The organism is Pseudomonas sp. rhizo25 (assembly GCF_031931935.1).
Taxonomy (GTDB): Bacteria; Pseudomonadota; Gammaproteobacteria; order Pseudomonadales; family Pseudomonadaceae; genus Aquipseudomonas; species Aquipseudomonas synxantha.
This window is the reverse complement of the sequence record NZ_JAUJXA010000001.1, coordinates 1-225970: the sequence shown is the minus strand read 5'-3', so window position 1 is coordinate 225970 and position 225970 is coordinate 1. Positions and strand designations below refer to the sequence as shown.

The 225970-nt window shown below is 59.4% G+C and carries 211 protein-coding genes, 2 tRNA genes and 5 pseudogenes; 122 read left to right on the top strand and 96 right to left on the bottom strand.

The window, feature by feature from the left end; translation table 11 throughout:
* Positions 1 to 63: 63 nt before the first annotated feature.
* Positions 64 to 1410, top strand: coding sequence for a spinster family MFS transporter (locus tag QZR30_RS01090; protein WP_046071341.1), 1347 nt, complete (start codon positions 64 to 66; stop codon positions 1408 to 1410).
* Between the two features lie 556 nt (positions 1411 to 1966).
* Here QZR30_RS01090 and rapA read toward each other — a convergent pair.
* Positions 1967 to 4813 carry an RNA polymerase-associated protein RapA gene (rapA, locus tag QZR30_RS01085; RefSeq protein WP_311902856.1) on the bottom strand — a complete coding sequence of 949 codons (2847 nt, stop codon included), beginning with the start codon at positions 4811 to 4813 and terminating at the stop codon, positions 1967 to 1969.
* Between the two features lie 219 nt (positions 4814 to 5032).
* On the opposite strand from rapA, the gene QZR30_RS01080 reads away from it, so the two are divergent.
* On the top strand, positions 5033 to 5374 hold the full coding sequence (locus QZR30_RS01080) for a hypothetical protein (protein ID WP_046071343.1): 342 nt from the start codon (positions 5033 to 5035) through the stop codon (positions 5372 to 5374).
* Here QZR30_RS01080 and QZR30_RS01075 read toward each other — a convergent pair.
* The 3 genes from QZR30_RS01075 to QZR30_RS01065 all read right to left on the bottom strand — a co-directional run bounded on the left by QZR30_RS01075 (position 5371) and on the right by QZR30_RS01065 (position 7982).
* Positions 5371 to 6552, bottom strand: a complete 1182-nt coding sequence (locus QZR30_RS01075) for an aminotransferase class V-fold PLP-dependent enzyme (RefSeq protein WP_311902855.1) — start codon at positions 6550 to 6552, stop codon at positions 5371 to 5373. The two genes, QZR30_RS01080 and QZR30_RS01075, sit on opposite strands and share 4 nt — an antisense overlap.
* Positions 6549 to 7019, bottom strand: coding sequence for a RidA family protein (locus QZR30_RS01070; RefSeq protein WP_046071345.1), 471 nt, complete (start codon positions 7017 to 7019; stop codon positions 6549 to 6551). Before QZR30_RS01070 ends, QZR30_RS01075 begins: the two co-directional genes overlap by 4 nt.
* Positions 7020 to 7109: 90 nt before the next feature.
* Positions 7110 to 7982: a LysR substrate-binding domain-containing protein gene (locus tag QZR30_RS01065; protein ID WP_046071346.1), complete on the bottom strand. Its 873-nt coding sequence runs from the start codon at positions 7980 to 7982 to the stop codon at positions 7110 to 7112.
* 132 nt (positions 7983 to 8114) lie between these two features.
* On the opposite strand from QZR30_RS01065, the gene QZR30_RS01060 reads away from it, so the two are divergent.
* Together QZR30_RS01060 and ccoM are read left to right on the top strand one after the other, a co-directional pair.
* Complete coding sequence (locus QZR30_RS01060) at positions 8115 to 8276, top strand: hypothetical protein (protein ID WP_164484814.1); 162 nt, start codon at positions 8115 to 8117, stop codon at positions 8274 to 8276.
* A 143-nt stretch (positions 8277 to 8419) separates the two neighbouring features.
* A complete protein-coding gene (ccoM, locus tag QZR30_RS01055; protein ID WP_017530457.1) occupies positions 8420 to 8536 on the top strand; it encodes a cytochrome c oxidase subunit CcoM in 117 nt (38 codons plus the stop codon).
* Positions 8537 to 8676: 140 nt separating this feature from the next.
* Here the strand turns inward: ccoM and QZR30_RS01050 are convergent, their stop codons facing one another.
* Positions 8677 to 10152, bottom strand: a complete 1476-nt coding sequence (locus tag QZR30_RS01050) for an inorganic phosphate transporter (protein ID WP_046071347.1) — start codon at positions 10150 to 10152, stop codon at positions 8677 to 8679.
* Positions 10153 to 10484: 332 nt separating this feature from the next.
* Positions 10485 to 10685 (bottom strand): hypothetical protein, encoded by a 201-nt coding sequence (locus QZR30_RS01045; protein WP_003189295.1) that lies wholly within the window; start codon positions 10683 to 10685, stop codon positions 10485 to 10487.
* Between the two features lie 564 nt (positions 10686 to 11249).
* On the opposite strand from QZR30_RS01045, the gene pcaR reads away from it, so the two are divergent.
* From pcaR to pcaC, 12 genes and pseudogenes are all read left to right on the top strand, one after another.
* The gene (gene pcaR, locus QZR30_RS01040; RefSeq protein ID WP_043049992.1) at positions 11250 to 12092 is read left to right on the top strand and encodes a pca regulon transcriptional regulator PcaR; all 843 of its coding nucleotides are present in this window, start codon (positions 11250 to 11252) and stop codon (positions 12090 to 12092) included.
* Positions 12093 to 12237: 145 nt separating this feature from the next.
* Positions 12238 to 13578 carry an MFS transporter gene (locus tag QZR30_RS01035; protein WP_056847406.1) on the top strand — a complete coding sequence of 447 codons (1341 nt, stop codon included), beginning with the start codon at positions 12238 to 12240 and terminating at the stop codon, positions 13576 to 13578.
* Between the two features lie 187 nt (positions 13579 to 13765).
* A complete protein-coding gene (locus QZR30_RS01030; protein WP_046071349.1) occupies positions 13766 to 14623 on the top strand; it encodes a CoA transferase subunit A in 858 nt (285 codons plus the stop codon).
* Entirely contained in the window at positions 14623 to 15402 is a 780-nt protein-coding gene (locus tag QZR30_RS01025) for a CoA-transferase subunit beta (RefSeq protein ID WP_034118527.1), read from the top strand. Before QZR30_RS01030 ends, QZR30_RS01025 begins: the two co-directional genes overlap by 1 nt.
* Positions 15399 to 16604, top strand: coding sequence for a 3-oxoadipyl-CoA thiolase (gene pcaF, locus QZR30_RS01020; protein ID WP_311902943.1), 1206 nt, complete (start codon positions 15399 to 15401; stop codon positions 16602 to 16604). Before QZR30_RS01025 ends, pcaF begins: the two co-directional genes overlap by 4 nt.
* 14 nt (positions 16605 to 16618) lie before the next feature.
* Entirely contained in the window at positions 16619 to 17323 is a 705-nt protein-coding gene (pcaH, locus tag QZR30_RS01015; protein WP_046071351.1) for a protocatechuate 3,4-dioxygenase subunit beta, read from the top strand.
* A gap of 1 nt (position 17324) precedes the next feature.
* Entirely contained in the window at positions 17325 to 17891 is a 567-nt protein-coding gene (pcaG, locus tag QZR30_RS01010; RefSeq protein WP_311902854.1) for a protocatechuate 3,4-dioxygenase subunit alpha, read from the top strand.
* Positions 17884 to 18003: pseudogene (locus QZR30_RS01005) on the top strand (outer membrane lipoprotein carrier protein LolA); the annotation flags it as partial. The gene pcaG and the pseudogene QZR30_RS01005, both read left to right, overlap by 8 nt.
* A gap of 98 nt (positions 18004 to 18101) precedes the next feature.
* Entirely contained in the window at positions 18102 to 19397 is a 1296-nt protein-coding gene (locus QZR30_RS01000; RefSeq protein WP_046071353.1) for an MFS family transporter, read from the top strand.
* A gap of 10 nt (positions 19398 to 19407) precedes the next feature.
* Positions 19408 to 20772 carry a 3-carboxy-cis,cis-muconate cycloisomerase gene (locus QZR30_RS00995; RefSeq protein ID WP_311902853.1) on the top strand — a complete coding sequence of 455 codons (1365 nt, stop codon included), beginning with the start codon at positions 19408 to 19410 and terminating at the stop codon, positions 20770 to 20772.
* Between the two features lie 10 nt (positions 20773 to 20782).
* Positions 20783 to 21574 (top strand): 3-oxoadipate enol-lactonase, encoded by a 792-nt coding sequence (gene pcaD, locus QZR30_RS00990; protein ID WP_068966559.1) that lies wholly within the window; start codon positions 20783 to 20785, stop codon positions 21572 to 21574.
* Between the two features lie 10 nt (positions 21575 to 21584).
* Positions 21585 to 21980 (top strand): 4-carboxymuconolactone decarboxylase, encoded by a 396-nt coding sequence (gene pcaC / locus QZR30_RS00985; protein ID WP_046071356.1) that lies wholly within the window; start codon positions 21585 to 21587, stop codon positions 21978 to 21980.
* Positions 21981 to 22067: 87 nt separating this feature from the next.
* Here the strand turns inward: pcaC and QZR30_RS00980 are convergent, their stop codons facing one another.
* The 5 genes from QZR30_RS00980 to QZR30_RS00960 all read right to left on the bottom strand — a co-directional run bounded on the left by QZR30_RS00980 (position 22068) and on the right by QZR30_RS00960 (position 30252).
* Complete coding sequence (locus QZR30_RS00980; RefSeq protein WP_046071357.1) at positions 22068 to 22967, bottom strand: polysaccharide deacetylase family protein; 900 nt, start codon at positions 22965 to 22967, stop codon at positions 22068 to 22070.
* Positions 22968 to 23050: 83 nt separating this feature from the next.
* On the bottom strand, positions 23051 to 24301 hold the full coding sequence (locus QZR30_RS00975) for an OprD family porin (protein ID WP_068966561.1): 1251 nt from the start codon (positions 24299 to 24301) through the stop codon (positions 23051 to 23053).
* A 183-nt stretch (positions 24302 to 24484) separates the two neighbouring features.
* Complete coding sequence (gene adeC / locus QZR30_RS00970) at positions 24485 to 25942, bottom strand: AdeC/AdeK/OprM family multidrug efflux complex outer membrane factor (RefSeq protein WP_046071359.1); 1458 nt, start codon at positions 25940 to 25942, stop codon at positions 24485 to 24487.
* The gene (locus tag QZR30_RS00965; RefSeq protein ID WP_046071360.1) at positions 25939 to 29100 is read right to left on the bottom strand and encodes an efflux RND transporter permease subunit; all 3162 of its coding nucleotides are present in this window, start codon (positions 29098 to 29100) and stop codon (positions 25939 to 25941) included. The genes adeC and QZR30_RS00965 overlap by 4 nt, the downstream gene beginning before the upstream one ends.
* A 3-nt stretch (positions 29101 to 29103) precedes the next feature.
* Positions 29104 to 30252 (bottom strand): efflux RND transporter periplasmic adaptor subunit, encoded by a 1149-nt coding sequence (locus QZR30_RS00960; RefSeq protein ID WP_043050009.1) that lies wholly within the window; start codon positions 30250 to 30252, stop codon positions 29104 to 29106.
* Positions 30253 to 30517: 265 nt separating this feature from the next.
* On the opposite strand from QZR30_RS00960, the gene QZR30_RS00955 reads away from it, so the two are divergent.
* Entirely contained in the window at positions 30518 to 31150 is a 633-nt protein-coding gene (locus QZR30_RS00955) for a TetR family transcriptional regulator (RefSeq protein ID WP_046071361.1), read from the top strand.
* A 304-nt stretch (positions 31151 to 31454) separates the two neighbouring features.
* Here the strand turns inward: QZR30_RS00955 and QZR30_RS00950 are convergent, their stop codons facing one another.
* The 3 genes from QZR30_RS00950 to QZR30_RS00940 are packed head-to-tail and all read right to left on the bottom strand — an operon-like array spanning position 31455 to position 34049.
* The gene (locus tag QZR30_RS00950; RefSeq protein WP_046071362.1) at positions 31455 to 32510 is read right to left on the bottom strand and encodes an alkene reductase; all 1056 of its coding nucleotides are present in this window, start codon (positions 32508 to 32510) and stop codon (positions 31455 to 31457) included.
* Between the two features lie 31 nt (positions 32511 to 32541).
* The gene (locus tag QZR30_RS00945) at positions 32542 to 33708 is read right to left on the bottom strand and encodes an MFS transporter (RefSeq protein ID WP_046071363.1); all 1167 of its coding nucleotides are present in this window, start codon (positions 33706 to 33708) and stop codon (positions 32542 to 32544) included.
* A 14-nt stretch (positions 33709 to 33722) separates the two neighbouring features.
* Positions 33723 to 34049, bottom strand: a complete 327-nt coding sequence (locus QZR30_RS00940) for an ArsR/SmtB family transcription factor (RefSeq protein ID WP_046071364.1) — start codon at positions 34047 to 34049, stop codon at positions 33723 to 33725.
* Positions 34050 to 34203: 154 nt separating this feature from the next.
* Between QZR30_RS00940 and QZR30_RS00935 the strand changes: the two genes are divergently transcribed.
* Entirely contained in the window at positions 34204 to 34788 is a 585-nt protein-coding gene (locus QZR30_RS00935; protein ID WP_046071365.1) for an acyl carrier protein phosphodiesterase, read from the top strand.
* Positions 34789 to 34833: 45 nt separating this feature from the next.
* On the opposite strand, the gene QZR30_RS00930 is transcribed toward QZR30_RS00935, so the two are convergent.
* Positions 34834 to 35625 (bottom strand): lysophospholipid acyltransferase family protein, encoded by a 792-nt coding sequence (locus QZR30_RS00930; RefSeq protein WP_056847398.1) that lies wholly within the window; start codon positions 35623 to 35625, stop codon positions 34834 to 34836.
* Positions 35625 to 36380, bottom strand: a complete 756-nt coding sequence (olsB, locus tag QZR30_RS00925) for an L-ornithine N(alpha)-acyltransferase (protein ID WP_003189352.1) — start codon at positions 36378 to 36380, stop codon at positions 35625 to 35627. Before olsB ends, QZR30_RS00930 begins: the two co-directional genes overlap by 1 nt.
* A 188-nt stretch (positions 36381 to 36568) precedes the next feature.
* Here olsB and QZR30_RS00920 point away from each other — a divergent pair, with 188 nt between their 5' ends.
* Together QZR30_RS00920 and QZR30_RS00915 are read left to right on the top strand one after the other, a co-directional pair.
* Complete coding sequence (locus QZR30_RS00920) at positions 36569 to 37642, top strand: serine hydrolase domain-containing protein (protein WP_046071368.1); 1074 nt, start codon at positions 36569 to 36571, stop codon at positions 37640 to 37642.
* On the top strand, positions 37639 to 37953 hold the full coding sequence (locus QZR30_RS00915; protein WP_057021977.1) for a hypothetical protein: 315 nt from the start codon (positions 37639 to 37641) through the stop codon (positions 37951 to 37953). The genes QZR30_RS00920 and QZR30_RS00915 overlap by 4 nt, the downstream gene beginning before the upstream one ends.
* A 90-nt stretch (positions 37954 to 38043) precedes the next feature.
* On the opposite strand, the gene QZR30_RS00910 is transcribed toward QZR30_RS00915, so the two are convergent.
* The 5 genes from QZR30_RS00910 to QZR30_RS00890 form a co-directional block, all read right to left on the bottom strand.
* Positions 38044 to 38790, bottom strand: coding sequence for a hypothetical protein (locus QZR30_RS00910; RefSeq protein WP_059398155.1), 747 nt, complete (start codon positions 38788 to 38790; stop codon positions 38044 to 38046).
* A 145-nt stretch (positions 38791 to 38935) separates the two neighbouring features.
* A complete protein-coding gene (locus tag QZR30_RS00905) occupies positions 38936 to 39325 on the bottom strand; it encodes a hypothetical protein (protein ID WP_059398156.1) in 390 nt (129 codons plus the stop codon).
* A 138-nt stretch (positions 39326 to 39463) separates the two neighbouring features.
* Positions 39464 to 39853, bottom strand: coding sequence for a hypothetical protein (locus QZR30_RS00900; protein ID WP_057021979.1), 390 nt, complete (start codon positions 39851 to 39853; stop codon positions 39464 to 39466).
* The gene (locus tag QZR30_RS00895) at positions 39850 to 41343 is read right to left on the bottom strand and encodes a PAAR domain-containing protein (RefSeq protein WP_236718758.1); all 1494 of its coding nucleotides are present in this window, start codon (positions 41341 to 41343) and stop codon (positions 39850 to 39852) included. Before QZR30_RS00895 ends, QZR30_RS00900 begins: the two co-directional genes overlap by 4 nt.
* Before the next feature lie 113 nt (positions 41344 to 41456).
* A complete protein-coding gene (locus QZR30_RS00890) occupies positions 41457 to 41750 on the bottom strand; it encodes a DUF3077 domain-containing protein (protein ID WP_057021981.1) in 294 nt (97 codons plus the stop codon).
* Between the two features lie 528 nt (positions 41751 to 42278).
* On the opposite strand from QZR30_RS00890, the gene QZR30_RS00885 reads away from it, so the two are divergent.
* The 6 genes from QZR30_RS00885 (at position 42279) to QZR30_RS00860 (ending at position 49112) form a co-directional block, all read left to right on the top strand.
* Positions 42279 to 43457 (top strand): M20 aminoacylase family protein, encoded by a 1179-nt coding sequence (locus tag QZR30_RS00885; protein ID WP_046071371.1) that lies wholly within the window; start codon positions 42279 to 42281, stop codon positions 43455 to 43457.
* 171 nt (positions 43458 to 43628) lie between these two features.
* Positions 43629 to 44939: a citrate-proton symporter gene (locus QZR30_RS00880; protein WP_056847395.1), complete on the top strand. Its 1311-nt coding sequence runs from the start codon at positions 43629 to 43631 to the stop codon at positions 44937 to 44939.
* A complete protein-coding gene (locus tag QZR30_RS00875; RefSeq protein WP_046071373.1) occupies positions 44936 to 46378 on the top strand; it encodes an amidase in 1443 nt (480 codons plus the stop codon). Before QZR30_RS00880 ends, QZR30_RS00875 begins: the two co-directional genes overlap by 4 nt.
* A gap of 63 nt (positions 46379 to 46441) precedes the next feature.
* Complete coding sequence (locus QZR30_RS00870; protein ID WP_046071374.1) at positions 46442 to 47200, top strand: helix-turn-helix domain-containing protein; 759 nt, start codon at positions 46442 to 46444, stop codon at positions 47198 to 47200.
* A gap of 171 nt (positions 47201 to 47371) precedes the next feature.
* Entirely contained in the window at positions 47372 to 47953 is a 582-nt protein-coding gene (locus QZR30_RS00865) for a YceI family protein (RefSeq protein WP_311902852.1), read from the top strand.
* 1 nt (position 47954) lies between these two features.
* Positions 47955 to 49112 carry a phospholipase D-like domain-containing protein gene (locus QZR30_RS00860; RefSeq protein ID WP_046071376.1) on the top strand — a complete coding sequence of 386 codons (1158 nt, stop codon included), beginning with the start codon at positions 47955 to 47957 and terminating at the stop codon, positions 49110 to 49112.
* A 128-nt stretch (positions 49113 to 49240) separates the two neighbouring features.
* On the opposite strand, the gene bglX is transcribed toward QZR30_RS00860, so the two are convergent.
* Positions 49241 to 51532 carry a beta-glucosidase BglX gene (gene bglX, locus QZR30_RS00855; protein WP_068966576.1) on the bottom strand — a complete coding sequence of 764 codons (2292 nt, stop codon included), beginning with the start codon at positions 51530 to 51532 and terminating at the stop codon, positions 49241 to 49243.
* Between the two features lie 238 nt (positions 51533 to 51770).
* Between bglX and QZR30_RS00850 the strand changes: the two genes are divergently transcribed.
* The 4 genes from QZR30_RS00850 (at position 51771) to QZR30_RS00835 (ending at position 55217) form a co-directional block, all read left to right on the top strand.
* A complete protein-coding gene (locus QZR30_RS00850; RefSeq protein ID WP_046071378.1) occupies positions 51771 to 52382 on the top strand; it encodes a LemA family protein in 612 nt (203 codons plus the stop codon).
* 18 nt (positions 52383 to 52400) lie between these two features.
* Complete coding sequence (locus QZR30_RS00845) at positions 52401 to 53129, top strand: TPM domain-containing protein (protein WP_046071379.1); 729 nt, start codon at positions 52401 to 52403, stop codon at positions 53127 to 53129.
* Positions 53130 to 53160: 31 nt separating this feature from the next.
* The gene (locus QZR30_RS00840) at positions 53161 to 53778 is read left to right on the top strand and encodes a TPM domain-containing protein (protein WP_046071380.1); all 618 of its coding nucleotides are present in this window, start codon (positions 53161 to 53163) and stop codon (positions 53776 to 53778) included.
* Positions 53779 to 53999: 221 nt separating this feature from the next.
* A complete protein-coding gene (locus QZR30_RS00835) occupies positions 54000 to 55217 on the top strand; it encodes a class I SAM-dependent methyltransferase (RefSeq protein ID WP_311902851.1) in 1218 nt (405 codons plus the stop codon).
* A gap of 123 nt (positions 55218 to 55340) precedes the next feature.
* Here QZR30_RS00835 and QZR30_RS00830 read toward each other — a convergent pair whose 3' ends face one another.
* From QZR30_RS00830 to QZR30_RS00810, 5 genes are all read right to left on the bottom strand, one after another.
* Positions 55341 to 57899: a TonB-dependent receptor gene (locus tag QZR30_RS00830; protein ID WP_311902850.1), complete on the bottom strand. Its 2559-nt coding sequence runs from the start codon at positions 57897 to 57899 to the stop codon at positions 55341 to 55343.
* A gap of 127 nt (positions 57900 to 58026) precedes the next feature.
* Positions 58027 to 58995 (bottom strand): FecR family protein, encoded by a 969-nt coding sequence (locus tag QZR30_RS00825; protein ID WP_046071383.1) that lies wholly within the window; start codon positions 58993 to 58995, stop codon positions 58027 to 58029.
* Positions 58992 to 59531, bottom strand: coding sequence for an RNA polymerase sigma factor (locus QZR30_RS00820; protein WP_046071384.1), 540 nt, complete (start codon positions 59529 to 59531; stop codon positions 58992 to 58994). The genes QZR30_RS00825 and QZR30_RS00820 overlap by 4 nt, the downstream gene beginning before the upstream one ends.
* 196 nt (positions 59532 to 59727) lie before the next feature.
* A complete protein-coding gene (locus tag QZR30_RS00815) occupies positions 59728 to 60600 on the bottom strand; it encodes a dihydrodipicolinate synthase family protein (RefSeq protein ID WP_046071385.1) in 873 nt (290 codons plus the stop codon).
* A 27-nt stretch (positions 60601 to 60627) separates the two neighbouring features.
* A complete protein-coding gene (locus QZR30_RS00810) occupies positions 60628 to 61410 on the bottom strand; it encodes an aldolase (RefSeq protein ID WP_046071386.1) in 783 nt (260 codons plus the stop codon).
* 160 nt (positions 61411 to 61570) lie between these two features.
* Here QZR30_RS00810 and QZR30_RS00805 point away from each other — a divergent pair, with 160 nt between their 5' ends.
* Positions 61571 to 62098 carry a helix-turn-helix domain-containing protein gene (locus QZR30_RS00805; RefSeq protein WP_043046345.1) on the top strand — a complete coding sequence of 176 codons (528 nt, stop codon included), beginning with the start codon at positions 61571 to 61573 and terminating at the stop codon, positions 62096 to 62098.
* Between the two features lie 140 nt (positions 62099 to 62238).
* Here QZR30_RS00805 and QZR30_RS00800 read toward each other — a convergent pair whose 3' ends face one another.
* Positions 62239 to 63255 carry a DUF4917 family protein gene (locus QZR30_RS00800; RefSeq protein ID WP_046071387.1) on the bottom strand — a complete coding sequence of 339 codons (1017 nt, stop codon included), beginning with the start codon at positions 63253 to 63255 and terminating at the stop codon, positions 62239 to 62241.
* Positions 63256 to 63378: 123 nt separating this feature from the next.
* On the opposite strand from QZR30_RS00800, the gene yiaY reads away from it, so the two are divergent.
* Both yiaY and QZR30_RS00790 read left to right on the top strand, forming a co-directional pair.
* A complete protein-coding gene (gene yiaY, locus QZR30_RS00795; RefSeq protein ID WP_046071388.1) occupies positions 63379 to 64527 on the top strand; it encodes an L-threonine dehydrogenase in 1149 nt (382 codons plus the stop codon).
* A gap of 89 nt (positions 64528 to 64616) precedes the next feature.
* Complete coding sequence (locus QZR30_RS00790; RefSeq protein WP_046071389.1) at positions 64617 to 65291, top strand: NAD(P)H-binding protein; 675 nt, start codon at positions 64617 to 64619, stop codon at positions 65289 to 65291.
* 23 nt (positions 65292 to 65314) lie between these two features.
* Here the strand turns inward: QZR30_RS00790 and QZR30_RS00785 are convergent, their stop codons facing one another.
* The gene (locus tag QZR30_RS00785; protein ID WP_059397102.1) at positions 65315 to 65803 is read right to left on the bottom strand and encodes a DMT family transporter; all 489 of its coding nucleotides are present in this window, start codon (positions 65801 to 65803) and stop codon (positions 65315 to 65317) included.
* A gap of 77 nt (positions 65804 to 65880) precedes the next feature.
* On the opposite strand from QZR30_RS00785, the gene QZR30_RS00780 reads away from it, so the two are divergent.
* The 4 genes from QZR30_RS00780 to QZR30_RS00765 all read left to right on the top strand — a co-directional run bounded on the left by QZR30_RS00780 (position 65881) and on the right by QZR30_RS00765 (position 68565).
* A complete protein-coding gene (locus tag QZR30_RS00780; RefSeq protein WP_442967485.1) occupies positions 65881 to 66798 on the top strand; it encodes a LysR substrate-binding domain-containing protein in 918 nt (305 codons plus the stop codon).
* 15 nt (positions 66799 to 66813) lie between these two features.
* Positions 66814 to 67230, top strand: coding sequence for a fosfomycin resistance glutathione transferase (fos, locus tag QZR30_RS00775; protein WP_046071392.1), 417 nt, complete (start codon positions 66814 to 66816; stop codon positions 67228 to 67230).
* A 45-nt stretch (positions 67231 to 67275) separates the two neighbouring features.
* Entirely contained in the window at positions 67276 to 67917 is a 642-nt protein-coding gene (locus QZR30_RS00770; protein WP_046071393.1) for a LysE family translocator, read from the top strand.
* A gap of 120 nt (positions 67918 to 68037) precedes the next feature.
* Entirely contained in the window at positions 68038 to 68565 is a 528-nt protein-coding gene (locus QZR30_RS00765; protein ID WP_005785958.1) for a DUF4142 domain-containing protein, read from the top strand.
* Positions 68566 to 68620: 55 nt separating this feature from the next.
* Here the strand turns inward: QZR30_RS00765 and QZR30_RS00760 are convergent, their stop codons facing one another.
* The gene (locus QZR30_RS00760) at positions 68621 to 69046 is read right to left on the bottom strand and encodes a low affinity iron permease family protein (protein WP_059397099.1); all 426 of its coding nucleotides are present in this window, start codon (positions 69044 to 69046) and stop codon (positions 68621 to 68623) included.
* 177 nt (positions 69047 to 69223) lie between these two features.
* Between QZR30_RS00760 and QZR30_RS00755 the strand changes: the two genes are divergently transcribed.
* Positions 69224 to 70006, top strand: a complete 783-nt coding sequence (locus QZR30_RS00755; RefSeq protein ID WP_311902848.1) for a GNAT family N-acetyltransferase — start codon at positions 69224 to 69226, stop codon at positions 70004 to 70006.
* Here the strand turns inward: QZR30_RS00755 and QZR30_RS00750 are convergent, their stop codons facing one another.
* From QZR30_RS00750 to QZR30_RS00740, 3 genes are all read right to left on the bottom strand, one after another.
* The gene (locus QZR30_RS00750) at positions 70007 to 70507 is read right to left on the bottom strand and encodes a methylated-DNA--[protein]-cysteine S-methyltransferase (RefSeq protein ID WP_274358124.1); all 501 of its coding nucleotides are present in this window, start codon (positions 70505 to 70507) and stop codon (positions 70007 to 70009) included. It abuts the gene before it with no gap.
* Between the two features lie 99 nt (positions 70508 to 70606).
* Positions 70607 to 70939 (bottom strand): hypothetical protein, encoded by a 333-nt coding sequence (locus QZR30_RS00745; protein WP_274358125.1) that lies wholly within the window; start codon positions 70937 to 70939, stop codon positions 70607 to 70609.
* A 179-nt stretch (positions 70940 to 71118) separates the two neighbouring features.
* Positions 71119 to 72012 (bottom strand): LysR family transcriptional regulator, encoded by an 894-nt coding sequence (locus tag QZR30_RS00740; RefSeq protein WP_311902847.1) that lies wholly within the window; start codon positions 72010 to 72012, stop codon positions 71119 to 71121.
* Positions 72013 to 72107: 95 nt separating this feature from the next.
* Here QZR30_RS00740 and QZR30_RS00735 point away from each other — a divergent pair, with 95 nt between their 5' ends.
* Positions 72108 to 73271, top strand: a complete 1164-nt coding sequence (locus QZR30_RS00735) for an MFS transporter (protein ID WP_311902846.1) — start codon at positions 72108 to 72110, stop codon at positions 73269 to 73271.
* A gap of 80 nt (positions 73272 to 73351) precedes the next feature.
* On the opposite strand, the gene QZR30_RS00730 is transcribed toward QZR30_RS00735, so the two are convergent.
* From QZR30_RS00730 to QZR30_RS00715, 4 genes are all read right to left on the bottom strand, one after another.
* Positions 73352 to 73425 (bottom strand) — tRNA-Gly (locus tag QZR30_RS00730).
* Positions 73426 to 73591: 166 nt separating this feature from the next.
* Positions 73592 to 74476: an alpha/beta fold hydrolase gene (locus QZR30_RS00725; protein WP_311902845.1), complete on the bottom strand. Its 885-nt coding sequence runs from the start codon at positions 74474 to 74476 to the stop codon at positions 73592 to 73594.
* 306 nt (positions 74477 to 74782) lie between these two features.
* Entirely contained in the window at positions 74783 to 75475 is a 693-nt protein-coding gene (locus tag QZR30_RS00720; RefSeq protein WP_046071401.1) for a 16S rRNA pseudouridine(516) synthase, read from the bottom strand.
* Positions 75465 to 75677, bottom strand: coding sequence for a cysteine-rich CWC family protein (locus QZR30_RS00715; RefSeq protein ID WP_046071402.1), 213 nt, complete (start codon positions 75675 to 75677; stop codon positions 75465 to 75467). The genes QZR30_RS00720 and QZR30_RS00715 overlap by 11 nt, the downstream gene beginning before the upstream one ends.
* Before the next feature lie 244 nt (positions 75678 to 75921).
* Here QZR30_RS00715 and QZR30_RS00710 point away from each other — a divergent pair, with 244 nt between their 5' ends.
* A complete protein-coding gene (locus QZR30_RS00710) occupies positions 75922 to 76281 on the top strand; it encodes a hypothetical protein (RefSeq protein ID WP_080944729.1) in 360 nt (119 codons plus the stop codon).
* A 153-nt stretch (positions 76282 to 76434) separates the two neighbouring features.
* Positions 76435 to 76926, top strand: a complete 492-nt coding sequence (locus tag QZR30_RS00705) for a DUF3757 domain-containing protein (protein WP_068966582.1) — start codon at positions 76435 to 76437, stop codon at positions 76924 to 76926.
* On the opposite strand, the gene QZR30_RS00700 is transcribed toward QZR30_RS00705, so the two are convergent.
* The gene (locus tag QZR30_RS00700) at positions 76874 to 77986 is read right to left on the bottom strand and encodes an enoyl-CoA hydratase/isomerase family protein (protein ID WP_059397095.1); all 1113 of its coding nucleotides are present in this window, start codon (positions 77984 to 77986) and stop codon (positions 76874 to 76876) included. The genes QZR30_RS00705 and QZR30_RS00700 overlap by 53 nt on opposite strands.
* A 136-nt stretch (positions 77987 to 78122) precedes the next feature.
* Between QZR30_RS00700 and ung the strand changes: the two genes are divergently transcribed.
* From ung to QZR30_RS00680, 4 genes are all read left to right on the top strand, one after another.
* Positions 78123 to 78815, top strand: a complete 693-nt coding sequence (gene ung / locus QZR30_RS00695) for a uracil-DNA glycosylase (RefSeq protein WP_005785971.1) — start codon at positions 78123 to 78125, stop codon at positions 78813 to 78815.
* A gap of 228 nt (positions 78816 to 79043) precedes the next feature.
* Positions 79044 to 81074 carry a hypothetical protein gene (locus tag QZR30_RS00690; protein ID WP_059397094.1) on the top strand — a complete coding sequence of 677 codons (2031 nt, stop codon included), beginning with the start codon at positions 79044 to 79046 and terminating at the stop codon, positions 81072 to 81074.
* Between the two features lie 262 nt (positions 81075 to 81336).
* Complete coding sequence (locus tag QZR30_RS00685) at positions 81337 to 83274, top strand: hypothetical protein (protein ID WP_059397093.1); 1938 nt, start codon at positions 81337 to 81339, stop codon at positions 83272 to 83274.
* A gap of 183 nt (positions 83275 to 83457) precedes the next feature.
* A complete protein-coding gene (locus tag QZR30_RS00680; protein ID WP_311902844.1) occupies positions 83458 to 85746 on the top strand; it encodes an autotransporter outer membrane beta-barrel domain-containing protein in 2289 nt (762 codons plus the stop codon).
* A 27-nt stretch (positions 85747 to 85773) separates the two neighbouring features.
* Here the strand turns inward: QZR30_RS00680 and QZR30_RS00675 are convergent, their stop codons facing one another.
* The 6 genes from QZR30_RS00675 to QZR30_RS00650 form a co-directional block, all read right to left on the bottom strand.
* On the bottom strand, positions 85774 to 86166 hold the full coding sequence (locus QZR30_RS00675; RefSeq protein ID WP_311902843.1) for a hypothetical protein: 393 nt from the start codon (positions 86164 to 86166) through the stop codon (positions 85774 to 85776).
* A gap of 335 nt (positions 86167 to 86501) precedes the next feature.
* Positions 86502 to 90041: a YncE family protein gene (locus tag QZR30_RS00670; RefSeq protein ID WP_274358129.1), complete on the bottom strand. Its 3540-nt coding sequence runs from the start codon at positions 90039 to 90041 to the stop codon at positions 86502 to 86504.
* 159 nt (positions 90042 to 90200) lie between these two features.
* A complete protein-coding gene (locus QZR30_RS00665; protein WP_311902842.1) occupies positions 90201 to 91229 on the bottom strand; it encodes an AbrB family transcriptional regulator in 1029 nt (342 codons plus the stop codon).
* On the bottom strand, positions 91222 to 92736 hold the full coding sequence (locus tag QZR30_RS00660; protein ID WP_311902841.1) for a tripartite tricarboxylate transporter permease: 1515 nt from the start codon (positions 92734 to 92736) through the stop codon (positions 91222 to 91224). Before QZR30_RS00660 ends, QZR30_RS00665 begins: the two co-directional genes overlap by 8 nt.
* A 1-nt stretch (position 92737) precedes the next feature.
* The gene (locus QZR30_RS00655; RefSeq protein ID WP_056847359.1) at positions 92738 to 93196 is read right to left on the bottom strand and encodes a tripartite tricarboxylate transporter TctB family protein; all 459 of its coding nucleotides are present in this window, start codon (positions 93194 to 93196) and stop codon (positions 92738 to 92740) included.
* A gap of 147 nt (positions 93197 to 93343) precedes the next feature.
* Positions 93344 to 94327: a Bug family tripartite tricarboxylate transporter substrate binding protein gene (locus tag QZR30_RS00650; RefSeq protein WP_056847358.1), complete on the bottom strand. Its 984-nt coding sequence runs from the start codon at positions 94325 to 94327 to the stop codon at positions 93344 to 93346.
* Between the two features lie 244 nt (positions 94328 to 94571).
* On the opposite strand from QZR30_RS00650, the gene QZR30_RS00645 reads away from it, so the two are divergent.
* Entirely contained in the window at positions 94572 to 95243 is a 672-nt protein-coding gene (locus QZR30_RS00645) for a response regulator (RefSeq protein WP_046071411.1), read from the top strand.
* Positions 95236 to 96621 (top strand): sensor histidine kinase, encoded by a 1386-nt coding sequence (locus QZR30_RS00640; RefSeq protein ID WP_046071412.1) that lies wholly within the window; start codon positions 95236 to 95238, stop codon positions 96619 to 96621. The genes QZR30_RS00645 and QZR30_RS00640 overlap by 8 nt, the downstream gene beginning before the upstream one ends.
* Here the strand turns inward: QZR30_RS00640 and QZR30_RS00635 are convergent, their stop codons facing one another.
* Positions 96622 to 97443: an HDOD domain-containing protein gene (locus tag QZR30_RS00635; RefSeq protein WP_046071413.1), complete on the bottom strand. Its 822-nt coding sequence runs from the start codon at positions 97441 to 97443 to the stop codon at positions 96622 to 96624. It abuts the gene before it with no gap.
* A gap of 36 nt (positions 97444 to 97479) precedes the next feature.
* Positions 97480 to 98421, bottom strand: a complete 942-nt coding sequence (gene ygfZ / locus QZR30_RS00630; RefSeq protein ID WP_311902840.1) for a CAF17-like 4Fe-4S cluster assembly/insertion protein YgfZ — start codon at positions 98419 to 98421, stop codon at positions 97480 to 97482.
* Between the two features lie 139 nt (positions 98422 to 98560).
* On the opposite strand from ygfZ, the gene QZR30_RS00625 reads away from it, so the two are divergent.
* Positions 98561 to 98815, top strand: coding sequence for an FAD assembly factor SdhE (locus QZR30_RS00625; RefSeq protein WP_043046387.1), 255 nt, complete (start codon positions 98561 to 98563; stop codon positions 98813 to 98815).
* On the top strand, positions 98799 to 99245 hold the full coding sequence (locus tag QZR30_RS00620; RefSeq protein WP_046071415.1) for a protein YgfX: 447 nt from the start codon (positions 98799 to 98801) through the stop codon (positions 99243 to 99245). The genes QZR30_RS00625 and QZR30_RS00620 overlap by 17 nt, the downstream gene beginning before the upstream one ends.
* Here QZR30_RS00620 and nadB read toward each other — a convergent pair.
* Positions 99214 to 100830: an L-aspartate oxidase gene (gene nadB, locus QZR30_RS00615; protein WP_056847355.1), complete on the bottom strand. Its 1617-nt coding sequence runs from the start codon at positions 100828 to 100830 to the stop codon at positions 99214 to 99216. The two genes, QZR30_RS00620 and nadB, sit on opposite strands and share 32 nt — an antisense overlap.
* 461 nt (positions 100831 to 101291) lie before the next feature.
* On the opposite strand from nadB, the gene rpoE reads away from it, so the two are divergent.
* From rpoE to QZR30_RS00595, 4 genes are all read left to right on the top strand, one after another.
* Complete coding sequence (gene rpoE / locus QZR30_RS00610; protein WP_003172477.1) at positions 101292 to 101873, top strand: RNA polymerase sigma factor RpoE; 582 nt, start codon at positions 101292 to 101294, stop codon at positions 101871 to 101873.
* 32 nt (positions 101874 to 101905) lie between these two features.
* Positions 101906 to 102493 carry a sigma-E factor negative regulatory protein gene (locus QZR30_RS00605; protein WP_046071417.1) on the top strand — a complete coding sequence of 196 codons (588 nt, stop codon included), beginning with the start codon at positions 101906 to 101908 and terminating at the stop codon, positions 102491 to 102493.
* 16 nt (positions 102494 to 102509) lie between these two features.
* A complete protein-coding gene (locus QZR30_RS00600) occupies positions 102510 to 103469 on the top strand; it encodes a MucB/RseB C-terminal domain-containing protein (RefSeq protein WP_059397088.1) in 960 nt (319 codons plus the stop codon).
* Between the two features lie 235 nt (positions 103470 to 103704).
* A complete protein-coding gene (locus QZR30_RS00595) occupies positions 103705 to 105141 on the top strand; it encodes a DegQ family serine endoprotease (RefSeq protein ID WP_043046394.1) in 1437 nt (478 codons plus the stop codon).
* A gap of 67 nt (positions 105142 to 105208) precedes the next feature.
* Here QZR30_RS00595 and QZR30_RS00590 read toward each other — a convergent pair whose 3' ends face one another.
* On the bottom strand, positions 105209 to 106642 hold the full coding sequence (locus QZR30_RS00590; RefSeq protein WP_046071419.1) for a M48 family metalloprotease: 1434 nt from the start codon (positions 106640 to 106642) through the stop codon (positions 105209 to 105211).
* Positions 106643 to 106737: 95 nt separating this feature from the next.
* Here QZR30_RS00590 and QZR30_RS00585 point away from each other — a divergent pair, with 95 nt between their 5' ends.
* Positions 106738 to 106977 (top strand): sulfurtransferase TusA family protein, encoded by a 240-nt coding sequence (locus QZR30_RS00585; protein WP_059397087.1) that lies wholly within the window; start codon positions 106738 to 106740, stop codon positions 106975 to 106977.
* Positions 106978 to 106996: 19 nt separating this feature from the next.
* Here QZR30_RS00585 and QZR30_RS00580 read toward each other — a convergent pair whose 3' ends face one another.
* Positions 106997 to 107470, bottom strand: coding sequence for a peroxiredoxin (locus QZR30_RS00580; protein WP_068966588.1), 474 nt, complete (start codon positions 107468 to 107470; stop codon positions 106997 to 106999).
* Positions 107471 to 107480: 10 nt separating this feature from the next.
* Complete coding sequence (locus QZR30_RS00575) at positions 107481 to 108041, bottom strand: glycine cleavage system protein R (protein ID WP_003189463.1); 561 nt, start codon at positions 108039 to 108041, stop codon at positions 107481 to 107483.
* Between the two features lie 262 nt (positions 108042 to 108303).
* Between QZR30_RS00575 and dapA the strand changes: the two genes are divergently transcribed.
* The 6 genes from dapA to QZR30_RS00545 all read left to right on the top strand — a co-directional run bounded on the left by dapA (position 108304) and on the right by QZR30_RS00545 (position 113830).
* Positions 108304 to 109182 carry a 4-hydroxy-tetrahydrodipicolinate synthase gene (gene dapA / locus QZR30_RS00570; protein WP_046071422.1) on the top strand — a complete coding sequence of 293 codons (879 nt, stop codon included), beginning with the start codon at positions 108304 to 108306 and terminating at the stop codon, positions 109180 to 109182.
* A gap of 17 nt (positions 109183 to 109199) precedes the next feature.
* Entirely contained in the window at positions 109200 to 110315 is a 1116-nt protein-coding gene (gene bamC, locus QZR30_RS00565) for an outer membrane protein assembly factor BamC (RefSeq protein WP_046071423.1), read from the top strand.
* A 4-nt stretch (positions 110316 to 110319) separates the two neighbouring features.
* A complete protein-coding gene (locus QZR30_RS00560; RefSeq protein WP_311902839.1) occupies positions 110320 to 111078 on the top strand; it encodes an MBL fold metallo-hydrolase in 759 nt (252 codons plus the stop codon).
* Between the two features lie 27 nt (positions 111079 to 111105).
* Complete coding sequence (gene purC / locus QZR30_RS00555; RefSeq protein WP_010212191.1) at positions 111106 to 111819, top strand: phosphoribosylaminoimidazolesuccinocarboxamide synthase; 714 nt, start codon at positions 111106 to 111108, stop codon at positions 111817 to 111819.
* 83 nt (positions 111820 to 111902) lie between these two features.
* A tRNA-Ser gene (locus QZR30_RS00550) sits at positions 111903 to 111992 on the top strand.
* A gap of 434 nt (positions 111993 to 112426) precedes the next feature.
* Positions 112427 to 113830, top strand: coding sequence for a hypothetical protein (locus QZR30_RS00545; RefSeq protein ID WP_050575618.1), 1404 nt, complete (start codon positions 112427 to 112429; stop codon positions 113828 to 113830).
* Positions 113831 to 114008: 178 nt separating this feature from the next.
* Here the strand turns inward: QZR30_RS00545 and QZR30_RS00540 are convergent, their stop codons facing one another.
* The gene (locus QZR30_RS00540) at positions 114009 to 114761 is read right to left on the bottom strand and encodes a hypothetical protein (RefSeq protein WP_311902838.1); all 753 of its coding nucleotides are present in this window, start codon (positions 114759 to 114761) and stop codon (positions 114009 to 114011) included.
* A 168-nt stretch (positions 114762 to 114929) separates the two neighbouring features.
* Here QZR30_RS00540 and QZR30_RS00535 point away from each other — a divergent pair, with 168 nt between their 5' ends.
* The 3 genes and pseudogenes from QZR30_RS00535 to QZR30_RS27965 all read left to right on the top strand — a co-directional run bounded on the left by QZR30_RS00535 (position 114930) and on the right by QZR30_RS27965 (position 116844).
* Positions 114930 to 115976: a hypothetical protein gene (locus QZR30_RS00535; RefSeq protein ID WP_050575617.1), complete on the top strand. Its 1047-nt coding sequence runs from the start codon at positions 114930 to 114932 to the stop codon at positions 115974 to 115976.
* Positions 115966 to 116334 (top strand): annotated as a pseudogene (locus tag QZR30_RS27970) (Y-family DNA polymerase); the annotation flags it as partial. The gene QZR30_RS00535 and the pseudogene QZR30_RS27970, both read left to right, overlap by 11 nt.
* A 111-nt stretch (positions 116335 to 116445) precedes the next feature.
* Entirely contained in the window at positions 116446 to 116844 is a 399-nt protein-coding gene (locus QZR30_RS27965; protein WP_330551880.1) for a DinB/UmuC family translesion DNA polymerase, read from the top strand.
* Between the two features lie 13 nt (positions 116845 to 116857).
* Here the strand turns inward: QZR30_RS27965 and QZR30_RS00525 are convergent, their stop codons facing one another.
* Positions 116858 to 117235 (bottom strand): DUF6538 domain-containing protein, encoded by a 378-nt coding sequence (locus QZR30_RS00525; RefSeq protein WP_311902837.1) that lies wholly within the window; start codon positions 117233 to 117235, stop codon positions 116858 to 116860.
* A gap of 701 nt (positions 117236 to 117936) precedes the next feature.
* Between QZR30_RS00525 and QZR30_RS00520 the strand changes: the two genes are divergently transcribed.
* The 6 genes from QZR30_RS00520 (at position 117937) to hepT (ending at position 123049) form a co-directional block, all read left to right on the top strand.
* Positions 117937 to 118161 carry a hypothetical protein gene (locus QZR30_RS00520; protein ID WP_252668063.1) on the top strand — a complete coding sequence of 75 codons (225 nt, stop codon included), beginning with the start codon at positions 117937 to 117939 and terminating at the stop codon, positions 118159 to 118161.
* A 144-nt stretch (positions 118162 to 118305) separates the two neighbouring features.
* Positions 118306 to 120063, top strand: coding sequence for a hypothetical protein (locus tag QZR30_RS00515; protein ID WP_311902835.1), 1758 nt, complete (start codon positions 118306 to 118308; stop codon positions 120061 to 120063).
* Positions 120064 to 120205: 142 nt separating this feature from the next.
* Positions 120206 to 121081, top strand: coding sequence for an abortive infection family protein (locus QZR30_RS00510; RefSeq protein WP_311902833.1), 876 nt, complete (start codon positions 120206 to 120208; stop codon positions 121079 to 121081).
* Entirely contained in the window at positions 121074 to 121967 is an 894-nt protein-coding gene (locus tag QZR30_RS00505) for an abortive infection family protein (RefSeq protein ID WP_311902832.1), read from the top strand. The genes QZR30_RS00510 and QZR30_RS00505 overlap by 8 nt, the downstream gene beginning before the upstream one ends.
* A 277-nt stretch (positions 121968 to 122244) precedes the next feature.
* Positions 122245 to 122640 (top strand): type VII toxin-antitoxin system MntA family adenylyltransferase antitoxin, encoded by a 396-nt coding sequence (gene mntA, locus QZR30_RS00500; RefSeq protein WP_046071429.1) that lies wholly within the window; start codon positions 122245 to 122247, stop codon positions 122638 to 122640.
* Entirely contained in the window at positions 122630 to 123049 is a 420-nt protein-coding gene (gene hepT / locus QZR30_RS00495) for a type VII toxin-antitoxin system HepT family RNase toxin (RefSeq protein ID WP_056847349.1), read from the top strand. Before mntA ends, hepT begins: the two co-directional genes overlap by 11 nt.
* A 32-nt stretch (positions 123050 to 123081) precedes the next feature.
* Here the strand turns inward: hepT and QZR30_RS00490 are convergent.
* Positions 123082 to 123165, bottom strand: a pseudogene (locus tag QZR30_RS00490) (type II toxin-antitoxin system RelB/DinJ family antitoxin); the annotation flags it as partial.
* A gap of 519 nt (positions 123166 to 123684) precedes the next feature.
* On the opposite strand from QZR30_RS00490, the gene QZR30_RS00485 reads away from it, so the two are divergent.
* Positions 123685 to 123936: a DUF6124 family protein gene (locus QZR30_RS00485; RefSeq protein WP_046071431.1), complete on the top strand. Its 252-nt coding sequence runs from the start codon at positions 123685 to 123687 to the stop codon at positions 123934 to 123936.
* Between the two features lie 75 nt (positions 123937 to 124011).
* On the opposite strand, the gene QZR30_RS00480 is transcribed toward QZR30_RS00485, so the two are convergent.
* From QZR30_RS00480 to QZR30_RS00465, 4 genes are all read right to left on the bottom strand, one after another.
* A complete protein-coding gene (locus QZR30_RS00480) occupies positions 124012 to 125238 on the bottom strand; it encodes an MFS transporter (protein ID WP_005786037.1) in 1227 nt (408 codons plus the stop codon).
* Positions 125239 to 125476: 238 nt separating this feature from the next.
* A complete protein-coding gene (gene nadS, locus QZR30_RS00475) occupies positions 125477 to 125764 on the bottom strand; it encodes a NadS family protein (protein ID WP_003189536.1) in 288 nt (95 codons plus the stop codon).
* Between the two features lie 2 nt (positions 125765 to 125766).
* Entirely contained in the window at positions 125767 to 126081 is a 315-nt protein-coding gene (locus tag QZR30_RS00470) for a type II toxin-antitoxin system RelE/ParE family toxin (RefSeq protein WP_046071432.1), read from the bottom strand.
* 105 nt (positions 126082 to 126186) lie between these two features.
* Entirely contained in the window at positions 126187 to 127128 is a 942-nt protein-coding gene (locus QZR30_RS00465) for a LysR family transcriptional regulator (protein ID WP_056847347.1), read from the bottom strand.
* 157 nt (positions 127129 to 127285) lie between these two features.
* Between QZR30_RS00465 and QZR30_RS00460 the strand changes: the two genes are divergently transcribed.
* The 3 genes from QZR30_RS00460 to QZR30_RS00450 are packed head-to-tail and all read left to right on the top strand — an operon-like array spanning position 127286 to position 130892.
* Complete coding sequence (locus QZR30_RS00460) at positions 127286 to 128602, top strand: MFS transporter (RefSeq protein ID WP_068966592.1); 1317 nt, start codon at positions 127286 to 127288, stop codon at positions 128600 to 128602.
* 11 nt (positions 128603 to 128613) lie between these two features.
* A complete protein-coding gene (locus QZR30_RS00455; RefSeq protein WP_311902831.1) occupies positions 128614 to 129843 on the top strand; it encodes a Zn-dependent hydrolase in 1230 nt (409 codons plus the stop codon).
* 11 nt (positions 129844 to 129854) lie between these two features.
* On the top strand, positions 129855 to 130892 hold the full coding sequence (locus QZR30_RS00450; protein ID WP_311902830.1) for a histone deacetylase family protein: 1038 nt from the start codon (positions 129855 to 129857) through the stop codon (positions 130890 to 130892).
* Between the two features lie 18 nt (positions 130893 to 130910).
* On the opposite strand, the gene QZR30_RS00445 is transcribed toward QZR30_RS00450, so the two are convergent.
* Entirely contained in the window at positions 130911 to 131264 is a 354-nt protein-coding gene (locus tag QZR30_RS00445) for a type II toxin-antitoxin system RelE/ParE family toxin (RefSeq protein WP_059397047.1), read from the bottom strand.
* Positions 131261 to 131665 carry a ribbon-helix-helix domain-containing protein gene (locus QZR30_RS00440; RefSeq protein ID WP_046071438.1) on the bottom strand — a complete coding sequence of 135 codons (405 nt, stop codon included), beginning with the start codon at positions 131663 to 131665 and terminating at the stop codon, positions 131261 to 131263. Before QZR30_RS00440 ends, QZR30_RS00445 begins: the two co-directional genes overlap by 4 nt.
* 210 nt (positions 131666 to 131875) lie before the next feature.
* Here QZR30_RS00440 and QZR30_RS00435 point away from each other — a divergent pair, with 210 nt between their 5' ends.
* On the top strand, positions 131876 to 132778 hold the full coding sequence (locus QZR30_RS00435; RefSeq protein ID WP_059397106.1) for a LysR family transcriptional regulator: 903 nt from the start codon (positions 131876 to 131878) through the stop codon (positions 132776 to 132778).
* Here QZR30_RS00435 and QZR30_RS00430 read toward each other — a convergent pair.
* Positions 132770 to 133528 (bottom strand): substrate-binding domain-containing protein, encoded by a 759-nt coding sequence (locus tag QZR30_RS00430; protein WP_059397046.1) that lies wholly within the window; start codon positions 133526 to 133528, stop codon positions 132770 to 132772. The two genes, QZR30_RS00435 and QZR30_RS00430, sit on opposite strands and share 9 nt — an antisense overlap.
* A complete protein-coding gene (locus tag QZR30_RS00425; RefSeq protein ID WP_059397045.1) occupies positions 133528 to 134832 on the bottom strand; it encodes an MFS transporter in 1305 nt (434 codons plus the stop codon). Before QZR30_RS00425 ends, QZR30_RS00430 begins: the two co-directional genes overlap by 1 nt.
* Before the next feature lie 197 nt (positions 134833 to 135029).
* On the opposite strand from QZR30_RS00425, the gene QZR30_RS00420 reads away from it, so the two are divergent.
* Positions 135030 to 135173, top strand: a complete 144-nt coding sequence (locus tag QZR30_RS00420; protein ID WP_173664474.1) for a hypothetical protein — start codon at positions 135030 to 135032, stop codon at positions 135171 to 135173.
* A 161-nt stretch (positions 135174 to 135334) separates the two neighbouring features.
* On the opposite strand, the gene QZR30_RS00415 is transcribed toward QZR30_RS00420, so the two are convergent.
* The gene (locus QZR30_RS00415) at positions 135335 to 135772 is read right to left on the bottom strand and encodes a hypothetical protein (RefSeq protein ID WP_046071441.1); all 438 of its coding nucleotides are present in this window, start codon (positions 135770 to 135772) and stop codon (positions 135335 to 135337) included.
* 1015 nt (positions 135773 to 136787) lie between these two features.
* Entirely contained in the window at positions 136788 to 136964 is a 177-nt protein-coding gene (locus QZR30_RS00405) for a hypothetical protein (protein ID WP_173664475.1), read from the bottom strand.
* Between the two features lie 129 nt (positions 136965 to 137093).
* Between QZR30_RS00405 and QZR30_RS00400 the strand changes: the two genes are divergently transcribed.
* On the top strand, positions 137094 to 138017 hold the full coding sequence (locus QZR30_RS00400; RefSeq protein ID WP_046071442.1) for a LysR substrate-binding domain-containing protein: 924 nt from the start codon (positions 137094 to 137096) through the stop codon (positions 138015 to 138017).
* A gap of 89 nt (positions 138018 to 138106) precedes the next feature.
* Here QZR30_RS00400 and QZR30_RS00395 read toward each other — a convergent pair whose 3' ends face one another.
* From QZR30_RS00395 to QZR30_RS00385, 3 genes are all read right to left on the bottom strand, one after another.
* Positions 138107 to 139042: a LysR family transcriptional regulator gene (locus QZR30_RS00395; RefSeq protein WP_046071443.1), complete on the bottom strand. Its 936-nt coding sequence runs from the start codon at positions 139040 to 139042 to the stop codon at positions 138107 to 138109.
* 137 nt (positions 139043 to 139179) lie between these two features.
* Entirely contained in the window at positions 139180 to 140367 is a 1188-nt protein-coding gene (locus QZR30_RS00390) for a cyanate transporter (RefSeq protein WP_059397044.1), read from the bottom strand.
* 150 nt (positions 140368 to 140517) lie between these two features.
* The gene (locus tag QZR30_RS00385) at positions 140518 to 142140 is read right to left on the bottom strand and encodes a 5-guanidino-2-oxopentanoate decarboxylase (protein WP_046071445.1); all 1623 of its coding nucleotides are present in this window, start codon (positions 142138 to 142140) and stop codon (positions 140518 to 140520) included.
* Between the two features lie 111 nt (positions 142141 to 142251).
* Between QZR30_RS00385 and QZR30_RS00380 the strand changes: the two genes are divergently transcribed.
* The gene (locus tag QZR30_RS00380; protein ID WP_274358138.1) at positions 142252 to 143130 is read left to right on the top strand and encodes a LysR substrate-binding domain-containing protein; all 879 of its coding nucleotides are present in this window, start codon (positions 142252 to 142254) and stop codon (positions 143128 to 143130) included.
* 472 nt (positions 143131 to 143602) lie between these two features.
* Here QZR30_RS00380 and QZR30_RS00375 read toward each other — a convergent pair whose 3' ends face one another.
* Positions 143603 to 144217, bottom strand: a complete 615-nt coding sequence (locus QZR30_RS00375; RefSeq protein WP_059397042.1) for an NAD(P)-dependent oxidoreductase — start codon at positions 144215 to 144217, stop codon at positions 143603 to 143605.
* A 34-nt stretch (positions 144218 to 144251) separates the two neighbouring features.
* Entirely contained in the window at positions 144252 to 145118 is an 867-nt protein-coding gene (locus QZR30_RS00370; RefSeq protein WP_046071448.1) for an MBL fold metallo-hydrolase, read from the bottom strand.
* A 105-nt stretch (positions 145119 to 145223) separates the two neighbouring features.
* Between QZR30_RS00370 and QZR30_RS00365 the strand changes: the two genes are divergently transcribed.
* The gene (locus QZR30_RS00365) at positions 145224 to 146129 is read left to right on the top strand and encodes a LysR family transcriptional regulator (protein ID WP_311902829.1); all 906 of its coding nucleotides are present in this window, start codon (positions 145224 to 145226) and stop codon (positions 146127 to 146129) included.
* 101 nt (positions 146130 to 146230) lie between these two features.
* Positions 146231 to 146410, top strand: a complete 180-nt coding sequence (locus QZR30_RS00360; protein WP_046071450.1) for a hypothetical protein — start codon at positions 146231 to 146233, stop codon at positions 146408 to 146410.
* Here the strand turns inward: QZR30_RS00360 and QZR30_RS00355 are convergent.
* Positions 146403 to 147278 (bottom strand): helix-turn-helix domain-containing protein, encoded by an 876-nt coding sequence (locus QZR30_RS00355; RefSeq protein WP_274358140.1) that lies wholly within the window; start codon positions 147276 to 147278, stop codon positions 146403 to 146405. The genes QZR30_RS00360 and QZR30_RS00355 overlap by 8 nt on opposite strands.
* Before the next feature lie 189 nt (positions 147279 to 147467).
* Between QZR30_RS00355 and pobA the strand changes: the two genes are divergently transcribed.
* Both pobA and QZR30_RS00345 read left to right on the top strand, forming a co-directional pair.
* Complete coding sequence (gene pobA, locus QZR30_RS00350; protein ID WP_199525554.1) at positions 147468 to 148652, top strand: 4-hydroxybenzoate 3-monooxygenase; 1185 nt, start codon at positions 147468 to 147470, stop codon at positions 148650 to 148652.
* A gap of 66 nt (positions 148653 to 148718) precedes the next feature.
* A pseudogene (locus QZR30_RS00345) lies at positions 148719 to 150235 on the top strand (MDR family MFS transporter).
* Positions 150236 to 150311: 76 nt separating this feature from the next.
* Here QZR30_RS00345 and QZR30_RS00340 read toward each other — a convergent pair.
* From QZR30_RS00340 to QZR30_RS00330, 3 genes are read right to left on the bottom strand one after another with little or no spacing between them, the layout of a single operon-like run.
* A complete protein-coding gene (locus QZR30_RS00340; protein ID WP_311902828.1) occupies positions 150312 to 151151 on the bottom strand; it encodes a cache domain-containing protein in 840 nt (279 codons plus the stop codon).
* A gap of 55 nt (positions 151152 to 151206) precedes the next feature.
* Positions 151207 to 151677, bottom strand: a complete 471-nt coding sequence (gene cynS / locus QZR30_RS00335; RefSeq protein WP_311902827.1) for a cyanase — start codon at positions 151675 to 151677, stop codon at positions 151207 to 151209.
* Positions 151678 to 151705: 28 nt separating this feature from the next.
* The gene (locus QZR30_RS00330) at positions 151706 to 152347 is read right to left on the bottom strand and encodes a carbonic anhydrase (protein ID WP_046071455.1); all 642 of its coding nucleotides are present in this window, start codon (positions 152345 to 152347) and stop codon (positions 151706 to 151708) included.
* 112 nt (positions 152348 to 152459) lie between these two features.
* On the opposite strand from QZR30_RS00330, the gene cynR reads away from it, so the two are divergent.
* On the top strand, positions 152460 to 153344 hold the full coding sequence (gene cynR / locus QZR30_RS00325) for a transcriptional regulator CynR (protein ID WP_311902826.1): 885 nt from the start codon (positions 152460 to 152462) through the stop codon (positions 153342 to 153344).
* A 131-nt stretch (positions 153345 to 153475) separates the two neighbouring features.
* Here cynR and QZR30_RS00320 read toward each other — a convergent pair whose 3' ends face one another.
* Positions 153476 to 154249, bottom strand: a complete 774-nt coding sequence (locus QZR30_RS00320; RefSeq protein ID WP_059397040.1) for a transporter substrate-binding domain-containing protein — start codon at positions 154247 to 154249, stop codon at positions 153476 to 153478.
* 380 nt (positions 154250 to 154629) lie between these two features.
* Between QZR30_RS00320 and QZR30_RS00315 the strand changes: the two genes are divergently transcribed.
* The 5 genes from QZR30_RS00315 to QZR30_RS00295 all read left to right on the top strand — a co-directional run bounded on the left by QZR30_RS00315 (position 154630) and on the right by QZR30_RS00295 (position 159286).
* Positions 154630 to 156000 (top strand): glutamine synthetase family protein, encoded by a 1371-nt coding sequence (locus QZR30_RS00315; RefSeq protein WP_311902824.1) that lies wholly within the window; start codon positions 154630 to 154632, stop codon positions 155998 to 156000.
* A gap of 100 nt (positions 156001 to 156100) precedes the next feature.
* Positions 156101 to 156697 carry a class I SAM-dependent methyltransferase gene (locus tag QZR30_RS00310; protein WP_059397038.1) on the top strand — a complete coding sequence of 199 codons (597 nt, stop codon included), beginning with the start codon at positions 156101 to 156103 and terminating at the stop codon, positions 156695 to 156697.
* A gap of 125 nt (positions 156698 to 156822) precedes the next feature.
* Entirely contained in the window at positions 156823 to 157956 is a 1134-nt protein-coding gene (gene rnd / locus QZR30_RS00305) for a ribonuclease D (protein ID WP_056847325.1), read from the top strand.
* Positions 157953 to 158246, top strand: coding sequence for a YcgL domain-containing protein (locus QZR30_RS00300; RefSeq protein WP_005786089.1), 294 nt, complete (start codon positions 157953 to 157955; stop codon positions 158244 to 158246). The genes rnd and QZR30_RS00300 overlap by 4 nt, the downstream gene beginning before the upstream one ends.
* Positions 158247 to 158353: 107 nt before the next feature.
* The gene (locus tag QZR30_RS00295; protein ID WP_046071462.1) at positions 158354 to 159286 is read left to right on the top strand and encodes a D-2-hydroxyacid dehydrogenase; all 933 of its coding nucleotides are present in this window, start codon (positions 158354 to 158356) and stop codon (positions 159284 to 159286) included.
* A 131-nt stretch (positions 159287 to 159417) separates the two neighbouring features.
* On the opposite strand, the gene QZR30_RS00290 is transcribed toward QZR30_RS00295, so the two are convergent.
* On the bottom strand, positions 159418 to 160002 hold the full coding sequence (locus QZR30_RS00290; protein ID WP_311902823.1) for a nitroreductase family protein: 585 nt from the start codon (positions 160000 to 160002) through the stop codon (positions 159418 to 159420).
* Between the two features lie 153 nt (positions 160003 to 160155).
* Between QZR30_RS00290 and QZR30_RS00285 the strand changes: the two genes are divergently transcribed.
* A complete protein-coding gene (locus QZR30_RS00285) occupies positions 160156 to 160605 on the top strand; it encodes a YcgN family cysteine cluster protein (protein WP_046071464.1) in 450 nt (149 codons plus the stop codon).
* A 14-nt stretch (positions 160606 to 160619) separates the two neighbouring features.
* Positions 160620 to 161840: a hypothetical protein gene (locus QZR30_RS00280; RefSeq protein WP_046071465.1), complete on the top strand. Its 1221-nt coding sequence runs from the start codon at positions 160620 to 160622 to the stop codon at positions 161838 to 161840.
* A gap of 80 nt (positions 161841 to 161920) precedes the next feature.
* Here the strand turns inward: QZR30_RS00280 and QZR30_RS00275 are convergent, their stop codons facing one another.
* From QZR30_RS00275 to QZR30_RS00265, 3 genes are all read right to left on the bottom strand, one after another.
* Positions 161921 to 162271 carry a YgaP family membrane protein gene (locus tag QZR30_RS00275; RefSeq protein WP_046071466.1) on the bottom strand — a complete coding sequence of 117 codons (351 nt, stop codon included), beginning with the start codon at positions 162269 to 162271 and terminating at the stop codon, positions 161921 to 161923.
* Between the two features lie 67 nt (positions 162272 to 162338).
* Complete coding sequence (locus tag QZR30_RS00270) at positions 162339 to 162806, bottom strand: RNA methyltransferase (RefSeq protein WP_311902822.1); 468 nt, start codon at positions 162804 to 162806, stop codon at positions 162339 to 162341.
* A gap of 161 nt (positions 162807 to 162967) precedes the next feature.
* Positions 162968 to 163342 carry a YajD family HNH nuclease gene (locus QZR30_RS00265; protein WP_005786102.1) on the bottom strand — a complete coding sequence of 125 codons (375 nt, stop codon included), beginning with the start codon at positions 163340 to 163342 and terminating at the stop codon, positions 162968 to 162970.
* 106 nt (positions 163343 to 163448) lie between these two features.
* On the opposite strand from QZR30_RS00265, the gene QZR30_RS00260 reads away from it, so the two are divergent.
* Positions 163449 to 164369 carry a ParB/Srx family N-terminal domain-containing protein gene (locus tag QZR30_RS00260; protein WP_046071467.1) on the top strand — a complete coding sequence of 307 codons (921 nt, stop codon included), beginning with the start codon at positions 163449 to 163451 and terminating at the stop codon, positions 164367 to 164369.
* A gap of 25 nt (positions 164370 to 164394) precedes the next feature.
* Here QZR30_RS00260 and QZR30_RS00255 read toward each other — a convergent pair whose 3' ends face one another.
* A complete protein-coding gene (locus tag QZR30_RS00255; protein WP_046071468.1) occupies positions 164395 to 165081 on the bottom strand; it encodes a spermidine synthase in 687 nt (228 codons plus the stop codon).
* A gap of 78 nt (positions 165082 to 165159) precedes the next feature.
* Between QZR30_RS00255 and QZR30_RS00250 the strand changes: the two genes are divergently transcribed.
* Positions 165160 to 165438 (top strand): hypothetical protein, encoded by a 279-nt coding sequence (locus QZR30_RS00250; RefSeq protein WP_046071469.1) that lies wholly within the window; start codon positions 165160 to 165162, stop codon positions 165436 to 165438.
* On the opposite strand, the gene QZR30_RS00245 is transcribed toward QZR30_RS00250, so the two are convergent.
* Complete coding sequence (locus QZR30_RS00245; protein ID WP_046071470.1) at positions 165435 to 165908, bottom strand: Crp/Fnr family transcriptional regulator; 474 nt, start codon at positions 165906 to 165908, stop codon at positions 165435 to 165437. The two genes, QZR30_RS00250 and QZR30_RS00245, sit on opposite strands and share 4 nt — an antisense overlap.
* Before the next feature lie 68 nt (positions 165909 to 165976).
* Positions 165977 to 168019, bottom strand: coding sequence for a S9 family peptidase (locus tag QZR30_RS00240; RefSeq protein ID WP_046071471.1), 2043 nt, complete (start codon positions 168017 to 168019; stop codon positions 165977 to 165979).
* A gap of 24 nt (positions 168020 to 168043) precedes the next feature.
* On the opposite strand from QZR30_RS00240, the gene QZR30_RS00235 reads away from it, so the two are divergent.
* Genes QZR30_RS00235 through QZR30_RS00225 form a run of 3 tightly spaced genes read left to right on the top strand, consistent with a single transcriptional unit; the run spans position 168044 to position 169932 of the window.
* Positions 168044 to 168571: a hypothetical protein gene (locus QZR30_RS00235; protein ID WP_046071472.1), complete on the top strand. Its 528-nt coding sequence runs from the start codon at positions 168044 to 168046 to the stop codon at positions 168569 to 168571.
* A 30-nt stretch (positions 168572 to 168601) separates the two neighbouring features.
* A complete protein-coding gene (locus tag QZR30_RS00230) occupies positions 168602 to 169378 on the top strand; it encodes a class II glutamine amidotransferase (protein ID WP_003189615.1) in 777 nt (258 codons plus the stop codon).
* 11 nt (positions 169379 to 169389) lie between these two features.
* Complete coding sequence (locus QZR30_RS00225; protein ID WP_046071473.1) at positions 169390 to 169932, top strand: DUF2937 family protein; 543 nt, start codon at positions 169390 to 169392, stop codon at positions 169930 to 169932.
* 123 nt (positions 169933 to 170055) lie between these two features.
* On the opposite strand, the gene QZR30_RS00220 is transcribed toward QZR30_RS00225, so the two are convergent.
* The gene (locus QZR30_RS00220; RefSeq protein ID WP_311902821.1) at positions 170056 to 170970 is read right to left on the bottom strand and encodes a LysR family transcriptional regulator; all 915 of its coding nucleotides are present in this window, start codon (positions 170968 to 170970) and stop codon (positions 170056 to 170058) included.
* A gap of 175 nt (positions 170971 to 171145) precedes the next feature.
* On the opposite strand from QZR30_RS00220, the gene QZR30_RS00215 reads away from it, so the two are divergent.
* The 5 genes from QZR30_RS00215 (at position 171146) to QZR30_RS00195 (ending at position 175001) form a co-directional block, all read left to right on the top strand.
* On the top strand, positions 171146 to 171886 hold the full coding sequence (locus tag QZR30_RS00215) for a 5-oxoprolinase subunit PxpA (RefSeq protein WP_046071475.1): 741 nt from the start codon (positions 171146 to 171148) through the stop codon (positions 171884 to 171886).
* Positions 171883 to 172587 (top strand): 5-oxoprolinase subunit PxpB, encoded by a 705-nt coding sequence (gene pxpB / locus QZR30_RS00210; protein ID WP_046071476.1) that lies wholly within the window; start codon positions 171883 to 171885, stop codon positions 172585 to 172587. The genes QZR30_RS00215 and pxpB overlap by 4 nt, the downstream gene beginning before the upstream one ends.
* Positions 172584 to 173492 carry a biotin-dependent carboxyltransferase family protein gene (locus tag QZR30_RS00205; protein WP_046071477.1) on the top strand — a complete coding sequence of 303 codons (909 nt, stop codon included), beginning with the start codon at positions 172584 to 172586 and terminating at the stop codon, positions 173490 to 173492. The genes pxpB and QZR30_RS00205 overlap by 4 nt, the downstream gene beginning before the upstream one ends.
* Before the next feature lie 137 nt (positions 173493 to 173629).
* Positions 173630 to 174172, top strand: coding sequence for a hypothetical protein (locus QZR30_RS00200; RefSeq protein WP_311902820.1), 543 nt, complete (start codon positions 173630 to 173632; stop codon positions 174170 to 174172).
* Between the two features lie 244 nt (positions 174173 to 174416).
* Complete coding sequence (locus QZR30_RS00195; protein WP_046071479.1) at positions 174417 to 175001, top strand: hypothetical protein; 585 nt, start codon at positions 174417 to 174419, stop codon at positions 174999 to 175001.
* Positions 175002 to 175019: 18 nt separating this feature from the next.
* On the opposite strand, the gene QZR30_RS00190 is transcribed toward QZR30_RS00195, so the two are convergent.
* From QZR30_RS00190 to QZR30_RS00180, 3 genes are all read right to left on the bottom strand, one after another.
* The gene (locus QZR30_RS00190) at positions 175020 to 176198 is read right to left on the bottom strand and encodes a vWA domain-containing protein (protein ID WP_056847314.1); all 1179 of its coding nucleotides are present in this window, start codon (positions 176196 to 176198) and stop codon (positions 175020 to 175022) included.
* Positions 176198 to 177043: an AAA family ATPase gene (locus QZR30_RS00185; protein ID WP_034118675.1), complete on the bottom strand. Its 846-nt coding sequence runs from the start codon at positions 177041 to 177043 to the stop codon at positions 176198 to 176200. The genes QZR30_RS00190 and QZR30_RS00185 overlap by 1 nt, the downstream gene beginning before the upstream one ends.
* A 150-nt stretch (positions 177044 to 177193) precedes the next feature.
* The gene (locus QZR30_RS00180) at positions 177194 to 178270 is read right to left on the bottom strand and encodes a DUF748 domain-containing protein (RefSeq protein WP_046071481.1); all 1077 of its coding nucleotides are present in this window, start codon (positions 178268 to 178270) and stop codon (positions 177194 to 177196) included.
* Positions 178271 to 178395: 125 nt separating this feature from the next.
* On the opposite strand from QZR30_RS00180, the gene cysK reads away from it, so the two are divergent.
* Together cysK and QZR30_RS00170 are read left to right on the top strand one after the other, a co-directional pair.
* Positions 178396 to 179370: a cysteine synthase A gene (gene cysK, locus QZR30_RS00175; RefSeq protein WP_046071482.1), complete on the top strand. Its 975-nt coding sequence runs from the start codon at positions 178396 to 178398 to the stop codon at positions 179368 to 179370.
* A 244-nt stretch (positions 179371 to 179614) separates the two neighbouring features.
* Positions 179615 to 180553: an aspartyl/asparaginyl beta-hydroxylase domain-containing protein gene (locus QZR30_RS00170; RefSeq protein WP_311902819.1), complete on the top strand. Its 939-nt coding sequence runs from the start codon at positions 179615 to 179617 to the stop codon at positions 180551 to 180553.
* Between the two features lie 137 nt (positions 180554 to 180690).
* On the opposite strand, the gene acnA is transcribed toward QZR30_RS00170, so the two are convergent.
* Positions 180691 to 183432 carry an aconitate hydratase AcnA gene (acnA, locus tag QZR30_RS00165; protein WP_046071484.1) on the bottom strand — a complete coding sequence of 914 codons (2742 nt, stop codon included), beginning with the start codon at positions 183430 to 183432 and terminating at the stop codon, positions 180691 to 180693.
* Positions 183433 to 183628: 196 nt separating this feature from the next.
* On the opposite strand from acnA, the gene rlmM reads away from it, so the two are divergent.
* Both rlmM and tusA read left to right on the top strand, forming a co-directional pair.
* Positions 183629 to 184705 (top strand): 23S rRNA (cytidine(2498)-2'-O)-methyltransferase RlmM, encoded by a 1077-nt coding sequence (gene rlmM / locus QZR30_RS00160; protein ID WP_046071485.1) that lies wholly within the window; start codon positions 183629 to 183631, stop codon positions 184703 to 184705.
* A 128-nt stretch (positions 184706 to 184833) separates the two neighbouring features.
* The gene (tusA, locus tag QZR30_RS00155; protein WP_046071486.1) at positions 184834 to 185079 is read left to right on the top strand and encodes a sulfurtransferase TusA; all 246 of its coding nucleotides are present in this window, start codon (positions 184834 to 184836) and stop codon (positions 185077 to 185079) included.
* Here tusA and QZR30_RS00150 read toward each other — a convergent pair.
* Positions 185076 to 186470, bottom strand: a complete 1395-nt coding sequence (locus QZR30_RS00150; RefSeq protein WP_059397031.1) for an MATE family efflux transporter — start codon at positions 186468 to 186470, stop codon at positions 185076 to 185078. The genes tusA and QZR30_RS00150 overlap by 4 nt on opposite strands.
* Positions 186471 to 186641: 171 nt before the next feature.
* On the opposite strand from QZR30_RS00150, the gene pdxB reads away from it, so the two are divergent.
* Positions 186642 to 187784 (top strand): 4-phosphoerythronate dehydrogenase PdxB, encoded by a 1143-nt coding sequence (gene pdxB / locus QZR30_RS00145; RefSeq protein ID WP_046071488.1) that lies wholly within the window; start codon positions 186642 to 186644, stop codon positions 187782 to 187784.
* A 53-nt stretch (positions 187785 to 187837) separates the two neighbouring features.
* Here pdxB and QZR30_RS00140 read toward each other — a convergent pair whose 3' ends face one another.
* Positions 187838 to 188011: a PA1571 family protein gene (locus QZR30_RS00140; protein WP_043047507.1), complete on the bottom strand. Its 174-nt coding sequence runs from the start codon at positions 188009 to 188011 to the stop codon at positions 187838 to 187840.
* A 245-nt stretch (positions 188012 to 188256) separates the two neighbouring features.
* On the opposite strand from QZR30_RS00140, the gene QZR30_RS00135 reads away from it, so the two are divergent.
* Together QZR30_RS00135 and QZR30_RS00130 are read left to right on the top strand one after the other, a co-directional pair.
* Positions 188257 to 190023 (top strand): ABC transporter transmembrane domain-containing protein, encoded by a 1767-nt coding sequence (locus tag QZR30_RS00135; protein ID WP_046071489.1) that lies wholly within the window; start codon positions 188257 to 188259, stop codon positions 190021 to 190023.
* Between the two features lie 63 nt (positions 190024 to 190086).
* Positions 190087 to 190848, top strand: a pseudogene (locus tag QZR30_RS00130) (Fic family protein); the annotation flags it as partial.
* A gap of 90 nt (positions 190849 to 190938) precedes the next feature.
* Here the strand turns inward: QZR30_RS00130 and QZR30_RS00125 are convergent.
* Positions 190939 to 192867 (bottom strand): transglycosylase SLT domain-containing protein, encoded by a 1929-nt coding sequence (locus QZR30_RS00125; RefSeq protein ID WP_059397028.1) that lies wholly within the window; start codon positions 192865 to 192867, stop codon positions 190939 to 190941.
* A 213-nt stretch (positions 192868 to 193080) separates the two neighbouring features.
* On the opposite strand from QZR30_RS00125, the gene QZR30_RS00120 reads away from it, so the two are divergent.
* Positions 193081 to 195000: an ATP-binding cassette domain-containing protein gene (locus QZR30_RS00120; RefSeq protein WP_068966616.1), complete on the top strand. Its 1920-nt coding sequence runs from the start codon at positions 193081 to 193083 to the stop codon at positions 194998 to 195000.
* A 133-nt stretch (positions 195001 to 195133) separates the two neighbouring features.
* On the opposite strand, the gene QZR30_RS00115 is transcribed toward QZR30_RS00120, so the two are convergent.
* Positions 195134 to 195574, bottom strand: a complete 441-nt coding sequence (locus tag QZR30_RS00115) for a universal stress protein (protein WP_043047503.1) — start codon at positions 195572 to 195574, stop codon at positions 195134 to 195136.
* 105 nt (positions 195575 to 195679) lie between these two features.
* Here QZR30_RS00115 and QZR30_RS00110 point away from each other — a divergent pair, with 105 nt between their 5' ends.
* The 7 genes from QZR30_RS00110 (at position 195680) to QZR30_RS00080 (ending at position 204060) form a co-directional block, all read left to right on the top strand.
* On the top strand, positions 195680 to 196117 hold the full coding sequence (locus QZR30_RS00110; RefSeq protein WP_046071493.1) for a hypothetical protein: 438 nt from the start codon (positions 195680 to 195682) through the stop codon (positions 196115 to 196117).
* Between the two features lie 458 nt (positions 196118 to 196575).
* Positions 196576 to 198723 (top strand): fatty acid oxidation complex subunit alpha FadB, encoded by a 2148-nt coding sequence (gene fadB, locus QZR30_RS00105; protein WP_005786151.1) that lies wholly within the window; start codon positions 196576 to 196578, stop codon positions 198721 to 198723.
* 29 nt (positions 198724 to 198752) lie between these two features.
* A complete protein-coding gene (fadA, locus tag QZR30_RS00100) occupies positions 198753 to 199928 on the top strand; it encodes an acetyl-CoA C-acyltransferase FadA (protein ID WP_043047500.1) in 1176 nt (391 codons plus the stop codon).
* A 98-nt stretch (positions 199929 to 200026) separates the two neighbouring features.
* Entirely contained in the window at positions 200027 to 200263 is a 237-nt protein-coding gene (locus QZR30_RS00095; protein WP_046071494.1) for a DUF1653 domain-containing protein, read from the top strand.
* Positions 200264 to 200377: 114 nt separating this feature from the next.
* Positions 200378 to 202999 carry a type I DNA topoisomerase gene (gene topA, locus QZR30_RS00090; protein WP_043047499.1) on the top strand — a complete coding sequence of 874 codons (2622 nt, stop codon included), beginning with the start codon at positions 200378 to 200380 and terminating at the stop codon, positions 202997 to 202999.
* A 190-nt stretch (positions 203000 to 203189) separates the two neighbouring features.
* A complete protein-coding gene (locus QZR30_RS00085; protein WP_046071495.1) occupies positions 203190 to 203711 on the top strand; it encodes a DUF6586 family protein in 522 nt (173 codons plus the stop codon).
* 115 nt (positions 203712 to 203826) lie between these two features.
* Complete coding sequence (locus tag QZR30_RS00080) at positions 203827 to 204060, top strand: hypothetical protein (RefSeq protein ID WP_005786160.1); 234 nt, start codon at positions 203827 to 203829, stop codon at positions 204058 to 204060.
* A 37-nt stretch (positions 204061 to 204097) separates the two neighbouring features.
* Here the strand turns inward: QZR30_RS00080 and sulA are convergent, their stop codons facing one another.
* A complete protein-coding gene (gene sulA, locus QZR30_RS00075; protein WP_046071496.1) occupies positions 204098 to 204571 on the bottom strand; it encodes an SOS-induced cell division inhibitor SulA in 474 nt (157 codons plus the stop codon).
* 10 nt (positions 204572 to 204581) lie between these two features.
* The gene (gene lexA, locus QZR30_RS00070) at positions 204582 to 205190 is read right to left on the bottom strand and encodes a transcriptional repressor LexA (RefSeq protein ID WP_003172575.1); all 609 of its coding nucleotides are present in this window, start codon (positions 205188 to 205190) and stop codon (positions 204582 to 204584) included.
* Between the two features lie 263 nt (positions 205191 to 205453).
* Here lexA and QZR30_RS00065 point away from each other — a divergent pair, with 263 nt between their 5' ends.
* From QZR30_RS00065 to QZR30_RS00055, 3 genes are all read left to right on the top strand, one after another.
* Positions 205454 to 206161: a TetR/AcrR family transcriptional regulator gene (locus tag QZR30_RS00065; protein WP_046071497.1), complete on the top strand. Its 708-nt coding sequence runs from the start codon at positions 205454 to 205456 to the stop codon at positions 206159 to 206161.
* 136 nt (positions 206162 to 206297) lie between these two features.
* Positions 206298 to 207308 carry a beta-N-acetylhexosaminidase gene (nagZ, locus tag QZR30_RS00060; protein ID WP_046071498.1) on the top strand — a complete coding sequence of 337 codons (1011 nt, stop codon included), beginning with the start codon at positions 206298 to 206300 and terminating at the stop codon, positions 207306 to 207308.
* A gap of 127 nt (positions 207309 to 207435) precedes the next feature.
* Positions 207436 to 210741 (top strand): DEAD/DEAH box helicase, encoded by a 3306-nt coding sequence (locus QZR30_RS00055; RefSeq protein ID WP_311902815.1) that lies wholly within the window; start codon positions 207436 to 207438, stop codon positions 210739 to 210741.
* 101 nt (positions 210742 to 210842) lie between these two features.
* Here QZR30_RS00055 and QZR30_RS00050 read toward each other — a convergent pair whose 3' ends face one another.
* From QZR30_RS00050 to mfd, 3 genes are read right to left on the bottom strand one after another with little or no spacing between them, the layout of a single operon-like run.
* Positions 210843 to 213533 (bottom strand): DEAD/DEAH box helicase, encoded by a 2691-nt coding sequence (locus QZR30_RS00050; protein WP_311902814.1) that lies wholly within the window; start codon positions 213531 to 213533, stop codon positions 210843 to 210845.
* 9 nt (positions 213534 to 213542) lie between these two features.
* Positions 213543 to 214109, bottom strand: coding sequence for a CsiV family protein (locus tag QZR30_RS00045; protein WP_046071500.1), 567 nt, complete (start codon positions 214107 to 214109; stop codon positions 213543 to 213545).
* Between the two features lie 11 nt (positions 214110 to 214120).
* Complete coding sequence (mfd, locus tag QZR30_RS00040; protein ID WP_311902813.1) at positions 214121 to 217570, bottom strand: transcription-repair coupling factor; 3450 nt, start codon at positions 217568 to 217570, stop codon at positions 214121 to 214123.
* A 340-nt stretch (positions 217571 to 217910) separates the two neighbouring features.
* Here mfd and QZR30_RS00035 point away from each other — a divergent pair, with 340 nt between their 5' ends.
* Both QZR30_RS00035 and sthA read left to right on the top strand, forming a co-directional pair.
* Entirely contained in the window at positions 217911 to 219374 is a 1464-nt protein-coding gene (locus QZR30_RS00035; RefSeq protein ID WP_043047491.1) for a glyceraldehyde-3-phosphate dehydrogenase, read from the top strand.
* Between the two features lie 450 nt (positions 219375 to 219824).
* A complete protein-coding gene (gene sthA / locus QZR30_RS00030; RefSeq protein ID WP_046071502.1) occupies positions 219825 to 221219 on the top strand; it encodes a Si-specific NAD(P)(+) transhydrogenase in 1395 nt (464 codons plus the stop codon).
* Positions 221220 to 221261: 42 nt separating this feature from the next.
* Here the strand turns inward: sthA and QZR30_RS00025 are convergent, their stop codons facing one another.
* A complete protein-coding gene (locus QZR30_RS00025) occupies positions 221262 to 221984 on the bottom strand; it encodes a glycerophosphodiester phosphodiesterase (RefSeq protein ID WP_046071503.1) in 723 nt (240 codons plus the stop codon).
* A gap of 43 nt (positions 221985 to 222027) precedes the next feature.
* The gene (locus QZR30_RS00020) at positions 222028 to 222612 is read right to left on the bottom strand and encodes a PilZ domain-containing protein (protein ID WP_046071504.1); all 585 of its coding nucleotides are present in this window, start codon (positions 222610 to 222612) and stop codon (positions 222028 to 222030) included.
* A gap of 94 nt (positions 222613 to 222706) precedes the next feature.
* Here QZR30_RS00020 and QZR30_RS00015 point away from each other — a divergent pair, with 94 nt between their 5' ends.
* Genes QZR30_RS00015 through QZR30_RS00005 form a run of 3 tightly spaced genes read left to right on the top strand, consistent with a single transcriptional unit; the run spans position 222707 to position 225953 of the window.
* A complete protein-coding gene (locus tag QZR30_RS00015) occupies positions 222707 to 223957 on the top strand; it encodes a lipoprotein-releasing ABC transporter permease subunit (protein WP_046071505.1) in 1251 nt (416 codons plus the stop codon).
* Positions 223958 to 223964: 7 nt separating this feature from the next.
* Positions 223965 to 224648: a lipoprotein-releasing ABC transporter ATP-binding protein LolD gene (lolD, locus tag QZR30_RS00010; protein WP_311902812.1), complete on the top strand. Its 684-nt coding sequence runs from the start codon at positions 223965 to 223967 to the stop codon at positions 224646 to 224648.
* A 60-nt stretch (positions 224649 to 224708) separates the two neighbouring features.
* Positions 224709 to 225953, top strand: a complete 1245-nt coding sequence (locus QZR30_RS00005) for a lipoprotein-releasing ABC transporter permease subunit (RefSeq protein ID WP_311902811.1) — start codon at positions 224709 to 224711, stop codon at positions 225951 to 225953.
* The last annotated feature ends 17 nt before the right edge of the window (positions 225954 to 225970 follow it).

The following is a 225970-nucleotide window of genomic DNA, read 5'->3' as shown; positions in this document are numbered from 1 at the left end:
TGCAGGTACCGGGCAGGATGCGTCGGGCATCGCAGCTCTCATAACAATAAAAGAGACGGACCCATGCAGAACTCGACCCAAGCGGCGAATGCCTGGCGCATTCTGTTCCTGCTGTTCCTCGCCAACCTGTTCAATTTCTTTGATCGCACCATCCCCGCGATCATCATCGAGCCCATTCGCATGGAATGGCACCTGAGCGACTTCCAGCTCGGGATCATCGGCACCGCCTTTACCATTGTCTACGCCATCGCCGGGCTGCCGCTCGGGCGCCTGGCCGATACTGGCTCACGCAGCAAATTGATGGGCTGGGGCCTGTTCGCCTGGAGCGGGCTGACGGCAGTCAACGGCTTGGTCGGCAGTTTCTGGAGCTTCCTGCTGGTGCGCATGGGCATTGGTATTGGCGAGGCCAGCTATGCGCCGGCTGCCAACTCGCTGATTGGCGACCTGTTTCCCGCCCACCGCCGTGCGCGAGCCATGGGCATTTTCATGCTCGGTCTGCCGTTGGGCCTGTTGCTGGCGTTCTTTACCATCGGCTGGATGGTCAAGGCTTTCGACAGCTGGCGTGCGCCGTTCTTTATCGCGGCGGTGCCGGGGCTGATCCTGGCGGTGTTCATGTTCTATATAAAAGAACCCAAGCGCGGCGCGGCGGAAACCGTGCAAGTCTCCCAGGAGCGCGTCGACCGCCCGATCCGTCGCGTGCTGGCAGTGCCGACCTTTCTCTGGCTGGTGCTCGCCGGGCTGTGCTTTAACTTTGCTACGTATGCGTGCAACTCGTTCCTGGTGCCGATGCTGCAACGGTATTTTCTGATGCCATTGCAGGATGCGGCTGTCGCGACGGGTGTGATTGTCGGTTTGACCGGCCTGGTGGGCTTGACCCTGGGCGGCTGGATTGCCGACAAGATTCATCAGCGGATCGCCAATGGCCGTCTCCTGTTTGCCGCGTGCAGCTTGATTATCTCCACGGTGACTACCGCCTGGGCCTTGCATGCCGGACGTATAGAAATTGGCGTGTTTGTCGCGCTGTTCAGTGTGGGCTGGTTGTTTGCCTACAACTTCTACACCTGCGTTTATACGGCGATCCAGGATGTGGTCGAACCGCGCCTGCGCGCTACGGCAATGGCGCTGTTCTTTGCCGGTTTGTATTTGCTCGGCGGCGGGATGGGACCGATTGTGGTGGGCGGGCTGTCTGATCACTTTGCCCATTCGGCAATGTACGCGGCGGGAGCGGAGCAGATGACTGAGGCTTATAAAGCCGTGGGGTTGCATGATGCCATGTACCTGATTCCGGTGGCGCTGTTCTTGACCATGCTGTTTTTGTTCCAGGCGTCACGTAGTTTTGTGCGCGATGCCAAGCGCATGAAGGATGGGCTGAGTGGGGTTCAAGTGCCGGCTTCTGCGGTAACGGCATGAGACCGAGGTGACCCTATCGGGGCATGGGTATCTACACATCTTTGATGTAGCGACCGCCGGTAACCACGATGCGCAGCGAGCCGCTTTTGATCTTGATCTGCTTTTGATCTCAGGCGCCCCGTTAAACCACGCTGGCCGGAATTCGACAGGGATTTGGGGGGTAAACCGGCAGGGATGCCGGTTTAGCCGCCCCGCGCCATGGATGGCGCGTGGCGGCGGCCCCCCAAATCAATGTCGGATTACGGGCACACCGAGCTTGGGCGAGGTGCCGAGTGGTGGGGCAAGAGCGTTTGGGTTACTTTTGCGCTTTTCAAAAGTGACCCGCTGTAAAAGCGGAACCAATAGTGGTCGTTACCGAAGCAATGGATATGTACGCGGTCTGATCCAACATTCTGGTCGGCTGTCAGGCCGCCATCGGGGGCAAGCCCCCTCCCACATTTGACCGAGTTGTCTGAACCCTACTCGGTCAGTGTGGGACAGGGCTTGGCCCCGATGAGGCCCTCAAGACCAATAAAAAGGCCCGCACTAAGCGGGCCTCCTAATTGGCAGCGAATGATCAGCCGGCCACCAACACCCGAATCGCTTCCAATCGCAGCGCCGCCTTATCGAGCATGCCCAAGCCTTGCTCGCGTTGATTGCGCAAGGCAACCAGCTCGCTGTCACGCACGGTAGGGTTGACCGCTTGCAGTGCGGTCAGGCGCGCCAGTTCTTCGTCGGTGTCCGCCGCCAGGCGGCGCTTGGCCTCGGCCACACGCTCGGCGTGGCGCGGCGCGATCTTCTCTTCACCGGCGTTGATGCGCGGTGTGAGCTGGTCGCGCTGGGCCTGTACGAACTTGTTGGCGCTGGCCCGTGGCACGCTTTCCAACTGGTCGTTCAAGGTCACAAACGACACGCGACCCGAGAGGTCGTTGCCATTGGCATCCAGCAGGCAGCGCAGGGCGGCCGGTGGCAGGTAGCGGCCCAGTTGCAGCGAGCGCGGCGCCACCACTTCGCTGACGTAGAGCAGTTCCAGCAACACAGTGCCCGGTTTGAGCGCCTTGTTCTTGATCAACGCCACGGCGGTGTTGCCCATTGAGCCGGACAGTACCAGGTCCATGCCGCCTTGCACCATTGGGTGTTCCCAAGTGATGAACTGCATGTCTTCGCGCGACAGTGCCTGGTTGCGGTCGTAGGTGATGGTCACACCCTCGTCGTCACCCAGGGGGAAGCTGGCGTCGAGCATTTTTTCGCTGGGCTTCAAGATCAGCGCGTTTTCCGAATGGTCCTCGCTGTCGATGCCGAAGGCGTCGAACAGGGTTTCCATATAGATCGGCAGGGCGAACTGGTCGTCTTGCTCGAGGATGTCTTCGACCAGCGCATCGCCTTCACCGGCGCCGCCGGAGTTGAGTTCCAGCAAGCGGTCACGACCGGTGTGCAGCTCCTGCTCCAGGCGTTCGCGCTCGGCACGGGCTTCGTCGATCAGGGCTTGCCACTCGCCGTCGTCGGCAGCTTCCAGCAATGGCAGCAGGCGCGGGCCGAACTGATGCTGCAAGGCGTTGCCGGTCGGGCAGGTATTGAGGAAGGCGTTGAGCGCTTCGTGGTACCACTGGAACAGGCGCTGTTGCGGGCTGGTTTCCAGGTACGGTACGTGCAGTTCGATCACGTGTTTCTGGCCGATCCGGTCCAGACGGCCAATACGCTGTTCCAGCAGGTCGGGGTGGGACGGCAGGTCGAACAGCACCAGGTGATGGGAGAACTGGAAGTTGCGGCCTTCACTGCCGATTTCCGAACAGATCAGCACCTGGGCACCGAACTCTTCATCGGCGAAGTAGGCGGCGGCGCGGTCACGCTCGAGGATGTTCATGCCCTCGTGGAACACCGTGGCCGGGATGCCGGAGCGCACGCGCAGGGCGTCTTCCAGGTCCATGGCGGTTTCGGCGTGGGCGCAGATCACCAGGACCTTGGTGCGCTTGAGCATTTTCAGTTGGTCGATCAGCCACTCGACCCGTGGGTCGAAGCGCCACCAGCGGTTTTCTTCCTCGATGTCCGGTTGCGCCTGGAAGCTGACTTCCGGGTACAGCTCGGCGTGTTCGCCCAAAGGCAATTCGAGGTATTCGTCCGGGTTCGGCAGCGGGTAGGCGTGCAGCTTGCGCTCGGGGAAGCCCTGCACTGCGGCACGGGTGTTGCGGAACAGCACGCGGCCGGTGCCGTGACGGTCAAGCAGTTCACGCACCAGGCGGGCGCTGGCTTCGCTGTCGCCATCGTTGACGGCGGTGAGCAGGGCTTCGCCTTCGTTACCGAGGAAACCCTGGATAGTCTTGTGCGCGGCCGGTGACAGGCGGCCCTTGTCCAGCAGTTCCTGCACGGCCTCGGCAACCGGGCGATAGTTCTCGCTCTCGGCGCGGAAGGCTTGCAGGTCGTGGAAACGGTTTGGGTCGAGCAGGCGCAGCCGCGCAAAGTGGCTGTCCTGGCCGAGTTGTTCCGGGGTGGCGGTCAGCAGCAGGACGCCGGGAATGACCTCGGCAAGCTGCTCGACCAGGCTGTATTCGGCGCTGGCCTTGTCTTCATGCCACACCAGGTGGTGGGCTTCGTCGACCACCAGCAAATCCCAGCCGGCCGCAAACAGCGCGTCCTGGGCCTTCTCGTCATCCACCAGCCATTCCAGCGCAACGAGTGCAAGCTGGGTGTCTTCGAACGGGTTGGTGGCATCGCTTTCGATAAAGCGCTCTTCATCGAACAGCGCGACCTGCAGGTTGAAGCGGCGGCGCATTTCCACCAGCCACTGGTGCTGCAGGTTTTCCGGGACCAGGATCAGCACGCGGCTGGCACGGCCCGAGAGCAGTTGGCGATGGATCACCAGGCCAGCTTCGATGGTCTTGCCCAGGCCCACTTCGTCAGCCAGCAAGACTCGTGGCGCGATACGGTCAGCGACTTCACGGGCGATGTGCAGTTGGTGCGCAATAGGTTGCGCGCGTACGCCACCCAGGCCCCACAATGATGATTGCAGTTGGCGGCTGGTGTGTTCCAAGGTGTGATAGCGCAGCGAGAACCAGGCCAGCGGGTCGATCTGCCCGGCGAATAGACGGTCGCTGGCCAGGCGGAACTGGATAAAGTTGGACAGTTGGGTTTCCGGCAGGGTGACCTGCTCGTTCTGCCCGTTGAGGCCGTGGTAGACCAGCAGGCCATCGACGTCGTCGACTTCCTGTACGGTCATTTTCCAGCCTTCGAAATGGGTGATGGTGTCACCCGGCGAAAACCTCACGCGAGTGAGGGGCGCATTCCGTAGCGCATACTGGCGGGTGTCGCCAGTGGCCGGATAGAGCACGGTCAACAAGCGCCCGTCCTGTGCCAGAACGGTGCCTAACCCCAGCTCTGCTTCGCTGTCACTAATCCAGCGTTGCCCCGGTTGATACTGCTGCGCCATGCTGCCTGACTCCCGCCGTGAAAAAGCCGACTATCTTAACGGAACAAGCCCCTGCGCCCAAGGACTCTGACAAAAACTACGCTGTTTGTGAGGTGCGCCGGGAGTTGAATCGACGGGTGGCGGGCACTTGCGAGTGTCGACTGGGTCACAGCTTGGCACGCCGGTGCTCAAGTCGCCTTGCCATCCGCCGACAGCCTGTTGATCAGGAGAATAACTATCATGCTTCCACCCATGCTGCCCGTCAGTGTTGTGCCGGTCACGTCGCAACTCGATCCGGCACGCCAGAAGCCGGATATTCCGCCGGTGGTCCCCGTTCAACCGGGCTCCAACGAGAGCACCATCGACCTGAAGAAGGGCGATGCCGAGCAATCGACCTTTCTGCTGCGCGAAGAACAACGTCGCCAGCAAGAGCAACAGAAGCGCCAGCGTGAAGCCGACGATGAGGCGCAGCAGCACCTGCCCATTCCCGGCGACCTGCTCAACGCTGACAACACTGTTCCCGTGGCGCCGCTGATCGAAGATGCGCCGCGCCAGGGCCTGTGGGTGGATATCGAGGTTTAATCGATCAGTTCAACCAGGGCCGTCATCAGCCGCTCGATGTCAACATCGGTGTTGAGCGGGCTGACGGATATTCGTGCAATGCTTGCCAGCCCGCGTGCTTGCATATCCAGCGGCGTGTAGGCGATACCATTGGCGCCGATGTTGATGCGCTTCAATCCCAGGCGCCGCTTGAGTTCAAAGCTATCCCAGCCAGCCAGGTTGAAAGCGATCAAACCTGAATGCGTGGTGCCCAAGTCGTGCAGGGTAATCTGCGGTAGCTGACGCAGTGCTTCGCGGATTCGTGTGCTGGTCTGCGAGACCCTCTCCCACACCCGCTCGATCCCCCATCGATTGATCTCTTGCAACGCATTGCCCAAGCCTGCCAGCAAGGCGAAGGACACTTCGCTGGTTTCGAAACGCCGGGCGTCGTTGCGCAAGTCGAAGCCCTCGGCAGTCCAGGGCGCTGAAAACACGTCGCGCTGGACGGGGTTCAGGTGCTGGAGAAAATCAGGCCGTATATAGAGCAATGCGGTACCGCGAGGCCCGCGCAGGTGTTTGCGACCAGCGGACTTGAGCACGTCGCACTGCAACGCTTGCACATCCACTGGCACCTGGCCGACGGCTTGGCCGGCGTCGATAAAGTAGGGGATGGCATGCCGCCGGGCTACCGCGCCGATGGCCTGGGCCGGGTTGATCAGGCCACTGTTGGCCGGTAGCCAGGTAAGGTCGATCAGCTTCACATGGGCGTCGAGCATTGCCTCAAGTGCCACCGGGCAGACCGCGCCGGCGGCGTCACAGGGGATCACCTCCACCTGTGCACCCGCTTGCACGGCCAGCGCCATGCTCGCCAGGTTGCCGCCCCATTCATGGCGGCCCACCAGGATGCGGTCGCCCGGCTGCCAAGGCCCCAACGCTTGGAACGCCATGCTCCAGGCCGTGGAGCCACTGCTGGTGAAGGCAATCGACGACGCCGGCGCATTGAGCAACTGTCCGGCGGCGCGGCGGGCTTTTTCCACCAGCACGGCGCCCCGTTCGCCAGCCTCCATCGGGCCGTCGCGGGCCTCACAATGCAACTGCTCGATGATGGCGTCCAGTGTCGCCTGGCTGGGCAAGGACGCTCCTGCGTGGTTGAAATGCACGATGCCCGACTGACAGCCGGGCGTGGTGTCGCGCAATTGCTGGATGTCCAGCGCGCTCACGGTTGCAGCTCGAAAATGGCATCCACCTCGACGGCGACGCCGGCAGGCAAACTGCAGACGCCTATGGCGGTGCGCACATGTCGGCCCTTATCGCCCAGGGCATTGACCAGCAGGTTCGAGGCGCCATTGGCGACCACGCTCTGGTGCTGGAATTCGGCAGTGCTGGCGATGAATACGCCCAGGCGCAGGGTACGCGTTACACGCGACAGGTCGTCCCCCAGCGCATCGCTCAATTGCCCCAGCAGGCCCAGCGCCGCCAGTTCCGCCGCGTGGGTGCCTTGTTCATCGCTGAGGGAATCGCCCAGGCGCCCGATGTAGGCCGGTTTACCATCGACCAGGGGAATTTGTCCGGAGATAAACAGTTGGTGTTGGCTGATGACATGGCTGATGTAGTTGGCCGCCGGCTGGCTGGGCGTTGGCAGTATCAGGCCGAGGGCGTGTACGCGTTGGCGGATGGAATCGGTCATGGTGAAGCCTCCAGGTTCAGGAGGTTTGAGCATGTCGATTGACGCGATGGCCGACAAACGGATAGATCTCAATCGACGTATCGAAAAAACTCACGCGTTTGCGCAGGTTTGCTTGAGCCACTGGCTGAAACACTCGGCCGCTTGGCTGAGCGGGCCTTGGGGTGCGATCAGCCAATAGCCGATTTCACTGTGATAGGGCGGCCAGTCAAACGCCTGGACCAGGCTGCCTTCCTGGAGTCTGCGCTCGATCAGGCGATGGCGGCCCATGGCGATACCCTGGCCGGCCACGGTGGCTTCGACCACAATGTTGTAGTCATGCAGCATGACGCGGGGGTAGGGGCTGAGGTCGACCCGGTAATGGGCAGACCAGTCCGTCCATTCGAAAGGGCGGTGCGAAGTTGCCATCAACAAGGCGCCATGGGGCATCTGCCTGGCCTTGAAACCCGGGCTGCACACCGGGGACAGGATTTCGGGCATCAGGCGTGTGGCTTGCACGTCGGGCCAGTCGCCCTTGCCGTAACGGATGGCCAGGTCAACCTCGGCCGTGGCGACGTTGGCCAGTTGGATCGCGGGCAGCAACTCTACCTGAATGTGCGGGTAGCGCTGCAGAAAGTCGGCCAGGCGCGGTGCCAGCCATAGCGTGGCGAACGACGCCAGCACGCCGATGCGCAGTACGCCGGCGCTGGGGGCCACCCGTTGGCTGCGAGTTGCCGCGCCGATGGCTTCCAGGGCCGGGCGGATTTGATCGTAGTAGTGTTGCCCGTCCAATGTCAGATCAATCGCACGGGTACGCCGGATAAACAGCGGCTTGCCCAAATGCTGTTCGAGCTTGTGCACCTGATGGCTCAGCGCGCTTTGGGTCACCGACAACTCGTCCGCCGCCTTGATAAAGCTCAAGTGCCGCGCCACGGCTTCGAAGGCGCGCAGGGCCAGCAGCGGTGGAAGGTCGTTGTGCAAGGCCACCTGGATGCGCCTCCTGGGTCGAGTGGAAGTGCCGATTTTGGGCGATGCCCTGCATTTTGTCGCCCGCTGATTTGCCGTCGGACGGGGCAGGCCGCATTATTGGGGTATTCCCGCCACGACGTAAGCCAAGCCATGAGTGATGACGACAAGCTGATTGACCTGAATGCCGAACGCGCCAAGCGTGTACACGACCTCAATGACAAACGCTTGAATGAAGTGCGCCAAGCCTTTGAACAAGCCATGCCCTTGGGAAAAACCAAGAAGAAGTCGAAAAACAAACCGAAAAAGCGTTGAAACAGCCTGCATCCATTGATGCAGGTCAGTTATTACCCTTCTTTACGCCCTCTTATGGGCGACATTGATCCTGATCAATTTCCCACTGCGCCTTCTCCATTAACTTAGCCCTATCGCAACAGGGCAAGTGCAGGAGGCCGGTCATGTTTATCGATAATGTGGTTTTTGCCGGAGTGCTGACTGTAAGCCTCATGGTGCTGTTTTTTGTAGGGTTTGGATTTTTTATCTGGAAAGACGCGAACAAGCGTAAAAAACCTTAGGTTTTTCCGGATTACATGGGCACGCAAGGCATTTTGGGCGACTTCGGTCGCCCTTTTTTTTGCTCTGCTTTTCTCTAACCGCGAATATAAAAAAAGGTGCGACCCTCGCGGATCGCACCTTTTTTATGGCCGGCTGGCTATCAGTTGCCCAATGCCTTGGACGCCAACCAGAACAACCCGGCCGACAGGCCCACGGTCGCCGGCAGGGTCAATATCCAGGCCATCAAGATGGTCTTGACGGTGCCGCCTTGCAGGCCGCTCTTGTTGGCGACCATGGTGCCCGCGACGCCTGAAGACAGCACGTGGGTGGTGGACACCGGCAGAGCGAAGATATTGGCGAAGCCGATCATGGTGGCGGTGGTGATCTGGGCCGACATGCCCTGGGCATAGGTCATGCCCTGCTTGCCGATCTTCTCGCCGATAGTCAGTACCACGCGCTTCCAGCCCACCATGGTGCCCAGGCCCAGGGCGAGTGCGACCGCAAGGATCACCCAGAACGGGGCGTACTCGGTGGTGGCGGTCAGGTCTTTGCGCAGCTTGTCGAGGTCGGACTTCTCACGGGAATCCAGGCCTGGCAGCTTGCCGACTTTCTTCGCGGTGTCGTCCAGGCAGAGCAGGTAGCGACGTACTTCAATGCGGTGGTCGGCAGTCAGCGAGTGGTAGTCCGAAACGCCTTTCAAGGTGCCCAGCAGCGCGTTGATCGTCGGTTCGGTCTGCTGCGGGTTGCAGCGGAACTTGCCCGGCAGGTCATCCTTCACGCTTTTGCCCAGGGCCAGGAACTCGCCCAGGGTCTCGTGGTTGCGCTGGTAGAACTGGTTCAGGTGCAGGGTCGCGTCGCGGGTACGCTCGATCTGGTAGGTTGTGCTGCCCAGGTCAAGGACGAACTGCGCCGGCACGATACCGATCAGCACCAGCATGATCAGGCCGATACCTTTCTGGCCGTCGTTGGAGCCGTGTACGAAGCTGACGGCCATGGCCGAAATCACCAGGACCAGGCGGTTCCAGAACGGCGGGTGTTTCTTGTCGTCTAGCTTGCGGCGCTGGTCCGGAGTCTTGTGCATCTTCGACAGCGGGCGCCACCACTTCAGGCCGATCAGCACCAGGGCTGCGACCAGAAAGCCGGCCATCGGCGAGAACACCAGGGACGCGCCGATATCCACGGCTTTCTGCCAGTTCACACCGTCAGCCAGGGGGATGTCGTTGATCAGGGCATTGGCCAGGCCGACACCGAGGATCGAGCCGATCAGGGTGTGGGAGCTGGAGGCGGGGATACCAAAGTACCAAGTGCCCAGGTTCCAGGTGATCGCCGCAGCCAATAAAGAGAAGACCATCGCCAAGCCATGGCCGGTGTTCACATTGATCAGCAACTCCACCGGCAGCAAATGCACGATGGCGTAAGCGACACCGACACCACCGAGCAATACGCCGAGGAAATTGAACACCCCGGAGAAGAACACGGCAAGGTGTGGCGGCATGGCTTTGGTATAGATGACTGTGGCCACCGCGTTAGCGGTGTCATGAAAGCCATTGATGAACTCGAAGGCGAGGACAAAGGCCAGGGCGAGCAACAGGCTCACTAGAACCCAAGCATCCAGTCCGCTGAATAAATCGATCATGAAGGTTTTCTGACCCGGTCGTAAGGGGGCGCGATTATGCCAGAAAACATCGGTAATCGATGCATTAGCTGCTCATCGGTAACAATCTTCATTGAAAAACCGGCGCCAGGATGGACGCATCCCAGGGTTTTCGGGGCTTTGGCAAGTCTTTGATTTATAAAGCTCAGGCCGGAAAAGACCGGCGTTGGTCATGAAAATGTCATGCCTGAAACATTTGTATGAAATTTCGTTGGCGGCCGTAGGTTACTGACCAGCGGGCGGTGCGCCATGGAGCCCTCTGCCAGTGGTGGACCGGCAGAGACAGCAGACCCTGGAAGCTCGAACGCAAGTGCTTATGGCTCTTCAGTCTTGAGTTCCTGTTCTATCTTTTGGATTTCCTGGGCAAAGGCTTGGTCGAGCAGGCTGGCTCGCTTGCGCCATGGCTTGCGTTCTGGCTCAGGTTGCGCGGCGTAGGTGGTGACTTCCCCGCCGTAGACGTCCTTGTAACGTTGCTCCTGGCGCTCAAGTTCCGCGCGCAGTTCATCTTTCGTCACAGTGTTACCTAATTGAGTTAAGTTTATTGATTGCGCAGCGTCATGCCTGAAAGTCGTCCTCGGATGGTTTCAGGTTGAACAGTCGAACTGTTCAACTTGGAATGCAGACCTGAGGGCAGTTCTTTTAAGCGGGTATTGTGACCGTCGCTGCATACATCCCGCAGCGCCTGGCGAGCTCCAATTCCGATAGTGATACCGGGCTGACCTCTGCACAGGTTGCATTATAGCGGCGCATTTGAATAACACTATCACTACGAAGTTAAAAAGCGTCAACGTTGTGTGAGGGTTTTATTACATGCGGGCGCCAGTATTTGTGAACGCCGTCATCCTAATGTCTACGTTCATTCTAAAGGGCAGGGTAAACGGCCACATTTTTTGGATTTATCAGGCAAATCTGAAACGTTGACCACAGGGGGGCGCGCCAGTGCGGGTCAAATTGCGATAATCGCATGATTGTCCGATAATCGCCCAATGTTGCCGGCGCTGTCTTGTGCATCGCGTCCGGCACGGCTTGTAATGGCGGCCAACCCTCCCGTGGTGAAAACAAGAGAAAGGACCCCTGAAATGAACGATCAATTGCGCAACTCCTTTGCATCAGTGGCGCCGCCGATCGTGGCATCACCGGCCAAGCGCATCCAGGCCTTCACCGGTGATCCGGATTTCATGACCTCCCTGGCCCGTGGCCTGGCCGTGGTGCAGGCGTTCCAGGAACGCAAGCGGCACCTGACCATCGCCCAGATCAGCCATCGCACCGAAATCCCCCGCGCCGCCGTGCGTCGTTGCCTGCATACCCTGATCAAGCTTGGCTACGCCACCACCGATGGGCGCACCTACTCGTTGTTGCCTAAAGTGCTGACCCTTGGTCACGCCTATCTGTCGTCCACACCGTTGGCCGTGTCGGCCCAACCCTATCTGGACCGCATGAGCGAGCAGCTGCATGAAGCCTGCAACATGGCCACCCTCGAGGGCGATGACATCCTCTATATCGCCCGTTCGGCCACCACCCAGCGGCTGATCTCCGTTGATTTGTCTGTGGGTGGGCGGCTGCCGGCGTATTGCACGTCCATGGGGCGGATTTTGCTGGCCGCTCTCGACGATGCTTCGTTGCAGGACTATCTCCAGCATGCCGACCTGCAAACCAAGACCAGCCGTACCTTGACCACGCCTGAAGCCCTGTTCGAATGCCTGCAACAGGTCCGTCAGCAAGGCTGGTGCATTGTCGACCAGGAACTGGAGCAGGGCCTGCGTTCTATTGCGGTACCGGTGTATGACGCGTCTGGCCAGGTACTGGCCGCGCTCAATGTCAGCACCCATGCCGGACGGGTCAGCCGCAGTGAGTTGGAGCAGCGCTTTTTGCCGAGCATGCTCAGCGCCAGCCGCGAGTTGAGTGCGCAGTTGTTTGCCTAAGCTGTTCGGTGACCGCACAGATCCCGGTTGGCTCGATTGACGGTGTTTCCCCTGGCTTATTAATGTGCGGCAGCGCTCTGAGGAGCTGCCTAATAATAATGATGACCTGAGGTCGTCAGCCCGCCATCGGTGTGGAATAAAAATAATGAATCAGCCTTCTGTCGGTACCACCCTGGACGTGCAGTCCTTCATCAATACCCAGCCACTGTCACGCTATCAGTGGCGCGTGGTCATTCTATGTTTCCTGATTGTCTTTCTTGACGGCCTCGATACAGCGGCCATGGGCTTTATCGCACCGGCACTGTCCCAGGACTGGGGCATCGATCGCGCGAGCCTCGGCCCGGTGATGAGCGCCGCGTTGATCGGCATGGTGTTCGGCGCACTGGGTTCCGGCCCGCTCGCCGATCGCTTTGGCCGTAAAGTCGTGTTGGTGGGCGCGGTGGTGGTGTTTGGAGCGTTCAGCTTGGCGTCGGCCTACAGCAGTAATGTCGATCAGTTGCTGGTGCTGCGCTTTCTCACCGGGCTGGGCCTGGGCGCCGGCATGCCGAATGCCACTACCTTGCTCTCCGAATACACCCCCGAGCGCCATAAGTCGTTGCTGGTGACCAGCATGTTCTGCGGCTTCAACCTGGGCATGGCTGGCGGTGGGTTTATTTCGGCCAAGCTGATCCCCGCCTTCGGTTGGCACAGCCTGTTGCTGATTGGCGGCATCCTGCCATTGATCCTGGCGCTGGTGCTGTTGGCGTGGTTGCCGGAATCGGCGCGTTACCTGGTGGTACGCAATCGCGGCACCGACAAGGTGCGCAAAACCCTTGCCCCCATCGAGCCCGGTATCGTCGCCCAAGCCAGCGCTTTCAGCGTGCCGGAGCAAAAAACCGTCAAGGCCCGCAATGTGTTCGCGGTGATCTTCTCGGGCACCTACAGCGCCGGCACCTTGCTGTTGTGGCTCACTTACTTCATGGGCCTGGTGATTGTGTACCTGCTGACCAGTTGGCTGCCCACGTTGATGCGCGACAGCGGCGCCAGCATGGAACAGGCCGCGTTTATCGGCGCGTTGTTCCAGTTTGGCGGGGTGTTGAGTGCAGTGGGCGTGGGCTGGGCGATGGACCGGTTCAACCCGCACAAAGTGATCGGTACCTTCTATCTGTTGGCCGGAGTGTTTGCCTACGCGGTCGGGCAGAGCCTGGGCAATATCACGCTACTGGCGACCCTCGTGCTGATCGCCGGGATGTGCGTCAACGGTGCGCAATCGGCGATGCCGTCCCTGGCCGCACGGTTCTACCCAACCCAGGGGCGTGCCACCGGTGTGTCGTGGATGCTTGGCATTGGCCGCTTCGGCGCAATTCTGGGCGCATGGATGGGCGCCACCTTGCTGGGCCTGGGTTGGAATTTCGAGCAGGTGCTTACGGCACTGGTGATCCCGGCGGCGTTGGCCACGGCTGCGGTGGTGATCAAGGGCATGGTCAGCCATGCCGACGCCACCTAAGCCTGGCGGGGATCAAATGTGGGGGGCTTGCCCCTCCCACATTTGAAGGTTAGCTAGGTAACAATCTGTTCGTTTATCGAACACTGAGTCGATTATCGGATTGTTTGGCCCCTATCCCCGGCTTAACCTTCAAGCACTTCGGCGCCCCCTCAGCGCCTTTTTTGATCAACAGCGGGAGCCCAACCCCATGGCTGAAATCCTCACTCTGCGTGATGCGGTCAAGCGCTTCGTGAACGACGGCGATACCGTCGCCCTCGAAGGCTTTACCCACCTGATCCCCACGGCCGCAGGTCATGAAATCATTCGTCAAGGCAAAAAAGACCTGACACTGGTACGTATGACCCCTGACCTGATCTACGACCAGTTGATCGGTGCCGGCTGTGCGCGCAAGTTGATTTTTTCCTGGGGTGGCAACCCGGGTGTGGGCTCCCTGCATCGCCTGCGCGACGCGGTCGAGAAGCAATGGCCGCAGCCTCTGGAGATTGAAGAACACAGCCACGCCGACCTGGCCAATGCCTACGTCGCCGGGGCATCGGGCCTACCGTTCGCGGTGCTGCGTGCCTACGCCGGTTCTGACTTGCCCAAGGTCAACCCACTGATCAAGACCGTTACCTGCCCGTTTACTGGTGAAGTGCTGGCGGCGGTACCGTCGGTACGTCCTGACATCACCGTGATCCACGCACAGAAAGCCGATCGCAAGGGCAACGTGCTGCTCTGGGGCATTCTCGGCGTGCAGAAGGAAGCGGCCCTGGCGGCCAAGCGCTGCATCGTCACCGTCGAGGAAATCGTCGATGACCTGAATGCACCGATGAACAGCTGCGTGTTGCCGACCTGGGCGCTGACGGCGGTATGCCTCGTACCCGGAGGTGCACATCCCTCCTACGCCCACGGCTACAACGAGCGCGATAACCGTTTCTACCAGGCGTGGGACCCGATTGCCCGCGACCGTGAAACCTTTACTGCCTGGATCGACGAATACATCCACGGCACCGCCGATTTCAATGAATTCCGGGCCAAGCTGGCCACCGCGCAGGAGGCCAAGTAATGGCTTACTCCACTAATGAAATGATGACCGTCGCCGCTGCACGCCGCTTGCAGAACGGCTCGGTGTGCTTCGTCGGCATCGGTCTGCCGTCCAAGGCCGCCAACCTGGCGCGCCTGACTTCATCGCCCGACGTGGTGCTGATCTACGAGTCCGGCCCGATTGGGGCCAAGCCCAGCGTGCTGCCGCTGTCCATCGGCGATGGCGAGTTGGCGGAGACCGCCGACACCGTGGTGCCCACCGGTGAGATCTTTCGCTATTGGCTGCAGGGCGGGCGCATTGATGTGGGCTTTCTCGGCGCGGCCCAGGTTGATCGGTTCGGCAATATCAACACCACCGTGGTCGGTGACTATCACCAGCCCAAGGTGCGTTTGCCCGGTGCCGGTGGCGCGCCGGAGATTGCCGGTTCGGCCAAGAGCGTGCTGATCATCCTTAAGCAATCGTCCCGTTCGTTTGTCGACAAGCTGGACTTCATCACCTCTGTCGGTCACGGCGAAGGCGGCGACTCACGCAAGCGTCTTGGCCTGCCCGGCGCAGGACCCGTAGGCATCATTACCGACCTGTGCATCATGGAACCGGAGGAGGGCAGCCATGAATTCGTGGTCACCGCGCTGCATCCCGGCGTGACCCGTGAACAGGTAGTGGCCGCCACCGGTTGGGCGATTCGCTTTGCCGACCAGGTCAGCACCACGGCTGAACCCACCGAGACAGAACTGACCGCCCTGCGTGACCTCGAAGCACGCACGGCCGCGGCCCACGGCCAAGCGCCGGGAGAAGCCTGATGCGCGACGTATTCATCTGTGATGCCATTCGCACGCCTATCGGCCGTTTTGGCGGCGGCTTGTCGACTGTACGCGCCGATGACCTGGCGGCGCTGCCGATCAAGGCGCTGATCGAGCGCAACCCCTCGGTGGATTGGAATGCAGTGGACGAGGTGTTCCTCGGCTGCGCCAACCAGGCCGGCGAAGACAACCGCAACGTGGCGCGCATGGCACTGTTGCTGGCGGGGCTGCCGGAAAGCGTTCCGGGCGTGACCCTCAACCGTCTGTGCGCCTCGGGCATGGATGCCATCGGCACGGCCTTTCGCGCCATCGCCAGCGGCGAAATGGAGCTGGCGATTGCCGGTGGCGTCGAGTCGATGTCCCGTGCTCCCTTCGTGATGGGCAAGGCTGATGCGGCGTTTTCGCGCAACATGAAGCTGGAGGACACCACCATCGGCTGGCGCTTTATCAACCCGCTGATGAAGGCCCAGTACGGTGTGGATGCCATGCCGCAGACCGCCGACAATGTCGCCGACGACTATCAGGTTTCCCGCGCCGACCAGGACGCTTTCGCCCTGCGCAGCCAGCAGCGCACCGCCGCCGCACAAGCCGCCGGCTTCTTCGCCGAGGAAATCGTGCCGGTGCGGGTCGCCCATAAAAAAGGTGAAACTGTAGTGGAGCACGATGAGCACCCACGGGACACCAGCCTGGAAGCCCTGGCCAAGCTCAAGCCAGTCAACGGTCCGGACAAGACCGTCACTGCCGGCAACGCTTCGGGCGTGAACGACGGCGCTGCGGCATTGATCCTCGCGTCTGCCGAAGCGGTAAAGAAACACGGTCTCACTGCCCGCGCCCGCGTACTGGGCATGGCCAGTGCCGGTGTCGCCCCGCGTGTGATGGGTATCGGCCCGGTGCCTGCGGTGCGCAAGCTGGTGGAGCGCCTGGGGTTGGCGGTCACTGACTTTGATGTGATCGAACTCAACGAAGCCTTTGCCAGCCAAGTCCTGGCAGTGCTGCGCGAACTGGGGCTTGCCGACGATGCCCCCCAGGTCAACCCGAACGGTGGCGCCATCGCCCTCGGCCACCCCCTGGGCATGAGCGGTGCGCGGCTGGTCCTGACGGCCCTGCACCAATTGGAAAAAACCGGCGGCAGCAAAGGCCTGGCGACCATGTGCGTGGGTGTCGGCCAAGGGCTGGCCCTGGCGATTGAACGCGTCCAATAAGAGAGGATTGCTCCATGAGTGACAAGCCCGGTTACCGGCGCCCGCACGCGGGTACCCAACCTGATTACCTGCACCCGGCCTACCAGTCGACGAACCTGCGTTCGCCGTCCCAGCCATTGGTGTTCCTGCCCCATTCCTTGTCGGAAATCACCGGCCCGATCATCGGCGCCGAGCGTATCAATGAGAAGGACAACGACCTGACGGCCCAGCATGAAGGCGAGCCCCAAGGCGAGCGCATCATCATTCACGGCCGCGTACTCGATGAGAACGGCCTACCGGTGCCGGGCATCCTCGTGGAGATCTGGCAGGCCAACGCCGCTGGTCGCTACAACCACAAGCGCGACCTGCACGATGCACCGCTGGACCCGAATTTCACCGGCACCGGGCGCACCGTCACCGACGCCGATGGCTGGTACCAGTTCCAGACCATCAAGCCCGGTGCGTACCCGTGGGGCAACCACCACAATGCATGGCGCCCGGCGCATATCCACTTTTCGCTGTTCGGCCCCAGTGTGCTGACGCGGTTGGTGACGCAAATGTATTTCCCCGGTGACCCGTTGCTGGAATACGACCCAATCTACAACTGTGTACCGGATACCAGTGCCAAGGAGCGCTTGATCGCGCGATTCGACCTGGAAAAAACCGTTCCGTCCTACGCCCTCGGTTACCGCTGGGACATCGTCCTGCGCGGCCGCGACGCCACGCCGATGGAGAAATGAGATGACACTCTACGCAACCACGTCCCACACCGTCGGGCCTTATTACCACATCGGCCTGACCTGGCTGAACCGCGAAGACCTGACGGTAGCCGCGACCCTCGGCGAACGCGTGGCGATCAGCGGGCAAGTGCTGGACGGCAACGGCGATATCGTCAACGACGCCATGCTGGAAGTCTGGCAGGCCAATGCCGCCGGCAAATACGACCACCCTGAGGATGAGCAGGACAAGGCGCTTGACCCCAACTTCGAAGGCTTCGGCCGGGTGCCGGTAGATGCCGAAGGGCGCTTTCGCTTTACCACCATCAAACCAGGCAGTGTGCCGGGATTGAAAGGCACGACCCAGGCGCCGCATCTGGTGGTGCTGGTATTTGCCCGGGGGCTGGTGAAGCACTTGCTGACGCGGATTTATTTTGACGGCGAGGCGTTCAATGGCGATGACCCGCTGTTGGCATGTGTGCCAGCAGAGCGTCGCGGTACCTTGATTGCCAAGGCGGACGCGCAGGGTGTGCATCAGTGGAATGTGATTTTGCAGGGGACAGACAAGGAAACGGTGTTCTTCGATTACTGACGGTCTGCCTGTAGGAGCGAGCTTGCTCGCGAAAATCGCCAACGATAACGCGGGTAGCCTGAATGAACGCGGTGCTCTCAGGTTTTTCGCGAGCAAGCTCGCTCCTACAGTGATGAGGTCTCAGGCAGTGCCTACCCTAAAGTCTGCTTGCGGAACATGGTTGTTGCAAAGTATGTCTAGGCTATAACCGTTCCCACTGAGTGAAAAAACATGACAACAACAACCAGCCACTACACCGGAGAAGAACGCAGCAAACGGATTTTTGCGATTGTCGGTGCCTCATCCGGCAACCTTGTCGAATGGTTCGACTTCTACGTCTACGCCTTCTGCGCGATTTATTTCGCCCCGGCGTTTTTCCCCTCCGACGATCCCACGGTGCAGCTGCTCAACACCGCCGGCGTGTTCGCCGCCGGGTTCCTGATGCGGCCTATCGGCGGCTGGTTGTTTGGCCGGGTGGCCGACAAGCACGGGCGCAAGAACTCGATGATGATCTCGGTGCTGATGATGTGCGCCGGTTCCCTGGTCATCGCCTTCCTGCCCACCTATAACGACATCGGTGCCTGGGCGCCGGCGCTACTGTTGGTGGCGCGGCTGTTCCAGGGCTTGTCGGTGGGGGGCGAATACGGCACCACGGCGACCTACATGAGTGAAGTCGCGCTCAAGGGCCAGCGCGGTTTCTTCGCCTCGTTCCAGTACGTGACCCTGATCGGCGGCCAGTTGCTGGCGGTGTTGGTGGTGGTGATCCTGCAGCAGATCCTCACCGAAGAAGAATTGCGTGCCTGGGGCTGGCGCATTCCTTTTGTGATCGGCGCGATTGCTGCGGTGATCTCCCTGCTGCTGCGCCGCACCCTGAAAGAAACCACCAGCAAGGAAATGCGCGAAGACAAGGACGCCGGCAGTATCGTCGCGCTGTTTCGCGACCACGGCAAAGCCTTCATCACCGTGCTTGGCTACACCGCCGGTGGCTCGCTGATTTTCTATACCTTCACCACCTACATGCAGAAGTACCTGGTGAACACCGTGGGTATGCACGCCAAGACGTCCAGCTACATCATGACCGGGGCGCTGTTTCTGTACATGTGCATGCAGCCGCTGTTCGGCATGCTGGCCGACAAGATCGGCCGGCGTAATTCCATGCTCTGGTTCGCCGGCCTTGGCACCCTGTTCACCGTGCCGATCCTGTTGACCCTGAAAACCGTGACCAGCCCGTTCCTGGCCTTTGTGCTGATTACCCTGGCCCTGGCGATTGTCAGCTTCTACACCTCGATCAGCGGCCTGGTCAAAGCCGAGATGTTCCCGCCCCAGGTACGTGCCTTGGGCGTGGGCCTGGCCTATGCCGTGGCGAACGCAGTGTTTGGTGGTTCCGCGGAAGTGGTCGCGCTGAGCTTGAAATCCATCGGCATGGAAAACACCTTTTATTGGTACGTCACTGCGATGATGGCGGTGGCCTTCCTGTTCAGCTTGCGCCTGCCGAAACAGGCGGCTTACCTGCACCACGATCTATAAGGGACGAGTTATGACGCTGCGCACGAGCAATCAACTGTTCGACGCTTACTTCACCGCCGGCAGCATGGCGGAAGTGTTCTGCGACCAGGGACGCCTGCAGGGCATGCTGGATTTCGAGGCCGCGCTGGCCCGGGCTGAGGCCCAGGTCGGGTTGATTCCGCAGGCCGCCGTGGCGCCGATTGCCCAGGCTTGCCTGGCTTCGCTCTACGACGTGGACGCCCTCGGCGTGGCGATTGCCACGGCAGGCAACTCGGCGATTCCGTTGGTCAAGGCACTGGGCAAGCTGATTGCCAGTGAAGATCCCGGCGCCGAGCGCTATGTGCATCTGGGCGCGACCAGCCAGGACGTGATGGACACTGGCCTGGTGCTGCAGTTGCGCCAGGCACTGGGGTTGATCGAAGCGGACCTGGCGCGCCTGGGCGATGTGCTGGCTGCCCAGGCCCAGCGTTACGCCGCCGTGCCATTGGCCGGGCGTACTTGGTTGCAACACGCGACACCGGTCACCCTGGGCATGAAAATCGCTGGTTGGTTGGGCGCCGTGACGCGCAGTCGCCAGCGCCTTGCCGAGTTGAAGCCGCGCCTGCTGGTGCTGCAGTTCGGCGGCGCGTCCGGCACTTTGGCAGCGCTCGGCGAACACGCCATGCCCGTCGCCGAAGCCTTGGCCGCTGAATTGCAGTTGGGCTTGCCCGAACAACCCTGGCATACCCAGCGTGATCGCCTGGTGGAATTTGCCAGCGTGCTCGGCCTGATCGCCGGCAGCCTCGGCAAGCTGGGTCGCGATATCAGCCTGTTGATGCAAACAGAAGCGGCGGAGGTATTTGAACCTGCGGCGCCGGGCAAGGGTGGTTCTTCGACCATGCCCCACAAGCGCAACCCTGTGGGCGCCGCGGTACTGATCAGCGCCGCCACCCGCGTGCCGGGCCTGGTGGCGACGATGTTCAGTGCCATGCCCCAGGAGCATGAACGCAGCCTGGGCTTGTGGCACGCCGAATGGGAGACCCTGCCGGAGATTTGTCGGTTGGTGTCCGGCGCCTTGCAACAGGCGGTGTTGGTCAGTGAAGAGCTGGAGGTCGACCCCGAGCGCATGGCGCAGAACCTCGACCTGACCCAGGGCCTGCTGCTAGCCGAAGCTGTCAGCATCGTGCTTGCCCAGCGCCTGGGCCGCGACACCGCCCACCATCTGCTGGAGCAGTGCTGCAAACGCGCCGTGACCGAGCGGCGCCACTTGCGTGAAGTATTGGCGGATGAACCGCAAGTGACCGCCGAGCTGTCTGCGGCTGAACTGGATCGCCTGCTCGACCCGGCCCATTACCTGGGCCAGGCGCACACCTGGGTCACCCGTGCAGTGACCGAACACTTTGCCTTGACTGCCTGAGGAGACTGCTGTGGCTTTTGTACAACTCGCCGAGGGCGAACTGCATTACCAATTGGAGGGGCCCGAGGGCGCACCGGTGCTGGTGCTGTCCAACTCCCTGGGCACCGACTTGCATATGTGGGACATCCAGATCCCGGCGTTCACCGAGCATTTTCGCGTGTTGCGCTACGACACCCGTGGCCATGGCAAATCCCTGGTGACCGAAGGGCCGTACAGCATCGAGCAACTGGGCCGAGACGTGATTGCCCTGCTGGATGCGCTGGGTATCCAGCGTGCGCATTTTTGCGGACTGTCCATGGGCGGGTTGATCGGCCAATGGCTGGGCATTCACGCCGGCGAACGCCTGCAACGCCTGGTGGTATGTAATACCGCCGCCAAGATCGGCACGCCGGACACCTGGAACCCACGCATCGAAATGGTCCTGCGCGATGGCGCAGCCGCGATGGTCGCCCTGCGTGATGCCTCGATTGCGCGCTGGTTCACAGCGGATTTTGCTGCCGCCAATCCGCACCAGGCCAAGCAGATCACCGACATGCTCGCGGCTACTTCGCCCAAGGGGTATGCCGCTAACTGCGGTGCGGTGCGCGATGCAGATTTTCGTGAGCAATTGTCGTTGATCAAGGTGCCGACCCTGGTCATTGCCGGCACTGAAGACGCCGTGACGCCGCCCGCCGGAAGCCACTTTATCCAGAGCCATGTGCGCGGCGCCGAATACGCCGAGTTCTATGCGGCGCACCTGTCCAATGTGCAAGCCGGCGCTGCATTCAGCGACCGGGTGATTAAATTCCTGCTGGCCCGCTGAGGAGCTTTTTGTGGACGAGAAACAACGTTACGCCGACGGCCTGCAAGTGCGCCGCGAAGTACTGGGCGATACCCATGTCGATCGCAGCCTCAATGCCCTGACCGAGTTCAACAGCGAGTTCCAGGAAATGATCACCCGCCACGCCTGGGGTGATATCTGGACGCGCCCCGGACTGCCTCGGCATACCCGCAGCCTGATCACTATTGCGATGCTGATCGGCATGAACCGCAGTGAAGAACTGAAATTGCACCTGCGCGCCGCTGCCAGCAATGGGGTGACCCGCGCCGAGATCAAGGAAGTGTTGATGCAGAGTGCGATTTACTGCGGGATTCCGGCGGCAAATGCAACCTTTCACCTGGCTGAGTCGGTGTGGGATGAATTGGGCGTTGAGTCCCGAGAAACCTGAGTTGAAATACGGTCAACCTGTGGGAGGGGGCAAGTCGAATCGTCGCACCGCGCCTCCCACATTTCTGATCTCTACAACCTGCAGAGATCAGCGTGAATCGGCATCCCATACCCAATTCCATACGCCTGGCAGGTGCACGGGCTCGCTTACGACCTTCACCGTACGTGCCAGCGCCGCCTGTTGAAGCTGGGTGGTGTCGGTGTAGAAAGGCTCGACAGCGGTGTTCAAACCATTGATTTGCGCGCTGTCCATCAGGATCTGCAAGTACTCCTGCATATGTCGCGCGGTGTAGCGGTTGATATCGTGGAAAGTCACCACCACGGGGATAACGCCGTCCACCGTCGGTAATTCGCCCAGGGCAATGCGTTCACGTACCAGTGACAACTGCCGGTACAAATTGGCCCGTCGGCGCGGGCTGCCATTGAAACCCCAGATCTTGCCGTCGTTGGCGCTCAGGTCCGTCAGCAACACCTGCAGGCCATGCCGCTGGTAGGCGGCGAAGGTGCGCTTGTCGTAGTTCCAGAAGGGCGGGCGTACCAGCACCGGAGGCGTGCCGGTGATGCTGGCAATATCGGCGGCACCTTCGGTCAGGGTGCGTTCCAGTTCGGTATCATTGAGCCAGCGATGGTTAGTATGAAGCGCCGTTGCCGTATGGAATGCCAGGATGTGGCCGGCGGCATGTTCGCGCTCCATGGTCTTGCGCCCCCGGGAGCTGCCGCCGGAGCGGGCCGCCTCGGTCTGCAGGAAGAACACCGCCTTGATACCCGGCAGTACCGGGTTGTGCGCCAGGTCGGCTATCACTGAGCGGCTCGGATTGTTGTAGCCCGAGGCGCTGGGACCGTCATCGAAGGTCAGCAGGAAGCGGATCGGTGCCTGGGTTTGCAAGCGTTGCTGGGTGGCCGGCGTCAGGGCAACAGGTGCGCCGATGCAGCCGCTCAGGCACAGGGCCAGGGCCAACAATGCGCTTGCTATGGCAAGGGATCTCATGAGGGGCGCAGGCTCGATAGGGGCCGCTGTCAAAGGGGATCAGCAGCGGCAGGCGCGCACCATACCTTAAGTCTGGCGCCGGTTTACAGCAGACTTATCGGATAGCTGACGATCAACCGGTTTTCATCAAACTCATTGTTGCTGTAGTCCCGGCGCATGCTCGAATTGCGCCAACGTACATTGAAATTCTTCAGTGCGCCGCTCTGCACCGTATAGCCGACTTCACTCTCGCGGCCCCATTCCTTGCCGTCGCTGATGGTGCCGGTGTGCACGTTGCTGCCGCTGATATAACGGTTCATCAGCGTCAGGCCGGGTATGCCGAGAGCGGCGAAGTTGTAGTCGTGGCGCACTTGCCAGGATTTTTCCTCGGCGTTGTCGTAACTCGAGTTATAACTGTCATTGGCGAGGGTGCCGCCACTGGTGCCATTGACGCGCATCCAGGCGCTGTTGCCGGTGAGTGTTTGCAGGCCGACGTAGAAGGTGTTGCCGCCGTACCTGGCGGAGAACAGGCCGGACCAGGTTTTGTTGTCCAGGCTGCCTGCGCGGGCGCTGCCGTCGTCCTTGCCGTAGAAGAACCCGAGGTTGGCGCCGAGGGTCCAGTTGCCGACGGGCTGGCTGTGGATCAGGTTGATGAATTGCTGACTGTAGATGTCCTTGAGCTGGGCGTTCCATACGCCGACCTGGGTGCGCTTGTCGTTGAACGCATATTCGGCACCCTGGAAGTTGAAACGGTCGGAAGTAAATGCAGCTTTACCGAGCATCGACATGTCGCTCATGCTGCCGTCATCACGCGGGCTGTTGGCGCGGAACTGGCCGCCATACAGGGTCAGGCCGTCGATTTCCTTCGAGGTGATCTGCCCGCCGCGCAGGGTCTGCGGCAGGGAGCGGCCGTCGTCCGAACGCAGGATCGGCAGCACCGGCATCCATTCGCCTACCTTCAGCTCCGTCTTGGAAAACCGCGCCTTGAAGGCCGCGCCCAGGCGTCCGAATTCGTCCGCCGGCCGGCCATCATGGTCCAGCGGCAGCAACTGGGTGCCGCCCGTGCCACGTCCGCCATCGAGCTTGAGCGAGTACAAGCCGAGCAAATCCACACCAAAACCTACGGTGCCTTGGGTAAAGCCGGACTTGGCGTCGAGGATGAAACTCTGCGTCCACTCCTGCGCACCGCCCTGGGCCTTGGTCGGGTTGGTGTAATTGCGGTTGAAGAAGAAATTACGCAGGTTGAGATTGGCGCTGGCGTCTTCGAGAAAGCCGTGTTCTTCGGCGATAGCGGGAAGGGCAAGGCTGGCGACAGCGGTCGCCAGCAACAGCTGGCGCGGTTGGAAAGTGCTCATGGCGTTGGACCTGTTGTTATTGGGGTTATGCAGGTGGCGGCCATGGTGCGCGGCGGTGTGGGGGCGATTCAACCGGGGCAGGGTGGGTTGTGGGCGATGATCGAACGCAAGTTGGCGGGGTAATAATCCAGGCATAAAAAAACCGCTTCCGGTGAGGGAAGCGGTTTTTTTACACCTGCACTATCAGAACAGCTTCAAGGGCGGTGCTTCTTCTTTCAATGGCTCGTTCTGCGCGGTCTGTTCGTTCCAGCCACCGCCGAGGGCCTTGTACAGGTTCACCTCGCTGGTCAGCTGCGCAAGGCGGTCGGTGATCAGCGATTGCTGGGCACTGAACAGTTGGCGCTGGGCGTCGAGGAAGGTCAGGTTGCTGTCGACACCAATGCGGTAGCGACGCTCGGCCAGGCGGTAGTAGTCCTGGTTAGCCTCGACGAAGCCACGTTGGGCGTCCAGTTGCTGCTTGTAGGTCGCCCGTGCGGCAAGGCCGTCGGAGACTTCCTGGAAGCCGGTCTGGATCGCTTTCTCGTAGTTGGCCACGTTGATCTCTTTCTGGATCTTCGAGTAGTCCAGGCTTGCGCGCAGGCTACCGGCATTGAAGATCGGGATGTTGATCTGCGGGGCGAACGCCCAGGTGCCCGAGCCGCCTTTGAACAGGCCGCCCAGGGTAGGGCTGGCGGTGCCGGCGCTGGCGGTCAGGCTGATGCTCGGGAAAAACGCAGCACGGGCCGCGCCGATATTGGCGTTGGCCGCCTTGAGGTTGTACTCGGCCTGCACAATGTCGGGACGACGTTGCAGCAGGTCCGATGGCAACCCGGCAGGGACTTCGCTGAGCAGGTTATCCGACAGCGGCTTGCTGGCGATATTCGCCGGCAGGCCGGTGCCCAGCAACAGGGTCAGGTTGTTTTCGTCCTGGGCCACCTGGCGGGTATACCGGGCCAGTTGGACCCGAGCGTTTTCCACCGAGGTGCGTGCCTGGCTGAGGTCCAGCGCCGAGGCCACGCCGACTTCGTTGCTGCGCGAGGTGAGCTTGAAGCTCTGCTCGAAAGCACCGAGGGTGTCCTGGGTCAGCTTGAGCAGTTCCTTGTCGGCCTGCCAGGTCAGGTAGGCATTCGCCACGCTGGCCACCAGGCTGATCTGGGTGCTGCGCCGCGCCTCTTCAGTGGCGAAGTACTTTTGCAGCGCTTCTTCACTCAGGCTGCGTACGCGACCGAACAGGTCCAGCTCGTAAGAGCTGATCCCGAGGCCGGCAGAGTATTGGCTGGTGATGCCTGCTTCGCCGGTCTGCGACAGCTTGGCCGGGGTGCGCTGGCGGCTGCCGCTGCCGGTGGCCGACACGGCCGGGAACAGGTCGGCACGCTGGATCTGGTACTGCGCCGCATAGGCGTCGATGTTCAAGGCCGCGACACGCAGGTCACGGTTGTTCACCAACGCGGTCTGGATCAGCTGCTGCAGGGCAGGGTCATGGAAAAACTGCTTCCAGCCTTGCTCGGCAGCGGCCTGGCCCGGCGCCTGGGCCGACGAATACGCCGGCCCCTGCGGGAACTGCGCGGCCACCGGCGCATCGGGACGCTGATAGTCAGGTATCAGCGAGCAGCCACTGAGCACGAATGCCGTGACGGCTAGGGAAAGTAGCGACTTGCTCATTGGCCAGCCTCTTTAGGAGTTTCAGTAGTGTCTTTCTTTTTGCGTTCGCCAGCCGAGGACACGGTTGCATAGAACAGTGGCACCCAGAAGATCGCCAGCACGGTGGCGGTGATCATACCGCCGATTACGCCGGTACCGATTGCGTGTTGGCTACCTGAGCCTGCGCCACTGGAAATTGCCAGCGGCAGTACGCCGAGCACGAACGCCATGGACGTCATGATGATCGGGCGCAGACGCATCCGCGAAGCTTCGATCGCCGCCTCGACGATGCCTTTGCCTTGCTCATGCAGCTCCTTGGCGAATTCCACGATCAGGATGGCGTTTTTCGCCGCCAGGCCCACCGTCACCAACAAGCCCACTTGGAAGAACACGTCGTTAGACAAGCCACGCATGCTGGTAGCGATCAGCGCACCGATCACACCCAGTGGCACCACCAGAATCACCGCAATCGGGATCGACCAGCTTTCGTACAGTGCCGCCAGGCACAGGAATACAACCAGCAGCGACAGTGCGTACAGCGCAGGTGCCTGGGAGCCGGACAGGCGTTCTTCATACGACAGGCCTGTCCAGGAGTAGCCGATGCCGGCCGGCAGTTCCTTGGCAATGCGTTCGACTTCCGCCATCGCGTCACCGGTACTGTAGCCCGGCGCCGGGGTACCGAGGATTTCCATCGCCGCTACACCGTTGTATCGCGAGAGCTTCGGCGAACCGAAGATCCACTTGCCCGACGAAATGGCCGACAACGGCACCATCTTCCCGGAGTCGCTGCGCACGTACCATTTGTCCAGGTCTTCCGGCGCCATACGGCTGGCAGCGTCACCTTGCACATACACCTTCTTCACACGACCACGGTCGATGAAGTCGTTGATGTAGCTGCCACCCAGGGCAATGGCCAGGGTCTGCTGGATATCGGCGAGGCTGATGCCCTGGGCGCTGGCTTTCTCGTCGTCGACGGTCAGCTCGTACTGTGGTTCATCGTTCACGCCGTTTGGACGTACGCCTGCCAGTACCTTGCTTTGCGCCGCCGCACCGAGGAACTGGTTACGTGCAGCCATCAGCTTGTCGTGGCCGACGCCACCCTGGTCTTGCAGGAACACGTCGAAACCGGTGGCGTTACCCAATTCAAGAACCGAAGGTGGCACGATGGCGAATACCATTGCGTCCTTGAAGGCTCCGAAGAAGTAACCCTGGGCCCGCTTGGCGACTTCGAATACCGATTGGGTCGAGTCACGCTCATCCCATGGCTTGAGCATCACAAACGCGAGGCCCGAGCTCTGGCCACGGCCGGCGAAGTTGAAGCCGTTTACGGTAAACACCGAGTTCACTGACTTGCCTTCGCCTGGCTCGCCTTCCTTGTCATGCAGCAGGAAGGCGCGCATGTCATCGATGACTTTTTGCGTACGTTCAGCCGAAGAGCCGACCGGTGTCTGCACCTGGGCAAAGATCACGCCCTGGTCTTCCTCAGGCAGGAACGCGCTCGGGATACGGGTGAACATCCAGATCATGCCGGCCAGGATCAGCACATACACCAGGAATGCCGGGATCTTGTGCTTGATCATGCCGCCCACGCCGCGCTCGTACTTGAGTACGCCGCTGTCGAAGGTGCGGTTGAACCAGCCGAAGAAGCCGCGCTTGGGTTGGCCGTGCTTTTCCGGATCGATCGGCTTGAGCATGGTGGCGCACAAGGCTGGGGTGAAGATCAGGGCAACCATGACCGACAACGCCATCGCCGAAACAATGGTGATGGAGAACTGGCGGTAGATCACCCCGGTGGAACCACCGAAGAACGCCATCGGCAGCAGTACCGCCGACAGTACCAAAGCAATACCCACCAGGGCGCCCTGGATCTGGCCCATGGACTTGATCGTCGCTTCTTTGGGCGACAGATGTTCCTCGGCCATTACCCGTTCGACGTTTTCCACCACCACGATGGCATCGTCCACCAGCAAGCCGATGGCCAGGATCATGCCGAACATGGTCAGGGTGTTGATGGTAAAGCCGCATGCGGCCAGGATCCCGAAGGTACCCAGCAATACCACTGGTACGGTCATGGTGGTAATGATGGTGGCGCGGAAGTTCTGCAGGAACAGGAACATCACCAGGAACACCAGCACGATCGCTTCGACCAGGGTGTGAACCACACCGGAGATCGATTCGGTCACTACCGGGGTGGTGTCATACGGCACCACCGCCTTCATGCCCGGCGGGAAGAACGGCTCCAGGGACTTCACTGTTTCGCGGATGGCCTTGCCGGTGTCCAATGCGTTGGCACCTGCCGCCAGCTTGATGGCCATACCCGAGGCCGGCTTGCCGTTGAACTGCGCACTGATGCTGTAGTTCTGGCCGCCCAGCTCGATACGCGCGACGTCACCCAGGCGAACCTGGGAGCCGTCGGTGTTGACCTTCATCAGGATCTTGGCGAATTCTTCAGCGCTTTGCAGGCGCGTCTTGCCGATGATGGTGGCGTTCAGCTGGGTACCGGGCAGGGCAGGCAGGCCGCCCAATTGGCCGGTGGCCACCTGCACGTTCTGCGCCTTGATGGCGTTGCTGACATCCACCGGGGTGAGCTGGTAGTTGTTCAGCTTGGCCGGGTCGAGCCAGATACGCATGGCGTACTGCGAACCGAAGACCTGGAAGTCACCTACACCCGAGGTACGGGAAATCGGGTCCTGGATGTTGGACACGATGTAGTTGGACAAGTCGTCTTTGGTCATGCTGCCGTCTTCCGACACCAGACCGATTACCATCAGGAAGTTCTTCACCGACTTGGTCACGCGGATACCCTGTTGCTGCACTTCTTGCGGCAGCAGCGGGGTGGCCAGGTTCAGCTTGTTCTGCACCTGGACCTGGGCGATATCCGGGTTGGTACCCTGGTTGAACGTCGCGGTGATGGTCATGCTGCCGTCGGAGTTACTGTCCGAGGCGACATAACGCAGGTTGTCGATACCGTTGAGCTGTTGCTCGATGACCTGAACCACGGTGTCTTGCACGGTTTGTGCGGACGCGCCTGGGTAGGTCACCTGGATATCAATGGCCGTTGGCGCAATGGCCGGGTATTGGTTGATGGGCAACTTCAGGATCGACAGTGCCCCGACCAGCATGATCACCAGGGCTATTACCCAGGCAAAAATGGGACGGTCGATAAAAAATTTCGACATGGATTACTCCCCTTGACCAGCAGCGGCAGCAGGCGCTGCAGCAGTACCGGCGGGTTTGGCGTTGTCGGCGTCCTTGACCTTGACTTCGATACCCGGTTTGATGAATTGCAGGCCCTCGGTGATCACGCGGTCACCGGCGTCCAGGCCTTTTTCCACCAGCCAGTAGGCACCGGCAGTGCGGTTGGCAACCAGTTCGCGTTGCTCGACCTTGTTGTCCTTGTTCACGATCAGCGCCGTCGGAATACCCCTGAGGTCACGGGTCACGCCTTGTTGCGGAGCGAGAATGGCCTTGCTGTTCACACCCGCTTGCAGCTGGGCGTGCACGAACATGCCCGGCAGCAGCACATGGTCAGGGTTGGGGAACACGGCACGCAGGGTCACGGAACCGGTGGTCTGGTCGACCGACACTTCGGAGAATTCGAGCTTGCCGTCCTGGGCGTAAGGCGTGCCGTCTTCCAGGGTAAGCTTGACCTTGGCCGCGTTGTCGCCGGCTTTCTCCAGTTGGCCACTGGCAAGGTCGCGACGCAGCTTCAGCATTTCAGCCGAGGACTGGGTAACGTCGACGTAGATCGGGTCCAGTTGCTGGATCACGGCCATGGCATCGGCCTGGCCATTGCTGACCAGTGCGCCTTCGGTGACCGAAGAGCGGCCGATACGCCCGGAGATCGGTGCGAACACCTTGGTGTAGCGCACATTGATCTGGGCGCTCTGCAGGTCGGCTTCGGCGGTCATGCGGTCGGCGACGGCGGTGTCGTATTCCTGGCGGCTGACGGCCTGTTCATCGACCAGTTGCTTGTAGCGGTCTGTGATCGACTTGGTCTGGGTCAGCTTGGCCTGGGCGCTCTTGAGTGTCGCCTCATAGACCGACGGGTCGATCTGGTACAACTGCTGGCCTTCCTTCACATCCGCGCCTTCCTTGAACAAGCGCTTGAGAATGATGCCGTTAACCTGAGGCCGGACTTCCGCGATGCGATAGGCCGTGGTGCGGCCTGGCAACTCGGTGGTCAGGGTAAAGGCTTGCGGTTGAATGGTGACCACGCCGACCTGAGGGGTTTGAGCGGGCGGTGCCGCTTCTTCCTTTTTACATCCGCTGAGCAGCGATGCCAGGGCGACGGCAGTGACCAGAGCGGTAACAGCTGGCTTAAGTTGCATGAAGATCCTCGGGTCAGGCGCGCAGAGTGCGCACAAGAAGTGTGGAAAGGTAAAAAACAGGCTGTGAGTGGATAAGTAGCTTGCTACGCAATATACTTACGTTCATGGTTGTTTGTAAACTCTTGACAGGCCGTGCGCAATGTTGACAAAGCAGCGCCCCAAGCCTCGATTCTAGTACGTTCGGCGCCCCTGACGGCGTCGTCCCACAATTATTCAGATGATGGTCAAGCACCATCCACAGTGTCCCGATTGAGGTTTTACTGCCATGGTTCGTCGCACCAAAGAGGAAGCTCAGGAAACGCGCAGCCAGATTCTCCAAGCCGCTGAGCAAGCCTTCTATGAGCGTGGCGTGGCGCGCACCACCCTGGCGGACATCGCCGCGCTGGCGGGGGTGACGCGCGGTGCCATCTACTGGCATTTCAGCAATAAGTCCGATTTGCTCCAGGCATTGCTCGACACGCTGCACGAGCCCCTGGACGAATTGGCCCGCGCCAGTGAAAGCGAGGACGAAGTCGACCCGCTGGGCTGTATGCGCAAGTTGTTGATTCATCTCTACCATGAAGTGGCCCTGGACCCGAAAACCCGGCGCATCAACGAAATCCTGTTTCATAAGTGCGAGTTCACCGATGAAATGTGTGACATGCGCCGCCAACGCCAGACCCACAGTCTTGAATGCAACCTGCGTATCGGCTTGACGTTGCGTAACGCGGTCCATCGCGGGCAACTGCCGGAAACGCTCGATACCACCCGCGGGGCCATATGCATCCATGCGTTTATCCACGGTCTGATCGGACAGTGGCTGTTGGTGCCTGACAGTTTTCAACTGCATCAAGACGCCGAGCGCTGGGCTGATATAGGGCTGGACATGCTGCGCCTGAGCCCCAGCCTGCGCAATTGAGACAAAATGCGTAATTGCATCCAGTTGTGTCAACAGTAAAGACCAGAGACAGTCAATCGTCCCTTTGCCTGATTGGCGGGGTGACTTTATATACGGGCTGGCCTGCGGTTGATAGGTAGCCGGCTAAGTATTTTGTAGCGATATTGTTGCGGTTCTGTGAAGCAATGTTTCCAAGTGGCTACATACAGTCAAAATGTGGGAGGGGGCTTGCTCCCGATAGCGGTGTGTCAGTCAATGATGTGTTGACTGAGCCACCGCTATCGGGAGCAAGCCCCCTCCCAGTTTGTTTTTCTGTTTCAGTCAGTTAGATCGGCAGCGTCGGGTAATCGATATAACCCACCGGGCCCTTGCCATAGAAGGTTTCTGGGTGCGGCTCATTCAGCGCTGCATCCGCCTTCAAGCGCGCCGGCAGGTCTGGGTTGGCAATGAAGGGAATGCCGAAAGCCACGGCATCGGCTTTACCTTCGGCCAGCCAGGCGTTGGCGCTGTCCTTGGTGAAGCGTTCGTTGGCGATGTACACGCCGCCGAAGGCTTTTTTCAGTTGTGGGCCGAGGCTGTCCGCGCCTTCTTTTTCACGGGAGCAGATGAAGGCGATGCCACGTTTGCCCAGTTCGCTGGCGACGTAGGTGAAGGTTTCGGCCAGGTTGGCGTCGCCCATGTCGTGCGCATCGGCACGCGGTGCCAGGTGCACGCCCACGCGGCCGGCGCCCCAGACTTCGATGGCGGCGTCGGTCACTTCCAGCAGCAGGCGCGCACGGTTCTCCAGGGAGCCACCGTAGCTGTCGGTGCGCTGGTTGGTGCTGCTTTGCAGGAACTGGTCGAGCAGGTAGCCGTTGGCGCCGTGGATTTCCACGCCGTCAAACCCTGCAGCCTTGGCGTTCTCGGCACCTACGCGGTAAGCGTCGACGATGTCGGCGATTTCAGCGGTTTCCAGGGCGCGTGGGGTCGGGTAGTCGGCCAATGGACGAACCAGGCTGACGTGACCTTTGGCCTGGATCGCGCTGGGGGCCACCGGGGTTTCGCCGTCCAGGTAGGACTCGTGGGAAATGCGGCCCACATGCCACAGTTGCAGGAAAATCTTGCCGCCCGCACCGTGTACGGCCTTGGTGATGTTGGCCCAGCCGCGCACCTGGTCGTTGGACCAGATGCCTGGGGTGTCCGGGTAGCCCACGCCCATGGGCGTCACGGAGGTGGCTTCGCTGAGGATCAGCCCGGCGGAGGCACGCTGCACGTAGTACTCGGCCATCAGCGCATTGGGCACGCGACCGGCGTCGGCGCGGCAGCGGGTCAGCGGCGCCATGATGATGCGGTTCGACAGTTCCAGGTCGCCCAGTGTGATCGGATCGAAAATAGTCGTCATGGGATAACACCCTTCTCTTTAAGTGGATTGATCAGTTGGTCGCAGGGGCCAGGTCGGCATCGCCGCTCTGACGGAAAGTGATCAGGGTCACCAGCAGGGCCAGAATCGCCAGTGCTGCGGCGGCCAGCGGCACGCTGGTCAGGCCGAAACCATGGGCGATCACGCTGCCACCGACCCAGGCGCCAAGGGCGTTGCCGATATTGAAAGCGCCGATGTTCAAGGTGGACACCAGGTTCGGTGCCGCCTTGCCGAAGGTCACTACGTTGATTTGCAGCGCCGGTACGGCGGCAAACGAAGCGGTGGCCCACAGGAACAGGGTGATTTCGGTGGGGATCAGCGCGACGCTGGTCCAGGACAGGACAGTTGAGACCACCGCCATGCTGATGAACACGCCGATCAGGGTGGCCGCCAGGCGTTTGTCCGCCAGCTTGCCGCCAATAATGTTGCCCACGGTCAGGCCCAGGCCGATCAGCAGCAGGGTCCAGGTCACGCCCTTGGGTGACACGCCGGTGACATCGCCAAGCAGCGGTGCGACGTAGGTAAAGAGGGTGAACATGGAGGCGGCAAACAACGCTGTCATGCTCAGCGACAACCAGATGCCGGCACCCTTGAGGGCTGCCAGTTCGACACGCATGTCGAGTTTTTCTTCGTCACGCTTGGCCGGCAGGAAGCGGATCAGGCCGATCAAGGCGATCACGCCAATCACGGTCACCGCCCAAAAGGTCGAACGCCAGCCCGCTTGCTGGCCCAGGGCGGTGCCCAGTGGTACGCCGAGCACGTTGGCCAGGGTCAGGCCGGTGAACATCAAGGCCACGGCCGAAGCGCGCTTGTTGGCTGGTACCAGGTTGGCCGCCACCACAGAACCAATCCCAAAGAAGGCACCGTGGCACAGCGCCGTGATGACGCGAGCAAACATCAGCACGTTGTAGTCACTGGCCAAGGCGCAGAGCAAGTTGCCGATAATGAAAATGCCCATCAACGCTACCAAGGCGGCCTTGCGTGGCAGCTTGGCGGTGGCCAGTGCCATGAACGGCGCACCGATGGCCACGCCCAGGGCGTAGCCAGTAACCAGCCAGCCGGCGCCGGGAATCGACACGCCCAGGTCCGCCGCCACATCAGGCAGCAGCCCCATGATGACGAACTCGGTGGTGCCGATGGCAAAGGCGCTGAGGGCCAGTATGAGTAGCGAGAGGGGCATCTACGTTTCCTTTATTACAGCGGTGCGCTCATATCAGCGCTGAGTTCAGTGGTGAGCGCCACGAGAAAGGCCTGGATCACTGCCTCGTTGCGTTTGAAAAAGTGCCATTGCCCGGCCTTCTGGCTGCTGATCAACCCGGCTCGTTGCAAAGTGGCCAGGTGGGCCGACACGGTCGACTGGGACAAGCCGCAGCGCTGGTCGATCTGCCCGGCGCAGATGCCGTATTCATGGTTGTGCAGTTGCTCGGGGAATTGCACCTTCGGGTCTTTCAGCCAGGTGAGGATGTCTCGTCGTACTGGGTGCGCCAGGGCTTTTATTATTTCGTCGAGGTCAATGGACATGACAGGTGCTCGGTGTCGTAAAGCGTTATATCGCGATGAGGCGAACTTTAAATCGGTCTATCCCGATATACCAATATGAATTTGATCTGAGGTCAGGCTTAATCGGTATATCGGGTTATAACGATACGTTGAGGGCAGTGTTAGACTGCGCGCCATGAATTATCTCGCACATCTGCACCTGGGCGGCCAACTTCCTGCGCAACTGCTGGGCAGCCTCTATGGCGACTTCGTCAAAGGTCGCTTGCAGGGCCAGTTCAGCCCGCAAATCGAAGCGGCGATCCAGCTGCATCGCTCCATTGACCGTTTTACCGATAGCCATGCGCTGGTGGGTGAGGCGTTGTCGCGTTTCAGCCTGACCCGCAGGCGCTATGCCGGGATCGTCCTCGATGTGTTTTTCGACCATTGCCTGGCGCGGGATTGGGCACTGTATGCCGACCAGCCCCTGGAGCGTTTTACCTCGCAGGTGTATCGCGTGCTGGCGGCCGAACCCGCTTTGCCGGGGCGGCTGGCGCAGATTGCGCCCTACATGGCGGCGGATGATTGGCTGGGCTCGTATCGCGAGTTTGCGGTGATGGAGCAGGTGCTGCGTGGGATTTCGCGGCGGCTGACTGACCCAGACGCGTTGGGGTTTGCGATGCAGGAGTTGCGGGTGTTGTATGAACCACTGAGCAGAGACTTCAGTGAGTTCTACCCAGAATTACAGGCATTCGCACAAACCCAGCAGGCTACACAGAATTAAATGTGGGAGGGGGCTTGCTCCCTCCCACATTTAACCGTGCCCGCTTTAGGCCGCAAACGCAGGCCGAGTATTTACTGGCTCAACCTCCGGCACCGGCCCAAACAATGCCTTCTGCACCGCCTGCTGCGCCTGGAACGCCAACGCCGCACGCTCTTGCCCGGCGCAGGCAATGGGCTTGAGCATATGGATTTCCACATTGCCTTGGTCATTGGAAAACAGGCGCATCAGGTGCGAGAGCAAATCATCATCGCCAATAAACGGTGCCAGCGGGTCGACCTGGCCGTCGCGCAAATAACGGATCGCTACCGGTTGCAGCGACACATCCGCCTCAATCGCGCTGGCCAGTAAACGCCCGTGGAAGGTACGCAGGCTGCGCCCGTCGGTGGTGGTGCCTTCGGGAAACATCAGCAACGGGTGCTGTTGCTCCAGATGACGGGTCATCTGCTTGCGGATCAACTGGCTGTCGCCCGCGCCGCGACGGATAAACAGGCTGCCAGCCTTGGCCGCCAACCAGCCTGCCACCGGCCAGGTGCGCACTTCGGCCTTGGACAGGAACGACATCGGCGTGACCATGCCCAGCAGCGGGATATCCGTCCAGGACACGTGATTGCTCACCCACAGCATCGGCTGTTGCGGCACCTTACCGTGCACCGTCACGCGAAAGGGCAGGGCGTTGCTCAGGCGCGCCATAAAGAACCGCGACCAACGCTGGCGTCGCACCATCGAGTTGGCGACACCCAAGCGCTCGAACAGGCCAAACACACTGGCCATGCTCAAACCCAGCGCCACCACCAGCAGCACCCGGGCGATGCGCCCGTACACACGCAGGCGGCTCATCACATGGCCGCCTTGAAGTGCCGCGCATAACGCGGGCACAACTCATCGCGCTTGAGCAGGATGAACACGTCGGCAACCTGGAAGTCTTCATCCCAGCACGGCTCGCCGCAGATCTTTGCGCCCAGGCGCATATAGGCCTTGAGCAGTGGTGGCATCTCGGCGATGACGTTGGACGGCAGGTCCAGGGCCGGCAGCGGTTTTTTCGGTTCGGCGCGCAGGTGTTCGTTGCACAGGTAGCGTTCGCGCAGGCGCTGCATGATCGCGTGCGCCTGGATACCGCCATCGTGCATCGGGATGCTCGCGCAGCCCATCAGGTAGCTGTAGCCACCCTGGTTGAGCACCTCGGCCAACTCGCCCCACAATACCGCGATGGTACCGCCGTTGCGGTAGGCCGGGTCGACGCAGGTGCGGCCGATTTCGAGGATCGGGCCCTGCAAGTGCAGCAGGCCATGCAGGCTGAATTCTTCTTCGCTGTAGAACCGGCCCAGGGTGCTCGCGGCCTGGTGGTCGAGCAGACGGGTGGTGGCGACGAGTCGACCGCTGTTCAAATCCCGCACGCCGATGTGGCTGCAGTGAACATCATAGTCATCCATGTCCAGGCCCAGTTCCGCGCCTTTCAGCTTGGCGTTGAACTCGCCGCTGAACACGTTGAACCGCAGGGCCTGGGCTTCCTGCAAAGCCTGTGCGCCCACCAGGCGTTCGGCTTGCAGACGGCGTTCATTGCCTTTGTCGCTGATGCGGGCGATCTGAGTCATAGCGAGTCTCCGAGTGCCGGCCAGGTTGTACGGCCAGTCGACTTTGTTGTCCAAAGTCAGGCTATGTAGCCTCGGTGTCATCTCCATGAAGTTACGGTGACGGTTGGATGACAGACCCTGTGTAGCAAATCTGTCATTGGCCTGCGCTAGGCTCGCGGGCTTGAATGCCCCCCCTTGAGTTTGCGTCCATGGTCCGAGGCCTGTTGTGCGTTGCCCTGCTGTTTGTCACCGTTACCGCCCGCGCCGAAACCTGGCCTGAAAAGGATTGGGCCATGGGCGCACCACTCAATGGCCCCGCTGTCGATGCACTGGACGCCTACGCTTTCCCGCCCCGTGACGACACCAGCCGCGAAGGCATTCGTACCGATGCGCTGCTGGTCATTCGTGACGGCGAAATCATCTACGAACGCTACGCCGCGCCATCCACCGCCAGCACGCCGCACCTGACCTGGTCGGTGAGCAAAAGCCTGATGGCCACGGTGCTTGGAGTCGCCTACGGCGAAAACCGCTTCAAGTTGAGCGACCCCGTTGCGCGTTTCTACCCGCCGATGAAGCAGCATCCCAAGGTGACCATGGCCGACCTGCTGCACTGGGCCTCGGGCCTGGACTGGCAGGAAGACTATGAATACGCGCCGCTGAAATCCTCGGTGGTGGCGATGCTCTACACCCGAGGCCGTGGCGATATGGCTGAGTTTGCCGCCAGTACCGACGCTGCTGCTGCCCCGGGCCAGGCGTTTCGTTATTCCAGTGGCGACAGCAACATCTTGTCTGCGGCCCTCAAAGGCATGCTCGGCCACAAGGCATATATGAGCTATCCGTGGGATGCGTTGTTCAAGCCGTTGGGCATTCGCAATGCGACATGGGAAACCGATGCCGATGAAACCTTCGTCGCTTCGTCCTATGCGTACCTCACCGCCCGCGATCTGGCGCGTGTCGGCCTGCTGATGGCGCGGGGTGGACGTTGGGGTGAGCAACAGTTATTGCCTGAAGAATGGGTCGCCTTCAATCGCCAGCCGTTCGCCAAATACAAAAGCGGCCAGGATGAAGCGGTTCCCGGCGGCCAATGGTGGCTCAACACGGGTGCGTCCAGACCGTGGCCCGATGCCCCCGCCAATACCTTCGCCGCATTGGGCCACTGGGGCCAAGCGTTGTTTGTGATACCTGACGAACACCTGGTGATCGTGCGCTACGGCGATGACCGCGACGGCAGCTACCGTCATAACGAACTGCTCAAGCGCGTGCTGGCGGCGGTGCGGTCATGATCCGTCGTCGGCCGTTTACCAGTCTGTTTCTGCTGCTGTTGCTCGCCCTGCTGGGCTGGGTGTGGCATGAGCGCGTCAACCTGCAAGCCTTCCCCGACATCATCGCGGCATACACCGCCAAGGAGTATTGCTCGTGCCGGTATGTGGAAAACAACCCGGCGCAGTATTGCCGTGGGTATGTGAAGCAGTACGTGCCGACCAGTGCGTTGATCGACACGCCTGAGCGCAGTGAAGTGACGGCGAGTGGGTTGGGGCGTACGCATACGGCTAGGTGGTTGGGGGAGCGGCAGGGGTGTCGCTTGGTGCCGTGAGGTAGCTGATCAGGCGGGTTTGCCAGAAACGCTGCATGATCGGCGTATAGCTTTGTGTCGAATATTGTTCTCCGCCCTTGTTTGAATGTTTCATTCGCTAAGCAGATACAGCCCCAGCAAGCAGGAAAGTAATATGATTTCTGAAATAAAAAAACCGAACAGCTTGAGTTTAAGGTGTTGAGGGAGGTTTTTTAGTTCCTGCGGTTCAAGTGTGCCGCGACTTACAAAGAATCGACTGCATGTAATTATTATTGATGTGGCTACTATAAATATTATGGTTGCAGTCCAGCTGGTAGCGTTGAGTCTGGCTCTGATTGTAATGGCAGAGCTATGCCTGAACCCAAGAATGATTGAGCTGCCATGTTTCTTTCCCATCCATAAACAAGCTAAAGCCCAGATCGGCACTGCTATGATGGTCAGCACTGCCACGCCCAAGTGAAGAGGGGGCATGGCGGTCCATTTAACAAGAAATATTAGCCAGCAAAACAAAAACATCCAAGTGAAGATATATAAAGATTTATTGAGGATAGATAAGCGCCTTTTGAGTGCTTTGGGGAATTTATCTATATCTTCAATGCAAGCTCCGCCGTCAGGTAGAAAAAGGCGTGGCGTGCTTATGACGCTGAAAATCCTGCCTAAAACAACCAGCCTCCCCAAAGGACCACCGTGAATTAAGCCTGATAGCATGATCACGGCAGGACAATTTTTTAGACAATTCAGCATTAGCTCCATCTTGGTATAGGCAATATGCAGCAACATGCCTAGGGCAATTACTGTGCCGCCAAACCCGATCAAGCTGACACATAGGAATATTGTATCCGCTGTACTAACGCTCACGTTGTTGCCTCATAAATGACTTCTCCCATTTGTTTCGCCTTTGTAAAGGTGATCTCGGTAGCAAAGACTCCAAGGTTTAAATGAATGAAACGCAGGTTTATTAGCAGAAGCTGACCTGTCAGGGACCTTGGTAAGTCCGGTTGTATTACTTGAGCTTCAACAGAATGACTACAAGTATCAGCCACGCTAAAGAGGCAAGCATCAGTGCCGTATCGGCAATCAGATGCCTTTTCAGATGAGGCGGGAAATGTTCAAGATCGGCAGGGTTTATATCTCCCATACGGATATATGCCTTTGACCACAAAACCACTCCGGCAATTTTCGAAATTTCCAATAGGGACCAAATCAAGCCCCGCCTCCCTAAGCTCGGCCCCCAAAGATAAATATAACGGCTGTTCTTTAAGGCCTCCCTTATGGCGTCTAGGTGGTAGCGGCTCAGGTAAAGACTGTATCCAGTACCGGCAATTGCGAGGAGACCAGGGGTACCAATAAAAATGATCGCAATCCAGGGGGCCCAGGTGTCGATGCTGGTCATGGCTGAGTAACCTCGTAGATTTTCTCCCCCATAGCTTCGCCAGCGATCCCGCCACCCGGCGCACCGACCTTGTCCAAATGGTGCACTAAGCTGCGACTGGATATGCCGAGAGCCGATTTCAACTTGGGAACTATTACCTTACTCAAACTCTATCAACACAGATATGGCCGCCAGCCAAATAACCCCCACCACTATTAATCCCGTTACGACTTTCAGTCGACGTTTAAGGTAAGGAGGGAAGTTTTCAAGATCAATGGGGTCAAGCTCACCCATGCGAAGTGATGCCCTTGGCATCAGGATCATCCCAGCGATTTTTGATATTTCCAAAAGGGACCAAATCAAACCCCGCTTACCCAGGCTCGACCCCCACAGATAAATATAACGACTGTTCCTTAAAGCCTCCTTCATGGCGCCCAGATGATGGTGGCTTAGGTACAGACTGTATGTAACAGCCACAATTGCAATCAGAATTGGCCCGGCCAGAAGCCAGATAAGTAGCCAGGACTTCCAAAATTCCTCGATGGTCATGGCAGAGTTTTCTCATACAATTTTTCACCCAATGTTTCGCCACCGCTACCGCCGTAAGTGGTGCCTGCCCAAGTGCCAGTTCCTACTAGGGCGGCGACACAGACAACGCCCCCTATACCTGTAGAGACGCCAAGCGCCACACAAATCGAACTACTGGCAGATCTGGCCATCAGTCCGCCCAGCGTACCGCCTGCGGTGGCACCGGCGAATTTTCCTCCCTCAGTAAACTTAACCTTCTCACACGCAGCCCCAGAATCCCCGTTACACACCTGCTCAATAGCTAGCAGCGAGGAGATACCGCCAAGACCAATACCGATGTAACCACCTGCCTTCATATACTTCGTGGCACGACTGACCGCCTCCACATGAGCGGCATACCCCGGAATCTGCCCCGGTCCACCCGCTTTGTCCCAGTGATGCACCAGGCTGCGGCTGGAAATTCCCAGGGCCGTTTTCAACTTCGGGTGATCGCCCAAAGTTGTCTGGCCACGCAAGCGCGTGGAGTTGAGTAAATGGGCATCCAGCTGGTTCATCAGCCGATGACGATCGGCAAAGAACTGCGTCGATTTAAGGTGGCCGTGCTGGCGATAGTTTTCTTGATGCAAGTGCTCGATGGCTTGAAGGGCGTCGCGCAGGCTGGTCAGGTGTTTTTCCATCACCACCGCGCTGACGCCGAGCCAGGTTGAGGTATGGCCTATGAAGCTGGCGATTTCGGCACCGTGTCGATACAGAAAGTCGGCCTCGTCCGGCGTAAGGGAATCCAGGGAGGCATCGACTTGTTGAGCGGCCTGCATCAACTGCGCTTCCTGATAAGTGCAGGAGGTGTTGTTCGGATCGCTGAGCACGATCATTGAGCCGGCTTTGACGTTGCCGGTATTGGGATTCAGTGATTGAAACTTACGCATCACAGCCGGATCAATCGTCGAAAAAAGTGTGGTCTCCAATGCTTCGCGGGACATGCTCTTGGGCACGATGTAGAAGCCTGGTTCCTGACCCAGCGCCCCGTTGAATGCCGTTGGCACTGTACGACCGGAAGGCGTGAAAGCTGATTGAGACGGCGTTTCTGGGTTGCCGTTTACAGCTGCCTCATTCGGTTGAGCAACCCGCTGACTCGCTGGCGGTTCTGCTTCTCGCTTTTCGTAGGTGGCCTTTAACACCGAAGGAATCAACCGGGCTCCACAGGGGCAACTGCTCACGCTATCCAGCGTGCCAGCAACACGTTTTCCATTGCGCCTCATATTGGAAATGCCGCCTAGGATCCGGAAGTTTCCGGCATGATTTCCGCAAGTGACCCGAGCACCTTCCAGAGCACGGTGAAGGCCATGTAACTTGAATGTTGGATCACCCTCGAGAATTCGTCCGCCGCACGTCGTTTGGTCCCCTAAAACAACATAGTGCCCTTTGCTCATTTTCTTGCCCCTTATCATCCAAGTCGTTGTTGCCACACCTTCCTCAATCGAGGTAAACGAGAACGAGGAAGTCAGCGACAAGCCAAACTTTGGAGAGGGATTTGCTGAGGGTAAAGTCGGACGATTCCGTGAGTTTCGTCGTATAAATCTGAAGGGATTGCGGCGCCCGATGCCGTGCACCGGGCGCGTATTAATTACTGCGCAGGTGGAGTGCCTGGCTGCATCGCCAGCAGCAGGTCGTCGATGATGGCTTTGCCCATTTCGCCCAAGTAATGCGAGGCGAACGCAAACCTCTCGGCCCTTGGGTCCATGGCGGCTTCAAGGGAGAGCATTTTGGCGTAGTAGAGCACGTGAGATGCGTGTTCGAGAGCTTCTACAAGCGGAACCCCGGCGTTGACGCGGAATAGTTTCAGATGGCTTTTGTTTTCTCCGCAGTCTGCGAAGGTGGCGGCGCCGATGGTTTCGGCTGAGGGTATTTCGTACGGCATAAGCTTGCTCCTTTGGTACAACCAAAAAGAGCTGCCATTCACGATTCCAAGCATGAGGGTGGCAGCTGTACGCAGGTTGGAATCCGAGAAGAAGCAACTCGGCAGGCACAAGGCCTCCCACGCACAGCCGCCATAAAGCACAAACAGCGGGCACAAAAAAGCGCCGACTGATTGCATGACGACGCTGTAGCGTCTTCTTTCTCGGGATTCCACGCCCGGTCACTGATGAGCAGCGACGGTGGGGAGATTAACGCTATGCAGGCGCCCTCGCAACCGGTGGCAAATGGCTGTTGTGTTTAGCGAGCATGCTGATGGCAGCGGCGGGTCAGTTAGAAATGTTTTGGCTGGCACTCAGTCATCGGGAGCAAGCCCCCTCCCACATTATGATCTCCAGAGATTTTAAGAAAATGGTTGGCCTTAGGTTCCACTGGGTGGAACCACCTTTGATTGTCCTCGCGCCCACATCGCGGTTAGCTGGCGGTGTGTCGCCAACAAGAACGGGAACACCCGCCTGTGAGGAGAATCACCATGCGCCCACACCAGCACATCCTGGATTGGCTCAGCGACGTTGCCAGCGACTTGCACGCTGTGCGTCACGATATCCATGCTCATCCTGAGCTTGGCTTTGAAGAGAACCGTACCTCGGCACTGGTCGCGCAATCCTTGCGGGAGTGGGGGTATGAGGTGCATACCGGCATCGGCAAGACTGGTGTGGTCGGCGTGCTGCGTAACGGCAGCAGCTCGCGCACGTTGGGCATTCGTGCCGATATGGACGCCTTGCCCATCATCGAAAACACCGGCGCGGACTACACCAGCCAGCACGCCGGTTGCATGCACGCCTGCGGGCATGACGGTCATACCACCATGTTGCTCGGCGCTGCCCGCTACCTGGCGGCGACGCGGCAATTCGACGGCACGCTGAATCTGATTTTCCAACCCGCCGAAGAAGGCCAGGGCGGTGCCGAGGCGATGCTGGCGGAGGGTTTGCTGGAGCGTTTTCCCTGTGATGGGTTGTTTGGCATGCACAATATGCCGGGCTTGCCAGCAGGGCATTTGGGGTTAAGAGTTGGCCCAATGATGGCCTCCCAGGACTTGCTCACTGTCACCCTCGAAGGCGTCGGCGGCCATGGCTCCATGCCGCACTTGACCGTGGACCCGTTGGTAGCGGCCGCGAGTATGGTCATGGCCCTGCAGACGGTGGTGGCGCGCAATATCGACACCCAGGAAGCCGCCGTGGTCACGGTAGGCGCCTTGCAGGCCGGTCAGGCGGCCAACGTGATTCCCCAGCAAGCGTTATTGCGCCTGAGCCTGCGCGCACTCAACCCCAAGGTGCGCGAGCAGATGCTCGAGCGGGTCAACGCAATCATCCAGACCCAGGCCGCCAGCTTCGGCTGCACGGTGCAGATCGAACACCGCCCGGCCTATCCGGTGCTGGTCAACCACGCCGAAGAAACCGAGTTTGCCCGCCAGGTCGGCGTAGCCTTGCTCGGCGCCGACGCCGTGGACGGCAACACCCGCACGCTGATGGGCAGCGAAGACTTCGCCTGGATGCTGCAACGCTGCCCCGGCAGCTACCTGTTTATCGGCAATGGCGTATCGCGGCCGATGGTGCATAACCCCGCCTATGACTTCAACGACGACATCCTGCTGACCGGCGCCGCCTATTGGGGCGCGCTGGCCGAGAGCTGGTTGAAACCAGCTGGATGATCCGAATACCCGTAGGAGCGAGCTTGCTCGCGAGAAACCAACAGACGACTCGGGCTACCTGAAAGCGCTGCGTCATCGTTGACGATTTTCGCGAGCAAGCTCGCTCCTACAGCAACACCTTTTTTTCTGCCGCTGGACCCTTTCCCTTATCGGTTGAATGGAGTGTTCCTCATGCAGACTTCAAAACCTGGCGTCTCCCGCACCCGTCAAGTGGTGGCGGCCGTGATCGGCAACGCGCTGGAGTGGTACGATTTTATCGTCTATGGCTTTCTGGCCAGCATCATCGCCCGGCAATTCTTCCCCTCCGAGGATGAATACGCTTCGCTGCTGATGGCCTTGGCCACCTTTGGTGTGGGCTTTTTCATGCGCCCGGTGGGCGGCATCCTGTTGGGTATCTACTCCGACCGCAAAGGCCGCAAGGCGGCGATGCAGTTGATTATCCGGCTGATGACCGTGTCCATCGCAATGATCGCCTTTGCGCCAAACTATGCCGCCATCGGCATGGGCGCGCCGCTGCTGATCGTGGTGGCGCGCATGCTCCAGGGCTTTGCCACCGGCGGGGAATACGCCAGTGCCACCGCGTTCCTGGTAGAAAGTGCGCCGGCTCATCGCAAGGGCTTGTACGGCTCGTGGCAGCTGGTGGGGCAGTGCCTGGCGGTGTTTGGGGGAGCAGCGATGGTGGCGCTGGTGACGCACTTCTTTTCCCCCGAAACCCTCGACCTGTGGGGCTGGCGCCTGCCCTTCGTGCTGGGCTTGCTGATCGGCCCGGTGGGGTTGTGGATTCGTCGGCACATGGAAGACCCGGAAGAGTTCATTGAGGCGCGCAGAAACGCCACCGGCCCGGCGCCGAGCCTGATGAATGTGTTGCGTGATCATCGCCGCAGCATCCTGGTGTCCATGGGCCTGGCCTGTGGGGCGACGGTGTCGTTCTATGTGGTGCTGGTGAACATGCCGACCTTCGCCCACAAGAACCTCGGCCTGCCGTTGGACGAGGTGCTGATGGTGCAGATGTTTGCGGTGGCGCTGATGACCGTGGTGATTCCGTTGTCCGGCCTGCTTTCGGATCGCCTGGGGCGGCGGCCGGTGCTGATGGCGTTCACCCTGGCCTTCTTCGTGATGGTCTACCCACTCTATGTCTGGGTGGCCGCCGCGCCGTCCATCGAGCGTTTGCTGGTGATGCAGGTGATGCTGTGCACCGCCATTGGCGGGTTCTTCGGCCCGGCACCGACGGCATTGGCCGAGCAGTTTCCCATCGAGGTGCGCTCGACCGGCGTGTCAGTGGCCTATAACGTAGCGGTGATGGTGTTCGGTGGTTTTGCACCGCTGATCGTGACTTGGTTGAGCAAAGTGTTGGGCACACCGGTGGCGCCGTCGTTCTATGTGTTGTTCGCTTGCGTGCTGACGCTGTTGGGCACTTACTGCATGCAGGAGGCACCGCGGGCGAAAAAACCGCTGCCGTTTTCAAGCGAGGTGAAGCCTTGAGTATTGTTGATTGGGATGCCACGCAACTGTCGCGAGCGATCCATGGGCGGCAGGTGTCGTGTGAAGAGGTGATGCAGGCGTACCTGGCGCAGATCCAGCGCTTTAACCCCAGGGTGAATGCACTGGTGTCGTTGCGCGACAGCGATGCCGTGCTGGCCGAGGCGAGAGCCTGTGATCGTGAGCTGGACCACGGCCAGTCCCGCGGCTGGATGCACGGCATGCCCCAGGCGATCAAGGACCTGGCGGCGACCCAAGGCTTGCGCACCACCCTGGGCTCACCGTTGTTTGCCGAGCATGTGCCGAGTGAAGACGCCATCAGCGTGGCGCGGGTGCGGGCCAGTGGCGCGATCATCATCGGCAAGACCAACGTGCCGGAGTTCGGCCTGGGCTCCCATACCTACAACACGCTGTTCGGTACCACCGGCAATGCTTATGACCCGCGCCTGTCGGCCGGCGGCAGCAGCGGCGGGGCGGCGGTGGCCCTGGCGCTGCGCATGCTGCCGGTGGCCGATGGCAGCGACATGATGGGCTCGCTGCGCAACCCGGCGGCGTTCAACAATGTGTTCGGCTTGCGCCCATCTCAGGGGCGTGTGCCCCACGGGCCGATGCCGGAACTGTTCGTGCAGCAGTTGGGTACCGAAGGCCCGATGGGCCGCAGCGTGACGGATGTGGCGCGGTTGCTGAGCATCCAGGCCGGTTACGACCCACGGGCGCCGTTGTCATCCCAGGATGATCCCGCGATGCTGGGCCAGCCGCTGCAGCGCGACTTCAAAGGCGCACGCCTGGGCTGGCTGGGGGACTACAACGGTTATCTGCCGATGGAAGACGGCGTGATGAGCCTGTGCGAAACCGCCCTGGGTGACTTCGCCGAGCTTGGCTGCGAAGTAGAAAGCTGCCAGCCGGACTTTTCAATGGCTCGACTGTGGCGCTGCTGGCTGGTACACCGCCATTGGCTGGTGCACGGCAACCTCGGCGCGGCCTATGCCAACCCGAAAAAACGTGCACTGCTCAAGCCTGAAGCGCAATGGGAAGTGGAGGGCGGCCTCGGCTTGAGCGCCCAGCAGGTGTACCAGGCGTCGGTGGATCGTAGCGAGTGGTATAGAGCCCTGACCAAGTTGTTCGAGCGTTACGATTTCCTGCTGCTGCCTACCGCTCAACTGTTCCCTTTCGATGCACAACAAGCGTGGCCGTGCCATGTGGCCGGGCGCGAAATGGACACCTATCACCGCTGGATGGAAGTGGTGATCGGCCCAACCCTGGCCGGCTTGCCGAGCATGAGCATCCCCGTGGGCTTCAACCCCCGGGGCCTGCCCATGGGCCTGCAAATCATCGGCCCGGCCCAGGCGGACCGCGCCGTGCTGCAATTGGCCTATGCCCATGAACAGCTGACCCAATGGGTACGACGCCGGCCGCCGGAATGTCTTGCAGCGACCGGCTGAGCCGCGACCGGGCCTGCATCTTGCTGTGAAAATGATCATCCACCGGCAACAGGGAGATCGAACATGGACACAGGCACCGTACGCTCGGTTGAGCGCGCACTGGCAATCGTCGAGTTGCTGGGTGAGCACCAGGCCCTGGGGCTGGAGGAACTGCACTACCTCACGCGCCTGCCCAAGGCCACGGTGTCGCGCATGTTGCTGACCTTGCAGGAACAGGGCTGGGTCTATCGCGGCCTGAGCGATCGGCGCTACCGCCTGCGTGCACGACGTTTGTTTGGCGATACCCAGCAACGCTTCAGGCGCCAGGTGGTGGAAAGCGCGGCGCCGTGGTTGGTGGAGCTGAGCGAACGCACCGGCTTGGTGGTGGACTTGTCCTGTTTCGACGGCGAGCGCCTGGAAGTCATGGAGAGCGCGATTCCCAGTGTGTTGCGCAAGCTGTACCCGAACAACTGCCAGATCGTCGGCCAGTACGCCAGCCTGTTCCACTCGGCGATGGGCAAGGCGTGCCTGACGCAACTGCCCCTTGATGAAGTGCAACGCCTGGCGGGCCGCGACCGGGTGGCCGCCGATGAGCAATACCATGCGTGCGAGCACACCCAGCACCAGGGGTTCGGCCAGCGTACCGAGGGCTATTGGGAATACCCGGTGCGTCTGCCGTTCCTGATCCGGGCGGTGGCGTTGCCGGTGCGCGCCCATGGCCGGTTGGTGGGCAGCATGGCCTTGCATTGGCCGATGCATCAGGCGCCGGTGGAGCGGGTGTTGAACCTGCATATGGCCAGCCTTGAAGAAACGATCTGCGAAGTTCAACGGGCATTGGCCTGAACAGTCGCCGCCGGACCCATGTGGGAGGGGGCTTGCTCCCGATAGCAGGGTGTCAGCCACTGGATGAGTTGCTGGTCCACCGCCTTCGGGAGCAAGCCCCCCACATTGGATTTGCGCCGTTCGTGAGATTGCGCTTAATGTTCGCCCAGGTTTTTTGCCCCATGAGTCTTTATGTTCAATGTCAAACCCCTGGTCTTCGCCCTGCTGACCTGTGCCAGCGTGCCTGCCCACGCCGACTGGTACCTGGATAACGAATCCTCGCGCCTGTCTTTCGTCACCACCAAAAACACCGAGATTGCCGAGGTGCATCGCTTCCTGGTGTTGCATGGCAAGGTCGACGCCAAGGGCGCGGCGCAGTTGCAAGTGGAGATGGAGTCGATCAACAGTGGCATTCCGCTGCGCGACGAGCGCATGCGCAAGGAGCTGTTCCAGATCAAGACCTTCCCCGACGCGTTGATCAGCGCGCAGATCAATCTGCAACCGATCAACGACCTGGCGCCCGGCGCGCAGTTGGAATTGCGCCTGCCGCTGAGCGTTACCCTGCATGGCAAGACCCAGACCTACAGCGCCGAATTGCTCGCCACGCGCCTGGATGAGCGGCGCTTCCAGGTGGTGACCCTGGAGCCGGTGGTGTTGCATGCCGAGGATTTCGAGCTGGCGCCGGGCGTAGCGGCGTTGCGCAAGGCTGCCGGGCTTAAGTCGATCAGCCTGTCGGTGCCGGTGGGTGCGGTACTGATCTTCACGGCGCGCTGACATGAGCGGCGCAGTGTTCCCGTGGCGCAGCGCCAATCAGTTCGAATTGCTGATCGACGGGCCGAGTTTCTTCCCGCAGATGCTGGTGGGCATTGCCCGGGCCGAGCAGCAGGTCGATCTTGAATTGTATTTGGTCGAAGCCGGGGCCTGTGCCGACGCCATGGTGCAGGCGCTGGTGCTGGCCGCCGAGCGTGGTGTGCAAGTGCGCTGCCTGTTTGATGATTACGGCAGCCTGGCGTTTACCCTCGGGCTGCGCAAGCGCTTGATCGATGCTGGCGTGGAGCTGCGCTTCTACAATCGCCTGAACTGGCGGCGCTGGATGCGCAACCTGTACCGTGACCACCGCAAGCTGTTGCTGATCGACCAGGGTATCGCCGTGGTCGGCGGCACGGGCGTCACCGATGAGTTCTGGACGCCAGGGCAAGACAGCGCCGACTGGCATGAAGTGATGGTGCAGATCAGCGGCCCGCTGGTGCTGGACTGGCAGGCGCTGTTCGACCGTCAATGGCACGCCAACGCGGCGCGCCGTGAATGGAAACCGGCGACCCATTTCGGTTTGCCGCGCCTGCCCAAGGTGCCTGCGATGGGCCCCGGCCTGGGTCGTGTGGCCTATGCCGACGCCCGTCAACACCGGGATATCCTGCAATCGCTGATCCGCGCCTTGAACCGCAGCAAGGGGCGGATCTGGCTGGCGACGCCTTACTTCCTGCCGACCTGGAGCGTGCGTCGTGCCTTGCGCAGGGCGGCAGGGCGGGGTGTGGATGTGCGTTTGCTACTCACCGGGCCACGTACCGATCACCCGTCAGTACGCTACGCCGGCCATCGTTATTACCCGCGTCTGCTGCGTGCAGGCGTACAGATCTTTGAATACCAGCCGTGCTTTTTGCACCTGAAAATGGTGCTGGTGGATGATTGGGTGAGCATTGGTTCATGCAATTTCGATCACTGGAATTTGCGCTTCAACCTGGAAGCCAACCTCGAAGCGTTGGACCCGGGATTGACGGCGGCGGTGGTGGCCAGTTTCGAAACCGATTTTGCCCAGAGCCAGGCGGTGAGCCTGGAGGCATGGAAAGCGCGGCCGTTGTGGCGGCGGGTGAAGCAGAGGGTGTGGGGGTGGATTGATCGGTTGGTGGTCAATCTGCTCGACCGGCGCGGCTAACAAGAACAATGAGGTCAAATGTGGGAGGGGGCTTGCTCCCGATGGCGGTGTTTCAGTTAACAGATTCATTGACTGACCCACTGCTATCGGGAGCAAGCCCCCTCCCATATTTTTGACCGCGTCAGGCGTTAGAGCAGTTCAAAGGTCTGTTGCTGCACATCCTGGGAATCCAGCCCGATCTGCACATTGAACTCACCCGGTTCCGCCGCGAACTTGAGTTGGGCGTTGTAGAACTTCAAGTCCTCCTCGGTGATGGTGAAGTGCAGCGTGCGTTCTTCACCGGCTTTGAGCATGACCTTCTGGAAGTTCTTCAGCTCCTTGATCGGGCGGATCATCGAGCCGGCCACGTCCTGGATATACAACTGCACCACGGTTTCGCCATCGACCTTGCCGGTGTTCTTCACCGTGACGCTGGCGTCGAGCTTGCCGGTCTTGTTCAGGGTGGTGGACGACAGCGCCATGTCCGCCAGGCTGAACGTGGTGTAGCTCAGGCCATAGCCAAATGGAAACAGCGGACCTGTGGTGTCATCGAAGTACTGCGAGGTGTAGTTGCCCGGCTTGCCTGGGGTGAACGGCCGGCCAATGGTCAGGTGGTTGTAGTAGGTGGGAATCTGCCCCACCGAACGCGGGAAGGTGATCGGCAGCTTGCCCGACGGGTTGTAGTCACCGAACAGCACGTCGGCGATGGCGTTGCCGCCTTCGGTGCCGGCGAACCAGGTTTCCAGGATCGCGTCGGCCTGCTGGCTCTCATCGAGGATCGACAGCGGACGGCCGTTCATCAGCACCAAAACCAACGGTTTGCCGGTAGCTTTCAGGGCCTTGATCAGGTCGCGCTGGCTTTGCGGGATGTTCAGGTCGGTGCGGCTCGACGACTCGTGGGACATGCCACGGGACTCGCCCACCGCCGCGACGATCACGTCGGCGTTCTTCGCCGCTTTCACTGCTTCGTCGATCAGCACTTGGGCAGGGCGCGGGTCATCCACCACTTCCGGGGCATCAAAGTTGAGGAAGTTGAGGTAGTCGAGCACTGCCTTGTCGCCGGTGATATTGGCACCGCGGGCATAGATCACTTTGCCTTTCTCGCCGATCACCGCGTTCAGGCCGTCGAGCAGGGTCACCGATTGCGCAGGCCGGCCGGCAGCGGCCCAACTGCCCATCATGTCGATAGGGGCCTTGGCCAGCGGGCCGACCAGGGCGATGGTCGCGGATTTTTTCAGCGGCAGGGTTTCGTTGTGGTTTTTCAGCAACACCAGGCTACGGCGTGCGATATCCCGGGCCTCGGCGCGGTGCAGGCGGCTGTCGGCGTAGGTGTCGACCGGGTCATCCTCGGCCTTGCCGATGCGCAGGTACGGGTCCTTGAACAGGCCCATGTCGTACTTGGCGCCGAGCACTTCGCGCACGGCGTTGTCGATGTCGCTCTGCTCAATCTCTCCGGACTTGAGCAGCCCGGGCAATTCCTTGCCGTACAGCGAGTCGTTCATGCTCATGTCGATGCCGGCCTTGATCGCCAGCTTGGCGGCTTCGCGCCCGTCCTTGGCCACGCCGTGCTTGATCAGCTCGAAGATTGCGCCGTGGTCGCTGACGGTCAGGCCCTTGAAGCCCCAGTCTCTGCGCAGCAGGTCGTTCATCAGCCAGGTGTTGGCGGTGGCGGGCACGCCGTTGATCGAGTTTAACGCCACCATCACGCCGCCGGAACCGGCCTTGATTGCCGCGTGGTAGGGCGGCAGGTAGTCCTGGTACATCTTGACCGGGCTCATGTCGACCACGTTGTAGTCGCGCCCGCCTTCCACCGCGCCGTACAGGGCGAAGTGCTTGACGCTGGCCATCAGGCTGTCGGCATTCGCGGGGCTGGTGCCCTGGAACGCCTTGACCATGACTTCGGCAATGCGCGAGACCAGGTAGGTGTCTTCCCCGAACCCTTCGGAGGTGCGGCCCCAGCGTGGGTCGCGGGAGATATCGACCATCGGCGCAAAGGTAATGTCGAGGCTGTCGGCAGCGGCTTCCTGGGCGGCGATGCGCCCGGAGCGGCCGATGGCGTCCATGTCCCAGCTGGAGGCCAGGGCCAGGCTGATCGGGAAAATCGTACGGTGGCCGTGGATCACGTCGTAGGCGAAGAACATCGGGATCTTCAAGCGGCTGCGCATGGCCGCGTCCTGCATCGGACGGTTTTCCGGGCGGGTGATGGAGTTGAACGTGCCACCGATGCGGCCGGCGGCGATTTCCTGGCGGATCAGTTCCCGGGGCATTTCCGGGCCGATGCTGATCAGGCGCAATTGGCCGATCTTTTCATCCAGGGTCATTTGCTTGAGCAGGTCGCTGACGAAGGCGTCCTTGTCTTTAAGCGCAGCAGGCTTTGTTTCTGCCCAGACGGGGTGGGTGGCCAGAGTGGCAACAAGGCCGAGCAAACACAGCTTCTTCATGAATATCCTTTTTCGGCTCACTGCACAGCGATAACGCTGATCGGCCAAAATGTGGGGAGCGTCTATTGTTGTTCGGGTGTTGTTCAGATAAATGCAGCACACTCTGAACTCTTTTTCGCGCTGGGCATCTTTGTAGCTGATTGGCTCGATGCATGCCAGTGGTGGCGGATTATGCCCCAAGCGCGTCGTTTGTAGGGTTAGTCATCAAATTCCATCGAGATCGGGCAGGAGAAACACCATGCAAGCAGCACAAACTTACCGCTGGGGCTTCAAGGCTGCGGCGTTGTTACTGATCAGCACCGTGCTGAGCGGTTGCGGCATCAACAATATCCCGACCCTGGACGAACAGGCCAAGGCAGCCTGGGGCCAGGTGCAGAACCAGTACCAGCGCCGTGCCGACCTGATCCCCAATCTGGTGGAAGTGGTCAAGGGCTACGCCGCCCATGAACAAGACACCCTGACCGCGGTGATTGAAGCGCGGGCCAAGGCCACCTCGATCCAGGTGGATGCCAGCACCCTGGACAACCCGGAAAAACTCAAGCAGTTCCAGCAAGCCCAGGATGGCCTGAGCGGTGCACTCAGCCGCTTGATGGTGGTTTCCGAGCGTTACCCGGACCTCAAGGCCAACCAGAACTTCCTGGCCTTGCAGTCTCAGCTTGAAGGCACCGAGAACCGGATCGCCGTGGCTCGTCGTGATTTCATCCAGGCCGTGCAAGCCTACAACACCGAAATCCGCACCTTCCCTGGCCGCCTGTGGCACACCGTGATGTACAGCGACCTGCCGATCCGCGCCACGTTTGAAGCCACCAGTGCCGATGCCGATAAAGCACCGCAAGTGAAGTTCAAATAAGGCCACACTGAGGTGTCGATGCGTTTATTACGGATAGGCCTGGCGTTGTGGCTGTTGGCTTGCGTGGGCGTGGCCCAGGCAGCGTTGACCTTCCCGGCGCTGAGCGGGCGTGTGGTGGACAGCGCGCAGATGATCGACCCGGCGGTGCGCGAGCAACTGACCCAGCAGTTGCAGGCGCTGGAGCAAACCTCGGGCGACCAGCTTGTGGTGGTTACTGTGCCCGACCTGCAGGGCGTGCCCATTGAAGACTACGGTTATCAACTGGGTCGCCAGTGGGGCATTGGCCAGAAGGGCAAGGATAACGGCGCGCTGCTGATCGTCTCCCGTGATGACCGCAAAGTGCGCATCGAAGTCGGTTACGGCCTGGAAGGTGTGCTGACGGATGCGCAATCCTGGGTGATCATCAATCAGGTGATCTTGCCCAAGTTCAAGGCCGGCAACTTCAGCCAGGGCATCAGCGACGGCGTGGCGGCGATGATCCAGGTGGCGGGCGGTGAACCCTTGGCAGTGCCAGCTCATGTGGCGGATGCGAATTTCGCCAAGGATAATCCAGGGTTCTCCATCGGTTTGTTTATCCTGCTGATCGGCGTGTTGTGGCTGTGCAATCGCATGGGCCTGCCGGTGGGCGCTATTCTGCTGGCCATTCTCAGCAGCAGCGGCCGCGGCGGCGGTGGGGGCGGCGGTGGCGGTGGTTTCCGTGGCGGCGGTGGTGGCTTCGGCGGTGGCGGGGCTTCGGGCGGCTGGTAATGACAATAACGAGAAAAGAGCATCTACAACCATGGCATTACTGACTGAACATGAGCAGCGCCAAGTCGCCGAAGCAATTGCCCGGGTCGAAAAAAACACCGACGCAGAACTGGTGACCGTGCTGGCGGCGCGTGCCGACGACTACGCCTACATCCCGTTGCTGTGGGCCAGCCTGATCGCGTTGGTGGTACCGGGCGTGGTGCATTATTTGTCGGGCTACCTGACCATGTACACCTTGCTGCTGGCGCAATGGACGACGTTTATTGTGTTGTGCCTAGTGTTTCGCTTGCCCAAGGTCACCACCCGCCTGATTCCCCGCTCCGTACGCCACTGGCGCGCCTCTAACCTGGCGCGTCGGCAGTTTCTGGAGCAGAACCTGCACCACACGCTGGGCAGCACTGGCGTGCTGATATTTGTCAGCGAGGCGGAACGCTACGTCGAGATCCTCGTCGATGACGGCATTTCCAAACGCCTGGATGACAGCAGTTGGGACGCCATCGTCAAGACGTTCACCCAGCAGGTGAAACAGGGGCAGACGCTGGCCGGGTTTATTGCGTGCATCGAGGCGTGCGGCGAGTTGCTCAAGGTGCATGTGCCGGTGACGCAAACGCGCAATGAGCTGCCCAATCGCCTGGTGGTACTCGAATAGCCCGGCCAACTCAGTTCCAAATGTGGGAGGGGGCTTGCTCCCGATGGCGGTGCACCAGTCAATGAATCTGTTGGCTGACACACTGCAATCGGGGGCAAGCCCCCTCCCACATTTGGATCTACTGTGGCTGCTGGAACTGACCATTGGTCAAATAACTCCGTGCCGTTGAGGGTTATCCCCCCTAAAATGCCCGGCATTCTTTGCCCGAGGCGTTTTTGTTCATGTCCGTCACCGCTCAACCCGCCAACCCTGCGCCGGATCATCACGCCCAGTTCATCCAATTGCTGAGCGCAAGCCTTGCGCAAAACGCCTTTATCAAGCTGGTGCTGGCCAAGTACGTCGGTGAGGAAGCCGAGCTGCAACGGCTGATCATCAAGCCGGTCACCGTCAAAGACCAGCCGTGCCTGTCCTTCGTGTACCGCTACAAGACCCGCGACATCACCAAGAATTTCCCCTCGGCCGACGGCGTGGCGGCGATTGCCGAGCTGTTGCCTGCGTCATTCAAGAACGCGCACTTGCTGTCGCTGACCGACGAAGCCCAGTTGGAATACAGCAAGAAGAACAAAAGCTCGCTGTTCAAAAGCAAGCCGCAGCAACTGCGCGAGGCGCCGTCGGCCGAGCATAACCGTGAAAAGAACCGTTTCCTCGACCTGAGCCGGCCGTTCCTCGCCGACCTCGGTGTGACCGACGCCAAGCAGGCGCTGATCCCATCGATGTCGCGCAAGTGGAAGCAGATCAACAAGTTCATCGAAGTGTTCAGCCATGCGCTGACGTCGTCGCCGTTGAAGCTTGACCAGCCGGTGCGCGTTGCCGATTTCGGTTCGGGCAAGGGCTACCTGACCTTCGCCATCCACGACTACCTGCGCAATACCCTCAAGGCTGAGGGCGAGGTCACCGGCGTTGAATTGCGCGAAGACATGGTCACCCTGTGCAACAGCGCCGCCGCCCGCCTTGAACACCCGGGGCTGGTGTTCAAATGCGGGGATGTGCGCAGCGTGGCACCGAGTGAGCTGGACGTAATGATCGCCCTGCATGCCTGTGACATTGCCACTGATTATGCGATTCACACCGGCATCCGTTCCGGTGCGTCGATCATCATGTGCTCGCCCTGCTGCCACAAGCAGATTCGGCTGCAGATCCAGAGCCCGGCGCTGCTCAAGCCGATGCTGCAATATGGCCTGCACCTGGGCCAGCAGGCGGAGATGGTCACCGACAGCTTGCGCGCGTTGTTCCTCGAAGCCTGCGGCTATGAGACCAAGGTGTTTGAGTTCATCTCGCTGGAGCACACCAACAAGAACAAGATGATTCTTGCGGTCAAGCGTGCGCAGCCTTTTGACAACGGGCAGCTATTGGTGAAAATCCAGGAGCTCAAGGCGTTCTACCACATCACGGAACACTGCCTGGAAACCCTGCTGCGCGGGGATGGCTACCTGGCCTGAATACAGAGTTTTTGTAGGAGCGAGCTTGCTCGCGAAAAACATAAGGACGCTTCGGGGCATCAGGTGCCCTCGTGTCAGCGTTGGCGATTTTCGCGAGCAAGCTCGCTCCTACAGGTTCAGCGATCAGAAGAACCGCGTCACGCTGATCTTCGCATCGCGGCCCTTGGTGTAGGCGCGGTCGCCGCTCAAGGCCGGGCGGAAGTTTTCGTTGAACAGGTTGTCCACGGTGAAGTTGACCTCGGTGCCTTTGAGGTACGCCTGCTGCGGGGCCCATTTGGCGAACAGGCCCTGGGTTTTGTAGCGCTTGTTACCGTACTGGTCGAAGAACAAGTCACCCACACCGGAGCCCGGGCCACCGGAGTATTTATCACTGGGCAGGCGGTCGGTGGCGCCGATGAATTGGCCCATCCAGCCCACCTGGGCATCCCAGGCGGGAATGTGGGTGCCCAAGACCAGCACCCATTTGGTCGGCGGGATATCCCGTGCTGCCACATCAGGGCCCCACGGGTTGGTGTAGGCGCCTTGGTGCTGGCCCTTGGCATAGGCGAACGACACCGAGCCAAACAGGTAGGTGGAGTTATAGATCGACTCCAGCTCGACGCCCTTGATGGTCATGCCACCGATATTGCGGTAGTTGGACATCGGCCCCGGTGGGCAAGCCGAGGAAATACTGCCGCCGTTGATGGCCTGGTTCTGGCAACCCACGCCGGTGGCCTTGAAGATTTCGTCTTCGACTTTGTTGTGGAACAGGGTGGTACGCAGTTGCAGGTTGTCGTCCTGAGCGATCAGGTTGTCGAAGCTGGTGATGTTGCCCAGGGTGATCGAGGTGATGCGTTCCGGGTCCAGGTCCACGCTGGTGGCGGTACGGCTGCCCAGGCCCTGGACTTCATATTGTTCGTCGATCACCGGCGCACGCCAGGTCTGGCTCCAGTTGGCGAACAGCCCGACGTTCGGCGTCACGGTCCAGAACAGCGCCAGGCGTGGCGACCAGCCTGTGTAGGTGCGGTCGCTGTAGTCGTGGCCAACGGCCGGGTCGGGGTTGTTGTAATAGGGCGCATCGTTGCCTTCGCCGCGGTTGCGCACATGGTCGTAGCGCAGGGACGGCGTAATTGTCACGTCGCCGATAGTCACCGCGTCCTGGATAAAGAAGCTGTTGGTGTCGACCTTGCCGTGGGGCATGAAGCCCGGCTGGAAGTGCCCGTAGTTGTAGCGCGCTGTGTTGTAGGTGGTGCCGGGCATCCACATTTCGGTTTCGCGGATGTGTTTGCGGATCTGCCCGCCGACCGTCACCGCATGCTGCAAGGGGCCGGTATCGAACAGGCTGACGTTACGGATATCGAGGTTCTTGTCGGTATAGGACGTGTCCATCTTGCGCCCGCCGGTGGCCAGCTGGAAAAACGCGGTGGCGTCACGCTCGTCGGTCTGCTCGGTGTCGGACTGGGAATACTTGATGGTCAAGTCCACCAGCGGGTTATCCAGGGGCTGGTATTCGTACTTGCCCGACCAAGTGGTGTCGACCGTGTCACGGTGGGCCAGGAAACGCTTCAACGCACCTTCGTAGCCGTAGCGGTCGATGTTGAACTGGGTGGGCGGCGTCGGATAGCTCGCTGCGGAAAACGGCGTCCAGCGGTTGCTATGGGAACGTGAGTACGACAGGCCGACACTGTGCTCATCGGTGAAATGTGCGTTGACCTTGAACAACTTGCCGTCCACATCCTGGGCGCTGTTGGGCAGGCGCTGGGGGTTGATGGGGTATTGGTTGTTCTCGTTGGGCAACTTGGCGGCCACCTTCATATCGCCGCCGTCCCGTTGGGTCAGGTAGGCCAGGGCGTCGAAGCGACCATCGTCAGTACGGCCATACACCGCACCGCTGTAGACCTGTTCATGGTCATTGCTGGAGTAGCCGTATTTGAGCATCGCGCCGCTATTGCGACCGTCCTTGAGCAGGTCCGGGGCGTCCTTGGTGATCATGTTGACCGTGCCGCCGAAACCGCCATTGCCGGTGAACGGCGAGTTCGGGCCTTTTTCCACTTCGATGCGCTTGATCAGCTCAGGCTCGATAAATACAGTGCCTTGCTGGTAGCGCTCGAAGCCAGTCTTGGTGGCGCCGTCCACGGTCAGCGGTACGTCTTCGGCATCACCGAAACCACGGATGTTGATGGTCTGGCCGCCGGGTTTCAGCGAGCCGCCCTGGCTGACGCCGGGTAGGGTCTGCAACAGGCTCGGGATGTTATTGGACTGGTAGCGGTCGATATCGGCCTGGGTCAGGGTGGAGCGGTTGACCGTGCTGGAGTTCACTTCGTTGCCGGTGCCGATCACGCTCAACGTGTCCAGCTGGATCGCGCCGCTTTGGGTGGTCTTGCCCTCATCCGGGCGCACGACATAGGTGCTGCCGACCTTGATCAGGGTGAAGTCGCCATTCTTGAGCAGGGAGCGGATCGCCGCTTCCGCTGTGTAGTCACCGTTGAGTGCCGGCGCCTGCAGGTTCTTGAGCAGGCTTTCATCGAACAGCAGCTGGATTTGCGCCTGTTGCGCCACCTGGCTCAGGGACGTGGCCAGCGACTGGGCCGGCAGTTGCAGCTTGAACGACTCGGCCTGGGCGCTGAGGCTGAAGGCCAGGCAGGCAGCGATGAGCGTCGGTCGAAGAAACAGGTGCGAAGCGTGGCAAGGCGCGCGAAACATGAAATCCCCCGGTGCGGCTAAGTAGCCAAAAAGGTGTGCGTATCAAACGCAGACAGGAGGAAGACGGGGCAGGCAAAAAAAACCACACATGCGAATGCAAAATATTCTCATGTGTGGATTATGCAGGCTATTTGCTTGGCTCGATTCTCACAATGCCATCGGCCGACACTACGGTTTTCACCGGCAACAACGCGGGCAGGGCGCTGAGCAGGGCGTCCGGGTCATTCACGTCAAGGTTGCCCGACACCTTGAGTTGGGCAACGGCCTTGTTGACCTGCAACGGTTGTTGGGGCCGGTACAAGCTCAATTCGTCGATCAGGCCGGCCAGCTCGCGATTACGAAACGATAAGTGTCCGCTGCGCCAATCGGCTACTTCTTCGGCGCTGAGGGTTTGTTGTTGCAAGGTGCCCTTGGCGTAGTTGTAAGCGGCGCGTTGTCGGGTGCCGAGCAGGGTGACCGGGCTTTTGCCATCCGTTTCGAACGCCACTTGGCCATGGGCAACACTGACCACCAGTTGCTGTTGGCCGCGGCGCACATCAAACCCGGTGCCCACCACCCGTACGTTCGACTCGCCGGCCTGTACGTAGAGTGGGCGCTCCTTGTCGGCGGCCACTTCGATATACAGCTGGCCCTTGTCCAGGTGCAGGATGCGTTGGTGGGCGTTGAAGTCCACACGGATGCGGGTGTTGGCATTCACATACAAGGTGCTGCCATCGGGCAGGTTCAACATACGCATGCCCTTGGCCTGGGTGGCGATCTGGGTGTGATACAGCTCGCGGGGCGCGCCGAGAGGCGTCGCCAGCACCGCGCAGAGCAGGGCAGCGGCCACCGCCAGGGCAGGGCGCCAGAGGCTGGGCTCGCGCTGGGGCAGTGGCATGGGTTTGTTCAGTTGCTGCAATTGGGCGAGGTCGGCCCACAGCTGTTCGAATTCGGCATAGGCGCGCGCGTGCGCAGGCACGGCCTGCCAGGCGGCAAAGGCTTTGCGGTCGGCGCGGCTCGCCTCGTTGCCGTTGCGTGCAAACCAGCTGGCGGCTTGGGCGTCGATGGAGTCACTTGCTTCGATGTCCAGGGCGTCGATGTCGCTCAGGCGGTTCATTCTGGCTGCTCCGTGCCGGGGTCGGGTTGAAGGCGCCGCTTGCAATGCAGCAGGGCAAAGGCGATGTGCTTTTCTACCATGCTGGTGGAAATGCCCATGCGCTCGGCGATCTGCGCCTGACTCAGGCCTTCGAAGCGGTGCAGCATAAGGGCTTCTCGCCGGCGGGGCGAGAGTTCGGCGAGGACTTCTTTCAACTGTTCCAGGCGTTGCAGGCGCAGGGCGGCGGCCATGGGGTCGTGCTGCTCATCGGTGACCGGCTCGGCATCCATTTCGGCGGGGTCAGAGTGGACGGTCTGCCGTACCTTCTGTTTGCGCCAGTGATCGCGCAGCAGGTTGCGCGCCATCTGGAACAGAAACGCCCGTGGCTGTTCGACCTTGGCCCGGTCGCGGTAGCCAAGCCATTGGGTAAAGACATCCTGGGTCATGTCCGCCGCGTCGCTGGCGTTGTCCGTGCGTTTACGCAGGAAATACAGAATATCTGCATAAAACCCGCGACAGGCATCGGCCGACGACGGGTCGGGCTTGGGACGAGACATGGATATCCTTCTTGACGAAGCACGACGTGGAAAAGTCGCGAATGATATCGAGAATTATTGTCATTTGTCTCTATTTAAAGAATTTGCTCGGCTAAATGTGGGAGGGGGCTTGCTCCCGATAGCAGAGTGTCAGCCACCACATTTATGGCTGATACACCGCTATCGGGGGCAAGCCCCCTCTCACATTTGCTTAGTGTCAGCGCAGCAATGTCTTCAACTGCTCGATCCCGGCTTCACCCAGCGGGAATACCGGCAACCGAGGATCCCCCACCTCCAACCCGGTCAAGCGCAGCCCGGCCTTGATCGTCGCCGGCAACCCACCCTTGAGAATGAATTGCAGCAGCGGCAACTGCCGGTAGAACAGTTCCCGCGCCTGGTTCAAGTCATTGGCCAGCACTGCCTGGTACAAATCCAGGTTGAGTTGGGGGATCAGGTTCGGCGCTGCGGTGCACCAGCCTTTGGCACCGGCGGCGAAAGCCTCCAGGGCCAGCGGGTTGCAACCGTTGTAGAACGGCACGTCACTCAGGAGTTTCAGCTGGTGCATGCGCTGGATATCGCCGGTGCTCTCCTTGACCATGGTCACGTTGTCGACCTGCTTGAGGATGCGCAGGATCAGCTCCACCGACATGTCGGTGCCGCTGGTGGCCGGGTTGTTGTAGAGCATGATCGGTACGCCGATGCTGTCGCCAATCGCGGCGTAGTGGGCGAGGATTTCCGCGTCGCTGAGTTTCCAGTACGAGGCGGGCAGTACCATCACCACATCGGCGCCTTGGGCTTCGGCATAGCGTGCCCGGCGCACGGCCTTGGCGGTGGTCAGGTCGGACACGCTGACAATGGTCGGCACACGCTTGGCGACTTTCTTGATGCTGTAGGCGCTGACTTCGTCCCACTCCGCGTCGCTCAGGTAGGCGCCTTCGCCGGTGCTGCCCAAGGGCGCGATGGCGTGGACGCCGCTGTCGATCAGGCGGTCGATGGAGCGCCCGAGGGCGTCGAGGTCAATACGCTGGCCGTCGGCGCTGAACGGGGTGATGGTATAGCCGATGATGCCGTGAATAGTTGGGTTTGACATGGGTAAACTCCGGTCAGAAAGGGGCAATCAGTTCAGGCAATCGGCATGCTTGCGCAGGTTCTGCCGGGCGTAATAGTTGAACGCGGCGCCGTGGCGCTTGGGCTTGGAGATCCAGTCATGGGCCTCGCGCCCCAACTCCGGCAGGATCGGCTTGACGGTGCCTGCGGCCATCGCCAGCAACTGCAACTTGGCCGCACGTTCGATCAACTGTGCGATGACGCAAGCCTCTTCGATGCTGGCGCCCGTGGACAACTGACCGTGGTGCGAGAGCAGGATGGCGCGCTTGTCGCCCAGGGCCGTGGTGATGATTTCCCCTTCTTCATTGCCCACCGGCACGCCGGGCCAGGCTTGCAGGAAGGCGCAGTCTTCGTACAGCGGGCAGAGGTCCATGTGTGACACCTGCAGCGGCACTTCCAGCATCGACAGCGCGGCAATGTGCGTCGGGTGCGTATGGATGATGCAGTTTACATCCGGCCGGCCGCGGTACACCCAGGTATGAAAACGGTTGGCCGGGTTGGGAATGCCATGGCCTTCCAACACTTCAAGATCTTCGTTGACCAGCAGCAGGTTGCTGGCGGTGATTTCGTCAAAACCCAGGCCCAGCTGCTGGGTGTAGTAGGTGCCAGGGGTGGGCCCGCGCGCGGTGATCTGCCCCGCCAGGCCGGAATCGTGACCGTGCTCGAACAGGATTCGGCAGGTCAGCGCCAGCTTTTGCCGGTCGGTCCACGTATTATCCGCCAGATTGTTTTGCATCTGGCTCAGGGCTTGCTTGACCAGTTGGTCTTTTGGGAGTGCTAATGTCTTGGCCATATCGGTGTCCTTTGGGTAGTTCAATGGACGTCGGATTTGCTGCTCGCCCGCTGCTCGCAAGGTCGTTAGGTGAATGCAAATGACACGAATAATGCTATATGACACTTTGTGTCATTGGCAAGCACGGCTCATCGCTTTCTGCAGGGATTAACCGCAGCAAATGTCTATCCGTTTGAAATTATTGAGAAAAAAACTTGGCGTGACCCTGGAAGCCCTGGCTGAAAAATCCGGGATGACCAAGAGTTATCTGTCGAAAGTGGAGCGCGGGCTCAACACGCCCTCCATTGCCGCTGCGTTGAAATTGGCCAAGGCGTTGAACGTGAAGGTCGAAGAGCTGTTCAGTGAAGACAAGGTCAGCCTCGACAGCTACAGCCTGGTGCGCAGCCACGAACGGCCCGACACCTCGCCGGGCTATGCGGTGCTGGCCCATCAAGTCAGCGAGCGCAGCCTGCTGCCTTTCATCATCTACCCTCCGGCCCAATTCACCGACAAGACCTTCAAGGAGCATTTGGGGGAGGAGTTTCTGTTCGTGCATGAAGGCCGGGTGGAAGTGGATTTCATGAACGAGCGGGTGTTGCTGGAGCGTGGTGACGCTTTGCATTTCAATGCGCAGAAGCCCCACCGCCTTCGTTCGGTGGGAGAGGTGCAGGCGCAGTTGCTGGTGGTGGTGCACAGTTCGGAGGAGTGACGCTTGCCGCAACCTGAAATGCAGTCAGTGTGGGAGGGGGCTTGCTCCCGATGGCGGTGGATCAGTCAGCTCATCTGTAGCTGACGCTCTGCCATCGGGAGCAAGCCCCCTCCCACAGTTGATTTTCTTTGTTCACTGGATCAGCGTTCGACCGGGACTGAAAGCGTCGGGTTACCCAGCGGATGGGTGCGTGCTACGAAGAACCTCAGCGTTGCGCCACTGCCCTCGAACAATTCCAAATACCGCCGCTTCTGCTGACGGATAAACCCATCGCTGCGCCCCGACACCGAGATCGCCAGGGTGCTGATGCTGGCTTGGCGAATTGCATCCACCAGGTGTTTATCCTGCGGCCCCAAGTCATGGCCGAAGATGCACAACGCGCCTTCATGGCTCAGCAATTGCTCATAACAGAACGACAGGTAATCCGAGCTGCGGATGCTCTTGAGCTTCTCTTCTACCTTGCCTTCACTGACGAACAGCGGCACATCGTCCAGGGTCTTGATCGTGTTGTTGATCGCAAAGCTGCTGAGCAAGGTGCTGTCGGTGGACGGCAGCTTGCGCGCCGTGCCATCGAGGTTGCGCACCAGGTGCAGGCCGCCGTGCAGGTAGAGGATGCGCGTGGTATCGGTATGGGTATTGCGCAGGTCGAAGCTTGAGTCGGCGCTGCGGAACAGGTCATCAATGCCCGGCGTGTGCAGGATCGCCCAGTAGTTGAGCAAGTCGTAGTTGCTGGTGAAGACGGTGGCGTAGTTGGCCAATTCAGCGTTGATCGTCGTCAGCGTCGACGGCTGCACCAGGCGCCAGGGAATGTGTACGGCATGAATGGTGTTGATCAGCGCTTCCTTGATCGCGTAGTAACGGTTACGCGGCGCCGCCGAACTCACCGCCAGGGCCTTGTTGACCCGGCTGGTGGTCTTCAAGGCGCCCAGGGCTTGTTCGAAGCTGCGGGTTTGCAGGGCGTCAAATACGCTGAGTTCGGATTGGCTCAGGGGTTTTTCTTCAACGGTGCGGGCGTTTTCGAACAGCGAGTCGTAGGAGAAGTCTTCCCAAATCGTCCGACTGGCACCGTTGCCGATCAGAATCCCGCTGAAGTCGAGGGCAGCGCGCAGGGCGCTCCAGTCTTCAAGGTGGGCGTCAATATCCTGGAAATCCTTCATTGCGGCGGGTCTACTCGAAATCGGCTGGGTGGTGACTTTATCACGAGCCGACGTTGATCCTGATCAAGATGCGCCATGCGGTACAGGTTGATTCTGTGGGCATAAAGCCTCTGAGGATTGACCATGAGCAGCACGTTCTTCATCCCCGCCGTCAACATCATGGGCAGCGACTGCCTCGACGAAGCCATGATCGCCATTCGCAATTATGGCTTTCGTAAAGCCTTGATTGTCACCGATGCCGGCCTGGCCAAAGCCGGCATGGCCAGCATGATCGCCGAGAAGCTGGCGATGCAGGATATCGATTCGGCGATCTATGACGGTGCCAGACCCAACCCCACGGTGGAAAACGTCGAGAAGGGCCTGGCATTGCTGCAGCAAAATGCCTGCGATTTTGTGCTGTCCCTGGGCGGCGGCTCGCCCCATGACTGCGCCAAGGGCATCGCGCTGTGCGCCACCAACGGCGGGCGTATCGGCGATTACGAAGGCGTCGACCAATCGAGCAAGCCACAACTGCCGCTCGTAGCTATCAACACCACCGCCGGCACTGCCAGCGAGATGACACGGTTCTGCATCATCACCGACGAAACCCGCCACGTGAAAATGGCCATTGTTGATCGCAACGTTACGCCCCTGCTGTCGGTCAATGACCCGGCGCTGATGGTCGGCATGCCCAAGGGGCTCACCGCTGCCACCGGCATGGATGCGCTGACCCACGCCATCGAAGCCTATGTGTCTACCGCTGCTACGCCGATCACCGACGCCTGCGCCATCAAGGCCATCGAGCTGATCAGCGCCAACCTGCGCTTGGCGGTGCGCGATGGCAGTGACATGGCGGCACGGGAAAACATGGCCTACGCGCAGTTTCTCGCCGGCATGGCCTTCAATAACGCGTCCCTGGGTTTTGTGCATGCCATGGCTCACCAGTTGGGCGGTTTGTACGACTTGCCCCATGGCGTGTGCAACGCGGTGTTATTGCCCCATGTGCAGAGCTTCAATGCCAGTGTCAGTGCCAAACGCTTGAGCGACGTGGCCCGTGCCCTTGGCGCGGATATCAAGGGCATTACGGTGGAAGAGGGGGCCCAGGCGGCCATCGCAGCGATTCGCCGCTTGTCCCAGGACGTGGATATTCCCGCTGGCCTGCGCGAGCTTGGCGCCAAATTGCAGGATATCCCGCTCCTGGCTGCCAATGCGTTGAAGGACGCGTGCGGGCTGACCAATCCACGGCGAGCGGATCAGCGGCAGATCGAAGAGATTTTCCGTAGCGCGTTTTGATAGGGGGCAGCCTTTAGCCGCAAGCGTTAAGCTACACGCTGAACGCGTTTAACTTGAGCAAGCTTGCGGCTTGCCGCTGAGGTCCCCTAATGAGAGTTCTGTTATTCGGCGCCACCGGCATGGTCGGCCAGGGCGTGCTGCGCGAATGCCTGTTGGCGGCTGATGTGCAGGAAGTCGTCGCCGTCGGCCGTACGCCCCTGACCCAGGAACACGGCAAGCTGCACCAGGTGTTGCACAGTGACATGCTGGATTTCCAACCCCTGGAAAACCTGTTGCAAGGCTTTGACGCGTGTTTCTTCTGCCTCGGCGTTTCCTCGGCGGGCATGAACGAAGCGCGGTACACCCACCTCACCTATGACCTGACCCTGGTCGCCGCCAGTACGCTGGCGCGGCTTAATCCGCAGATGACCTTTATCTATGTGTCCGGTGCCGGCACGGACAGTTCCGAGGCGGGCAAGTCGATGTGGGCGCGGGTCAAGGGCAAGACCGAGAATGCCTTGCTGCGATTGCCGTTCAAGGCGGTGTACCTGTTCCGTCCGGGGGTTATCCAGCCGTTGCATGGTGTGCGTTCGAAAACGCCGCTGTACCAATCTTTCTACAGCGTGCTCGGGCCTGTGCTCTCGTTTGTGCGTCGGGTAAAACCGGCGTGGGTGGTAAGCACCGAGACCGTCGGCCGGGCGATGTTGCAAGCCGCCAGCCATGGCGCGCCGCAGCCGGTGGTGGAGCAGGCCGAGATCAATCGCCTGGCTGCCGAGCGCCGTTGAGGTTGCACAAGCGCTCGATCTGATCAACTCGCAGTTGCCAGCGCCCGGGCGGGTGCGGCGCTGAATTGAATCAACGCCACGCCGCCGATCAACAACACCGCCCCCAGCACCCGTGGCGTATTCAGTTGGCGTTCCGCCAGGCCGAACAGACCAAAATGGTCGAGCAGTAACGACGCAAGAATCTGCCCGGCCATGGCCAACGCAATAAACCCCGATGCGCCCAGCTTGGGCAGCAGCATCAACGCCAACGAAATAAAACACACGCCGAACGCACCGCCGGCCCACATCCACAAGGGTGCCTTGCTGATAAAAGCCAGGCTCGGCAGCGGTAAACGCAGCGCCACCATCACCGGCAGCAGCACGATGATGCTTACCAGCAATGACGCCAGGGTGGCCCACAACGGATGCCCAAGCCCGCGCCCGAGGTTGGCGTTGATCGCGCTTTGAAACGGCACCACCGCCCCGGCAATCACCGCCAGCGCTAACAAACCCAGCCAATGCAACGTCGTCATCTCACATCTCCCAGAGGTTTTGCTGGACTCTAGGTTATTCGTCACGCAAATTTAAATTCCAAATTCTTATGCCGAGCATGCAGCTGATGAATGACCTGCGCCGCATCGACCTGAATCTGCTGGTGATCCTCGATGCCCTGCTCAGCGAGCAACATGTCACCCGCGCTGCCGAGCGCCTGCACCTGAGCCAGCCGGCAGTCAGCCATGCGTTGGCGCGCTTGCGCGATATGCTCGGTGACCCGTTGCTGGTGCGCCAGGGCGGTACCCTGGTGCCGACGCCCCGTGCCCTGGAGCTGGCGGCGCCGTTGACCGAAGCCCTTGCCCAAGTGCAGGCGTTGCTGGCACCGAATCGTTTTGACCCGGCTTCGGCCAAGCGCCGGTTTCGTATGGCGATGTCGGACTACAGCGCGGCGATTATCCTGCCCAGCTTGGTCCGTGCCCTACGTCATGAAGCACCTGGCATCGATCTGCAGATCATCCACGCCAGCCGTGAAGGTATGGTCGACGGCGTGCTCAATGGCGATCTCGACCTGGCGGCTGGCGTATTCCCCGATATGCCCGTCGAACTGCGTACAACGCTTCTGTTCGAAGAACATTACACCTGCCTGGTCGACCGCCACAGCCTTGCACCCAGCGGCGTGCTCGACCTGCCGACTTACCTGGCGCGCCCCCATGTGCTGTTGGAGATGCGCGGCAGCGGCACGCCGGAAATCGAACGGGCCCTGCGCGCGATACGTGAACGGCGGCATGTGGCGATCAGCCTGCCGCATTGGGGCGTGGCACCGCAGTTGATCGAGGGCACGGACCTGATCTTGACGGTGTCGTCTCGAGGGCTATCGAATATTGATCATCGGCATCTGCTCACCGTGCCGCCGCCGTTTCATATTCCGTCCTTTGCCTTTGTGCTGGCCTGGCATGCGCGGCGGGGTGGGGATTCGGGGTTGCAGTGGTTGATTGGGCGGGTGCGGAGTGTATTGTCAGACGGTCACCAATAACCACGGGAAATCTACATGCTCAGCGGCTTTAACCATCTGACCCTGGCCGTGACCGACGTGCCGCGCAGCGTCAGTTTTTATCATGAGTTGTTGCACCTCCAGCTTGACGCCACCTGGGACAACGGTGCCTACCTGTCATTACCCGGCCTGTGGCTGTGCCTGTCACTGGACCCGATGCGACCGCCCGTGCCGGCAGCCGACTACACCCACTATGCCTTCACCGCCGACGCCACTCATTTCGCCGCGCTGGTCGAGCGCCTGCGGGCAGCTGGTGTGCAGGAGTGGCGCGACAACCGTAGCGAAGGCGCGTCGTTTTATTTCCTGGATCCCGACGGCCACAAACTGGAGGCCCATGTCGGCGACTTGACCTCGCGCCTGCAAGCCTGTCGCGCCAAGCCTTATGCGGGAATGAAGTTTTACCCCCCGAGCTGAAACATGCAGAATCAATCACCTTCACACGTCTGTCAGAGCCTACCTATGACCCCCTCCTTGCTGCTCGCCGTCCTTGCATCGGGTTTTATCTACGGTATTACCCCCGGGCCGGGTGTCTTGGCTGTGTTCGGCATCGGCGCTGCCCGTGGTCGACGTGCCGGGGCGGGTTTCCTGTGTGGGCATTTGCTCGGCGATGTGGTGTGGTGCAGCACGGCGCTGATTGCCATCGTCGGTGCGCGGGAAGTCGGCAGCAGCGCGTTCGATGTATTGGGCGTACTCAGCGGTGTATATTTGTTCTGGCTCGGCTGGCGTGCAATCCGCACCCAGCGCCGCAGCAGCGATGCGCCTCAGGGCGCGGCGCGGCATCCGTTCTGGCATGGCATTCTGTTCGGCCTGACCAACCCCAAGGCGTACCCGGTTGCCGTGGCGACCTTCACGGCGTTGCTGTCCAGTCGTGCAGAGTTGCTGACCTGGTCGATGCTGCCGTCGCTGATTTTCCTGAGCTTTATCGGTGGCCTGTTGGCCTACGCGATTCTGATCGGCGTGGTCGGTGCCCAGCGAGTGCGTACGGTGTATCAGCGTCATGAAATCCTCATCACCCGGCTCTGTGGTGTGATGTTTATTGGCTTCGCCATCAATGCCTTGGCGCACGCGCTGCCGGGCCTGTTGGGCAATAAATCGGCCTGAAGCATCCACGACCGTTCGTCGCACTGGCAGGTTTTTTCTAAACCTTTGCCGCGCAAAAAATTCGAACTCAGGGCGGGGCGTGTTTTCCCCGCACTTATTTTTGCCCTGGAGGAACCCATCATGAGCCGCATGGCTATCCGGTTACGCACCGCCAGTTTCGCGATGCTGCTGGGCCTCGGCGCCAGCAATGCTTTCGCCCAGTCGCCTGCCGAATTCATCGAGCAGGCTTCGGCCAAAGGCATGGCCGATATCGAAACCAGTCGCATGGCCCACGCCAAGACCTCATCCCAAGAGATCAAGGATTACACTATCGAGGTCATTAACGAACGTACCCTGGCCAACCAGCACTTGGCAGCTATCGCCAAGAAGCTCGACTTGCCGGTAGCACCTCGGGAAAAGATCGTTGATAAAGCCGAAACCCTGATGCCCGAACTCAAGGACGGCGACTCCTTTGACGCTGCCTACACCGCGCAGCAGGTCAAGGAAAACGAAGACGCCATCGCCCTGTTCAAGAAAGAAGGTGCGGCGTCGGATGTGCCGGAAATAAAAGCACTGGTGGATGAAACGCTGCCCAAGCTCGAAGAGCGTCTGCAAAAAGCCCGTGCCTTGGCATCGACCTATGGCAAGGGGCATCAAGGTGATGGCTGAGGTCCTTACGTGAAATAAAAAAACGGCGATTGGATCACTCCAACCGCCGTTTTTTTCAGGCCTGGTTCAAGTCAGTCTTGATCTGCGCTGCATCGTCGGCCACGGCCCCGCAACTGCTGTTCAAACTCACCTTGTCGCTGCTGCCAATGCTGCGGTACTCCTTGCGCAGTCTTTCGAGTTCCTTGCGGTCCAGGCCATCCAGGCTGAGCACGGCATTCTGTGCGTCTTTGGATGCGCGCAACAGTTCATCGATCTTGATATGCAAGATGTCGTTATCACGGTTCTGCGTGTTCTGAATCAAAAACACCATCAGGAAGGTGATGATGGTGGTCGAGGTGTTGATGATCAGTTGCCAGGTATCGTTGTAGTGGAAGTACGGCCCGCTCAGGCTCCATAGGAGAATCAGCGCGACTGCCGCGTAGAAGGTCTTGGGGCTGCCTGCCCAACGTGACAGGGTTTGGGAGACTGCAGAGAATTTCATGACCGTTTTCCTCAAAAAGGGTGATGAAAATTCTGACCGCGGGCAGTCGCCGAAATTTCTTTTTACAACTTAGCGTTTGAACAAAGTTGTGCGTTTTTCTGCCAGGTATTTAAGCAGGAACCTACGGCGTCCCAGGACGGCCAGGGCAAGACTGGGTTTTTTTCTGGATACCGCCTCATGGACGCCAATCCCGCCTTTGACCTGGTCACGCTTTATCATCTGACCGAGGACCACTATTTTGCCGCCACCTGCCTGACGCACCGACGCTACTGCGCGGCCATCAATGCCTATTTTATCGACGAGCATGATTTTCCGTGGAATTTGCTGTTCATTCGCCTGGGCAGCGCCCCATTGGGTGAGGAAATGGCTGCTGCCCTCGAGCTGATCCGACGCACCCCGATTGAAGTACGCCTAGTGATTCATGAGCAAAAGGTCGAGGGCTTAGGCGAAGTGCTCACGGGGCTCGATTTTCACCCCGCTGAAAAGACCACGGCAATGGTCCTCCAATTGTCAGCGCTTATACCGTCAGAGGGTGAGGGCGATGTGCACGTCCGCCTGACACGGGATTTGAATGAGTGGGCCGTTCCGCTTGGCAATGCGTACGCGATGCTACCCGAAGTGGTTGCGCATTATCAGGCCCGGCACCAGAGGGCCCTGGACGCTGATGAAAGCCTGTATCACTTCACCCTGTGCGCCGAAGGGCAGGTAAGCTGCTCGTTGACCTTGTCTCTATGCAATGGTGAGGCCCGGCTTAATGATGTCGGCACGCTTATTAACTTGCGTGGAAGAGGTTATGCCACGCGTTTGATTCGAGAGGCCCTGCATCATGCGTCGAGCCTGGGCGCCCTGCGTTGCTTTCTCGAGGCGTCGGAGGGCGCCGTCCCGCTGTATCGCAAGTTGGGTTTCGAGCGTTTATTCGACTATCGGGCTTTTGTTCGCGTGGCTTTACCAGGCCTATGATCAGAAAGCCATTTTGATTTGGCCGCGATCTTCGAGGGTCAATAGATACTGTTTGGCCTCAAGCCCTCCTGCAAACCCGGTCAGCCCGCCCGATGCACCCACTACGCGGTGGCACGGCGCGATGATCGAGATCGGATTGCGCCCGTTGGCGGCGCCTACTGCGCGCACGGCCTTCGGGTTGCCGATCTGCTGGGCGATCTGGCTGTAGCTGCGGGTTTCGCCGAACGGAATGGTCAATAGGGCCTGCCAGACTTGCTTTTGAAAGTCGGTGCCGGTGAAGTCCAGTTCCAGCTCGAACCGGTTGCGCGTTCCATCAAAGTACTCCCTCAATTGACGCTCGGTTTCCAACAGCACCGGGTTGTCGTTGGCCTCGATCAATTCGCCTAGGCGCACGCGGTTGGCACGTTCCACTTCCCACAGGATGGCGCTGAGCCTGCCATTGCGCGTCACCAGGGTCAGTTCACCGACGGGGGAAGGCATGAGCTTGTATTGGTAAGTCACGAGCAGGCTCCTCGAAAGGGCGTTAATGGGGACAACGCTACTGTAGTGCCAGATGCCGGCGAGGAAACTGCGTTTCTTGCGGTCAAATTCTTCGCCAGCCTAGAAGTTCCAGTAAACCCAATTGGAATAGTACGGGTACCAGTAAAGCCTGGAGATATAGTAGAGCCCCATCAGCACGGAGGCTGTACTCAACATAAACGAAGAAGTGACATTGAGCAGAGTGACAATCAACGCGAATACAGCTACGCGTCGGGTTGCATGACCCCAGGCGAGCTTTACGCCATAAGCCGACGCAACAAGCGCTCCCGTTTGAAGGAGCAATGCAAGGGGAAATGGCAGCCTTATAAACGAAACCAGTAGCGGCAAAACCACCACCCAGCCCACCACTTGGCGCAGGATTGGTTTAGGCGTGTGCTGTTTGCTTTCAACCATCGCAAAGCTTCCGAGGTCCAGGTCGACAAGCTGACATCATCACCCATGTGGTTTCGTCACTGCCATAAGTCTTTACTTACCTACCAGCGGAATCTGTGCGGTTTTCAGTAGGCGTTGAATGAAGTGTATGGGCGCGCAGAAAAGGCGCCGTGGAGAGGTATTGCAAGGGTTTTCAGGGGTTAACGGGTATGCAGTGACTGCTCGAGTACGCCAAGAAATGCATCCGCCAACACACTTCTTGCTGATGCCGGGGTCAGTACCAGCAATTGTGCACACGCATCCACTTCCTGCATTGGCCTATAGGTCACACCTGTGTTCATCAGACTCTGCGTACAGTCCGGCACGAGCGCCACGCCCTGTCCGGCCGCCACCAGGGCGATGATCGAAGTGATCTGCCGCCCGGTCGGCCCAGGCCGCAGCGGATGGCCGTGGTGGCGGTAAAGTCGCTCGATGGACTGGTTCAAGCCTGACCCATAGTCAGCGGGAAACAGAATCAGCGGGTAAGTGCTTAGTTGCGCCAGGCTGACCGTCGCCTGGCTCGCCAACGGGCTCTCGCTGGAGACCGCTGCCACCAGCCGTTCTTCACCTAGTGACAATGCCTGGACATCAGTGCTTTTTGGCAACAGCCGGCTCAAGCCGATATCCAGGCGCCCATCCGCCACCTGCGCGCCCAGGCTGCCGGACGCGCACTCCACCAAGGTCAGTTGCACATCGGGAAAGCGCTGGGCGAAGGCCTGGATGGCGCGGCTGAACAGGTCTGACAAGGCGATTGAGCTGACATAGCCCAATGTCAGCTGACCCGCCGTGCCGGCAGCCAATTTACCGGCGATCACCTGCGCCAACTCCACCTGTTCCAGCACGCTCCTGGCGTAGGGCAGGAACGCACGTCCCGGGGCGGTGAGGGTGACCGTGCGGCTGGTGCGATCAAACAGCTTGAACCCCAATTCGGCTTCAAGGGCGGAAATCTGCCGGGTCAGCGGCGGCTGGGCCAGGTGCAGGCGAAGGGCTGCGCGGCCGAAGTGCAATTCTTCGGCGACCGTCAGAAAGTAACGCAGCTTGCGTAGGTCGAGCATCCTGGTCCTTGGGTATCAATCGGTCGGAATTCGGTATTGGTTTAAGAGCTACCCGGCATTCTATAAAGACCTCACAAAATAAAACGAGAGGTTTCATGAAACCACGCCTGCATTGTGCCCGCCTTGCCCTGTTCCTGTGTGGCTGCGCGGCGTTTCTCAATCTCTACGCCACCCAGAGCATCCTGCAGGTGTTCGCCGCGCAATTTCATATCAGCGCCAAGACCGCGGGATGGAGTATTACCGTGACCACACTGGCCGTGGCGATGACTGCGCCGTTTGTCAGCCGCCTGACCCGGCACTTCGAGCAGCACATTGTGATCTCGACTGCGGCGTTGCTGCTGGCCGGGCCGGTGCTGATGACGGCCTATGCTGACAGTTTCGCGCAAGTGCTGGTGTGGCGCTTTGTCGAGGGCATGTTGATCCCGTTTGTGTTTGCCTCCAGCGTGGCCTACATCGGCGATCGCTGGCGCGGCGGCACAGTGACCGAAGTCACCAGCCTTTACGTGGCGGGCACTGTGTTGGGAGGGCTTGGCGGGCGCTTCATCACCGGGGTGGTGACCGAATATGTGGGCTGGCGTGAAGCGTTTGAGTGGCTGACGGTACTGAGCTTGATGGTGGGCGGTTTTATTCAGTTTCTGCTGCCGGCCAACCGCCCGCGGGCGCAGCAGGTCCAGGCGGCTTCGTCAGGCGTTTGGCGCAAGCCGTTGCTGGCCGCTTATGCCGTAGGCTTTTGCGTATTGTTCTCGCAAGTCGCTGCTTTTACCTACGCAGGTTTGTACCTTGGCCTACCGCCGTTCAACCTCGGGCCTGCCGCCTTGGGGACGCTGTACATGGTGTTTCTGTTAGCGTTGGTTGTGATCCCCATTGCCGGCCGCCTCAGTAAAGCCCGCCCGCATGTCGAATTGCTGAGCGTTGCCGCCATCTTGGGCGTCTGTGGTTCGGCCCTGACCCTGGTGCCTTCCCTCTGGTGCATTGTGGTGGGCCTGGCACTCAGTTCTACCGGCGTGTTCCTCGCCCAAGCCACTGCCAATGCCTTCACCACCACCACCGCTGGCGCCGACAAGGCAGCGGCGGTGGGGGTCTATCTCACCTGTTATTATCTGGGGGGGAGCTGCGGCGCTATCGTCCCGGCACTGATCTGGGAGCGCTGGGGCTGGGCCGGTTGTGTGGGGCTGATCATTGGTTTCCAGGTGCTGACCCTGTTGATCGCGCTGGCCGGCTGGAAGCCCCTTAAACCTGAGCTGATCCGCGTACCATGACCCATAAAAAAACCGGCCACCAAGGGCCGGTTCTTATGCATTCGCGCCAGAACCATCCCGACGCAAGCGCAAAATCTGAGTGGAGCGGGTAGAGGGAATCGAACCCTCAACTAAAGCTTGGGAAGCTTTCGTTTTGCCACTAAACTATACCCGCTCAGAGCGGCTGACTTTGTACCAGATGTCCGCCAGGATTTGAAGTTTTTCTTCGAAAAATGTGCGAGTTGCATGTGGCGAGGGCGCTCGCTCACGCTGGAGTGCGAAGCGCTCCTACAGACAGTGGATCTGCTTCGCACCCCAATCCGTTCCCGTCAGCCTTCATTTCAGATGGCAAACGCCTGCTGGGCATGACCCTGCTGATACCGCAACCTGCTAACCTGCCGCTCCGGTTTCAAGAAGCCCACCACCGCCTCACGGCTGTCCCTACACGCCGCTTTATGCTCCATATCCAGGAAATGCCCCGTCGCCTGGATAGTGCTGAAGCTGCTCTTGGCCACATGCTGGCCAAACAGCTTGGCATCTTCGGCGCTGGTGTATTCGTCCCATTCACCATTCAGGAACAGCACCGGAATGTCGATCTGTCTCGCCGCCTTGAGGTAGCACAGCCGGTCGCTGTTGAGCACGTGGCTGATGTGGAAGTGCATCTGCCCGTATTCGTGCTCGGCCAGGCTGCTGACGTGGCGGTAGTTGAAGCGTTTGAACAGCGACGGCAAGTGTTTGCCGATGGTGCTGTTGACCAAGTGGCCGACGCGGTCGCGGTCGAGGTTGCCGAGGTAGTCGACGCCGCGTTCGAGGTAGTCACGCATGGGGGCGTTGATCACTGGCGAGAATGAGCTGATCACGGCTTTCTCCACGCGGCGAGGCCGGTGCGCCAGGGCGACCAGAGTGGCAGCGCCGCCCCAGGAGAAAGACAGCACGTGCTCGGCGGCGAAATGGTCGAGCAGTTCCAAGAGGATCTGGCCTTCGACTTCCTTGGTCAGCATCTGCTCATGACGATTATGGGTTTTCGAGCGGCCAGCGTAGGGCTGGTCGTACAAAACCACATTGAATTGCGGGTACAGGCTTTTCACGGTTTGAGCGAAGGACGCCGTGGTCGCCATGGAGCCATTGACCAGGACAATGGTCTTTTCAGCTGCGTCCGCGCGATAGAACTCCGTGTACACCCGATACTGCCCCTGTATATCCAGCACAGCGATTTCTGGCCTCATGTCGTAAGACTCCTGGCAAGCGGGTAGTGCGCGCAGATCACTCTGCACGAGCTTTGTGACAGGTAGGCATACGCCTGGAAAATGAGGGCCCCTGTCGGTCCGATGACGGCTGGCCGACGGGTATTGCTAGGGGGGGCTGTTTGCCGTGAAGGCCCGTAGATCAAGGGCGGGCCAGGCAAAATGTTTCTTGGAGGTTATAGGGTGACTCGTCAGTCATAAAACTGGTTGATGCCCTGATTCAAGCAGTACAGTCGGCACGTCGCAAGGTTAAGGACTGATTTTTGGCCATCACCGGCTGAACGGTCGTCAGACTTGTCGGATTTCTTCGTCAGTCAATGGCCGATATTGGCCCGGCGCCAGCGCCGCATCCAGTACCAAAGGCCCCATTCGCTCACGATGCAGTCCGATCACCTTGTTATCAAAATACCCGAACATGCGCTTCACCTGATGGTAGCGTCCTTCGATGATGCTCAACCGCGCCGTTCTTGAACTCAGTCGTTCAAGCTCGGCGGGTTGGGTGGTGAGGTCTTCGAAGGCGAAGTACACACCTGCGGCAAACGTCGCCGCGTACTCCGGGCCGATGTCCTGCTCGGTTTGCACGTAGTAAACCTTGGGCAACTTGGTCTGTGGTTGCGTCAGGCGCCGCGACCACTGGCCGTCGTTGGTGATCAGCATCAGGCCGGTGGTATTGAAGTCCAGGCGTCCGGCGATATGCAGTTCGGCCTTGTCCGGTTCATCCAGCAAGTCCAGGACCGTGGGGTGTTGTGGGTCCGAAGTGGCGCTGACGCAACCCTGGGGTTTGTGCAGCATGAAATAGCGCGCCGGTTTACCCGCCTGCAGTACGGCGTCATCAACGCAGATCAGGCTGAATTCACGCACGTCATGATGGGGATCGCTGACCGCCACGCCATCAACGGTCACCCGGCGCTCCGCAAGCAGCAGGCGCACTTGCTGGCGATTGAACTGCGGCAGGTTGCTGAGGAAACGGTCAACGCGCATTGCGCTGACGCAACTGGTCGTCCACGTGGGCACAGCGCGGGCACAAGCAGGCTTGATTGCGCACTTCATCAGGCAGGGCTTCAAGCACCGCCGGGTCGATGGTGACGTTGTAGCACCAGCAGGCTTGGTCGGCGGTACGTGGGTCGGCCAGGGTGCAGTCGTTGCGGGCACCGCAGGCGGGGCAGAGGGTTGGCGTGGTCATTGGTCGGTTCAGGCAGGCTTCGGGCAGGGTCGCGCAAGTTCTTGCACGATACAGGGCTGCTCAGTCGCGTTCCATCTCCCTGTCCTGAAGACCGGTATTCAATTCGTCTGAAACAGATGTTTCTACTTGTGTCGTCAGCGCACCAGATTCTGTTTTTGATGTCAGATATTTCGTCATTCAGTGAAAGCTGAATGCCGCTTCCCAGCGTCGCTGGAGGAGCTCTTCCGCGGTCCAGGAGGCCGCCATGTATCGACGACTGCTGCTTATCGCTTTGCTCGGCCTGACCCTTTGCGCCTGCGTGCCCTACTACGATGGAGGCTCTACTTACTACCGTTCCGAGGTCTACACCGCACCTGCGCCGGCCTATTACTACGGTGGCCCGCGTTACTCCCCGTATGGGCGCAGTTACTACGCTCCAGCGCCTCGCTACTATGCGCCACCGCCTCGTTATTATTCCGCGCCGCGTTACTACCAGCCCGCGCCGCGTTATTACCCTAGGGCCGGTAACAGGCCCTATCAGAACCAGGGATGGGGCAATCGCTGGGGCAACGGTGGGTATGGACGGGGCTCCGATCACGGAGGTGGTCGCGGCGGCCACCGTTAAATGTTTTGAAAAACAAGCGGCGCCTGATGCGCCGCTTTTTTTAACCGTTTGTCGGTACTGTCAGATTTAACAGCTATCTTTGGGTTTCTAGATGCATTTCACTATGTGAGGCTGTGTATGCCCCGTAGAGAAAATGGGTGAATGGAACCTGCTATGTTCAAACGATTGATGTGTCTTTTCTTAATGATGGGCAGCGTTGCTGCCCTGGCCAGAGCGGAACAAGGTTGCCCTTATCCCTTGATGATCAAGCATGTCGATGAGCATTTTGAAGTCGTGGATAAAAATGTGCTGTGGCAGAGCCAGAAAGTCGAGAGCCGCGATTTTATCGACCGGTTTATCGGCGCCTTATTTACCCCGGGCAAAGGTGAGGAACGGCAAGGCGGCTACATGGACAAATGTATCTATCGAACTGGCGGGGGCGACGTTGTCGCCTTGAGACCAAGCCCGCCTGGCGTTCCGACCAGCATGTCATTGACTGATACGTTGTATTGGCGGCTAGACAAAGATCTATTCGGCCAACCGGTTTATTTGTGTGACGAAGGCCCGCCGGATAACTGCGCCTTCAAGGTAGCCGACAAAAAACGTAAAGCTGTCAAAAGTCGGATAAATCCGCCAGAGGATTCCTACCTTCCCACGCCTTATTGAAGTGCGCCTGCACCACTGCTTCCGGAAGCGTGTTGATATCCGGCCAATGCCAATGAGGCGCCTGGTCCTTGTCGATCAAGCGTGCCCGGACCCCTTCGGCGAATTCCGGGTGACGGCAGCAGTTGAGACTGATGGTGTATTCCATCTGGAACACCTGGGCCAGGGACAGATGGCGGGCACGCTGGATCTGCTCCCAGACCAGATGCGCCGTCAAAGGGCATCCTTCACTGAGGGTTTTGCCGGCGCGCGCCAATAGCGGGTCGCTGTGATCACGCAGCAGGCTCAATGCACGCCAGGCACAGCGTACATCCCCCACATCCAGCCACTCGTCGATCTGCCCGCGGCGTGGCAGCCACTGCGCTTCGGGTTGCTGGCTCTCCGCTTCCTGGGCCAGGGCCTTGAGCAAGCTGTTGAGCTGCATGACGGTCTGTTCCTGCCAGTTCAGTTGCAGCAGGCCATTGAGCAATTCGTCCTGCTGGTCATCACGCAGGAAGCGGTCGGCCAGGCCCAGGTCCAGTGCATCACGACCGTTGATATGGGCACCGGTGAGGCCCAGGAATAACCCGAGCTTGCCAGGCAGGCGGGAAAGAAACCAACTGGCACCGACGTCCGGGTAAAGGCCGATGCTGATTTCGGGCATGGCCAGGCGGCTGGTTGGCGTGACGATGCGCACGGAAGCGCTTTGCAACAGGCCCATGCCGCCGCCCAGCACATAGCCGTGGCCCCAGCAGATCAGCGGCTTGGGGTAGGTGTGCAGGCGGTAATCGAGGCGATATTCGGCAGCAAAAAACTGCGCGGCCAAGGCCGGGACTTCGCCGGGTTGTTCACGGCATTCCTGGGCCAGGCTGCGCACCTCGCCACCGGCGCAAAAGGCTTTGGGCCCATTGCCGCGCAACAGCACGCAGACGATTTGCGGGTCTTTGGCCCAGGCATCCAGGCGGTCGCTCAGCGCGAGGATCATCGGCAGGGAGAGGGCGTTGAGGGTCTTTTCTGCGTCCAGGCTGGCGATGCCAATGCGGGCACCGCCACTGCCGGTCAGTTCTTCGAAGTGCAGGTTCATCGTGACCTCAATCGAGAAGGTGAAGGATGAGTATGATCCCTTCGTGGGAAAGTGCCGGTGGTGTGTCAGATCAATTGACAAGCGGAGTCGGCTTTCCTAGGGTTCGCCTCATTCTTTTTTACAAGACAATTCAACTATGACCGATGGCGACCGTATCAAACTCGAACCCAGCTGGAAACACGCCCTGCGTGATGAGTTCGAGAAGCCCTATATGGCCCAGTTGCGCGAATTCCTGCGTCAGGAACATGCCGCCGGCAAAGAGATCTACCCGCCCGGCCCGTTGATTTTCAACGCTCTCAACTCAACGCCCCTGGACAAGGTAAAGGTCGTGATCCTCGGCCAGGACCCCTATCACGGTCCCGGCCAGGCCCATGGCCTGTGCTTTTCGGTACAACCGGGGGTGCCGGCGCCGCCGTCGCTGGTCAATATCTATAAAGAGCTCAAGCGCGACCTGAACATCGACATCCCCAACCACGGCTACCTGCAAAGCTGGGCCGACCAGGGCGTGCTGATGCTCAACACCACCATGACTGTAGAGCGGGCGAATGCCAATGCCCACGCGGGCAAGGGCTGGCAGTTCTTTACCGATCGGATTATCGAGGTGGTCAGTGAGCATCAGCCCCATCTGGTGTTTCTGCTGTGGGGCGCTCACGCCCAAAGCAAGCAGAAGCTGATCGACGCCACCAAGCATCTGGTGCTGACGTCGGTGCATCCGTCGCCGTTGTCCGCGTATCGCGGGTTTCTGGGATGTGGGCATTTCAGCCGGGCCAATAAGTTTCTTGAGCAAAGCGGTGAGACACCGATTGATTGGGTGTTGCCGCCTGTCTGATACATGCGAGGCGTGCTATGCCGTCTCACATCTGCAATTCGATGATTCGAAAGAATTTTATCGTTCTAGCCAAGCTGAACAAAACTGCACGGGACGCAGCCCCTGTTAGTTCTGACAGTATCCGCTTGGGGGCAAATTGCCTTAACTACTCTCCGTGATCTTTGGATGGGGTCAGTACCCTTTAGGTGGTCGAAGGCCTCAACCTGATAGTCGTCTAGGAGAGTCGATATGTCTGAGTACGATCCGCTTAACCCGCCTTCCAGTCGTGGCACAAAAGCAGGTGTGCTGGTTCTGGATGCACCTGTTGCACCTGATGCATTACCCCTTGAGGCAGATGACCGCGGTCATAAAATACCGGTATTTTTTCAAAGCACAGGGCTGAGGGTTGAAGTGCCTACGTTGTGGCCCGGCAGCAATGTGCTTGATCCTGGGGATATCACTCTTGTCAAGTGGTTTTTTGAGGCCGAGATGTTTGATGAGAAGAGGCTGACGGCGCCTTATGACGCTAGCGACCTGCCTGACGTTGACGCTCTGGTACCCCCCCATCTCATGGACGTACCCGGCCTGCATAGATTGCGCTACGAGGTGATATTAAGAGAATCAAGTGGTAACCCAGGGGAGCTTTCGTTTTCGACAATTCTGGACAGTGACAAGGTCGGGCCAAATAACGGCTTGCGTGGTCCGCGTTTCCAGTTCCCGCAGGTCATCGAAGATGACGGCGTAACGGATGAATATCTGGATAATCCCGCCAACCTGGACAGAGTGACCGCTACCATTGATTTGATATGGCCGGACATACGTTTGGGGGATGTGGTGGAGGCTTCTTTAATACCACTGCCTTTTCTCAAGCCTTTGCGCAAACGTCCACGCCATTTGGACATCGTTGCCACCACCACCATTGTTCAAGCGCACAAGGATGGGGTTCGGCCCATTGAGGTGCATTTCCCGGGCGCTTTTCTTCGCGGTTTGCCCAATCGGGAGTTCAACGCTCAGTACTATTTGAAAGACCGCTCGGGTCGTGAGTCGGGCCCATCACGTACCGCTCCCCTGTTAATCAATCTGACGCCTACGCCCACCGACCTGGATCCTGTTCAAATTCCGCAGTTGAATGATGGGCGTATAGCCCTCAATGACGCCCGTGCTGAAGGCGGGGTATATATGAATATCCTCGAAGTATTCGGCTCCACAGAGGGGGATCGTCTCCTACCGTCATGGGATCTTATACCGCTTGACCCCATCGTTATTTCAGCTTTTCAGGTTTGGCCTATCAGGGTGCCGATTCCGTATTCGGTGTTGGCCAGCGGCGGTTACGAGTTCGTTTCCGGGATTGTGAGGGCAGAATACAGTTGGCAGAGAGGCGTTGCCCCCTCCAGGCCATCGATCACCCGCTTTGCTCCTGTGGATCTGACGGTTGCCGGGCCGGTGAGCCCGAATAACCCAAACCCTATCAACCTATTGCTGGACGTGGTGACAGTGAAGGGGGTAGATGGTGACAACCAATTGACTATCAACGACGAGGGTAAGCCGGTACGCGTGATTACCTCGTTGTATGGCGCGCCCGATGTTGGTCAAACGTTGGAACTGATGGCAGGGAGCTTTCCCGGGCCCATCGCGACCTACACCGTACAAGCGGGAGATAGCGCGGGTCGGGAAATTGAGTGGTTCGTCGACTGGAACATCATCGAGCTTTTAGATACAGGTTGGGTTCCTTTCTTTTACTGGACCTTCAACGGGGTCAACCGGCAACGCGCGCCAGACACACCGGTAATGATCAATACGGTGCCTATCGTTGGGCTCAAACCCCTTGAGTATGTCGGAGTCAACTACGGACCTGGCCCGGACGCTGGGTTTATCAGCTGCCATCTGCGACCTTGGGTAAACGGAGCCGGCGTTAAAATACCCGGGGATCCAACGCTGTTGGACGGCGGTGATGAGGTGATTTTGCACTGGGCCAGTTATGCGCACCCTAATGGTTTCGCCGGCGCTGTCATTCCTGACACCATCAAGTCCTTCAGCCATACGCTGACGGAACAAGAAGCCCGTGAGGGATATGTCTTTCAGGTTCCGTTTGACCCATACATCTTGCTTCCAGGGCTGATCAAGCCACCAGAAGGGCAAACCAACCCTCGGCATGGCTCTGCGGTTGCGCGCTATCAGATCATCAAACCGGCAGGTGCAGGCATGGGGTATTCCGAGCGTAACTTGGTGTTCATCAGATTGATTCGGCCCAACTCACCGCCTTGCGTGTCGGACGATTAGGCGTAGTGGAGAAGGGTGCAGTGTGCTTGTAGTGGAGGAGGTGCTCGTGGTTGCGAGCATCACAGTCGAGCCGCAAGGGGTACTGTCAAGTTTGACAGTTACGCGTTAAAGGGAAATGCCATTAAATGAATGAGAGGCCAGCAGATTTGCCAATTCAGACCTCTGCAGGGTCGGCATACGTTTAGAAAATGACACCCGGGTGTTTAGTCTTACCGTCGTTTTATGCCCGGACAGATACTTATTCTTTTGAGGAGTTTGAATCATGTCCAACACATCCAGTAAACCTGTTAGTCAAGACCCTGTAGGCCCCATGGAAGAGTGGGAAGAACCCGTTCTCGATCCCACATATTTACCTGCTCCGACGATCCCTGGTTTATTGCCGGCCATTGCTGGCGACAACCACCGGAATGTGGTGCCAAGGGCGCTTCAATTGAGCGGACTCAGTCTAAGGGTTGACCTGTGGGACCGTACCGGCTTTTTTAATGACTTCGATATACTCACCGTCTCTGTGAATGGCCGGCCGGTACATATTGAGACCTACGACGCAGCTGTCACTTTACCTGATCCGGTAATTGTGGATTTGGGCCCCAAGTCGGCCTTGCAAACCAACGGTGTCAAAGACATCAGCGTTCATGTGCTCAACCTCAGCGACAATGACGTTAATTACAACATCAATCGGGTTTACGTAGATGCGCAGGACCCTAACTATGGCAGTCAACCTTCGAGGGTCATGATAGAAGATTACGGCACCGAACTGACCCCAGCCTTTCTCGTGGGTAAAGCGGGTTTGGAATTCACCATTCCCACGCCGGCAGACCGGCGTGGCGGTGATACTTATCGAGTACTTGTGGGAAGTAATATAGTTGCGATCGAGGATGACGTGCCGGTGACAGGCGACATTACTGGTCATATTCCAACTGCAACGATTCTTGAGCGGTCAGGTTCGATAGACGTGAGATATAACCTGGCTGATCGGTCTGGCAACACGACTACGTTGTCTATTCCAAACTACGTACAAGTGAGTCTGAACGAAGCGCCCGTGTTTGGTCCCGTCAGTGTGTTGGAAGAGCCATTGGTTGATAAAGCAGAGGCCCGTAACGGCGCAACGGTGCGGTTGGAAAGCCTGACCGGCCATTTGCAGAACGACACTCTGGTCGTGTTATGGGGGACTATTGAGATCTATCGTCAATCTGTTGGCATGCCCGTTTTCCCAATTGACATCCCTGCACGTTTTGCAGCTATTGCGGCAGGCGGGAATTTCTATACGGCGGATATCAAAGTCATGATTGAGCGCCAAGGCAGCCCCACTTACAACGCAGCTGTGGTGCAAGTGGATGTCGACCTGCGTGAGCCCGGTGGGCAAAACCCTGGCGAAGGCCCTGTAGACACAAACTTGGCACAGCCCGTTCTGCTCGGTGGGGGCCCCGACCCCAAACCCGATAACCGCCTCTCCGAGAAAGATCGCAACTTCGATGCCACCGTCACTTTCACCCTACCACCGGGGCTGGAAGTGGGTGATTTCATTGACTATGTCTATGGGGGGGATGTCGTTGGGACTTACCCGGTAACCGGGGCGGAAGCGCCCGATTTTCCGGTGCCTTTTACCGTGCCGTGGGCCACTATCGATGCCAAGGGCAATGGCACCATTGAAACTCACTGCGTTATTCGGGATGCCATCAACTATAAGCATTCTCCGAATCAAGATGTTGTCGTGGAGATCTTCAACATCGGTAGCCTCACGCCTGTGACCTTTGAAAATGCCACGGTTATTACAGGCAACCCGAACTTCACCTATGCCATTAACTGTGCTCGGCAGCCTTGGCTAGGTGTGCCTGTCAAGATTCTGGATCCCGGGCTCCTCTTGGTTGGCGACAAAGTGATCATCGAGGCTGTCAGATACGCGTTCAACGCTCCTGGCGCGCCTGTCGGTACGCCCATAGAGACCTCTGAATTCGAGCTCAACAGTGAGCATGTCAATCTTGGCTTGACCGTCCCGCTGGATTTGAAGGTCTGGCTTCAAGACGTCACAGGCAATAATGGCCGAGGCATCGTCGGTGTGCGTTGGAGGCTTCTGCGCCCCTCCACGGGAGACCGGGGCAGGTCCGACGAGGTGAGGGCAGCCTGGGATCTGGTTGGTTCGGGAGGCAACATTCCTGGCTATTGTGTTCCGGGTGCGTCGCGCGTCAAAGGTACGCTTTGATTGATTGTCGGGGCCCCACCCTCTCGCTTGAGAGGGTGGGGTTTTTTATTGAGTTTTGTACCTTAAGGAAAGTCCTACGCTCTTTGGGAACTCACGTTATTAGTCTCTGCACCGTGGAAAACGGAAACCTCTTCGATACGGGTTCCGGGTTCGAACTGGTACTTAATTCTGAGGCTACACAACATGATTTCTCCTGCTTCCCAGCGTTTTCGTTATTCGCGTTTATCATCGATCATCAAGCTCGTAGCCGCCGCACCGTTATGCCTGTTGAGTCAACAGGCAATGTCGACAATTGTGGTGGACGGAACGGTGGGCAGCGGCAAATATGACGTCCGCCCGGGGGCCGCAGCCAGCGACTATCTGGCCCAAAAAGGTGCGACGCTGACTGTTCACAAGAACGCCAACGTTAAAGAAATACGTGCGACGAGCGGGTCGACCTTGACGTTGACAGGAGCCAACGTGAGTTCTGTCCATGGCTCCCAGGCGGCTATTGCGCTCAGCAATTCAAGCGCCACTATTTCCGACGCGCGCATTACCAGCCACACCAGTGGCGGCTTGAATGTGGCTCGCCAGGTGGGCACGCCCACGGGGTCCTACGCACAAGTCGACAATAGTGAAATCACTGGAGCGACCTATGGGGCCAACGTCACGTCCCATAGCCTTCTGGAGTTGAACAACTCTGTGCTGGTGGGCCAACGCCAGCAAGGGTTGAGGCTCCTGGGAGGGGCCGCAATCGCCACTGACAGCGAAATTACCGGTGGTACCACGGGCGTTGTGATGTCCCTTGAAAGTGCAACTGCCCTTGAGTCGCCTCACCTGATACTCGACGGTTCGCGTGTGACGGGCCTCGATGGCCCCGCGATTAATGTACTGGGGCCGATCACGGCTGAAATCGACGTGACCAATGGTTCGTCCCTGCAGGGTCAGAACGGTAACATGCTCGAGCTGACCCAGGGCGGCTCGGCCAACATGCGCGTGCGCTTCAGCGAGTTGGCTGGCAATATTCAGGTGGGTGCCGACAGCGCGTTGGACCTTAACCTGGACCACGCAATTCTGACGGGTGATGTCATCAACAACGGCGGCAGCGCCAGCGTCGGCCTGAATAATGGCTCGGTGCTCACCGGCCGCCTGGAAAACGTCGACACACTGGCGATCAACAGCGACGCCACCTGGGTCATGGTCGACGACCAGCATGTGGGCGATCTGCTCCTGGCCGGCGGTAACGTCAAGTTCGGCGACACCGGCACGTTCTACAAATTGGACGTGGACAACCTGTCGGGTAATGGCACGTTCGTCATGAGCGTGGATTTCGCTACCTTGACCGGCGACTTCCTGAATGTCACCGGCACGTCCTCGGGTGACCATCAGTTGTTGATCACCAGCACCGGTGCAGACCCGTTGTCGGAAGATCGCTTGCATGTCGTGCACACCGAAGACGGCGGCGCCAAGTTCAGCCTGGTGGGTGAACGGGTGGACGTGGGTACATACTCCTACAGCCTGGTTGACGACAACGAAGGCAAGGATTGGTTGCTCGATCCGGGCAGCAAGGTGATCAGCCCGAGCACCAACTCCGTGCTGGCCCTGGCCAACGCGGCGCCGAGTGTGTTGTACGGTGAAATGACCAACTTGCGCACCCGCATGGGTGAGCTGCGCCACAGCGATGGTCAATCGACCGGGTTGTGGAGCCGCGCCTATGGCAACAAATTTGAAGTGAACAACAGCGATAAAGGCATGCAGTACAACCAGACCCAGCGTGGTTTCACCCTGGGTGCCGATGTGCCGTTGACCGGCGGTGATGGCCAATGGCTGGCGGGCTTCATGGCCGGTCACAGCACCTCGGACCTGGACCTGAGCCGCGGCAGCAAGGCCACCGTCGACAGCTACTACGTGGGCGGCTATGCAACCTGGCTGGATGCAGAGAGCGGCTTGTACTTTGACGGTGTGCTCAAGTTCAACCGCTTGCACAACGAGTCAGACGTTGCCATGAGCGACGGCAAGAAAGCCAAGGGCAACTACACGCAAAATGCGGTCACGGCTTCGGCTGAAGTGGGGCGTAATATCAAGCTGGATGACGGTTACTTCGTCGAGCCATACGGCCAATTGGCCACGGCGATCATCCAGCGCCAGAGCTATGAGCTGGACAACGGCCTGCAAGCCGAAGGCGCACGTACGGCCTCGGTGGTGGGTAAGCTGGGCGTGACCGCCGGGCGTGACATCCAGTTGGACAGCGGCAGCGTGTTGCAGCCGTACCTGCGTACGGCGGTGGCCCATGAGTTCAACCAGAGCAACAAGGTGTCCGTCAATGGCAACAGCTTCAACAACGACCTGTCGGGTTCGCGGGTTGAGATGGCGGCCGGTATCGCCATGGCGGTGTCGAAGAATTGGAAGGTGCATGCCGATGTGGAACGTAGCATGGGCAAGAGCATTGACCAGCCTTGGGGGGTGAATGTGGGGTTGCGTTACGATTTTTAAGGATGTGAACGTCTGACGTGTAACCCACTAAAAAGCCCCGGATCGCAAGATCCGGGGCTTTTTATTGAGTTGGCACCGGGGGCGAGCTAAAACACCACCAAACACACGGAATCGTACCGTACCGTCTGGCAGGCGGGACGCGCATATGTGCAGGGGGATTGGTTTTTCCTCGCGCGCTTGCTGTTCGGTAACGGTGTGGAAGTCGACCGGGACCAGCAGATCGTTGCAGAACAGCTCAATGAAATCACCTTCAAGCTGGCCTGCATAGGCGCGCAAGCTGCAAATCAAGCCTGCGCTACCGTGGCCCTCCAGTAATTGTTGGTACACGCCATCGGAGAACCCTACCGCCGGCGTGGTCAAACCGGGAATGTAAGGCGCTAGCTGCGAGACAGGAGGGAGGTTGCTCAGGGCGGGTTCCATGATCAGGACCTCGTAGTAGGACGCGGCACCGCGACGGGAGGGAGCATCAGGGATTGAACGCAGGGTGGAGGGCGGATGAATAGCTGTGAGAATGGACAGTGCCCACGAGTGGTATGGTGCACTGAGGCTGCCTGAATCGGTGCCCCCAAACTTGCGTCGAGCAGATATATTCGCGCTTTCCTACGAGTCGAAGCGGCCGCGTGACTCTTCTGCCGGGCTGGCTGCAAGCACTGAAAATGCGAATAAGCGCTGATTAGTAGCGAATAAAGCGCAAACAGGTTCATCTGAGAGATAAACCTGTTTGCGTTACTTCTGGCTTAAGTTGCCCTGGGTCGTCAAAGTTGAACGATAAACACCGTATTGGCATTGTAGTTGCTGACTAACGCATATGATCCATCGGGGGCAATGGCGATGCTTGTTGGGTAGACGAACCCCGTCATGGTTCTGATGACTTCCTCTTTGTCGATGTCAATGATTGCTACTGAGTTTGAGGTGTTCATCGTTACGTAAGCCAGCCGGCGTGTGGGATGAAAGGCTATACCGAATGCGCCGGTTAGGTTGGGTATGGTGTTGCTGATTAAGTTGGTGCGCGCGTCGACGATTTTCACGTTGGCCGCACTTTGGTCTGTCACATAGATTTTTTGCGCATAAGGGCTGTATGCCAGTCGCCAGGCATAACTGAAACCTGTAAGTGTCGACAGCTGAGTATTGGTAGCCGTGTCGATAATGCCCATCGCATTATAGGCTGCAGAGTATAGACGTGTGCCCTGTGGAGCCAGCGTAAAGTCCGCAGGGTAATAGGTGTATTCCGACTGGATTATGCTGTCGTTCGATGTGTCAATAACTTGTAATGAGCTGTAGTAGCTACTGCCATAGTAAAGGCGTGAGCCGTCAAGATTAAATGTCAAGGCGCCATATCCATAACGGGAAAGGCCAGTAATTTTATTGATGATTTTATTGTCACTTGTATCGATTATTTGAATTTCGCCATGGTAGTATCCACTTGTGTACAGGCGTGACCCATCTGGATGAAGCACCAATCCATTTGTGTAAGTATTAGTCGGAAGAGTAATGGTGTCCGACAGGCTGAATGTCGTCAGATCAATCACGGATATCGTGCTGGTATTGTAATTGGCAACATAAGCCACGGTGCCCTCTGCATTAATGACAATGCGGTCCGGGGCGCCGCCTACGTTGATGCTGTCTACAACGCCCGGTTGCTTCCTGATTCTGTAACTTGCAGGCACCAACCGTTGCGCTGTCACCCGCCCGCCCCCATCCAGCGATACATACGCCTTGAGGTCCAGCGGGCTGCCATCGGCGAGTCTTCTCAGGTAACTGGCCGGAATAGGTGTCAGGATGCGCTCGGCGGCAAACTCGGCGGGCGTCAGCGGGGTACCGTTGCGCAACACTTGATTCACTGTGCCCTCGGCGTCAATCCACACCGATTGCGGGTTCTCAGGGTCGTAGCGCAAAAACGGCCAGGCATCGATCCGAACATCATGTGCCTTGGTGACGTCAATCACCCCGCCATTGGTCTCGGCCTGCGGCACACTCACCAAGTCCCAATACTGCGCCTCCAGCGCCTCGATCTCGAGCGTCAGTTCCCTGGACGGTTCACGCTTGTGGTCACGGATCACCTCGTAGAACACCCGGCAACTTTGCGCCAGGTTGGCGCCCACAAACACGTTGGGCACGGTGAAATCGACATAGTCTCCACCGGGCGCAGGTATGCCAGGCTTGATGCCGATAACCGGTGTGCCGAGCTCCGGTTTGCCGATGACGTACACCTCGATGTCATCGCTTGCCAGCATCGGGCGATAACGTACGCGCACGGTCACCACGCCCGACTGCAGCACATGCGCAGGGTTCAGGCGGCTCAGGGTCGGCGTGATCTGCGTGCTTTCGAGCACTTCGGGGACGGGCAGGTCGAGGGCCGCGCCGACGCGGATCGTCAGGGCCTCGGAAAGCATGTCACGCTGCCCCGGTTTTACCACGGTGTAGTACAAACTTTGGGTGCCATTGAGGTTGGCGGTGACGTAGAGCCGAGCAACCACGAAGGGCAGGTCGACACCGAGCCAGTTTTCGTCGATCTCGAATTCCATCCGCGGGGCGCTACCGCCAGGGGCACTGCCTTCGGCGTACAGGTACACCGTGGCGCCCAAGGTGAAGGCGGGATGAGCCTTGACCGTGACATTCAGGTTGCCGCGGTTCTTGTCCGGGTCGAACACATGGTCCGGTGGCACTGCTTCGCGTGTGATGGGCGCTGGCAGGATGGCTCGCAGGCCTCCCACGTACAGGTTCAGCCGACGTGACGGTGGCCCGCCGTTGACGGTGTAGTGCAGCGAGAGCGAGCCGCCTTCCAACTGGGCGATTTCGCCATTGGGCCCGTTGGGTAGCTCTAGGACTATATCGTTCTGGCCGGCGCGGGCCGTGTGCTCGGCATAGTAGGACCGACCATTGGCGTAGGTGCCGTTGAGCACCAGCAAAACGCGAGCGTTGGCAGGGTAGCCGGTAAGGGCCCTGATGAACACCGTCACTGGGTCGGTGGCTGCGGGCAGGTTTCCACCTACGGCCTCGAGCACGATAGGTGGCGCCAGGCCGGCCTCGACGGGGGTACCGGTGATATCCACCGACCTGTCGAGGGAGTTGCGTGGTAATGCGTTGAGGCGAAGCCGTTGATAGGTCAATTGGACGCGCCCATCGATCAACGGCAGGATATCGGCGTAGGGCCAGCGGATGCGCTGGGCGCGAGTGGTGGAGTCAATAGGGTGGTCGTAAAAGGTGGTAATCAACTGGCTGCCTTCAGTGCGCCCGGAGACTTTCAGGCGTAGTACGTCACCGAGTTCATAGCCCTGGCGGTTCACCTCAACCACAATGGTTGCATCGTTGCCGTCAAGGTCATCAGCATCGAGCAGATCGTTTTGGCCTGGCCGCTCGATGGATTCTGCGATGTAAGGGGCCGGTAAAAGCGGTTCTGCACCCGTGTTGCGCCGTACCTCGATGACTTGAGGTGGGGAAAATCCTTGGGAGTGGTTGCCGACCTCGTCCACCACTTCGTATTCGCACACGTGCACGCCGTCACCCACCTTATCCCAAGTGCCGGTGTTGACGTTGATGATGATCGGGGCTTCGCCCGCCGCCTCGAATTCAGTCACGGGGTGTTTGACAACGACCCCCCCGAGGCTCAGGCGAATTTCATCACGAACCTTGCGATGATTGACCCTGGGGAGGTTTGTGTTAACCGGGTAATAGCCGATGGATACGGGGATGGGGTTTATGGAGTTTTCCGACGTGACGCCGAAGTCGATTACATCCTGAGGAAATACGGGCTTGGGCAGGTTCTCGTTTTGCGGGGTGCTGGCCACCGGGTTACGCCCACCTGGGAACTCGATATCGACCTTGATATTGAAGGGTTTGGTTTGGTCGCTGCCTCCACCGACGTGGGTCACAAAGGCCTGCAGTGTATTGCCGGCCTCACGGATAAAGCGTTCGCTGGCCACATGCAGGACAATTTGCAGGCCCTGGCGGGCCTCATCCTCGGTTACGGTATGAAAGTCAACGCGAACACCATTTAATTTCAGCTCGATGAAGTCCCTGTCAACCTGCTCAAGATAAGGCAGCAGGATACAGGTCACGCCTTTGTCACTGACCTCCAGCGCCGCTCGGTTAAAGCCACCATCGAAGCCGACCACCGGATTGCTCAGAGTGGGCAGGTACAGGGGCAAGTCCGCGAAGGGAGTATTGCGAAAGGACTGTGACGTCAAGATGGCGTCGTCGGGTTGGGCAATGGTGAAGCCTTCAGGGCGCAAAGAGGCGGGCTGAACGGAAATGGGTGAGCGATCGGGGTGCTGGGTATCCTGGTCGATAGTCATGAAGAAGGTCCTGTCAGAGCCGTTGAGGGGCGTGCCCGAACTGGTTGGGCTGAGCATCACTCGGTTGATTCAACGCTGTGACGAGGGCGAGAGATAGCTGTGAGAATTGACAGTGCCGACGAATGGTAAGGGCCTGGGGCGACCCAAGCCAAAGCAAGATCAGGCCTGCCGATTCCAATGCCTGAACAACGGCTCCGCCAGAAACAACACAAACAACAAGCGCATCACCTGCATCGCCGTCACCAACGGCACCGACAATTGCAGGGTCTCTGCCGTCAGGCTCATCTCGGCGATGCCACCGGGCATCATGCCCAGCGTCAGTGAGCGCAGGTCCAGGTGGGTCAGCGCACTCAACCCTACCGCTGCCAAAGTGGCGAGCGCCATGGTCAAGGCCGTGCCAATCAAGGTGCGGCCCATGAACGCCGGTGCGCTGCGGAAGAACTGCCGATTGAAGTGGCAGCCCAAACCGCTGCCGATCAGCCATTGGCCGATCTGGCTGCCGCCGTCGGGCAGGCCAATGTGTAAATCCCAGGTCACGCTGGCGATGGCACTCACCAGCAATGGCCCGAACAACCAGGGATTGGGTTGGCGCAAACGCTGCCAGCCCCAGGCAACCAGCGCGCCTATCGGAAACAGCAGGGCCAGCCACGTCCAGTCCACAGGCGCCGGGTGAAACTGCGGTGTACCGCCACCCAGCAAATACTTGAAGATCGCCGGCACACACAACACCACCACCAGCACACGCAGGCTTTGTCCTGCCGCCACCCGACTAAGTATTGCGCCGTTGCGGGCGCCGAGGTTGACCATCTCCCCGGAGCCGCCCGGCATACTGGAGAAAAACGCCGTGGCGCGGTCTTCACCGCTGCGGCGCATCAACCACACGCCGACCACGCTCGACAAACTGGTGACCAGAGCACCGAAAAAGATCAGGCCGAAGTGGCTCATCACTTGCTCGATCACCAGCGGGGTGAAGTGCAAGCCAATGCCGATGCCCACTACCCATTGGCCGCATTTGCGCCCGCCGAGAATCTCCGCCAATTGCCAGGGCGTGAGGCAGCGCACCAGGATGATCGCCAGCAACGAGCCGACCATATACGGCAAAGGCCAGCCGACCAGGCTGGCCAGGTAACCGCCGGCCAGGCCGACCAGCGGTGTTCCCCACCAATGTTTGAAGGTGACCTCAGACATCGGCCACGGCACGACGCTGCAGGGCTCGTTTGCGATAGATGCGAATCAGCGGGAACATCAGCATCAGCGCTGTCAGTACCCATACGCCAAAGGTGATCGGGCTCGACCAGAGGATGTCCAGTGCACCGTTGGAAATCGACAGTGCACGGCGCAAGTTCTGTTCCATCAGGCCGCCGAGGATAAAGCCCAACAACACTGGCGAAAGCGGGAAATCCAGCTTGCGCAGGATGTAGCCGAAGATACCGATGCCGACCATCAGGAACAGATCGAAGGTGGTGGCGTGCACCGCATACACGCCAATGGCGGTAATGATCGCGATCACCGGCACCAGCGCCCAGTTCGGCACAGCGAGGATGCGGGTGAAGATGCGGATCATCGGGATATTGAGGATCACCAGCATGATGTTGGCGATAAACAACGACGCGATCAGGCCCCAGACGATGTCCGGTTGCTGTTGAAACAGCAGCGGCCCCGGGGTGATGTTGTACAGCGACAGGGCGCCGATCATCACCGCCGTGGTGCCCGAACCTGGAACGCCGAGCGTCAGCATCGGCACCAATGCGCCACAGGCGGATGCCCCGATGGCGGTTTCCGGTGCCGCCAGACCGCGCATATCGCCCTGGCCGAACTTGCCGCCGGCACCGGCCAGGCGTTTTTCGGTCATGTAGGCAACGGCGGACGCCAGGGTTGCACCGGCGCCCGGCAATACACCCATGATGAAACCGAGCAAGCCGCAGCGGACGTTAACCACGAACACCGCACCCGCTTCCTTCAGGTTGAACATCATGCGCCCGGTGGCCTTGACTGCTTCCTGACCACGGTGGGTTTTTTCCAGCAGCAACAGGATCTCGCTGATGGAAAACAGGCCCAGCACCAGCACCACAAACTGAATGCCATCGGTAAGGTGGATGTTGTCGCCGGTAAAACGGTACACGCCGCTGTTGGCATCGATGCCGACTGCCGAGAGGAACAACCCGATCAGCGCCGCCACGAAAGTCTTCAACGGCTTGTCACCGGCCATGCCGCCGAGGCAGACAATCGCGAACACCATCAGTACAAAATACTCTGCCGGCCCGAAGGCAATCGCCCATTTGGCCAACAGCGGGGCAAACAGCACCATGCCGCAGGTGGCAATAAATGCACCGATGAAAGAGCTCCACGCCGACAACGACAGCGCCACACCTGCCAGACCTTTGCGGGCCATCGGGTAACCGTCAAGGGTGGTCATCACGGTGGAGGCTTCTCCAGGGATGTTGAGCAGGATTGAACTGATACGGCCGCCGTATTCGCAACCCAGGTACACCGCCGCAAGCAGGATCAATGCCGACTCCGGTGGCAGGCCCAGGGCAAATGCGATGGGGATCAGCAGCGCTACGCCGTTGATGGGGCCCAGGCCCGGCAGCAGGCCGACCACGGTGCCGATCAGGGTGCCGCATAATGCGGTCACCAGGTTATAGGGGCTCAGCGCGACGCCGAAACCCTGGCCCAAATAGCCAAAGGTATCCATATCAGTTCTCCAGAACGTCGAGCAGGCCGAGGGGCAACGGCACATCCATGGCTTTATCGAACAGCAGGTACAGGCCGATAGCCATCAGGCCGACGATTACCACGCTGGCGACCCAGCGACCGCCATACAGGCGCGCCATTGGAATGCCGATCAACATGCTGCTGAGGATGAAGCCCAGGGATTCGAAGGTGGCGGCGAAGATGAGCAACAGTGCGACGCACATGCCGATTTTGATCAGGGTCTCGCGGTCCAGCGCCGGTTCTTCTTCGGTGTGCTTGGTGGGTTGCGGGCGAAAGAGCATGTAGATCAGCGCCAGGCTCATCAACCCGAGCATCAGCAGAGGATAGGCGCGTGGGCCGACCGGCTCATATGAAAATGCCGCCTGATACGGCCAGGCCATCAGGGCGAGGCCGGCGCAGGCCAGCAACAGCACGGCGGCGAAAATGCGTTGTAAGAGCATAGAAAACTCCAAGGCCCCTCTAGTAGGAGCGAGCTTGCTCGCGAAAAACTTCAACGATAACGCGTGCTGTCTGGACGCACGTGGATGTCCTCGGATTCTTCGCCAGCAAGCTCGCTCCTACAGGGGCATTACACGAAAGACGGGCGTTTACTGGATCAGGCCGAACTCTTTGGCCAGTACCTTGTAGTCAGCCACCTGTTTCTTCACATAGGTGTCCAGCTCCGGGCCGGTCATGGCGAACGGGAACAGCTCGCGCTGGTCACGCAGCTTGGCGAATTCGTCGGAGGCCAGCAGCTTGTCGAATGCCTCTTTCCACCATGCGTAGTCGGCATCGCTGACCTTTGGCCCAAGGTAGAAGCCCCGTACCACCGGCCAGACGATGTCGTAGCCTTGCTCCTTGGCGGTCGGGATGTCTTTCATTTCCGGCTCGTCCAGGCGCTTCTCGGCGAACACGGCCAACAGGCGCATGTCCCCGCTGAGGATGTGCGGCATCGAGTCGGAGATGTCAGTACTGCCCACTTGGATGTGCCCACCGAGCAGGGCCGTGGCGATTTCACCGCCGCCCTCGAGGGCCACGTAACGCAGTTCACGCGGGTTGATCCCGGCGGCCTTGGCGATCAGCGCGGTTTGCATCCAGTCCTGGCTGCCTACTGTGCCGCCGGAGCCGATCACCACGCTGCCCGGATCTTTTTTCAAGGCTTTTACCAGGTCGTCGAGGGTCTTGTAGGGCGAGTCGCTTTTTACTGCGATGGCACCGTAGCTGGTGCCTACGGCAGCCAGCCAGCGCACGTTGGTTTCATCGAAACGGCCGAACTTGCCTTGGGCCAGGTTCAATAGCGAGCCGCTGGACCAGGCCACCAGGGTGCCGGCGTCCGCAGGGCGCTGGGCGACCACGGCGTTGTAGGCCACCGCGCCCACGCCGCCGGGCATGTAGGTCACGCGCATCGGCTTGCTCAGCAGCTTTTCATTGACCAACGCGCTTTGTGCCAGCTTGCAGGTCAGGTCAAAACCACCGCCGGGGGAGGCTGGGGCGATGCATTCAGGGCGCTTGGGTTCGTCGGCAGCCAGCAGTTGGCCGGCGAACAGCATGCAGCCGGCGGCAAGGGCAACTCTACGTAGTGAAGAGGTCATGGGATTTCTCCGTTATTGTTCTTATTTTGACGAAAACGCTTCGAGGCGTTTTTCGGGTGCTACGAATCAGGTAGCTCGGCAGGCATAGACCACCGTGGCTGGATGCTAAAGGGCGAAGCTTTCACTAACCTTTCAATTGTCTTTCAATGTTTTCGGGCTTCACAGGGCAGGTTGCGCCTGTAAACTCGCCGGCCAGCGGGTCAATAAAAAGCCGCGCCGACCACCCCTCATGAGGTAGAAATCCATGCGTGTCCTTCTGGTTGAAGACCATTTGCAACTCGCCGAAAGTGTCGCCCAAGCGCTCAAGGGCATGGGTTTGACGGTCGACGTGCTGCACGATGGCGTGGCCGCGGACCTGGCCTTGGGCAGTGAGGAGTACGCGGCGGTAATCCTCGACGTGGGCCTGCCGCGCATGGATGGTTTCGAGGTACTGGCGCGCCTGCGGGCCCGTGGCAAAAACCTGCCGGTGCTGATGCTGACGGCGCGCAGCGATGTGAAAGACCGAGTGCATGGCCTGAACCTGGGCGCCGACGACTACCTCGCCAAGCCGTTTGAGCTGACGGAGCTGGAAGCACGGGTCAAGGCGCTGCTGCGGCGCAGCGTGCTGGGCGGGGAGCGCCAGCAGGCGTGCGGGGTGCTGGTGTACGACCTCGACACCCGGCGCTTCACGGTTGGGGGCGAGTTGATGACCTTGACCTCCCGCGAGCAAGCCGTGCTCGAAGCTCTTATCGCCCGGCCAGGCCGCGTGATGAGCAAGGAACAGTTGGCCTCCCAGGTATTCGGCCTCGATGAGGAAGCCAGCCCCGACGCCATCGAAATCTACGTGCACCGCCTGCGCAAGAAGCTCGACGGCCAGCCCATCGCCATCGTGACGTTCCGCGGCCTTGGCTACTTGTTGGAAGCCCGCGATGCATAAGCCCAGCAGCCTGCGCTGGCGCCTGCTGTGCAACCTGGCGCTGCTGCTGGTGTTGTTGATGCTCGCCAGCGGCATGAGTGCCTACTGGAACGGCCGCGAAGCCGCCGACACCGCCTATGACCGCACCTTGCTGGCCTCGGCGCGCACCATTGCCGCCGGCTTGACCCAGGTCGACGGCACCCTTAGCGCGAATGTGCCATACGTGGCCTTGGACACCTTCGCCTACGACAGCGCAGGGCGTATTTATTACCAGGTCAATGACATCGACCAGAAGCTGATTTCCGGTTACGAAAACCTGCCCGGCCCGCCGCCCGGCACACCACGCACCGACGATTACCCGGCATTGGCACGCTTCTACAACGCTGTGTACCAGGGCCAGCCTGTACGGGTGGTGAGCCTGCTCAAGGCCGTCTCCGAACCGAACATGAATGGCATGGCGGAAATCCGCGTCGCCGAAACCGACGAAGCACGGGTCGCCATGGCCCGCAGCTTGATGGCCGACACGCTGTTGCGCCTGGGCATGCTCGCCATCGGTGCACTGCTGCTGGTGTGGTTCGCCGTGAGCGCGGCATTGCGCCCGTTGGAACGCCTGCGCACCGCGGTGGAAGAGCGCCAGCCCGATGACCTGCGGCCGCTGCCGCTGGTGGAAGTCCAGGATGAATTCGGCCCGTTGGTGCGTTCCCTCAACCACTTTACCGAACGCCTGCGCGGGCAGTTCGAGCGCCAGGCACAGTTTATTGCCGATGCAGCCCATGAGCTGCGCACGCCGCTGGCGGCGCTCAAGGCCCGCCTGGAGTTGGGCCTGCGCGCCGAAGAACCGGCCACCTGGCGCAGCACCCTGGAAAGTGCCGCCCAAGGCACCGACCGCCTGACACACCTGGCTAACCAGTTGTTGTCCCTGGCCCGCATTGAAAACGGTGCCCGGGCCATTGCCGAGGGCGGTGCGCAATTGCTCGATCTCAGCCAGTTGGCCCGCGAGCTGGGCATGGCCATGGCGCCACTGGCCCATGCGCGGGGAGTGGCCTTGGCGCTGGAGGCGGACGAGCCCATATGGCTGCGCGGCGAACCGACGCTGTTGAACGAGTTGCTGAGCAACCTGGTGGATAACGCCCTGGCCCACACACCGCCTGGCGGCAATGTGATTCTGCGGGTGACGGCACCGGCGGTGCTGGAGGTCGAAGATGATGGCCCGGGCATCCCGCTGGATGAGCGGGACCGGGTATTCGAGCGTTTTTACCGACGCAGCCAGCAGGGCATGGGGTCTGGCTTGGGACTGGCGATTGTCGGGGAGATCTGCCGCGCACACCTGGCGCAGATCAGCCTGCATGATGGTGAGTTGGCTGGGCTGAAAGTCCGCGTGAGTTTTATTGCGGGTTGATCAGTAAAACATTGAGCGCGCTTCATCCAGTTCAGCGCGTGACTTTTCGCTGTAGAGATCAAGCTGCAGCTTTTGCATCGCCGGCACGCTGGTAATGTCGACTTTCGCCAGCGGATGGTCGGTGTTGTGGTGGCAGTAGAGTACGGCGATTTGCACCAGATCGACATAGTCGAGCCTGGCAGAGTCGCGTTCCAGGTTCAGGTACTGCCCCGGCAGTTTTGCCAGCATTTCCGGAAAGTCCCAGCCGCCCAACAGTTTGTCGCCCAGCAACGGGTGAATGCTCTCGATGACGTGGTTGAGGCTGACCGGGTCCGAGAGCAGTTCGTAATGGTCTTCGGCGTAAGTGAGGATCGGTAGCACGCCGATCTGGTGCACCAAGCCACCAAGGGCCGCCTGGTCCGCCTTGAGGTGGCTATGCTTGCGGCACAAGGCATAGCTGACGCCGGCTACTTCCAGGCTGCGACACCACACATCACGCATTTTCTGTGCAACCACTTCGGAGCGGGCGTGAAAGATCTGCTCCATCACCAGGCCGATGGCCAGGTTGCTGCTGTAGTTGGTGCCGAGCCGCGTGATGGCGGTGTGCAGGTCGGTGACTTCCTGGCTGGCCCGCAACAGCGGGCTATTGACCACTTTGATCAGGCGCGCCGATAGAGCGGTGTCGCGACTGATCACCTTGCTCAAGTGGCTGATGCTGATCTCCGGGTCTTCAGCGGCCTGGCGAATCCTCAGGGCCACCTCCGGCAGTGTCGGCAGAACCAGGTCATCGTTGTCGATGGCCATCACCAAAGCCTGTTGGACTTTTTCCGCCAGCTTGTTCATTCATGCTCTCTAGGGTGCTGCAAAAAGGTACGGCAATTAACGCTGGATCTCGCGATCACGGTCCAGTTGGTAGGGCAGGTCGAGCATGCGCAAGCCAGGGCCTTCCAAGGTGCCCAAGCGCACGTCGCCATTGTCGGCAGCTTCGGCTTGCAGCACGGCGAGAAGTTCAATCGACTGGTCCGCTTTTGCCGCGATGACGACTTCGCCGATCGCGCTGTTGTGGCTGGGTGAAAACAATGGCGTGCCTGGCTCGGGTAGATCGGCCGCCTCCAGGCTCAGGCGATACAGGCGTCGCTTGAGTTTGCCCAGGTACTGCATGCGCGCGACGATTTCCTGGCCGGTGTAGCAGCCTTTTTTGAAGCTCACGCCACCCACGGCCTGCAGGTTGAGCATCTGCGGGATGAACAGCTCGCGAGTCTGCGGCATCACCTGGCCGATACCGGCGCGGATCTGGCCGAGCAGCCAGGCATTCAAGTCAGCCTGTGGCAGCTGCGCGGCCAGTTGGCTGCGCACGACGTCGGCTTGCTCTATGGGCACCCAGAGTTCGGCACGGTTAGGGGAAACGCGTATGGCGATGAGCGAATCGGTGCGTACTACGCTGTCGGTCTCGGCCGGCAGTGCCAGGCCAAGGGCGGCCAGGGAAGCGTCTGCGTTCGCCAGGCCAAAGCGCGCCCAGGCGGCGCTTTCGTCGGTGAGTTTGGATTTGGAGAACACCGCGTATTTCTTCAGGTCGGCCAGCTGTGGTTCGAGCAGCTCGGTGGCCATGGCCATCAGCACGCCGTCGCCTTGCAACAGGATGCGAAAGCTGGACTGCATACGGCCTTTTTGCGTACAGCGTGCGCCCAGGCTGGCCTGGGTGTCACTCAGGTAATTGAGGTTGCAGGTCAGTTGGCCCTGCAGGAACTTGGCAGCATCGGAGCCGCGGACGGCAAGCACGCCTTCGTGGGTCAGTGAGCAGAAAAACGCAGAGTCGGCCATGGGTCATCGCACATCAAAAAGTCATGGGTGCATCATAGAGGGGCGCCCGGCAAATGGATAGTTTCCGTATGGGCGACCAAAGCCGAGTGTCCCGGTGTCGCCGGGGCTGTATACTGGCGCTCTAATTGAGGAGGGCTCCATGGTCGAAGATGTAGAAATCAATCGTCTCTTCTGGCACAGCCGTCGTGGCATGCTTGAGCTGGATGTGTTGTTGGTGCCGTTCACCAAAGAAGTGTACGCGACGCTTGATAAAGTCGATCGCGATCTCTACGTCAGGCTGCTCGAATGCGAAGACCAGGATATGTTCGGCTGGTTCATGGAGCGCTCCGAATCTGAAGATCCGGAACTGCAGCGCATGGTTCGCAAGATTCTGGACCGTGTCCAGCCCAAGTAATCGCTTCGAATGCCGCTGGCAGGCCTCACGGCTGTTGCTGGCGGCGTATCTGCTTGCCCAGCTGATTGCGCTGGGTAGCCTGCTGGTGCTGAACCTGCCTTATTCAAGCCTTGGCATCCTGCTATGCCTGGCTCACTGCACCTGGGTGCTGCCGCGCCATATCCTGCTCACTCACCGCTCGTCGATTCTTGGCCTGCGCCGTGACGAAGATGGCTGGCAATTATGGAACGCCGCGCGCGGTTGGCACGCAGTGCAACTGCGTCCCGACAGCCTCGCGTTGCCGCTGATCGTTGTGTTGCGCTACCGGGTGCAGGGTGAGCGGCGAGTGCGTTCGATCTGTGTGCCGCAGGACGCACAGGCTGCCGATGTACACCGGCGCCTGCGGGTACGCCTGAAGTTCAGCCGCCGTAGGTGGTTGGCACCAGGATAGTGTCGCGGGCTTCGGGCAGCATCTGCGGGTAGTCAAGGGTGTAATGCAGGCCCCGGCTTTCCTTGCGCTCCATGGCCGAGCGAATCATCAGCTCTGCCACTTGGGCCAGGTTGCGCAATTCGATCAGGTCACGGCTGACCTTGTAGTTGCTGTAGAACTCGTCAATTTCATCCAGCAGCAAGCGTACCCGGTGTTGTGCACGTTGCAGGCGCTTGTTGGTGCGCACGATCCCCACGTAGTCCCACATGAAGCGCCGTAGCTCGTCCCAGTTGTGCGCGATGATCACGTCTTCGTCCGAATCGGTGACCTGGCTGGCGTCCCAGCGGGGCAGGGCGGCCGGCACCGGGATGCGCGGCAGTTGTTCAAGGATGTCCTGCGCCGCTGAGCGTGCGTACACGAAGCACTCGAGCAGTGAGTTGCTGGCCATGCGGTTGGCGCCGTGCAGGCCGGTGAAGCTGGTTTCGCCGATGGCGTACAGGCCAGGCACGTCAGTGCGGCCATGCTGGTCGACCATCACGCCGCCGCAGGTGTAGTGCGCCGCGGGTACCACCGGGATCGGGCCTTTGGTGATGTCGATGTTGAAGGTCAGGCAGCGTTCGTAGACCGTCGGGAAGTGGGTCTTGATGAAGGCTTCGGGCTTGTGGCTGATGTCCAGGTATACGCAGTCGATACCCAGGCGCTTCATTTCATGGTCGATAGCGCGGGCGACAATATCGCGCGGCGCCAGCTCGGCGCGAGGGTCGAAGCGCTGCATGAAGCGTTCGCCATTGGGCAGCTTCAGGTGCGCGCCTTCGCCACGCAGGGCTTCGGTAATCAGGAAACTCTTGGCCTGGGGGTGATACAGGCAGGTGGGGTGGAACTGGTTGAATTCCAGGTTGGCCACCCGGCATCCCGAGCGCCAGGCCATGGCAATGCCGTCGCCACAGGCGCCGTCGGGGTTGCTGGTATAGAGGTAGACCTTGGCCGCGCCGCCCGAGGCCAAAATAGTGAAGCGTGCGCCGTAGGTATCGACTTCGCCGCTGGCACGGTTGAGTACGTAGGCGCCCAGGCAGCGCTCGCCCGCCAGGCCCAGGCGTTTTTCGGTGATCAGGTCGACGGCGACGCGTTGTTCAAGCAATTGGATATTGGGGCGTTGGCGGGCCTGCTCGAGCAGCGTCTTGAAAATGGCCGCGCCGGTGGCGTCGGCAGCATGAATGATTCGACGATGACTGTGGCCGCCTTCCCGGGTCAGGTGGAACTCAAAGCCACCGTCGTCGCTGCCGGCATGTTCATCGCGTGTGAACGGCACACCCTGGTCGATCAGCCATTGGATGGCTTCCCGGCTGTGCTCGACGGTGAAGCGCACCGCCTCTTCATGGCACAGGCCGCCGCCGGCATTGAGGGTATCCTCAACATGGGATTGCACCGTGTCGGTATCATCCAGCACCGCGGCGACGCCGCCTTGGGCCCAGAATGTCGAGCCGTTGGCCAGGTCGCCTTTGCTCAAGACGGCGATACGCAGGTGGCTCGGCAGGGTCAGCGCAAGGCTCAAGCCGGCCGCGCCGCTGCCGATTACCAGGACATCGTGTTGGAACTGTTGGCTCATTGAATGGATTCCGCAAAAAGCGATCCGAAGGAGCGGCGCAAACAGGACGCCTGGATCGGCGAATCAAAGGGGCACACGGGCCACTAGTATATAGAGGGGGGGAGCGGCACAATAGCCACGCACACGTGGCATTGTGAGATTATGCTGCGCAGCTTTGGGAAATGGCCGGTTGGCGAGGCGGGAACTTTTTGCATGGGTCCCGACTCAATAGCAGGTTGCCCGAAAGCTGGGAAAACGTTGAGTTTATTGGCCCGTCGGGAGCATTGGACGCGTCACGAAACCGGCGACAAGATTATTCGCGCAGCCGGCGCCGCCCGGGCTGCGTTTTTCGTGTGTGCCAAATCAGTGCATGCCGGAAACTTGCTTGAAGGGGGAGAACTTTTGCGAAAAGCCCGAGTCTATGTTTGCAAGCCTGATCGTTTAGTTATGCAAGCCTCCTTCGAGTACAACGAGGAGTGTTCATGCTAACCCAGGAAGAGGATCAGCAGCTGGTCGAGCGCGTACAACGCGGCGACAAGCGAGCATTTGATCTGCTAGTGCTGAAATACCAGCACAAAATTCTCGGGTTGATCGTGCGGTTTGTGCACGACACCCATGAAGCGCAGGACGTTGCACAGGAAGCCTTTATCAAGGCGTACCGTGCACTGGGAAATTTCCGCGGTGATAGTGCGTTTTATACGTGGCTCTACCGCATCGCCATTAACACGGCGAAGAACTATCTGGTGTCTCGCGGCCGCCGCCCACCAGACAGTGATGTCAGTTCAGAAGATGCAGAATTTTACGATGGTGATCACGGCCTCAAAGATCTCGAGTCGCCGGAGCGTGCGTTGCTGCGCGACGAGATTGAAGGCACCGTCCATCGCACAATTCAGCAACTGCCAGAAGATTTGCGTACGGCGTTAACTTTACGTGAATTTGATGGTCTGAGTTACGAAGACATTGCGAGCGTCATGCAATGTCCGGTGGGGACTGTAAGGTCACGGATTTTCCGGGCCCGGGAAGCCATCGACAAAGCCTTGCAACCTTTGTTGCAGGAAAACTAAAGACAGCGGCGACAGCCAAGAGAGGAACCGCCATGAGTCGTGATGCCCTGCAGGAATCGCTGTCCGCAGTGATGGATAACGAAGCGGATGAACTGGAACTTCGTCGGGTGCTCAATGCATTTGATGATGCCGAAACCCGTGATACCTGGTCTCGTTACCAAGTCGCTCGGGCGGTGATGCACAAGGATCTTCTAATCCCTCGTCTGGATATTGCTGCGGCCGTTTCTGCTGCGCTTGCTGATGAAGCCGTTCCGGCAAAAGCTGCACGGGGTCCATGGCGTAGCCTGGGTCGCCTGGCAGTAGCTGCTTCGGTCACCGTCGCTGTGCTCGCTGGTGTTCGCCTGTACAACCAGGACGAGATTGCTGGCAACGAGTTGGCCCAACAGACTCAGCAACCGGTCATGGCCGGTCCGCAAGTCAAAGGTCCGGCTGTACTGGCAGGCTACAAGGAAAGCTCCGATACCACCGGCCCTATGGCTAATGGTGTGCTTCAAGGGCAATCCGGTTGGCAGGACCAGCGTCTTCCAGGCTACCTGCGTCAACATGCGCAGGAATCGGCTTCGAAAGGCACTGATAGCGCTCTGCCATACGCTCGCGCAGCAAGCCAGGAAAACCGCTGATCCGCTAAGGAGCCCTATGCGCGCCATACCGCTCCTTACGCTTTGGCTCAGTAGTTGGTTTGCACTATCCGCCCATGCCGATGAAGCCCAAGACTGGCTGACTCGACTTGGGCGTGCAGAGCAGCAGCAAAGCTTTGAAGGCACGTTTGTCTACGAACGTAATGGTAGTTTTTCTACCCATGACATCTGGCATCGCGTCCAGGATGGCCATGTACGTGAGCGCTTGTTGCAGCTCGATGGCGCTCCCCAGGAAGCCCTTAGGGTAGACGGTCGCACACAATGCGTCAGCGGTGCGCTGGTTGCTGGCCTGGCGAGTTCCTCTGATGCACCTACGCGTGCACTCGATCCACAAAAACTCACTCAATTCTACGAATTGGCCGTTGTCGGTAAATCTCGCGTAGCCGGTCGTAATGCGGTGATCGTGTCGATCAGCCCGCGTGATCAATATCGCTATGGTGTTGAATTGCACCTGGATCGTGAAACCGCGTTGCCGCTCAAATCCTTGCTGCTCAATGATCAGGGGCAGTTGTTGGAGCGCTTTCAGTATACGCGCCTGGATGCCCGCGCCGTTCCGTCCGACCAGGACTTGCAGCCTGGCCGCGAGTGCTCGCCTGTCGCTGTTTCCTCTTCTAAAGCCTCCGACATGCCTGCCACCCAGGTGTGGCATCTGGATTGGCTGCCGCCTGGCTTCCAACAGATCAGTGCTGTCACGCGCAAAGATACCCAAACCAAAGCCACCGTCGATAGCTTGATGTATGACGATGGGCTCGCGCGTTTTTCCGTGTTTCTGGAGTCAGCAAAAGGTGCTGATGTGAATGAAACCCGTGCTCAGCTTGGACCAACCGTGGCCGTATCCCGACGTTTGAATACGGTGGAAGGTGAAATGATGGTGACGGTGGTGGGCGAAATCCCTATCGGCACTGCTGAGCGTATCGCTTTATCGGTGCGTAGTGGAAAGGCTGCTGCCAAGCCATGAAATTGTTAATCCTGCGTTCATGCTGATCTTTCAATCTGTGCCCATCTTTGGTTGGGTGCTGAGCGTATGAAATCTCTGGATCAGCATTTTCACTTGCAAAAACTCCCTATGTTTTTTATAGGTCAGGGTTTAATGGCCCTGGCCTTGTTTTGTTCGCGGGACAAAAGTGTCGGTCGCAGTCTCCGGCATGTATTGAACCCTGTCGCTTAACCCTGCTCGTCGTAACGGGAGCTGTATGTCGATACCACGTTTGAAGTCTTACCTATCCATAGTCGCCACGGTGCTGGTGCTGGGTCAGGCCTTGCCTGCGCAAGCAGTCGAACTGCCTGATTTCACCCAATTGGTGGAGCAGGCCTCGCCTGCGGTGGTGAACATCAGTACCACGCAAAAACTGCCGGATCGCAAAGTATCGAACCAGCAGATGCCGGATCTGGAAGGCTTGCCACCCATGCTGCGCGAGTTCTTCGAGCGCGGCATGCCGCAACCACGCGCCCCTCGTGGCGGTGGTGGTCAGCGCGAAGCCCAGTCGCTGGGTTCCGGCTTCATCATCTCGCCCGACGGCTATATCCTCACCAACAATCACGTGATTGCCGATGCCGACGAGATTCTCGTACGCTTGGCTGATCGCAGTGAACTCAAGGCCAAGCTGATCGGTACCGACCCACGCTCCGACGTGGCGCTGCTGAAAATCGATGGCAAGGACTTGCCGGTCCTCAAGCTCGGTAAATCCCAAGACTTGAAAGCCGGCCAATGGGTGGTAGCCATCGGTTCACCGTTCGGCTTCGACCATACTGTGACCCAGGGCATTGTCAGTGCCATCGGTCGCAGCCTGCCGAATGAAAACTATGTACCGTTCATCCAGACCGACGTGCCGATCAACCCGGGCAATTCCGGTGGTCCGTTGTTCAACCTGGCTGGCGAAGTCGTGGGGATCAACTCGCAGATCTACACGCGCTCCGGTGGTTTCATGGGCGTTTCCTTCGCGATCCCGATCGACGTGGCCATGGACGTTTCCAACCAGTTGAAGAGCGGTGGCAAGGTCAGCCGAGGTTGGTTGGGTGTGGTCATCCAGGAAGTGAACAAGGATCTGGCTGAGTCCTTCGGCCTCGACAAGCCGGCCGGTGCGCTGGTTGCACAGATTCAGGACAATGGCCCTGCTGCCAAGGGCGGGCTGAAAGTCGGCGACGTGATCCTGAGCATGAATGGCCAGCCGATTGTCATGTCGGCCGACCTGCCTCATCTGGTCGGCGCGCTCAAGGCTGGCGGCAAAGCCAAGCTGGAAGTGATCCGTGATGGCAAGCGCCAGAACGTTGAGCTGACCGTCGGCGCCATCCCGGAAGAAGGTGCGACCCTGGATGCCCTGGGCAATGCCAAGCCAGGCGCCGAGCGCAGCAGCAACCGCCTGGGTATTGCCGTGGTTGAGCTGACCGCCGAGCAGAAGAAAACCTTCGACCTGCAGAGCGGTGTCGTGATCAAGGAAGTCCAGGACGGCCCGGCCGCCTTGATCGGCCTGCAGCCTGGCGACGTCATCACCCATCTGAACAACCAGGCGATCGACTCCACCAAGGAGTTCACCGACATCGCCAAGGCGTTGCCGAAGAATCGTTCGGTGTCGATGCGCGTCCTGCGTCAAGGTCGAGCCAGCTTCATCACCTTCAAGCTGGCGGAGTAATCCACTAGCCCACAAAAAAGCCCCGGTGTCGGTTAACGACAGCGGGGCTTTTTTGTGGGTGATGGGTTTAGCTCATCATGCCCTTGACCAAGCGCTCCTGTTCGATCAGCTCACGCTGACGGGCATCGATGCGCGAGGACAGTGGGAAATTATTGCCGGCGCGGCGCTTGGCAAAGTCCAACTGCTGGATGGCTTGCTGGAAATCACCCACCAGGGCGAAGTATTCGGCACGAGCCTGGTGCAGGCCGATGATGTTGCCGGACAAGCCGCGGGTCTCGGCGACCTGATACCACACGTCCGGATCGTCCGGGCGGGACTTGAGCAGCCCATCCAGCGCTTTCTCCGCATCAGCGGTGCGGTTCTGCTTAAGCAACAAGTCCACCCGCACCTGATTCAGCGGATAGTTGCTGGGGTACTGGGTGAGCATGCGGTCGGTACGTTGCTGTGCGTCCGGCATGCGGTTGCTGGTGATGTCCAACTCGATCTGCGCCAGGTTGTAGGTAATGTCGTTGGGCGCCTTGGCCAGCAGCGGTGCCAGGCTCTCCCGTGCTTCCTTGAGTTGAGTGCCCTTGATCTGTGCGATGGCCAGGCCATATCGCGCTACATCGTTCTTGGGGTTCTCGTCCAACTGGGCCTGGAAGCGCTTGGCCGCAAGGCCTGGCGTGTCTTCGTACTTCAATTGCACCCGTGCGCGAATCAACTGATAGCGCAGGCTGTCTTCCTTGCCGCCGGGTTTGGCCTGCTCGGCGCGGTTGCGGGTATCGGCGATCCGCGATTCAGTCACCGGGTGAGTCAGCAGGAACTCCGGTGGCTTGGCATCGAAGCGGTATTGGCGCATCAGGCGTTCGAACATGGTGGGCATGGAGCGTGGGTCGTAGCCGGCTTTCTCCAGGTTGAGGATGCCGATACGGTCGGCCTCTTGTTCGTTCTGCCGGGAGAATCGGCGTTGTTCCTGGATCGCTGCGGCTTGTGAGCCGGCAATCGCGGCGATACCCGCGTCGCCTGCACCCGCGGCGGCGGCGATGATACCGCCGAGCAGGGCGGCCATCATCGGCAGCTGCATGCGCGACTGCGCTTCGACGCCCCGGGCGAAGTGGCGCTGGGACAGGTGCGCCAGTTCGTGGGCCAGTACCGACGCGTATTCACCTTCGGTCTGGGCATTGAGGAACAAGCCGCCGTTGACCCCGACGATCCCGCCAGGTGCTGCAAAAGCATTGAGTTGCGGGCTGTTGATCAGGATGAATTCCAGGCGCCGGTCGTTGACCTGGCTGGTCTCTACCAGCTTGTACACGCTGGTTTCGACGTAATCCTTGAGTTGTGGGTCATTGAGCTGAGAGACCTGGCCGCGCAGGTAGGCCAGCCAGGCGCGGCCCAGTTGGTATTCCTGTTGGGGCGAGACAATGGCAGAACTGGCGTCGCCAAGTGACGGCAGCTCGTCAGCGAAGGCCGGGGAGGCCAGCAGGCAGGCCAGCGTCAGCAGGGTAGGGCGCAAAAAAGTCATGCACAAAGCCTTTCGACAAAGAGCTTACTGTAGCCGGACACTGAGCTTGGGACCAGATATTCTAAGCAGCCCAAATGTTTGCCTGGAGTAACACCATGACCGACGCTGCAGCCTTTGACGCCGAACTCGATGCCTGCGGCCTCAATTGCCCGTTGCCCTTGCTCAAGGCCAAGTTGGAACTCAATCGTATGGCCAGCGGCGCCGTGCTCAAGGTGACTGCCACGGATGCAGGCTCACAGCGTGATTTCAGGACCTTCGCCAGGCTGGCGGGCCATACGCTGCTCCGCGAAGAAGAGGCCGCTGGTGTGTACCATTATTGGTTGCGCAAGGCCTGATAGCCTTGCACGCGCAAGATCAGGCCTTGTTCAGCGCCTGCGCCGCGGCCAGGACCGCATCCACATGGCCCGGTACTTTCACGCCCCGCCATTCCTGACGCAGCACGCCTTCGCTGTCGATCAGGAAGGTGCTGCGATCCACGCCCAGGTATTCCTTGCCGTACAGCTTCTTCAGCTTGATCACATCGAACAGCTGGCAAACCGCCTCGTCTTTATCGCTGATCAGCTCGAAGGGGAATTGCTGCTTGCCCTTGAAGTTCTCGTGGGACTTCACGCTGTCACGCGACACACCAAACACCTCGGTGTTGGCGGCCTTGAACGCTGCGTACTGGTCACGAAAACCCTGGCCTTCGGTGGTGCAGCCCGGGGTGCTGTCCTTCGGGTAGAAGTAGATCACCACTTGCTTGCCCTTGAGGGCCGCGAGGCTGAAAGTCTGGCCGCTGGTGGCCTGGGCTTCGAAATCGGCCACGGCTTTGTCGATGGCTACCGGCATGGGTGTTTCCTTACATTGGGTTCTGTGGGCGCCATGGCTCGATCAAGGCGTCGAGATTCAGGGCATCGGCGAAGTCCAGAAACTGGTCGCGCAACCAACTGATCTGCACGCCGGCCGGCAGGGTCACGGTGAACGTGGCGTTGAGCATGGTGCCGCCGGTCTGTGGCGCCTGGTAGGTGTCGCAGGTCAGGTTTTCCAGCTCGACGTTGTGGTCGATGAAGAACTGGCACAACTCGTTGACGATGTCCGAACGGTAGGCCGAGCTGACGTACGCCACATAAGGCAGGGCCTGCGGGCGATTTTCCAGGGCGGCGCTGCGCACCACATTGACGGTGAAGTCGTGTTTCTTGGCCAGGCCCGGCAGGCCGGTTTCCAGACGCGCCAAGGCGTCCCAGGAGCCGGAGATCTGCAATACCAGCGCACTGCACTCGCCGTGGCGGGTCAGGCGCGAGGTCACGACGGCGCAGCGGTTTTCATGGCTGGCGCGGCACAGGACGTTGGTCAGCTCCATGGGGTTGGCGCCGAGGGCACTGATAACAAGGAATTGTTCGCGAACTGTGGGGGTGGACATGCAGCCTTCCTAAAGCGATGAGCGGTCGATACTGTGTGGGCCGTATCGATCAAAGGATGAAGGGTAGCGAAAACCGTCGCCAAGGGCTAGGAGGTGGCGTTTTCATTGTGTGATCGGTCGGCTTGCGGCAGTGCTTTGGCCCAATGATGGCATTGCCCGACGTTTAGTTGGTCCAGAACGCATCCTCACGCGGTACTTCGCTTGTACAAGCATCTTGGCGCCAGTACCATTACGGCTCTCTTTTTCCGGCAGGAGCGGTTGCATGATTGCGGGCAGTATGGTGGCACTGGTCACACCCATGGATGCACAAGGTCGTCTCGACTGGGATAGCCTGGGCAAACTGGTGGACTTCCACCTGCAAGAGGGCACCAACGCCATCGTGGCGGTCGGCACCACAGGTGAATCGGCCACCCTTGATGTAGAAGAGCACATCCAGGTGATCGAGTTCGTGGTTAAGCGCGTCGCGGGCCGTATCCACGTGATTGCGGGAACGGGCGCCAACTCCACGCGTGAAGCGATCGAGCTGACCCGCAACGCCAAGAAAGCCGGCGCCGACGCTTGCCTGCTGGTCACGCCGTATTACAACAAGCCGACCCAGGAAGGCCTGTACCAGCACTTCAAGACCATCGCCGAAGCGGTCGACATCCCGCAGATCCTCTATAACGTACCGGGTCGCACCGCGTGCGATATGAAGGCCGAGACCGTGATCCGCCTGTCCACCGTGCCGAACATCATTGGCATCAAGGAAGCCACCGGCGACCTGCAGCGTGCCAAGGATATCCTGGCCGGCGTGAGCAGCGACTTCCTGGTGTATTCCGGTGACGACGCCACCGCTGTCGAGCTGATCCTGCTGGGCGGCAAGGGCAACATTTCCGTGACCGCCAACGTCGCCCCGCGTGCCATGAGCGATATGTGCGCCGCCGCCATCGCCGGCGATGCCGCGACGGCCCGTGCGATCCACGAGAAGCTGATGCCGCTCAACAAGACACTGTTTATCGAATCCAATCCTATTCCCGTGAAATGGGCGCTGACTGAGATGGGCCTGATGCCGGACGGTATCCGTCTGCCGCTCACCCGGCTCAGCGAAGCCTGTCACGAACCGCTGCGACAGGCCCTGCGCCAGTCCGGCGTCCTGGTTTAATTGAGGAAGCACTACGCATGAAGCGATTGGCCGGACTTTCCGCACTTGCCTTGATTATCTCCAGCACCAGTGGCTGCGGTTGGGTATGGGGCCCGGAAGGCTACTTCCGTGACCGCGGCAGCGATTACCTGGAAGCGCAAGCAACCAAACCGATGCAACTGCCGCCTGACGTCAATGTCGCCAAGCGCCTTGACCCGTTGCTGCCGATCCCGCGCAACGTAGCCGACGACACCGTCAAGGGCGAGTACGTGGTACCGCGTCCACAGCCGATTACCGCAGTGGCGGATGCCAGCGACTACAGCTTGCAGAAAAGCGGCGACAACCGCTGGATCGTGGCCCAGCGCCCACCCGCCGAAGTCTGGCCGGTGGCGGTGCAGTTCTTCCAGGACAACGGTTTTAGCATCGACCAGCAACGCCCGCAAACCGGTGAGTTCACCACGGCGTGGCAGCAAGGTCGCGAGCTGTCCGCGAACATGGCCCAGCGCCTGTTGGCTGGCGGTGTAGCCGCCGACAGCGAAGCCCGTGTGCGGGTACGCATCGAGCCAGGCGTGCAGCGCAATACCAGTGAAGTCTATGTGGTCAGCGCCGAGCGTCCTGCCGGCAGCACTGCCAACGTTGATTTTACGCCGCGTTCGGTCAATACCGGCGTCGATGCCGCGCTGGTCGACGAGATGCTGGCCAGCATGAGCCGTATCTCCGAGAAGGGCGGCTCCGTTTCCCTGCTCGCCGCCCGTGACTACGACACGCCTAACCGCGTCAGCCTCACGGAAGACGGCAGCGGTAACGTGGTGCTGAACCTGGGTGAAGACCTCGACCGTGCCTGGGCCAGTGTTGGCCGTGCATTGGAGCAGGGCCCTTGGCGCGTTGAAGACATCAACCGCAGCCTGGGCCTGTACTACATCAACGTGGCTGAAAAGGCCGAGAAGAAAGACGACGAGCCAGGTTTCTTCGGCAAACTGTTCGGCAGCACGCCGACCAAGGAAGAGGTCGAAACCCGCGCCGAGCGTTACCAGGTTCGTTTGAGCAAGGTTGGCGAAAGCGTGCAAGTCACCGTCGAGAAGAACATCAACACCGTCGCGCCAGCTGAAACAGCGCGCAAAGTGTTGGGCGTGATTCAAGACAACCTGGGCTGATCCGGTGCGTTTTGCCGTTCTCGGCAGCGGTAGCCAAGGGAACGGTACGCTGGTCGCCCATGACGACACGTATGTGCTGGTCGATTGTGGTTTCTCCCTGCGGGAAACCGAGCGGCGCCTGCTGCGCCTGGGGGTTCACCCCACGCAGCTGAGCGCAATTGTGGTGACCCACGAACATGCCGACCACGTGCATGGCGTGGGTTTGCTGTCTCGGCGCTACAATCTGCCTGTGTACTTGAGTCGCGGTACTCTGCGCGGGATGCGCAAACCCATTGAACCCGCAGGCTTCGTGGCTGGTGGCGAGCAACTGCAAGTCGGTGCCCTGAGCATCGATGTCATTGCGGTCGCTCACGATGCCCTGGAGCCGACGCAGTACGTATTCAGTGGCGGTCAGCGGCGTTTCGGCGTGCTGACCGACCTGGGTTCCTACTGCGCCAAGGTGCTGGACGGTTACCGGGACCTCGATGCCTTGATGATCGAATCCAATCACTGCCGAGACCTGCTGGCGCGCGGTCATTACCCCTACTTCCTCAAGCAAAGGGTGGGCGGCGAGCTGGGACATCTGAACAACCACCAGGCGGCGTACCTGGTATATGAGTTGGGCTGGCAAGACCTGCAACACCTGGTCCTGGCCCATCTGAGCAGCAAGAACAACCTGCCGACGCTTGCCCGGCAATGCTTTGTCGACACCCTTGGGTGCGACCCGGACTGGCTGCAACTGGCCGATCAAGATTCAGGGCTCGACTGGCGACACATCGCCTAGCCCACCTTACTCAAAGCGGAGCCCATCATGGAAAAACGTGAAGAACTCTACCGCGGCAAAGCCAAGTCGGTGTACAAGACCGACGACGCCAACCGCCTGATCCTGCTGTTTCGCAACGACACCTCGGCGTTCGACGGCAAGCGCATCGAACAGCTTGATCGCAAAGGCATGGTGAACAACAAGTTCAACGCCTTCATCATGCAGAAACTCGAAGCGGCCGGCATCCCGACCCAATTCGACAAACTGCTGGGCGACAACGAGTGCCTGGTCAAGAAGCTCGACATGATCCCGGTGGAATGCGTCGTACGTAACTACGCCGCCGGCAGCCTGGTAAAGCGCCTGGGCGTGGAAGAGGGCCTTAAGCTCAACCCCTACACCTTCGAACTGTTCCTGAAGGACGACGCCAAGGGCGACCCGTTCATCAACGAATCCCACGTCGTGGCCTTCGGCTGGGGCACCGCTGAACAACTGGCGCGCATGAAAGAGTTGTCCCTCAAGGTCAACGACGTGCTGAGTAAGCTGTTCGACGACGCAGGCCTGTTGCTGGTGGACTTCAAGCTCGAATTCGGCGTGTTCCACGACGGCTCCATCGTCCTGGGCGACGAATTCAGCCCAGACGGCTGCCGCCTGTGGGACAAGGACACCAAGAAGAAGATGGACAAAGACCGCTTCCGCCAGGGCCTCGGTGATGTGATCGAAGCCTACGAAGAAGTCGCCAATCGTCTGGGCGTACCGCTGTAATCGACGCAAGCATCTGATAGCACGGAAAAAAATCACCTTTGGGGTTTGCTTCCGCGAAACACACTGTTATGATGCGCGCCGTTGGAGAGATGCCAGAGTGGCCGAATGGGACGGATTCGAAATCCGTTGTACCTTCACCGGTACCTAGGGTTCGAATCCCTATCTCTCCGCCATATTAAAAACCCTTATGAATCAATGACTTATAAGGGTTTTGGCGAAGTGCTTTTGTACCAGCGCTTTGTACCAAAAAATAGCCCTGATCTTCGGATTGGGGTTTTTTTTGGTCAGAATTCTATCTGGCCAAAGATGATGAAGCTTGTGGGATTGTGGCCTCCGACCTCAGTACAGGTGCTGTTTCGCATCCGAGATACACCGCGTCGGGCTTCTCACGCTGAGATAAGGCTTCTTCACGCACTCGATTTCATGCTCTGCGGATTAAGGCAGGCAGATAGCTAGCGGCAGCCAGCTATGTGGTTCCTCAAGACAAGCGTTAGCGGCGGTATGAACGGGTCACTCACAAGATACAGGTGCGCCTGTGTGCTGTGGGCTTGAATAAAAAAGATGATCATGGCATTTTGACATAAATATCTAGGCGCAAAGGATTGTCATGCCAACCTCATTATCTAAATATCTCGGAATTCCCAAAGCGACATTGGACTCCCTTGGAGTGTTTGATCCGATTCTTGATCACGATACCCGCCTATTTATCGACCCTCTCCTGCTGAAACACTGCAAAGCCCCCGAATTCGCCTCCAGTTATTCAGATTTACAAAGCAGGTTTTTAGCAATTGGGAAGTTGCTGCAAACAAGCAAGGAAAAACATGATGTTTTCTGGAGGTCGGCTGCCGCTAAGATGAGTTGGCATGAAGTGCGAGGACTTTGTATTGGTTACTCTGCTGGTGGCACTGCAGGAAGCGGAATTGGTAAGGGGCTTAGGGATCGAATTTTAGAGACTGCTAAAATAATTATAGATGCGGGAAAGACCGATCCTGAACTTTTTGAATTGGTGGGACTATTTGAGGATAATTTTGGGCCAGATCGTATTAGTGATATGACTGCCAATATTATTCAAGCTGATATATTGACTTACTCGAATAATATCTACAAAAAAATATTGCCTAAAGGGTGGGCTGGCGCCATTGATAGACGAAGTGGCCTTCCTACAAATCCATTTACAGCCGAACCTATCTTACTAGTCCCCAAAGAGCTGCTTAGAGATTTACCGGCTGCATTTGAGTGGAGCGGGTCAGATGAAATTGGTGTCAGCAGTGAGGAGCTAAGAGAAACGCTCAATGCTTTGGTAGGTTCAAGTTGGCGTTCGCTAGCCAACATGAAAAAAGAAGATCTCAAGAAGTTGATCTTGAAATATCCTGATCTCATTGATGATTTGGTTGATCAGTATGCGTCTAAAGAAATAAAGCCCTACGATTTTAACGAGGATAAAAAGGGTGAGTATTCGTGGTACCAGAGAACAGTAGATGCTGTCTCTGAGCACCCTGTAGAACTATCGCTGAGCGCCCATCCAAATTTAGATGAGGTCCATAAGCTGGTGCTTAAAATTTGCGAGAAGTTTAAGGATCTTGTGGAGAATAACGGCTTAAATACTTTGTTCTATGACAATAAATCGAAAATAAAAAATGAGACGGCAATCCAGTTGGCATTTTATGGTGTGGCGGAATCTTATTGTGAAGCAAATAAGATAATGATCGCCAGGGAGTCAAATTCTGGTCGTGGGCCAGTAGACTTCAAGTTTGGTTCTAATGGTGAGAATAGTGTGTTGGTTGAGATTAAGAAATCGGACAATTCCCATTTGAAAACCGGCATCACCCGTCAACTCCCTGAGTATATGAAATCTGAAAAATCCCGAAGAGCTATTTATTTAATACTCGATTTGGGTATGAATCAGAGGCAAGTCGATAATATGAACTCTGTTCATCAAGCGATTGCGGGGTCAAATATATCTGTGGTGTATATTGATGGTCAGCTCAAGCCTAGTGCGAGCAAGTACTAAATTTATGCCTTATTCAGAATGCTCACAGGGCAGGTCCGCGGTCGCTTAGCGACCTGCAAGCAGACCAAAGATACGCTGGGTTACTGACTAGCGCTCAATGAAAGGCAGATCATTGGTGACGTTCTGCCTTTCGTATGGATTGATCTGGCAAGATTTCTGAGCCTTGTATCGTCGTTGCCTAGCTGTTTGCCTGCGTCTTATGGAATTCTTCAAGACACTCTGTGAAATCGTTCCTGAATTCCGTTGAGCTATGATCGTTTATCCAATAGTAGCTGCGGATTTCACTTGCTTGGATTTCTAGCTCTTTTAGCTTTTCAGAAATTACATTAATTTCGTCAAGTGCATTTTTCTGTGCCATGGAATTCTTACGAAGTTCCACGTATCTCCAAAATTTCCCCGCTTCTATGTTGGTGATTCTTTGACCGTAATTGAAAAGGGTCGTAGTGCCTGCCTTTTGTAATCGTGCGTAGAATTTTAGCTGGTTGATAAAGACGGTAGATACGTTTTCGAGTGTTATATGGTTTTGCGTTTCGTTTTTCATGCAGGCGTCGATAAATGGAAAATTATCGTCGTGCTCTATGTTAAACCATGAAAATGAAGTTCTATATGATTGGGTGGTTGTCGCTATTTTTTCATGCTCCTTAAAATACTCGTATGCGTCGAAGAGAATTTTATCTTGCTTCCCAACTAAATCTTCGTATTTTTGATCGAGAGCCTTGAATTTCTTATCTATTTCCGATCTTGGCATCGTTTGCTGCGCGTTACCAAAATTTCTTGAGGATCGATATGCATAATCGGCAAGGAAATCAGAGTATTCGAGTTCGCCCTTATGGGCTAGCTCCTGTGCTAGTTTGTGAAGCTCGGCTTTAGCACCAACAAAGTCGCAATCGTCTATTTTGGCAAAGATTGAATTCAGCTCTTCATGCTTCACGTCGGATCTCCCTATGTGGTGGTAGGCAAGCACATTGCCTGCTTTACCCTGATGCGTGATACGTGGCGTGATCCTCGATAGGAGGAAATCGTGAGCCTGCCACGCTTTGAAACCTTCGTCGAGCACTGGTATGGTCCGATCTAGAGCGTTTCAACGTAAGGGAGCGGCATGAAGATTTGGGCGTGTGCGAAAGGGGTAAACGGCTTCATCAATCGGGAGGATGGTCGCTACAAGCTGTTCTTCATCTGGCAAGTCCTCAAGATGCGCCGCCTGAACCCCTCTGAATTCAGTGCTTTGACCTTCTTCAGTACCCACAGCCGAGAGGAAAAGCGCCGTGAGATGGTTGCCGTCAAGAACGGGTATTTCCGGTACAAGAACCTTGATCCGATGACTCGAACTGGTGACAGTGATGGCGAATCCCTTTCCCATGCCTGTCTCATAGCCATCCTTTCCCAGCTCGAAACGATCAATTTCGTCATTGATAATGAGATCGTTCCCTTCACCTTCACGCGCCTCGTAGCTGAGGAAACCCGGTTAAAATTCGGGAACGGCAATGGCTACATTCCTGACCTGTATGGCGAGTTCACAGTCGACAATCCTTACTACAAGAAGTGGGGAGGGAAGGTGGCGATTGAGGTCTACTATTCGAACCCATGCGGCATGCAGAAGGTTGTCGATTTCCGTGACCACGGAATCCCCATCATCGAAATCAAAATTACTGACAGCATCAAGGTTGAGAAGTACATCAACAAAGATGATGTAGAAGGGAGTCTTGAGAGGCGCTACCAGCAGGTTTCTGAAATCGTTTCTCGGCAGTTGTACTGCAAAGTGCTTTCTGACCCGGTGAGCACCAGATTCCATGAAGATTTCGCACGGCAGGCAGAGAGGGATCGGATAGCTCTGGTCGAGAAAAACAAGCGCGAAACCACATTTCTTTTCAATAAGCTTCGTGAAGCCGAATCGCTCGCTGAGGCGGTGGGCAAGGAGCGGGATGGCTTTTCCCATGCGAAAGGTTTGTTGGAAAAGGATAAAGCTGGTCTTGAGGCTTCGACTACTGAGCTGAACCAAAACGTGGAGAATCTGAAGATCGAGCTTGGGAAATACAAGACGGCGTACACGAACAGGGTTAACGAGATCAAAACCTTGAAGGGCGAATTGGAAGATACCAAGGCAGGATTCTTGATGAAGATCTGGCGAGCGATACGTGAGCGCTGAGAGGTTGTTTGATCCGACCTTGATAGGCGTTCCGGTGGTCGCTTTGTCCAACTCAGACGGTTGTGTCGTTTCGCGTTGCCCCATAGCCAAAATCAAAGATCCCCATATTGGTGGGCTCGGCATAAAAATGGGTGCCCCCTTCTTTGAAATTAAGCACCTGTTGAAGTCTCACGGCTTGCGGGTTGTATCCTCAAATTACGCTCTTTACTAAGAAGTCAGCAACCGCGTAATGCGCGTTCTAGAGAGCTTCGCCCCTCGCATCGAGGTTTACTCAATTGACGAGTCATGGCTAGATTTCTCCGGTGTGCAAGGCGATCTGGAGGCGCTAGGTCGTGAGATCCAACTGGCTGTGAAAAAGCAGGTGGGTATTGGTGTTGGGGTGGGTTTCGGTCCTACGAAAACCTTGGCGAAAGCTGCCAATTTCAGCGCAAAAAAATGGCGGAAAGAGACTGGTGGTGGCGTCGTTTTGATGGACGAAATTCGACGGGATAAGCTGCTTCAGTGGATGCCTGTTGATGAGATTTGGGGCATCGGCAGGCAGCTTTCCAAGCGCCTTGAACTGATGGGCGTGAAGAAGGCAATTGACCTCCAGCGGTACGACCGAAAATCGTTGAGAAAGCTCTTCAACGTGAACGTCGAGAAGACCTCAATGGAGCTAAAAGGTGTGTACTGCTATGCGTTGTCTGAGGGTGCTGAGCCGAAGCAAACCATCGCCAGTACAAGGTCGTTCGGTGAGCGGATTACTGAGCTTCAAGGGCTTCGTGAAGCCGTCACGACTTATACGTCCAGAGCCTGTGCAAAGCTTCGCTCGGAGGCGCAATTGTCATCGTGTCTGCAGGTGTTTACCCCTGCATGTGCAGGTGCATGATGCGTTCTTTCTGCTAAGCCTTGAGTCGGTCAAGTTCAGGCTCGTCAAAGGTTGAACCCTTACCGATGAGGTCATTGATGAGGGACTTGATGTGCTCTGTTTCGCGATCAGCCTTGGCAGCCATGTACGTCACAGCTACCTCCTTTACCTCTTCAAAATCCATGTTCAGACGAAAATCGCGGTCTTCGGCGCGTTGGATTTTTCGTTTCGCCTCGATCTCTGTCTTCCATCGCTTGATGACAGGGATTTTCAGATTCTGAGCTTCAGCCTTGGAGCCTGTCTTGAGAGACTGGGAAAATTGGCTCTTACCGAAATACTCGCGCAGGTCTGCTGGAATCACGTAGCGGGCGTGCCAAGTGCCTGCTTTGAGGATAAGATTGCCTGCTGCCATGAGGGGCACGCCTGCTGTGCGGTAGAGATACTGTTTTGTACCAGTATTTTGTACCAAACTGGAGCGAAACCCTTGAGGGGCTTGGGTTTAAAGGGCTGAGAGGCTAGTGGCAGATTTTCCCTATCTCTCCGTCATATTAAAAACCCTTATAAATCAATAAGTTATAAGGTTTTTGGTAAAGCGAATTTGTACCAGCGCTTTGTACCAAAAAAATAGCCCTAATCTTCAGATTGGGGCTTTTTTTTGGTCAGATTTTGAGTTTACGAATTTGGCGTGGGGTCTTTAACCACCGATCTTCCCAATCCTATTTCCTGTTTTAGGCAAGCGCGCCCGATAGCTCTGCATGGTGGTCACAAAGTAGGTAGGAAAACGTGCTTTACCTCGGAGGCGAGCCGGGGTGGATGGTTTCTGGACGACGTGAACGGAGAGCTTTAGATCGACACCCTCTGGCACTGTTGGAAGCTGTAGATAGCCTCCCATGGCATCCCTGTTGTTGCGTCATAGGCGTGCGGCACGCTCCAGACATCTTCGTCTGATGTGGTTAGATCGCAATACAATGCTCTCGGATGTAGGCGTCTCGCTCATGAATCCGGCTAACAATCATTTAACTCAAGTCAACCTCTACCATTTCTCTTCCAGGCTGTGGCATGCTGGCATAACGCCTTTTGGTAAGTGCAAAACCACGTTCAAGGAGAAGAACTATGGCAAAAACAAGAAACATCATTAGCGACTTCAGATATGAGATCAGTGCAGGTACTCGAAAGTGTGATGCCAATAGTCGACATATTATATCAAAAGGCGATAAACATTTTGCTTACGAGAAAGTACCGGGGCAGCGCTTAAATATTTGCCTGGTTTGTGCTCCCGCGATAATAAAAAAAGCACAAGATGAACTAGCAAAAATTGCTAGTGAGCTAGAAGAGTGATGCAGGTGTGTAGGTTTCTTGCAACTTCTGATTTATTGAGGGAGTGAAAATTTAATTTGATGCGTCTAGATCGCTTGACACGTGGGTGCCTTTCAATGCTCAAGTATCAAGTGATCACCTTTTCAATTCTGATGGCGGGACACGTTGGAGAAGCTCTTGACAATAAAATCAGTTCATATTGAGAACGTAAAAGGAATTGAGAATCAAACTTTTGAACTTAATATAATTCCGAACAAGCCATCGCTGCTTGTTGCGCCGAATGGCTTCGGAAAAAGCTCTTTCGCGGCAGCCTTTGCAAGCTTAAATTCAGTTCGATTGGCGATTTCCAAAGATCACATGCATCAAGGAGATGAGGATTTAAAGCCAAAGCTTTCCATTACTGTGGCAAACGGCACGGGGCTTAGTGTCTTAAATGCCAACAATACATCTAACTCAATATCCTCCTCGTATGATGTGCATGTAATTAGCAATAGACTGATAGCGAAAAGTACAAAGAGGAATATGGGTAAATTTACAACGGCTTCAGCGTCAATTGCAATTGATCCATTTGTGCTTGTTTCCCGAATTCCCAAAAAGGTTTATTTCTCATATAGCTGTACACAGATGAGGGTAGCCTTCGGGAGGAACGGAAAAATTTTGAGAAATATTGAGCACCTTCTGAATTCATCCTCGTTTATCGGAAATATTCAAGAGATGTATGTTCTGTTGGATAAGTTTACCGGTACTCGAATTCAACAGAAGATTGATGCTGTTCTTAAAAAATTGAATCATGAGACTGGGACTGCTGAGGAGTTGCGTTTGTGGGCGGCAAGTAATATAACGAATGACTTGGCTGGTATAGATTGTGTAAATTCAGTTTCCGCTTTAATTACAACTATCGGCTCGGACTCGCAAGATCAAGTTGATGCGCTTTTGAGTGCGTATCAGATATGCGTAAATTACACTAAAGACAAAGATATTTTCAAATGCGCCTGCAAATATAGGTCCTATCTTTATGATAAGGCAGGGTACGAAAAGGTAATCACATCTTTTGATACGACGTGGAAAAATATTCGACCTGCTGAGTCTGCAGGAAAGCTTATTGTTGAGTTTCCGGCAGCTTCCAATATATCTAATGGTCAGCGAGACTCTCTATGTTTTGCTGTCTGGCTTCAAAAGGTAAATAACTCGCAAAATCGTAAAGATTGTATATTGGTCATCGATGAAGTATTTGATTATTTAGATGATGCGAATCTAGTAGCCGTTCAATATTACATATCCAATCTTATAGCTGAAAGAAAGTCTCTCGGGTTAAAAATCTATCCTCTAATTCTTACTCATTTAAATCCAATATATTTTAGGAATTTTATATTCAAAGATCAAAAAGTCTACTTTCTCAAAAAATCAAACCCAGCTTTGAATCAGCATTTTAAGAAGCTGATTATCAACAGGTCAAATTCTACCATCGCTTCAGGGGTCGCCAAACACCACCTCCATTACCATCCTATAGGAGTAAATTTAAGGATCGAATTCCAAGCGCTAGGGTTGAAGGAGACGTGGGGGGATTCGGAAATATTCCATATCCATACCCAGACCGAATGGCAGAAATATCTAAATGGCAACGATGATTATGACCCATTTGCAGTTTGCTGTTACGTCCGGGTAAAAATTGAAAAAATTGTCTACGGGAAAATTACGTCAGATGGCGACAGAACTACGTTTTTAAATACCAATGGAACAAAAGAGAAATTAGGTGTTGCAGATGCGGCAGGCATTGACGTTAGCGAAACGCTTTATTTGCTCGGGGTAATTTATAATGAGGGTATGCACGTAAAAGAACATGTGGACAATAGTAGCCCAATAGTTGCAAAGCTTGAGAATCTTACTATTCGTAAAATGCTTGTCGAAAGCACTGCTGGTTGATGATGGCATCGGAGTAGGCTTCGAGCCTTAGTGTTGTAGGACTGCACGGGCTAGGTGTTGCGAAATTTGTCCTTCACCACCTCCATTGTGTCTAGCGTGGATTAGGTATCATATGACTACAAGAATGGAAGCTCTAAGACGCATGTCCCAACAGGTTCTTGCAACTCGGAGTGAGGACCGTACTGGGCTTGAGATCGTTGAGAAAGAATTGCGTGGTGCTCTGAATGGATTGAGCCTATACGTCACGGGCAAGAAAATTCTTTTAGGAATGGTCGATGAAGACGATTGGGAATATGCGAAATTAAATTTTAACGGTAATAACCTTCGCATTCTAACTTCTACCGCCCATCAAGATGCACAAAATTATGGGACGGTTTATGAAGGAGAAATGACTGTTCACTATATCGGGGATTTCAAAGATGATGAAAAATTAACTAAGCTGGCTTCGAGAGATTCGATCAATTCGCTCTGGATTGCCGTTGAAGAAGCCGTTTCTGAAATGCTTGGTGAGGCTAAAGGCTCTGCTCGGCTTCTGTCAGAATTCTCATACATTCAAAGCGAGAGCATTCATAAAGATTTATCTGATTTGATGAATGGCAATTACTTTGAAAAGCAGTGGGTGAAAGCACGCTTGGCAATTGACACGGATGCAAGCGACTCCCTAACGCGCACAACCCAGTTTCTTGAATCTGTTTGCCGCCATTACCTCGAAAAAAGGAAAATTCCTTTAGGCAACAAAAAAACAATTACCGATTTCATAAATGCTGTCGTTGCAGATTTTCCGCCGTTAAAGTTTCCCAATGGCGAAGACCATACAGCAGATATTGAAGCCTTTTTTGGTGGGATTAAGAGCATATCACAAAGTGCCGGTGCATTAAGAACACCTTTGGGTACAGCGCATGGTGGTAACAAAACCGCCAATGCTGACGAGGCACGTCTGTCAAATAATCTTGCTGGTGCAGTGGCAATCTACATCCTGGAAAAGCTGAAAGAGCTGATGGTTTCAGAAAATGAGTGAAGATGGATTTTTAGAGCTGGCCGCTCGATCAGCAAAAGTAAAAAACGAGAACCTGCAATTGCTGCATGGATTGAGAGCTTTTGAGCAAAAGCTACTCGATTTGGTCGAAGGTCTTGGGTGTGGTGGCAACAGTGAAACCATTGCCTTTGACGAAATTCTTGACCATGAAGGAGACCCCATTGGGCACACACGGTGCTATCTCGCATTCACTGGTCGAGAGCTGAAGATTTGCTGGAAAGAGGCGCCTCGGCCAAGCGATTTTGATTACTGGAATTACTGCTCGTTGGAGGAAGCTGGTACTGACATGCAAAGACGTGTCAGTGACCACAAGGTTCTAAATTCACTGGTAGCTGATTTGCTGGTGAACCTTGAGCGGGAATACCTGAAAACTGCCTCTGCGGTTCAGCCCCTTTCTCAATTTGTGACTGTTGAGAAGACCGAAATTGATGCAGACCTCGATGGACTTTTTAGCGGCAATACCATGCTGCTGGACTCATGGTTGAAGGCTAGGGGATGCGTCCTGACTGATCCAGAGCTTTCCATCACGTTGAGCTGTAGCCACATCGAAACTGTGCTGAAAGGGTGCCTCAAGTCACTAGGTGGAAGTGGTTACGAGAAAGAGGCTGTGGAACGGCTTTCCACTCTCACTATGAAAGCGTTGAAGGCATCAGGGGCTATTGATGAAAACACCTCTCAGATGTTGCGAGGTACAGCTACGATTTTCCAATGTGTAGGGGCTTCTAGGAACGATAAAAGCGTCTCCCACGGTAAGAGCGCCGGTTATGTACCGCCATCATCGAACCTCGCACAGACCATCAACCATCTTGCCGGTGTTGCCTCCGTCTTTGTGATGAAGCAGACCGACCTTGTATTGAAGGGCAGATGATGTGGCCGACTTCTGTTTGGTTTGAGAAGCGCATTTTTCCAATACAGATACTGTTTTGTACCACCATTTTGTACCAAAACTCAGCTGTACCCCTTATGGCGCTTGTGTTTTGGGCGCGCGCGGGGCATTTAGCAGAGTGTCCCTATCTCTCCGCCATTATTTATAAACAGAAACCCCCAATAACTTAAAGGTTGTTGGGGGTTTTTGTTTTTGTAGCAGAAATGCTCAGGTGAATTCTGCTACGGTCGTGATTACCTGATGACAATGCGGGTCAATCATGAATTTTGAAAAAGTGCTCACGCATTTGCAGGCTAACCTTCCAAGTCTTTTGGCAGTGTACGTCTTTGGCAGCCAGGCGACGGGCGAGGCAAATGCCGACAGCGATCTTGACTTGGCTGTGCTGATTGAGGGAAGCATTGACCCACTGCAACTGTGGCGCCTATGCGGGGAATTAGCGGATATCGTCAAGGTCCCCGTCGATTTGCTGGACTTACGCGCAGCCTCGACGGTCATGCAATACCAAGTCATAACGACAGGGCGCCGCCTCTGGAGCAAGGACAGTCAGGCGGGTATCTTTGAGAGCTACATACTCAGCGAGAAAACCGCATTGGATTGCGCCAGGGCAGAGCTGCTAGTCGACATTCAAAAGGATGGAACGGTATATGGCCGATGATGTACTCATCAACAAGGCTGCCAGTATTGAGCGTTGCGTTGCTCGTGCTCGGGAGGAGTACGAAAAGGATCCAGCCAGTTTTGCCAATGACTCCACCCGTCAGGATGCGGCCATTCTCAATATTCAGCGTGCCTGCGAGGCGGCTCTGGACATGGGGCAACATCTGATTCGTCGTGAGCGCCTCGGTGTCCCCCAAAGTGCTCGTGACGTGTTTGAGCTGCTGGCGCAGGGCGGATGGGTGAATCCTTCCTTACTGACTAACCTGAAAAACATGGTCGGTTTCCGCAATATCGCGGTGCATGAGTATCAGACGCTTCAGTTGCCTATTGCCGTTGCGATCATCACCAAACATCTGGGCGATTTCCTGGCATTCAGTGCACATGTCTTGACTAAGGACGCGGGCCAGTGAGCCGATTCAAATGGCCCGCGGTAAAATCAAGGCTACAGGTCGTCTAGAGAAACCTTCACTCGCTGTGCAGACGCCTGGCGCTCACGTACGGTCGCTATCAACGCTTCATCCTCTTTTGCCGGGCGCTTTTTGTCCGATTCTTTTACCGTTTCCCTTGGTCTTTTCTTTGCCTCTTGCTCGGTTACGTATTCACCTGTGACCGCATCGCGATATCTCGTTGGCATATCAGCATCCTTGACAGTATGTCGCCACGGCGGCGACCTTTTTGAGGCTAGCTTGCAGGCTTGTGCACACAAGCTTCCTCGCCGGAATTCTGGTTACCAAGCTTTTCCGAAACAGGTGCTTACGTTGTGCCGGTTCGACAGTTTTCCAGCAGGGTTGCGTTGACTGGGGCAGGACGCTAACCTTTCGCCGTCGCCCTCATGGCGACCGGTTTTGACAGACTGATTTACAGGTGTACGACCTCCATGCGATTACAGCGTTTCTGCTGTGACGTCGTTTTATGGCGGCTGTGCGTGGGGCATCTTCGGGTGCGCCGGGTCCTGTATACCGGTCTGTCAACCCGCGCATAGCTGCCACCTGATTCTGTTTGACAGCGGGATGTGGCAGCTCCCATTGCATACAGGAGCTACACAATGAGCAATCTCGATTCTGACTCCGAATTTTCCCCTCGGAAAATCTTCCATGTAGGTGCAGATGTCGGCACCGAAGAAGCCCTCACCAACGCCACCGAAATCCTTTCATTCGCCCTGCAAACCGCCTATCAATGCGCCGAAGATCCTGACAGCACGCAGTCGCCCGTGATCATGGCCCTGGCTCAATTGATCGAAAACGCGCAAATGCTGGTGGATGCCGTCCTCGAGCGTGATTTCCCCACGGCCAAATAAGTACCTGCTCCCTGAAACGAAAAAAGCCTGCTGAACTCAATGCTCAGCAGGCTTTTTTGCGCATCTCTAACCCGGTCAGGCAGGCTGCGCCACCAGGCTATTGCTGACCTTGCGCCCCAATACCAGCACGGTCGCAAACCCGAACCCCACCAACACCGTGGCCAGGCTCAACAACACCGAGCTGCCCATCTGGTCGACGATGCGCCCGCCAAAGAACGAGCCCAGGGCAATGATCACCTGAAACAGCGCCACAAACAGTGGCATGCCGCGTTCGACATCCTTGGGGGCCACGACAAACATCCAGATGCTGGCGCAAGCCGGGAAGGCGCCGAAGGCGAAACCCCAGAGTGCGATCAGCATCGAGGCGCCTGTCAGGCCGGTGGCGAAGTAGGGGAACAGTGCGGTGCTGGTACCGATCATCAACGCAACCAGCAGCAGGGTGTGACGTACGCTGCGGTTGGCGGCGAAACCGGCAAAGATATTGCCCATTACCCCGGCCACACCGTAGAGCAGCAGCAATGAACCAATTGTCGGGCCGTCAAAGCCGGAGCTGTGTTTGAAGAAGGGGGCGACATAGGTATACGCAGCAAAGTGCGCCAGGCCGATCAGCAATACAGCGATCAAGCCGACTCGCGCCTGTGGGTTGATAAACAACGCGGGCAAGTCACGAATCTCAATGGCCTTTTCCGGCGTCAGTCGCGGTAGCAGGAAGATCTGCGCGAGCAGCACCGGAATGCCCACCAACGCAGTAACCAGGAAGGTCATGCGCCAGCCCATCAGTCCACTGAGCCAGGTGCCGACGGGCACGCCCAGTACGGTGGCGAGCGTTACGCCCATCATGATGATCGAGGTGGCTTTCGCAACCCCAACGCCTTTGGGCGCCAGCCGCCCGCTGAGGGCAATGGCCGTGGCCCAGAAGCCGCCGATGCTGATGCCGAGCAATACACGGCCGAACAGCAGCAGGCTGAAATCGTTAGCTAAGGCCACCACCGAGTTGGCGATGATCATCACCAGTGTCAGGCCGATCAGCAGGTAGCGACGGTCCATGGCACCAATGCTGACCGACAGAAACGGCGCGGCGAGGGCGGCCATGATGCCGGGCAATGTGACCATCAACCCGGCGTGACCGGCACTGATGCCCAGGTCGCTGGCGACGTCGTTGAGTACGCCCACCGGCAGAAATTCACTGGTCACCAGGGCGAAGGCACCCACGGCGACCGAAAGAATCGCCAGCCACTGCTGTTTGACGCTTTGTTGATTATGTTCGGGAAGCCCGCTAGGGGCCTGGCTCGCGCTTGGCATGGGATTGGGTTCCGGGAGGAATGTCGCCTGAAGCCAGGCGAGGAGGGAATTTGGAGCGATTATAGGAATCAGTGGCGGCAATCGTTCAGGCGCTCGTTTCGATAGTAATCATCAGTGCTATCGATGTGAGATTTAAAGAGCCTTGAATCTGCCGCACAAACGAAAAAGCCCGTCGCTGGGTCAACTCCGGGCTTTTCCGGGTATGACGATGTTTAAGGCGCAGCGGTGGAGTCTTATTTTAGCTAGCCAACGCATTCAGTACATGGACTGGGTCATTATGGATAGCTTTCAACAATGCCTTTGCTGGTCCGGTAGGCTCACGACGACCCTGCTCCCAGTTCCGTAACGTGCCAAGTTGCACATCAATCAGCGCTGCGAATTTAGCCTGGGTCAGCCCTGTCGCCTTACGGATCTCTTTGACTCGCATTGAATCAACATGGAACTCACGAGAAGGTTCGCGTTCTCCGCGCAGGATCTCGTTCATCTCTTGAACGCTTTCCATCAGTTCATCAAAAAATCTGCTCATAGCTATCTCCAGTGCTCAATCGCAGCCTTCAGTGACTTGCGCTCTACGGCAGTCAAGTCCTGCTGTTCATTTTTGGGATAGATCATCAGTAAAACAATCTGTGATGCCGAGACGAAATGGTAATAGATCACCCGCGCCCCGCCTCGTTTGCCATGGCCTTTGGCTGCTACTCGTATCTTGCGAACTCCACCCGTACCCTCAATCACATCGCCAGCAGAAGGGTTGACTACCAGCACGTTCTGAAGAGCCATGTAGGCATCCTCGTCGATCAATTCTTTAACGCGACGGGTGAAGACTGACGTCTCTATGAAAATCATCGCTAATGTACGCCATTGGCTTAGTTGGCTGCAATCCTAGCCGAGTGTGCTTCGACGTGCATTCAGTGAGTTGTAACTGCTTTTTGACACGCAGGATGTGGTCAATTATACATCGGCCAACCGCCCCAAAAGACTCTCAATAAACACCCCCTCCGCCCGGCTCATCTTCTGCTCCCGGTTCCACAACAGATGAATATCCACATCCGCAATCCCCTCATCCGGCGGCAACCGCCACAGCAGCCCGTTCTTCACATCGTCCGCCACCACATGAATGGGCAAACACCCCAAGCCAAACCCGGCAATGACCAAACGCCGCACTTCTTCCAGGCTGGAAGATGACGCCACGATCCGTCCGCTGAACCCTTGCTGATCACGAAAAATCGTCAGTGGCGAGAGCATCCCGCCAATCTGGTCGCTGGTAAAACTCACGAAGTTTTCCGACTGCAAATCCCCCTCGGCCAGACCTTTGCGCCCAAACAATGGGTGATGTTTTCCGCAAAAGAACGCATAACGCTGACGCAGAAACAGATGCTGTTCCAGGCGCGGTTGCGGCCGGCGATTGAGGCTGAGCCCCAGGGTCGCGGTTTTTTCCAGTAGGGCGGCGACGATGTCGGAGCTGCGCATCACTTCGACTTCCAGATCAACCCGCGGATGGTCGCGATGAAAACCCGCGAGAAAGTCATCGAAGGTGTCTGAATTAATCCGGCTGATCATCAGCAAGCGCACCTTGCCGATCACTTCATCACCGGGCTTTTGCAGGGCGTTGCTCATCTGCGACACCTGGCCATACATCTCACCGGCAATCGCGAAGATCTGTTCACCCGCCTCGGTGAGCACGAAGCGCGGGCCACGGCGCACGATGAGCTGGCAGTCGAGTTGCTCTTCCAGACGCTTGAGCGCCTGGCTGATGGCCGGTTGCGTCAGGTGCAGGCGCGCGGCGGCGCGGCTGATGCTCAGTTCCTGGCCGATCACGCGGAAGGTGCGCAGCAGGTTCCAGTCCAGGCGGTCGTTGAGCAGCGGATGAATATCGCGACGGGATTCGGGCATGGCATCGCTCGATAATAAGCAGGATTTATAATCAAGATAATAAATAGAAAATTGACTAATCATAGCCTGGAGCCGAAAAATCGGGCTTAACAAGCGCCACCAGAGCGCACCGGTTCGACCTTCTCCTGCCAAAAAAATAACCAAAGGAGCCAGCCCCATGAAGCCTTCCGCTTCGCCGCAGCCTCGCCGTGCCGCGGCCGCCGCTTTTATCGGCACCATGATCGAGTGGTACGACTTTTACATCTATGCCACCGCTGCGGCGCTGGTGTTCGGTCAGCTGTTTTTCCCCTCCGACGATAAACTGTTCAGCACCATGGCTGCGTTTGGCACTTTCGCCGTGGGCTTTTTCGCCCGGCCATTGGGCGGCATTGTGTTCGGCCATATCGGCGACCGCATCGGCCGCAAGAAATCCCTGGTGATTACCCTGGTCATGATGGGCGTGGTCACGGTGTGCATTGGCCTGTTGCCGACCTATGCACAGATCGGTGCTGCCGCGCCGGTGCTGCTGATACTGCTGCGGGTAGTGCAGGGCATTGCGGTCGGTGGCGAGTGGGGCGGGGCGGTGTTGATGGCTGGCGAGCATGCGCCAAAGGGGCGACGTAACTTCTTTGCGTCCTTCGCGCAGTTGGGTAGCCCGGCGGGTTTGATTCTTTCCCTGCTGGCGTTCAGTGCGGTGACCCGTTTGCCCGAAGAAGACCTGCTCAGTTGGGGCTGGCGTCTGCCATTTCTGGCCAGCGCCTTGTTGTTGGTCGTTGGCCTGGCGATTCGCTTGGGTGTGAACGAGTCGCCGGAGTTCCTCGAAGACAAAGCCCTGGCGGAAAAAGCGCGGGCGATCAAGAAGGACCAGGCCCCCGTGCTGGAAGTGCTGAAAACCGCTTGGCGCCCACTGTTGTTGTGTATTGGCGCCAATACGTTGGGGATTGCCGGCGTGTATTTCACCAACACCTTCATGATTGCCTACAGCACTCAACAATTGGGCCTACCGCGCTCGTTGATTCTGGAATGCCTGTTCTTCGTCGCCATTATCCAGTTCTGCGTTCAGCCGCTGGCCGCCTGGGTGGCGGAGAAGGTCGGCGCTACGCGGTTTCTGTGCGCCATGTGCGTGCTGGCAATGGCCTCGCCTTACCCGATGTTCGTATTGGTCAGCAGCGGCCAGGCGCCGTTGATCATCCTCGGCATTGCCCTGGCGGTGGTGTGCATGGCGTCGTTCTATGCAGTCATCGCAGGTTTTGTCAGCGGCTTGTTTGAAACCCGCGTGCGCTACACCGCGATCTCCCTGGCTTATCAGGTATGCGGTGCGTTGGCCGGTGGCCTGACACCCTTGATCGGAACCTGGCTGGCCCATCAGTACCAAGGTCAATGGTGGCCGATGGCAGTGTTTTACAGCGTGATCGCGGCGGTCTCGTTGATGTGCGTACTGGCCTTGTCCCGCCGCCATGCCACGGCCCACCGCTTGGAAATGGCACACAGTTGAGGAAGTCAGCAATGTTGAAGATTAATGGCGAGCGCCTGTGGGCCAGCCTGATGGCCATGGCCGAGATCGGCGCGACCGAACGCGGTGGCAGCTGCCGCCTGGCATTGAGCGCCGAAGACAAGGCCGGTCGCGAGCTGTTCAGTCACTGGTGTAAAGCCGCTGGCCTGACGTTGAGCGTGGATGCCATCGGCAACCTGTTCGCTCGTCGCGCGGGTACCGACAATGACGCCGCCCCGGTAATGATCGGCAGCCATCTCGATACCCAGCCCGAAGGCGGGCGCTTCGATGGCGTGTACGGCGTATTGGCCGGCCTGGAGGTGATCCGCAGCCTCGACGACCACGGCATCCAGACGCGCAAGCCCCTGGAAATTGCGGTGTGGACCAACGAAGAAGGTGCGCGTTTCACCCCGGCGATGCTGGGCTCGGCGGTCTTCACCGGTGCCCTCGCGCTGGACAAGGCGCTGGCGACCACCGACGGTGATGGCGTCAGCGTGGACGAGGCGTTGCGCGCCACCGGTTATAACGGTGAGCGTGCATTGGGTGGGGCGGTGGATGCGTATTTCGAAGCGCATATCGAGCAAGGCCCGATCCTGGAAGACAACGCCAAAACCATCGGCGTGGTCACCGGCGGCCAGGCGATTCGTTGGCTCGATGTGCGGGTCGAAGGCATGGCTGCCCATGCGGGCACCACGCCGATGGCGTTGCGCAAAGATGCGTTGTATGGCGCCGCAAAAATGATCCAGGCCCTGGAACACCTCGCTGCCGATTTTGCCCCGCAAGGCCTGACCACCGTGGGTGAGTTGAGCATCGCCAAGTCGTCGCGCAACACCATTCCCGGTGTGCTCGACTTTACTGTCGATCTGCGCCATCACCGCGACACCGATATCGACGCCATGGAGCAGCAAGTGCGCGCACGCCTGCAGGCGATTGCCGACAACCGTGGCCTCAGCGTGACCATCACACCGCACTGGATCAGCCCGGCGACGCCGTTCGACGCGCAATGCGTGGCGTGTGTGCAAGCGTCGGTGGACGCTCTGGGCTACAGCCAGCAGACCATCATCAGCGGCGCTGGCCACGATGCCATCCATCTGGCGCGCTATTGCCCGACCGCGATGATCTTCATCCCCTGCGTCGGTGGCCTGAGCCACAACGAAGCCGAAGACGTCTTGCCTGAAGACGTGCGCCAGGGCACCGATGTATTGCTTAACGCCGTGTTGAAACGCGCCGGTCAAGTTCAGTAAGGAATATTCTTATGCGTACATTCTTTCACCCCGAACAACTGCTGCATCACCCACGCAGCTACTACTCTCGTGGCCAGATGCGCACGCCACAGGAGGTTCCCGAGCGTGCGCGCAACCTTCTGCTGGCTGCGCGAACCCTGGGTTTCGATATCCAGCAGCCGGTCGACTACGGCATGGCGCCGCTGTTCGCCGTACACGGCGCGGCATACCTGGGTTTTCTTCAAGAGGCTCACCAGCGCTGGAAGGAAATCCCCGAAGACTGGGGCGACGAAGTCATGTCCAACATCTTCGTACGCGAGCCCAACGCCCTGCGCGGCATTCTTGCCCAGGCGGCACGGTACCTGGCCGATGGCAGTTGCCCGATCGGTGAACTGACCTGGCGTTCGGCGTATTGGTCAGCCCAAAGCGCGGTTGCCGCTGCCCATGCCATCCTCGATGGCGCGCCTGCCGCCTACGCCTTGTGCCGCCCACCTGGTCATCACGCCCGCTTCGATGCAGCGGGTGGCTTCTGTTACATCAATAATGCGGCGGTGGCTGCGCAGGCTTTGCGCCAAAACTTCCAGCGCGTCGCGGTGCTCGATACCGACATGCACCACGGCCAAGGCATTCAGGAGATTTTCTACCAACGCAATGATGTGCTTTACGCGTCGATCCATGGCGATCCGACTAACTTCTATCCAGGAGTGGCCGGCTTTGCCGAGGAAAAAGGCGATGGCGCAGGCTTAGGATTCAACCTCAACCTGCCCATGCTTCATGGTGCCAGCGAAGCGCTGTTTTTCGAAAAGCTGGAACTGGCCGTGGCAGCGGTGAAGGACTTTTCGGCGGATGTGCTGGTGTTGTCACTGGGTTTCGATATTTACGAGCTGGACCCGCAAAGCAAGGTCGCGGTGACGCGGGAAGGCTTTGCGCGGCTGGGGCAGTGCATTCGAGGGCTGGGGTTGCCGTGCTTGATCGTGCAGGAGGGGGGGTATCACCTGGAGACGCTGGACAGTAATGCGCAGGCGTTTTTCAGTGCGCCAGCGGCTTGGGAGAAGCTATCAGGCGATTAAGCGCTAAAAGCCTGCCGATCAGTTTTCAGCAGGCTTTTCATCTATCAATGAGCAGTCGTTCCCCTCACCCTGGAACAGCGCCGTGTAGTTTTGCCCGCCATAAAATCCCCCCACTATCGACACCGTTTCGCAATCAGGCCTCACCCTGAACGCGATGATGGTGCTGCAACGATAGTGCGTGATGCGCAAGCCTGTAAGCAGGTCGTCACGGCGCGTGCCACGCAAGGGGAACAGGGCGAGGCTTTCACAGTGGCTGACGAGATTGTCGATAAAGCGCGTCGCTACCAAGGGGGAGCCGGCATCGCAGATGTAATCCTCAAGGGCATCGAGTTGCGTCAGGACTTCAGGCGAAAAAACCACCGAGTAGCTCACGCGTTCCCGATGCCTTTGCGCTGACGCCCGGCTGCCATATGCTCGCGAACCTGTTCTGCAGATAACCCGAGCTCAGGCTGTGCCTCAAGAGCGGTCGCTGCCGGGAGGACTTCGTCCCTCAGCCAATCTTCCATGGCACGGTCACGTGCCAGCAGCACCCGCAATCCGTCGCGAATCACTTCGCTTTCGCTGGCATATTCGCCGGCAGCCACCTTGGCTTTGACCAGGGCCGCCATTTCAAGGGGCAAGGTGATGCTCATTTGCTGAGTTGAGCGCATTGGGATGTCCGCCAGAAGTGAGTAGGATTCAATCCTACTTGACCATTGGCGCGATGCAAGAAGCAACTGATCAATGCCGATCTCCGGCGTCTCGTCGTCCATCCAGAAGGGGTAGGTTTGCATGGGGTGCCGCGTCTCCAGTTGTGTGGGTCAGGCTGCAAGTATTGACCCGTTTTGGCGATCGCGTGGCCGTGGATGGCCGATAAGCTGCTGAAATGTGTGACTTGATATCTGTAACAGGATTATCTCGATAAAGCCGCCCCGGCTCGCATGGCATCCCATCGGCCCCCATACGATAATGCTCGTCACCTCGACCACTTTGGCCCGCCTCCCGTGATCATCAATTTCGACCTCAACGACCTCCAAGCCTTCCGCGCCGTGGTAGACAAGGGCAGTTTTCGCGGCGCCGCCGAGGCCATACGTATCTCGCAGCCGGCCCTCAGCCGGCGTATCGAGAAGCTAGAATCCGCCCTCGATGTAAAGCTGTTCGAGCGCACCACGCGCCGGGTCAGCCTGACCATGGTCGGCCGTGCATTCTTGCCCCAGGTGGAGCGCATGCTCGATGACCTCGACATCGCCCTGATGGGCATCAGTAATGTCGCGTCGACGCGCATGGGCAATGTCACCATCGCCTGTGTGCCATCCACCGCGTATTACTTCATGCCCCACGTCATCTCCGAATTCCACAAGCTGTATCCGAAGATTCGCCTGCGGGTGCTGGATGCCAGTGCTGGTGAGGTGAGCAATGCGGTGGCCAGTGGCGAAGCGGATTTTGGTGTGAGTTTCAGCGGCAGTCTGGCCGATGAAGTGGAGTTCGAGCTATTGCTGCAGGAGCGTTATGTGCTCGCCTGTTGTCGTGACCATCCGTTGGCCGCACGTGAGAGCGTGACGTGGACCGAAGCCTACGAACACGACTACATCACCGTGGACAAAACCTCGGGCAATCGTTTCCTGCTCGACCAGGCCCTGCGTGGCGTGCGCGTGAAAAAACCGAGTATCTGCGAGACTCACCACGTGACGACGATGATCGGGCTGGTGGAGGCGGGGTTGGGCGTGGCGATGGTGCCGTCGATTGCGATGCCGGCGCACACCCACCCGATTCTGGTGAGTGTGCCCCTGGTAGAGCCGCAGGTGATGCGCAACGTAGGCTTGATCAAACGCCGCGGACGGACATTGCCGCCAGCGGCGCTGGAGTTGGAGCGATTGGTGCGGGAGATGCCGTTTCGGTCAGCGTGACACCGAGTCCAGTCCGGTGGACTGCACCACCGGCTGAGCTTGCGGCGAGGCCATGAACTGCAGCAGCGCCTTGGCCTCGTCGGGGTGTTCGGCGTTGACCGGAATGCCCGCCGCAAAGCGTGTCACCGACTGCACGTTTTCCGGAATCTTGCCGACAAACGTGACACCCTTGACCGGCAACAATTCAGCCACCTGTTGCAAGCCGACTTCGTAGTCACCCCTGGCCACCTGTTCGCCCACGGGTACCCGCTCGATCATGGTGCCCTTGGCCGGCATGCCGAGTTTCTTGAACAGCTCCTTCTCGACATACACACCGCTGGCACTGTCCGAATACGCCACGGATTTAGCCTTGCTCAGCACGGCCTTGAGTTCGGCATCGGTAGTGATCGCAGGTTTCGCCGCGCCTTCTTTCACCACCAGCCCAATCCGCGAGTCCGCCAGTTCCACGCGGGACGCGGGGTCGACCTTGCCCTGTTTGATCAGCTCGTCCAGTGCGTAGCCGACCATGATCACCACATCGGCATGTTCGCCACGAGCCAGGCGGTTGGGAATCGCTTCCGGCGCCTTGCCCATCGACGGGCCGAGGATGGTGTCGAGGGTGTCACCGCTTTGCTTGGCGTATTGCGGGCCGAGCAACTTGTAGGCAGCGGTGAAGCCACCAGAGGTCATTACCTTGAGTTCTTCGGCCTGGGCCGCCAGCGCCAGGGCGCCAAGGGCGAATGCCGCCAGGGTTTTGAGTAGAGTCCTCATCAAACGGCCCCCTGCATGACCTGCCCGCGGGTGTTAGCCCGGCGATACAGCGCCAGGGTCGAGCACAGGGCGCACAGCGCGGCAAACATCATCCAGTAGGCCGGCGAGGCCTTGTCTTCGGTGATGTGAATAAACCAGGTGGAAATCGCTGGCGTGAAGCCGCCGAAGACCGCGGTTGCCAGGCTGTAGGCCAGGGAGAAACCCGCCACGCGCACTTCCACCGGCATGATTTCGGTTAGTGCCGGAATCATCGCGCCGTTGTACATGCCGTAAAGGAAGGAGAACCACAGCAGGGTTTCCAGCATATGGGCGAAGCTCGGTGCATTCACTACGTAGGACAACGCTGGGTAAGCAGTGAGAACGGTCAGCACCGTCATGGCGATCAATACCGGCTTGCGGCCAAAGCGGTCGCTCAAGGTGCCGCCGATCGGTAGCCAGACAAAGTTCGACACGGCCACCAGCAAGGTTACCAGCAAGGCATCGGAGGTACTCAATTGCAGCACGGTCTTGCCGAAGGTTGGCGCGTATACGGTGATCAGGTAGAACGCCGTGGTCGTCATCGCCACCATGAGCATGCCGCCGATCACCACGGTCCAGTTCTTCACCAGGGTCGCCATCACTTCACGCATGGTCGGGCGATGCTTGCGGTTGGCGAACTCTTCGGTCTCCTCCAGATTGCGACGCAGCACAAAGATAAACGGAATGATCACGCAACCGACGGCAAACGGAATACGCCAGCCCCAATCGGCCACCACCGCCGGTTCCATCCAAACGTTTAGGCCATAGCCGAGGGCGGCAGCGACCACGATGGAAATCTGTTGGCTGCCCGACTGCCAGCTGGTGTAGAAACCCTTGCGACCCGGGGGGGCCATTTCGGATAGGTACACCGACACACCACCCAGTTCCGCGCCGGCCGAGAAGCCTTGCAGCAGGCGGCCCAGCAGCACCAACAGCGGCGCCCACAGGCCAATGGTGTGATAACCCGGTACCAGCACAATCAACAGCGTACCGCTGGCCATGATCGACAAGGTCACGATCAAGCCTTTGCGACGGCCCACGTCATCGATATAGGCACCCAGAATGATTGCGCCCAGTGGACGCATCAGAAATCCCGCACCGAACACGGCGAAGGTCATCATTAATGACGCAAACTCATTAGCGGCCGGGAAGAACGCGGCAGCGATATAGGTGGCGTAGAAACCGAACAGGAAGAAGTCGAACTGTTCGAGGAAGTTGCCCGAAGTCACGCGGAATACCGCACCGATTTTCGAGCGGGCAGCGTCGGGCCGGGAAGGGCTAGTCATGGTTTTGTGTCTCCAGCGTTCTTTTTAAAGTGCTTGTTTCGCTTAAGACTGGGGATAGTGGCTGACACATTTAGAAATGATAAGTGACAAATTTGAATGGATTGATGCGCGCTGGCTATCAATCAGTACCTCCGTCAAAAGACCTGCCTTGTTCTATACTTGAGCCTGTGTCCAATTCTTACGGATGGGAGGTGGTAATGGCTGACGAACAGAAACGGCAGAATGAGTCGGAGCGCGAACAACCCCGGCGACAGGAGGAGGAAAAACCGCAGACCTGGAAGCACCCCGATGATGGGACTGAGCTTTCCGAGCGGGACCAGGAGCGTCCGCTGAAACCCTGAGTACCCATCCAGTCAAAAAAATTGAGAGCGACGTTGTATGTGTGGGGGGGGCGTCAAAGTGCCTTCGCTCTCATATATGACCGATGCAAAGGGTATATTTATATTTCGTTTTCCTCGAAGTTGAAGATAAACGCTTTATTTATGTGGGTGGCAAATAATTATTATTTTTTATATTTTACGTCGCTTTTCAGGGAGTGTCCCTCGAACTCGCCCTCGCCATCTATTTTCTTACGTTCTTGGTTGTTTGCCGGGTTAACTGCAACAAAATTGAAAGATATTTTGATAGAAGCGTCGTTCGAGGAAACTGATAACACATTCACCGTTCCTCCTTTTTCATCGGCATCCCAGCTGTTTGCCCTCCCGGGATTGAACCACGCGCCGACTCTGGTAACTCTATTGATTGCATGCTCGCCAATAGAGATATTTGTGGGGAATGTAAAATACAAACCTTTGAACATGAATCCTCCTTCTGGACCACCTACTACAAAAGAGTTCGTGTCGGCCTCATAGATAACTGAGTCAGCCACCCACCGTTCAGTGTCACCTTCGATATCGGCTTCTAAGCGACCTGTAGTTGCGCGTTTTTCGATAGTCGTCATGATGGAGTTCTCATCAGTGTCAGTAGTATTTAACAGCCTTTTTCGTGATTAATGAATAATACTAATGTCAGTGAAAATCTACTGTCAGATTTAACAGTAAATCGATTCAGTTGATTTGTGGGAGTCCCACCACATCTTCGATGTGACGCTGTCGCGCAGCAAACTAGGGAGCTTGCTCCCGTGGCGGCCTGATAGCCGAGGATGTTGGTTTTCGTCCTGGGTACATATCCGTTGTTTAGGTAACGGCCACCCGGCGTCCTGCCGGGTTACCCGCGGCTTCGAGCCTGCGTCGGCCAGCGTGGTTTAACGGGGCGCCTGAGATCAAGATCAAGAGCGACTCGCTGCGCATCGCAGATACGCTGGCGGCGCTTTTGCTTTTCTGTAGGAGCGAGCTTGCTCGCGAAAAACCTGAGAACGCCGCGTTCTTTCTGGTTTCCCGCGTCATCGTTAACGACCTTCGCGGGCAAGCCCGCTCCCACAGTTGTACGCGCACGCTTCAACGATCAGGTCGGCTATAAGGCCGCCTCGCTGTGCTTTTGATCTTAGGCGCCCCGTTAAACCACGCTGGCCGCAAATCAATGTCGGATTACGGGCACACCGAGCCTGGGCGAGGTGCCGAGTGGTGGGGCAAGAGTGTTTTGCTTACTTCTGCGCTTTTCAAAAGTGAGCCGCTGTAAAAGCGGAACCATAAGTGGCCGTTACCTAAGCAACGGATATGTACTCGCCCTAACAACCCAACAACCCGGTCACATCGTCGACGTGGTGCCGTCGCGCAGAACCTGGGCCGCCTCCAAAATATCCGGCATTAAGACTAAATTTTAAATATTTAAAATCAGTAGCTTACTTGAAGCTTGATAAGAGCAGCCTCGCCTGGAAGAGAGCGACGACCGAATTTCGCAACACCTTCAGAGACATTACCCACATCCCCCAATGCCTGCGTCGAGAACCGCACCCGCTTTGGCGGCCTAGTGGCCGCGTTGTCGGCATTACGCCTGCGCCAGGGTCAGGAGGCCCCTCACACCAGCAACGAGGTCGGAAACCCGGAAGCCAGCACCAGGTAAGCCACCACCGCCGCCAGGCATAAACCGACAAATACGCGCAGCAAAGTCCTGGCGGTGGGGTGAACGATGAATTTGATAGCCCATAGCAAAAAACCGCTGAGCAGTAGGCTTAGGGCGAAAATGACCAACACAATGGAGTACCTGCGACCTTCAAGAGCTGATTTATAGTCCCAAAGCCTGCGGATGAACAGTGCGCACATAGACGCAGCCCCGCTGCCTTTCTAAACTGCGGCTTGTCTTGGGGAAAGGGGCAGGCGCCGATGAATCGCAATGAATTACGCAAGGCCGATATCAACCTGATGGTGGTCTTCGAAGCGCTGATGCTCGAGCGCAATGTGACGCGGGTGGCCGAGAAGCTGTTTCTTGGCCAGCCGACTATCAGCTCGGCCCTCAATCGCTTGCGCACCCTGTTCAATGACCCGCTGTTTATTCGCGTCGGACATCGCATGGAGCCCACGGCCCGCGCCGAGGAAATTATCCAGCACCTGTCGCCGGCCCTGGATTCGCTGTCATCGGCCCTGAGCCTGACCCACGATTTTGACCCCTCCATCAGCACCATGACCTTTCGCATCGGCCTGTCCGATGACGTTGAGTTCGGCCTGCTGCCACCGTTGCTGCGGGCCTTGCGCCAGGAAGCGCCCCAGGTGGTGTTCGTGGTACAGCATGTGGATTACTGGCGTATTCCCGACCTGCTGGCTTCCGGCGATATCACCGTCGGCATCACCCAGACCCGCGGTCTGCCGGCGAATGCCAAGCGTAAGCTGTTGCGGCATATCCGCCCGTGCCTGCTGCGCGCCGATGCCTCGGACACGCCGCTGACCCTCGACGAATATTGCGCACGGCCCCATGTTCTGGTGTCCCACACTGCCAACGTGGCCGGGTTTGCCGATGAGTGGCTGGCGGAGGTGGGCCGCAAGCGCCATGTGGTGCTCTCGGTGCCGCAATACAGCTCGCTGCCGGCGTTGCTTGCCGGCACCGACATGATCGCCAGCCTGCCGGACTACACTGCTCAGGCCATGGCCGCCAGCGGGAACCTGTTCTGCGAGCCGTTTCCGTTCCAAACCCCGACCCTGGACTTGTCGATGGTCTGGCTCAGCCATGTCGACACTGACCCTGCGGAGCGCTGGATGCGCTCGCGGCTGGAGGCATTCATGAGCGACCGAGGGCCTGCTGGCGAAATGTAGGAGCGAGCTTGCTCGCGAAAAGCGTCAACGTTAACTCGGGATTCCTGAATGAGCGCGGCGCCTGCGAGTTTTCGCGAGCAAGCTCGCTCCTACAAAAGGCTCTGTTCCTCACACACCCTCACCACTTGCTCACGAAACCAGGTATTGGCCCTGTCCTGCCCACTGGTTTCATTCCATTGCATATCCAGGGTGAAGCCCGGAAGGCCATTAGGGGCTTCGCACACACCGAACGCCGGCGCCGGTGCCAGCAATTTCTGCACGCGGCGGGGCAGGGTGAGGATGAAGTCGGTGCCGGCAATCATCTTTAACGCCGCGCTGTAGCTGTTGGCCCGCGCGATCACCTGGCGCTTGCGGGCCTGCCGTGCGAGCCAGCCGTCGATCATATTGGTGTCGGAGGTCCACGGCGTGGGGAATACGTGACGTCGCTCAACGTAGGATTGCAGGCTGAACGCCGGCTCCCGGGGCGCCGAGCGTTGGTCAAACACGCAGACCAGGTCGTCTTCAAGCAGCATCTGTGTCTTGAAGTCTTTATGAGCGCGGTGAAAGTGCGGACCGAAGCAGATCACCAGGTCGAGGCGACCTTCACGCAGGTCGTCGGCGGGGATATCGGTTTCCAGTTTTTGCACATTGACGATCACCGGCAGGTCGGCGCGGTCGAAGTGCTTGAGCAGGCGCGGCAGGATCAGTTGTTCGAAATATTCCGGGGCGCACACATTGAAGGTCACCGCCTGTTGGGTCGGATCGAAAGCCTGGCCACCAGCGTGACACAGGTTGATGCTTTCCAGGATCTTCTGCACATGCCCGTACATGGTGGTGGCCTTGTACGTAGGGCGCATGCCCGCCCGCGTGTTGATAAACAGCTCATCCTCAAAGCTGGTACGCAGCTTCTTCAGGCTATAGCTCACGGTGGACTGGCTGACGAACAGCGTCTCGGATACATCGGTAACGCTGCTCTGGTCGTAGACGGCGATGAACACCATCAGGTCCTGCATGTCGAGTTTTCTGAGCAAGTTACTGTTTAGCATCGGTTTCGTCCGTAAACCCTTTGTACCGAACTCAGTACAAGACTGGGCAAAATGTTAACGGAACGCTCGTACCAATAGAAAGCTCTGTAGGACCCTTCAATGTTATGTGTGGGACAAATAATGTTTGCAATACGACGTCAGCGGATATGTTGCGCGTAATGCTTCGGATCGAAGCGGATGACGATCAGCAGCATCGCCACCATCACCGCCGTCAATGACCACCAGGCCCATTCGAAACTGCCCAGTTGGTCGCGGATGATTCCGGCGATCAGCGGCGACAGGCCGGCGATCAGGTAGCCGATGCCCTGCACAAATGCGGTAAGGCTACCGGCGCGCCGTGGGTTGTCGAGGTGGTCAAGAGACAGGATCAGGCTCATCGGAAACAGGCCGCCTATACCCAGGCCGAGCAGGCATGGCCATAGCAGGCTCCAGTGTCCGGGGCTAAGGATAAGCCCGCAGAACCCCAGGATGATCAGCACCAGCAGCACCGCGACTATCGCGCGTTTATCCTGGCGGCGGTTGGCGATGGCCGGCGTGACCAGGCCCGAGATCACTTCCATGGCGGTCAAGAAGCCCAGCAGCAAACCGGCATTCTGTTCACTCCAGCCCTGTTCGACGTAATACGGCGCCAGCCACGCCAACACACAGGTGTAGGACGCCGTGCCGAGGCCGAAAAAAATCGCCAGCAGCCAGGCGCGGCGGTTGCCGAAAAAGGAGGCCTGCGCGCTTGAACCGGCTTGGGGTAAAGGCGGCAAGACTGCGCGCTGGGCATACCAGAACACCAGAGCCAGCAACGCCAGTGCTGCCCAGATCGCCAAGCCTATGCGCCAACTGCCGGTCTGCACTTGTACAAACGGTGAGAACGAGGCGGCCAGCGCGGCGCCACCCATGATCGCGGTGACATACAGGCCCATGAATAACGAGACATTAGCGCTGAACCGCGACTTGATCAGCGCCGGCATCAGCGCCTGGATCAGCGCAATGCCGACACCCGCTGCGATGGCGCTGACGATCAGCTCCAATGCCGACTCCAGGAACAACCGCGACAAGGTTGCCAGCCCAATCACCAGCAACGACAGCACAATGCTGCGATGCTCGCCCAGGCGCTTGGCCATGCCCATGCCAAAGAACATTGCCAGGCCCATGGCCATGACCGGCAACATGGTCAGTAAGGCTGCGCTGCTGAAACTCAACGGCACATCCAAGCGGATCGACGACAATAACGGCCCCACGGCTGCCATTGACGGGCGCAGGTTAAGGGCGACCAGCACCACACTGATCATCAGCCAAACAGCGGTGGTGGGTTTTGCCTGAACGTTTTCCATGGGCCTGCCTTGAGTGAACAAGGGCGAATCAGGCCATGGATGGGAGGAGCGGGGCAAATCAGAAAGTCGCAGGGGCTATTGAAAAAATGCAGGCCCCTGACGTTGCGCACTTCAAATGGGAGGCGGATCTCCAGAGTTAGATAGAGCGGATTAAGGCTTGGTCAACGCCCACCGCTCTTGGTCGACTTCAATCAGCGTCGGCCCCGGGCGAGCAGCAGCGGCCTGCAATGCCGCACGCAGCGGTTCGACGCCATCGATGCTTTCTGCCGCGCACCCCATTGCCTTGGCGATGCCGATGAAATCCGGTGTGTAGATGTCCACGCCCACCGGCTCGATTGCGCGGTTGAGCATGTACTTCTTGATCTCTTCATAACCCTGGTTATTCCACAACAGCACGATCACCGGGATGCGGGCTTCCACGGCGCTGGCCAGTTCCGGCAGGGTGAATTGCAGGCCGCCATCGCCGATCAGGCACACCACCGGTTGCCCGTTGCCGCGCCCCAACCAGGCGCCGATAGCAGCGGGCAGGGCATAGCCGAGGGTGCCGTAGCCGGTGGAGGAGTTGAACCAGCGGCGTGGGTGCTCGAGGTTCAGGGTGAGGTTGCCGCTGTACACCGGTTGGGTGGAGTCGCCTACCAGCACGGCGTCGGGCAGCTTTTCCAGGACGGTATGGAGCAGCAGTGTTTGTGCGCGGGTGGCGGCATCCCAGGTGGGTGCCAGTTCGGCCCACAAACGGGCGACGCGTGCCGCGCCCCACCCGGTATTGCGTGGCGCCAGTGGCTGGCGGTTGAGTTCAGTGAGCAAGGCCTCGGCGGCGATTGTCGCGTCGGCCACCAGCGCCATCTGGGGCGGGTAGTTGCGTACGGTCTGGTCCGGGTCGATATCGACCCGCAGCAGCGCGCCGGGAATCTCGAAACCGCCGGCGAAGGTCACGTCGTAGTCGGTTTCCGCCAGTTCCGTACCGATGGCCAGCACCACATCGGCCTCGGCGACCATGGCGCGGGTGGCCGCCAGGCTTTGGGTCGAGCCGAGCAACAAAGGATGTGCGGCAGGCAGCAGGCCTTTGGCATTGATGGTCAGGGCCATGGGGGCGCCGAGGGTTTCGGCCAGGCGGGTCAGCTCTGGCGCTGCATCGATAGCACCGCCACCGGCCAGGATCAGCGGGCGCTTGGCGGCGGCGAGCAAGCGGCTCATCTGCCTGACCGCCGCCGGTGCCGCGCCGGCGCGAGCTACGCTGACCGGTGCACTGCCCATCAGGGCGTCGGCGTTCTCCACCAACACATCCAGCGGGATCTCGATATGCACCGGGCGCGGTCGACCGGCCTGGAACAGCGCAAACGCCCGCGCCAACACGCCGGGCAGTTCTGCCGCCGACATCAGGGTATGGGAGAATGCCGCCACGCCTGCCACCAGCGCGCTCTGGCTGGGCAGCTCATGCAACTTGCCGCGCCCGCCCCCCAATTGGCTGCGCGCCTGCACACTGGAAATCACCAGCATCGGGATCGAGTCGGCATAGGCCTGCCCCATGGCCGTGGTGATATTGGTCATGCCGGGGCCCGTGATGATAAAGCACACGCCGGGCTTGCCGCTGGTACGTGCATAGCCGTCAGCCATAAAGCCGGCACCCTGCTCATGGCGCGGGGTGACGTGACGGATACTGGAACGCGCCAGGCCACGGTACAGCTCCACGGTATGTACTCCGGGGATGCCGAACACCTGGTCCACGCCATAGCTTTCCAGGAGGTTGACCAATACTTCGCCGCAGGTCGCCATAGAGGTCGCTCTTGTGATGGATTCAAGGCGCTATTGGAGCGGCTTGCCGGTAGCGGCAACAACCGATAAAAAGTCATACTCGCCATGTCCTCACGTCATGGCTGAGCCGCGATGAAACGTCTTCCGCCCTTGCCCGCGTTGCACACTTTCTGGGTCACGGCCCAATGCTGCAACTTCACCCGTGCCGCCGAGCAGCTGCACATTACCCAGGGGGCGGTGAGCCGGCAGATCGCGGGGTTGGAACGCCAGTTGGGCTATGCTTTGTTCCTGCGCCAGGCGCGGGGTTTGCGCTTGACCGAGGAAGGCCGCGAGTGGGCGTTGCGGGTGCAACAGGTGTTCGGCTTGATCGGTGAGGGCGTGGAGCAGATCGGCAGCCGCCGCGAGGTGTTGCAACTCAAGGCGTCCACCTGCGTCATACGCTGGCTGCTGCCGCGCGTGTTGCAATGGCAGAAGGAGCGCCCGGAGGTGCCGGTTGAACTCACCACTACCGTGGCCTATACCGTGGACTTTCGCCGCGAGCGATTCGACGCGGCGGTGATCTACGCACCCATCGCCGAGCAGGCCGCCGAGGCACGGCATTTGTTCGACGAACAACTGACCCCGGTGTGCGCGCCAGCGTTGCTGGCAGGCTTGCACACGCCGGCTGATTTGCAGCAACAAGTGCTGTTGCATCCCACGAGGGACGAGCGGGATTGGACACTGTGGTTGAAGGCGGCGGGTACGCACTTGAGTCACCTGAAACAGGGGCCTCATTTCGAAACACTGGACTTGGCGATGACGGTGGCGTCACAGGGAAATGGCGTGGCGATCGGTGATCGTGCGTTGATTGGCGAGGACTTGAAGGCCGGGCGCCTGGCAATGCCGTTTGAATTGCGGGTGCCGACGGGCATGGGCTATTACCTGGTGTATCCGCCGGGGAAAGTGCCTTCTGCTGGCTTGTTGGCCCTGATGGACTGGCTAGTGAGCCAGGCACAGCAGTCACAGCACTGAAGATTCAAATGTGGGAGGGGGCTTGCCCCCGATGGGCATGGGTATCTACACAACTCTGACATGCGACCGTCAGTAACCACGATGCGAAGCGAGCCGCTCTTGATCTTGCTCTGCTTTTGATCTCAGGCCCCCCAAATCCCTGTCGGATTACGGGCACACCGAGCCTAAGCGAGGTGCCGAGTGGTGGGGCAAGAGCATTTGGTTACTTTTGCGCTTTTCAAAAGTGACCCGCCGTAAGGGCGGAACCAATAGCGGTCGTCACCTAAACAATGGATATGTACTCGATCCAACCGAACATCCTGGTCGGCTGTGAGGCCGCCATCGGGAGCAAGCCCCCTCCCACATGGGCCGGCGGCGTACCAGAAGTTGTGTAGATACCCATGCCCCGATAGCGGTGTGTCAGTCACAAATAATCTGCCTGATCTACTGCTATCGGGGGTAAGCCCCCTCCCACATTTTTTACCGCGTGGTGTCAGTAGCCAACGGTGAAGCGCTGACGCGAGTGTCTAGGTGTTTCAACCTCATCAATCATGGCGATGGCGTAGTCGGCAAAGCTGATCGAGCTGTTACCGTCACTGCTCACCAGCAGATCATCCTGGCCCAGACGGAACTTACCGGTGCGCTCGGTTCCATCGAACAGGGCAGAGGGCGACAGGAATGTCCAATCCAGCTCTTTTTCCTGACGCAACGTTTCCAGGAATTCAGCCCCGGCACTGGCTTCGGCCTTGTACTCTGCCGGGAAGCCCGGGCTGTCGATTACCCGGCTGCCGTCCGGTAGCAGCAGCGAACCCGCACCGCCCACCACCAGCAAGCGCTTGACCCCGGCCTTTTTCACCGGGCCGATCACGGCGCTGGCGGGCAAGGTGGCAAAGTGTGCGGCGCTGATCACCACGTCGCTGCCGCTGATGGCGTGTTGCAGGGCGTCGGCGTCCAGGGCGTCGACCTGCTTGACCGTGACGCCTGGGCGTACGGCAAGCTTGTCGGTGTTGCGGGCGATAGCCGTGACGGTATGCCCACGGCGCAGCGCTTCTTCCAGCAGTTGGCTACCGGCACGGCCGGTGGCTCCAATGATTGCGATCTTGCTCATGACGTTCTCCAACAGGGTTAAGGGTTTAAACCAATCACCACTTCATTTCGCCTTTGGCGACTTTGGCGCTCAGTTCCAGCGAGCTTTCGTCAGCGAGGGTGGGGTAACGCTTTTTCATCGCCGCGATCAGGGCGGCGGAATCCTTGGCCTTGGCGGTCTCGATGTCGAAGGCCTTGATGTAGTCAGCGGTGAATTTCACCGAGGCCAATGATGGCGTGCCCAGGTAATGGCCCGGGATCACCGTCTGCGGCTTCAGGTCTTCAATACGCTTGAGGGTTGCCAACCAGTCTTTATGGGATTGCGCGCCCTGGGTATCGGCCATCCACAGGTGGATGTTTTCTGCGACCACCACACCACCGACCACGGCCTTGATCGACGGAATCCACACAAAGCTGCGATCCGGCTGCGGGCCGTCGAGGCCGATCACCTCAAGCTGTTGCCCTTCAAGGGTCAGGCTGTGGCCTTGCAGTGCCTGCGGCACGATGGTCTTGGCGGGTTTGTCGGCGCCCATTTTCGGGCCCCAGAATTCCAGCTTGCCGGCGACGGTGGCGTTGATATGGTCGACCACCGGTTGCGGCGCAAGCACCTTGGCGTCGGGGAATGCGCTGGTGAGCGTGTCGAGGCCGAAGTAGTAGTCCGGGTCGCCATGGCTGATGTAGATGGTGGTCAAGTGCTTGCCGCTGGCGCGGATCTTTTGCACCAGTTGCTCGGCTTGGCCCTTGCCGAATTGCGCATCCACCAGGATCGCGTCTTTGGCGCCGCTGACCAGCACCGAGCTGACCGGGAAGATCGCGGCTTCGCCGGGGTTGTAGACGTCGAGTTTCAGCTCTGCGGCGGCGGCGTGAGCGGCGAAGGCCAGGGCGGCAGTGGCCAGGGTCAAGCGTTTGAAGGTCGAGAACATCGGGTAGCTCCTGCCATGGGTAAGGGATGCACAGAGCTTAGTTGCATAAAACACCCCAAAAAATGCGATGCTGGAACATAGTTTGTTTCTGAAATCGGGCAAATCATGGATCGTCTTCAAGCAATGCGCGTGTTTGTCACCGTGGTGGACCTGGGCAGCCAGTCTGCCGCCGCCGACCATCTGGACCTGTCGCGCCCGGTGGTGTCGCGCTACCTGGCCGAGCTGGAAGATTGGGTCGGCGCGCGGCTGCTGCACCGCACCACACGCAAGCTCAGCCTCACCGCAGCCGGCAGTGAAACCCTGCCACGCTGTCGGCAATTGCTGGAACTGTGTGGTGATATGCAGGCCGCCGTCAGCGAGCCCGATGACGCGCCCCGAGGCTTGCTGCGCCTGAGTGTGAGCACCTCGTTCGGCCAGGCGCAGTTGGGCGCGGCCATTGCCGAGTACGTCAAACGCTACCCGTTGGTGACGGTTGATCTGCAGATGCTCGACCGCACGGTGAACCTGGTGGATGAGCGCATCGACCTGGCGATTCGCACCAGTAATGACCTGGACCCAAACCTGATCGCCCGACGCTTGACCGTCTGCCGCTCGGTGGTCTGCGCCACACCGGTCTATCTGCGCGAGCATCCAGCCCCGCAGAAAGTCGAAGACCTGGCCCGGCACAATTGCCTGACCCACTCTTATTTCGGCAAGAGCCTGTGGCATTTCGAAGAACAGGGCGAACACGTGTCGGTGCCGGTGCACGGCAATATCACGGCCAACGAGGCCAGCACGTTATTGCGTATCACCCTGGCCGGGGCAGGGGTGGCGATGCTCCCCAGCTACCAGGCCAGTGACTTGATCCGCAGTGGTGAACTGGTGCGCTTGCTGCCAGAAGCCGAGCCGCGGCAGATGAACATCTACGCGGTGTATGCCTCGCGCAAGCACATGCCTTCGGCGCTGCGCAGCCTGCTGGATTTCCTGGTGCTGCGGTTTCCCGAGGAGCCCGCATGGGACACCGGGCTCTGAGACGCTATAAGCGCGCTGAATGGCAGCCAATCATGGCAACTTGCCCTAGCTGACCTATGCTTTAAACAGCGCCCTGTAGATCGGGTCCGGAGGTCAGTGCCATGAGTATTAAAACCCGCAAATACCTGACGATTTTCTCCCTCTGCGCATTGGCGACGGCGCTGTATGGCACTGCCGCCTATCGCGTCGAGCAAACGCGCATGCAACCGGCGGCTTTCGCCATCAGCTGCCATCAAGGTCAATGCGTGCCGCGCACCGGCAGTTTCAGCGCACTCAGGTAGGCTGCCCGGCCTTCAACTGCTCGCGAAAGGCCTTGGGTGAAAACCCGACTCGGCGGCGAAACAGCCGCGAGAAGTTGGTCGGGTCGGAAAAACCCAGCACCTCGGACATCTCATTGATGGTCATGCTGGTGTAGGTCAACAAACGCTTGGCTTCCAGCAACTGGCGGTCATGCATGATCTGCAACGCCGGTTGCCCACCCAACTCCCGACACGTCCCATTCAGGTGTGAGACCGAGATGCCCAGCTTGTGGGCCAAGTCTTCAATCTTGGGGTGCTCGCGGTAATGCTGCTCGATCAGTTGGGTGAAGCGGCGAAAATACTCACGACCCCGCGGCGCCCGGGGATGGCGGCGCTGGATCGCCTGGCGGCTGACCCACACCAGCAGCACGCTCACCAAGGCATGCAGCATCATGTCCCGGGCCGGCTGATCATCGGCGTATTCGTCCTGCAAACGGGCAAACAGGTTATTCAAATAGTCGCTGTCCTTGCCCGCCGGGTAACTGCCAAGGGTTTGCAAACCATCGATGGTGTCGCCCAGCTGCGCCTGCAAGTGGCTGACCAGCGGCGCCGAGAGGGTCACGACATAACCTTGTACATCTTCGGAAAAACGAAAGCCATGCACACACAGCGGCGGCAGCACTTGCAGGCTCGACTCGTTGAGGGTGGTGCGCTGGCCTTCGATTTCCAGTTGTGCCTGGCCTTTGTGCACATACAGCAACTGGCACAGGTCCGCGTGCCGGTGGGGCTGGATTTCCCACTGGTATTCCCGACTGCGCCGGGAAATGGTTTCGCAGTGCAACAAATCGGGCGTCGGCCACTGCTGGCTTTCCCCGTAAAGCTTGAAGACCGGAATCGCGGTTTTGGTCATGGTTTCAATCCGATACTCAGGATAGTGGTTCGGTAATCGCCCCGATTGGCGAAAAGTGCAGGCTTTGCGGCAGTTTTCACCTTCTTATGCTGCTCACTCAAGTGAAAAATGTCAGCCACAAGTCCACTGACAACTCTTTTACTCGATCCGTTCGAATGAAGGATGAAGGCGATAAAAATAATGAAAACTCTGAAAACCCAAGTCGCCATTATCGGTGCCGGTCCGTCTGGATTGCTGCTCGGCCAACTGCTGCATAACGCTGGCATTCAAACCCTTGTCCTAGAGCGCCAGAGCGCCGAGTACGTGCAAGGTCGCATCCGTGCCGGCGTGTTGGAGAATGGCATGGTCGACCTGCTGCGCGAGGCAGGCGTCAGCCAACGCATGGACACCGAAGGGCTGGTACATGACGGCTTTGACATAGCGCTCAATGGCCGACTCATCCCTATCGACCTCAAGACCCTGACCGGCGGCCAGTCGGTGATGATCTACGGCCAGACCGAAGTCACCCGCGACCTGATGACTGCTCGTGCAGCCGCCGGCGCCACCACCCTGTACGAAGCGTCCAATGTGCAGCCCCATGACCTCAAGGGTGAGCAGCCCTGGCTGACGTTCGAGCATGAAGGCCAAGCCTGGCGCCTGGAGTGTGACTACATTGCCGGTTGCGATGGATTCCATGGCGTCGCCCGCCAGTCGATTCCGGCCGAGGCATTGGAAGTGTTCGAACGGGTCTACCCCTTCGGTTGGCTGGGCGTGCTCGCCGACACACCGCCGGTACACGCCGAGCTGGTGTACGCCAAACACGCAAGGGGGTTTGCCTTGTGCAGCATGCGCTCACTGACACGTAGCCGTTATTACCTGCAAGTGCCGCAGGACGAGGTCGTGGAGCAATGGTCGGATGCACGTTTCTGGGAGGAGCTCAAGGCACGGCTGCCCAGCGCATTGGCAGAGCAGTTGGTCACCGGCCCGTCGCTTGAAAAGAGTATCGCGCCGCTGCGCAGCTTCGTGGTGGAGCCCATGCAATACGGGCGCCTGTTCCTGCTCGGCGACGCCGCGCATATCGTCCCGCCCACCGGCGCCAAGGGCCTGAACCTGGCGGCCAGCGATGTGAGCACCTTGTTCAGGATCCTGCTCAAGGTGTATCGCGAAGGGCGCCTGGACTTGCTGGAAAAATACTCGGCGATCTGCCTGCGTCGAGTGTGGAAAGCCGAGCGGTTTTCCTGGTGGATGACCTCGATGCTGCATCAGTTTCCCCAGGCTGACGCTTTCAGCCAGCGTATTGCCGAGAGCGAACTGGACTATTTCATTCACTCCGACGCCGGGCGCAAAACCATCGCAGAAAATTACGTCGGGCTTGCTTACGAGCCTATCGAATAGCCTGCTATCGTATCGAGCATTCCCGCGGGCGACCTTTTCCTGCGGGCCTTGCTCGAAGGTTCTGCCGTGACTCACCTCAATCAGCCCGCTCCAACCGTTCCCGCCGTGCGCAGTATCCTTGCTGCGCTGATGATGGCGATCTTCCTTGGTGCCCTGGACCAAACCATTGTCGCGGTGTCCATGCCGGCCATTTCCGCGCAGTTCCACGACGTCAACCTGCTGGCCTGGGTGATCTCCGGCTATATGGTGGCGATGACCGTGGCGGTGCCGATCTACGGCAAGCTCGGCGACCTGTATGGGCGCCGGCCGATGATGCTGGTCGGCATGGGCGTGTTCACCCTGGCGTCGCTGTTCTGCGCCGTGGCCCAGAGCATGGAACAATTGGTGCTGGCGCGGATTCTCCAGGGCATCGGTGCCGGCGGGATGATCTCGGTCAGCCAGGCAATCATCGGCGACATCATTCCCCCGCGTGAACGCGGCCGTTACCAGGGCTACTTCAGCAGCATGTACGCGTAGCCAGTGTGGCCGGGCCGGTGCTGGGCGGTTATATGACCGAGTACCTGTCGTGGCGCTGGGTGTTTTTGATCAACCTGCCGCTGGGCGCAGGCGCGTGGTACGTGGCCCATCGCACCCTGGTGGGGCTGCCGGTGCCGCAGCGCAAGCCGATCATTGATTATCTCGGCACGGTGCTGATGATCATCGGCCTCACCGCGTTGTTGCTGGGTATCACTGAAATCGGCCAGGGCCATCATTGGCGTGACGCTCAAGTGCTGGGGTTGCTGGCCTGCGCGCTGCTGGCGTTGAGCGTATTTGTGTGGCACGAACGCCGCGCCCTTGAGCCATTGCTGCCGATGCACCTGTTCACCAACCGCAGCGCGGTGTTGTGCTGGTGCACGATTTTTATCACCAGCTTCCAGGCGATTTCCCTGAGCGTGCTGACGCCCCTGCGTTACCAGACCGTGACCGGTTCCGGTGCCGACAGCGCGGCCCTGCACCTGCTGCCACTGGCGATGGGTTTGCCGATGGGGGCGTATTTCGCCGGGCGCATGACCTCGGTGACCGGCCGCTATAAACCCATGATCCTCAGTGGCGCATTGTTGAGCCCCTTGGCCATCCTTGGCATGGCCTACAGCGCGCCGCAGGCGGTAGTGGTCACCGCTGTATTCATGTTGCTGTGCGGGATCGCCGCGGGCATGCAGTTCCCCACCTCATTGGTAGGCACGCAGAATTCGGTGGAACAACGGGACATCGGCGTCGCCACCAGCACTACCAACCTGTTCCGCTCCCTGGGCGGGGCCGTCGGGGTGGCGTGCATGTCGGCGCTGTTGCTGGCTCTGTTGCACGATTCCAGTTTTGCCCACTTGGCCAGCGGCGCGCTGGTGGCCGAAGGCAGCTCCGGCAACGTCTTGCTCGACGGCCTCAACGCCGCCCCGGGCGCGGCGCAGGATGCGTTGCGTGGGGAGTTGGCGGTGACGTTCCGGCATTTGCTGATGGTGAGTGCGACGGTGTCGTTGCTCGGGTTGGCGGCGGCGATAGCGATGCCGAACCGGGTGCTGCGCGGTCGCGAAGACAAAGCCCGCTAGGTCCAAATGAATGTAGGAGATCAAAATGTGGGAGGGGCAAGCCCCCTCCCACATTTTTATTGCATTCCAAGTCAGGTCAGGGGCTGTAGTAACCCACCGCCACCATGAAATGCCCGGTCTTGCGCACATAAGCGTGCTTGTTTTCGACCTTGCCGGTCACCGGGTTCTTCCAGCGGTACTTGTATTCCCCCTGGTCCTGCTCGGCCATCAGCTTGAGGATCGGCTCGCCCACCGGCTTGCCATCCGGGTCCTTGATCTTGCCGAAGTCGGTATTGACCAGGCGCAGGTTGGTGCCGTGGGCCACATAACGTTGGGTATCCAGGTCGACCACAAACACATAAAGGTCATCCTGCAGGAACCCGCCCTGCAAGGAATTGATCGCCTTGAGTGTGCCGGTTTCGTCCTTCACCAGCGCATTCACCGCCTTGTTGCGCAGCGCTCGCGCCTGTTCCGGCGTGGCCCGGGGCAGGTAATAGCCCACCGCGAGGATGCGTTCGCCCACCCGCTGATAAAACACGTGCTTGTGTTCGACCTTGCCGTCGTTCCAGTTCTGCCAACGATAGTCAGCCTGCTGGATGCCCTGGCCTTCGGGCACCTTGAGCGCGTCCTTGAATGACTGACGCAAATCCGGCCCGAGTATCTCGGACACGTCGCGACCGAGCAGTGCAGAGGAGGGGCCGCCACTGGCGAGCAGTACTCCCCGGGTATCGACCACAAACACATAGCGGTCCTGGTCGATGAAATCACCTTGGCGGCTGAACGCGGCAAAGGCCTTGTCGCCTTGCTGGTGGTAGTACGCCAAGGCCTTTTCCAGCAGGGCCTTGGCGGCTTGGGCGTCCGCTTCCTGAGCCGGGTCGGCATGCACCTGGCTGCAACACAACATTAGCAGCCAGGTGATTCGAAGCAGTGTGTTCATTTACCCGTCCCTCGATCTTGTTGATGTGCCAAGAGCGTAGACGGTTGCCGGGAAATCAGAAGGGTTTGGTCGGCAGGTATTTGCCGTCCAGGGTGATGACCGCACGGGAGCCGCCGTCCGGGTCTTCGACTTTCTTGATGTCCAGCTTGAAATTGATGGCGCTGATGATGCCGTCGCCAAACTGTTCATGCACCAAGGCTTTGAGGGTAGAGCCGTAGACCTGCAGCATTTCGTAGAAACGGTACATGGTCGGATCGGTCGGCACGCCGCCTGGGAAACTGCCGCGCAGAGGCACGCTTTGCAGCAGGCGGCTGGCGTCCTGGTCGAGGCCGAGTTTGTCGCACACAATCTCGGCGGCGTCCTTGGGCAATGGATGCTGGCCGAGCAGGGCGGCGGTGACGAAGGCCACGCTCAGGCCGGTGCCGTCGGTGAGGTCCTGCCAGGACAGGTTCTTGCGCGCCTTGAGGTCGATAATGGTGTCGGCCAGGGCCAGGCGTGGGGTTTGGGCGAATTGGGATTGCAACATGGTGACGTCCTCTTGGTTTAAGTCAGGTTCAGGCGGCGTGGGCACAGGTGGCTGGATGGTCGAGCAGGGAGACGAAGCGCCCGGTGCGCCCGTCCAAAGCGTCGATGCCGCCGGTTTCGATGTCGTAGACCCAGCCATGCAGGTTCATCCGGCCTTGTTCCAGGGCCAGGGCGACGCTGGGGTGAGTCTTGAGGTTAGCCAATTGGGCGATTACGTTTTCGCGCACCAATGCATCCAGGCGTGCAGCGTCCGAGACGTGCTGGCGTGAAGCGTTGATCACCTTGGCCGACTCGGCATGGCGCAACCAGTTGGCCACGGCCGGCAAATGGTCCAGGCATGTGCAGGTGGAAATCGCGGTCATTGCGCCGCAGTCCGAATGCCCGCAAATCACAATGTCGCGGACCCCGAGTACCGCCACGGCATATTCGACCGTGGCCGACACGCCGCCCGGCTCCGGGCCGTAGGACGGCACTATGTTGCCGGCATTGCGAATGACGAACAGATCGCCGGGCTCCTGCTGGGTCAAAAGCTCCGGGACTACGCGGCTGTCAGAGCAGGACACAAACAAGGTGCCTGGGTTTTGCGTGGTCGCCAGGTGTTTGAACAGGTCGCTGCGCTGGGTAAAGGCTTCACCCTGGAATTTGCGAAAGCCGTCGATGAGATGCTGCATGGTGGTTCTCCTTGCGTCGCTGATGGGGCAAGGATGGAAGTTTTCAGTTATAGCGTCCAAGACCGGTTTATTATGCTTACTATAAGTTGTGCCTATAGTTGGAGCATTGTCGATGCTGTTGCGCCATATCCGTTATTTGCTCGCCGTTGCCGAGCACCGTAACTTCACCCGCGCCGCCGAAGCGTTGCACGTGTCGCAGCCGACCTTGTCGCAACAGATCAAGCAGTTGGAAGAGACCCTGGGGGCGCCGCTGCTGGACCGCTCCGGGCGCAGCATCAGCCTGACCGATGCCGGGCAAGCCTATGTGCGTTTTGCCCGGCTGGCCTTGCAGGACCTGCAGGCCGGCACCCGCGCCATTCACGATGTGCAAGACCTTAGCCGCGGGCATTTGCGCCTGGCCATGACACCGACCTTTACCGCCTACCTGATCGGCCCGCTGCTGGCGCGGTTCAATGCGCTCTATCCGGGCATTACCCTGAGCATCGAGGAGTTGACCCAGGACCGTATCGAAGCGGCACTGGGCGAAGACCTGCTGGATATCGGCATTGGTTTTACTGGCGAGCATGGGCCGGACATCGAGTGCGAGGCGTTGTTTGTCGAAGAACTGAGTGTGGTCGTGGGTGCCACTCATCCCCAACTGAACCGCCTGGACTGGCTCGAGCAGCCGCTGGTGCTACTCAATACGGGGTTCGCCACCCGTCGCTACATCGATGATTACTGCCGTCAGCAAGGGGTTAAACCGTGCATCGCCATGGAGGCCAACTCCATCAGTGCCATTATCGAGATCGTGCTCAGCACGCCGCTGGCAACCATCCTGCCGCGAGCACTGGCCCAGGCGCAGGCAGGCCTGCATGACGTGGCCGTCGACCCACCGCTGCCGCGGCGTACTGCCGCGCTTTTGAGCCGCAAAGGCGCCTACCGCAGCGCCGCGTGCAGGGCGTTCGTTGAGTTGATAATGGCGCCAAGTGGCAGGGCAAGCGCGATTGCCCTGGTGTAAGACAACCAAAATGTGGGAGGGGGCTTGCTCCCGATAGCGGTGTGTCAGTCAAAAATATTCTGACTGATCCACCGCAATCGGGAGCAAGCCCCCTCCCACATTTTAACCGCTGTGTACCCGTTGGATCGTCATCAAGGCGTAGCCAACCACTGACTGACGATGCCCTCATACGTACCGGTCGCCACGCTCAGGTGTAGCCACTGATCCACATAACTCTTCCAGGCCACATCATCCCGAGGCAGCAGGAAGGCTTTTTCACTGTATTGCATTGGCTGCTCCGGGTTGACCGCACACAAACCAGGCTTGAGCTTCTGCTGGTAGCGCGCCTCGCTGGCGTCGGTGATCATCACGTCGGCGTTGCCTGCCAGCAATTGGTCAAAAATCGTCACATTGTCATGCAGGCGAATCTGCGTTTTGGCCAGGTGGGCGCGGGCAAACACTTCGTTAGTGCCGCCTGCCGGCTCGATCACTCGCACCTGGGGCTGATTGATCTGTTCGACTGTCTGGTAGCGCTGCACGTCGGCGCAGCGCACCAGCGGGATCTTGCCGTCGACTCCGAGGGACTGGCTGAAGAAGGCCTTTTTCTGGCGCTCCAGCGACACGGAAATACCGCCCACGGCGATGTCGCAACGTTGGGCAAGGAAGTCCGGCATCAGGGTTTTCCAGGTCGTAGGCACCCAGTTGACCTTGGCGTTGAGGCTCTTGGCCAGGGATTCGGCCATGGCAATGTCAATGCCTTCATAGCTGCCGTCGCTGCGCAACGAGGTGTAGGGCTTGTAGTCGCCGGTGGTGCAGACGGTGAGGGTGCCGCGCTGAAGTACTTCATCCAGGCGCGAGGCGGCGGTGTCGGCCTGGGCGGTGCTTGCCAGGGTCGCCAGTACACTGAGGGCTAGAGGCACTTTCATGGGAGTCGAATCCTTGGAGGCCATGCGGGGGGCGGCCATTATTTCCAGTAGAACGCCAAGGTAGCAAGGGGCGGCGAATGTTTGGCCGCATTGCAACAAAACGTTATAGAACCTGGATCTAACTCGCGATCAACGCGTGCTAAGGTGCCGGGCATCTACCTCAATGTGATTTGCGCATGGACGGTTCTTCCCCTCATCCCGTGACATTGCCCGTGCCCGGCCGGGCCGATATTGAGGCGCTACCCTCCGAACTGGCCTTCTGGGCCTTGTTTCACTGCCGACACGCACGCCCACCCGATACCGTTTTCCTACGTTGATCTATCCCATGGATGACGCGCTCCTGTGCGCATCTGCCTGACCCAAACGTATGAGAAGCCCCCATGAGTGTTTTTGCCAGCCTGCACGAAGCCCAGGCGTTCCTTGAACAGAACCCGGACATCGAGCTGTTCGAGCTGTTTATCCTCGACAACAACGGCGTACCACGCGGCAAGCTGCTGCACCGCGACGAGCTGCTGGCGGTGTACGAAACCGGCCGGCCACTACCCAGCACCATCCTCGGCTTGACCATCAATGGCGACGACGTAGATGACTCCGGGCTGGTATGGGACGTGGGCGATATCGACTGTCGCGCCTACCCGATCAGCGGCAGTCTGCAGCGCATGCCCTGGCGCTTGATCCCAACCGCTGCGGTGCAAGTCAGCATGCACCCCACCGAAGGCTTACCCGCCACCGTCGCCGACCCCCGGCACTTGCTGGCCAAGGTCATCGATGCGCTCAAGGCCGACGGTTATTACCCAGTGATGGCCGCGGAACTGGAGTTCTACCTGCTCGACCAGAAGCCCGACAGCAAAGGTCGCCCGCAACCGGCGCGGGACGCGGACGGCAAGCGTCCACGTTCGACCCAGGTCTACGGCCTGCGCGAACTGGAGCAGATCGAGCCGTTTCTCGCCGACCTCTATAGCGCCTGCAAACTGCAAGGTATCCCGGCGCGCACGGCGATCTCCGAATACGCTCCGGGCCAGGTTGAAATCACCCTCGAGCATCGCACTGACGCGTTGCAGGCGATGGACGAGGCGGTGCGTTACAAACGCCTGGTCAAGGGCGTGGCCCACAAGCATGGGATGACGGCGTGTTTCATGGCCAAGCCATTCGATGACCTGGCCGGCACCGGCATGCATATGCATGTCAGCCTGGCCGATGCCCAGGGCCGTAACCTGTTCGCCAGCGAGGCGGCTGATGGCACGCCGCTGTTGCGCCAGGCGGTGGGCGGCATGCTCGACACCTTGCTCGATTCGTTGCTGATGTTCTGCCCTAACGCCAACTCTTATCGGCGCTTCCAGACCAACAGCTACGCGCCCCTGGCCGCCACCTGGGGCGTGGACAACCGCACCGTCAGCCTGCGCGTGCCCGGCGGCCCGGCCCATTCCCGGCATATCGAGCATCGCATTTGCGGGGCGGATGCCAATCCTTACCTGGCGGCCGCTGCGATTCTTGCCGGCATCCACCGCGGCATCCGCGAACAGCGCGACCCCGGTGCCCCGGTGGAAGGCAACGGCTACGCCCAGGCCAAGGAGTTGTTGCCTACCGATTGGCTGACCACCCTGCGTGCCCTTGAGGGGTCAAGTTGGGCACGGGATGCGTTCGGCAGTGAATTCCTCGGCGTCTATCTGGCGGTGAAACGCGAAGAATACCGCCAGTTCATGGGCGAGGTGGGGGAGCAGGATTGGCGTTGGTACCTGCACCAGGCGTGACCGATTCACGGTAGTGAAGCTTTCGACCTTTTTTTCACGTTGCGGTAGTTAAGCTGTGGATCAAGGTCGTTCACTACCGTTCTATCCACATGAGCCCGCGATGTCGCCACAACCCCCATCCCCCATTGAGATCGAATTCGCTGAGCGCTGTGGCCGTGAGCACGCCAGGGTCTGCGGTGACCCGCGCCCACCTCGGCTGCTGCAGCGCCTGGCGGCGTGGCGGAATACGCGGCTGGTACGCCATGCATTGAAGGTGGCCGGCGAGCCGGGGCTTATCCTTGACCTGGCGTGTGGTTCGGGGCGTTTCTGGCCGGTGTTGGCTGAGCACGTCAACCGGGTGATCCTGGCCTCGGACCACTCCCAGGCCACGCTCGATCACGCTCGTACCCATCATCCTGGGGCGCTACTTAAGCGCGTCAAGACATTCCAGGGCTCGGCGTTTTCCATTGGCCTATCGGCGAATGCGGTGGACTGCATTTTCTGCCTGGAATTGTTTCGTCATGTGCCCGGCAGCGATGTGCGATTAATGTTGTTACGCGAGTTTCATCGCGTCAGCCGCGACACGGTCATTGTCGCTGTAGGCGCAGGAACACCGGTGCAGGACGAATTTCGTCAAGCAGGCTTCAAGATTCTGAATTATCAGGAGTTCCTGCCGGGCTCCAGACTGTGGTGCGTCTACGTTCTGCGTAAGAGATGATAACTTCCATTTGTCGGACTATTCTTCGCCTATTGTCGGAGTTTTCATGATGCTGTGTGCACTACGGATGCTCGCAAGTCCCTTTCGCGATATATACTGCGCGCCATTCTTCAAGGGAGAGCCGTGTGGCCATCGATATTCACTGGATCTGCGACAACGATAGCCTCGGCCAGCATTGCGCCGAATGGCAGCAGTTGCCATTCGTCGCCCTCGACACCGAATTCATGCGGGTCGACACCTTTTATCCTATTGCCGGGCTGATCCAGATCGGTGATGGCATCCGCGCTTACCTGATCGATCCACTGACCATCGATAATTGGCAACCCTTGGCCGCCTTGCTGGAAAACTCAGGCGTGATCAAGGTGGTGCACGCCTGCAGCGAAGACCTGGAAGTACTGCTGCGCCTGACCGGCAGTCTGCCGGTGCCGTTGTTCGACACCCAGTTGGCAGCGGCTTATCTCAATCTTGGTTTCTCCATGGGCTACTCACGCCTGGTACAGGCCGTGCTGGACATCGAGCTGCCCAAGGGCGAAACCCGCTCCGACTGGCTGCAGCGCCCATTGTCCGAGACGCAGGTCAGCTACGCCGCCGAAGACGCGGTGCACCTGGCCGAGGTGTATATCCGCCTGCGCCCGCAACTATCGGATGACAAGTACGCCTGGGTACTGGAAGACGGTGCCGAACTGGTGGCCAACCTGCGTCGTGAGATCGACCCGTACGAGGTCTACCGCGATGCCAAGCTGGCATGGAAACTTTCCCGGGCCCAACTCGCCGTGCTGCGTGAGCTATGCGCCTGGCGCGAGCAGCAGGCCCGTGCCCGCGACCTGCCGCGCAACCGCATCATTCGCGAACACTCGTTGTGGCCGCTGGCCAAATCCCAGCCGGATAACCTGGCGGCGCTGGGCAAGATCGAAGACATGCACCCGCGCACCGTGCGCCAGGACGGCCAGTTCCTGCTGGACCTGATCAAGCGAGCCGGCAGCGTGCCGATGGACCAATGGCCCCCCGCCGTCGCCGAGCCTTTGCCGGTGGACGCAGCCACGCTGATCAAGCAACTGCGCGCCCTGGGCCAGACGTTCGCCGAACGCCTGGACATGGCGCCGGAACTGATGCTGCGCAAGAAAACCCTCGAAGCCCTGGTTAAAAGCGGCTACCCCGATGGGCCTTATCAATTGCCAGACTCGCTGCGTGGCTGGCGTCGCGAGTTGATGGGCCAAGCGCTGCTCGACAGCCTGGCCACTGCCGGAGAACAGCCTTGAAACGTATTTGCTCCATCTATCGCAGCAAGAAAAAAGACGGCATGTACCTCTATGTGCTCAAAAGCGACGCCCTGGAGCGCGTGCCTGAACCCTTGATGGACGCTTTCGGCAAGGCGCACCACGCCTTCGACATGGTGCTGACGCCGGAGCGCAAGCTGTCCCGCGAAGACATCACGGTGGTGCTGGAAAACCTCGACAAGCAGGGTTACCACCTGCAAATGCCGCCGGCCGAGGATGAGTACATCGAGCACTTGCCCGAAGAGCTGCTGCGCCGCAACGACCCGATGTGATCGATCAGTGCCCGCATCAGGGCACAGGCTTTAATGGAATCGTATTAGAGGACGGTGGCCGTAAGGATGCGGGCGGCCGTCTGCACTGTTTTTGAAAGGTTTGAACCATGCGTGTTCTGATTGCTGAACAGGATCACCCGCTCTACGCCCAATTGCTCAAGGAAGCGGCCCCAGACCTTGAAGTGCTGACCAGCGGCGATTCTGCCGAACTCTCGCGGCTGGCCGCCGATTGCCCGGTATGGCTGGGCCAGCCCGATCTGCTGGCGACCCTGTTGCGCCAGGGCCATCACCCGCAGTGGCTGCAATCGACCTGGGCCGGTATTACGCCGCTGCTGGCCGATGGCTTGCCCCGCGACTATCGCCTGACCCGTGCGGTGGGGATTTATGGCCAGGTCATGGCCGAGTTCGTCCTCACCTACATGCTGGGCCACGAGCGCGAAGTGCTGGCGCGCCTGGTCAGCCAGGTCGAGCGCAAGTGGGACAACCGCATGGGCCAGAGCCTGGCGGGGCGCAAGGTGCTGATTGTCGGCACCGGCGATATTGGCCAGAGCGTCGCCGATTTTCTCGTGCCGTTTGGTGTCACGCTGTACGGCATCGCCAGTACGGCGCGGGAACAGGCACCGTTTATCGAGGTGGCCGGGCTCGACCAGTTGGGCCGCTTGGTGGGAGAGGTCGATTACGTGATCAACCTGCTGCCCAATACGCCCGAAACCCATGACCTGTACGACTGCGCACTGTTCAAGCAATTCAAGTCCACTGCGCTGTTTATCAACGTCGGGCGCGGCGTGGCGGTGGTGGATGCCGATCTGGTTGAAGCCCTGAAAGAAGGGCACCTGGCCGGCGCGGTGATCGACGTGTGCCGTCAGGAGCCGCTGCCGCAGCGCCACCCGTTTTGGACTGCGTGGGGTTTGCTGTTGACCGGGCACAGCTCGGCGCCGACATCGCCGTCGATGATGGTGGCGTTGTTTGTGCAAAACGTGCGCGCCTACCAGGCCAAGCAAGCGTTGCGTGGGGAAGTGGACTTCGACCGGGGCTACTGATCCTTGGCCATGCATCAATCTAAAATGTGGGAGGGGGCTTGCTCCCGATAGCAGTATGTCTGTCAGCACATTTCTAACTGACCCACCGCTATCGGGAGCAAGCCCCCTCCCACATTAGATTTGCGTATGGCTTACAGACTGAAGTCGCCCTCGGACACCAACTCGCTCAACGGCTTGCGCGGGCTCGGCGCTTCACGGCCCTGCAGATACTCCGGCAAGCTCGACTTGTCACCCAGCTTGCCCACGGCCACGGCCGCATGCAACGCGTACCCTTGTGGAATCTTCAGCTCCTTGCGGGTCAGCTCCTGATCGAAACCGGCCATGCCATGGGTATGCCAGCCGCTTAGGCTGGCTTGCAGCGCCAGATGGCCCCAGGCCGAGCCAGTGTCGAAGGTGTGCCATAGCGCCGGGGTTTCTTCGGTGGCGCCTGGAACCATGAAGTCGGTTTTCGAGGCAATGATCACCAGGGCCGAGGCATGCTGAGCCCAGTTGCGGTTGAATTCATTCAGCAGGCCCAGGAAACGCTCCCAGTCCGGGGTGTCCCGACGTGCATAGAGAAACCGCCACGGCTGCGAATTGTAGGCCGAGGGTGCCCAGCGTGCGGCTTCGAAGAAACTCAGCAGGGTCTCTTTCGAGATGCTTTCGCCGGTAAAGGCGCGGGGCGACCAGCGTTCTGTGAATTGGGTGTGGATCGGGTAATCGGCAACGCGTGTCATGGGCTGTTCCTGATCGTCAATTCGGTGCTCAAAACTACTGCGGGCTCAGTAGTCTGACAAGTGTTGCTACACCGTCAGTCGTAAGCGCTTGGCCCCAGCGGGCTTGGGCACTAGACTGGCGGCCTTTTCAGCTTCCGATACTGATGTAGAGCCATGGCCGCCAAAGTCGAACCTTTCTGGATACGCAAAACCCTTGAACAGCTCGACCAGGAGGAGTGGGAGTCGTTGTGCGATGGCTGTGGCCTGTGCTGCCTGCAAAAGCTTGAGGATGAAGACGACAACAGCGTTTACTACACGCGTATCGCCTGCAAACTGCTCGACCTGAAAACCTGTCAGTGCACGGATTATCCCAACCGCCGGGCCACGGTGCCGGACTGCATCCAGCTCACCCCGGGCCAGGCCGACCAATTCAAATGGTTGCCGCCGACCTGCGGCTACCGGCTGGTCAGCGAGCGCAAGGACTTGCCGCTTTGGCACCACTTGGTGTGTGGCGACCGTGACGCGGTGCACCACGAACGCATTTCCCAGTCCGGGCGCATGCTCAGCGAAGGCAGCGTGCCCGAGGACGACTGGGAGGATTACCTGATCTTCCGCGCAGGTTGAACTAAGGAGTGTGTATGAAGGCGGCAGCCAAGTTAGCCGCGGGCCTGGTATTACTGGCGCTGAGCGGGCCGGGCTGGTGCGCGAAGAAAGTCGACCTGGACTATCACGTCAAGCTGCTGCCCCAGAGCGATCAGGCGCAGGTGCGCGTCAGCCTGTCCCAAGGCTCGGCGGTGCGTAGCCTGGACTTCGACCTGGGCCGCGAGGGTGACTACAGCGACTTTAAGGCCGACGGCCAATGGCAGGTCACGGGCAGCCGTGGCCTGTGGCAACCCAGCGCCGACAAGGCCAGCCTGACCTACAAAGTACGCCTGAGCCATACGCGCAAGCCGGGCGTTTATGACACACGGGTCACGCCGAGTTGGGCGTTACTGCGCGGTGAAGACCTGGTGCCGGCTGCGCGTCTCGATCAGCAAGATGGCATTGAGTTGGTCTCGCGCCTGGCGTTCGAGTTGCCCACGGGCTGGAAGAGTATCGAAACCGCCTGGCCGCGCATTGGCAAGCATAAATTCCGCATTGATAACGTGTCCCGCCTGTTCGACCGGCCCACCGGCTGGATGCTCGCCGGTAACCTCGGCAGCCGCCGCCTGCGCCTGGGCGAAACCGAAATCACGGTGGCCTCGCCCAGAGGGCAGGGCATGCGCCGCATGGACGTGCTCACACTACTGACGTTTGTCTGGCCCCAGGTGGAGGCCGCATTCCCGCGCCATCCCGGCAAATTGTTGATCGTCGGCGCCAGTGACCCGATGCGCCGTGGCGCCTATTCATTGCGCGATTCGATCTACCTCAACAGCCGTACGCCATTGGTCAGCGAAAACGGCAGCAGCCCGTTGCTGCGCGAAGTGGTGCAGGCTATCGGGCGCTTTAACGACCATGACAGCAGTGACTGGATCAGTGAGGGCTTGGGGGAATATTACGCGGTTGAGCTGATGCGGCGCGCCGGAGGCATCACCGATGAGCGTTATGCGGCGATCCAGGCGCGGCTTGCCAAGGAGAGCAAAGCGGTCACTACCCTGAGGGGCGAGCAAATCGGCAGCGCCGGTGTAGCGCGGGCGGTGCTGGTGTTGCAGGATCTGGACCGGGAGATCCGTGTGAAGACCCACAATAAACGATCCCTGGATGACCTGGCGCAGGCAGTGATGCGGGTTAACAGCATTGATACCAAGGAATTTGTGCAACTGGCTGAAAGTGTGATCGGCGAGTCTTCAGTTGTTCTGGACAGCAAACTACTGCGCTGATCCCAAGCCATGTGCAGTTCAAAATGTGGGAGGGGGCAAGCCCCCTCCCACATTTGATCTGTGCGGTCTTAAAGCCTGGATCAGGTTTGGGGTTTTACAGCCTTTTCAGCCGCCACTTCGGCCTTGGTCTTCAAGTTCTTCAACTCTTCCCCGGCGCGCTCGATCTTGGTACGTACGCTGTTCATTTCCTGACGGCCCTGCTCCAGCTTGTCCTTGAGCGAACTGTGCCCGGTAAAGCCACGGGCCAGGGCCACGCCACCAATCGCCACCTGGATCAACCCGAAAATCCCACCCCGGCGCAGGCCTTTGCCGACCATCATCACGCCGCCCGCCACCGAGCCGATGCGTTCCCAGCCATGCACGTTCTGGGTCGGCTGAGCCTTCAACGGCGTGGCTTCGATGATAGGTTGTAAGATTTTGCTGTCGCTCATGATCTGTCTCCAACAAGGGCAAGTGTAATTAGCTGACTGCGCGCAGGTGCCGGATGTTCCCGGAAAGTCAGTACTTGGGCCCCGAACGGGTGTTGTTGCCTTTGGCCATGCGGTCGTAGAGCACCACATTGACAGTGGCCGCCAGGTTCATGCAGCCGGTGGTGGGGATATAGATCACGTCTTCGCACCAGTCGCGGATTTCCTTGTCCAGGGAGCCGTCTTCGGGGCCGAAGATATACAGCGCGCGGTCGGGGTGGGTGTATTCAGGCAGCGGGCGGGCGCCCTCCACCAGTTCCACGGCGACCGGGATGCAGCCCAGGGGCAGGATCTTTTTCAGGTCGTCGATGCCGATCAGCGGTATGTCGTGGTGGACCTTTTTGGTGTCGGTGATGAAATCCCGGGCGCGCTCGTAACGTACGCCCGTGTAGAACACCGAGGCCACGCCATAGCAGCCGGCGGCACGCATTACCGAGCCGACGTTTTCGGGGGATTTGGGGTTATACAGACCGATGCAGCTGTAGCGTTTATTGCCCACGGGGAAGGGTGCCTTGGAGAAAAACGGCGATTATACGGCCTGGGGGTATGCAGTGCTTGGGCGATCGTCACCGCGGGCAAGCCCGGCTCCCACAGGGGAATGCATTCCAAATGTGGGAGCTGGCTTGCCTGCGATGAGGCCAGTACAGACAAGGACGATCTTCAGTCGTCTTTCTTCATCAACCCCGCCAACGCCGCAAACGGATTATGCGTCGCCTTGGCAATGCTCGGGCTGCTGGTGGAGCCTTCGCCGAAGTACTGCTGGTCGGTGTAGCGCGAATGTTCGTTGTCGTGGCAATACAGGCACAGCAACTCCCAGTTGGAGCCGTCCTGGGGATTGTCATCATGGTTGTGGTTACGGTGGTGTACGGTCAGCTCACTCAGGCGCTTGCCGGCGAATTCACGGGCGCAACGGCCGCAGACGTGGGGGTACATCTTCAAGGCTTTGTCGCGATAGCCCATTTCGCGGTCGCGCTGGGCATCGGCGAGGATGCGGTCCAGCTTGGCGGTGTGGGAGGGCGGGTTGGTCGAGCTCATCATGGCTCCTGGCTATTTGATGGTTCACGGATAAGGTGGATTCTAGCCGCTTGCGCGGTAAATGACCGCTAGGATTGCTTCACTGACTGATAAGGAATGGAAATTCATGCGTCTGCATTCATGGACTATCGGGCTCGTGCTCTGTGCCCTTACCGCCCAAGCCCAGGCGTTTTCGACGCCACAACCGGGGCAGGTGATCGAGGTCGCCCTGGAACAACTGCACCCGACCCAGGCCGTGGTGGGCTTCGACCAGATCTACTACAGCCTGGGGCTGTTCGCCGACAAGCCCGCCAAGGCTTTCGACGAATACTGCGAAACCAACGGCCAGGGCGAGGCCGACCAGGTGCCTAAGACCGCCGAACTGCTGCGGCCCGCCAGCTTCACCTGCAAGCGTGCGGTGGGCACTTATCCCGATGAGATGAAAACCGTGGTGGTCGGCCCCGGCGGCCAGCTGTACCTGACCGATGGTCATCACAGTTTCACCACCCTATGGGAGACCCCTGGCGCCGGCCCGCGTTTGAAAATGTGGGTCAAGGTCACCGACGATTTCAGCAGCAGCCCAAACCTTGCCACCTTCTGGCAACGCATGGAGGCTGCGCGCAAGGTCTGGCTCAAGGACAACCGGGGCCAGACGCTGCCACCTGCGCAATTGCCAGCGCACCTGGGCTTCAAGAACCTGCAGGACGACACGTTCCGCAGCTTGGTGTATTTCACCCGCAAGGCCGCCTATGGCAAGCCAACCGACGGTGCGATTGCGCCGGAATTCCTCGAGTTCTACTGGGGTAACTGGCTGCGCACGCAAATTGACCTGGGCAGCTACAACCTGAATAAGAAAGGCGGGTACAAGGACGCCATTGAAGCTGTGGCCCAACGCATAGTCAGCCTGGCGCCGGGATCGAAGGTGGGCGACAGCGGTTTCACGGCCCGGCAATTGGGTGGTATGACCCAGCTGGATCACAGGGAGCTGGAAAAGACTTTCGATAAAAAACTGCCATATGTGATCGAGTACCGCAAATCCAGAGACTGAAGCAGTACCAAATGTGGGAGGGAGCTCAGCCCTTCAGCTTTTCCGCAATCCAGATGGTATGCCGCGTACCCTTGTTGCCATGGGCAAACACCTGGACTTCCTCAGCCTTGAAGCCGGCCTTGCGCAGTTTGTCGCTGAACAGCTTATCGGCGCTCGCCGACCACACGGCCAGTACGCCCTTGGGGCGCAGGGCCTTGGCGCACGCGGCCAGGCCACCGGCGGAATACAACCAGCTATTGGCCTTTTGCGTCAGACCCTCGGGGCCGTTGTCGACGTCGAGCATGATTGCGTCGAAGCCCTGGGGCTCGGCCTGCAGCACCTTGGCCACGTCTTCCAGGCGGATCACCGTGCGTGGGTCCAGCAGCGGGCGCCCGGACTTTTCCCCCAGCGCCCCACGGTTCCACTCCACAACGCCGGGCACCAACTCCGCGACCACCACTTCGGCGCTCTTGCCCAAATGCTTGAGCGCTGCGGCCAAGGTAAAACCCATGCCCAAGCCGCCGATCAGCACCCGTGAGCCCGGGCGGCCGGCCACCTTGCGGCAGGGGATCTCGGCCAGGGCGTCTTCGGAGCCGTGCATGCGCGTGTTCATCAGCTGGCCGCCGTCACCGCCCTGGATCTTGATGACAAAGTCCTCGCCGTATTCGAACAGGCACAAGGCACCGCCATTGTCGGGAATCGGAGTGGTGTCCAGCAGAACGAAACGTTTCATGGAAATCTCATTGGGAAGGGCATTCTTGCGCAGTTGGGAGTAGCCTTACGATATTCCGGTCAGGCCATGGAGCCATCGATGAAGTGCAGCATTCTAACGGCCATTGTATTGAGCGCGCTCATATCTGCTGTGGCGCAGGCTCAGGAGTTGCAAACCGTTCCGGTCGCGCCCGCTCCAACCCCAGGCGCGCCGGGCACGCCAACGCCGACCTTGTACCCGCAAGTCACGCCACCAGCCGTGCCCAAGACCAACGGCTCGCCGCCCCTGGTGCCCATCGTATTGCCCGCGCCGCCCAAGGACCAGACCGTCCCCGGCCTGCAGCAGAACGATAGCAAGCCCAAGACCCCCGGCGGTTAAAACTGTTGAGATAACAGTTGCCCATCGGCCATGCGCAGGCGCTTGGACAGGGCCACGGCAATGGCGCGGATAATCTTGGCCGCCACCCTTGGCGCTTCATTGAGCATTTTTTCCAGGGCGTCCTTGCCCAGGTTCAACAGCACGCAATCACTGGCCGCGACGCAACTGGCCGAGCGGCGCTCGCCGTCGAGCACCGCCATTTCGCCAAACGCCCGGCCACTGCGCAGGGTGGCGATGGTCAGGCGCTGGCCGGTGTGATTGGTTTTCTGCACGGCCACCTGGCCAGTGTGGAGGATGCACATGAACGTGCCGGCATCGCCCTCGAGGAAAATCACCTCGCCCTGGGGAATGCTGCTGATATTGAAGTAGCCCGCGGCGATATGAAAATCTTCGGGCAGCAACGGGTCAAACAGCCCGCAGTCCATCAGCATGTCGCGGATTTCGTCGTTGAGTAACGTGGCTTGTGGCATGGCAGCAGTATTGGTCCGTCAATATGTAGGGCGGTCCCCTGTTCAGACAGGGCCGCCCCGGTAAGTTCCTAAATCAGCCCGAGCGCCTTGAACACAAACGCATATTCGAGCGCTACGTCACGTAATCCCTGATAGCGACCGCTCATGCCGCCATGGCCGGCGCCCAGCTCGGTCTTGAGCAGCAGCAGGTTGTCGGAGGTGGCGGTGTCGCGCAGCTTGGCCACCCATTTGGCCGCTTCCCAGTACTGCACGCGGCTGTCGTTGTAGCCGGCGATCACCAGAGTGGCCGGGTAAGCCTGGGCGCTGACGTTTTCGTAGGGCGCGTAGGCCTTGATGCGCGCATACACCTCGGGGTCCTCGGGGTTGCCCCATTCGTCGTACTCGGTGATGGTCAGCGGCAGTTCCGGGTCGAGCATGGTGTTGAGCACATCGACGAACGGCACTTCGGCAATCGCTGCCTGGAACAGTTCCGGACGCTGGTTGAGTACGGCGCCGATCAACAGGCCACCGGCACTGCCGCCGCTGATCGCCAGTTGCCTGGAGGTGGTCACGCCCTCGGCAATCAAGTGTTCGGCGCAGGCGATAAAGTCGCTGAAGGTGTTCTGCTTGTGCTGCTGCTTGCCATTGCGATACCAGGCTTCGCCCAACTCACCGCCGCCACGCACATGGGCGATGGCAAACGCTACCCCACGGTCCAGCAAGCTCAGGCGTGCGTGGGAGAACCACGGATCGAGGCTTTGGCCATAGGCACCGTAGCCATACAGGTACAGCGGCGTCGGCTGGCCGAGCCGGTCACGCTTGACCACCAGGCTGATGGGCACCTGGGTGCCGTCAGCGGAGGTGGCCCATAGGCGTTGGCTGACGTAGTCGTCAGCATTAAACACGCCAAGTACCGGGGTTTCCTTGAGCACCACTTGGGCGCCTGTCGCCAGTTCGAGCTGACGTACCTGGGCCGGACGGTTCAAGGCCTCATAGCGCAGGCGGATCTTGTCGCTGTGAAATTCCAGGCTGTTTTGTACGTAGAGGCTGTAGGCCGCATCGGGTAACTCCACGCGATAGGCCGGTACATCTTCGGGGTGCACCTCGATGACCGGCAGGCCACCGATGCGCAGGCTCAAGGTCATGGCGCTGGCGTTCAGGCTCACACCGTCGAGCATAACTTCATCGCTGTGAGGGATCAGGTTCTGCCAGTCGGCCTCGGTAGGCGGCGTGCCGTTATCGGCAGCGATGAACAGCGCGTAGTTGATCCCATCGCGGTTGCTGCGAATAAACCAGGTCCATTCGCCATTGCGCTTGCCATGGTCGACATCGTATTCATGGTCTTCGACACGTGGCGCCAGGCAGGTAAAGCCCAGGTGCGGCTGGTTGGCGTCCAGCGCCCAGATTTCGCTGGTTGTCTTGCTGCCCAGGGCCAGCAGCAGTTGGCGCTCGGAGCTGGAACGGTAGCAGTGCAGGAAGAAACGTCCGTCGGGCTCGTGGAATACTTCCTGCGCCGCCGTACCATCCAGGCGATAGCGATACAGCTTGTGCGGGCGGTGGGTGTCGTCCAGTTCGCCGAAGAACAGGGTCAGGCTGTCATTAGCCCAGGTCATGCTGCCGTCGCAATTCTCGAACGACAGTTCGCTGACTTTACCTGTGGCCAATTCCTTCACGAACAGGGTGTAGATCTCTTCGCCGCTGGTGTCGAGGCTGTAGGCCAGGCGCTGGTGGTCGGGGCTGATGCTGAACGCGCCGAGGGAGAAAAAGCCGCCGTTGGCCAATGCGTTCGGGTCCAGCAGCAGTTCTTCGCTGCTGTCATCTACCTGGTTGCTGTCGTCAGCCGGGCGGCGGCAGCGGTAATGGCGCGCATATTCGTCACCGGCGGTGGTGCGGGTGTAGTACAGGTACGGGCCCCAAGGGGAGGGCAGGGACAGGTCGGTTTCAAGGATACGGCCCTTGATCTCTTCGAACAGGGTCTCGCGCAGCGCCTGCTGGTCGGCCAACTGGGCCTCCTGCCAGGCGTTTTCGGCCTTGAGGTAGTCGAGCACTTCTGGGGTGTCCCGCGCTTGCAGCCAGGCGTACGGGTCTGGGCCTGGGGCCTTGCGGGCAATCGGGGCGGTCGATGACGTCATGGATCACTCTCTGTCTGGCGGAAGGTGGCAGGCATTGCAGCCGCGACACGCAAAAGCCGTTATCATAGCCGCCTGTTTGCCAACCTTGCCATGGACACCATGACCGAGAACGACTATCTGACCGCTTGGGGCCTCTACGCCTTCGCCGCTTTGGGCTGCCTGTTGGTGTGGTGGCGCATGACCCGCTGGATGTGGCGCTGGCTGCGCGAGCCGTTGCAATTGCTGATGGCGGTGTTGTTGCTGAGCCCGACCATCGTCGACCCGGTCAAGACCCAGTTCGCGCCGGCCGTGGCGATTACCGCCCTGGACCTGGTGCTCAAGGTCGGCAACAACGCCTGGCGGGCGATTTCCGATCTGTTCATGTACACCATGATCGTGTTCGCCCTATACATCGTGTTTGTGTTGATCCGCTGGCCAATCGAGCGTGCGGCCAACGCCCGGCGTGAGCGCAAGGCCGCCACGGATGCTGCCCTGGCCGCCGAGCCGGAAGACGACGAACCGTTCCGTCGCCCGGCGCCGGTGAGTGGCATGCGGGTCGAACCGCGCCTTTAACGTTGTCCGCCCTGCAGCGAGAGCCCTGGCATGTGTGAATTATTGGGCATGAGTGCCAACGTCCCCACCGATATCGTGTTCAGCTTTACCGGGCTGATGCAGCGCGGTGGGCGTACCGGCCCGCACCGCGACGGCTGGGGCATCGCCTTCTACGAAGGGCGTGGCCTGCGGCTGTTCCAGGACCCGGCCGCCAGCAGTGAGTCGGAAGTCGCGTTGCTGGTGCAGCGCTATCCGATCAAGAGCGAAGTGGTTATTGGCCATATCCGCCAGGCCAACGTGGGCAAGGTGAGCCTGGCCAATACCCACCCGTTCGTGCGCGAGCTGTGGGGCCGCAACTGGTGTTTTGCTCACAACGGCCAACTGGCGGACTTCAACCCCCGCGCCACCTTCTACCGCCCGGTGGGCGATACCGACAGCGAAGCGGCCTTCTGCGACCTGCTCAACCGCGTGCGCGAAGCCTTCCCCGAGCCGGTAGACATCGAGCAAGTGCTGCCGGACCTGATCGCCGCCTGCGCCGAATACCGCAGCAAGGGCGTGTTCAACTGCTTGCTCAGCGATGGCGACTGGTTGTTCTGCTACTGCTCGACCAAACTGGCGCAGATTACCCGGCGCGCACCCTTTGGCCCGGCGCGCTTGAAAGATGTCGACGTGATCGTCGATTTTCAGGCCGAAACCACCCCCAATGACGTGGTAACGGTGATCGCCACCGAGCCCCTGACCGACAACGAAAACTGGACCCGCTACGAACCGGGCCAATGGAGCCTATGGCGACGCGGTGAATGCGTCAGCCAGGGCGTTACCGAGTAAGGATATCGACCATGTTGCTTAGCTATCTGCGGTTGGTGCTGTTTGCCATGGGCTTGTTGATCGGCGTGCAGGTGCCGGGGTTTATCAACGACTACGCCAAGCGCGTCGAAGCCCACCTGATCGAGGCCCAGACTGGCCTGCGCGGCTTTGAATCCACGGCGCAACAGTTTTTCAACGGTGATATGCAAGCGTTGGTGGCCCATTACCGTGCCAGCGATGACCCGGTGTTCCAGAGCGACGCCAGCAGCCTGGGCGCGATGCTCGATCGCCAGCTTGAGTTGGACAAGCAATTCCAGGCCATGCAGGGCCCGTGGTACATACGCGTGCTGCAAGTGGCGGTGGCCGCCGACCCGGATATCCGCCAGGAAACCTGGAATGGCTACAGCTACCAGATCTTGCTCACACCCGAAGCCATGGGCTGGGGCCTGGGTGGGGCGATGCTGTTGTCGTTTGGCATCGAATGCCTGTACCGACTGATTGATTGGGTGGTGTTGGGCGGCAGGCGCTTGCGTCAGAGCCGGCCCATCGAAGAGCGGGACCTCAAGGGCCTCTAACGCCCAACTCGGCCAAATGTGGGAGGGGGCTTGCTCGCGATGGCCGCAGGTCAGTCAACATCTTCATCGACTGACACTCTGCTATCGGGAGCAAGCCCCCTCCCACATTTGGATCCGGTTTAGTCAGTGGCTTAGTAGCATCCGCTCTTCGCCGACTTCTTCGGCGTAGCGGGCCACCACCTTCTGGCACAACCCCACAATCTCCTCCACCAACTCAACCCCCACGCGCCATGACACCACTACCTGCAAGTTCGGCAGGCGCTGGGCCATCGGCAGCATCACCAATTCGCCCCGCGCCAGTTTTTCGCTGACCAGTACCGGCGGCAGTGCGCCAATGCCGAAGCCATCGCGCAGCAAACGGGTAATCGCCGACACCGAGTTCACACAGTTCATCCGTGGCGCGGCCACGCCGTTGGCCTGCATCAGGCTGATCACGTCCTGGTGCGGGTGAGAATTTTTCGAGTAGGTGATGATGCGCTCCTGGGCCAGTTCGGCCAGGGAGGCGTAGTCGCGGTGATAGATCGATTGGCTGGCAACGATCCAGGCCATGGGGTGGCTGGCCAGTTCCAGGCTGCGTACGGTTTCCAGGCGCAGCAGGTCGGTTTGCAGGATCAGGTCGAGGAAACCTTTTTGCAACTGATCGCTGAGGTTAAGCGCGGTATCGGCGACCAACTCGATTTCCACCAGGGGGAAATGATCCATCAACTCCGCGACCAACGGGCTCAGCCAAGTGTGGATCACTGTGTCCATCACGCCTATGCGAATGCGCCCGACCTTGCTGCTGCTGGTTTCCAGGGACTGCTTCAAGCCCTGCATGGTCACCATCATCTGCTCGGCGTAATCGAGCACCTTCAAGCCTTCCGGGGTCAGGCTCACGCCCCGGGAGTCGCGCAGGAACAGCTTCACGCCCAACTCGCTTTCCAACACCGCGATGCGGCTGGAAATCGAGGCCTGGGTGGTGAACAGCTTCTCGGCAGTCAGGCGAAAACTCTTGAGCTTGGCCACCCAGACGAAGGTTTCGAGGAACTTCAAATTCATGGGATCAACTTTTTCTTATGCATGGATCGGTTTTTATTAGTTGGACGTCGCACCGGGCAAGCGCCAAAAATCGAGCTGTTCCACGATAAGCGTCGTAGGGGTGCCAGGACAAGTTGCGAGTTCTGTGTAATAAATCCCACACTACAAAAAAACAAAGCCTACAGGAGCGACCAGCGTGAGCCGCCTGCTTTTGAACTGCGACATCGGCGAAAGCTTTGGTAACTGGACCATGGGTCTGGACGCCGAAGTCATGCCGTTCATCGACTGCGCCAACGTGGCCTGCGGCTTTCATGCCGGCGACCCGAGCATCATGCGCAAGACCGTCAGCCTGGCGTTCAAGCATGGCGTGCAAGTCGGCGCCCATCCGGCCTATCAAGACCTGCAGGGCTTTGGCCGGCGCTCGATGCACTACACGCCCCAGGAAATCCAGGATCTGTTGCACTACCAGATCGGCGCGCTGGACGGCATCTGCCGGGCCCAGGGCGGTCGCGTCAGCTATGTGAAGCCCCACGGCGCGATGTACAACGACATGATGGCCAACCCGGCGCAGTTGCGTGCGGTGATTCAGGCCGTGGCCGCCTACGGCGACCTGCCGCTGATGCTGCTGGCCATGCGCGACAACAGCGCTGCCCAGGCATTGGCCGATGAATACGGCGTGACGTTGTGGTTCGAAGCCTTTGCCGACCGTGCCTATGACAGCAAGGGCCACTTGGTTTCGCGCCAGTTGCCCGGCGCGGTGCATCACGACTCCGACACCATCGTGCAGCAGGCCCTGACCATTTCCCTTGGCGAGGCGCTGGTCGCCAGCGACGGCAGTGCGCTGGTATTGCAGGCCAATACCTTGTGCGTGCATGGCGACAACGCCAGCTCGGTGGCTGCGGTGCAGCGTATCCGTGAGGCGTTGAAGACAGCATGAAGCCACGCATTGAAGTGGTGGCCATCGATTGTCTGATGGTGCGTCTGTTTGAGGCGATTGCCGAAGCCAATATGCCGTGGATGCTCGCCGCCACCCAGCGCCTGCGGGCCGGATTCGGCCCCGCGTTGGTGGACCTGGTGCCGTCCTATACCACCTTGATGGTGCATTACGATCTCACGGCGTTGACCCCGGCCCAGGCCCGGGAACTGATCGACCAGGCCCTTACCGATCTGCAACCCCAGGCACAGGGCAGCGGCCAGTGCCATGTGCTGCCGGTGTGGTACGACCTGAGTGTCGGCCCGGAACTGACCCTGCTGGCCCAGCGTAGCGGGTTGGCGGTGGATGAAGTGATCCGCCGCCACAGCGCCCACGAATACCAGGTGTTCGCCCTCGGTTTCGCCCCGGGTTTTGCCTTTATGGGGCTGGTGGACGAAACCCTCGCCACGCCGCGCCTCAGCACCCCGCGCAAACGCGTGGCGGCCGGTAGCGTCGGCATTGCCGAACGGCAAACGGCTGCTTACCCAGTGGTGTCACCGGGCGGCTGGAACCTGATCGGCCGCACTGCGGCCAAGCTGTTCGACCGCGACCGCGACGGCTACAGCCTGATGCAGCCCGGTGACACGGTGCGCTTCGAAGCGGTCAATCACGCTGAATTTATCCACCTGGGAGGCGATGACACGCCGTTGGAGGCGCAGGCATGAGCGGCTTGATCATCGAGGCCAGCACACCGCTGTGCCTGTTGCAGGACGCCGGGCGTTTTGGCGTGCGCCACCTCGGCGTAACCCAGGGCGGCGCGCTGGATTGGGTATCCATGTCCTGGGCCAATTGGCTGCTGGACAACGCCCTGGATGCGCCTGTGGTGGAAGTCACCCTCGGCGGCTTTACCGTGCAGGCCGAGGACTATTGTCTGCTGGCCTTGGCCGGTGCGGACCTGGGCGCGTATATCGATGAGCGTGCCATCAGCCCCGGGCGCAGTTTTATCCTGCAAAAGGGTCAGCGTTTGCGCTTTACCCAGCCATTCAGTGGGGCACGGGCTTACCTGGCGGCGCCGGGCGGGTTCGATGCGCCGCACGTGCTCGGCAGTTGCGCCACGGTGGTGCGTGAGGCGATGGGCGGGGTGGACGGTTTCGGCAAAGCCTTGGCTGAAGGCGCGCGGTTGACCTATTCCGGGACCGGGGGCGCGATGAAAGTGCTGGCCAACCCGGATTTGCCATCCGCTGCATCCCTGGACGTGATCATCGGTGCGCAGATCGGCCAGTTCAGCGGGCAGAGCCTGTTTGATGCGTTCAACACCGAATGGGTCCTGGACAGCCGGGCCGACCGCATGGGCATGCGCTTGCTCGGTACGCCGCTGCACTACCAGGGGCCGTCGTTGATTTCCGAAGGTATCCCACTGGGCGCGATCCAGGTGCCGCCGGACGGGCAGCCGATTGTATTGCTCAATGACCGGCAAACTATCGGTGGTTATCCGCGCCTGGGTGCGTTGACGCCGTTGGCGCTGGCGCGCCTGGCACAGTGTTTGCCGGGGGAGAAAATCAGGTTGGCGCCGGTGGTACAAGAGACGGCGCATCGGCAGCACAACGAATATCTGCGCCGATTTAAATAACACCGCCCCTGATCGTCCCTACGCCGAGCGCGGGGGACGATCTTAAGGTTATTCCTACGCGTGCCCGATGTTTGCCTTCTTTGTTCGATCGCCTCTCCATGCAAGCCTGATCGTGTCATTCACTATCAGGCTTTGTTATGCGTTACTTGAAGATTTTTGCTCAGGACATACTCGATAACGACATTCCCGATGTTGTCTATCTGGAGTTTTATGACGACACCTGCACGCCTGCGCTGGCTTATAAGGCGACGGCCTTCGATATTACGGATGATGGCAAGCTTGACTGGGTCATGGCCGATGATATGAATCAAGATGGTATTGTCGATACATTCGACCGGCAGATGGCACTTGAGTTTGCCCAGTTGTTCCTGGCGTTTGAGTGGTTCAGCGTCGATGCGCCTTTTGACAAGTACTTGAAGGTGTTTGCGGGGGATTTTGACAACAACGGGATTCCCGACACGGTCCGATTGCACTTCCATCAGGGCGACGGCGTGGCCCGGGACGATACCCTGGTCTATTCGGCGGCGGTTTACAGTGACGGAAATGGCCTGGGCGCCAGTGTTTCGATCCATCAGGATGTCAACAATGATGGAAAAGTGGACCGCCAGGATACGGAGTTGGTCAAACAGTTCGCCGCGCGCTTCCTAAAGTTTTCCTGGGTAGACAGCGAGCACTGCTGAGTGAAATGCCTGCAGTCGGGACTACCGACTACAGGTTCCAGCCACTATTGGGAAAAGAACCGCTTCCCTTGCTCCACGCCTCGCAACATTCGCAGGTACACGTAATCGAGCCTATGGGCCAAAAACCACTGCTCGGCCGGACAGGCACGCCAGAATTGCCTGACTTGCCCTGACGGCTTGAGGCCGTCGACCTCGAGTCGCAGCAATGGGAGCCTGTGGGCTCTTCTTGTTACGAGTTTGTATTATGCGATTCTTGATTCTGCGTGCTTACGATATTACCGACAACGCCAGGCCCGACGTGGTCTGCCTGGACTTCTACGACGACACACTCGCGCAGCCCCTTGCCATGGCGGCTGCAGTGGTGGATATGAAGGGTGATGGCAGGCTTGATTGGAAGCTGGCTGACGACATCAACCATAACGGTGTCACTGACACGCTGGATGCAGCCATGGCGCTGGAGTTCGCCCAGCAATTCCTCGAGTTCAACTGGTTCAGCCAGGACGGCGCCGCCGATAAATACCTGATGGTGTTTGCCGTAGACTTCGATGCCAACGGCATACCGGATACCGTGCGCCTGCATTTTCACCAAGGTGAGGGGCAGCTCGATGATGAGTCACTGGCCTACACAGCGGCTTATTTTACCAACGAGGTGGGCACCGCCGATGGCGCCCATATCAGCCAGGACGTGAACAACGACGGCCGCGTCAATGGCGTCGATGCGGAACTGGTGCGGCGGTTCTCCAGTAACTTCCTGCTGTTCGGCTGGCATGATGCGTGCAGGCCCACACCGTCGACACCACCATGCAAACCGGTGCTGAATCGGCCGTAAAGGGCCTTCCGAGGCGGCTTATTTGGCCAGGAAGCGCATGCCTTCCTCCAGGCCGCGCAAGGTCAGCGGATACATCTGATCCTCCACCAGCTCCCGCACGATCCCGGTCGATGCGGTATAGCCCCAGGTGTCCTTGGGGTACGGGTTAATCCAGATCAGCTTCTTGTACTTGGCCATGAAGCGTTGCATCCACACATACCCAGGCTCCTCGTTCCAATGCTCGACGCTGCCGCCGGCCTGGGTGATCTCATAGGGCGCCATGGCTGCATCGCCGATGAAGATCACCTTGTAGTCGGCGCCGTACTTGTGCAGCAGGTCCTGGGTGGAGGTGCGCTCCGAGGTGCGGCGCTGGTTGTTCTTCCATACCGATTCGTACACGAAGTTATGGAAGTAGAAGTACTCCAGGTGCTTGAACTCGGTCTTGCACGCTGAGAACAGCTCTTCGCAGGTCTTCACATGGGCGTCCATCGAACCGCCGATATCAAACAGCAACAACAGCTTGATGGTATTGCGGCGCTCGGGGCGCATCTGGATATTCAGCAACCCGGCGTCGCGGGCGGTGTGGTCGATGGTGCCGTCGATATCCAGCTCTTCGGCGGCACCCTGACGTGCGAACTTGCGCAGCCGGCGCAGGGCGATCTTGATGTTGCGCGTGCCCAGTTCCACCTGGTCGTCGAGGTTCTTGTACTCGCGCTGGTCCCAGACTTTCACCGCCTTGCCCTGGCGCTTGCCGGCGTCACCGACACGAATGCCTTCGGGGTTGTAGCCACCGGAACCGAACGGGCTGGTGCCGCCGGTGCCGATCCATTTGTTGCCGCCGGCATGGCGTTCTTTCTGTTCTTCCAGGCGCTTCTTGAATTCCTCGATCAACTTGTCGAGGCCGCCCAGGGATTGGATCTGCGCGCGTTCTTCATCGCTCAGGGAGCGTTCGAACTCCTTGCGCAGCCAATCTTCGGGGATGAGCGCCTGCAGGTGGTCGTCGAGCTTCTCCAGGCCGTTGAAGTAGGCCCCGAAGGCGCGGTCGAACTTGTCGAAATGCCGCTCGTCCTTGACCAGGATCGCCCGGGCCAAGTAGTAAAACTCGTCCATGTCGGCGAAGGTCACGCGTTGTTTCAGCGCGTTGATCAGGTCGAGCAGCTCGCGCACCGACACCGGTACCTTGGCTGCACGCATTTCATTGAACAGGTTGAGCAACATTATCGATTACCGCGACGGCTCATGAAGGCCAGACGTTCCAGCAGTTGCACGTCTTGCTCGTTCTTGACCAGGGCGCCGGCCAGCGGCGGGATAGCTTTGGTAGGATCGCGTTCGCGCAGCACCGCTTCGCCGATATTGTCGGCCATCAGCAGCTTGAGCCAGTCCACCAGTTCGGAGGTGGACGGTTTTTTCTTCAGGCCCGGCACCTTGCGTACATCGAAGAACACATCGAGCGCTTCGCTGACCAGGTCCTTCTTGATGTCCGGGTAGTGCACATCCACGATCTTCTGCAGGGTAGGGCGGTCAGGGAAGGCGATATAGTGGAAGAAGCAGCGGCGCAGGAAGGCGTCCGGCAGCTCTTTTTCGTTGTTGGAGGTAATGATGATGATCGGGCGCTTCTTGGCCTTGATGGTCTCGTCGATCTCGTAGACGTAGAACTCCATCTTGTCGAGTTCCTGCAACAGATCGTTGGGGAACTCGATATCGGCCTTGTCGATTTCATCGATCAGCAGGATCACCCGCTCTTCGGACTCGAAGGCTTCCCAGAGCTTGCCCTTCTTCAAGTAGTTGCGCACATCGTGAACCTTGTCCACACCCAGTTGCGAATCGCGCAGGCGGCTGACCGCGTCATACTCGTACAGGCCCTGATGGGCCTTGGTGGTTGACTTGATGTGCCAGGTGATCAGCCGGGCACCGAAGGATTCGGCCAGTTGCTCGGCGAGCATGGTCTTGCCGGTGCCCGGTTCGCCCTTGACCAGCAGCGGCCGCTCCAGGGTGATGGCGGCGTTGACGGCCAGTTTCAGGTCATCGGTAGCCACATAGGCCTGGGTGCCTTCGAACTTCATCGGTCATTCCTCGAATTCATCAATGTCCGGACTATACCGCGCAGCCCTGGCGACTGTGAACGCAGACGGGTTATTCAGTCTCTGAATGGCCGGTCACTTCCGTTGACCAGTGCGCTACATGTGAGAGGGGCAAGCCCCTTCCCACATTTTTTAGTCCGCGCTGGGCTTGGGTTGTTCGTACCTTGCATTAAAGGCCTGGATGAAGCCATTGCGCAAAATCGCCAGGAACGCGGAAAAGGCGCTGATATCTTGCTGATGCACGCTGCCGCTGAGTTCTACCCGGGTCGCAAACTGGTTTTTGTTCTGGTTTTTCAACACGGTCTCGCTGGCGCCGACCACCGCTTCCCAGATTGAGCGAAAGATATTTTTGTCCTTGTTCTCAACATCCTGCTGCCAGTCAAAGACTTCTACGTCACGCAGCAATGGTTTGATATAACCGCTCAGTTGGCCTTTCTCAGCCTGGGCTTCGATCACCACATCGCCGGTGCCGGCCTTGAAGTCGAATTTTCCATAGGCGGACGCGAAGTCATTCATGCGTTTGAGTTGCAAGTCTCTGGCGCGGAAGCGGAACTCAAAGTCTTCGAAATTGCTCAGCGGATCAAAGGTCGCGTTGGCCTCCAGCGGCGCCTGCCCCAGCAGCAGGGCTTTGCCTTCAAAGCTGGCGTCGCGCTTGCCTTCAACGTCTACCACATTGGTCAGGTTATAGAGGCTGGCATTGACCGAGGTCGCATTGATATTGACCGGCGGCTTTGAGCTGAAATTGTGGAAGGCGATCTTGCCCTCTCGGATGCGCACTTCGTTCAGGGTAATTGGCAGCAGCTTGCTCAACTGCGCTCGCCAGTCGGTGCCCTTACCCGTTTGGGACGCCTGTTTGTTGGCACCGCCATCGACGAAGTTCAGCTCAGGCTTGAGAAACTCCACCTCGGCCACCACCGCATGGTCGTACCACAGCGAATGCCAGCTCACCGACAAGTCGATCAGCGGCGCCTTGACGAAGGGCACCGGCACTTTGCCGTCGACCTTGACGATCTGCAGGCCGTTGATCTTGTAGGCGCCACGCCACAGCGCCAGGTCCACGTCAGTGATCTGGCCACGGTAATCGCCCATGTCGGCGAGCTTGTCGTTGAGGTAGTTACGCACCAGGTAGGGCAGGGCCAGGTCCAGGGCAACCAGCAGCACCAGCAGCGCGGCGATTGTCCATAACGGCCAACTGTAGCGACGTTTCATGGGTTGGTTCTCCTTGCTTGTAGGAGATTGACTGTTCTGATGAACGCAACGTTCCACCGTCTGGACGCGTTGAAGTACGAGGCATACCCTTGGGGCCTTCTTCAAAGCCGTCAATAGGACCCGTCATGAGCCGTATCTTTGCAGACAACGCGCACTCCATCGGTAATACGCCGCTGGTCCAGATCAACCGCATCGCACCGCGTGGCGTGACCATCCTGGCCAAGATCGAAGGGCGCAACCCCGGTTATTCGGTGAAGTGCCGGATTGGCGCGAGCATGATCTGGGACGCGGAAAGCAGCGGCAAGCTCAAGCCTGGCATGACCATTGTCGAGCCAACTTCCGGCAACACTGGTATCGGCCTGGCGTTTGTCGCTGCCGCCCGTGGCTACAAACTGCTACTGACCATGCCAGCGTCCATGAGCCTTGAGCGCCGTAAAGTGCTCAAGGCGCTCGGTGCCGAACTGGTGCTGACCGAGCCGGCCAAAGGCATGAAAGGAGCCATCGACAAGGCCGGCGAAATCGTCGCCAGCGATCCGACCACCTACTTCATGCCGGCCCAGTTCGATAACCCGGCCAACCCTGCGATCCACGAGAAAACCACCGGCCCGGAAATCTGGAACGACACCGACGGCGCCGTGGACGTGCTGGTGGCAGGGGTAGGGACCGGCGGCACCATCACCGGTGTGTCGCGCTATATCAAGAACACGGCGGGCAAGCCGATCCTGTCGGTGGCCGTCGAGCCGAGGGTATCGCCGGTGATCACCCAGGCGTTGGCGGGTGAAGAGATCAAGCCCAGCCCGCACAAGATCCAGGGCATCGGTGCCGGTTTTGTGCCAAAGAACCTCGACCTGTCGATGGTTGACCGCGTGGAACTGGCGACCGACGAAGAATCCAAGGCCATGGCCCTGCGCCTGATGCAGGAAGAGGGCATTTTGTGCGGTATCTCCTGCGGCGCCGCCATGGCCGTGGCGGTACGCCTGGCCGAGAAGCCGGAAATGCAGGGCAAGACCATAGTGGTGATCCTGCCGGACTCCGGTGAGCGCTACCTGTCGAGCATGTTGTTCAGCGACTTGTTTACCGACCAGGAAAACCAGGCCTGACTGTAGGAGCGAGCTTGCTCGCGAAAAACCTGAGAGCGCCACGTTGTATCAGTAAGCCCGCGTTATCGTTGAGGTTCTTCGCGAGCAAGCTCGCTCCTACAGAGGGAAGGCGTGTTGATCCAGATCAGCCAGACGGCCTGGGCCTTCTGCATAATGCTCCAAGTGTTTATCATGGCCGGCTATTACGTCTGGTTTCCGTTGACGGAAGTTTGCTGGCCAGGCGCTTATTTCCAGGAGTTGCTGCATGACCTTTTCCTTGGCCACCAAACTGTCGGTGTTGCTGCTGTTTATTGGCAGCACGCTGTATGTCCACCTGCGCGGCAAGGCCCGTTTGCCGATGTTGCGCCAATTCGTCAACCATTCGGCGCTGTTCGCCCCGTATAACGCCCTGATGTACCTGTTCTCCGCGGTGCCGTCCAAGCCCTACCTGGATCGCAGCAAGTTCCCGGAACTGGACGTGCTAAAGGACAACTGGGAAGTGATTCGCGAAGAGGCCATGCACCTGTTCGACGAGGGCTACATCCGCGCTGCCGAAAAGAACAACGACGCCGGCTTCGGTTCGTTCTTCAAGAAGGGCTGGAAACGCTTCTACCTCAAGTGGTACGACAAACCCCTGCCATCGGCCGAGGCGTTGTGCCCCAAGACCGTGGCGCTGGTGAGCAGCATCCCCACCGTCAAGGGCGCGATGTTCGCGCTGTTGCCGGGCGGCAGCCACCTCAACCCTCACCGCGACCCGTTTGCCGGTTCCCTGCGCTATCACCTGGGGCTGTCCACGCCGAACTCCGACGACTGCCGCATCTTCGTCGACGGCCAGGTCTACGCCTGGCGCGACGGTGAAGATGTGATGTTCGACGAAACCTACGTGCACTGGGTCAAGAACGAAACCGATCAGACCCGCGTGATTCTGTTCTGCGACATCGAGCGGCCATTGAGCAGCCGCCTGATGACCCGTATCAACCGCTGGGTCAGCAAGCAACTGGGCCGGGCTACCGCTCCGCAGAACCTCGATGACGAACGCGTGGGTGGCATCAACCAGGCCTATGCCTGGAGCAAGACGTTCAGCGACAAGTTCAGTGGCCAGGTCAAACAGTGGAAGCGCAAGCATCCCAAGGCCTACCGCATTGCGCGGCCGGTGCTGGCGGTGGTGGTGTTGGTGCTGTTGTGGAAGTGGTTGTTCGGCTGATTGTGATTTCTTGACTTGAAATGCAGCCAAATGTGGGAGGGGGCTTGCTCCCGATAGCGGTGGATCAGGTATAGATATTTAACCTGACATACCGCCATCGGGAGCAAGCCCCCTCCCACATTGGTTTGCGGTGTTGCTTATGACGCGATCAACTGCCGCAATACGTAGTGCAAGATCCCACCCGCTTTGAAGTACTCCACTTCATTCAAGGTATCAATCCGGCACAGCACCTCAACCTTCTCGCTGCTGCCATCTTCCCGGGTAATCACCAGTGTCAGGTTCATCCGCGGTTCGATCTCTGCATCGGTCAGCCCGAGGATGTCGATCTTCTCCTTACCGGTGAGCTTGAGCGTCTTGCGGTTCTGGTCCAGCTTGAACTGCAACGGCAATACGCCCATGCCCACCAGGTTGGAGCGGTGGATGCGCTCGAAACTCTCGGCGATCACCGCCTTGACCCCCAGCAGGTTGGTGCCCTTGGCTGCCCAGTCACGGCTGGAGCCGGTGCCATATTCTTGCCCTGCGATCACCACCAGCGGCGTGCCTGAGGCCTGGTACTTCATTGAAGCATCGTAGATCGCCATCTTCTCGCCGGTGGGGATATACAGCGTATTGCCGCCTTCCTCGCCGCCAAGCATTTCATTGCGGATACGGATATTGGCGAAGGTGCCGCGCATCATCACTTCATGATTGCCCCGGCGTGAGCCGTAGGAGTTGAAGTCACGCGGCTCCACGCCTTGCTCGCGCAGGTAGCGCCCGGCCGGGCTGTCGGTCTTGATATTGCCGGCAGGGGAGATGTGGTCGGTGGTCACCGAATCCCCCAGCAGGGCCAACACGTTGGCGCCCTTGACGTCCTTGATCACCGGCAGGGGTCCAGCAATGTCGTCGAAGAACGGTGGGTGCTGGATATAAGTGGAATCCTTCTGCCACACGTAGGTTGCCGCTTGTGGCACTTCAATCGCCTGCCATTGCTCGTCACCGGCAAACACCTCGGCGTATTCCTTGTGGAACATGCTGGTACTGACCTGGGCCACCGCGTCGGCGATCTCCTGGCTGCTGGGCCAGATGTCCTTCAGGTACACCGGGTTTCCATTCTGATCGTTACCCAGTGGCTCGCTGCTGATGTCGATGCGCACAGTGCCGGCCAACGCATAGGCGACTACTAGGGGCGGCGAGGCCAGCCAGTTGGTTTTCACCAGCGGGTGCACGCGGCCTTCGAAGTTGCGGTTACCCGATAGCACCGAGGCCACGGCGAGGTCGGCCTTCTGGATGGCTTTTTCGATAGGCTCGGGCAACGGCCCGGAGTTGCCGATACAGGTGGTGCAGCCGTAGCCCACCAAGTCGAAGCCGAGCTTGTCGAGGTATTGGGTGAGGCCCGCGGCCTTGTAGTAGTCGGTGACCACCTTGGAACCTGGGGCCAGCGAGGTCTTGACCCAAGGTTTGCGGGTCAGGCCTTTTTCCACGGCTTTTTTAGCCACCAGCCCGGCAGCCATCATTACACTGGGGTTGGAGGTATTGGTGCATGAGGTAATCGCAGCGATCACTACGGCGCCGTTTTTCAGGCGATAGGTCTGGCCGTCGTATTCATAGTCCGTTTCACCGACCAGGTCGGCATTGCCCACGGCCACACCGCCACCGCCTTCACTTTCCAGGCGGCCTTCTTCCTTGCTGGTGGGTTTGAATTGCAGGTCGAGGAAATCGCTGAACGCTTGGCCGACGTTTGGCAGGGATACACGGTCTTGCGGGCGCTTGGGCCCGGCGAGGCTGGCTTCGACGCTGCCCATGTCCAAGGCCAGGGTGTCGGTGAATATCGGCTCCTGGCCAGCGTTGCGCCACAGGCCCTGGGCCTTGGTGTAGGCTTCCACCAATTTCACCGTTTCAGCCGGCCGGCCGGACAGGCGCAGGTAATCCAGAGTCACTTCGTCGACCGGGAAAAAGCCGCAGGTGGCGCCGTATTCCGGAGCCATGTTGGCGATAGTGGCGCGGTCGGCCAGGGGCAGGTCGGCCAGGCCGTCGCCGTAGAACTCGACGAACTTGCCCACTACGCCTTTCTTGCGCAGCATCTGCGTGACAGTCAGCACCAGGTCGGTGGCGGTGATGCCTTCCCTGAGCTTGCCGGTGAGCTTGAAGCCGATCACTTCCGGGATCAGCATCGACACCGGTTGGCCGAGCATCGCCGCTTCGGCTTCGATCCCGCCCACGCCCCAGCCGAGTACCCCGAGGCCGTTGATCATGGTGGTGTGGGAGTCGGTGCCGACCAGGGTGTCTGGGAAGGCGTAGGTGCGGCCGTCTTCCTCCTTGGTCCACACGGTGCGGCCCAGGTATTCGAGGTTGACCTGGTGGCAAATGCCGGTGCCCGGCGGGACCACGCTAAAGTTGTCGAAGGCGCTCTGGCCCCAGCGCAGGAAGGCGTAGCGTTCGCCGTTGCGCTGCATTTCGATATCGACGTTTTGCTCGAAGGCGCTGGTACTACCGAACTTGTCGACCATCACCGAGTGGTCGATCACCAGGTCCACCGGCGACAGCGGGTTGATACGCTGCGGGTCGCCACCGGCCTTGGCCACGGCGGCGCGCATGGCGGCCAGGTCAACCACCGCGGGCACCCCGGTAAAGTCCTGCATCAGCACACGGGCGGGGCGGTACTGGATCTCGCGGTCAGACTGGCGCTCTTTAAGCCAGGCGGCGATGGCCTTGAGGTCGGTGCCGGTGACGGTCTTGGCGTCTTCCCAGCGCAGCAGGTTTTCCAGCAGCACCTTGAGGGACATCGGCAGCTTATCCAGGTCACCCAGGCTCTTGGCGGCTTCGGGCAGGCTGAAGTAGTGGTAAGTCTTGCTGTCTATTTCCAGGGTTTTTAGGGTTCTCAGGCTATCAAGGGATGACATTACATGACTCCTTATGGTCCGCACGGCTACGGACCTGACGGGACGAACAGAGCTATCACGTTAGCGCTGTTTTCAATAGCAAGCTAATAACTGGACTCTATCGCCGAGCCCAAGGTTCCGAACTCGGCTATCATGCGCGCGTTTTCATGACAGGCATTGCGATAGCGCAAGGTCAGTTGATTCACCAGGAGAGTTGATGAACACCCTTTTTATGCACTGCCGCCCCGGCTTTGAAGGCGAAGTCTGTTCCGAGATCGCGGAACACGCCGCGCGCCTGAACGTTTCCGGCTACGCCAAGGCCAAGACCGGCAGCGCCTGCGCCGAATTTGTCTGCACCGAGGAAGACGGCGCCCAGCGCCTGATGCACGGCCAGCGCTTTGCCGAGCTGATTTTCCCCAGGCAGTGGGCGCGTGGGGTGTTTATCGACCTGCCGGAAACCGACCGCATCAGCGTGATCCTCACCCACCTGCGCGACTTCCCGGTGTGCGGTAGCCTGTGGTTGGAGATGGTCGATACCAATGACGGCAAGGAACTCTCAAACTTCTGCAAGAAATTCGAAGTGCACCTGCGCAAAGCCCTGCTGGGCGCTGGCCGGCTGGTGGACGACCCGAGCAAGCCGCGCCTGCTGCTGACCTTCAAGAGCGGCCGCGAAGCGTTCATGGGCCTGGCCGAGTCGAACAACTCGGCGATGTGGCCCATGGGCATCCCGCGCCTCAAGTTCCCACGTGACGCGCCCAGCCGTTCGACCCTGAAACTGGAGGAGGCCTGGCATCACTTTATCCCCCGTGACCAGTGGGACGAGCGCTTGCACGGCGACATGACCGGCGTTGATCTCGGCGCAGCGCCGGGTGGCTGGACCTGGCAACTGGTCAACCGCGGCATGCTGGTGACCGCCATCGACAACGGCCCCATGGCCGAAAGCCTGATGGACACCGGCCTGGTGCAACACCTGATGGCCGACGGTTTCACCTTCGTACCCAAGCAACCGGTGGACTGGATGGTGTGCGATATCGTTGAAAAGCCGGCGCGTAATGCGGCGCTGCTGGAAACCTGGATCGGCGAGGGGCATTGCCGTGAGGCGGTGGTCAACCTCAAGCTGCCGATGAAGCAGCGTTACGCCGAAGTAAAGCGTCTGTTGGAGCGCATCGAAGAGGGCTTCAAAGCACGCGGCATACGTGTGGAGATCGGGTGCAAGCAGCTTTACCACGACCGCGAGGAAGTAACGTGCCACCTGCGCCGCCTGGTAGACGTAAAGAAATCCAAAAGCCGCTGAGATCAAAATGTGGCAGCGGGCTTGCCCGCGATAGCGGTATAACAGTCGAAATCTATGTTGAATGTGCCCACGTCATCGCGGGCAAGCCCACTCCCAACATAAGAGCGGGCCTGTTTCAGGAGTGAAGTATGAGTGTTGATTTACCCGTAGACGGCACCCTCGACGCCACCGGGCTCAACTGCCCGGAGCCGGTGATGATGCTGCACCAGCATATCCGCGACCTGCCGGCGGGCGGCTTGCTCAAGGTGATCGCCACCGACCCGTCGACCCGCCGTGATATCCCCAAGTTCTGTGTGTTTCTTGACCACGAACTGGTGGACCAGCAGGAGCAGGCAGGTACCTATCTGTACTGGATCCGCAAGAAGCTCGATTAACCCCTCGCCTTGTCTGCGTGAATGCGTCGGCGTGCACTGCGCGCCAGGCGCACCAGCAACATCCCCGCCGCACAGCTCAAGCCGACGATCAGCCCTTGCCACAAGCCGCTTGGGCCGCTGGGCTCGCCGAGCCAGTCGGTCAGCCCCAGGGCGTAACCCACCGGTAACCCTACGCCCCAGTAGGCGAACAAGGTCAGCACCATGGTCACCCGGGTGTCCTGGTAGCCGCGCAGTGCGCCGGCCGCGGTGACCTGGATCGAGTCGGAGAACTGGAACAGCGCCGAGAACACAATCAGCATCGAGGCCAGGTGGATCACCACCGGGTCCGGCGTATAGATCGCTGCGATCTGCTCACGAAACACCAGCATCAGGCTGCACGACAGGCACGCATAGGCCAATGCGGTGCCCATGCCGACCCCGGCAGCGAAGCGCGCTTCGCGGGGCTCGCCACGGCCCAGGGCCTGGCCGACCCGTACGGTCACGGCCATGCTCAGGGAGTAGGGGATCATGAACACCAGGGAGCTGACGTTGAGTGCGATCTGATGGCCGGACACCACGGTAGCACCGAGGCTGCCGAGCAACAGGGCAATCACCGCGAAAATGCTCGACTCGGCGAAGATCGCCACACCAATTGGCAGGCCGATGCCCAATATGCGCTTGATCACCGTCCACTGCGGCCAGTCGAATCGCTTGAACAATTCACTGCTCTGGTAAGCCGGGCCCCAGCGCGTCCAGCCGGCCAGGCCAAGCATCATCACCCACATCGCAATCGCCGTGGCCCAGCCGCAGCCAACACCGCCCATGGCCGGCAGGCCGAGGTGGCCGTAGATGAAGATGTAGTTCAACGGAATATTCAGCGCCAGGCCGCACAGGCCCATGACCATGCTCGGCCGCGTGCGGCCCAGCCCGTCGCTGAAACAGCGCAGCACGTAATACAGCGCAATCGCCGGCATGCCCGCGGCGATGCCATGCAGGTAACCCATGGACGGCTCGATCAGGTCAGGCTCGACCTTCATCGCATGCAGGATCGGCTCGGCGCATAGCAACAACAGCGCGCCGCAGAGGCCGACCACCACGGCCAACCACAACGATTGGCGCACCAACGGCCCGATCTCGGTGAGTTTGCCCGCGCCATAGCGCTCGGCAACTTTCGGCGTGGTGGCCAGCAAGGTCCCGGTCATCAGCAGGTACACCGGGATCCAGATCGAGTTGCCCAGGCCGACCGCCGCCAGGTCCTGGGGGCTGACACGCCCGGCCATCACCGCATCGACAAAGCTCATCGCGGTGGTTGCCAGTTGGCCGATCATGATCGGCAAGGCCAGCGTCAGCAGGCCGCGCACTTCCCGGCTGATGCGCGCGGGGCGGGAGAGGGTAGCGGTGGCAGTGTTCACGTACAGGTGTCCAATCAAAAGGCAGTCGCAAGGACGGCGGATTCTACGCTTTGACGCAGCGGTCAGGAAAAAACCTGTGTTGCTGATTTGTAATGCGACCATGCAGGCACCCCCCTCGCACATTGGATCCTCACAAGCCTGTACACTGCTGATCCGCCAAAGGAGCCTGCCATGCTGATTGTTGCCGACGAAAATATCCCGCTGCTCGATGCATTCTTCGAAGGGTTTGGCGAGATTCGCCGTGTGCCTGGCCGGTCCATCGACCGCGCCACCGTCGCGCAGGCCGACGTGCTGCTGGTGCGCTCGGTGACCAACGTCAACCGTGCCTTGCTTGAAGGCAGCAATGTACGTTTCGTCGGCACCTGCACCATCGGCACCGACCACCTGGACCTCGACTACTTCAAACAGGCAGATATCCAATGGTCCAGCGCGCCGGGCTGCAATGCCCGTGGCGTCGTGGACTACGTGCTTGGCAGCTTGCAGACCCTGGCCGAAATCGAAGGCGTCGAGCTTGGCCAGCGCACCTATGGCGTGGTCGGGGCCGGTGAAGTCGGCGGGCGGCTGGTCAAGGTACTCAAGGGCCTGGGCTGGAACGTGCTGGTCTGCGACCCGCCGCGCCAGATCACTGAGGATGGTGACTACGTCAGCCTGCAGCAGATCATCGAGCAGTGCGACGTGATCAGCTTGCACACACCGCTTACCAAATCGGGCAATGGCTCCACCTGGCACTTGTTGGATCGCCAGCGCCTGGAGCAGCTCAAGCCCGGTACCTGGCTGATCAATGCCAGCCGTGGTGCGGTGGTGGACAACGCCGCCCTGCGTGAGGTGCTGCTGGCCCGTGACGACCTGCAAGCCGTGTTGGACGTGTGGGAAGGTGAGCCCGAGGTGGATGTCGACCTGGCTGACCTGTGCGTGCTGGCCACGCCGCATATCGCCGGCTACAGCCTCGATGGCAAGCAGCGCGGCACGGCGCAGATCTACCAGGCGTTCTGCGCGCACCTGGGCCAGGAGCCGAGTGTTCAGTTGAGTGATTTATTGCCGGCACCGTGGCTGGCCGAAGTGCATCTTAACGCAGCCACTGATCCTGCCTGGGCACTGGCGACCCTGTGCCGCAGTGTGTACGACCCGCGCCGTGACGATGCGGACTTCCGCCGCAGCCTGGTCGGCACGGTGGAGGAACAGCGCAAGGCATTCGACCTGCTGCGCAAGCACTATCCGCTGCGGCGTGAGATTGACGGCTTGAAGGTGCGGATCAACGGTGAGTCGGCGGCGCTGGCCGCTATCGTCTCGGCCTTGGGCGCCGAAGCCCTGTAGACACTCATAAAAAACCCGGCCACCTGGGCCGGGTCTTAAAGAGCGCGGGCGTATCAGCCTTGCTGGGCAGGTTTGACCAGACGCTGTTCCAGCTCGCTGCAGGCTTGCTGGATCATCTCTTCGGTAATCTGCACTTCGCGGCCCTTGGCATCGATGTACGAGCATGGCAGTTGCTGCGGCTGGCGGATCACTTCAATCTTGGCATTGCTGCTATCTTGCAAGGTCATGGCCTGTCTCCTCATCAGGTTGTGTACCTACTTTAAATCCCCCGCGTGAACGCGCTGTTACAACTCCCTACGCGATCATCGGTTCGAACACCCAGTCCACCAGAAACCGGTACATATTTCCAGATGAGTCTTAGACCGATAGCCTCTATGGGCTTGCGTCGGCGGGCATAATTAACCTGACTCATTGTTATTCACGCAAGTTCCCCCAATGTTGAGGTACACAGACTCCTCATTGGTGATGTCCCATGCTCTCGACCCGTCAACGCCGTGCGATTCGCGTGGCCAGCCGCTTTATTGCGCCCTATCGCTGGCAGGCGCTGGGTGCCCTGTTGGCGCTGATCGTCACCGCCGGCATTACTTTGTCCATGGGGCAAGGTATTCGCCTGCTGGTGGACCAGGGCTTCATGACCCAGTCACCTCATCTGCTCAACCAGTCCATCGGCCTGTTCATGGTGCTGGTGCTGGGCCTGGCCGTGGGCACCTTCACGCGGTTTTACCTGGTGTCGTGGATAGGCGAGCGGGTGGTGGCGGATATTCGCCGGCAGGTGTTCAACCACCTGATCTACCTGCACCCCGGCTTCTACGAAAACAACCGCAGCTCGGAAATCCAGTCGCGGCTGACCACCGACACCACCTTGCTGCAATCGGTGATCGGCTCCTCGCTGTCGCTGTTCCTGCGTAATGCCCTGATGGTCATCGGTGGCATCGTGCTGCTGTTTGTCACCAACCCCAAGCTCACCAGTATCGTGGTGGTGGCGTTGCCGCTGGTGCTGGCGCCGATCCTGATCTTCGGGCGCCGCGTGCGCAGCCTGTCGCGCATGAGCCAGGACCGCATCGCTGACGTCGGCAGCTATGTTGCCGAGACCCTGGGCCAGATCAAGACCGTGCAAGCCTATAACCACCAGGTTCAGGACGAACAGCGGTTCGCTGTGACGGTGGAAGACGCCTTCACCACCGCACGTAAACGCATCCTGCAACGCTCCTGGCTGATAACCCTGGTGATCATGTTGGTGCTTGGCGCTGTGGGCGTGATGCTATGGGTAGGCGGCATGGACGTGATCAGCGGGCGCATTTCCGGCGGTGAGCTGGCCGCGTTTGTGTTCTACAGCCTGATCGTCGGCAGCGCCGTCGGCACTCTGAGCGAAGTGCTCGGCGAGTTGCAGCGTGCCGCCGGTGCGGCCGAGCGCATCGGTGAGCTGTTGCAGTCGAGCAACGATATCCAGGCGCCGGCCAATGGCAGCGAACGCCTGCCGGAACGTGTCAGTGGCCGCATGGAGCTTAAAGACCTGCGCTTTTCCTACCCCTCACGGCCGGACAGTTACGCCATCGATGGCCTTAACCTGACCATCAATCCCGGCGAAACCCTGGCGCTGGTAGGCCCCTCCGGCGCGGGCAAGTCGACAATCTTCGACCTGCTGCTGCGCTTCTACGATCCCCAGCAAGGTCGCATCCTGCTAGAAGGCCACCCGCTGACCGAGCTGGACCCCCTGGACCTGCGTCGCCATTTCGCCTTGGTGTCCCAGAGCCCAGCGCTGTTTTTCGGCAGCGTCGAGGAAAACATCCGCTACGGCAAGCCGTCTGCGACCATGGCCGAGGTCGAAGCCGCTGCGCGTATCGCCCATGCCCACGACTTCATCCTGCAGATGCCCGACGGCTACCAGACCCATCTTGGCGATGGCGGCATGGGCCTCTCCGGCGGCCAGCGCCAACGCCTTGCCATCGCCCGCGCCTTGCTGATAGATGCGCCGATCCTGTTGCTGGATGAGGCCACCAGCGCTCTAGACGCGCAGAGTGAGCATCTGATCCAGCAAGCGCTGCCGCAACTGATGCAGGGACGAACCACTTTAGTGATCGCTCACCGCCTGGCGACCGTCAAGAATGCCGATCGAATAGCGGTGATGGATCAAGGCAAGCTTGTGGCGGTGGGTACGCATAGGCAATTGATTGCGAGCAATCCGCTGTATGCGCGGTTGGCGGCGTTGCAGTTCAGTGAAGGGGGGGAGACGGAATGAAGCTGCGATACCCCTGCTCAATGAGGCATCATGTGATCTTTCGTTATTGATCTGGATGAGGACATGAGCCGTTATCAACCTCCGTTGACGCTGACTCCAAAAATGCTGGCCCTTGTGGCAGATATCAGTGAGCAGATTGGTCAGCTTTCAGTCGGTGACGATGGCCGCCAGACGCCTCAGTTAAGGCGCGGCAATCGAATTCGCACCATTCAGGCTTCACTGGCGATCGAAAACAACACGCTCAGCGTCGAGCAGGTGACGGCTGTTCTGGAAGGTAAGCGGGTGCTGGGCTTGCCCCGGGAAATTCAGGAAGTGCGTAATGCATTTGCTGCTTACGAGGCCATGCCGCAGTGGAATCCAGGTGATCGTGTCGACCTGCTCAAGGCTCACGAACTGCTCATGTTTGGATTGATCGACGATGTCGGTCGGTTTCGACAGAAAGGTGTCGGCATCTATCGCGGCGGGCAACTTGTCCATATGGCGCCGCCTGCGAGCCGTGTTACTCACTTGGTGGACGATTTGCTGCAATGGCTGGCGGTTTCCGACTGGCATCCGTTGATAGCCAGTTGCGTCTTCCATTATGAGTTCGAATTCATTCATCCATTTGCAGACGGTAATGGGCGGATGGGGCGGCTCTGGCAAACCTTGATACTCAGCCAGTGGCGCTCGGTGCTGGCATACCTGCCGGTGGAAGCGGTGATTCGAGAGCAGCAAGAGGCTTACTACGCCGCACTGTCCGCAGCAGACCAGCAAGCGCAGGCAACGCCCTTTGTAGAGTTCATGCTACAGGCGTTGAACTTGGCGCTGGCCGAAGCTGGGCAAAGTGGGCTTCCAGCAGCACCATAAAAAATGCCCGCATTTATCAATGCGGGCATTTTCTCACAGCTTCAAACTTATCACTTGAAGCTGCTCTTATCACTGATCGTCAAAATACCGCTCATGCCAATCCACCAGCGGCTGCGGCGAATTGAGCTTCTGCCCGTAGATCACCGAATAAGACAGCACGTTCTGCACATACTGGCGGGTTTCGTCGAAGGGGATGCTTTCCACCCAGACATCGAAACTCAGGTGGTCTGCGCCGCGCAGCCACTGGCGCACGCGGCCGGGGCCGGCATTGTAGGCGGCGGAGGCGAGCACGCGGTTGCCATTGAACTGGCTGTGCACTTGGCTCAGGTAGGCGGCGCCCAGCTGGATGTTTTTGTCCGGGTCCAGCACCTGGGCCGGGGAGGCCAGGGGGATGCTGAACTTGCGCGCGGTTTCCTTGGCAGTGCCGGGCATCAGTTGCATCAGGCCGCTGGCGCCGACGCCGGAGCGGGCGTCATCCATAAAGGCACTTTCCTGGCGGGTAATGGCGAACACCCAGCTCGAATGCAGGCCTCGTACCTTGGCTTCGCGCACCAGGGTGTCGCGGTGGGCCATCGGGAAGCGGATATCCAGGTCGTCCCAGTACTGCGCCTGGCTGATGGTGCGGATCGCCGGGAAGTACCACTTCATGTCGTAGGCCAGCTTGGCCTGGGCAACCATCTCGTCACGGTTGAAGTGGCGGCTGACGTGATACCACTCGCGGCGGCCGTCGACGATCTGGCCGCGGGCATAGAACTCCAGGGCACGGCGTACACCTGGGGTATTGCGGACCTTGTTGACCAGCGCCTGGCTCATCACCAGCGGCTTATTGTTCAACTGGTAGGGGGATTTTGAGCGATCAGCAGCGAGAAAACCGTAGAAGTCCCGCTCCTTGGCCACGTTCTTGTAAAGCACCAGCGCCTGCGGGTTTTGCGGCTCGGCCAGCTCCAGGCTGCGCGCCTGCCAGTAGCGCCAACGGTTGCTGGTGGCCAGGTCTTGTGGAAGCTTGCGGGTCAACTGGTAGGCATCTTCCCAACGTGCCAGGCGCAACAGCAGGCGCAGGCGCCATTCGGACACGGTGTTGTCGCGCAGTTCCGGGTCGTACTTGGTCATCACTTCCAGCGCGCGCGGGTCGAAGCGCTTGGCCAGGGTCAGGCCAATCTCGCGGGCAATCGACACTTTTTCGTCACGGGAGAAGTGCATGCTGCTGGCATAACCGTCGAGCAGGGCCATGGCCTTGTCCGGATCCTGGCGCGCCAGGCGACGCAGGCCCAGGCCCACGGCGTCCGACATCGCTTCGGTGGCCGGCAGGAAGCGTGACGGGTCACTGAGCATGTCGGGCTTCTGCGCCACATCCACCATCAGCCGGCCCTGGGCGCCGAGGGTTGGCAGGGTTTTCACCAGGCTGTTGGCCAGCGCGTAGTTACGAGCTTCGGCGGCGAGTTTGGCGCGATCCCAGATCTTCTGTTCGGTCAACTGGCCGGCAGCGGCCCATTGGCCGAACGTAGCGTCACAAGCGGTCGGCTGGGTTTTGCCGGTCATCCATAGTTTTTCGGCGGTCTTGTAGCCTTCAGCCTTGAGATTGTGGCTGAGCTGGTACTGGCCATGCAGGCAGTCCAGTTCGACGAAATTGAGCTTGGGGTCGTAGTACTTTTCAAAGGTCTGCCAATCGCCACGTTCGGCCAGCCAGCGCAGCCAACGCAGTTTCATCCAGTTGGCCTGGGGCAGGTCGCCGTGTTTGGCGAGGAACTGTTCGATTTCCTCGTTGCTCGCGGTTTTCAGGCGTGCGGTCAGCTCGTCATACGCCAGGTACGGCGTGAGCGGGTAGTCGGCCAGGACCTGGCTGTATTGCATGTAGGGGCCGCTGTCACCCTTGGCCAGGGCGCGTTTGGCTTGATCGTAATACTGACGTTGGGTAGTGAGGTCCACCGCTTGGGCGGATTGAACGGCAGTGGCGGTAAGAAGCAGACAAGATAAAAAGTTGAAAAGGCGACTGCGCATGAGACGTCCGTGCAGAGAAATCACGACTAGCACCGGCACTGCCGACACTGATTGCCCCTAGCTTAGCCTTTTGCCAGCGGCCCGCGAAAGCTTTGCCGGTCGGTCGGTTGAAGATCGCCGGAAATGTCCTACAGAACGTGTCGATAGAGAAAATCCCGACCGCATCCCACCCTCAAGTCAGGTAGAATGCGCGCCCAGTTTTTGGAGAAGCGTATGACCCTGCTCAAATTCAGCGATGTGTCCCTTGCTTTCGGCGCCATGCCGTTGTTGGACAAGGTGTCCTGGCAGATCGCCCGTGGTGAGCGGGTGTGCATCATCGGCCGCAACGGCACCGGCAAGTCCAGCATGATGAAGCTGGTAAAAGGCGACCAGAAGCCCGATGACGGCTCTGTCTGGCGTGCCCCGGGCCTCAAGATTGGCGAATTGCCGCAAGAATTGCCGGTGGCCGACGGACGGACAGTGTTCGACGTGGTTGCCGAAGGCCTGGACGGCGTTGGCGAGTTGCTCGCGCAATACCATCACCTGGCGCAGAACTGCGTCACCGAGGAAGACCTGGACAAGCTGATGCACGTCCAGCAAGACCTCGAAGCCCGTGACGGCTGGCGCTTGCAGCAACTGGTGGACAGCACCCTGAGCCGCCTGCAACTGCCGGCAGACAAGACCCTCGCCGAATTGTCCGGCGGCTGGCGTCGCCGTGTGCTGCTGGCCCAGGCGCTGGTGTCCGAGCCGGACCTGCTGCTGCTCGACGAACCGACCAACCACCTGGACATCGGCGCCATCGCCTGGCTTGAAGAAGCCATCAAGGACTTCCAGGGCGCCGTGCTGTTTATCACGCACGACCGTGCATTCCTGCAGAGCCTGGCTACGCGCATCCTCGAGCTGGACCGTGGCGGCCTGATCGACTGGAACGGCGACTACGCCAGCTTCCTGGTGCACAAGGAAGCCGCCCTGGCTGCCGAAGAAACGGCCAACGCGCTGTTTGACAAAAAGCTGGCTCAGGAAGAAGTCTGGATCCGCCAGGGCATCAAGGCCCGTCGCACCCGTAACGAAGGCCGCGTACGTGCCTTGAAAGCCTTGCGCGTCGAGCGTAGCGAACGCCGCGAGCGTACCGGCAAGGCCAATATCCAGCTGGATACCGCCGACAAGTCGGGCAAACAAGTCATGGTGCTGGAGAACGTCAGCTTCCATCACCCGGACGGCCCGTTCCTGATCAAGGACTTTTCCATGGTCCTGCAGCGAGGCGACCGTATTGGCCTGCTGGGCGCCAACGGCACCGGCAAGACCACCCTGTTGAAGCTGATGCTCAGCGGTCTGCAACCGACCAGCGGCAAGGTGGAAGAGGGCACGCGCATCGACGTGGCCTACTTTGACCAGTTGCGCCATCAGTTGGACCTGGAAAAGACCGTGATCGACAACGTCGCCGAAGGCCGCGACTTTATCGACATCGACGGCCAGAGCCGCCATGTGCTCAGCTACCTGGGCGACTTCCTGTTCAGCCCGCAACGTGCGCGTACGCCGGTCAAGGCTCTGTCCGGTGGTGAGCGTGCGCGTTTGCTGCTGGCCAAGCTGTTCAGCAAGCCGGCCAACCTGCTGGTGCTCGACGAACCGACCAACGACCTCGATGTGGAAACCCTCGAGTTGCTCGAAGAAGTGCTGCTGACGTTCAACGGCACTGTGCTGATGGTCAGCCACGACCGGGAATTCCTCGACAACGTGGTCACCAGCACCCTGGTCTTTGAAGGTGAAGGCAAGGTGCGCGAATACGTCGGTGGTTACCAGGACTGGCTGCGCCAGGGCGGCTCGCCGCGTCTGCTGGGAGTGACCGAGAGCAAGTCCGGCAAGGCCGACCTGTCCTCGGCGGTGGTGACTCCTGTGCAAGAGGCTGCACCGGCCCAGGAAGCTGCACCAGCGGCCAAGAAGAAACTCAGCTACAAGCTGCAGCGTGAGCTGGAAGCCTTACCGGGTGAGATCGACGCCAAGGAACAGCAGATTGCCGCGGTAGAAGCGCAAATGGCTGACGCCGGTTTCTACCTGCGCCCGGCGGCAGAAACCGCTGCGGTCATCGCTTCCCTGGAGACGTTGAACCAGGAGCTGGAAGCGTTGGTTGAGCGTTGGGCCGAGCTGGATGCCTGAGTGATTGCTGGGCAATAAAAAACCCGGTGTTCATCTGATGAGCACCGGGTTTTCTATATGAAGCGCGATTCAAAATGTGGGAGGGGCGGTGCGACGATTCGACTTGCCCCTCCCACATTAGCCTCCATCGGTCTTACGAATTTTTTACCAGCTTGACGGCCAGTACATCGCACGGCGCGCCGTGCAGTACATCATTGGCAGTAGAGCCCAGCAACAACGCCAAACCGTGACGACCATGGCTACCCACCACGATCAAGTCGCAAGCCTTTTCCTTGGCCAAGTGGTGGATTTCCTGGCGCGGTTGGCCGTATGTCAGGTGGCAGTCTTCCTTTTTCAGGTGCGGGTATTTGAGAATCAAACGGTCCAGGCGCTCCTTGGCCTGGTCGAATTGTTGTTGCTGCAACTGGGAAAGGTCCATCGGTACGTCACCGCCAAAGGCCATGGCCATGGGCTCGACGATATGCACCAGCGACAGTATGGCGCCATTGGCCAATGCAGATTCCTGCGCGCGCTTGATCACCGGATCGCACTCTTCGGTCAGATCGACAGCGACCAGAATATGTTTGTAGGGCATGAGGCGTTCCTCCAAGGGACTGCAATAAGTTCAGTATGGCTGCTTTCAAGCGGATGGGGTTGCGTCAGGTCAAATCCGCTCATCTAGAAATTCGGGAGTACACATATGACGGTGTGGATAGTGGTGTCAATCCTTGCGGTGGTTTTAAGCCCCCTGGCCTGGCTGCGCCCGTCGCGTGGACAGAGCGGGCGCATGGCCCTGCGCATGGAGGCGCGCCGCATCGGCCTGGCCATGCAGCTCGCGCCCCAGGAGTGGCCGCATTGGCTCAAGCAGGAGCCGCCGAGCCCCTGTGCGCAATACTGTCGGCCACGTCGCGGCAGCACCCCGGCCCTCTGGAGTTACTGGCAGCTGGAGCCGGGGGTGTGGGTCAATCAATGGCGTGAAGTGTGCGTGGATGAAAAGTTGTTGCCGCATTTTGCGACGCTGCCGGCGAACGTCTACAAGGTCGAGGCCGACAAGCAGATGATCGCCTTGTACTGGGGCGAGAAGGGCGACATGAGTGTGTTGAAGGATATTGATGCGTTGCTCAGGGCCTTGGCCTGACACTCCTACAGAGGCCGGGCAATAAAAAGCCCGACATCATCATCGGGCTGGAGGTGGCCAGGCAGGCCGGTAAATCTGCAAGTTGCCGCTAGCCTAGCCGTATATCCCTTTCTGTACAGCCATTTCCCACATCTTTTCTATTATTGATCTTGTGAATATTTAAATATTGACGGGTTGCCCGCCCGTGGTCCGGGTTCTGAAATGACTGGAAAGTCGCGTTTTTCCTAGCCTTTGGAGCGATTGACAATTGCTCGGAATTGGATGAAGGTGGCGTACCCAAATCAAACGGGCGTATGAATTGAGCGTTTGCCTGTCAGACGACTCGTACAGAATCCCGACTATCGCACTGGCGGGTGTGCCTGGCTGATTGGCGTGAGCATTGATGCAACTGTCAATGTCAAACCAGCGACCAGCGTCCAGTGTGTACTGTTCAGCTTCCATATCGTGGAGATCAGTTGATGATTTACGAAGGTAAAGCCATCACGGTTAAGGCTCTTGAAAGTGGCATCGTCGAACTCAAATTCGACCTCAAGGGTGAGTCCGTCAACAAGTTCAACCGTCTAACCCTGAACGAACTGCGTCAGGCCGTAGACACCATCAAAGCAGATGCTTCGGTCAAGGGCGTGATCGTCTCCAGCGGCAAGGACGTGTTTATCGTCGGCGCTGACATCACCGAATTCGTCGACAACTTCAAGCTGCCCGATGCCGAGCTGGTGGCTGGCAACCTCGAAGCCAACAAGATCTTCAGCGATTTCGAAGACCTCAACGTGCCGACCGTTGCCGCGATCAATGGCATCGCGCTGGGCGGCGGCCTTGAAATGTGCCTGGCGGCGGATTTCCGCGTCATGTCCGCCACCGCCAAGATCGGCCTGCCGGAAGTCAAACTGGGCATCTACCCAGGTTTTGGCGGCACCGTGCGCCTGCCGCGCCTGATCGGTGCTGACAATGCTATCGAGTGGATCGCCGCCGGTAAGGAAAACAAGGCCGAAGACGCCCTGAAAGTCGGTGCTGTCGACGCTGTTGTTGCCCCGGACAAACTGGCCGAAGCTGCGCTGAACCTGATCAAGGGCGCCATCAGCGGCGAATTTGACTACAAGGCCAAGCGTCAGCCAAAGCTGGAAAAACTCAAGCTCAACGCCATCGAACAAATGATGTCGTTCGAAACCGCCAAGGGTTTCGTGGCTGGCCAGGCCGGCCCGAACTACCCGGCGCCGGTTGAAGCGATCAAGACTATCCAGAAGGCCGCGAACTTCGGTCGCGACAAGGCCCTTGAAGTGGAAGCGGCCGGCTTCGTCAAGCTGGCGAAGACCTCGGCGGCCCAGAGCCTGATCGGCTTGTTCCTGAACGATCAGGAACTGAAGAAAAAGGCCAAGGCCTACGACGAAATCGCCAAGGACGTGAAGCAGGCTGCCGTACTCGGCGCCGGTATCATGGGTGGCGGCATCGCCTATCAGTCGGCGTCCAAGGGCACGCCGATCCTGATGAAAGACATCAACGAACACGGTATCGAGCAGGGCCTGGCCGAAGCCGCCAAGCTGCTGGTTGGCCGTGTTGATAAAGGTCGCATGACCGCGGCGAAAATGGCCGAGGTGCTTAATGGCATTCGTCCTACGCTATCTTACGGCGATTTCGGCCACGTCGACCTGGTGGTCGAAGCGGTTGTCGAGAACCCGAAGGTCAAGCAGGCCGTGTTGGCTGAAGTTGAAGCCCAGGTCAAGGACGACACCATCCTGGCGTCCAACACCTCAACCATTTCCATCTCGCTGCTGGCCAAGGCCCTCAAGCGGCCGGAAAACTTCGTCGGCATGCACTTCTTCAACCCGGTGCACATGATGCCGCTGGTGGAAGTGATCCGTGGCGAGAAATCCAGCGAGCTGGCGGTTGCCACCACCGTTGCCTACGCCAAGAAAATGGGCAAGAACCCGATCGTGGTCAATGACTGCCCGGGCTTCCTGGTCAACCGCGTACTATTCCCCTACTTCGGCGGTTTCGCCAAGCTGGTCAGCGCCGGTGTGGACTTCGTGCGCATCGACAAGGTCATGGAAAAATTCGGCTGGCCAATGGGCCCGGCGTACCTGATGGACGTGGTCGGTATCGACACCGGCCACCACGGTCGCGACGTGATGGCTGAGGGCTTCCCGGACCGCATGAAAGACGACCGCCGCTCGGCGATCGATGCGCTGTACGAGGCCAAGCGCCTGGGTCAGAAGAATGGCAAGGGTTTCTACGCCTACGAGGCCGACAAGAAGGGCAAGCAGAAGAAAGTGGCCGACCCGTCGGTGCATGAAGTGCTGGCTCCGGTTATCTACGAACAGCGTGAGGTGTCCGACGAGGACATCATCAACTGGATGATGATCGCCCTGTGCCTGGAAACCGTGCGTTGCCTGGAAGACGGCATTGTCGAGACCGCCGCCGAAGCCGATATGGGCCTGGTGTACGGTATCGGTTTCCCTCCATTCCGTGGTGGTGCGCTGCGTTACATCGATTCGATCGGTGTGGCTGAGTTCGTTGCCCTGGCTGACAAATACGCTGATTTGGGCCCGCTGTACCACCCGACCGCGAAGCTGCGTGAAATGGCCAAGAACGGCCAGAGCTTCTTCGGTTAAGTGCCCAGACGACTAGAGCGAGAATATTTATGAGCTTGAATCCAAGAGACGTCGTGATTGTCGACTTCGGTCGTACTCCGATGGGCCGCTCCAAGGGCGGCATGCACCGCAACACCCGTGCCGAAGACATGTCGGCGCACCTGATCAGCAAGCTGCTGGAACGCAACGTCAAGGTTGATCCCAACGAAGTCGAAGACGTGATCTGGGGCTGCGTCAACCAGACCCTGGAGCAAGGCTGGAACATCGCACGCATGGCTTCCTTGATGACCCAGATCCCGCACACCGCGGCTGGCCAGACCGTCAGCCGCCTGTGTGGCTCCTCGATGAGTGCACTGCACACCGCTGCCCAGGCGATCATGACCGGCAACGGCGATGTATTCGTTGTCGGTGGCGTGGAACACATGGGCCACGTCAGCATGATGCACGGTGTCGATCCTAACCCGCACATGTCGCTGTACGCGGCGAAAGCCTCGGGCATGATGGGCCTGACCGCAGAAATGCTCGGCAAGATGCACGGCATCACCCGTGAGGCCCAGGACGCGTTCGGCGTGCGTTCCCACCAGCTCGCCCACAAGGCGACCGTGGAAGGCAAGTTCAAGGATGAAATCATCCCGATGAACGGCTACGACGAGAACGGCTTCCTGAAACTGTTCGATTACGACGAAACCATTCGTCCGGACACCACCCTGGAAAGCCTGGCGGCCCTCAAGCCGGCTTTCAACCCAAAGGGCGGCACCGTGACCGCCGGTACGTCGTCGCAAATCACCGACGGTGCCTCGTGCATGATCGTGATGTCGGCGCAGCGTGCCCAGGACCTGGGTATCCAGCCGCTGGCCGTGATCCGTTCGATGGCAGTGGCGGGTGTGGACCCGGCAATCATGGGCTATGGTCCAGTACCGGCCACACAAAAAGCCTTGAAGCGCGCAGGCCTGACCATCAACGACATCGACTTCTTCGAGCTCAACGAAGCTTTCGCCGCACAGGCCCTGCCAGTGCTGAAAGATTTGAAAGTGCTCGACAAGATGAACGAGAAGGTTAACCTGCACGGCGGTGCGATTGCCCTGGGCCACCCATTCGGTTGCTCCGGTGCACGTATCTCCGGCACTTTGCTTAATGTGATGAAGCAAAATGGCGGCAACCTTGGGGTTGCAACCATGTGCATTGGTCTCGGCCAAGGCATTTCCACCGTCTTCGAACGCGTCTAAGCGTTTCGTTGACGGAAGCCGGGGCCCAGTGCCCCGGTTTTTGTTTTTTGAAACTTTTTAATATTTTTTTTCAACAAATTTTGTAAGGGGGCCAGAGCATGAAAGTCGAACCAGGGCTCTACCAACATTATAAGGGGCCGCAGTACCGCGTTTTCAGCGTGGCACGCCACTCCGAAACCGAAGAAGAAGTGGTGTTCTACCAAGCACTGTATGGCGAATACGGCTTTTGGGTACGCCCCTTGAGCATGTTCCTTCAGACCGTCGAAGTTGACGGCGAGCAGGTCCCGCGCTTTGCTTTGGTCCAGGCCGAACCCAGTCTTTTTAAAGGGCAATAACGGCAGGTCGCGCAGAATGCTGCGCTTGACCTCACCTTGTTGCCACTATATATAGCGTTGCCGCGTCAGGCGCCAACTGCCTTTCACTTCTCGAATTCAGGAACTTTCCGATCCATGGGCAAATCGCTGGTCATTGTGGAATCCCCGGCTAAGGCCAAGACCATCAACAAGTACTTGGGCAACGAGTACGTGGTGAAGTCGAGTATCGGCCATATCCGAGACCTGCCCACCAGCGGTTCGGCTAGCGCCAGCAAGGAGCCTGCCGCCAAGCGCGGCAAGGCGGCTGCGGGCGAAGGTCCGGTGCTCAGCCCTAAAGAGAAAGCGCGCAAGCAGCTGGTCTCGCGCATGGGGGTGGATCCGGACCATGGCTGGAAGGCCAAGTACGAAATCCTTCCGGGCAAGGAAAAGGTCATCGAAGAGCTGCGCCGGCTCGCCAAGGATGCTGACACCATCTATCTCGCGACGGACTTGGACCGCGAAGGGGAAGCCATTGCCTGGCACCTGCGCGAAGCCATTGGCGGCGATGACAGCCGCTACAAGCGTGTGGTGTTCAACGAAATCACCAAGAAAGCCATCCAGGAAGCCTTCTCCAAGCCGGGGGAGCTGGACATTGACCGCGTCAATGCCCAGCAGGCCCGTCGTTTCCTCGATCGCGTGGTGGGCTATATGGTCTCGCCACTGCTATGGGCGAAGATCGCCCGTGGTTTGTCCGCTGGCCGTGTGCAATCGGTAGCGGTCAAGCTGGTGGTAGAGCGTGAGCGCGAAATCCGTGCGTTCAACCCCGAAGAATACTGGGAAGTCCACGCCGATCTCGGCACCGCCAAGGGCGCCAACGTGCGCTTCGAAGTGGCCCGGGAAAAAGGCGAGGCTTTCAAGCCGCTGAACGAAGCCCAGGCCATGGCCGCGCTGGAAAAGCTCAAGGCTTCCAGCTACAGCATCGTCAAGCGCGAAGACAAACCGACCAGCAGCAAGCCGTCGGCGCCTTTCATCACCTCCACCCTGCAACAGGCCGCGAGCAACCGCCTGGGTTTCGGGGTGAAGAAAACCATGATGATGGCCCAGCGTCTGTACGAAGCCGGCTACATCACTTATATGCGTACCGACTCCACCAACCTGTCGCAAGACGCGGTGGCGATGGCGCGCACCTATATTGAAAGCGAATTCGGCAAGAAGTACCTGCCGGAGAAGCCCAACGTCTACAGCAGCAAAGAGGGCGCCCAGGAGGCTCACGAAGCGATTCGTCCCTCTGATGCCAACACCGAGCCCTCCAAGCTGAGCGGCATGGAGCGCGACGCTGAGCGCCTCTATGAGCTGATCTGGCGCCAGTTCCTGGCCTGCCAGATGCTGCCGGCGCAATACCTGTCTACCACTGTCAGTGTGGGCGCTGGCGACTTCGAGCTGCGTGCCAAGGGCCGTATCCTCAAGTTCGACGGCTACACCCGCGTCATGCCGCAAATCGCCAAGCCAGGCGATGACGACGTGCTGCCGGACATGGCCCAGGGCGATACGTTGAAGCTGATCAAGCTCGACCCGTCCCAGCACTTCACCAAGCCGCCGGCGCGCTATTCGGAAGCCAGCCTGGTGAAGGAGATGGAAAAACGCGGTATCGGTCGCCCGTCGACCTATGCGGCAATCATCTCCACCATCCAGGATCGTGGCTACGTCGCGCTGCACAACCGTCGTTTCTATTCGGAAAAGATGGGCGACATCGTTACCGAGCGCCTGTCGGAGAGCTTCTCCAACCTGATGGACTACGGTTTCACCGCCGGCATGGAAGAGAACCTCGACGACGTGGCCCAGGGCGAGCGCGACTGGAAAAACGTGCTCGACGAGTTCTATGGCGACTTCAAGAAAAAACTCGAAGTGGCTGAAAGCCCTGAGAGCGGCATGCGTGCCAACCAGCCGGTAATGACCGACATCCCGTGCCTGACCTGTGGCCGTCCGATGCAGATTCGTACTGCGTCCACCGGCGTGTTCCTCGGTTGCTCGGGCTACAGCCTGCCGCCGAAAGAGCGCTGCAAGGCGACCGTCAACCTGGTGCCAGGTGATGAGATCGCGGCCGATGACGAGGGCGAATCCGAGTCGCTGGTGTTGCGTGGCAAGCACCGCTGCCCGATCTGCAGCACGGCGATGGACGCCTACCTGCTGGACGAGAAGCACAAGCTGCACATCTGCGGTAACAACCCGGACTGCAATGGCTACGAGATTGAAGAGGGCACTTACCGCATCAAGGGCTACGAAGGCCCGAGCCTGGAATGCGACAAGTGCGGCAGCGAGATGCAGCTCAAGACCGGTCGTTTCGGCAAGTTCTTCGGCTGCACCAACCCTACGTGCAAGAACACCCGAAAACTGCTGAAAAGTGGTGACGCGGCGCCGCCGAAGATGGACCCGGTGAAGATGCCTGAGCTCAAGTGCGAGAAGGTCAACGACACCTACATCCTGCGTGACGGTGCTTCGGGCCTGTTCCTGGCGGCCAGCCAGTTCCCGAAAAACCGCGAGACCCGTGCGCCGCTGGTGATGGAAATCGTACCGCACAAGGACGAGATCGATCCCAAGTACCACTTCCTGTGTGAAGCGCCGAAGAAGGACCCGGATGGTCGTCCAGCCGTGATCCGCTACAGCCGCAAGACCAAGGAGCAGTACGTGCAGACCGAAGTGGACGGCAAGCCTACTGGCTGGAAAGCGTTCTACGACGGTGGCAAGTGGAAGGTCGAGGACAAGCGCCAGGGCGCTTGATCCGCTAGTCTGTTAACGCCAAAAGCCGTCTGTATAGACGGTTTTTGCTTACTGTAGGAGCGAGCTTGCTCGCGAAGATCGTTAGTTAAACGCGGGAAGCCTGGCACCCTGCCGTGCCGGGAGGTTTTTCGCGAGCAAGCTCGCTCCTACACAGCCAGCATCACGCCTATTCGTTGTGGAGATTGCCGTCATGGCCAACGAACTCTATACCCGTACCAATCAGAAAATTTACTTCGCGGGTTTGTCCTTGGAGGCCCTTGGCCGTGCCGAGGAAGGGAAGGAGATGAACGCCATCGCGCTGGTCCAGGCGGGGCGCGAGGCGGCCTTGTTCCATCTGTATGGCGCTTTGCTGGGTTTGTGTCATGAAATCGCCGGGTTCTATCGCTTGCCCCAGGCCGGCTCGCCCAGAGCGGAAATGATCATGAATCACGAAGTGCTGGAATCCATGGCGATCCCTGAGTTGGCAGAGTTGGTGGAAATGACCCAGAGCCCTGACAGTTGGGTGGCGCGGTTGCTCAAGGCGCATGCAGATATGTTTCAGCCGCCGCGTATTCCTCATGTGCCCAAAGGCGATGTCACCCAGCCGCTGATCGTCGCCGTGGCGTTGGAACAGGATGAGCCCAAGCCCCTGAGCCGCGAAGAGTTGGAAAGCTGGCGCCAGGAGCTGAAAAAGATGGCGCTGCGGTTTCGTGAGGGTTTGAACGAGTGCTGAAAGTGGGCACTTGCCCGGCACCATTCATCACGCGGTAAAGAAACCTGCCCAGTTACCCTGCGAGGCTGGGTGGATGACTGATATAATCCCGGCCTTTCGTGGAGAACAGACTTTTATGCCAACGTCCTTTCTGGAAATTGTTGAACTGCCTGATGGCCGAATCGAACTGCGCCGAGCTGAGGACGAAGGTTCTCTAGTCATTCTGGATTTCTCCGAAGATGCCAAAGTGTTCCTGCAGGGGCAGCATGTGGAAGTAGCCAAGGCCATGTTGAGCGTGGGCGTGCAGATGGCAGGTCGCCTGGCGGAAGGCGAGCCTGAGAAAGACGACGGCCCGCGGGTTCTTCACTGAGCCCCGATAACAAGCTCGCTCGCCACCACAAGCCCCTCTATCCCAAGCGAATATTCAAGCTCTGTGCATCACCTGTGCGTGCGGCACTGATCAGTTGCTGCTTGGCGCTGGCATTCAGCGGATTCAACCAACTCACCACCGTATGACTACGACCCAGGCGCAAGGCTTCGCAGGTCAGCTGTTGGGCGCTCTGCGTTCCGCGTGGTTGCAGCAACAGGATGCGCTCGCGGTTGAGGCCGGCCTCCCGCAGCCAGGCCTGCGTCAGGCTGGCGGGCGGGGCGATCAGCGTCAGCCAGCGTGCGTCCTTGTCTTCGCTCAAGTCGCGCAGAATGGGAGCCAGCAGGTTCAGGCAGCTCTCAGCCGCACCGCGCAACGACAATTCACTGAATGCCTCGGGCTCGCCGCCCCAGGGGGCCTCGACCGTTTCCTTGAGGATGGGCGCAAGGGGTTGGGCCATGAAGGCCTCGAACAGCGACAGTTGGGCGTGTTGTGGGGTGTGCACGAGCTGCATGATGCCTCCTTTAGCGGCGAATGACGCCGACACTCAAGCCTTCGATCACCAGGTCCTGGTCTTTCAGGTTGACTTCGATCGGGGCAAACTCAGGGTTCTCAGCCAGCAGCCAAACCTTGCTGCCTTCACGCTTGAAGCGTTTGACGGTGACTTCGTCGCCGATACGGGCCACGACGATCTGACCATTGCGGGCTTCGCGGGTGGTGTGGACGGCCAGCAGGTCGCCGTCAAAGATGCCCACGTCCTTCATGCTCATGCCGTGCACGCGCAGCAGGTAGTCGGCCCGAGGATGGAAGAACGTCGGGTTGATGTTGCAGGATTCCTCGACGTGCTGCTGCGCCAGGATCGGCGCACCGGCGGCGACGCGACCGATGATCGGCAATGTCGATTCGTCGGCCTTGGCTTCGAAGCCAGGGATGCGAATACCCCGCGAGGCACCCGGGGTCATCTCGATCGCGCCCTTGCGGGCGAGGGCCTTGAGATGCTCTTCTGCGGCGTTCGGGGACTTGAACCCCAGCTCCAGGGCAATTTCCGCACGGGTCGGCGGGTAACCATTGTCATCAAGGCAGCGCTTGATAAAAGCCAGAATCTCAGCTTGGCGTGGCGTCAGTTTTAGCATGTTGATCGCTCTGTCTTTTTATACAGTGACTGGGATTATATACAGTGAACTGCGCTTGGCAATCATCCTTTTCATCGGCTCCGCTGGACGGTCATTCGTCACCCTTCCTACAGCCCAGGAATAGTGCTTCCTACAGAGCGAGAAGGATGTGATTAAATAGCCATGCAAGTGATGACTGCCCGGCCGGAAAACGAACCTCCAGGCTTGACAAGACACACTCTGAAACGTATGTTTCAAACAAGTGTTTGTCAGGCGGAGTAGCCATGGCCCAGTCGGAAACCGTTGAACGCATTCTCGATGCTGCCGAGCAGTTGTTCGCGGAAAAAGGATTTGCTGAAACCTCACTGCGGCTGATCACCAGCAAGGCTGGGGTCAACCTTGCCGCCGTGAACTACCATTTCGGTTCAAAAAAAGCCCTGATCCAAGCCGTATTCTCACGCTTCCTGGGGCCGTTCTGCGCCAGTCTCGATCGTGAGCTGGAGCGCCGTCAGGCCAAGGCCGATCACAAGCCGAGCCTGGAAGACCTGCTGGAAATCCTCGTTGAGCAAGCGTTGGTCGTGCAGCCACGCAGCGGCAATGACCTGTCGATCTTCATGCGCCTGCTGGGCCTGGCATTCAGCCAGAGCCAGGGCCACCTGCGCCGTTATCTGGAAGACATGTACGGCAAGGTGTTCCGTCGCTACATGCTGCTTGTCAACGAAGCCGCCCCGCGTATTCCGCCTATCGAACTGTTCTGGCGCGTGCATTTCATGCTCGGCGCTGCAGCCTTCAGCATGTCCGGTATCAAGGCTTTGCGGGCGATTGCCGAGACCGATTTCGGGGTGAACACCTCCATCGAGCAGGTGATGCGCCTGATGGTGCCGTTTCTCGCGGCCGGCATGCGCGCCGAAACCGGCGTCACCGACCCGGCCATGGCCGCTGCCCAGTTGCGTCCACGCAGCAAGAACGCGCCGACCGCCGCCAAGGTTTGACCGCCCCCGGGTGTGCGCGGCCGCTTGCATCCGCTAAGCTAGCCGCCATGCCGATTTCAGCTATCTACTCGCAACCCGTCGTGCTTACCTTGCCCGGTAAGGGCGGTGGGCTGTGTGCGTTATTTAAGGAAGGTTTATGACTGCTGCCCTGCAAGGTTCTTTGATGGTCGACGTGGCTGGTACCTGGCTGACGGCCGAGGACCGCCATCTGTTGCGCCAACCGGAAGTGGGCGGCCTGATCATTTTTGCGCGCAATATCGAGCACCCACGCCAGGTTCGCGAGTTGAGCGCGGCAATCCGTGCGGTGCGCCCGGACCTGCTGCTGGCGGTCGACCAGGAAGGCGGGCGCGTACAGCGCCTGCGCCAGGGCTTCGTGCGCTTGCCGGCCATGCGTGCGCTGGCCGATAACCCCAACGCTGAATACCTGGCAGAACAGTGCGGCTGGATCATGGCCACCGAAGTACTGGCTGTGGGTCTCGACTTGAGTTTCGCCCCGGTGCTGGACCTGGATTACCAACGCAGCGCTGTGGTCGGCACTCGCTCCTTCGAAGGCGACCCCGAGCGCGCCGCCGTACTGGCCGGTGCCTTTATCCGCGGCATGAACAGCGCCGGCATGGCCGCCACCGGCAAACACTTCCCTGGCCACGGTTGGGCCGAGGCCGATTCCCACGTCGCCATTCCCAATGACGAGCGCAGCCTGGAACAAATCCGCGCCAATGACCTGGTGCCCTTCGCACGCTTGAGCAAGCAATTGGCCGCAGTGATGCCCGCGCACGTGATCTACCCGCAGGTGGACAGCCAGCCCGCCGGCTTCTCGCGCCGCTGGTTGCAGGACATTCTGCGCGGCGAGTTGCAGTTCGACGGGGTGATTTTCAGTGATGACCTGTCCATGGCGGGCGCCCATGTGGTCGGCGATGCGGCGAGTCGGATCGAGGCGGCGCTGACGGCGGGTTGTGATATGGGTCTGGTGTGCAATGACCGTGCGGCTGCCGAGCTGGCACTCACCGCCGCGCAGCGGATGAAGGTCACGCCGTCGGCGCGGATTGCGCGTATGCGTGGGCAGGCGGTTGCGTCGACTGATTACAAACAGGATCCGCGCTGGTTGACGGCTCTCACAGCGTTGCGGGACGCTCAGTTGATTGAGTGAACGGCGCCTGTGCTGTTAAGAAGCTTGGTGTAAGAAGCGTCTGAATATGGCTGTAGCTATCTCTTACCGCCTTGTAGGAGTCGCCCTGCTTTAAATCTCGTTGCTGACCGCTGTAGAGTTCTGCTCCATGAATGACCTGATTGCACGTATCGTCGAGTTGGATTGGCAGGAATACTTTGACCCTCGCTCGCTGGAGCGTGGCTTTGAGTATGCTGGCGAAAATCGTCTTGAGATAAAAGAATTCGGACAGGGCAGACTGATTGCACAGTGCAAGGGGTCTGGCCGTAATGTCTATAACCTGGTGATTACCCTGGAGGGTGCAGCATCACGTTGGACGGGCATCAGGTGCGTGTGTTCTTGCCCGGTGGCTATCAATTGCAAGCACGCCGCTGCAACCTTGTTTACGTTGACCGCGCTGTATGACGAGCTGAACGAACCGAAAAAACAGGTGGCTGACCGTCTGAACCCGCAGCTCGAAAACTGGCTTGAGAGTATCCCCAAGCCCGCTCCTGTAGATGAGGTACAACACAAGAACACTGGTACCTGTTTGCTGTATCAACTCGCCCCCGATGCTTATTCAATGAGGTGGTCACTAGAGGTATATCGGGCACGCGTGACGAAGAAAGGTGACTACAGCGATATCAAGCCGCTGCACTCGATGGATGAAATATTGCGGCGTACTCCCGCTTATATGCATGAGCTGGATATAAAGCTTGGTCGCTTGCTCATGTTGAGCCGTCCTTACCTAAGCTACGGCAGCGCTTTTCAGTTAACGGGTGAGGCGGGCGCCGAAATACTCCAGCTGGCGTTGAAAACCCAGCGTCTGTTTTTTGATTTGGATGCTGGGTTAGCGCTTAACCCAGGGCCTGTCCGTGCCGCTCGTTTCAATTGGGCCGTGATGCCTGATGGCAATTATTGTCCTGAATGGCTCAGCAATGGTCGTGAACTGGACGAAGTATTGCCTCTCAAGCCGCTCCATTATCTGGACTTGGGCAACATGCAGTTGGGCGTGCTTGAGCCTGGGGTGGATGAGAACCTGGCGATACATTTATGTGGCCTGCCCGTGATTCCAGCTGATCAGGTGGCGATGTTCAGTCATCGGCTCAGTGTGGTGTCCCAAGTCATTCCTCCGCCACGTGAGCTGACCGAGCGCGTCGTGGATACGCTGGAACCACAAGGCTGCCTCACCTTGGGAAGCGACGAATCCTACGTCTACAGCCAGACCGACTATCGACGAATGCCCTTCCTGGAACACCGCGCTGCCTTGGCTTTCCGTTACGACACCAGCCTGGTCAGCGGCAAGGGCACTGAAGACATCCTGTTTCTCAACGGCACCGAAACCCAGCGCATTCAACGCAAGCCGGCGTCTGAAAAAGCCCTGCGCAAGACGCTCACAAAAATCGGCTTCAAAACGGTCAATCGTAAAACCCGTGCGCTGCCTGCCAGTGCAGGAGAGATGTTCGATCTACCCAATGATGAAGCCTGGCTGGCGTTTGTTGAGAGCGGGCTGTCGGTTTTGCGTGAGGCAGGGTGGGACGTCGTCATCCATCCGGGGTTTTATTACGATGTGGAGGCTGTAGACGGCTGGTACGCGGACATCGAAGAGTCGCCCGGCCACGAGTGGTTTGACCTTGAGCTGGGCATTGAGGTCAACGGCGAGCGTCACAGCCTGCTGCCAATCGTATTAGACTTGATGCGTCGTCAACCCAAACTGCTTGACGCCGCCTACATGGCCGAGCGTGATGATCAAGAGCGCGTGTTGGTCAGTCTGGGCGCCCGCACTCATACCAAAGTCGCGCTGCCCTACGGTCGTATCAAACCCCTGATGGCGACCCTCGGCGAACTCTACCTGCGTGCACCAGAAGGCGATGCACTGCGGCTGAGTGCGCCGGATGCGGCACGGCTCAGTAATCTGGATGCACTACCCTTGGTCTGGCAGGGCGGCGAGCGACTGCGTGATTTCGCCAAGCGCCTTAAAGACTCCATTCACGTTCATGTGCCGGCTCCTCGGGGCCTGAACGCGGAACTGCGCGGCTATCAGCTCGAAGGGCTGAACTGGATGCAAACCCTGCGCGAGCTGGAAGTCGGCGGGATCCTGGGTGACGACATGGGGCTTGGCAAAACCCTGCAGGCGCTCGCCCATCTACTCTGCGAAAAGCAGTCTGGCCGTTTACAGGCGCCTGCACTGGCGGTAATGCCCACCAGCTTGATCCCGAACTGGATGGACGAAGCTGCGCGTTTTACGCCACAGCTCAAAGTCCTGGCACTGCACGGTGCGCAGCGTCAGGCTGACTTCACGGGCTTGACCGATTACGACCTGGTACTCACCACCTATGCACTGTTGCCGCGGGACCTTGAAGTCCTGCAGCCTCAGCGCTGGAGCGTGCTGATCCTGGACGAAGCGCAAAACATCAAGAACCCCAACAGCAAAGCGGCCCAGGCTGCTCGTCAGTTGGAGGCCGGTCAGCGTTTATGCTTAAGCGGTACGCCTTTGGAAAACCACTTGGGTGAGCTGTGGTCGCTGTTCCACTTCCTGTTACCGGGCTGGTTGGGCGACAGCAAAACCTTTAATCGTGATTACCGTACGCCCATCGAGAAACACGGTAATGCGCAGCGTATGCAGCACCTCAGCGCGCGTATCAAACCGTTCCTGTTGCGACGTAAAAAGGAGCAGGTCGCGACGGAATTACCGCCCAAGTCCGAAATCGTCCACTGGGTCGAGCTGAGCGACGCACAGCGGGATGTCTACGAAACGGTACGCGTGGCGATGGACAAAAAGGTGCGCGACGAAATCAGTCGGCATGGCGTGGCCCGTAGCCAAATCATCATTCTCGAAGCACTGCTCAAACTGCGCCAGGTGTGCTGTGACTTGCGCCTGGTCAAATCTGCGCCGGTGACTAAAGCTGTCAAGGCCGGCACTGGCAAGTTGGGCAGCCTGATGGAGATGCTGGAAGAGTTACTCAGCGAGGGGCGGCGGATTTTGTTGTTCTCGCAATTCACCTCGATGCTGGCGTTGATTGAAGAAGAGCTCAAGCAGCGTGGGCTTGAGTATTCGATCCTGACGGGAGACACCCTTGACCGACGTACGCCAGTGAAGAACTTCCAGGACGGCAAGACACCATTATTCCTGATCAGCCTGAAAGCGGGCGGTACGGGCTTGAACCTGACGGCGGCCGATACGGTGATTCATTACGATCCGTGGTGGAACCCTGCCGTGGAGAGTCAGGCCACCGACCGGGCTTATCGTATAGGCCAGGATAAGCCGGTGTTTGTGTACAAGATGATTGCCCGGGGCACGGTCGAGGAGAAGATTCAGGCGTTGCAGTTGGAGAAGGCTGCATTGGCTGATGGGGTGCTGGAAGGTGGCGCCGGTGCGGGTTGGACGCTGGAGCAGAGGGATATTGAGGCGCTGTTTGCGCCTTTACCTGGCTGAAAATCGCGGCGCGCCCTTCGCGAGCAAGCCCGCTCCCACACTTGAATCTATTCACAAATCAAAATGTGGGAGGGGGCTTGCCCCCGATGGCGATGGAGCAGTCAGCGCTTTTCTTGCTTGTTGGGCAGTGGCGCAAACAACGCCTCAATCTCTTCATTACCCAACTGCCAATCCCCAGTCGTACGCCCATCCAGCACGCCCGCCGCCAAGTCGGACTTCTCCTTCTGCAGGTGCTGGATTTTCTCCTCCACCGTGCCCCGCGCAATCATCTTGTACACAAACACTGGCTTTTCCTGCCCGATGCGATACGCACGGTCGGTGGCCTGGTTTTCCGTGGCCGGGTTCCACCACGGGTCGTAGTGAATCACCGTGTCGGCTTCGGTCAGGTTCAAACCCACGCCACCGGCCTTCAAGCTGATCAAAAAGATCTGCAACTTGCCGCTCTGGAAATCCTTCACCGGTGTACGTCGGTCACGGGTCTGGCCGGTCAGCAATGCGTAGGCAATCCCGCGTTTTTTCAGTTCGATTTCGATCAGGCTCAGCATCGAAGTGAACTGCGAGAACAGCAGAATCCTGCGGCCTTCGGCAAACAGCTCGTCGAGCATGTCCATCAGGCTGTCGAGCTTGCCCGAGCTGCTGCCACGCGCCGGCAGAGTGGCGTCGTTGACCAGACGCAGGTCGCAGCACACTTGTCGCAGTTTGAGCAGCGCTTCAAGGATGATGATCTGGCTGCGGGCCACGCCCTTGCGGGTGATTTCGTCGCGGACTTTTTTATCCATGGCCAGACGCATGGTTTCGTACACGTCGCGCTGGGCCTCGTTGAGGTCGACCCAGTGGATGATCTCAGTCTTGGGTGGCAGTTCGGTCGCCACCTGTTCCTTGGTGCGGCGCAGCAGGAACGGTTTGATCCGACCGTTGAGGTGCTGCAAGCGCACGTCACTGGCGCGTTTTTCAATCGGCACGCGGTAATCACGGTTGAAGCTCTTCACGTCGCCCAGCCAACCCGGCAACAGGAAATGGAACAGCGACCACAGTTCACCCAGGTGGTTTTCCAATGGCGTGCCGCTCAGGCACAGGCGCTGGCGGGCGTTCAGCTCGCGTGCGGCCTGGGCGGCCTTGCTGGACGGGTTCTTGATGTACTGCGCTTCATCCAGGATCAATACATGCAAGGGCAGGGCGGCGAGCGTGTCGATGTCCTTGGGCAGCAGGGCATAAGTGGTCAGCAGCAGGTCGTAGTCGTGCAGGTTGGCGAAGTGTTTCTTGCGCCCTGCGCCGTACAGCGCCTGCACCCGCAGTTGCGGGGTGAAGTGCGCAGCTTCATCGAGCCAGTTCGGAATCAGACTGGTGGGCATCACGACCATGCAGGGCCGATCAAGGCGCCCGGCGATTTTCTCGGTGAGAATATGCGCCAGGGTTTGCAGGGTTTTGCCCAGGCCCATATCGTCCGCGAGAATCCCGCCCACTTCCAGCTGTCGCAGTGACTGCATCCAGCTCAAGCCTTCCAGTTGATAGGGGCGCAAGGTTGCGTTCAGGCCCTCGGGCGCGACGCAGGTGAAGTTCTTGATGTCCCGCAGGCGTTGGGCGAAGTTGCGGATCTTCTCGCCGCCTTCCCATTGCAACGGCAGGTCTTCCAGCGGGTTGAGCCTGATCGCGTCGGCCTTGGCCAGGCGCAACGTCGTGGTGCCGGTTTCCTGCAGGTAGAACTCGCCGAGAGTCGCCAGCACCGGCTTCAAGCGCCCGTAGGGCAGCGCCACTTGCAGCGGGCCGTGGCCGTTGGGCAGCCCGGGAATATTCACCAGGATCAGTTCATCATCGCGGCGCCTTGCGAGTTTTTCCGGGTTGAGGATCTCGGTGTGGGAGCGCATCAGGTTCAACAGGATCGGCAGCAGGCTCAACCGCTCGCCATTGACGATGATGCCCAACTCCAGGTCGAACCAGTCACGCTCCGGCGCTTCATCGACGCTGGCGTACCAGTCGTCCACCGGGCTCAGGTCGAAACCGAAGTCTTCATCGATTTGCAGCTCCCAGTCCTCGGCCCGCAGCGTCGGCGATGAGTTGAGCGTGAAGTTCAGCCAGGCGCTGTCATTGACCATCTCGAACAGCTCGCCGGCGCTTTCAGGCAAGGCCTTGCTTTGGCGCGTGGCGATCTTGAAACCCAGCAAGCGCAGTTGTTCGCGACAGGCTTGTTCCTGCTCGGGATGGCGCTTGATTCGCAGGCTCTGGGTGTCCTGGCGCACGATGATATCGGCGTTCTTTTGCCCACTGACGTAATTGCCCAGGTAGTTGAACGACAGTGCCGCACGGTGCTGGATATAGCGCTGCATCTTGCCGTTGCGCGGTTCGAACGCGCTGAACTCGACGCTGGCCAGCCACAGGCGCGGCACGGGCCGCACGTCCTCCATGACCACCTGCGGCAGGACCACGCGGTTATCCAGCACGGCCTGGAGTTTTTCCAGCAGTTGCGCATCTTGGGTTGCCGCCGGGTAGGCCAGGGTTTCCTGAACCTTGAGCAGCACCGCCGCGATGTGTTTACAGTTGGTGTGCACCGGGCAGGTACAGCGGCTATCCACCAGGATCAGCAGGCCCTTGGCCGACTCACGCAACGAGATGGTTTGCCGATAGACGTTACCGCCGGAGCCTTCGCAACTGGCGGTAATGGTGCTGTCACCGCACTCGACGATACGCACGCGGTTTTCCAGTGCGTAACGCCGCCCGCGCTCCAGGCTCTGCTCTTTGAAGCGATTGGCCCACGAAGGGGCCAGGGGTTTGGTCAGAGGCGAAGTGAGGGGCATGGCGCTGGATCAGTCCTGCATGTCGGGCGGTGGTGCGCTGGGCGGCTTGGCGGTCAGCGAGGTGATCTTGATCAACAACGCCAGGTGGCCGCCGTCCAGGTAATTAAGCTGGTTGTTCTTGGTGCGTACGTCTTTCTGCGCCAGGTGTTCACTGGCGATCACGCTGCCGTTGCCGTCGAACTGGTTGATCCAGAAATCGGCATCGATGTCGGTGAAACGACCCAATTGCAGGCTCAACACACCCTCGATAGGAAACTGGCCGAATTGCTCCTGGCCGTCGGTGATCGCGATCTTTACCGGCTGCTCGCCCAGATTCTGTTCCCAGGCCTTGTGCGCGAGCACGGTGTAGTTGGAGTCGGCGCGCAATTTTTCGACGATGTTGCCCAGGCGCGGCGGGCTCAGCCGCTCGCCCAGGCGCTGGGCGCCGCCATCCCAGTTTTCCGGGGCGGCGCGGCTGTTGATCACCGGCTCCGCATTCTGGCGCACCAGGATCATTTCCACCTGGTACGGGCTGTCGGCAAATGCCGAAGGCGCGAGTACCACCAACAACAGGCTCAGAATGCGGAACAGGCGCATGGCGGCGTCCTTCAAGGGGATTTCGGAAGGAGGCGCTCAAACAGCGCCTCCAGGGTATTGAAGCGTTCTTCGGCACGTTCCATCGGCACCATGAACTTGAACAGCGTAGCCCCTTCGAACTTGTAGCGGTTGGGCTGGCCCTGGATCAGCTTGATCAGCACCAAGGGGTCTACCGGCGTCTGCGCTTCGAATTCGATACGCCCACCTTGCGGCCCGGCGTCGACCTTCTTGATCCCCAACTGCTCGGCCTGCAACTTGAGCAGGGTCAGGCGCACCAGGTTCTTGGTCGGTTCCGGCAGCAGGCCGAAGCGGTCGATCATTTCCACTTGCAGGTCCTTGAGACCTTCTTCGTCAGTCGCCGAGGCAATGCGCTTGTACAGGATCAGCCGTGCATGCACATCCGGCAGGTAGTCTTCGGGAATCAACGCCGGCAGGCGCAGGTTGATCTCCGGGCCGCCGCCCAGGGGTTGGTCGAGGTTCGGTTGCTCGCCCTTGCGGATGGCTTTCACTGCGCGTTCGAGCATCTCCATATACAGGGTGAAGCCGACTGCCTGGATCTGGCCGCTCTGGCCATCACCGAGCAGTTCGCCGGCGCCACGGATTTCCAGGTCGTTGGTGGCCAATACAAAGCCGGCACCCAGGTCCTGGGTGTTGGCGATCGCTTCCAGGCGCTTTTCCGCATCGGAGGTGATCTGTTGGCGCGGCGGTGTGAGCAGGTAGGCATACGCCTGGTGGTGACTGCGCCCGACGCGCCCGCGCAGCTGGTGCAGCTGGGCCAGGCCGAACTTGTCGGCACGCTCGATGATGATGGTGTTGGCGCTCGGCACGTCGATGCCGGTCTCGATGATGGTCGAGGCGATCAGCACGTTGAAGCGCTTGTGGTAGAAGTCGCTCATCACCTGCTCGAGTTCGCGCTCGCGCATCTGCCCGTGGCCGATGGCGATGCGTGCTTCGGGCACCAGCTCGGCGAGGTCGGCGGCACATTTCTCGATGGTCTTCACATCGTTGTGCAGGTAGTAAACCTGGCCGCCACGCAGCAGTTCGCGCAGCAGTGCTTCCTTGACCGTGCTCTTGTTCTGTTCCATCACAAAGGTGCGCACCGACAGGCGACGCGCCGGCGGCGTAGCGATGATCGACAGGTCGCGCATGCCCGACACCGCCATGTTCAGCGTGCGCGGAATCGGCGTGGCGGTCAGGGTAAGAATGTCGACTTCACTGCGCAGGGCCTTGAGCTGTTCTTTCTGACGCACACCGAAGCGGTGTTCTTCGTCGATGATCACCAGGCCCAGATTCTTGATCTTCACATCGTCCGACAGCAGTTTGTGGGTGCCGATGACGATATCGATCTTGCCCTCGGCCAAATCGGCGATGGCGGCGTTCACTTCCTTGGCGGACTTGAAGCGGCTCATCACCTCCACGGTCACCGGCCAGTCGGCAAAACGGTCGCGGAAGCTGTTGTAGTGCTGCTGGGCGAGCAGGGTAGTGGGCACCAGGATCGCCACTTGCTTGCCGCCGTGTACCGCAATGAAGGCTGCGCGCATGGCCACTTCGGTTTTGCCGAAGCCCACGTCGCCACACACCAGGCGGTCCATCGGCTTGGGCGCGAGCATGTCGGCGCGCACCGCTTCGATGGTGGTCTGCTGGTCCGGGGTTTCTTCGAAGGCGAAGCCGGCGCTGAAGGTGGCGTAGTCGGCTTTCGGGTCGGCGAAGGCATAGCCTTCGCGGGCCGCGCGGCGGGCATAGATGTCGAGCAACTCGGCAGCCACGTCGCGCACCTGTTCGGCAGCCTTGCGCTTGGCTTTCTGCCAGGTCTCGGAGCCCAGGCGGTGCAGCGGTGCCAGGGCGTCGTCGCTGCCGGTGTAGCGGGCGATCAGGTGCAGGCTGGCCACCGGCACGTAGAGCTTGGCGCCTTCGGCGTATTCCATGGTGAGGAATTCGGCGGCCTGGTTGTCGATCTCCAGGGTCTGCAAGCCCAGGTAGCGACCGACGCCGTGGTCGATATGCACCACCGGCGCGCCTTCGCGCAGTTCGGTGAGGTTCTTGATCACCGCATCATTGTTGGCGTCTGCGCGCTTCTCACGGCGACGGCGCTGCATCACACGCTGGCCGAACAGCGGGCTTTCGGCGATCAAGGCAAGGGCCGGGTTGTCCAGCAACAAGCCCTCGTCCAACGGCGCGATGGTGATCGCCAGGCGCTCTTTGCTATTTACAAAATCCGGCCAACTGTCGACCGTCTTCGGCCGCAGTTTCAGGCGTTCCAATAGCTCCAACAGCACTTCGCGGCGCCCGGCGGACTCGGCGGTGAAGAGCACGCGACCGGGGAAGTCGCCAAGGAAATTGGACAGCGCTTCCAGCGGCTGGGTTGCCTTGGCCTGGATCGCCAGGTCCGGCAGCATCCCCGCCGGGAAGCGCTCACGGCCACTGCCGGCGTCCACATCCTGCTGGCTGGCAACTACACGCGGCCAGTTTTTCAGACGGGCGAAGCAGTCTTCCACCGGCAGGAACAGTTCTGCGGGCGGCAATAAAGGCCGAGACGGATCGACGCGGCGCTCTTCATAGCGGTTGCGCACGTCGTTCCAGAAGTTTTCCGCCGCCTGCTCGATACCCGGCAACGAGAACACCTGGGTGTCCTGGGGCAGGTAGTCGAAGAGGGTGGAGGTTTCGTCGAAGAACAATGGCAGGTAGTACTCGATACCCGCTGGGGTAATCCCGCTGCTTAAGTCCTGGAAGATTGGGCAGCGACGGAAGTCCACGTCAAAGCGTTCACGAAAGCGCGCCTTGAAGCGCGTCACCGCATCTTTTTGCAGCGGGAATTCCCGCGCCGGCAGCAGCTTGATCGAGTCGACCTTGTCGATGGAGCGCTGGTTTTCCGGATCGAAGGTGCGCAAGGTCTCGATTTCGTCATCGAACAGGTCGATGCGATACGGCAACTTGCTGCCCATCGGGAACAGGTCGATCAGGGCGCCGCGCACTGCGAACTCACCGTGCTCGTACACCGTGTCGACGCAGCGGTAGCCGCTGGCTTCCAGGCGCGTGCGCATCTGTTCTACGTCGAGCTTCTGGCCGATATCCAGCACCAGACTGCTGCCGAGCAGGAACTTGGTCGGCGCCAGGCGATGCAGGGCCGTGGTGATCGGCACCACCAGCACGCCGTGGGCCAGTTCCGGTAGGCGGTACAGGCTGGCGATGCGCTGGGAGATGATGTCCTGGTGCGGCGAGAACAGGTCGTAGGGCAGGGTTTCCCAGTCGGGAAAATGCAGCACCGGCAAATCCGGGGCGAAGAAGCTCAGCTCCTGCTCCAACCGTTCGGCACTTTGGCTGTCGGCGGTAAGCAGCAGGGTAAAGCGCTTGGCTGCGCTGGCAGCCTCGGCTATGGCCAGGCTCAGGGCGGCACCGGGCAGGTTGCCCCAGTGCTGTTTACCTGCCGCGGCAGGGAGAAGCGGTAGACGCAGAACGGGCACGGAAGGTTGAGCTCCAAGCGTTGCGACAAAGTCGGTAATTGTAACGGCCCGAGGTGCCGCCTGTCAGTTGCTGACTGTGCCTATTACGGTTTGTAGGAAATGTAGTGGCTAAGACAAACAATGCCGGGTTTTGACTCAATATGTAGTGCCAAAAAGCGCGAATGTTTAGGAGTGTTACGGACAAGTCGGCCCGCCCGCTCAACTAGTGGCCTTCTGGAACCCGCGTATTTCCTGGGCTGTAGCGCGGTGGTATTTTTTTGCAAGGGCTTTTTGTTGCCCCTCGCGCATTGCTCATCGTGCAGTCGGGCGACATAATGTAGCCCCTTTTTTCAGCCCCTACATGTGGAAGGTTCCCGTGACTCAGAAGCCCGACCAGTGTCTTGGTGAATGGATCGACCGTGAAGCACTCGCAGAAGCGATGATTCCGCTTATCGGCCAGCTGTACCGCAATAACAATGTGGTGAGCTCGATCTATGGCCGCAGCCTGATCAACCAGTCTGTCATCGCGATTCTCAAGGCGCACCGCTTTGCGCGCCATCGTTCCGCCGACGACAGCGAACTCTCCGTCCACGAAACATTCCCACTGCTCAAGGCCATGAGCGAGCTCAAGCTCGGCGCGGCCTCGGTAGACCTGGGCAAGCTGGCCTACAAGTTCCGCAAGGAAGGCGCCGGCCGTAGCGCCGAGCAGTTCGTGCGTGAAGAAATGGCCGATGTGGTTGGCCAGCAAAACGCCGCGCCTCGCAAGGGCACCGACGTGGTGCTGTACGGCTTCGGGCGTATCGGCCGCCTGCTGGCGCGCATCCTGATCGAGAAAACCGGTGGCGGCGACGGCCTGCGCCTGCGTGCCATCGTGGTGCGCAAAGGCGCCGAGAATGACCTGACCAAACGCGCCAGCCTGCTGCGTCGCGATTCGGTACATGGTTCGTTCAACGGCACCATCACCATCGATGAAGAAAACAACACCATCACTGCCAACGGTAACCTGATTCAGGTGATCTACGCTAAGAACCCGACTGAGGTGGATTACACCCAGTACGGCATCCAGGACGCCCTGCTGGTGGACAACACCGGTGTATGGCGTGATGCCGAGGGCCTGGGCCAGCACCTGGCTTGCCCGGGTATCGACCGCGTTGTGCTGACCGCGCCTGGCAAAGGCAAGCTCAAGAACATCGTGCACGGTATCAACCACGCTGAAATCACCGCTGACGACAAGATAGTGTCCGCCGCTTCCTGCACCACCAACGCCATCGTGCCGGTGCTCAAAGCTGTGAATGACAAGTTCGGTATCGTTAACGGCCACGTTGAAACCGTTCACTCCTACACCAACGACCAGAACCTGATCGACAACTTCCACAAGGGCGATCGCCGTGGTCGCAGCGCCGCGTTGAACATGGTGATCACCGAGACCGGTGCTGCCACCGCTGCTGCCAAGGCCCTGCCTGAACTGGCCGGCAAGCTGACCGGTAACGCGATCCGCGTGCCGACGCCGAACGTGTCGATGGCCATTCTCAACCTGAACCTTGAGAAAGCCGCCACCCGTGAAGAGATGAACGAATACCTGCGCTACATGGCGCTGCACTCCGATCTGCACAAGCAAATCGACTTCGTCAATTCCCAGGAAGTGGTCTCCACCGACTTCGTTGGTTCGCGCCACGCCGGTGTGGTGGACGCCGAGGCGACCATCACCCAGGACAACCGCGTTGTGCTGTACGTGTGGTACGACAACGAGTTCGGCTACAGCTGCCAGGTGGTTCGCGTGATGGAAGACATGGCTGGGGTCAACCCGCCTGCGTTTCCGCGCTAAGCCTTAGCGCTGAATGAAAACGCCCCGACTTATTCGGGGCGTTTTTGTGTCTGGCATATGTGGACCTGTAGGAGCGAGCTTGCTCGCGAAAACCATCAACGATAACGCAGCGCTTCTGGTTTAACGCGTGGTACTCAGGTTTTTCGCGAGCAAGCTCGCTCCTACAGTGGAGGGTGTGTATCAGTGATTGAGGAGCTTGTCGCTTAAACTATCGGAGAAAAAAATAGTTGTCGCATACTGGCTCATCCTGAATTCGGCGCTGATTTGCGTCCTGTAGTATGGCAACACTGGCCTACGACGCGACCAAGGGTTAATGTTCGCCGCGCTCGGCCTTCTATAGACTGTGCCCCGGTTCACACACTTGAGCCAAATTGTCCTTCATGACCGCTGGCCGCGGCATGATTTAGCCCGGCGTCCAACCGTACGCCTGGCCTGTTCTGAGGAGTACGCATGGCTGTCTACAACTATGACGTGGTGGTACTGGGTTCCGGCCCAGCTGGAGAAGGTGCGGCGATGAACGCTGCCAAAGCAGGGCGCAAGGTGGCGATGGTCGATAGCCGTCGCCAGGTCGGCGGCAACTGCACCCACCTGGGTACCATCCCGTCCAAGGCGTTGCGTCACTCCGTGCGCCAGATCATGCAGTTCAACACCAACCCGATGTTCCGGGCCATTGGCGAGCCACGTTGGTTCTCGTTCCCGGACGTGTTGAAAAGCGCCGAAAAAGTCATCTCCAAGCAAGTCGCTTCGCGTACCGGCTACTACGCCCGCAACCGCGTCGACCTGTTCTTCGGCACCGGCAGCTTCGCCGACGAGCAAACCGTCGAAGTGGTCTGCGCCAATGGCGTGGTCGAGAAACTGGTGGCCAAGCACATCATCATTGCCACCGGTTCGCGCCCGTATCGCCCGGCGGACATTGATTTCCACCACCCGCGTATCTACGATAGCGACACCATCCTCAGCCTGGGCCACACCCCGCGCAAACTGATCATCTATGGCGCCGGCGTGATCGGCTGTGAATACGCATCGATCTTCAGCGGCCTGGGTGTGTTGGTGGAGCTGGTAGACAACCGTGACCAGTTGCTCAGCTTCCTCGATTCGGAAATTTCCCAGGCGTTGAGCTACCACTTCAGCAACAACAACATCACCGTGCGTCACAACGAAGAGTACGAGCGGGTCGAAGGCCTGGACAACGGGGTGATCCTGCACCTCAAGTCCGGCAAGAAGATCAAGGCCGACGCCTTGCTGTGGTGTAACGGCCGTACCGGCAACACCGACAAGCTGGGCATGGAAAACATCGGGGTCAAGGTCAACACCCGGGGCCAGATCGAGGTGGACGAGAACTACCGCACGTGCGTGACCAACATCTACGGCGCCGGTGACGTGATCGGCTGGCCGAGCCTGGCCAGCGCCGCCCATGACCAGGGCCGTTCGGCCGCCGGCAGCATCGTCGACAATGGCAGCTGGCGCTACGTGAACGATGTGCCGACCGGGATCTACACGATTCCCGAGATCAGCTCCATCGGCAAGAACGAGCACGAACTGACCAAGGCCAAGGTGCCTTACGAAGTCGGCAAGGCGTTCTTCAAGAGCATGGCACGTGCGCAGATCGCCGGTGAGCCGCAAGGCATGCTGAAGATTCTGTTCCACCGTGAAACCCTGGAGGTCCTCGGCGTGCATTGCTTCGGCTACCAGGCGTCGGAGATCGTGCACATCGGCCAGGCGATCATGAGCCAGCCGGGTGATCTCAACACCCTCAAGTATTTCGTCAACACCACCTTCAACTACCCGACCATGGCCGAAGCCTATCGGGTGGCCGCCTACGACGGCCTCAACCGGCTTTTTTGAGCGGCTCCGGCCGGTGGCCTGAGCCGGCCGGGGAGACCGATTTCAGTAATTCCCGAGGGTGGCAGTGGCCAAACCGGGAAAGTCTGTAATCAGGCTATCTACGCCGAAGTCGGCGAGCCTGCGCATCAGCGCGGGTTCGTTGACTGTCCACACGGACACGTGCAGGCCCTGGCGCTGGGCTTTTTCCAGCCGCTCAGGGGTGCACAGCGTCCAGTTCAACGCCAAATATTCACAGCCATAGTTCTGCGCGACCTTCAACGGGTCGAGCCAGGCATATTCGGCGACCAGGCCACGTGACAGGTCCGGGGTGAGTTCGACCGCCGCCTTGAGCACTTCCCGCGAGCTTGACGTCACGGTGACCTTGTCCATCAGGCCAAAACGCACGGCCATTTCACGGATTGCCAGCACGGTGGTGGCAGCACGGGTGCGCGAGGCGCTTTTGACTTCCAGTTGCCAGTGATCGAAGTCGCACTTTTCGAACAGCTCCTCCAATCGCGGGATCGGGCACGGGGTGACCCAGCCCGGGCCGCCTTTGCGTGCGTCCATTTTCACCAGGTCGGCCGCCGAGTACTCGACGACTTTGCCGCGCCGGTCGGCGGTGCGCTTGAGGGTCGGGTCGTGGATGACCATCAGCTCGCCGTCCATGGACAGGTGCAAATCCAGTTCGCAACGGCGCACGCCGTGCTTGAGGCACTCCTGAAAGCTGGTCAGGGTGTTTTCCGGTGCTTCGCCTTTGGCACCGCGGTGGCCGTAGATCAGGGTCACAGTTGCTCCTTTGCGCCAGGTGAGCTGGCGGGGTCATACGAATTCAGGTGTCTTGGGCGTCGCTTTGTTCTCGCGCCAGGCGCCGTTCCTGCGCCTGTTTCTGCAGGATGTAGCGCGCCAGCAACTGGCGTTGGGCATCGGTCATGGATTCGAATTCCGTGCCCACATCAAAGCTGTCGCCCTTGGGGTCGCAATGGGTCACCCGCGCGCGCAGCAACAGGCCGAGCGCCTGGGGCATCAGCACCAGCTTGACTGCCAGGTGAGTATCGGGTGCCAGCGGGGTAGGGTGCTGGAAGTCGATGCCGCCCTCGGAAAGGATCACCGGTTGCGGCGCGCCCACTTCATTGAGCAGGCCGCGGGCCATGACCTGGCTGAGCAGGTCCAGGCGTTTGTTCTGCACCTTGAGGAACGCTGCCAGGCTGCGGTCTTTCTCGCTGATCTGGCGCAGCAGGTGCTGGGCTTCGAATTCGCTCAGGTGCAGTTCGCTGAGCAGGTTGAACAGCGGCGAATCATCCAGCAACACTTCCTTGCTCGCCGCTTCGGGGCCAGACAATGTGCTGATTTGAAGTGCGATCATGTCGTCGATACGGTAGTATTCGCGGCGCTCTTCTTCATCTAATGTCGACATGGCGAACCCCAGGTTACGGTAATGGTCTGAGTGTAAAGCTGCTTACCAGACCCCGCCACCGGGACGTCTTCTTTTCCTCCGAACAAGCCCCGACATGTTCAGACCTCTCTTCGTATTTATTGGCACGCGTTATACCCGTGCAAAGCGTCGCAATCATTTTGTGTCGTTCATTTCCTTGACCTCGATGATCGGTCTCGCCCTGGGCGTGGTCGTGATGATCGTGGTGCTGTCGGTGATGAACGGCTTCGATCATGAGATGCGTACCCGCGTGCTGGGCATGGTGCCCCACGCGACCATCGAGGGCGACGCGCCCATCGATGACTGGCAAAGCCTGGCCGCCAAGGTCAAGCAGAACCCCAAGGTGGTGGCCGTTGCGCCGTTTACCCAGATGCAGGGGTTGCTGACCAACGACGGCAAGGTGCAGAAGATTCTGCTCAATGCCATCGACCCGGCCCAGGAGCGCAACGTCTCGATCATCGACCGGTTCATGCTGCAGGGTAAGCTCGACGACCTGGCGCCCGGCAGTTTTGGCATCGTCATCGGCGACAAGGCCGCGGCCAAGCTCGGCGTGGGCGTCGGTGACAAGCTGACCTTCGTCGCTCCGGAAGTCACTGTGACCCCGGCCGGCATGTTCCCGCGCATGAAGCGCTTTACCGTGGTTGGCACCTTCCATGTCGGCGCCGGCGAGATCGACGGTTACATCGGCCTGACTAACCTCACCGACCTGGCCCGCCTGCATCGCTGGCAGCCGGACCAGGTGCAGGGTCTGCGCCTGAAATTCAATGACCTGTTCGATGCGCCGCGCGGCGCCTGGGAAATCGCCCAGCACCTGGGCGAGTCGCAGTACTATGCCCGCGACTGGACCCGCACCCACGGCAACCTGTACCAGGCCATCCGCATGGAAAAAGCCATGATCGGCCTGCTGTTGCTGCTGATCGTGGCGGTTGCTGCCTTCAACATCATTTCCACGCTGGTGATGGTAGTGAACGACAAGAAGGGCGATATCGCCATCCTGCGCACCCTAGGTGCCACGCCGGGGCAGATCATGGCGATCTTCATGGTGCAGGGCACCGTGATCGGCGTGGTCGGCACCTTGATCGGCACGGCGGTGGGCATCCTCGCCGCGTTGAACGTCAGCGCCGCCATCGCCCTGCTAGAAAAAGTGATCGGCCACAAGTTTCTCAACGCCGACGTCTACTTCATCGACTACTTGCCGTCCCAGGTGCAAACCCAGGACGTGCTGATGGTGGGCGGCGCTGCGTTGGTCCTGAGTTTCCTTGCCACCCTGTATCCAGCCTGGCGCGCGGCACGTACCCAGCCAGCACAGGCATTACGTTATGAGTGAATCGGGCATGAGTGAAAAAGCAATCCTGAGCTGCCGCAACCTGGGCAAATCCTACGAGGAAGGCCCGGAGTCTGTGGTGGTGCTGTCCAACCTGCAACTTGAACTGCACCCGGGCGAGCGCGTGGCAATCGTCGGCAGTTCAGGTTCCGGCAAAAGTACCTTGCTCAACCTGCTGGGCGGCCTCGATACGCCGTCCCAGGGCAGCGTGTGGCTGGCCGGTGAAGAGCTTTCGGCGTTGAATGAAAAGGCCCGTGGGCAACTGCGCAACCGTTCGTTGGGCTTTGTGTACCAGTTCCACCACCTGTTGCCGGAATTCACCGCCCTGGAAAACGTGTGCATGCCGCTGTTGATCGGCAAGACCGCGATCCCGGAGGCGCGCCAACGTGCCACCGCCTTGCTGGAGCGCGTCGGCCTCGGCCACCGCCTGGAGCACAAGCCGGCCGAACTGTCCGGCGGCGAGCGCCAGCGTGTGGCGATTGCCCGCGCCCTGGTGAACAACCCGGGCCTGGTGATGCTCGACGAGCCTACCGGCAACCTCGACTCCCACACCGCCCAGGGCATCAAGGACTTGATGCTGGAACTGAGCACCCAGATGCGCACCGCGTTCCTGGTGGTGACCCATGACATGAGCATGGCCCGGCAGATGGACCGCGTGTTGCACCTGCAGGAAGGTCACCTGGTCACCATCTGACCTGTTTCAAGCCTGGCGCCTGGCGTCGGGCTTTTTCATTTTTTCAGGCGGTGTACGCGAATGTTCAGACCGTTATCCATTTTCATCGGCACGCGCTATACCCGCGCCAAGCGCCGCAACCGTTTTGTCTCGTTTATCTCGATGACCTCGATGATCGGCCTCGCCCTGGGCGTATTGGCGATGATCGTGGTGCTCTCGGTGATGAACGGCTTCCAGCGCGAAATGAGCTCGCGCATCCTCGGCATGGTGCCCCACGCCACCATCGTCGGCGTAAAGCCGATTGATGATTGGCAACCGGTGGCCGCCGCGGCGATGAAGAATCCGCAAGTCACCGCCGCCGTACCCTTCACGCAGATGGACGGTATGTTCTCCTACAAGGGCGCCATGCAGCCGATCGAGATCAGCGGCATCGACCCGGTCCAGGAAGGCAAGGTGTCGATCGTGACCCAGCACATTGTGCGCGGCAAGCTGGACGACCTGAAGCCCGGTGAGTTCGGCGTGGTGGTCGGCGATATCACCGCACGCCGCTTCCGCCTGAATGTGGGCGACAAGCTGACCCTGATCGTGCCGGAACTCAGCAGCGCCCCAGGTGGCATCACACCGCGCATGCAACGGCTGAACGTGGTGGGTATCTTCAAGGTGGGCGCCGAGCTGGATGGCTCCATGGCGCTGATCCACATGGCCGACGCGGCAGAAATCCAGCATTGGCAGCCCAACCAGGTGCAAAGCGTGCGCCTGGCGGTGAAGGACTTGTACGCAGCGCCGACCGTCTCTGCGGATATCGCCGCCAGCCTGGGCGCAGCCTACAAGCCCGATGACTGGACTCACACCCAGGGCAGCCTGTTCAGCGCGATGAAAATGGAAAAGACCATGATCGGCCTGCTGTTGCTGATGATCGTCGCCGTGGCCGCGTTCAACATCATCGCCACCTTGATCATGGTGGTGAACGACAAGGGCGCGGACATCGCGATCCTGCGCACCATCGGCGCCACGCCCCGGCAGATCATGGCGATCTTCATGGTCCAGGGCACGGTGATTGGTGTGGTCGGCACCCTGATTGGCGGGGTGCTGGGGGTGATCGCAGCGCTGAATGTCAGTGAGCTGGTGGGCTGGCTGGAGCGGGTCAGCGGGCAGCATATCTTCAGCTCGGATGTGTACTTCGTCAGCAACCTGCCTTCGGAACTGCAGGGTGGGGACGTGTTGCTGATATGTTCGGCGGGGTTTGTATTGAGCTTTTTGGCAACGATTTACCCGGCGTATCGGGCGGCGAAGATTGAGCCGGCCCATGCGCTGAGGTATTCGTAAGGCCTTAGACCGCTATC

What these genes read in the sequence shown, in the direction of transcription:
- QZR30_RS01090 (WP_046071341.1), top strand. Translation starts at nt 64, where the DNA reads ATGCAGAACTCGACCCAAGCGGCGAATGCCTGGCGCATTCTGTTCCTG.
- rapA (WP_311902856.1), bottom strand. Translation starts at nt 4,813, where the DNA reads ATGGCGCAGCAGTATCAACCGGGGCAACGCTGGATTAGTGACAGCGAA.
- QZR30_RS01080 (WP_046071343.1), top strand. Translation starts at nt 5,033, where the DNA reads ATGCTTCCACCCATGCTGCCCGTCAGTGTTGTGCCGGTCACGTCGCAA.
- QZR30_RS01070 (WP_046071345.1), bottom strand. Translation starts at nt 7,019, where the DNA reads ATGACCGATTCCATCCGCCAACGCGTACACGCCCTCGGCCTGATACTG.
- QZR30_RS01060 (WP_164484814.1), top strand. Translation starts at nt 8,115, where the DNA reads ATGAGTGATGACGACAAGCTGATTGACCTGAATGCCGAACGCGCCAAG.
- ccoM (WP_017530457.1), top strand. Translation starts at nt 8,420, where the DNA reads ATGTTTATCGATAATGTGGTTTTTGCCGGAGTGCTGACTGTAAGCCTC.
- QZR30_RS01050 (WP_046071347.1), bottom strand. Translation starts at nt 10,152, where the DNA reads ATGATCGATTTATTCAGCGGACTGGATGCTTGGGTTCTAGTGAGCCTG.
- pcaR (WP_043049992.1), top strand. Translation starts at nt 11,250, where the DNA reads ATGAACGATCAATTGCGCAACTCCTTTGCATCAGTGGCGCCGCCGATC.
- QZR30_RS01035 (WP_056847406.1), top strand. Translation starts at nt 12,238, where the DNA reads ATGAATCAGCCTTCTGTCGGTACCACCCTGGACGTGCAGTCCTTCATC.
- QZR30_RS01030 (WP_046071349.1), top strand. Translation starts at nt 13,766, where the DNA reads ATGGCTGAAATCCTCACTCTGCGTGATGCGGTCAAGCGCTTCGTGAAC.
- QZR30_RS01025 (WP_034118527.1), top strand. Translation starts at nt 14,623, where the DNA reads ATGGCTTACTCCACTAATGAAATGATGACCGTCGCCGCTGCACGCCGC.
- pcaH (WP_046071351.1), top strand. Translation starts at nt 16,619, where the DNA reads ATGAGTGACAAGCCCGGTTACCGGCGCCCGCACGCGGGTACCCAACCT.
- pcaG (WP_311902854.1), top strand. Translation starts at nt 17,325, where the DNA reads ATGACACTCTACGCAACCACGTCCCACACCGTCGGGCCTTATTACCAC.
- QZR30_RS01000 (WP_046071353.1), top strand. Translation starts at nt 18,102, where the DNA reads ATGACAACAACAACCAGCCACTACACCGGAGAAGAACGCAGCAAACGG.
- QZR30_RS00995 (WP_311902853.1), top strand. Translation starts at nt 19,408, where the DNA reads ATGACGCTGCGCACGAGCAATCAACTGTTCGACGCTTACTTCACCGCC.
- QZR30_RS00980 (WP_046071357.1), bottom strand. Translation starts at nt 22,967, where the DNA reads ATGAGATCCCTTGCCATAGCAAGCGCATTGTTGGCCCTGGCCCTGTGC.
- QZR30_RS00975 (WP_068966561.1), bottom strand. Translation starts at nt 24,301, where the DNA reads ATGAGCACTTTCCAACCGCGCCAGCTGTTGCTGGCGACCGCTGTCGCC.
- adeC (WP_046071359.1), bottom strand. Translation starts at nt 25,942, where the DNA reads ATGAGCAAGTCGCTACTTTCCCTAGCCGTCACGGCATTCGTGCTCAGT.
- QZR30_RS00965 (WP_046071360.1), bottom strand. Translation starts at nt 29,100, where the DNA reads ATGTCGAAATTTTTTATCGACCGTCCCATTTTTGCCTGGGTAATAGCC.
- QZR30_RS00960 (WP_043050009.1), bottom strand. Translation starts at nt 30,252, where the DNA reads ATGCAACTTAAGCCAGCTGTTACCGCTCTGGTCACTGCCGTCGCCCTG.
- QZR30_RS00955 (WP_046071361.1), top strand. Translation starts at nt 30,518, where the DNA reads ATGGTTCGTCGCACCAAAGAGGAAGCTCAGGAAACGCGCAGCCAGATT.
- QZR30_RS00950 (WP_046071362.1), bottom strand. Translation starts at nt 32,510, where the DNA reads ATGACGACTATTTTCGATCCGATCACACTGGGCGACCTGGAACTGTCG.
- QZR30_RS00945 (WP_046071363.1), bottom strand. Translation starts at nt 33,708, where the DNA reads ATGCCCCTCTCGCTACTCATACTGGCCCTCAGCGCCTTTGCCATCGGC.
- QZR30_RS00940 (WP_046071364.1), bottom strand. Translation starts at nt 34,049, where the DNA reads ATGTCCATTGACCTCGACGAAATAATAAAAGCCCTGGCGCACCCAGTA.
- QZR30_RS00935 (WP_046071365.1), top strand. Translation starts at nt 34,204, where the DNA reads ATGAATTATCTCGCACATCTGCACCTGGGCGGCCAACTTCCTGCGCAA.
- QZR30_RS00930 (WP_056847398.1), bottom strand. Translation starts at nt 35,625, where the DNA reads ATGAGCCGCCTGCGTGTGTACGGGCGCATCGCCCGGGTGCTGCTGGTG.
- olsB (WP_003189352.1), bottom strand. Translation starts at nt 36,380, where the DNA reads ATGACTCAGATCGCCCGCATCAGCGACAAAGGCAATGAACGCCGTCTG.
- QZR30_RS00920 (WP_046071368.1), top strand. Translation starts at nt 36,569, where the DNA reads ATGGTCCGAGGCCTGTTGTGCGTTGCCCTGCTGTTTGTCACCGTTACC.
- QZR30_RS00915 (WP_057021977.1), top strand. Translation starts at nt 37,639, where the DNA reads ATGATCCGTCGTCGGCCGTTTACCAGTCTGTTTCTGCTGCTGTTGCTC.
- QZR30_RS00905 (WP_059398156.1), bottom strand. Translation starts at nt 39,325, where the DNA reads ATGACCAGCATCGACACCTGGGCCCCCTGGATTGCGATCATTTTTATT.
- QZR30_RS00900 (WP_057021979.1), bottom strand. Translation starts at nt 39,853, where the DNA reads ATGACCATCGAGGAATTTTGGAAGTCCTGGCTACTTATCTGGCTTCTG.
- QZR30_RS00890 (WP_057021981.1), bottom strand. Translation starts at nt 41,750, where the DNA reads ATGCCGTACGAAATACCCTCAGCCGAAACCATCGGCGCCGCCACCTTC.
- QZR30_RS00885 (WP_046071371.1), top strand. Translation starts at nt 42,279, where the DNA reads ATGCGCCCACACCAGCACATCCTGGATTGGCTCAGCGACGTTGCCAGC.
- QZR30_RS00880 (WP_056847395.1), top strand. Translation starts at nt 43,629, where the DNA reads ATGCAGACTTCAAAACCTGGCGTCTCCCGCACCCGTCAAGTGGTGGCG.
- QZR30_RS00870 (WP_046071374.1), top strand. Translation starts at nt 46,442, where the DNA reads ATGGACACAGGCACCGTACGCTCGGTTGAGCGCGCACTGGCAATCGTC.
- QZR30_RS00865 (WP_311902852.1), top strand. Translation starts at nt 47,372, where the DNA reads ATGTTCAATGTCAAACCCCTGGTCTTCGCCCTGCTGACCTGTGCCAGC.
- QZR30_RS00860 (WP_046071376.1), top strand. Translation starts at nt 47,955, where the DNA reads ATGAGCGGCGCAGTGTTCCCGTGGCGCAGCGCCAATCAGTTCGAATTG.
- bglX (WP_068966576.1), bottom strand. Translation starts at nt 51,532, where the DNA reads ATGAAGAAGCTGTGTTTGCTCGGCCTTGTTGCCACTCTGGCCACCCAC.
- QZR30_RS00850 (WP_046071378.1), top strand. Translation starts at nt 51,771, where the DNA reads ATGCAAGCAGCACAAACTTACCGCTGGGGCTTCAAGGCTGCGGCGTTG.
- QZR30_RS00845 (WP_046071379.1), top strand. Translation starts at nt 52,401, where the DNA reads ATGCGTTTATTACGGATAGGCCTGGCGTTGTGGCTGTTGGCTTGCGTG.
- QZR30_RS00840 (WP_046071380.1), top strand. Translation starts at nt 53,161, where the DNA reads ATGGCATTACTGACTGAACATGAGCAGCGCCAAGTCGCCGAAGCAATT.
- QZR30_RS00835 (WP_311902851.1), top strand. Translation starts at nt 54,000, where the DNA reads ATGTCCGTCACCGCTCAACCCGCCAACCCTGCGCCGGATCATCACGCC.
- QZR30_RS00830 (WP_311902850.1), bottom strand. Translation starts at nt 57,899, where the DNA reads ATGTTTCGCGCGCCTTGCCACGCTTCGCACCTGTTTCTTCGACCGACG.
- QZR30_RS00825 (WP_046071383.1), bottom strand. Translation starts at nt 58,995, where the DNA reads ATGAACCGCCTGAGCGACATCGACGCCCTGGACATCGAAGCAAGTGAC.
- QZR30_RS00820 (WP_046071384.1), bottom strand. Translation starts at nt 59,531, where the DNA reads ATGTCTCGTCCCAAGCCCGACCCGTCGTCGGCCGATGCCTGTCGCGGG.
- QZR30_RS00815 (WP_046071385.1), bottom strand. Translation starts at nt 60,600, where the DNA reads ATGTCAAACCCAACTATTCACGGCATCATCGGCTATACCATCACCCCG.
- QZR30_RS00810 (WP_046071386.1), bottom strand. Translation starts at nt 61,410, where the DNA reads ATGGCCAAGACATTAGCACTCCCAAAAGACCAACTGGTCAAGCAAGCC.
- QZR30_RS00805 (WP_043046345.1), top strand. Translation starts at nt 61,571, where the DNA reads ATGTCTATCCGTTTGAAATTATTGAGAAAAAAACTTGGCGTGACCCTG.
- QZR30_RS00800 (WP_046071387.1), bottom strand. Translation starts at nt 63,255, where the DNA reads ATGAAGGATTTCCAGGATATTGACGCCCACCTTGAAGACTGGAGCGCC.
- yiaY (WP_046071388.1), top strand. Translation starts at nt 63,379, where the DNA reads ATGAGCAGCACGTTCTTCATCCCCGCCGTCAACATCATGGGCAGCGAC.
- QZR30_RS00790 (WP_046071389.1), top strand. Translation starts at nt 64,617, where the DNA reads ATGAGAGTTCTGTTATTCGGCGCCACCGGCATGGTCGGCCAGGGCGTG.
- QZR30_RS00785 (WP_059397102.1), bottom strand. Translation starts at nt 65,803, where the DNA reads ATGACGACGTTGCATTGGCTGGGTTTGTTAGCGCTGGCGGTGATTGCC.
- QZR30_RS00780 (WP_442967485.1), top strand. Translation starts at nt 65,881, where the DNA reads ATGCAGCTGATGAATGACCTGCGCCGCATCGACCTGAATCTGCTGGTG.
- fos (WP_046071392.1), top strand. Translation starts at nt 66,814, where the DNA reads ATGCTCAGCGGCTTTAACCATCTGACCCTGGCCGTGACCGACGTGCCG.
- QZR30_RS00770 (WP_046071393.1), top strand. Translation starts at nt 67,276, where the DNA reads ATGACCCCCTCCTTGCTGCTCGCCGTCCTTGCATCGGGTTTTATCTAC.
- QZR30_RS00765 (WP_005785958.1), top strand. Translation starts at nt 68,038, where the DNA reads ATGAGCCGCATGGCTATCCGGTTACGCACCGCCAGTTTCGCGATGCTG.
- QZR30_RS00760 (WP_059397099.1), bottom strand. Translation starts at nt 69,046, where the DNA reads ATGAAATTCTCTGCAGTCTCCCAAACCCTGTCACGTTGGGCAGGCAGC.
- QZR30_RS00755 (WP_311902848.1), top strand. Translation starts at nt 69,224, where the DNA reads ATGGACGCCAATCCCGCCTTTGACCTGGTCACGCTTTATCATCTGACC.
- QZR30_RS00745 (WP_274358125.1), bottom strand. Translation starts at nt 70,939, where the DNA reads ATGGTTGAAAGCAAACAGCACACGCCTAAACCAATCCTGCGCCAAGTG.
- QZR30_RS00740 (WP_311902847.1), bottom strand. Translation starts at nt 72,012, where the DNA reads ATGCTCGACCTACGCAAGCTGCGTTACTTTCTGACGGTCGCCGAAGAA.
- QZR30_RS00735 (WP_311902846.1), top strand. Translation starts at nt 72,108, where the DNA reads ATGAAACCACGCCTGCATTGTGCCCGCCTTGCCCTGTTCCTGTGTGGC.
- QZR30_RS00725 (WP_311902845.1), bottom strand. Translation starts at nt 74,476, where the DNA reads ATGAGGCCAGAAATCGCTGTGCTGGATATACAGGGGCAGTATCGGGTG.
- QZR30_RS00720 (WP_046071401.1), bottom strand. Translation starts at nt 75,475, where the DNA reads ATGCGCGTTGACCGTTTCCTCAGCAACCTGCCGCAGTTCAATCGCCAG.
- QZR30_RS00715 (WP_046071402.1), bottom strand. Translation starts at nt 75,677, where the DNA reads ATGACCACGCCAACCCTCTGCCCCGCCTGCGGTGCCCGCAACGACTGC.
- QZR30_RS00710 (WP_080944729.1), top strand. Translation starts at nt 75,922, where the DNA reads ATGTATCGACGACTGCTGCTTATCGCTTTGCTCGGCCTGACCCTTTGC.
- QZR30_RS00705 (WP_068966582.1), top strand. Translation starts at nt 76,435, where the DNA reads ATGTTCAAACGATTGATGTGTCTTTTCTTAATGATGGGCAGCGTTGCT.
- QZR30_RS00700 (WP_059397095.1), bottom strand. Translation starts at nt 77,986, where the DNA reads ATGAACCTGCACTTCGAAGAACTGACCGGCAGTGGCGGTGCCCGCATT.
- ung (WP_005785971.1), top strand. Translation starts at nt 78,123, where the DNA reads ATGACCGATGGCGACCGTATCAAACTCGAACCCAGCTGGAAACACGCC.
- QZR30_RS00690 (WP_059397094.1), top strand. Translation starts at nt 79,044, where the DNA reads ATGTCTGAGTACGATCCGCTTAACCCGCCTTCCAGTCGTGGCACAAAA.
- QZR30_RS00685 (WP_059397093.1), top strand. Translation starts at nt 81,337, where the DNA reads ATGTCCAACACATCCAGTAAACCTGTTAGTCAAGACCCTGTAGGCCCC.
- QZR30_RS00680 (WP_311902844.1), top strand. Translation starts at nt 83,458, where the DNA reads ATGATTTCTCCTGCTTCCCAGCGTTTTCGTTATTCGCGTTTATCATCG.
- QZR30_RS00675 (WP_311902843.1), bottom strand. Translation starts at nt 86,166, where the DNA reads ATGGAACCCGCCCTGAGCAACCTCCCTCCTGTCTCGCAGCTAGCGCCT.
- QZR30_RS00670 (WP_274358129.1), bottom strand. Translation starts at nt 90,041, where the DNA reads ATGACTATCGACCAGGATACCCAGCACCCCGATCGCTCACCCATTTCC.
- QZR30_RS00665 (WP_311902842.1), bottom strand. Translation starts at nt 91,229, where the DNA reads ATGTCTGAGGTCACCTTCAAACATTGGTGGGGAACACCGCTGGTCGGC.
- QZR30_RS00660 (WP_311902841.1), bottom strand. Translation starts at nt 92,736, where the DNA reads ATGGATACCTTTGGCTATTTGGGCCAGGGTTTCGGCGTCGCGCTGAGC.
- QZR30_RS00655 (WP_056847359.1), bottom strand. Translation starts at nt 93,196, where the DNA reads ATGCTCTTACAACGCATTTTCGCCGCCGTGCTGTTGCTGGCCTGCGCC.
- QZR30_RS00650 (WP_056847358.1), bottom strand. Translation starts at nt 94,327, where the DNA reads ATGACCTCTTCACTACGTAGAGTTGCCCTTGCCGCCGGCTGCATGCTG.
- QZR30_RS00645 (WP_046071411.1), top strand. Translation starts at nt 94,572, where the DNA reads ATGCGTGTCCTTCTGGTTGAAGACCATTTGCAACTCGCCGAAAGTGTC.
- QZR30_RS00640 (WP_046071412.1), top strand. Translation starts at nt 95,236, where the DNA reads ATGCATAAGCCCAGCAGCCTGCGCTGGCGCCTGCTGTGCAACCTGGCG.
- QZR30_RS00635 (WP_046071413.1), bottom strand. Translation starts at nt 97,443, where the DNA reads ATGAACAAGCTGGCGGAAAAAGTCCAACAGGCTTTGGTGATGGCCATC.
- ygfZ (WP_311902840.1), bottom strand. Translation starts at nt 98,421, where the DNA reads ATGGCCGACTCTGCGTTTTTCTGCTCACTGACCCACGAAGGCGTGCTT.
- QZR30_RS00625 (WP_043046387.1), top strand. Translation starts at nt 98,561, where the DNA reads ATGGTCGAAGATGTAGAAATCAATCGTCTCTTCTGGCACAGCCGTCGT.
- nadB (WP_056847355.1), bottom strand. Translation starts at nt 100,830, where the DNA reads ATGAGCCAACAGTTCCAACACGATGTCCTGGTAATCGGCAGCGGCGCG.
- rpoE (WP_003172477.1), top strand. Translation starts at nt 101,292, where the DNA reads ATGCTAACCCAGGAAGAGGATCAGCAGCTGGTCGAGCGCGTACAACGC.
- QZR30_RS00605 (WP_046071417.1), top strand. Translation starts at nt 101,906, where the DNA reads ATGAGTCGTGATGCCCTGCAGGAATCGCTGTCCGCAGTGATGGATAAC.
- QZR30_RS00600 (WP_059397088.1), top strand. Translation starts at nt 102,510, where the DNA reads ATGCGCGCCATACCGCTCCTTACGCTTTGGCTCAGTAGTTGGTTTGCA.
- QZR30_RS00595 (WP_043046394.1), top strand. Translation starts at nt 103,705, where the DNA reads ATGTCGATACCACGTTTGAAGTCTTACCTATCCATAGTCGCCACGGTG.
- QZR30_RS00590 (WP_046071419.1), bottom strand. Translation starts at nt 106,642, where the DNA reads ATGACTTTTTTGCGCCCTACCCTGCTGACGCTGGCCTGCCTGCTGGCC.
- QZR30_RS00585 (WP_059397087.1), top strand. Translation starts at nt 106,738, where the DNA reads ATGACCGACGCTGCAGCCTTTGACGCCGAACTCGATGCCTGCGGCCTC.
- QZR30_RS00580 (WP_068966588.1), bottom strand. Translation starts at nt 107,470, where the DNA reads ATGCCGGTAGCCATCGACAAAGCCGTGGCCGATTTCGAAGCCCAGGCC.
- QZR30_RS00575 (WP_003189463.1), bottom strand. Translation starts at nt 108,041, where the DNA reads ATGTCCACCCCCACAGTTCGCGAACAATTCCTTGTTATCAGTGCCCTC.
- dapA (WP_046071422.1), top strand. Translation starts at nt 108,304, where the DNA reads ATGATTGCGGGCAGTATGGTGGCACTGGTCACACCCATGGATGCACAA.
- bamC (WP_046071423.1), top strand. Translation starts at nt 109,200, where the DNA reads ATGAAGCGATTGGCCGGACTTTCCGCACTTGCCTTGATTATCTCCAGC.
- purC (WP_010212191.1), top strand. Translation starts at nt 111,106, where the DNA reads ATGGAAAAACGTGAAGAACTCTACCGCGGCAAAGCCAAGTCGGTGTAC.
- QZR30_RS00545 (WP_050575618.1), top strand. Translation starts at nt 112,427, where the DNA reads ATGCCAACCTCATTATCTAAATATCTCGGAATTCCCAAAGCGACATTG.
- QZR30_RS00535 (WP_050575617.1), top strand. Translation starts at nt 114,930, where the DNA reads ATGAAGATTTGGGCGTGTGCGAAAGGGGTAAACGGCTTCATCAATCGG.
- QZR30_RS27965 (WP_330551880.1), top strand. Translation starts at nt 116,446, where the DNA reads ATGGACGAAATTCGACGGGATAAGCTGCTTCAGTGGATGCCTGTTGAT.
- QZR30_RS00525 (WP_311902837.1), bottom strand. Translation starts at nt 117,235, where the DNA reads ATGGCAGCAGGCAATCTTATCCTCAAAGCAGGCACTTGGCACGCCCGC.
- QZR30_RS00520 (WP_252668063.1), top strand. Translation starts at nt 117,937, where the DNA reads ATGGCAAAAACAAGAAACATCATTAGCGACTTCAGATATGAGATCAGT.
- QZR30_RS00510 (WP_311902833.1), top strand. Translation starts at nt 120,206, where the DNA reads ATGTCCCAACAGGTTCTTGCAACTCGGAGTGAGGACCGTACTGGGCTT.
- QZR30_RS00505 (WP_311902832.1), top strand. Translation starts at nt 121,074, where the DNA reads ATGAGTGAAGATGGATTTTTAGAGCTGGCCGCTCGATCAGCAAAAGTA.
- mntA (WP_046071429.1), top strand. Translation starts at nt 122,245, where the DNA reads ATGAATTTTGAAAAAGTGCTCACGCATTTGCAGGCTAACCTTCCAAGT.
- hepT (WP_056847349.1), top strand. Translation starts at nt 122,630, where the DNA reads ATGGCCGATGATGTACTCATCAACAAGGCTGCCAGTATTGAGCGTTGC.
- QZR30_RS00485 (WP_046071431.1), top strand. Translation starts at nt 123,685, where the DNA reads ATGAGCAATCTCGATTCTGACTCCGAATTTTCCCCTCGGAAAATCTTC.
- QZR30_RS00480 (WP_005786037.1), bottom strand. Translation starts at nt 125,238, where the DNA reads ATGCCAAGCGCGAGCCAGGCCCCTAGCGGGCTTCCCGAACATAATCAA.
- nadS (WP_003189536.1), bottom strand. Translation starts at nt 125,764, where the DNA reads ATGAGCAGATTTTTTGATGAACTGATGGAAAGCGTTCAAGAGATGAAC.
- QZR30_RS00470 (WP_046071432.1), bottom strand. Translation starts at nt 126,081, where the DNA reads ATGATTTTCATAGAGACGTCAGTCTTCACCCGTCGCGTTAAAGAATTG.
- QZR30_RS00465 (WP_056847347.1), bottom strand. Translation starts at nt 127,128, where the DNA reads ATGCCCGAATCCCGTCGCGATATTCATCCGCTGCTCAACGACCGCCTG.
- QZR30_RS00460 (WP_068966592.1), top strand. Translation starts at nt 127,286, where the DNA reads ATGAAGCCTTCCGCTTCGCCGCAGCCTCGCCGTGCCGCGGCCGCCGCT.
- QZR30_RS00455 (WP_311902831.1), top strand. Translation starts at nt 128,614, where the DNA reads ATGTTGAAGATTAATGGCGAGCGCCTGTGGGCCAGCCTGATGGCCATG.
- QZR30_RS00450 (WP_311902830.1), top strand. Translation starts at nt 129,855, where the DNA reads ATGCGTACATTCTTTCACCCCGAACAACTGCTGCATCACCCACGCAGC.
- QZR30_RS00440 (WP_046071438.1), bottom strand. Translation starts at nt 131,665, where the DNA reads ATGCAAACCTACCCCTTCTGGATGGACGACGAGACGCCGGAGATCGGC.
- QZR30_RS00430 (WP_059397046.1), bottom strand. Translation starts at nt 133,528, where the DNA reads ATGAGGACTCTACTCAAAACCCTGGCGGCATTCGCCCTTGGCGCCCTG.
- QZR30_RS00425 (WP_059397045.1), bottom strand. Translation starts at nt 134,832, where the DNA reads ATGACTAGCCCTTCCCGGCCCGACGCTGCCCGCTCGAAAATCGGTGCG.
- QZR30_RS00420 (WP_173664474.1), top strand. Translation starts at nt 135,030, where the DNA reads ATGGCTGACGAACAGAAACGGCAGAATGAGTCGGAGCGCGAACAACCC.
- QZR30_RS00415 (WP_046071441.1), bottom strand. Translation starts at nt 135,772, where the DNA reads ATGACGACTATCGAAAAACGCGCAACTACAGGTCGCTTAGAAGCCGAT.
- QZR30_RS00400 (WP_046071442.1), top strand. Translation starts at nt 137,094, where the DNA reads ATGAATCGCAATGAATTACGCAAGGCCGATATCAACCTGATGGTGGTC.
- QZR30_RS00395 (WP_046071443.1), bottom strand. Translation starts at nt 139,042, where the DNA reads ATGCTAAACAGTAACTTGCTCAGAAAACTCGACATGCAGGACCTGATG.
- QZR30_RS00390 (WP_059397044.1), bottom strand. Translation starts at nt 140,367, where the DNA reads ATGGAAAACGTTCAGGCAAAACCCACCACCGCTGTTTGGCTGATGATC.
- QZR30_RS00385 (WP_046071445.1), bottom strand. Translation starts at nt 142,140, where the DNA reads ATGGCGACCTGCGGCGAAGTATTGGTCAACCTCCTGGAAAGCTATGGC.
- QZR30_RS00380 (WP_274358138.1), top strand. Translation starts at nt 142,252, where the DNA reads ATGAAACGTCTTCCGCCCTTGCCCGCGTTGCACACTTTCTGGGTCACG.
- QZR30_RS00375 (WP_059397042.1), bottom strand. Translation starts at nt 144,217, where the DNA reads ATGAGCAAGATCGCAATCATTGGAGCCACCGGCCGTGCCGGTAGCCAA.
- QZR30_RS00370 (WP_046071448.1), bottom strand. Translation starts at nt 145,118, where the DNA reads ATGTTCTCGACCTTCAAACGCTTGACCCTGGCCACTGCCGCCCTGGCC.
- QZR30_RS00365 (WP_311902829.1), top strand. Translation starts at nt 145,224, where the DNA reads ATGGATCGTCTTCAAGCAATGCGCGTGTTTGTCACCGTGGTGGACCTG.
- QZR30_RS00360 (WP_046071450.1), top strand. Translation starts at nt 146,231, where the DNA reads ATGAGTATTAAAACCCGCAAATACCTGACGATTTTCTCCCTCTGCGCA.
- QZR30_RS00355 (WP_274358140.1), bottom strand. Translation starts at nt 147,278, where the DNA reads ATGACCAAAACCGCGATTCCGGTCTTCAAGCTTTACGGGGAAAGCCAG.
- QZR30_RS00340 (WP_311902828.1), bottom strand. Translation starts at nt 151,151, where the DNA reads ATGAACACACTGCTTCGAATCACCTGGCTGCTAATGTTGTGTTGCAGC.
- cynS (WP_311902827.1), bottom strand. Translation starts at nt 151,677, where the DNA reads ATGTTGCAATCCCAATTCGCCCAAACCCCACGCCTGGCCCTGGCCGAC.
- QZR30_RS00330 (WP_046071455.1), bottom strand. Translation starts at nt 152,347, where the DNA reads ATGCAGCATCTCATCGACGGCTTTCGCAAATTCCAGGGTGAAGCCTTT.
- cynR (WP_311902826.1), top strand. Translation starts at nt 152,460, where the DNA reads ATGCTGTTGCGCCATATCCGTTATTTGCTCGCCGTTGCCGAGCACCGT.
- QZR30_RS00320 (WP_059397040.1), bottom strand. Translation starts at nt 154,249, where the DNA reads ATGAAAGTGCCTCTAGCCCTCAGTGTACTGGCGACCCTGGCAAGCACC.
- QZR30_RS00315 (WP_311902824.1), top strand. Translation starts at nt 154,630, where the DNA reads ATGAGTGTTTTTGCCAGCCTGCACGAAGCCCAGGCGTTCCTTGAACAG.
- QZR30_RS00310 (WP_059397038.1), top strand. Translation starts at nt 156,101, where the DNA reads ATGTCGCCACAACCCCCATCCCCCATTGAGATCGAATTCGCTGAGCGC.
- QZR30_RS00295 (WP_046071462.1), top strand. Translation starts at nt 158,354, where the DNA reads ATGCGTGTTCTGATTGCTGAACAGGATCACCCGCTCTACGCCCAATTG.
- QZR30_RS00290 (WP_311902823.1), bottom strand. Translation starts at nt 160,002, where the DNA reads ATGACACGCGTTGCCGATTACCCGATCCACACCCAATTCACAGAACGC.
- QZR30_RS00285 (WP_046071464.1), top strand. Translation starts at nt 160,156, where the DNA reads ATGGCCGCCAAAGTCGAACCTTTCTGGATACGCAAAACCCTTGAACAG.
- QZR30_RS00280 (WP_046071465.1), top strand. Translation starts at nt 160,620, where the DNA reads ATGAAGGCGGCAGCCAAGTTAGCCGCGGGCCTGGTATTACTGGCGCTG.
- QZR30_RS00275 (WP_046071466.1), bottom strand. Translation starts at nt 162,271, where the DNA reads ATGAGCGACAGCAAAATCTTACAACCTATCATCGAAGCCACGCCGTTG.
- QZR30_RS00265 (WP_005786102.1), bottom strand. Translation starts at nt 163,342, where the DNA reads ATGAGCTCGACCAACCCGCCCTCCCACACCGCCAAGCTGGACCGCATC.
- QZR30_RS00260 (WP_046071467.1), top strand. Translation starts at nt 163,449, where the DNA reads ATGCGTCTGCATTCATGGACTATCGGGCTCGTGCTCTGTGCCCTTACC.
- QZR30_RS00255 (WP_046071468.1), bottom strand. Translation starts at nt 165,081, where the DNA reads ATGAAACGTTTCGTTCTGCTGGACACCACTCCGATTCCCGACAATGGC.
- QZR30_RS00250 (WP_046071469.1), top strand. Translation starts at nt 165,160, where the DNA reads ATGAAGTGCAGCATTCTAACGGCCATTGTATTGAGCGCGCTCATATCT.
- QZR30_RS00245 (WP_046071470.1), bottom strand. Translation starts at nt 165,908, where the DNA reads ATGCCACAAGCCACGTTACTCAACGACGAAATCCGCGACATGCTGATG.
- QZR30_RS00240 (WP_046071471.1), bottom strand. Translation starts at nt 168,019, where the DNA reads ATGACGTCATCGACCGCCCCGATTGCCCGCAAGGCCCCAGGCCCAGAC.
- QZR30_RS00230 (WP_003189615.1), top strand. Translation starts at nt 168,602, where the DNA reads ATGTGTGAATTATTGGGCATGAGTGCCAACGTCCCCACCGATATCGTG.
- QZR30_RS00225 (WP_046071473.1), top strand. Translation starts at nt 169,390, where the DNA reads ATGTTGCTTAGCTATCTGCGGTTGGTGCTGTTTGCCATGGGCTTGTTG.
- QZR30_RS00220 (WP_311902821.1), bottom strand. Translation starts at nt 170,970, where the DNA reads ATGAATTTGAAGTTCCTCGAAACCTTCGTCTGGGTGGCCAAGCTCAAG.
- pxpB (WP_046071476.1), top strand. Translation starts at nt 171,883, where the DNA reads ATGAAGCCACGCATTGAAGTGGTGGCCATCGATTGTCTGATGGTGCGT.
- QZR30_RS00205 (WP_046071477.1), top strand. Translation starts at nt 172,584, where the DNA reads ATGAGCGGCTTGATCATCGAGGCCAGCACACCGCTGTGCCTGTTGCAG.
- QZR30_RS00200 (WP_311902820.1), top strand. Translation starts at nt 173,630, where the DNA reads ATGCGTTACTTGAAGATTTTTGCTCAGGACATACTCGATAACGACATT.
- QZR30_RS00195 (WP_046071479.1), top strand. Translation starts at nt 174,417, where the DNA reads ATGCGATTCTTGATTCTGCGTGCTTACGATATTACCGACAACGCCAGG.
- QZR30_RS00190 (WP_056847314.1), bottom strand. Translation starts at nt 176,198, where the DNA reads ATGTTGCTCAACCTGTTCAATGAAATGCGTGCAGCCAAGGTACCGGTG.
- QZR30_RS00185 (WP_034118675.1), bottom strand. Translation starts at nt 177,043, where the DNA reads ATGAAGTTCGAAGGCACCCAGGCCTATGTGGCTACCGATGACCTGAAA.
- QZR30_RS00180 (WP_046071481.1), bottom strand. Translation starts at nt 178,270, where the DNA reads ATGAAACGTCGCTACAGTTGGCCGTTATGGACAATCGCCGCGCTGCTG.
- cysK (WP_046071482.1), top strand. Translation starts at nt 178,396, where the DNA reads ATGAGCCGTATCTTTGCAGACAACGCGCACTCCATCGGTAATACGCCG.
- QZR30_RS00170 (WP_311902819.1), top strand. Translation starts at nt 179,615, where the DNA reads ATGACCTTTTCCTTGGCCACCAAACTGTCGGTGTTGCTGCTGTTTATT.
- acnA (WP_046071484.1), bottom strand. Translation starts at nt 183,432, where the DNA reads ATGTCATCCCTTGATAGCCTGAGAACCCTAAAAACCCTGGAAATAGAC.
- rlmM (WP_046071485.1), top strand. Translation starts at nt 183,629, where the DNA reads ATGAACACCCTTTTTATGCACTGCCGCCCCGGCTTTGAAGGCGAAGTC.
- tusA (WP_046071486.1), top strand. Translation starts at nt 184,834, where the DNA reads ATGAGTGTTGATTTACCCGTAGACGGCACCCTCGACGCCACCGGGCTC.
- pdxB (WP_046071488.1), top strand. Translation starts at nt 186,642, where the DNA reads ATGCTGATTGTTGCCGACGAAAATATCCCGCTGCTCGATGCATTCTTC.
- QZR30_RS00140 (WP_043047507.1), bottom strand. Translation starts at nt 188,011, where the DNA reads ATGACCTTGCAAGATAGCAGCAATGCCAAGATTGAAGTGATCCGCCAG.
- QZR30_RS00135 (WP_046071489.1), top strand. Translation starts at nt 188,257, where the DNA reads ATGCTCTCGACCCGTCAACGCCGTGCGATTCGCGTGGCCAGCCGCTTT.
- QZR30_RS00125 (WP_059397028.1), bottom strand. Translation starts at nt 192,867, where the DNA reads ATGCGCAGTCGCCTTTTCAACTTTTTATCTTGTCTGCTTCTTACCGCC.
- QZR30_RS00120 (WP_068966616.1), top strand. Translation starts at nt 193,081, where the DNA reads ATGACCCTGCTCAAATTCAGCGATGTGTCCCTTGCTTTCGGCGCCATG.
- QZR30_RS00115 (WP_043047503.1), bottom strand. Translation starts at nt 195,574, where the DNA reads ATGCCCTACAAACATATTCTGGTCGCTGTCGATCTGACCGAAGAGTGC.
- QZR30_RS00110 (WP_046071493.1), top strand. Translation starts at nt 195,680, where the DNA reads ATGACGGTGTGGATAGTGGTGTCAATCCTTGCGGTGGTTTTAAGCCCC.
- fadB (WP_005786151.1), top strand. Translation starts at nt 196,576, where the DNA reads ATGATTTACGAAGGTAAAGCCATCACGGTTAAGGCTCTTGAAAGTGGC.
- fadA (WP_043047500.1), top strand. Translation starts at nt 198,753, where the DNA reads ATGAGCTTGAATCCAAGAGACGTCGTGATTGTCGACTTCGGTCGTACT.
- QZR30_RS00095 (WP_046071494.1), top strand. Translation starts at nt 200,027, where the DNA reads ATGAAAGTCGAACCAGGGCTCTACCAACATTATAAGGGGCCGCAGTAC.
- topA (WP_043047499.1), top strand. Translation starts at nt 200,378, where the DNA reads ATGGGCAAATCGCTGGTCATTGTGGAATCCCCGGCTAAGGCCAAGACC.
- QZR30_RS00085 (WP_046071495.1), top strand. Translation starts at nt 203,190, where the DNA reads ATGGCCAACGAACTCTATACCCGTACCAATCAGAAAATTTACTTCGCG.
- QZR30_RS00080 (WP_005786160.1), top strand. Translation starts at nt 203,827, where the DNA reads ATGCCAACGTCCTTTCTGGAAATTGTTGAACTGCCTGATGGCCGAATC.
- sulA (WP_046071496.1), bottom strand. Translation starts at nt 204,571, where the DNA reads ATGCAGCTCGTGCACACCCCACAACACGCCCAACTGTCGCTGTTCGAG.
- lexA (WP_003172575.1), bottom strand. Translation starts at nt 205,190, where the DNA reads ATGCTAAAACTGACGCCACGCCAAGCTGAGATTCTGGCTTTTATCAAG.
- QZR30_RS00065 (WP_046071497.1), top strand. Translation starts at nt 205,454, where the DNA reads ATGGCCCAGTCGGAAACCGTTGAACGCATTCTCGATGCTGCCGAGCAG.
- nagZ (WP_046071498.1), top strand. Translation starts at nt 206,298, where the DNA reads ATGACTGCTGCCCTGCAAGGTTCTTTGATGGTCGACGTGGCTGGTACC.
- QZR30_RS00055 (WP_311902815.1), top strand. Translation starts at nt 207,436, where the DNA reads ATGAATGACCTGATTGCACGTATCGTCGAGTTGGATTGGCAGGAATAC.
- QZR30_RS00050 (WP_311902814.1), bottom strand. Translation starts at nt 213,533, where the DNA reads ATGCCCCTCACTTCGCCTCTGACCAAACCCCTGGCCCCTTCGTGGGCC.
- QZR30_RS00045 (WP_046071500.1), bottom strand. Translation starts at nt 214,109, where the DNA reads ATGCGCCTGTTCCGCATTCTGAGCCTGTTGTTGGTGGTACTCGCGCCT.
- QZR30_RS00035 (WP_043047491.1), top strand. Translation starts at nt 217,911, where the DNA reads ATGTGGAAGGTTCCCGTGACTCAGAAGCCCGACCAGTGTCTTGGTGAA.
- sthA (WP_046071502.1), top strand. Translation starts at nt 219,825, where the DNA reads ATGGCTGTCTACAACTATGACGTGGTGGTACTGGGTTCCGGCCCAGCT.
- QZR30_RS00020 (WP_046071504.1), bottom strand. Translation starts at nt 222,612, where the DNA reads ATGTCGACATTAGATGAAGAAGAGCGCCGCGAATACTACCGTATCGAC.
- QZR30_RS00015 (WP_046071505.1), top strand. Translation starts at nt 222,707, where the DNA reads ATGTTCAGACCTCTCTTCGTATTTATTGGCACGCGTTATACCCGTGCA.
- lolD (WP_311902812.1), top strand. Translation starts at nt 223,965, where the DNA reads ATGAGTGAAAAAGCAATCCTGAGCTGCCGCAACCTGGGCAAATCCTAC.
- QZR30_RS00005 (WP_311902811.1), top strand. Translation starts at nt 224,709, where the DNA reads ATGTTCAGACCGTTATCCATTTTCATCGGCACGCGCTATACCCGCGCC.